Source organism: Sorangium sp. So ce145 (genome assembly GCF_051525985.1).
Taxonomy (GTDB): domain Bacteria; phylum Myxococcota_A; class Polyangia; order Polyangiales; family Polyangiaceae; genus Sorangium; species Sorangium cellulosum_B.
The window spans coordinates 5,537,501-5,768,186 of the sequence record NZ_CP150315.1; the positions used below are offsets into that span (position 1 = coordinate 5,537,501).

The following is a 230,686-nucleotide window of genomic DNA, read 5'->3' on the forward strand; positions in this document are numbered from 1 at the left end:
AAGGGGTGACCCCGGAGTACTGGTGGGGACACTGCAACGGCTGGGCGGCCTACGTCGTCGCCGAGGACGGCGGGCCGCCGCAGCGCGACATCCGCGTGAAGCTCTCGGGCGGCAAGGTGACCACGTGCGCTTCGGTGGAGACGGGGTGCATCCTGTTCCGCACCGCCGATATCGAGGCGCTCATGACCGAGCTGTACCACAGCGACTCGGCCACGATGTCCGGGCGGCGCTGCGAGGCGCGGGAGGACCTCGTCCAGCGCGATCAGTATGGCAGGCCCGTCGATCCGGCGTGCCGCGACCTGAACCCCGGGACGATGCACATCGCCATGACCGGCCTCCTCGGGCTGGGCGCAAGCTCCATCAGCTCGCCGTCCAGCGCTCGGGCGCGGCGCGCGTTCGTCGTCGACTACACCTGGCACCGCGAGGTGTGGAGCTACCCGGTCACGTCGTTCGCCATCGACACGATGGCGGAGGTGAGCGCGCAGGAGGCAGCGCGGCTCGTCTGTAACGGCGGGTTCCAGGGGGCGGATTGCTACAATTACCGGTTCAACCCGTACGCGAGGCGCTTCGTCCGGGTCAGCGGGCGCTACGGGATGGTCTCGGACGAGGTGAGCCCCGAGCAGCTCCTCCAGCCCCCCGCGCAGCGCAACCTCCCGGTCATGAACGTGGAGCTCCACTACGTGCTCGAGCTCGACGATCGGCTGGCGGTGATCGGCGGCGAGTGGATCAGGAACCCCGCCCTCGTCAACGGAATCAACGGCAAGCAGCTGCACCCCGACTACCTCTGGCTCCCGGTGAGGGCGCAGGGCCCAGGGGAAGACGCCGACGATCTTGGCGGCTCCACGGACAACCCGTACATCGCGTACTCGCGCGCAAAGGCGCTGCTCAATCTGTCGCGCGCTGCCGTGACGGGGAGCAGGCCGTCAGAGTAACTCCGGCGCCGCGCCGCCGCGCGCCGGTCTACGATGGCGTCGCCATGGTGCACCTGGACGAGACGTTCGCCGCGGCGCTCCGCCGCGCGGACGTGCGGTGGCTCGCCGAGCACGTCGACGAGGCGCGCTGCAGCAAGGAGATGCTCCGCCAGCTCGTCGAGCACGAGGACGAGCGCGTGCGGTACCTCGGGCTCACGTGGATGGCCCACGCCGCCCGGCGCGAGGGCAGCGCAGGGCGGCGAGAGCTCGCGGCGCTGCTCCCGCGCACGCTGCGCACGCTGGACAGGACGCCGGAGGTCGCGCTGCTCCTCGCCGGGCTCTACCGCGAGCTGTGGCCCTCCCTCCCGGATCAGCGCCTCCCGGCGTGGCGCGAGGCCTCGCTCCCCGCCGCCGTTCGCGTCGCGTGGCTCCGGACCGAGATCCTCACGCGGCCAGAGGCCCTCCGCGGCGAGCCCGCCGGCGAGCTCCTCTACCAGGCGCTCCACGCGCTCGATCCGGCCGAGATCCCCGCGCCCGAGGCGCTCCTCCCCGAGCTCGCGGCGCGCCGCGTTCCGGTCCTCGCGGCCGCGGCGCTCGACCTCACCCGGCGCTGCCTGCGCGCGGCGCTGCTCGCGCCCGAGCAGGCGCGCGGGGTGCTCGCCGCGCTGCTCGAGGCGGCGGCGCCCGCGATCGTCGCAGGCGCGCTCCGCGAGCTCGCCGCGCCCTGGGCCGTCCTCGCCGGCGCGCCGCTCCCGGGCGCGCGCCTGGAGCAGCTCCTCGGCGGCGCCCCCGAGGTGGCCGCCGCCGCGCTGGAGACGGCGGCGCGCCACGGCGAGGGCGCCGCGCTCCGCGCGTTCGTCTCCCGCGAGGACGCGCCGCCGCGGCTCCGGCAGCGGGCGCTCACGCTCCTCGGCGAGCACGCGACCCGCGAGGACGTCGGCGCCATCCTGAGCGTCGCGGCGGGCGATCCGCTGCTGCTCGGCCCGAGCGCGATCGCCTGCCTGCGCGCGCTGCACCGGCGCGGGCACTTCCCCGCCCCGGAGCACGCGGCGGCCCTGCTCGATCTCGCCCTCGCCGATCCCACGATCGCCGCGGAGGACGTCGCGGCGATCGCCTTCACCTGCCGGCGCGCGCTCCTGTCGGCGCTCGCCGCGGCGCCGGGCGGCGACGCGAGCTGGCCGCGCCGCGCCGAGATCATCGTCGCCATGGCGCGGCAGGGCGCGGCGGATCTCCCGCTCGGCGACGCGCTCGCCGAGAAGCTCCGCGACGCGCCCTCGCCCGCGCCCCTCCTGCGCGCGCTGGGCGCCCTGCGCCACGCGGCCGCGGAGGACGACGTGCTCGCCGCCCTGCCGCGCGCGCCCGCCGCGGCCCTGGAGGCGCTCGCCGCGATCGGCGGCCCACGCACGGCGGAGGCGCTCCGGGCCGCGCTGGGCCAGGACGGCGCAGGCGCGGCCATGGCGCCGTACCTCCGAGGCGAGCGCCACCGCGCCGCGGCGCTGCTCTGGCACCTGACGGAGGATCCGGCGGACCGGCGCGCGCTCGTCGCCCGCCTGAACCCCCGGGACCTGCCGGCCGAGATCGCCGCCGACCTCGCCGGGGCCGAGGCGGCGGAGCTCGCGGTGCTCCAGCGCGCGGTGAAGCGGTGCACGCCAGCGGACGCGCTCAGGGCGCTCGCGCGCGCGGGCGACGCGAGCGCGCTCCCGGCGATCGCCGATCTGCTGCTCCGGATCGCGGCGGACCACGCCGCGGCGTGGGTCCCCGGCGGGCCAGCCGAGCCGCCCGATCGCGACCTCGACCGGGACCCCGCGCGGCCCGCGGAGCCGGCGATCCCGGACGATGTCGCGGAGGCGATCCGCGGCCTCGGGCGGCGGCTCCACCAGCGCCGGAAGATCCGGCCTGTCTGCCTCCTCGACGCCGCGAGCGAGAGCGCTGCCGGCGACGCGCTGCTCGCGGGCCTCGCCCTCGATCTCCTCGACCGACCCGGCGTGTCCGCGGGCGAGCGCGCGCTCCTCGTCGACCTGCTGCGCTCGGCGCGCGGTCAGGCCGCGCGCTCGCGCGTCCCGCGCTTGCTGCGCCACCGCGATCCCCGCGTGCGCAAGCGCGTGATCGCGCTGCTCGCCGAGGACGGCGCCGAGGCGCTCTCGGCCAGCCTGACGCTCCTCACGGGCGCGGGCGACGTGCAGACGGCGAGGCAGGCGCTGCGCGCGCTCGGGGGCATGGAGGCGCGCTGGGCCTGCCCCGCCATCGCCGCGTGCCTCGATCACCCGAACATGAGCATCAAGAAGACGGCGGCCGAGGCCCTGGCGCGGGCGGGCGGGCCCGAGGCCGTGCCGAAGCTCGTCTTCTGGCTCGGCCGCCACGACAACCCGGGGCTGCGCGCGGCGCTCGAGGCCGCGCTGCGGGCGATCGTCGGGCCGGCCTGCGAGGCGACGCTCCTCGCCGCCGCCGGGGCCGCGGAGGACGAGCGCGCCCGCGACCGGCTGCTCGACGCCCTGAGCGGCAAGCTGTCGGCCCAGGCGATCCGGAGCGGGATCCGCCAGGGATCGGCCGCGGCGGCGCGGCTGCTCGAGCGGGTGCTCGACGGCGAGATCGCCCTCGCCTCCGGGACCGCCGACGAGCTCGCCGTGGAGATCGAGGCGCACGGCCTCCCCGCCCGCGAGCGAGGGCGGCCGGGCGCCGCGCGTCCCCCAGGCGCCGCGGACGCGCCCGCAGGCGCCGCGGACGCGCTCGCTGCCGCGCTCGCCCGCGACGGCTGGGACGACGCGACGGCGCGGCGCCTGCTGGAGCGGCAGGCGGCGCTGACGCAGCGGTGGCTCGCCGCCCTGCGGAAGCTCGCGCCGGAGTGGCTCCGCCTGGCAGCGGACGAGCCGGCGCTGCGCGACGCGGCGCTCCGGCTGATCGTCCGCGCATCCACCGCCCCGTGGTCGCCCGTCGAGGCGCGCCTGTACGCCCGGCACGCCGCGGTGCTGCTCGACGGGCTCGCCGCGGCGGCGGCCGATCTGCGCGACGGGCTGCTCCCGCTGCTCGAGGAGGCGGCGCCCGAGCTCGCGCGCGCCGAGGCGCTCGGCGTCGCGGCGCGCGTGCGCGGGCTCGCGCCGGCGCCGGGGGCGCGCCGATCGCCGCTCGCGCTGCTGCGGCGGTGCGGGGTGATCCTCGGGCGCGCCGACGTCGATCAGGCGCTCGCGATGGCGCGCGCCGCCGCCGATCCGTGGACGGCCGAGCCGGCGATCCTGCGCGAGGCGTTCGGGGCGTCGGCCGAGGCGGGCGATGGCGAGGATCCCGAGGGCGCGGCCGCGTGGCGGGCGGCGCTCCGGGCCGCGGCGCTGGAGCCGGTGGCGCTCGCGGCGCTCCGGGCGGGGCCGCGCGGCGGCCTCGGCTCGCGCGCGCAGCTCGCCGCGCTCATCGAGGTGTTCCCGGCCGCGGCCGAGCCGGCGCGGCCGGCGCTGCTCGACTGGATGGAGTCGCTCCAGCCGATCGGCGCGCCGCCCTGGACCCTCGCCGAGCAGGCGGCCGCGCCGAGCGGCGACGCGCGGGTGCCCCGGCCGTTCGATCTCGACCAGCCGCGCTCGGCCGCGCTCCGCGAGCGCCTGCTCTCGATGCTGGCCGCGCCCGCGCCCGAGCTCCGGAGCAAGGCCGCCGTCGCGCTCCTCTCATGGCCGGAGCCCGACGCCCGCGCCGCCGTGCTGCGGGCCTACCTGCGCGGCGACGTGGACGGCGTCGACCGCCCGGGGCTGCCCTCCCTGGCGCCCTCGCTGCTCGATCTCTCCGAGGAAGAGCTCCGGGGCGACCCCGCCGACGAGGCGCGCCGGGAGCGCGCGGCGCGCCTCGCGGCCCAGCTGATGCCGCCGGAAGCGGAGCGCCTGTTCCCGCAGCTGCTCTCGTGGTGGGAGTCGGGCGCGCCGGCGACGCGCGCGGCGGCGGCCCAGGCGATCCGCCGCGTCGCGCCCGACGCGCGGGCGGCTCGGCTGGTCGATCGCCTCCGGCAGGGGGCGTGGGGCTACCTCGATCTGGTCGCGGGGGAGCGGCTGCTCCGGACGCCGGAGCTCGAGGCCGTGGTGGAGCGCCTCCGCGCCGAGGGGCGCGCCGATCTGGCCGGGCGGCTGTCGCTCGACGACGGCCCGCTCCGGCCGCCCGGAGGGGGACGCGCGGCCGAGGACGCGCGGGCGCTGGAGGCCCTGCGCGCGCGCCCGGAGCCACAGGCGCCCGAGGCTAGCGACCGAGGTCCGGCGCGGCAGGAGCTCGTGCGGCTCGCGCGCGCAGGGGACGCGGAGCAGGCGCGCCGGGCGCTCTCGGCGCTGGCCGGGGCGCCCGACGGGGAGCTCGCGGCGCTGCTCGTGGAGCTGCTCGGCGATCGGCGCCCCCGGGTGCGGCTCCACGCGCACCGGCTGCTCCGCGACGCGGTCGATCGCGCCGCCTACCTGCGCGCGACGTGCGCGCTCCTCTCGGATCCGCTGCCGGACGTGGTCCGCTCGGCGATCCGGATCCTCTGCTTTGCGCCGTGGCCGCCGGCGCTCCCCGCGATCGTCGGCCTGCTCCTGCACCCGCACGCGGTCGTCCGCCGCGCGGCCGCGGAGGGGCTCGGGCACGTGGGCGCGCCGGCGCTCCCCGCGCTCAAGGACGCGCTGGGCCGCGCTCGGCCGGACCGGCGCGAGGTCTATGCAGAGGTGATGAGGCGGATCGAGGGGCGGTGAGCGCGCGGGGCGCCGCTCCTCAGTTGACGCGCGGCCCCGGCGCATCCCCGGGCGCCGCTCCCGGCCCGAGCTCCCCTGCCCCGGGCGCGGCCGGCGGCGACACGACGCCGCGGTCGGGCTCGCCGAGGACGCAGGCCTCCTTCCCCTCGACGACCTTGCAGCGGTAGTCGGCCGGGCATTTCCCCCCGCAGGGCTGCCGCACACACATGCCCGTGGCTGCGTCGCACGCCGTCCCGGTTGGACACGCCGCGTAGCAAGTGTCGTAGATCGCGCGGTTTGCGACGGTCGACCCGGCCGCACCGGCGAGGGCGGCCGCGGCGTCCACGTAGCCCGTGCCGGTGACCCCGGTGCTGGCGTTCTCGTCCCGGTGACGATCGCCACCAGGTGATGTCTGCACCGCCCTCGCGCCGAGCAGGAACTCCGGCGGTCCCTTCCGCGAGGTGAAGCACCCCGCCAGGATTCCAACCGAGCAGCAGGAGATCAGAAGGACGGTAATTCGCATAGAAGCGAGATCCTCCATACACACCGAAACGATTCCACGACAATACAGGAGCACACTCCGGTACCATCGACGCGATGCAGGGGAGGGAGACGAGGTGAGTGAACCTGTGCACCTAACGCCGTGGCCCACACCACTCCGCTGGGAGGTACCGCCCAGGAGCTGGAGCGCCGGGAAAGCGTCGAGCCTGACCGTCACAGCGGGCGGCGAGACCGACCTGTTCCTCGATCCGGAGCGCACCCGGGGCGCGCTGAACGCGCCGCGCTTGCTCGGGACGCCGCACGGGGACTTCCTTGCCAGCGCGCGGGTGACGGTGGGCTTCTCGGCGGTGCGCGACGCCGGCGTGCTGCTCCTCTGGGCGCACGAGCGCTCGTGGGCGAAGCTCTGCTTCGAGCTCTCGCCGGAGGGCGCCCCGACGGTCGTGTCCGTGGTGACCCGCGGCCTGTCGGACGACCGCCGATCCTTCGAGGTCGACGCGGATCATGTCTGGCTGCGCGTCTCGCGGCTCGGGCGGGTGTGCGCGTTCCACGCCTCCACCGACGGGACGACATGGCACCTCGTCCGCAGCTTCTCGCTGGGCAGCACGGCGGAGCTCGCCGTCGGCTTCTCGGCCCAGTCGCCCGCAGGCGACGGCTGCACGGCGGTCTTCGACGACATCCGCTTCGCGCCGCGCCGGCTCGGCGACCTCCGCAGCGGAGACGCCGTGTACGGCGACGCGCTGGCGCGCGCCGGTCAGATGCCGCCGCTCACCGGGCTCGCCTTGCCGCTCCCGCACGTGCTGTGAAGCGCGGGCCGCGCGATGGCGCGCGCGGCCTCGTCCTGCGCGCTCCCCCGCGGCGCCCGTGAGCGCGCAGGATCCGGCGTGACGGCGGCACCAGGGACAGGCGAAGGCGCTCCCGGGTGTCCCTGGCGCGTGGCGTCTTGTCCCTGGCACGCCGGCGTCTTGTCCCTGGCACGCCGCGTCTTGTCCCTGGCACGCCGGCGTCTTGTCCCTGGCACGCCGCGTCTTGTCCCTGGCACGCCGCGTCTTGTCCCTGGCACGCCGCGTCTTGTCCCTGGCACGCCGCGTCTTGTCCCTGGCACGCCGCGCCTTGTCCCTGGCACGCCATACCTCGGCCCTGAGGGCGGTCCGCATGTCCCTGCCGGCAACTCCGTAGGTCGCTGTCGGCGCCGGTCGTGTCCCTGGCCAGGATCTCCACGTCCAAGTCGCTCGATTTCGTGTCCCTGGCGGCGTTCTCCATGTCCTGTCGCCAGGCTCCGTGTCCCTGGCGATCGTATCCATCTTCGATGTCCCTCGTTTCCCTGGCTCTCGTGACGTTCTCCGTGTCCCTGTCGCACGATTTTGCCCCGAGAGCAGAGACGCCTCGGTATTCGAAGTGAAGCCAGTGACGCTGTAGCGTCGGGTGACAGACGCCCCGAGCATAGCCCTTGCTCATGAATCCGACGAGGCTCGCGAACGGAGACCACCGGGGCTCCACCGCAACGGGTCTCGTCGTCGGCAACGAGTCTACGTCGTAGAAAGAGGGGAAGTATGAGCAATCGTCGCAATCTCCAGAACTGGCTCGGCATGGCGCTGGTGACAGGGCTCGTCTGCGTCTCCGGCTCCGCCTGCGTGGGTTCCATGGATCCGTCGGTCGACAGCGAAGAAGCCGGCGAGACCGAGCAAGCGATCGTGACCGGGTTCGTGGCAGGGAGCAGGCTCGATTGCACGATGTCGGGCCCCACCCCGACGGGGAGGCGGTGGGCATATCTGATCGTCGGCAATGACCAGTCCACCTGTTACCGGACTCCCAACATCCATCGCGTGGACCTGGCGCCGGAGACCGCCATCCACTGCCACTCTCTCGGCAGGAGCATCGGATGTGATTACATCCAGGACCTCTAGGTCCCATCCCATCAGGCGGACGCGCGCGGCGGGGCGGCTCGGCCGAGCGTGACCATCGCCGCGGTCCTCGTCTGCGCCTGCGCGCCGAGCCCCCTCCTCGGGTGGGCGTTCTGCTGATCTCCCTGGCCGTTTCCCTCGCTCGCCGGACCCGGTAGCCTCGGGGCCGATGCTCGAAGAGAACACCCCTCAGGGGCCGCCGGCCGGCGCGAGCGCGCGCCGGGTCGGCGCGCTGTGACGGCGAGGCGCCGCTGTCGGTCGACGAGATGATCTCGCGCGGCGTGACCGCGGCCCGCGGATCAGGAAACATCCTGATGGCGTGCCGAGGAACGGCACATCGCAGGAGGCAAAGCACCATGACCAGAGATCTTCGCGCGCGCATCATGCACATCGTGGGAGCCGGCATGTTCACCGGCCTGTCGCTGGCTGTCGGCTGCCTCGATGGCGCCGTGGAGGGCGCGAATACAGGCACGGGCGCCGGCGGTCAGGGCGGCGCTGCGGGTCAGGGCGGCGCCGGCGGTCAGGGCGGCGCTGCGGGTCAGGGCGGCGCCGGCGGTCAGGGCGGCGCTGCGGGTCAGGGCGGCGCCGGCGGTCAGAGCAGCGTCCAGACGAGGTGCTTCTCGCTGGAAGAGATCCAGCAAAACGCCGACGACGGGGACGGCGGGGCCGGCGGCGCGGGAGGGAACGCCGAGGCCTGCCCGAGCGACTATCATCCGAACCCCGTGTCCTGCGTGAGTTACGAGAATGGCCGGCTGGAGGACGGCCAGTGCTGCTACGATGTCGACGACCCGGGCATCGGCGCCTGCGGCCGCCCGTTCCTCGTGGGCGGCGCGCCGCGCCTGGCCGGCGTCGAGGCGCGCGCCGACTGGGTGCTCGATCCCGCGGCGGACGACGTGACAGCGCTCGATCCCGCGACGCGCGCCGCCCTCGCCGATGCGTGGCTCGCCGACGCGCGCCTGGAGCACGCCTCGATCGCGTCCTTCGCGCGCTTCACGCTCGATCTGCTCGCCCTCGGCGCGCCGCCCGCCCTGATCGACGCCGCGCAGCGCGCCCTGTCGGACGAGCTGCAGCACGCGAGGGCGTGCTTCACGCTCGCGAGCCGCTACGCCGGCCGGCCGCTCGGCCCGGGGCCGATGGCCATGGACGGCGCGCTCGGCGCGCCCACGCTCGCCGGCGCCGCGGCCAGCGCGGTGCGCGAGGGCTGCGTGGGCGAGACGCTCGCCGCGCTCCTGGCCAGCGCGCAGCGGGACCGCGCGCGCGACCCCGAGGCGCGCCGTGGCCTCGACAGGATCGCGGCCGACGAGGCCGCTCACGCCGAGCTCGCGTGGGCGTTCGTGCGCTGGGCCGTGGCGCGCGGCGGCGAGCCGGTGCGCGCGGCCGTGGCGCGCGCGTTCGACGAGGCGCTCGCCCAGGTGCGTGGCGCTCACCCGGGCGAGCGCGCCGGCATCGACGCCGCCGCGTGGCGCGACCACGGCCGGCTCACCGAGGCGGAGCGGGCGCGCTGTCACCTGGACGCCGTGCGCGACGTGATCGCGCCGTGCGCAGAGGCGCTGTTGTCCGCGCCCCTCTCCGCTCCCTCGCCCGACGCCAGCCCCGGCGCCGCGGCGTCGCCCTCGTGAGAGGATCCAAGAAAGCATCCATCCCCCTGCCCCGGTCGGCGTCCGTCGAGATCAGCCGATATCAGCCGGCGTCAGTGGACATCCGTCGGCGTCGGGCGACTTCAGTCGACGTCAGTCGACGTTGAGCCTCGCCGCAATGCCGCGCTGATGACCCAGCAGTTTCAAGCAGTTGTCGACAGATGGCGGCAGCAAAAAAACATCGCTGAGCGTGTCGATCTCGGGCCCGCCCGTTCGTCGTGACGGTAGAACCGGGGCGCATCCGGTCAGTGCTGTCCGGACGACCCGCTTCGAACGAGCTCGACCCAGGAAGAGGAGATACGACATGCGATCCATGATCACCACGGAACCGGCCATCAACGACGCGAAGGCAGCGCGGGAGCGGCCGGATCACGCGCCGCCGCGCTCCGATCGCCGGACGAGGAGCGCGGTCGTGAGGCGCGTCTCGATGGCAGCGTGCCTGTTCGTCGCCGCGTGCGGCGGCGCGGAGGACGCCAGTGATCCGGAGCTGACCGGGGGCGGCGGCGCGGGGGGCTCCAGCGATCCGGATCCGACCGGGGGCGGCGGCGCGGGAGGCTCCAGTGATCCGGATCCGACCGCGTGGAAGGACATGAACTTCGAGCAGCGCGTCGCGTACATGAACACCGACGTCCTGCCGCGGATGAAGGAGGTCTTCGTGGCGTACGACCCGGCGTTCGAGACCATGGACTGCACGACGTGCCACGGCGCCGACGGGGCCACGCGCGCCTACGCCATGCCGAGCCCGGAGATCGCCGTGCTACCCGACACCGAGGAGGGGTTCCTCGAGTACGTGCAAGACCCGGAGCACCCCGAGCGCGCGGAGTGGAGCACCTTCATGTTCGAGAAGGTCGTGCCCGAGATGGCCAGCCTGCTCCAGCGCGTCCAGTACGACCCCACGACCGGCAATGGCGACTTCTCGTGCAACAACTGCCACACGCTGGGGTCGGTCGAGCCGTGAGGCCGTTCGAGGGGGGATGAGCAGCGCTGACCTCGGCCCCCTCGCGCCCGTCGGCGCACCTCCGCCCGCCGGTCCGCGTCCTCTTGGGATTGGCGCCTTCGTGTTGGTTTCGTCCCATCAGGCGCCCTGATCCGCCAGGTTCGATCGGATCACCCTGCCCGGCCAGAGCGCTCCGCTGCTGCCGAGCCGGCGGCCACGGCAGCGCCGCGGGGCCCGCGCGCGCGACGGCGAAAGCTCGATCGCCGTGCGCCCGGCCCGGTATATCTCGGTCCAGAGGAGGTCTCCCATGTCCGACCCGACCGAGATCGCAGAGTGCAACGCGCAGTTCCTGGCCGCCTGGATCCACTTCAGCCGCTGCCTCCCCGGCCACCGGATCGAGCACACGGACGGTGTCTCCGTCATCCTCTCGGGCACGGGCATGGCCCTGCTCAACATCGCCACGCTCTCCTCGCCGGCTGGCAACCTCACGGATCTGGAGCGCCGCGCGCGCATCGGCGCCGAGCTCGCCCGGACCGGCGGCGTTCCCTGGTTCTTCGCGCTGTCCGACAGCTGGGCGCCCGGCGGCGACGCGGAAGCGACCGCCGAGCTCCTGGCCGGGCTCGGCTTCCAACCTGCGGTGTCGATCATGGGCATGGTGGCCGACGCGCTCCCCACCCCGCGGCGGGAGATCGCCGGCCTGGAGCTCAGGCGCGTGGGCGACGCCGAGACGCGCGCCGCCGTCGCCGATCTCAACTCCGTCGCCTATGGCCTCCCGCTCCCCATCGGGCGCGCCGCCCTGGCCCACGAGGCGTTGTGGGACGACCGGGCGTTCGGGCGGGTCGGCTACGTGGGCGACCAGCCGGTATGCTGCGCGGCGACGTTCATGGTGGCGGGGATCCGGTACGTGGGCTTCGTGGCCACCGCGGCCGAGCACCGGCGCAAAGGCTACGCCGAGGCGGTGATGCGCTGCTGTCTCGACGACGCGCTGAGCGCCACCGGCGCCCAGAAGACCGTCCTCCACGCGACGGACCTGGGGCGGCCCGTGTACGACGTGATGGGCTACCACGCGGTCACGCGCTTCGCCTTCTACACGCCGCCGCCGGACTACCTGCCGCCGCCGCAGGCCTGATCCCGCGCGCCCCCGCCTACCACCCGCACGTCTTGCCGCGGTTCTGCTGGTCGAGCCAGTCCTTGAGCGGCCCGAAGTAGTCGAGCAGCGCCGCCGCATCCATCCGCCGCGATCCCGTCACCACCTCGAGCGCCTCCGGCCACGGGCGGCTCCGCCCCATCTCCAGCATCCGCCGGAGACGCTCGCCGGCCTTGTCGCTGCCGTAGATCGTGCAGCGGTGGAGCGGCCCCTTGTACCCCGCTGCATCGCAGAGCGCGCGGTGGAACTGGAACTGGAGGATATGGGCGAAGAAGTACCGGATATACGGGACGCTCGCCGCCACATGGTACTTCGCGCCAGGATCGAAGTCCGACTCGGAGCGAGGCACCGGCGGCACGACGCCCTGGTACCTCCTCCGGATCTCCCAATAGGCCTTGTTGTATGCCGCCGGCTGGATGTCCCCCGAGAACACCCCCCAGCGCCACCGGTCGACCGAGACGGCGAACGGCAGGAAGGCGATCTTCCCGAGGGCCTCGCGGAGGAGGAGCGAGAGATCGCTGGAGGCAGGGGGCAGCTGGTCCACGAGCCCGATCCGCTGGAGGTACTCCGGACTGACCGAGAGCCCGATCGTGTCGCCGATGGCCTCGTGAAACGCGGGGTTGGGGCTGTCGCGGTACAGGAGCGGCAGCTGGTTGTACGCCCGCTGGTAGAAGGTGTGGCCGAGCTCGTGGTGGATCGTCTGGAAGTCGCCGGCCGTGATCTCGATGCACATCTTGATGCGCAGATCCTCCTCGTCGTCGATGTTCCACGCGCTCGCGTGGCAGACGACGTCGCGATCCGCCGGCTTGACGAAGAGCGACCGCTCCCAGAAGGTGGCCGGGAGCGGCTCGAACCCGAGCGAGACGAAGAAGCGCTCGCCCGTCTTCACCATCTCGATCGGCGTGTACCCCTTCGCCTGCAGCGCGGCGTCGAGATCGTAGATCGGCGCGGCGCCCTCGGGCTCCATGAGATCGTAGATGTTGCTCCAGTCCTGCGCCCACATGTTGCCGAGCAGATCCGCCCGGATCGGGCCCTTGCCGGGCGCGACGTCCTCGCCGTACTTCGCGGCGAGCCGGCCCCGCGCGTAGCAGTGGAGCGCGTCGTAGAGCGGCTTGACCTGCCCCCAGAGGCGATCGACCTCCCGCGACAGCACGCCGGGCCGCATCTCGAATTTCGAGCGCCACGCGTCGCCTGTGTCCTTGAACCCGAGCTCGCGGGCGCCCTCGTTCGCCAGCTGGACGAGCCGCGTGAAATCGCCCCGCATGGGGGCAGAGACCGTGTGCCAGCCGACCCACGCCCGCTTCAGCTCCTCGGGGTCGCGGCTCTTCGCGAGGGTCCTGCTCAGGTCCTCGAGAGTGAGGCACTCGCCGCTCGCGGGGCAGTACTTGCCCGCTCCGTACATGGCCTCCAGCCTCGACGCGATGGTCGCGACCTCCTTCGTCTTCGCGGGATCGGCGGGTGCGTAGAGCGTGAGGGACGTTCGCAGGAGCTCGAGCCGGCGGCGGACGTCGTAGGGCAGATCGAGGTCGAGGAAGCGGGCGGCCCGCTTCGCGTAATCGGCCTGGACCCCGAGCAGCTTCGCGCTCGCCGCGGCCGCGAGGATCTCGGTGTCGACGGTGATGTACGTCGCCGCCACCCACGCCGCGCGGTTGTTGTAGGTGCTGAGCTCGTGCAGCTCCGCCTCGGCCGCGTCGATGAACCGCGCGGCCTCCTCCGCCGCCGGGTCGGTGGCGGGCTGCGGCGGCGTGGGCGGTGCGGGATCGGAGCAGGCCGCCGTGAGCGCGAGCATGCCGCAGGGCAACGCGACGACGAACATCGGAATGCGCACCATTTCTCGCCGCTCCTCGATCGCGGACAGCTCCGGCGTACGACCGTCCTTCCACCCCGGACGCGCGGAGGGCGCGGGGTGCGCTTCGGCGCCGCGATCCTGGTGGGGCTCCTAAGGCCGCTCGCCGGCTCCAGCAATCCTCTCGGGCGCTCGGCGGCGAGGGCCGAGAGGCGGCAAAGTCCGCTCGATCCAGGTCATCGCGCCAGCCTGGAGGTGGCCCCTCGCCGCAAGATCGCTCACGATCCGCCGGAGATGGGCAACTGCCCACGGAAGGGAGGAAGCGAACATGGCCGTCCAGCTCAATCACACCATCGTCCCGGCGCGGGACAAGACGACGTCCGCTACCTTTTTGACCGAGATCCTGGGCATCTCGGCGCCGGTGCCGTTCGGGCACTTCTTGACGGTACGGCTCGACAACGACGTGACGCTCGACTTCATCGACACCGACGACGAGATCCGCTCCCAGCACCTCGCCTTCCTGGTCAGCGAGGCCGAGTTCGACGAGATCTTCGGTCGAATCCGCGAACGCCAGATCCCGTACTGGGCTGATCCCAGAGCGCAGCACCCCGGGGAGATCAACCACCATGACGGCGGGCGCGGCGTCTACTTCCCCGATCCCGCCGGGCACTTCCTCGAGATCATCACGCGCCCTTACGGCAGCGGCGGCGGATGACCGAGCGATCGCTCGGTCGGGGGCAAAGAGCCCCTCCTCGATGAGGGAGGCTCGCAAGGTGACCCCCGGCGGGCCTGCGCGCCCTGCCTGGGTCGCAGCGAGCGCGCCGTGTCGGAGCGTTGCGCGGTAAGGTCAACCTCACCATTTCCTCCCGCGCGTTTCCTGTCTAGCTTTGGGTCCATGCGTCGCACCTCCACCTTCCTCGTCACCCTCGCCATCGCCGGCTGCGGCGGCGCCCCGAAGCCGCCGCCGGAGCCCCCGCAACCCGCGCCGATCGCGGCCGAGCCCGAGCCGGAGCCCGAGCCTCCGCTCGACGACGCGCCGATGCTCGACGTGATCGCCGCGCAACCGACCGAGATCCTGCTGGACGGCAAGCCCATCGGGACGACGCCGATCTCGGGGCGCAAGGTCGCGCCCGGCACGCACGAGGTGACGTTCGTGGACCCGGAGCGCGGCAACCGGACCATGATGGTGACGCTCGAGCCCGGCGACGCGAAGACGGTCCAGTCGGACCCGCCACCTTCCCTCGTGGAGTCGAGCGGCGGCGCGACGGGCGACAAGCAGGGCGAGAAGAAGAAGTAGCGTCATGCGTCCCGCGAGGAGCGGAGGGAGAGCGATGACCACGACCCATCGATGCTTGCCTCTCCCGAACCACTCGCCGAAGCGGCCTTGCAAGGAGGGCCAGGCGGACCTCATCGTGCTGGCGCACGCCCTCCTGGACGACCCGCACTGGGCCTATCACGCGGCCAAGAAGCTGGGAGTGGAGCAGCCGAGCCGCGTCCTCCCGCCGCCCTACTGGCACTGGCTCAAGCGCTGAACAGAGGACGCTGGCCGTCCCCTCGTCCGCGGCTATCTTCGACCGATGGGGGAGCGATGGAGCGTCCGTCGATGGTTGTGGGAAGCGCTGCGAGGGCGCGCTGTCGAGCCATCGAGACCTGCCCCCTCGCGGGTCAGCCCTTCCTGCTACAGGACGCCGGCCCCTCACGGGGAGCCCCGACGTGACGGCTCACTCCCCCACGCTGCCGGCGATGCCGTCACCTCCGACACGCCGCTGACCGCGTTGATGCTCGGGTCCCAGGAGCGCCGCTGGAAGACGAGCGAGCTCGATACGGTGCGCATCGACCCTCCAGGGCTCTTCGATTCGTGGTCCGTCCTCGGGGTGAGCCAGTGGTTCTGGCAGTACCAGCGCCGCAACCTGATCCTCTTCGAGCGAGGAGAGCGCCGATACATCTACGTTCCCGCGCGGCGGGCCCTCGCGTGGGCCGTGGCGGATGGCGTCGTGCCCCCAGGCGCGCTCGAGGAGCGGGCGCGCGAGAGGGCCGAGCACACAGGGCGCCAGTGCCCAGTGGAGCGGACGCGCCTCGATCACCTGCGCGGCTGCGCGCTCGACAGCGCCCCTTTCGGGGCCGGATGGGCGGCGCTCGTCCAGCGCGTGCGCGGAGAGGCGCCGCCGCAGCCAGGCGACATCGATCTCGCGACGCTCGTACACCGGGATCTGTGGAGGGCCGCCGACGCCGCGCGCCTCGAGTTCCTGGCAGGCGCTTTCGGGGTCCTGGACATCCTCGCCGTGTTCAACGGGCTCGGCAGCCACGAATTCACGCTCCCACGCGTGCTCTTCGGCGGAGAAGCCGAGCAGCTCATCGAGGAGCGCCTCGGCGGCCGCACACCAGGGCACGTCCGAGACGAGCTGCAGCGCGGAGCAGCTGGCGCGCGGTGGAGCGACGGCCCGCGGCGGCTGACAGCCGTCGTGGATCGGCGTCACGCGCTCGACGGTTGCGTGGGCGGCCATGAAGCGGAGCTCGCGCTGGTCCGCCTGGAGCTGTCCACGAGCGGATGGGTGTACGAGCGCAAGGTGCTCTGGGCCGACGCGGAGGAAGGCGAGCCGATGAGCTGAGCTCCGTCGATGCCATCTACGACGGTGCCTTCGAGCTGGAAGCCGACTGACCTCGCAGAGTTTCACCGCGGGCGGCCGGATGTGGCAGCATGGGGCCGGAGGAGACCCTACCTTGCGCCTCGGGATCGATTTCGGAACCACGCGGACCGTGGTCGCGTGCTGCGATCGCGGGAACTACCCTGTCGTCAGCTTCCAGGACGCGGCGGGGGACACCGTGGATTTCTACCCCTCCGTGGCCGCCGAGCGGCGGGGGGAGCTCCGGTTCGGCTTCGACGCCCTCGCGGTGGCCTCGGACCCCGAGTGGACCGTGCTCCGGTCGTTCAAGCGGGTGCTCTCCGGCCCGCGCGCGTCGCCCGACGTCGAGGTCGAGATCGGCGGGACGAAGCTCCGGGTGCTCGATCTCCTGACCCTGTTCCTGCGGTCGCTCCGCGACGCCGTGCTGAACAGGTCGAACCGGCCCAAGAAGGACGACGACGGGCGCCTCATCTCGGTCGTGGCGACCCCGGCGAACGCGCACGGGTCGCAGCGGTTCGTGACGCTCGACGCCTTCCGCCGCGCCGGCTTCGAGGTCATCGCGCTCCTGAACGAGCCGTCGGCCGCCGGCTTCGAGTACACGCACCGCCACCGCAGCACCATCACGTCGAAGCGCGAGCACATCGTCGTCTACGACCTCGGCGGCGGGACGTTCGACGCGTCGCTGGTCCACATGACCGGGCGCAGCCACGACGCCGTGACGACCGCGGGCCTGAACCACCTCGGCGGCGACGACTTCGACGCGGCGCTGGCCTCGATGGCGCTCGACGCCGGCAAGATCGAGGAGATCGAGCGCGAGGGCCTGCCGGCGCGCGCGCTCGCGGCGCTCGCGGATCAGTGCCGCGAGGCGAAGGAGCGGCTCAACCCGAACTCCCGGCGCATCGTGATCGACCTGGAGGCCTGCCTGGGCGACCTCTCGCCCGCCCGCGAGGTGACGATCGCGACCTCCGACTACTACGACCGGTGCGTGCCCCTCGTGGAGTCGACCATCACGGCGATGCAGCCGGTGATCGCGCGCCTCGACGCCGGCGCGGGCGAGGCGCTCGCCGACATCGCGGGGATCTACGTCGTCGGCGGCGCGAGCTCGCTGCCCATCGTCGCGCGGACGCTGCGCGAGCGCTTCGGGCGCCGCGTCCATCGCTCCCCCTACCCCTCGGCGGCCATCGCGATCGGCCTGGCCATCGCCGTCGACGAGGACGCGGGCTTCGAGCTCTCCGACCGGCTCTCGCGCCACTTCGGGGTGTTCCGGGAGGGCAGCGGCGGGGACGAGGTGGTCTTCGACCCGATCTTCGACCGGGAGGCGCGCATCCCGTCGAGCCGCGAGGCGCCGGTGGTCTCGCGGCGGGTGTACCGGGCGGCGCACAACGTCGGCCGCTACCGGTTCGTCGAGTGCGCCGCGCTCGACCGGCTCGGCGTGCCCCACGGCGACATCACGGCGTTCAACGAGGTCGTGTTCCCCTTCGACCGGCGGCTCCGCGACCGCGCCGCCGAGCTCGGCGGGGTGACCGTCGAGCGCATGGGCAATGAGGGGCCGCTGATCGAGGAGCAGTACGCGATCACCTCGCACGGGATCGTCGAGGTGACGATCACGGACGTGGAGGCAGGGTACCGGCGCGTCTACCAGGTCGGGGCGTGAGGGCATACGCGATGCCCGAATCGAGCGTGGACCGCACCAGGAGCCCGCCCAGATCCGCCCCGAGCTCGACGAGCGTCCGCGCGATGGCGGGCTGGATCCCCGTCAGGAGCACCTGCGCGCCGAGCAGGTTCACCGCGCGCGCCGTCCGAACCAGCGCGCTCGCGACCTGGGTGTCGATGGTCGGCACGCCCGTAACGTCGAGGATCACCATCGAGGCCTGGTGGGCGACGATGCCTGCCAGCAGGATCTCGAGCACCTGCTCAGCCCGCGGCGCATCGATGTTGCCGATGAGCGGCATCACCACGACGCCGCGCGCGATCGGCAGCAGCGGCGTGGAGAGGGCGCGCAGCCTGGCCTCCTGCAGGCGGATGATCTCGTCCTGAAGCCGCTGGGCCTCGGCCTCGGCCGCTCGGCTTTCGGTGACCTCCACGGAGATGCCGCACACCGCATGCAGCCTGCCTCGTGAATCCAGCAGCGGGAACCTCGTGGTCACGAAGGAATGGACGCGGCCATCGATCAGGAGCTGCTCCTCCTTGACGAGCGGCGCCTCCATCGCGATGACCTGCCGCTCCGACTCCGCAAACGCCTCGGCGAGCTCCGAGGGCAGGACATCGCGATCGGCGCGCCCGAGCACCGCGTCCCGGGAGAGGCCCATGAGCCGCTCGAAGTGCCTGTTGACGAGCGCGTAGCGGCCGTTCAGATCCTTGACGTAGACGGCGCTGGGCGCGTGCTCCACGATTGCGGTGACAAATGCCGCGCTGTCCTGGTACGCCTGTTGGGCGCGCATCCTGGCGGTCACGTCGAGGTTGATCCCGATCACGTAGCGCGCGCTGCCCACGTCGGCCGCCGACATCCTCGTCTCGGTCCAGACGGTGCGGTCCTCGGTGCGCTCGAGGCCGGCGTCGGCCGTGTTGTACGCGGTCGGCGCCATGATCACGCCTCCGCCGCTCCGGATCACCTGATCGAAGTGGGCAGTGTATCCGCCCGCCATGGCGACAGGGTCCTCGTACATATTATGCTTGCCGACCATGGCCTCCTTCGACGGAACGGCCAGTATCTCGCGGTTCCGTCGGTTGATGTCCACGAGTACGCCGTCGGCGCCGTAGAGCGCCGACGGGACCGGCAGGTGCTCGAAGACGCCCTGGTACAGCGCCGCCTGCGCCTCCGCGGCCTGGGCGCGCTGCTCCAGCGCCTTGACCTCGCAGCGGAGCCGCTCCAGCTCAGCCTGCAGTCCCTCGATGTCCATGCCCCCCAGGATCATCGAATCTGCCCTTTCAGCTCGCGAGTGGCCATCGCGCTCAGGTCGTATACATTCATTATTGCACGCTGGACACTTACATGTTCTGTCCAGCATTGCCAAGCCGATTTGCCGAGCTCGGCTCTCAGCGATTGGGCGCGTGGTGGCGCTCACACCTGCGCGGGATCTGCGCTCTGGGTCGCGTCAGGCCGCGTCAGGCCGCGTTCATGAGCGGGGAAGCGGAGGGCGCGCTACGGGACGATCCGGCGCAGCGCCTCGACCACGATCGGCAGGGTCGCCAGCGCGCCGAGCGTGGTCACGACCGCGGCGGCCGCGGCGAACTGGCCGTCGCAGCCGTACCGCGCGGCGACGATCACGGACACCATGGACGTCGGCATGGCGGACTGCAGCACCGCCACCTCGGAGGAGGGCCGCTTCAGGCCGAGCGCGACCGCGACGCCGAGCGCGACCGCGGGCGACAGGAGCAGCTTCACGGCGGCGACGGCCGCGAGCGGGCGCACGCGGCCACGGAGCGAACCAAGGTCGAGGCTGAGGCCCAGCGCGAGGAACACGAGCGTCGGGGTCGCGCTCCCGAGCGCGCCGAGCGCGCGCTCCAACCACACCGGCAGCGGGATCGGCGCCGCGTGGAGCGTGAGCCCGACGGCGATCGACAGCACGTTCGGGTGCAGGAGCACCGCGAGCAGGCCCCGCCCATCCCCGCCGCCGCCCCCGCCCATGCGCGCGGCGAGCGCGACGCCGAAGGTCCACAGGAGGAACGCCGTGACGATGCTGTCGACGAGGATCGCCGTCCCCGCCGCGCCGCCCGCGTCGCCGTAGAGGGCCAGCACCACGGGCACGCCGAGGAAGCCGGTGTTGGAGAAGCTGCCGACGAGGCCGGCGGCGCCCTGCGCGGCGCGCGGGAGCCCGAGCGCCCGCGCCACCGCGATCCCCGCGAGGGCGCACGCGAAGAGCGCGACCGTCGACGCGGCGACCGCGCCCCACGCGCCGTGGCCGATGCCCGAGCGGCGGAGCACCGTGACGATCAGCGCGGGCGTGGTGACGTCGATGACCAGCCGGTGCAGCACGGCGGCGTCCGCCTGGCCGGCGCGGCCCAGCGCCCGCAGCAGCACGCCGACCCCGAGCACGGCGAAGAGGGCCAGGAGCTGCGAGATCAGGTCGCCCGACGGCACGGGCCCGCTTTTAGCTCGGCGGCGGGCGGCGTCCAGCGCTCTCGCCGGTCATGCGGCCGGCCGGCCGGCAGCGGGGCGGGAGATCGCTACCGCGCCAGGAGCGCCGGGGAACGTTGCTTCCCGGCACTCCCGGCGGTTTCTCGCGTCTTCAGGTGGTCAGGGCACGAGGTCCTGCACGGCCTGCACCACCGCCTGGGCATTCATGCCCAGCCGGTCCATCACGATGTCGCCAGGGGCGCTCGTGCCGAAGCGGTCGATCCCGAGGGCGATCCCCTTGGAGCCGACCCACCGGTGCCAGCCGAAGGTGACACCCGCCTCGATGGACACGCGCCGCGTGCACGCGGCGGGCAGCACGGCCTCGCGGTAGGCGTGATCCTGGCGCGCGAACCGCTCCACGCAGGGCATGGAGACGACGCGGACGCCAGGCCCGATCCGCTTCGCGGCCTCGACCGCGTGCTGCACCTCGCTGCCCGTCGCGATCAGGATGGTCTCGAGCGCCGCCGTCTCCTTGACAAGGACGTAGGCGCCGCGCCGGACGCCCTCGCGCTTGGCGGCGGCGTCCCCCGGGAGCAGCGGGACGGCCTGGCGCGTGAGCGCGAGGACCGTCGGGCCGTCGTTGCGCTCCAGCGCGGAGATCCAGGCGCCGGCCGTCTCCTCGGCGTCCGCCGGCCGGATGACGTCCAGATCGACGATGACGCGCAGCCCGGCGACGGTCTCGACGGGCTGGTGCGTCGGCCCGTCCTCGCCCACGCCCACCGAGTCGTGCGTGAAGATGTAGATGACCGGCAGGTGCGACAGCGCGGCCAGGCGGACGCTCGGCCGCAGGTAGTCCGCGAACACGAGGAACGTCGCGCCGCTCGGCCGCAGGCCGCCGTGGTACGCGATGCCGTTCATGATCGCGCCCATGCCGTGCTCGCGGATGCCGGCGCGGATGTTCCGGCCGCCGGGGTGCTCCGGATCGAAGTCGGTGCTCGACGCGATGTAGTTGAACGTCGAGCCGTAGAGGTCGGCGCTCGACCCGATGAGCGCGGGCACCGCCTCGGCGACGGCCTGCAGCACGGTCTCGCCGGCCTTGCGCGTGGCGACCTTGGTGCCGGCGGCGAAGGCGGGGACGCGCGCGTCGAGGTCCGCCGGGAGCTTCTTCGCGAGGCCGTCGTCGAGCTGGCGGGCGAGCTCCGGGTTCTTCGCGCGCCAGGCCTGGAAGGTCGCCTCCCACGCCCCGCGCACCTTGGCGAGCTCTTCCTTGCGCGTCGCGAAGAACTGCTTCACCTCCTCGCTGACGTAGAAGTGCTCCGCGGGCAGCCCCAGGTTCTTGCGGGCCTGATCCACGAACTTGGCGCCGCCCTCGCCGTGCGCCTTCTGCGTGCCGGCGACCTCCGGGATCCCCTTGCCGATGAGGGTGTGGGCGACGACGAACTTCGGCTTCCCGCTCTTCGACGCCCGCGCCTCGGCGAGCACCCGGTGGACGGCCTCCAGATCGTTGCCCTGCTCGATGTGGAGCACCTCGAAGCCGTAGGCCTCGAAGCGCTTGGCCGTGTCCTCGCTCTGGGTCTTGATCGCCATCGCGTCGAGGGTGACGTCGTTGGCGTCGTAGATGAGGATCAGGTTGTCGAGCTTGAAGTGCCCCGCGAAGGAGGCCGCCTCGGCGGCCACGCCCTCCTGGAGGCAGCCGTCGCCGGCGAGGCAGTAGACATTGAGATCGAAGATCGTGTGCTCGGGCGTGTTGTAACGCGCGGCGAGCATCTTGGCGGCCACCGCGTGCCCGACCGCGTTGCCCACGCCCTGGCCGAGCGGGCCCGTCGTCGCCTCGACGCCCTCGGTGTAATGGAACTCCGGGTGGCCGGGCGTCTTCGACTCCCACTGCCGGAAGCGGCGGACGTCGTCGAGCGACACCGGATAGCCCGAGAGGTGCAGCCAGGCGTAGAGGAACATGCTGCCGTGACCGGCGGACAGGACGAAGCGATCGCGGTTCAACCAGTGCGGTTCGCTCGGATCGTGGCGGAGGATGTCGCCGTAGAGCGCGGCACCGATCTCGGCGGCCCCTAGCGGTAGGCCGAGGTGACCGGATGAGCAGGCGTGAACGGCATCCATGGCGAGGCCGCGGGCGATCGAGGCCGCGGCGGCGAGCTTGGCGAAATCAGGCATGGCGCGCACTCTAACCTACTTCGTCGCGAAGCGCGCCCCTTCGCGAGGCCCCTCACCCGCCGCCCGTCGCCGGGAGCGGTCCGAGCGCGCCTCGGCGGGACCACGAGACCTCCCTCGCGCGGGGCGCCACGGCGCCTGTGCCGGCCGCTGGTAGACCGCGTCGACGCGGGATGCAGCCCCCCGCGGCTCGCCGTCGACCCGCAGGCGCAACGCCTCCGCCGCACAGCCAGCTGGGGCTCACTGAGCCCCGACCGCTGGTCGCGCTTTCACCCCCACCTGGGCCGTCGTCGGGGTCGCCCAACCCGGACCGAGCCGCCGCGGACCACGCCCGACGCAGGCGCGCTCGCGTGCGTCAGGGGGCGAAGAGCGCGACGAAGCCGTCCCGGCCCGTGGCGATGAGCGGGCCGGTGCCGAAGTCGGCTGTACCCGTGAAGTCGACGACGAGCGCGATGCTCGCTCTCAACATGGCTGTCCTCGCCCAGGCCGCGCCGTGATCCTTCGCGCCTCCGTGGACACCCAGAAGGCACCGGGGAGGCAGGGATGGGACGGAGAAAGAGGCCCTGTTCGCGCCGGAGCTCAACGCGGAGGCGGTACGTCTGGCGAAGGCGGACGACCGGAGCACCGGCCAGCGGCCGGGAGCGCTCACGACGCCCGAGCGTGAGGAGCTCCAGCGGCTGGAAATGGGGATGGAGCGTGAAAGCCGAAAAGAGCGGAGGCCTCCTCGCGAAGGAAAGCAAGTGAGGCGAGCCGATATGGGACCTCGGAACGAGGCGAAAACGCCCATCTCATGCGTACTCATGCGTACGTAGATGGAATGGATGACCTGTGTGGCTCAGCCTACCCTCTCCACCGCGCCCCACAACCCTCTCCGCTTCCGCCTACAAAAGGTATGTTAAGGCTGAACAGCCCGTGGTACGAACGGAAGAAGAGAAGATGGAATGCTTCCTGTGATGGGGCCGCCGGCTCACAGTGTACGCATTTGCTCGCTCGCCGTCCGTCGGGGCACGCCGACCGGGCGCACGAGGCTCGCTCGATCGTGCTGAGCCGGCAGAGACCCATGCAAGAACAAGAAACTCTGCTCTCTGGCCTCGTCCTCATCGTGGACGACAGCGCGGACAACCTGACCGTGCTGTCGCACGCGCTCATGTCGGATGGCATGGAGGTCGCTGTCGCGCGCGACGGGGAGGAGGCGATCGAGCTGGTCAGCCGGGCCCAGCCGGACCTTATCTTGCTCGACGCTCTGATGCCCGGCCTCAGCGGGTTCGAGACGTGCCGGCGGCTCAAGGCCGATCCGGCGACGCAGGGCATCCCCGTCATCTTCATGACGGCGCTCGCTGAAGCGAGGTTCAGGCTCCAGGGCTTCCGCGTGGGCGCCGTCGACTACGTGACAAAGCCGTTCGAGAAGACCGAGCTCCTGGCGCGGGTGCACACCCAGATCTCGCTCCGGCGCGCAACGCGGGCTCTCGAGGAGCGCAATACGAGGCTCTCGGAGGAGATCCGGGAGCGCGCCAAGGCGGAGGAGGCGCTGGCGCAGGCCGTGCAGATGCTGCGCGACACGAACGAGCGGCTCTCGCAGCAGCTGATGCAGAGCGAGCGCGCCGAGGCGGCCAGGGCGGCGCTGCAAGAGCAGATCATCGCGGCCCAGCGGGAGCGGCTCCTCGAGCTGTCCGCTCCGCTCATTCCGATGATCGATGGCGTCCTCGTGATGCCCCTCATCGGCACGGTGGACGTCGAGCGTGCCGGGCAAGCGGTCGAGACAGCGCTGCGCGGGGCGAGCGAGCGCAGGGCGGACTATCTCATCATTGACATCACCGGCGTAAAAGCAGTAGATGAGACGGTTGCGCGCATGCTCGTGCAAGCCGCGATGGGGCTCTCGCTGCTCGGCACGCAAACGGTCGTCACGGGCATCCGCGCAGAGGTAGCGCAAACGTTCGTGGCGCTCGACCTGCACCTCGATCAGCTCGTGACGAAGGCCACCCTGCAGTCGGGCGTGGAGCACGCGCTGCGGACACGCGAGCGCCGCCAGCGCAAGCCCGAGCGCTGAAGTACCGGAGAATTCCGTTGTTCGCCCGGCGCCTCCGCCGGCCCCGAAGAGGAGCTGAACCGGGATGGATCTTAGAGACTACGTTGTGGGGGAGGTGATGCACGAAGGGGCCGAGACCCGCGTGTGCCGCGCGGTCCATCGTCCCTCCGGCGACAGGGTGGTGCTCAAGCTCCCCGTGGCGGCCGCGCCGAGCTCGCGCGTGACGGGGCGCATCCTGCACGAGCATCACATCCTGACACAGCTGAGAGAGGTGTCGGGGGTGGCACGGGCGCGGGAGCTCCTGCCGCGGGGCGGCACGGCCGCGCTGGTGATCGAGGACCCCGGCTTCCGGTCGCTGGATCTAGAGCTCGCCGAGCGCGGGCGCCTGCCGGTGGAAGCGGGGCTGAGGCTGGGAGCGCTCCTCGCTCGAGCCCTCGAGGCCGTGCACGCGGCCGGCATAACGCACAAGGATATCAAACCCCAGAACGTGCTGGTCGACGCGGCGTACGCGCAGGTCAAGCTGCTCGACTTCGGCATCGCCTCGTCGCTGCCGCTGGAGGCGACGGCGGCGAGCATCCCCGAAGGGCTCGAGGGGACACTGGCGTACATGTCGCCCGAGCAGACGGGCCGCACGGCGCGAGCGCTCGATCCTCGCACCGACCTGTACTCGCTCGGAGTGACGCTCTTCGAGGCGCTCTCGGGGCGGCTGCCGTTCACCGAGCGCGACCCGCTCTCGCTGGTGCACGCGCACCTGGCCAAGGAGCCGCCGTCCCTCGACGAGGTCGTCCCCGGCGTGCCTCCGGGTCTCGCGGCGATCGTGTCCAGGCTCCTCGCGAAGAACCCTGACCGGCGGTATCAGACGGCCAAGGGGGCAGCGGAAGACCTGGAGCGAGCGCTGCGCATGTGGCGCGAGCGCGGTGCGGTGGAGCGCTTCACGCTCGGGGACAAGGATTTCTCGCAGAGGCTGCGGCTGCCGGACGTCCTCGTCGGGCGGGAGCACGAGCGCGATCTCCTGGGCGCAGCCTTCGCCCGCGCCGCCGAGGGCGCGGCGGAGCTCGTGCTCATCGGCGGCCCGTCCGGCATCGGCAAGACGGCGCTCGTGCGCACCGTCTACCAGGACATCGCGCGTGCGGGGCGCGGGCTCCTGATCTCGGGCAAGCACGACCAGCTCGCGCGGTCGACGCCCTACGCGGCCATGGCGCAGGCGTTCGGGGCGCTGATGCAGCAGTGGCTGGCGAGCCCGAAGCCGGCGCTCACGGCGTGGCAGGAGCGAATCAGGGCCGACGTGGGGGACAACGCCCGGCTCATCGCCGACGTGGTGCCGGAGCTCGACCTGATCATGGGCAAGCTCGCGCCGGTGCCGCCGGTGCACGGCGAGCAGGTGCTCGCACGCCAGAGGCTGACCTGGCTGAACTTCGTGCGGGCGGTCACGACGCCGAACGCGCCGCTCGTGATGTTCCTCGACGACATGCAGTGGGCCGACAGCGCCACGCTGGAGATCCTGAGGACGCTGCTGACCGACGCAGAGCGAAGAGAGCTGCTCGTGATCGCGGCGTACCGCGACAACGAGGCGCCCCCCGAGCACCCGCTGTGGAGCCTCGTGGCGTCGGTCGAGGAGAGCGGGGCGAGGGTGTCGAGGATGTCGGTGCGCCCCCTGTCGGCGGAGCACGTGCAGGCATGGGCAGCGCGGGCGCTGAACAGCGAGGCGGCGCGGGTGGAGCCGCTCTCGCGCATCCTGTGGCAAAAGACGCGAGGAAACCCGTTCTTCATGGAGCAGCTGCTGCTGTCCCTGCACCGGCAGGGCAAGGTGGCGCGGGACCCGGAGAGCGGCGCGTGGCGCTGGGGCCAGAAGGAGATCGAGCAGGCGCAGGTGACCGACAACGTCGTCGCCCTCCTGACGGACAAGCTGCTCGAGATGCCTGAAGCGACACAGCAGCTCCTGGGGCTCGCGGCGTGCGCGGGGCACGCCTTCCACCTCCACGACCTGGAGCGGCTGAGCGGATGGGAGCGCGCCCGGGTGACCGGCGCGCTCTGGCCCGCCCTGCGGGAGGAGCTGGTGGTGCCGGCCGATGGAGCCTACCGGACCGCGCAGGCGCTGGGAGAGGCCGGAACCGGAACCGGAACCGGAACCGGAACCGGAGAAGGAGCGCTCGACGCTGAATACCGCTTCTTGCACGACCGCGTGCAGCAGGCGAGCTACGAGCGGGCCCCGCCGGCGCAGCGCGTCCTGGCGCACCTGGAGATCGGCCGGCGGCTGTGGGCGCGGCATCGGACGCAGGGGGGCACACCGCAAGAGCTCCTGGAGCTGGTGCGGCACCTCAACCTGGGCTCGTCGCGGATGGACTCCGCAGGCGAGCGCGAGGCGCTGGCGCGGCTGAACCTCGAGGCCGCGCGCGCCGCGAAGGCGGCGAGCTCGTACCGGCTCCTCCTGAGCCTCGCCGAGACGGCGCAGGACTTGCTGGGCGATGACGCCTGGCGCAAGGACGCGCCGCTGTGCGCGGAGCTCGCGCTCGAGCAGATCGAGGGGGCCTTTCTGCTGCGGGAGTTCGACGACGTCGAGGCGCGGTGCGCGCGGCTGCTCGCCAGGCCGCTGCCGGCGCTCACGAGGCTCTCGGCGCACGAGATGCGCGTCCGCAGCGCCCAGGCGGCGGGCCAGTTCGCGCGAGGGGTCGAGCTCGGGCTCGCCGCGCTCACGGAGCAGGACATCGCGTTTCCGGGCACGGACGAGGCGCGCGGCGCCGCGCTCCTCGAGGAGTCCGCCGAGCTGGATCGATGGTTCGAGCGCGACCCGGACGCGTTCGAACGGATGCCCCTCGATCCCTCCCCGGAGCAGGTGCTCATCGATGCGCTGACGATGCACCTCATGGTGTGCGCGGCGATCGGCGGTCAGCCGGTGCTGTCCGGGCTCGTGATCGCCCGCGCCGTGCTGAGGGTGCGAGAGCGGCGCGCGCTCACGCCGGTCTCTCCCTTCATCATCGTTTGCTTCGCGAACGTCTGGTCGCTCACCACAGGCATGTACCGTCGCGCCGCGTGCTGGGTCGGCCCTGGCGTGCGCGCCGCCGAGCGCGTCGCGTCGCCCTTTCTGGCAGAGTGTCTGTCGTTCCAGGGGCAGTACACGGCCTACGCCCGCCCCGCGGATGAAATGGCGCCCATCTTCGAGCGAACCTGCGCGACCGGCCTGAAGGTCGGCTCGTTCCAGGGGGCGAGCTGGGGGCTGGAAGGCGACCTGTTCTACTACCGCGTGTGGCGCGGCCAGCCGCTCGGGCAGCTCGAGGCGCACCGGGCGGCGCGCTGGGGGTTGATGCAGCGCGCGGGGACCGCGCTCGGGACGCACTATTTCGAGGCGGTCGCGTCGTGGTGCGACCTCTTGAACGCCGCCGACGGCGCAGGGAGGCTCCTGTCGGGCGAGCCGCTCTCACGAGGATCGCGCTCCCTCCTGGCGGACGGAGACGGGATGGCGGCCGAACTGGCGCGCATCCTCGAGGCGCACCTGTTCCTCGTCGCCGGCGCGTACCCGATGGCCCTCTCGCGGGCGCGGGAGGCCGAGCAGTTCCGCGTCTCCATCTTCGGCTTTCCCCCGGTCACGGACATACCGCTCTGGCTCGCGCTCGCGGCCGCGAGGTGCTGGCCGGAGGCCGCGGACGCGGCGGAGCGGGACGGGCTCCGCGACGACATCGAGCAAGGCCTCGCGCGGCTGCGGTACTTCGCCGAGGGGAGCGCGGAGAATTTCCTCCACAAGCTGCGCCTCCTCGAGGCCGAGCACGCCCGCGTGCAGGGCAAGACCGACGAAGCCATGGCCAGGTACGACGAGGCCATCGAGCTCGCGCGCGAGCAGCGATTCTTTCACATCGAAGCCCTGGCGGCTCAGCTCTGCGCCGAGTTTCACCTCGAGGCGGGCAGGCGCCGTGTCGCCGCGCTGTACCTGCGTGAGGCCAGGGACGCTTATGTTCGCTGGGAAGCGCACGCGGTGGTGGCCCACCTGGAGGCGAGATGGCCGGCCCTGCTCCGTGCGCCTGCCCAGCCCGCGACGGCGGAGCGCCGCCGCACGACGGGCGTCGCCACGCTGACCACCACGGGGGTCGCCGGCGGCGCGCAGCTCGACGTGAACACCGCGGTGCGCGCGGCGCGGGCGCTGTCGAGCGAGCTCGACCCGGAGCGGGTCGTCGGGCGTCTGATGGAGCTCGTGCTGGAGAGCGCCGGGGCGCAGCGCGGCGTCCTGCTGCTGGGCGAAGGCGAAGAGCTCTCGGTCGTGGCGCGGCTCTCGGTGGAGGGAGGCCGCATCGAGACGGGCCTGTCCGAGCCGCTCTCGCAGAGCAGCGAGGTGGCGAGGACGGTGGCGCACTACGTGGCGCGCACGAACGAGCCGGTCGTGGTGGACGACGCCAGGTCGGACGCGCGCTTCGCGGCCGATCCGCACCTGGCCTCGCGCTCCGTGCTCTCGCTCCTCTCGCTTCCCTTGTCGCATCGAGGGCGCCTCGTGGGCGTGCTCTACCTCGAGCATCGCGAGGTGCCCGCGGCGTTCCCCGAGCGGCGGGTGGAGCTCCTGTCGGTGCTCGCCGCGCAGGCCGCCATCGCCGTGGAGAACGCCCTCCTGTACCGGGACCTGGAGGCCAAGATCAAGGAGCGCACCGTCGAGCTCCGCATCGCCAAGGAGGCCGCGGAGCGCGCCAGCCAGGCCAAGAGCGACTTTCTCTCCAGCATGAGCCACGAGCTGCGAACGCCGCTCAACGGGATCATGGGTCATGCCCAGATCCTGGAGCGAACGCCCGACGTCCCGCCGGCGTGGCGGGAGGGCCTGCGGGTCATCCAGAAGTCGAGCGAGCACCTGCTCTCGCTCATCAATGACCTGCTGCACCTGGCCAAGATCGAGGCCGGCAAGATGGACTCCGTCCTGACGGAGTTCCGGTTGCCTGCGCTCGTGCGGACGGTGGTCGACCTGTGCCGGGTGCGCGCCGAAGCGAAGGGGATCACGTTCTCCGATGAGCTGCGCGGCCCTGCGCTTCAGGCCGTCTGTGCCGACGAGAAGCGGCTGATGCAGGTGCTCTTGAACCTCCTCGGCAATGCCATCAAGTTCACCGAGCGGGGAGGCGTGTCCCTCCATGTCGAGGTGCTGGAGGAGACCGTCCCTGCAGGGCGGATGGTGCGGTTCCGGATCGAGGATACGGGTCCTGGGATCGCCCCGGAGCACCTGTCACGCATCTTCGAGCCCTTCGAGCAGGTGGGGGAGCAGAGCGCGAAGAGCGAGGGCACAGGGCTTGGCCTCGCCATCACGAAGAAGCTCGTGCAACAGATGGGTGGTGCGATCGAGGTGCAAAGCGAGGTCGGCGAGGGCAGCGTCTTTGCCGTGACGCTCCCGCTCGCCGAGGCGCAGCTCGCGGCGAGCCCAGGCGAAGCCAGGGGGTGGGACACGATCGTCGGCTATCCGGGGGAGCGCCGCACGATACTCATCGTGGACGACAATCCCGACAATCGCGCGGTGGTGCGCGGGCTCCTCGGCCCGCTCGGCTTCGATCTGCGCGAGGCGGACGGCGGTGAGGAGGCGCTGCGCATGGCGGCGCTTCGCGCGCCGGCGCTCATCCTGCTGGACGTGTACATGAAGGACATGGACGGCTACGAGACCGCGCGTCGCCTCAGGCGCATGCCAGAGCTCCGGCAAGTCGTCATCCTGGCCTCGTCGGCGAGCGTATCCGAGGCCGAGCGGCAGCAGTGCGCCAGCGCCGGCTGCGATGACTTCTTGCCCAAGCCGATCGTGGCGAGCGCGCTCCTGGACAAGATATCGCGGTTGCTGGGCATCGAGTGGCTTCGCCGCGATGGAGCCCCCGCCCGGGATGCGCCGGCGAATGAGCCCGAAGGCGGCGGACCCCTCGCGCCGCCTCCGGCCGAAGAGCTGGCGATCCTGTCGGCGCTCGCGAAGAAGGGGCTCGTCCACAAGATCCTGGAGGAGGCGGAGCGGATGGCGCAGCGCGATCCGCGGCTCGGACCTTGGCTCGGGCAGCTCACGGCGCTGGCACGCAGCTACCAGACCCGGAAGCTGCGGGACTTTGTCGGCGCGTACGGCGCGGGCGGCGCCGACGGCCGCGCGGATCCGCAGGAATCGATGTAGCGAGCGGCCGAGGCCGGGGGAACGATGCCAGGGATGGCGGGAGACGGCGGCCTGGTCGCGGTCGTTACCCCGATCTGGGGCGGGTCGCCCGTTCGAGCAGCCGCTCGACCGTCGCGATCTGCAGGTCGCGCGTCTGGGCCGTGAGCGAGTAGAGCATCGCCTCGCGGAAGAGGCGCTGCGCGGCATGGTCGACGAGGTTGGCGCTGCCTCCTGTCGCGGCGACCGCCGCGTGCGCGGCCCTGACGCCCAGATCGATGCACCAGGCGCGAACGCGGACCGCGTGCTCTGCATGGCCCTCCGCCTCCGGCCGGTCCGCCCATGCATCGACCTCGGCGCGGGCGGCCTCCCTCTCGTCCTCGAACGCCCGCGCGGCGTCCGCCAGGCGCGCGCTGCCGCGGCGCTCCGCAAGCTCCGCGAGCAGGGCCGCGGCGGCGCAGGCCGCGCCCAGGGAGAGCGCCGACGGCGTGAGCAGGCCCGCCACGTCGCGGGCAGCCTGCTGCTCGCGCGTCAGGATGGCGATCACCTGCTCGGGCCCGACGCGCAGATCGCGCAGCGTCAGCGACACCGTGGCCGAGGCGTTCATCGCGCTCAGGCAGAGCGGCGGCGATGCCTCGATGGAATCCCCCGCCTCCAGCGACGTCAGGATGTACATCAGGCGGCCATCGGGGAGCGCGCCGGCGATGACCGCATCGTCGGCGATCCCATGGCCGGTCAACCAGGGCACCGTGCCCTCGAAGCGAAACCGGTCGCCGTCGGGCTCCACCCTGACCATCGGCGGACCCGGGCGGCGGACGTGCGAGAAGCCCACGGTGCAAAAGCGCTCTCCCGAGGCGAAACGAGGCAGGACGCGCTCCTTGAGCGCCTCGTTGTCGCCGCGCGCGATGAGCGGGCACGCGGCGGCATGCTGCATGTGGACGAACGCCGTCACACCGCAGGCGCCGGCGAGGATCTCCAGGACCTCGCGCGCGACCCGCGGCGGGGCGCCGTGGCCGCCGTGGCACGCCGGCGTCGCGATCCCGAGGAGACCTGCGTCCGCGAGGGCGCGGATGTGCTCTCGGGGAACCGCCGCGGCCTGATCCGTGGCGTTCGCCGAGGGGGCGAGCACGAGCGTCGCGAGCCGGCGGGCGCGCTCGATCAGCGCGGCGGAGCCGGCCGTGGCCGGCGGCATGGGCGATCCGGGGGACATGCGAAGGGAGTGTAGGCCGCGACGGCGATGCGACCCAGCGACCCGACCGAGCGCGGCGCCAACGGCAGTCGGCGGAGCGGCGCCGCCCGGCGCGCTCGTCCGAGGCGAGCTGTCCCCCGGCCCGCGGTCTAGCGTCGCCGGGCTCGGGTCTATCGAGGCGTCATTGCCCGAAACGGTCGTTCGCCTGGCCGAGGTCGTTCACACCATCGCTCCCCTGCCGGAGCGACCGCGCGGAGGAGAAGTTGCGCGGATCGCTGTCGAAGACGTTGCCGCCGCTGGTGAGCGCGAAGACCATGCCTTCGTGGCCGACGTCCGCTGTCAGGCTCTTTCCAGGCGCAGAGACCGCGAGATCCGCCCTTCCATCGTTGTTGTAGTCGCCCGCGCGGAGCACCTCGCCGAAGTGATCGCCGTTCCCGTAGAACTCGTCGCATATCAAAGTGAAGAGGAAGGCCCCTACGGGGCTCTCCTGGGTCCAGTGCCTGCGGGAGAGGATGAATGGTCCCAGCTGCACGCTCCGAGCGATGAACACGAGCAACGGGAGGCGCGCAGGCCGTCGATCGATGCGTCGGTGAATGGCTGGGGTCGACGCACAAGAGAGCAAATTTACAACAACACTTCCTGAGCGTCGCTGTCTCCGATTTCTGTGGAGACACGATAGCTCGCGTGGAGTACTTTCCACGCATGGCCCGCAGGCGACAGACAACGCAGCTCCGATGCAATGCGGCGGCTCGCGGCACGGCGCACGCACTGGCTTCCTGCGTGGAAGCCGCCGCGCTCCGTGAACGCGGGCAGCTGCGGCATGTTGCGTGGTGCGCCGCGCTCGCGCTCGGCGCTGCGGCGTGTGGCAGCGGTGGCGCCGATAGCTCGAGTTCGGGTGACGCGGGCGGCGGGGGCGCCACGAGCAGCGGGGGCGCCACGAGCAGCGGCGGTACCACGAACAGCAGCAGCGGCGGAGGCGCGGGCGCGTCCGGCGGCGGCAACAGCACGAGCGGTCAAGGCAGCGGCTCGGCCTCGGTCTCGGCCGGGAGCGGTGGGAGCGGTGGATCCGGCGGCAGCGCGAGCGTCGACGAGCCGCCGAGCTGCGCGCCCGGCGGACCTGGGCTCTCGACATGCGGCCCGGACGGCAACGAGAGCTGCTGCACGAGCCTGCTGGTCACGGGCGGCACGTTCTATCGAACGTACAGCAACAACGGCAGCGGAGCGACCAACACGAGGGATCCCGCGACGGTGAGCTCATTTCGCCTGGACAAGTACGAGATGACCGTGGGCCGCTTCCGGCAGTACGTCGATTACCTGGTCGCCGGCGGCTCCCCGCCCGCGGCGGGCAGCGGCAAACACACGCATTTGAACGACGGCCAGGGCGTGGCCGATAGCGCGAAGCGCGGAAGCTTCGAGTCCGGGTGGAACTCGAGCTGGGACAGGTACATTCCGAGGGGCCCGGGCGCGGCCGCCACGTGGACCAAGAACCTGACCCCCACCGTGTACGGCACCTGGACGGCGAACGCCGGCGACAACGAGATGCTGCCGCTCACGTTCATGAACTGGTACGAGGCCCACGCCTTCTGCATCTGGGACGGCGGCTTTCTGCCGACCGAGGCCGAATGGAAATACGCGACCGCCGGTGGAGACGAGCAGCGCATGTACCCCTGGGGCTCGATGGATCCCGGCTCTGGCAACCAGTATGCGATCTACGATTGCTACTATCCGAGCGGCAGGCGAGGCACGTGTACGGGCGTCGTGAACGTGCCGGACGTCGGTAGCACGCCGCTCGGCGTCGGGCGCTTTGGACAGTGGGATCTCTCGGGCAGCGTGTGGGAGTGGAACCTCGACGTCTACGCGAACTACGTGAGCCCCTGCGAGGACTGCGCGAACCTGACCGGCGCCACGAACCGGGTGCTGCCCGGCGGCGGCTTCCACACGGGGTTGATGCCGTATCTCCTGTCGTCGAATCGCTCGGCGGTCTCCTACGATCCGGCGAACTATCGCGGCGACTACGGCGTCGGCGTGCGCTGCGCGCGCACGCCGTAGCGCCGAGCCGTCGCCGAGGGCGGCCCTCGCGCGACCGGACGCGAGCGAGCTGAGCTCGAGCGCGCGGTGCCACCACGCGCCGACGTGCGGCAGCGACGGACGCTGCGCTGGCCGGGCAGGACGAACACGAGGCACCCTGTGGCGGGGACGCCACAGAAGGGTGGATTTCGAAATGAGCGCACCCGGGATCCGCAAGCTGTCGAGCGGCTACGCGGACGCGGCGACGTGCGCCGCGGACCTTGCTGCGAGGTGGATCCTCCGGCAGGCTTCCGACATGACGTCCCTCGCCTTCGCGATGCCGGCGGAGATCGTCGACCCGAGCGTCGTCGCTCCGCCGGGCGATCTGTACAGCAGCGAGCCTCCGATGGAGAGCTACCAGCACCTCGTCCAGATGATCCTGCTGCTCGAGAGCCTGGAGCTCTTCTGGAAGGACCGGGCCGACTTCTTCGCCGCGGGGAACCTGACCATCTACTTCAGCCCCAGGCAGCTCACGACCGAGCAGTTCCGGGGCCCGGATTTCTTCGTCGTGCTCGGCACCGATCGGAGGCCACGCAAGAGCTGGGTCGTCTGGGAAGAAGACGGCCGGTACCCGAACGTGATCGTGGAGGTGCTCTCGGAGAGCACCGAGGGCACCGATCGCGGCCTCAAGAAGCAGATTTACCAGGACGTCTTCCGGACGCCGGACTACTTCTGGTTCCATCCAGACACGCTCGATCTCTCGGGCTTCCACCTCGTCGACGGGCAGTACGAGCCGCTCTCCCCCGATGCTTCCGGACGCCTCTGGAGCGCTCAGCTCGAGCTCTTCCTTGGCGTCGAGGAGGGACAGCTCCGCTTCTTCACCCCCGAGGGAGAGCTCGTGCCTGCAGGCAAGGAGCTCGCGGAACGGGCCGAGTCCGCTGAGCAGCGCGCCGAGTCCGCCGAGCAGCGCGCCGAGTCCGCCAAGCAGCGCGCCGAGTCCGCCGAGCAGCAGGCAATGCGGCTGGCAGCGAGGCTCCGGGAGCTCGGCGTCGATCCCGACACGCTGAAGTAGCGATCGGCGCCCGCGCTCCTCTCGCTCTTCTGAAGCGCATGATGAAGCTCTATTTCAGCCCTGGCGCCTGCTCGCTCTCTCCGCACATCGCGCTGCGCGAGGCCGGCCTCCAGTTCGAGCTCGAGCAGGTCCACCTCGGCACGAAGAAGACCCGGTCGGGCGCCGACTTCACCTTGATCAACCCCAAGGGATACGTGCCCGCGCTCGAGATCGAGGGCGGCGAGGTGCTCACCGAGGGGCCGGTGATCGTCCAGTACATCGCCGATCGGAGGCCCGAGTCCGGGCTCGCGCCCCCGGCCGGCACCCTGGACCGCTATCGGCTGCAGGAGTGGCTGAGCTTCATCAGCACCGAGCTGCACAAGCAGTTCTCGCCGCTCTTCAAACCGCGGGTGCCGGACGAGCAGAAGAACGCGGCGCGGGCGCTCCTCGGCCGGCGCTTCGCCCACGTGGCGCACCGCCTCGAGGGCGCGACGTACCTCCTCGGCGAGCGGTTCACGGTGGCGGACGCGTACCTCTATACCGTGACGACGTGGACGAAGTTCGCGGGCGTCGATCTCGGCGGATGGCCCGTCCTCGGCCGCTACAGGGAGCGCGTCGGCGCGCGCCCTGCGGTGCAGGCCGCCATCGAGGCCGAGCGGAGGCGGTAAGCCTGCTTCGAGTCCCTGGGGATACGCGCCTTGACACCACGATCTCGCGCGGCTTTGCATGACGACATGCTGCGGGCGATCGCCGACGAGGTGTGGGCCTACGAGAGGGACTTCCGGCTGCCGTTCGGCGATCTGCCGGCGCGCGCGACGGTCGTGAGGCGGGCCGACGGCGGGATGGTCATCCACTCGCCGCTGGCGTTCGATGACGACACCGCCCGGGAGATCGACGCGCTCGGCGAGGTGCGCGCCCTCGTCGCCCCGAGCTGCCTCCACCACGTCTTCCTGAGGGCCGCGACCGAGCGCTGGCCGCGCGCGAGCGTGCTCGGGGCGCCCGGGCTCGAGAAGAAGCTCTCCGGCCTCCGCTTCACCCCGCTGCCCCGATCCGGCGTGGCGCCGGAGATCGGCGACGATCTCGACGTACGCCTCGTCGAGGGCGTGCCGTACATCGCGGAGCACGTGTTCCTGCACGCGCGGTCGCGGACGCTCATCGTGACGGATCTCCTGTTCAACGTGCACGAGGCCCGCAGCTTCGCCATGAAGGTCTTCCTCTGGGTGGGCGGCGTGTGGAGGAAGACCGCCCAGGACCACGTGTGGCGCGTGCTCATGAGGGACCGCGTCGCGGCGGCGCGCAGCGTCGCCGACGTCCTCGCGTGGGAGTTCGAGCGCGTCGTCGTCGCCCACGGCGACGTCATCGAAGGCGAGGCGAAGGACCGGACGCGCCGCGCGCTCGCGTGGATCGGCGCCGGGGCTGGCCGGCTCCTGCCGGCGAGATGAGGGCTCTCAGGCGGCCGCCTGCGCGCGGCGCAGCCCGATGACCTGCGCCTCCGCGAAGAGCGCGACGGCGAGCGCCTGCGCCGCGACGAACGCATGGCCTACCGCCGTCGGCTCGAACCAGCCGAGCGCGAGGAGGAGCACGCTGTCGACGACCCAGAGCGCGTTCGCGACGACGACGGCGACGACGGCCCCCCGCGCCGGTCGCTCGCGCGTGCCGAGCCACGCGACGAGCGCCGCGAACGGGAGAAGGCTCGCGCCAGCCCAGCGGAACAGCGCCTCGGGGAGGCCGGTCAGGCCGGTGAGGGGCGCCGCGGCGGCGAGCATGAGGAGGCCTGTAGCGCCGCTGAGGGCCGCGTCGGCGAGGAGGGCGCGGCGCAGGAAGTGAGGAGAGATCACGAACGACATGGTGGGCTCCTTTCGTTGCGGTCGGGGGCTCATCGCCCCTCGGTGGGCGGGACCGCTCGACATCGGACGCGCGTGGCGCGCCGGGTGTCCGCAGCGCCCCGCCACCGCTCACCTTGGGGCGCCCTCGGCATGGGATCGATTACCTCCCAGGTAATGGGCGTCATTTTCCGGCGTGCTAGGGTCGACGCGCGATGACGAGCTCACACCCGCCCATCGGGGGTCTCCTGCGCGCGTGGCGCCAGCGCCGTCGAATGAGCCAGCTCGACCTCGCCTGCGAGGCCGACATCTCGACACGCCACCTGAGCTTCCTCGAGACCGGTCGCGCGCAGCCGAGCCGCGAGATGGTGATCCACCTGGCCGAGCGCCTCGATGTGCCCTTGCGCGACCGCAACCAGCTCCTCGTGGCGGCGGGGTACGCGCCGCTCTATCCGGAGCGCAGCCTCGGCGATCCGGCGCTCGCGGCGGCGCGCAGGGCGGTCGATCTGGTGCTCGCCGGCCACGAGCCCTATCCGGCGGTCGCCATCGATCGGCACTGGACCCTCGTCGCCGCGAACGGCGCGATCGGCCCATTGCTGGTTGGCGCCGACGCCGCCCTCCTCCAGCCCCCGATCAACGTGCTGCGCCTGAGCCTGCACCCAGGCGGCCTCGCGCCGCGCATCGAGAACTCACCCGAGTGGCGCGCGCACCTCCTCGCCCGCCTGCGCCGTCAGATCGACGTGAGCTCCGATCCCGCCCTCGTGACGCTCTTCGAGGAGCTCATCCGCTATCCATCGCAGGAGGGATCGAGGCGCCCTGAGCCCGCCCGCGAGCTTGACCCGGTCGCCGTCGCGGTGCCGCTCCGGCTCATGACGGAGGACGGTATCCTGAGCTTCCTCAGCACGACGATGGTCTTCGGCACGCCGATCGACGTCACCCTGTCCGAGCTCGCGGTCGAGTCGTTCTTCCCCGCAGACCAGGCGACCGCGGAGGCGCTGCGCGCGACGGCGCGACGCCGAGGACAAGGGCGCTCCGCCGAGGAATCCCATCGGATCCCGCTCTGAGGGCGCGCGCAGCGCACGCGTCGACGGGCCGTGCACGGCCCGCGCTCCCCTGAGCAGCGCCGGGAGCGCTACCGGTGCATCGCGATGTCGTTGCGGGGAAAAGGCTTGATGCGTCGGGTCTGCCGCCCAGTGGACGGAATGGTCTTGGTCCGCCCGGGGGATCGCGTGGGGCGTACGGAGGGCTTCTTCTTCGAGGTCGACCGCGAGGCCTCGCTGGTGGGCGCGCTCTCGGGCTGCGCAGCGGCCTGGACCGGCTCCTGGAGCTCCGGCGCGAGCAGCGGCCGGGGTGCCTCCACGACGCTGGCGAGGAGCGTCGACTCGGTCGAGCTCGCCAGCCCGACGCGGGGGGCGACGGCGGCGAGCGCGGCGCTGTCGTCGGCGGGCGCGGCGAGCCGGACGCCGAAGAACAGGCTGGCGCCGGCCAGCACGGCGCCGATCGCGGCGGCCGCCGCGATCCGCGCGGAAGGCCGCTTGCGCTTCTTGCGGCTCGACGCCGCGCCCAGGACCGCCGTCGTGCCATCGCCGCCGTCGTCCTCGCAGAGATCCGCCTCCACGACCGGTATCGACGGGGACGTCATGACAGGGTTGCGCCGGGTGACCACGCCGTCCTGCGAGCTCACGGGCGGCGCCTCGACCATGCTCTCCGCGGCCGCGTCCCCGGCCGCCGGAGCCGGCGTCTCGGTGCCCCACTTGCGTGACGACAGCGCACGCTCCAGCGCTTCTGCCATCTCCTTCGCCGACCCGAAGCGCGCGCTCGGATCCTGCTGCAGGGCCCTCGCCATCCATTCGTCGACGGCGGCCGGCACGTCGATCCGGTGCGCGCTGGGGGGCGTGAACCGCCCCCTGTGCACGGCGAGCGTGAGCGCCGCGAGCGTCTCTCCGGAGAACGGGGTCCGCCCCGTCATCGCGTGGTAGGCGACGACGCCGAGCGACCAGAGATCCGCACGGAAATCGAGATCCCTCGGGCTGACGAGCTGCTCCGGGCTCATGTACAGCGGCGTCCCAACCACGTTCCCCGTCGAGGTGACCCGCAGGTCCCGGACCCGCCTGGCGATACCGAAGTCAAGCACCTTGACGAAGGTCTCCCCGTCCACCTGGGTCAGGAACAGGTTGTCCGGCTTGATGTCGCGGTGGACGATGCCGAGGCGGTGCGCCTGCCCGAGCGCCTTGGCCGTCTGCGTCACGATACGCGCCACCTCGCCGAGCGGCAGCCGGCCCTGGCGGCTGATACGGGTCCTCAGGTCGTCGCCGCGGAGGAGCTCCATCGCGATGTACGGCATGCCCTCCGCCGTCAAGCCGTGATCGAGGACCTGCGCGACGTGCGGGCTCGTGATCTGCGCCGCAGCGACCGCCTCTCGCCGGAACCGCTCGACGTAGCCCGCGTCATCCGCGTACTCGGGCGACATGAACTTCACGGCCACCTGAGCCTTCAGCGGAAGCCGATCCGCAACCCAGATGCTCCCCATCCCGCCGCGCCGGAGGATGCGCACGAGCCTCAGCGAAGGCGTCACCATCTGTCCGGTGTGCAGGGGCATACCTCTGCTACTCCTTCTCGCACAGGCCCGAGCCGGTGGTTCCGTCAGCTCCAGCCGAAGACTCGCCCGAATGGCGTAAATAGATCACTACGACGCCTTCATTACCTCTGCAAGAGAAACAAAGTGCTCTCCGCCACGTCGGTCACGTCAGTCACGTCGGTTACGTCTGCGCGTGTGTCGCGTACCCGCGCACATTGAAGCCAACCCGTCTCTTACATCCCCCAGGAGCGCAGGGGCCACGGAGCACTCCTGTGCGATACGGCCACGTGGACGGACATCCACCGTGCGCCGGTGTCGGCGCATGAGCGCATGCCGAGCGCCAGGTTCGTCCGGCCGGTCGAAAGCACCCGTCGCCGCGAGCGGTGACGCCGAACAACGGAGTTGAAGGTAGGCCACCTGATGATCAGGTGGGGAGCCCGGGAACAAGCGTGCCTGTCGTACGGCCATGGCGCGCGATCCGCTGCGATTTCATCCATGGGCTCACCTCGCGACGCCAGATGAGTCCCCCCCGGGGCGCGCGAGGGCTCATCACCTCTTGACTTCGAAAAAAGTCTTTCATTTTACCTCCACAACCACCGTCCGGGCAGCGCGGAGGACGGGGCTCGTGTCTTCATCCAGCGCGGGAGTCACGAGGACGGGGCGAGACCCATTGGGGTGTCGGCATCGTCCGACATCGGAGGGCGGGCCTGTCCAGAGCTCCACCCGCGCGGCGCGCCCGCGCTTCCTCGGATCACGCGCCGCGACAGGCGGGTTGTCTTCCAGAGGAGGATTGAAGCCTCTCGTCTTCTGGATGCCGGCTCACTGAAAGAGTTCACCCAGCCGAGGACGGCCTGGACACCCGCGGAGCTCGCGCGTACGCCGGCGGAGGAAATCCACCCGCGCCGAGGCTGAAGCTGAGGCGTAGGGGTGCGATAAAAAATGAAGCGCGGGTGTCATCCATGGTTGCGTCTACGCGCGCAGGCGTAGAATCGCCGGAACCATGAGCCGATCCCCCTCCGACAAGGACGCGCACAAAAAGGCAACGGTCAGCCCCGTGCCGTCGCGAGGGACCCCGCCGGAGACGATCCCGTCGCGCGCCAGCGCCAGCAGCAGCACCTCCCTGCCGTCAGCGCCGCCTCCGACGCGCAACAGCGCCGGCAACGGCAGCGCCCTGCCGCCGGCGCCCGCATCGAACCGCGGGGGCAGCACCCTCCCGCCTCCTCAGCAGCACGCGCCGCCGCCGGCGCGCGGCAGCCACTTCCCGGCCGACGCGCGCGTGCGGCGAGATCGGCCGAGCGTCCCGCTCTCTCCGCACGGCGCCTATGCGTCGCAGGAGGCGCGCGGCTGGCGAGAGCGGCCGACCGCCGCGGCCGCGGCCGCGGCGCGCAGCGGCTACACCTTGCAGGATCCGTTCGACAGGTGGGACCCGCCCGATGGCGCCGCCGCGGCGCCCGCGACCCAGCCGCCCGAGCCGCCGAGCTCGCGCGTCCCGGAGGGGTCGCGCCACGACGACGCCGGCCGTGGCCACGCGCCGGCGTCGTCGCCGGCAAGGCGCACGGCGACCGGCGGGCTGCCCGCCGCGCATCAGCCCGCGCCGTCGGCCCGGTCGACCGCGGGGCGCGAGCCGCAGCGGCTCCACGAGCCGCACGGCGGGGGCCACGACCCGTACACGCCCATCAACCAGATCCTCGGCTACACGCGCCTGCTCGTGGCGTCGCTGCAGGGCAAGGTCGCGCCGCAGCACATCGAGGACATCCGCAACATCGAGCTCGCGTCGCGCAAGCTGCTCACCATCGTGCAGGCGATGGAGAACGGCGACGAGGACGCGCCCTCGAGCGTGAAGGTCAGCATCCCCTCCCCGCACGAGGAGCCCGCGGTCCACGCCGAGATCGAGGGCAGCGGGCGCGGCACCATCCTCGTGGTCGACGACAGCCGAGGCAACCGCGACGTCCTCTGCCGGGTGCTCCAGAACAACGGCTACCGCACCGCTTCCGCCGAGGACGGACCTCGCGCGCTCGGGCTCGCCGCGCGCGAGCGCTTCGACGCCGTGCTGCTCGACGTGAACATGCCCGGCATCAGCGGCCTCGGCGTGCTCTCCGCGCTGCGCCAGAGCCGGTCGCAGGCCGAGCTCCCGGTGATCATGGTGACCACGCGCGGCGCGAGCGAGGACGTCGTCGAGTCGCTCAAGCTCGGCGCCAACGACCATGTGACGAAGCCGATCGACTTCGACATCCTGCTGGGGCGGCTCGACACGCAGCTCACGCTGAAGCGCTCGCGCGAGCAGCTCTCGCAGCTCGCGGCGGAGCTGTCGGTCAAGAGCGAGTTCATCCGCAAGACGTTCGGCCGCTACCTGAGCGACGACGTGGTGAACCGCCTGCTCTCCTCGCCCGAGGCCCAGCTCCTCGGCGGCGAGGAGCGGGAGGTGACCATCATGATGACGGACCTCCGCAGCTTCACGACGATGACCGAGAGCATGCCGCCCGACGTCGTCATGCGGCTCCTGAACGGCTACCTCGGCGAGATGGCGCGCATCATCGTCGCGCGCGGCGGCACGATCATCGAGTTCATCGGCGACGCGATCCTCGCGCTCTTCGGCGCCCCGTTCCCGGCGGGCGACGACACCCGCCGCGCGGTCGCCTGCGCGCTGGAGATGCAGATCGCGATGGACGCGGTGAACGAGAAGAACAGCGCCGAGGGCCTGCCGACGCTGCAGATGGGCATCGCGCTCAACACGGGCCCGGTCGTCGTCGGCAACATCGGCTCCGAGGCGCGCACGAAATACGGCGTTGTCGGCGCGCAGGTGAACCTGACGTCCCGCATCGAGTCGTGCACGGTGGGCCGCCAGATCCTGATCGCGGACACAACGCGCCGCGCCGCCGGCACGGGGCTCCTGCTCGGCCAGAGCCACGCGCTGGCCGTCAAGGGGTTCTCGAACCGCGTGCTGGTCCACGAGGTCCTGGGCCTCGACAACCCCGAGCGGCTCTACCTGCCCGAGCGGCGGGTCGAGATCCTCTCGCTCTCATCGCCGCTGCCGGTCGTGTGCGCGCGCCTCGCGGGCAAGCGGGTCGAGGGCGAGCCGCAGTCCGCGTTCATCCTCGGGCTCTCGCCCTTCGGCGCCGTGCTGCGGCTCCATCCCCGGCCCGCGCCCTTCACGAACCTCCAGATCCACCCGTCCGGCGCGCTCGCCGAGCAGCTCGGCGGCGAGCTGCACGCGAAGGTGATCGAGCTCGACGCGCGCGCCGAGGACGTCGTCCGCATCCACTTCACGTCGTCGCCGCCGGGGCTCGCGGCGTTCGTTCAGAAGCTGCACCGCGCCGAGGCGTAGCGGCTCGCCGCCGTACAGGCACGCTCGCGTCCGGGTGGATAGGGCGCCGCCAAGCCGCCCGGCCCCCGGAGAGGGTGTCCGTCGCGTGGGACCTGGGACGAACTCGAGCCCTCCCCCGGTGCCGTGGAGCGGGCGGCGGGCCGACTCAGGGTCTCGTGGAAAAGAGCGAGAAGGCGATCTCCGGGGCGCGCCGCGGGAGCCCGTTCGTCAACAGGCATGTCGTTCACCTCGAGCACGTGCGCCTGAAGGGGCCTTATCGACTCAGCGACCGATTGTCCTCGGCTCCGAGGACATCGACCCGCGTGTAGCCCACGCCGACGCGCTCCTGGGCGAGCACCTTTGCTTCGAACAGGCACCTCGCCTACGCTCCGCCGTCGCAGCGCAACACGGCTCCTTCACGCAGCCACACACCGAGGTAGCAGTCGCCCATGCCTTCCCTGACCATCGCGGGCCCTGCGGGCGCGCTCCACGTCGTCGATCATCCAGCCGCCGTCCCTCGCCCTGACGCAGGCGCCGGTTCCTCGCGCGAGGCGCCGCCGGTCGTGCTCGTGCACGGCATGGTCGGCCACGCCGGCTTCTGGGAGGCGCCGCTCGCGCACGTCGCCGGCCGGCGGCGCGCGGTGGCCATCGATCTCCGGGGGCACGGCGCGTCGGAGCCCCCGCCCGACGCGGACTACGCTCCCTCCGCGTGCGCGGCCGACGTGCTCGCGGTCCTCGACGCCCTGGCGCTCCCCCGCGTGGCGCTCGTCGGCCACAGCTACGGCGCGCTCGTGGCGCTCGCCGTCGCGGCCGACCATCCGGAGCGGGTCGCGCGCCTCCTGCTCGCTGACCCGCCCCGGGATTTCACGCAGATCCCGGCGGAGGTCCAGGCGCAGCACTTCCCGCCCTACCTCGCCGCCCTCGCGGCGGACGGCTGGCGCGACACCGCCTTTGCCGCCTTCAACGAGGCGCTCGCGAGCAGCACGCCCGCGACCCGGGAGACGGTGCTGGCGCGCGTCGCCGCCACGCCGCACGACCGGATTCTCGGCATGTCCCGGCATTTGCTGGAGTTCGAGGCGGTGAACGCGCTGGACCGCTACCTCGCCGCCCCGGGCGCCCGCGCCCACGCCATCGTCGCCCCCTCGAACGCATGGCCGCAAAGCCTGCACGCGCTGAGGCCCGCGCTCACCGCGGTCGTGCTGCCGGAGACCAGCCACTGGCTGATGCTCGACGCGCCGGCGGCGTTCGCCGCCGAGCTCGAGGCATGGCTGGACGCCGCCTGAGCCCGGAATACGGCGCTCCCGCTCTCCGGCTCAGCTCCGCCCCCGCTTCCCCGCGGCGAGCTCGCCGAACCGCTCCAGGTAACCCCCGAACCGGTCCAGCACCTCCCGCTCGGTGAGCCCGAACTCGTCGAGGGCGTAGCGATGGACCCCACAGCGGTGCTGCGGGTGCTCGCGCATCCACCCCTCGATCCGCGCGGCGACAGCGCCGTCGAACCCGAGGCCGAAGCGCTCGTGGATGCGCCGCACCAGCCCGGCGGGATCCGCGGTCAGCTCCTCGTAGCTCGCGTCGAAGAACCGCGCCGGGTCGAGCCGCGCGCGGGCCTCGAGGAAGCGGTCCATCATGGCGCCGAGCAGCTCGAGCGCCCCCGGGCCGACCGCGCGCGGATCGACCCGCCGCTGGTGCATCGCGCGCGCGGCCGCGACGAGGCTGCAGAACGACGGGACGACCCGGAGCGGATCGCGGTGCGTCATCACGACGCACGCGTCCGGATACACCTGCAGGAGCGCGGCGATCGACGGCAGGTGAAAGGGAGACTTGAGCACCCAGCGCCCCTCGGGGCGCCCCCATTGCAACACCTGCAGCTGGCGGCGGTGATGCTGGTAGTCCGGGACGAGGTCCTGCGCGAGCGCCCACCTCCGGTACGACGGCGTCTCGGCGCGGACACAGGGAAGAAGGGTGTTCTGCATCAGGAACACGCACTCTTCCGGGCCGTCCGCGGAAAGCTCGTGGATGGTGGCAAAGATCGGACAGACGGCGTGCGCGAAGCGGACGCGGCGCCTCGCCGCCGCGCGCCGGGGGTCGCGCGCCTCGTCCTCGGGGCGGACCGGCGGCGACGGCGCCTGGAGCCGCCAGAAGCGCGGCGCGTGCGCGTCCGGGTGCAGGATCATCAGGTTGTGCAGCAGCGTCGTGCCGGTCCGCGGATAGCCGACGATGAACACCGGGCGCGGCGTGCGCTGCTCGGCGATCCGCGGCTCGCGCCGCACGTCCTCCCGCAGCAGCAGGCGATTCGCGATCTGCCGCTCGATCTCGTCGCCGAAGCCGAGCCTCCCGAGCAGGGCCAGATCGGCCTCGTCCTCGAGCGAGGCAGAGAGCACCCGCAGCCCCTCCCAGAACCAGCCCTCGCCGGGATCGGTCAGCCCCGTGCGCCGCCGGGCGCGCTCGGACAGGACGTCGACGTCCAGGGGGGCGAGCGCACGCAGCGCCGAGCGCCCCATCCGCGCGCCGACCGCGTTGAGCGCGCGGAACGGCATCGACACGCCGTACGGATGAGGGGTCGATCGGGTGGGTCCGTGCATGCGCCGGCCTCAGGATAGGCGCGCGCCGCACGGAGGGATAGCGCCGAGCGGGCGCGCGCGGGCCGGGCGGCGGCCGCGCCACGAGCGCCTCGCCGTCCTTTTCGGCGGGGCGCTCCCGGCCCACACTGCCGCCATGCATGACGACAGCGCCCCCCGGCACTCCGCGCTCACCGAGAGGACCCTGGCTCACTACGACGATCACGCCCTGTCGTTCTGGGAGGGCACGCGCGATCACGACGTCTCGCAGAACCGCGCCGCGCTGCTCGCGGCCCTGGAGGGGGCAGGCCCGTTCACGATCCTCGATCTCGGCTGTGGCCCCGGGCGCGATCTCGCGGCGTTCCGGGCCGCGGGGCACACCCCCGTCGGCCTCGACGGGTCCGCGCGGTTCGTCGACATGGCGCGGCGACACGCGGGCTGCGAGGTGCTCCACCAGGACTTCCTGCGCCTCGACCTCGAGGCCGGGCGCTTTGACGGGATATTCGCCAACGCGTCGCTGTTCCACGTGCCGAGCAAGGAGCTGCCGCGCGTGCTCCGCGAGCTCCACGCCGCGCTCCGCCCGCGCGGCGTCCTCTTCTGCTCGAACCCGCGCGGCGACGATCGGGAGGGGTGGTCGGGCGATCGGTACGGTTGTACCTGGTCGCTCGAGCGGTGGCGGGAGCACGTGACCACCGCCGGGTTCGAGGAGATCGAGCACTACTATCGACCGGCGGGCCGGCCGCGCGAGCAGCAGCCGTGGCTGGCGACGGTGTGGCGCAAGCGCTGAGCCCTCGGCGCGAGCAGCTTGCACTCCATCGCCCCGAGCGGGCGGAGACGCGCGGGTGCCCGCGGTCAGTGCGCCCTGATCACCTGCGGGCGCGCGGGCGTGCGGGCGGCGGGGGCGCGGGGCGCGGGCCCGCGGATGACCGCCGGGCCCAGCGCGACGATCACGAGGGCCAGCGCCACGACGAGGGCGAGGCCGCCGCGCAAGGTGAGGTGATCGGAGATCAGGCCGATGGCCGGAGGGCCCACGAGAAAGCCGCCGTACGACAGGGTGGCGAGCGTCGCCAGCGCCTTGCCGGGCGCGACGCCGGGGGCGCTCGCCCCGGCGCGAAAGACCAGCGGCACCACGACGGACAGGCCGGCGCCCACGCACCCGAACCCCAGCAGCATGGCGATGGGCGCGTTGGCGAGCAGCGCCGCGCCGAGCCCGCCCGCGACGACGACCCCGGCCGCGCGCACGACCCGATCCGCGCCGAACCGCTGCGTCAGCCCGTCCCCGGAGAACCGCCCGAGGAGCATCGCCAGCGAGAACGCGGCGTAGCCGGTCGCCGCGAAGGCCGCGGTGGTGTGGAGCTCGTCGCGGAGGTAGACGGCCGACCAGTTGGCCATCGCGCCCTCACCCACGGACGAGCAGAACGCGACGAGGCCGAGCAGGAGGAGCCCGGTCGAGCGCGCGGTCCCGGGGGCGGCCGCGGTCGCGGGCTCAGGGCGCGCGTCGGCCGAGAGCGCCCCGCCCTCGCGCGTGACGGCCGCGGCGAGGACGGCGGCGACGGCGACGAGGTGCGCCGCGGGCGACAGCGCCCGGTCGGCCGCGAGCGCGCCAAGGGCCGCCCCGATCAGCCCGCCGAGGCTGAACATGCCGTGGACCGAGGCGAGGATGGGCCGACCGGAGCGCCGCTCGACCTCGACGGCCTGCGCGTTCATCGCGACGTCCATGAGGCCGTTGCACACGCCGAGCAGCAGGAGGGCCGCGACGAGCGCGGCGAAGGAAGGGGCGAGCGCGGGCAGGGGCAGCGCCGCGCACAGGAGCAGGGCCGAGACCCGGGTGACGCGCCGGCTCCCGAAGCGGGCGACGAGCGGCCCGGCGGCGCGGAAGGCGAGCATCGCGCCGCAGGCGAGGCCGAGGAGGGCGAGGCCGAGCAAGCCGTCGCGCAGCCCGAGCCGCTCGCGGACCGCAGGGACACGCGCGGCCCAGGACGCGAAGGCGATGCCGTTCGCCACGAACATGACCGAGACGGCGCGCCGAGCGCGCGCGACGTCATCGACGAGCGAGAGGGGGACGCCCATCACGGCACCCCCCGCGCAGGACCAGGCGAGCCGCTGGCGCACAGCCGCGGCCCGGGGAAGGCCGTCCGGAGGACGGCGTTGAAAGTTGGAGGCTCCCCGGAAGGTTCGTGCATTTTCGTGAACATCAGGGAAAGATCATGGGGCCGGATCGGACCGGAGCAAGCAACTTCGTGCACAAACAGGAACAATCGTGCAAAACAACGCAGACACCTCCGGCCTGATGGTGGCCGAGCGGCGCCAGCATATTCTCGCGGTACTGGAACGTGACGGGAAGGTGGTGGCGGCAGAGCTGAGCCGAGCCTTCGGCGTCTCGGAGGACACGATCCGGCGCGATCTGCGCGAGATGGCGAACGAGGGGCTCTTGCAGCGGGTTCACGGCGGCGGCCTGCCGGTCTCGCGGGTGAACCCGAGCTTCCCTGCGCGCGAGCGGCAGCGGCCGAAGGCCAAGGAAGAGCTCGCGCGGGCCGCGGCGACGTTGATCAAGCGGGGTCAGGTCGTGTTCATCGACAGCGGGACGACCAACGTGGCCGTGGCGCGCCTCCTCCCGCGCGATCTCGAGGCGACGGTCGTGACCAACAGCCCTCCTGTCGCCATCGCGCTCTCGGAGCACCCGCGGGTGGAGGTGGTCCTGCTGGGCGGGCGCATGCGCAAGGATCCGCTGGCCGCCGCCGACGGGGTGACCATCGCGGGGGTGCGCCAGATCCGGGCGGACCTCTGCTACCTGGGGGTGTGCACGCTCGATCCCACGTTCGGCGTCACCACGCTGGATCTGGACGAGTCGTACGTGAAGCGGGCGATGGTGGAGGCCTCGGCCGAGGTCGTCGCGCTGGTGACCGCGGACAAGCTGGGCACCGTGTCGCCGTACGTGGTCGCGCCGCTGAGCGAGCTCACATGGCTGTTCACCGAGCGCGGCGTGTCGCAGGAGGCGCTCGCGCCCTACCGGGCCGCGGGCGTCACCGTCACGCAAGACCTCGAGGCGGAGCCGGCCTGAACCAGCGGGTCAGAGAGCCTGCCGTGACTCCAGGAGGCGCAGGCTCGCGCTGGCCATGTCGAGCTCGAGGTGCCTGGACGCCTCCGCTCACTTCACGACGACCTTCGCCGTCGTGAAGTTGATCGTCCCGCTGTTGTTCTGGGACTCGATCAGCAGCTTGACCTCGTGCAGGTTCCCCAGGGGGAGGCCGAGCGCTTCCCACTTGGTGAAGTGTTCGGAAACGGAGATGGTGCCGCACGTGCGAGCCGTCCGCCGGATGCTGAAATACTGATCGAACGTCTCGCTTGAACCCGTGATGGCCGGCTTGTTCACGCGGGTCTTCTTCCACACGTCGTAGGTCTCGCCGTCGGCGGTGAGCGTGCCGACCTCGTCCCGCGGCGTCCCGTCGGAAGAAAACCCTGCCGGCTTCACGCTCCCCCAGTCGTCGAGGATGTAGAACTCGCGCAGCGGGTTGACGGTCCAGCCGTAGATACCGATGTACGTCAAGCCGCCGTCCTCTTCCGTCTTGGTATGCGCGAACTCCGCCGAGAAGGTGCCGATCTGGGCGTGCTTCCGGGTCTGGTTGAAGTCGAGCCCGACGCGCGCCAGGAAATCCTCGACGTTGTTCCATTTCGCGCTGAACGCGGCGTCGACGCCGTGCACGGTCATGCAGCCCGTCCCGCTTCCCTCCGCCCAGAGCTCATAACCGTAACCATTGCCCGCATTGCCTTTGCTGTTCGAGCAATACTCCCTGCCTCCGGTCAGGGGGGTCGCCGGCGGGCAGGTGTTCGCGCCGCTGCCCGTGGACCCGCCTTCGCCGGTGGACCCGCCGCCGTCGCCGGGGGAGCCACCTCCACCCGTCGCTCCGCCCGCACCAGGGAGCCCGCTGCTGCTGCTGCTGCTGCTCGCGCCGCCGCTCCCCGTGACGCCTCCGGACGTAGCGTCCGCGCCCCCGGCGCCCGGTTGACCACCGCCTCCGCTCGCGCCGGTGGATCCCGCGATCGATCCGCCGCTCCCGCCGTCGTCCTTCCCTTCCTCGGAGCCGGAACAGCCCGCGAAAGCCGCGGCAGCGAGGCAAGCGGCGAGGGTACCCAACGACCAACGCGACGGAGCGAGAATCTTCATCGTTCGAGCATGCCAGGGGTTGCACACGGGGATCAAGGGAGGCGAACCGCTGGAAGGAGAGCTCGTCGTCGGCTCGCCGCATCGGGCAGAAGTTTCCAGACCCGCGCAAACATCCCGTTCCATGGGCTGCTCGACAGGCTCACCGGCGCGGTGACGAGCGCCGGCGCGACAGCCCCTCCCGCGATCTGCAGAACCGGTTCGGCCATCCACGTGAGACATCCAGGGTCCTGAGACCCCTGTACGCCGAGCACCGAGAACGCCGAGGTGGGCCTGCATCCGAAGAAGGCGATCTCCGGCCTAAGGCACCGTGTCTCGACGGAGAATCGACGAAGAGCGGAAGTTAGCTATCTTCGCGTCGACCTCGGCGGACGACAGGATCGCGTCCTCGGCGAAGTAGACCCAGTCGACATCCTCGTGGTATGTCCGCGAGCTGCCCTTTGCGGCATCGAGCTCATCGTACCAGAGGTTGAAGAAGATGAACTGATCCACCTCTGGAACGTACATGGAACTGTGCGTCGCGCGATGCACCCCATCGATGTAATAGCTGATGGACGTGCTGGTAACCTGGAGAACGAGCGTGTGAAATCCGTTGAAGTTCGCGGAGACCAAGCTCGAGATGTTCACGTCCGACGTCTCCCACGAGGTCAGCCACATCGTGTTCGTGTTGCCCTGGCCCCAGCCGCCGTTGGGCATGTACTCGAAATCCTGCTCCGAGTAGTCCGGGTCGCCGACGGCCCATTCGGTCAAGGTGAAGAAGGTCTCGACGGGCTTGTCGGCGTAAAAACGGGTGCCGGACAGCGGGGTGTCGTTGAACTTGACCCTGGCAGCGTAGGTGCCGAAGCGGAACTTCTGGGCATTGGTGATCACCTCGGCCTGCGAGGTGGTCGCTCCGGTGCCGCTCGTGCTCGCCTTGAGGCGCATCAGCTTGTTCGTGGAGCTCTGCGGGTCAGCGACCAGCGAAACGTTGGATTCCAGCCACGAAGCACCGCTCACCCCTGGCGCCCCCGACCAGCTCCGCACCGACCACCAGCTCGTGAAGTTGGCGTCGCTGGTCCCGTTGTAGCTGAAATCGTCGAAGAACTCGGCCGTGGCCGCGCTGCCGGCCCGGGTCGTCGCGCTCGCCTGATTGGAGGCTGCAGACGCACCGCCCGCGTTCAGCGCCGTGACCTTGTAATAGTAGGTGGTCGACGCGGCCAGGCCGGTGCTGTCATGGCTGGTAGAGGTGACGCCGCTGGCGATCTGGTTTCCCGTGCCAGGCGTGAAGCCCGACGTGGTCGATCGGTAGACGTCATAGCTTGTCGCGCCGCTGCTCGCCGCCCAGCTCAGGGAGATCGCGCTCGCACTCGACGCCGTGGCCTTCAGGGAGATCGGCGCCCGAGGCGGCGACACGCTGCCGCTCGGCGGCGTACCGCTGCGCAGGCCGCCCGTGGGCGCGGAGCCGGCGTCGTGCACGGTGATACGGCTGAAGTCGGAGAAGGCCGTCTGGTTTCCATACGAGTAATCGTCGGTCTCGACGACGTTCGTGTCGAACTCGATCCCGAGGTCGATCGGCTGGGTCGTCGCCCCCGCAGCCAGGCTTCCGGCGGCGCTGGTGAAGCCGATCTGCACGTAACGATCGGCGCCCGTATAGGACACTGTCCCGGTTGTCAGCGTGATTCGGCTGCAGCCCGAGCTCCACCACCAGCACGCCGGGGTCACCGTCGTCGCGCCGTTTTTCGTGAACCAGTAGCGTAGGACGATGCTGCTCAGCGGTATCGAGGCAGCGGTGTTGTTGCGAATTTTTATCCCGGCCTCGACGATGGTGTCGTTCGGCGCGGCGGCGTCATAGTTGCTGTACTGGACGGTAAAGTCGGTCGTCCCGGCGAAACTACCGCTCGAGTGACCGCAGGTCGAGAGCGCGACGAAGAGGCTCAAGCACGCGAGGCGGAGGGCGCGAGCCCGCAAGAGCTCGGCCATCCTTTCGAGGAGCGTCACACGTGTGCGCCGGCCAGCCGGCCTCATCGGCTCGACAGCATGTAGATAGTTCGAGTTCATGATCGTCAATCGTGCTCCTTTCACGCCCGCGTCGCGCGACGTCGCCGGGCCGCGGTCGACTCCGAGCCTCGTGTCGAGCGGCGCCCGCTGTCGTTGTCGGGCCGATCCGCTGTCGCCCGGTCTGGGCGCGACGGCCGTCTTCAAGTTCAAGCACGGCGCGTGCCAGCGCTGCGCAGCGCCGGATCGGGCTTCGAGGCGACAGTTCAACGGATCATTACCGGGAGTGCGTACGAGGGCGATCCCGGCGATCCTTTGGGCGCGATCGGCCTCACGTGACGTCGGCGCGGAGGCCTGCTGAGATGGCAGCATGCCTCCGTTGAGCGACGACGATGCCGCCTCCACCGAACTCCTGCCCGGGCCGGTGCGCCCCGCCGCGGCCGCGGCCGAGAGCTTCGCCCTCTCCGTCATGGCGGGCCCGGACGAGGGCCGCCGGTTCACGGTGGCGCCGGGGCTGCCCTCGCGCGTGCTCGCCGGCACGAGCCCCGCCTGCGACATCCCCCTCACCGACCGGCTCGTTTCGCGCCGCCACGCGGCCTTCGAGCTCGCCGGCGCCCGGCTCCGCGTCACCGACCTCGGATCGACGAACGGCACCTTCGTCCAGGGGATCCGCGTCGGCGACGCGTACCTCCAGGGCAGCGAGCTCGTCCGGATCGGCGAGACCGTGCTCCGCGTCGAGGCGCTCGGCGTCACGCAGGCGGCCGAGCTGTCGCCCGCCGTGCAGTTCGGCAGACTGCTCGGCGCCAGCGAGGAGATGCGGCGGCTCTATCCGCTGTGCGAGCGCATCGCGGCCTCGAGCGTCCCCGTCGTCATCGAGGGCGAGACGGGGACCGGCAAGGAGGTGCTCGCGGAGGCGCTCCACGAGCAGGGGCCGCGGGCGGCCGGGCCGTTCGTTGTCTTCGACTGCACCGCGGTGCCGCCGACGCTCGTGGAGTCGGCGCTCTTCGGGCACGAGCGCGGCGCCTTCACCGGCGCGAACGAGGCACGCCGCGGCGTCTTCGAGGAGGCGCACGGCGGCACGCTGCTGCTCGACGAGATCGGCGATCTCGACCTCAGCCTGCAGGCCAAGCTGCTGCGCGCGATCCAGCGATCGGAGGTGCAGCGCGTCGGCTCGAACCGCTGGATCCGCGTGGACATCCGGGTGCTCGCGGCGACGCGGCGCGATCTCGAGCGGGAGATCCAGGCGGGTCGGTTCCGGGACGATCTGTTTTTCCGGCTCGCGGTGGCCCGGATCGAGCTGCCGCCGCTGCGCAAGCGGCGGGGCGACGTCACGGTGCTCGCGCACCACTTCTTTCGGCAGCTCGCGGGCCGCGGCGCGCTCTTCCCTCAGGGGTTCGGCGAGCGGCTGGAAGACTACGACTGGCCGGGCAACGTGCGCGAGCTCTACAACGCCGTGGCGCGGCGCGTGGCGCTCGGCGAGGACGCGCCGATCGAGATCACCCGGGCCGGACTGGCCTCCCCGGGCGCGCCGGCCCCGGCCTCCACACCTGCAGGCGCGCGCGGAGGCACGGAGCCCGGGACAGCCGACGACGTCATCGAGGAGATCCTCGCGCTCAACCTGCCCCTCCCGCGCGCGCGGGAGCGGGTCGTCGAGCACTTCGAGCGGCGCTACGTGGAGCGCGTCCTCGCCCAGCACGGGGGCAACGTCCGGAGCGCGGCGGCCGCGTCGGGCATCGCGCGGCGGTACTTCCAGATCCTGCGCGCCCGGCGAGCCACCTGACGTCCTGCAGCGCCGGCGTCCAGCTGGCGGCAGGCGCGCGGTAGGTCGCGGATGAGCTCCGGGCGGCCCGAGAGCTCCGGATTGCCGGGGGCGATCCGAGAATTCCCTCGCCCGCGATCGGGGCGATCGCGCCGCGATCGCTCCGATCACCCCCCGCGCTCGCCCGGCTATCCGGGCGCGATCGCGGTGCGTCGGCTCTAGATCGGCTCCAGCAAGAGCTCAGGATGCGCTGCCGCGGCTCCTTGCGCCGATCGTCGGGGCCATCGCCACGACTGGTACGTCGTTTGCTCTTCCGGCCTGCATCAGCGGGCTACGACGACCTGGCCTCGCTCGGTACCACGATGGGCCTCATCCACGGAGGGTGATCGCGGTCGAGCCCCAGCGGTGAGTCACGGCCCCGCGGCGCCTGAGTGCAGATTGGCGAATGCTGCATCGGGCGAGGCAACCGTCGGCGATCGTTCGTCTCTAGTCAAAGGAAGGTTACCATGTCTCTCCATCGCACTGCCATTGCTCCTGAGCTGTCGCTTCTCCTCGTCGCCATCACCATGAGCGGGCTCGGATGCCTTGCTTCCGTGTCGCCGGAGGGCGAGATCGACGCGGCTCAGAACGAATCTTCCGTGTGCGCAGACATTCCGGAGTGGCAGGAGGGTCAGTGGTACTACGCGGGGGACATCGTGAATTACCAGGGGTCGGCCTACATCGCCGAGTACGACAATCCCGGCTACATCCCGACGGTCAGCACGTACTTCTGGGAGCCGTATTCCGACTGCAGCGGCAGCACCGAGCCCACCGAGCCTACCGAGCCCACCGAGCCCACCGAGCCCACCGAAGGCTCGTGCGACTATCCGCAATGGCAGGAGGGTCAGTGGTATTACGCGGGGGACATCGTGAATTACCAGGGGTCGGCCTACATCGCCGAGTACGACAATCCCGGCTACATCCCGACGGTCAGCACGTACTTCTGGGAGCCGTACTCCGGCTGCAGCGGCAGCCCCGGCGACGGCGGCAGCCCCGGCGACGGCGGCAGCCCCGGCGACGGCGGCAGCCCCAGCGCGGGCGGTGGGCTCCCCGCGAAGGTCGTCGCTGGCTATTACCCCAACTGGACGGAAGCGCCCGTCCGCATCCGGCACATCAACAGCAATTATAATGTGATCTATCTCTTCGCCGCGACGCCCGTGGGAGGATCGCCCGGCACCACGGGCGCCGTCGAATGGAAGGCGCCCAGGGATGGCAGGGGAGCGGCGACGAACCTGAACGCCGACATCCAGTACGCACGGACGAACCAAGGTCGCAAGATCATCCTCTCCATCGGCGGGGCCGGCAATGGCATGAGCTTCCCGACGCGCGCGAAGTCGGAGACGTTCGTCGAGAGCGTGGTCGGGATCTACGACAGCCTGGGTGGGTTCGACGGCATCGACTGGAACACCTTCGAGGCCGATCAGGCCCCCGACACCTCCGAGATGATCTGGATCAGCAAGGAGCTGAAGCAGCGCTTCCCCGGCTTCATCATCACCGCGCCTCCGGCCCCCTGGAACGACCGCGACAAGACGTTTTGCAAAGAGATGGTGGACGCCGGCGCCATGGACTACGCGGCACCGCAGTACTACGATGGCCCCGACCTGGACCAGCAGTGGTACATCGTGAACAGCGTGAACGAGTGGGTCTCGCTGCTCGGTCCGGAGCACGTCGTCGTGGGGTTCGGGATCTGGGACCAGCCATACTACATGTCGATCGACGAGGCGATCCCCACGTGGAATGAAGTCGAGAGCAACCACCCGACGCTCCGCGGGGTGTTCGACTGGCAGATCCACATCGACGAGAGCCTCGGGTGGCAGTTCGCCAACGGCGTGGGACCTCTCGTCACGGACTGAACCGGAATCGGGCGGAGCGCGCGGCAGTTCCGCCCGCCGATCGCGGGCAGCGCGCGCTCCCCTCGATGGAAGGAGGTCTGCGCCTATCGGTAGAAGGCGACGTCGTCGATCCAGATATCGAACGCCAGCTCCTTGTCGAAGAAGAACTCGATGGCCCAGAGCCGCTCCAGGGCGGGCGCCAGCAACTGTTTACCGTAGGGCTCCTGCTTGAGGCACTCCACCGGAATCTTGAAGTGCTTCCACTCGCTCTCCAGCATGACGGGCTTGTGGAAGTGATTGTTGCATCCCTCCTCAGCCTCGTTGCAGATGCCCCCCAGGTGATAGGTCTGCTGATCGATGAACATCACCTTCATTTTCCTGGTGGAGCCCTCCTCGGCGCGGGCCCAGAACGTGAGGCCACGGTACTCGGATGCGTCGTAGTAGCCCTCGTCGTCCAGATGGAAGCCGACGCCGGCTCCCCAGAGGATGAAGCCGTCATCGGCGCTCGTGTGCACGGCCTTTTTGCTGGCGCCGCGCGGCGGGTCGAGGGTGCTCACGAGGTCCGCCGGGTCCGCTGGATCCTGCCTTCCTTCGGGTGACTCGTCGTTGTCCTCGAACCAGAACCCTGCCCAAGGGTTCGCCCCGTCCCCTCCGGAGATCCGGGTATCTCCGTCTTCCATGTCGTCGATCATCGACAGGGCGAGGGTCTCCCCGGGCAGCACCGCGAGGATCTCGCATGGATTCCCCGCGCCGCCGCCGCTCCCGGCCGCTGAGCCCGCTGCGCCGCCGCCTCCGGCGCTCGGGTCCTCGGGCTCGTAGACCTTGTCGAAGCCGAAGATCTGCGCACATCCGAGCCCGAGCAGCGCCATGGCACATCCGCCGGCGCACCGAGCGAAAGCCAGCATCGTCTTCATTTTCATGTGAAATTTCGAGAGGTTTTGGTCGCGGAAGATACGAGGTTGGCCGCCGAAATGGAATGATGCCCCCATCAAGTAGCACGGCTGTCACCGTTCAGTCAGCGAGCGACCACCGGCCATTCCGCCGCGCGATGGCGCAGACCGACGGAGCGCGCCCTAGATCTTTACTGGAACACTGTAAATCGCGCTTCGATCCGTCAGTTCCTGAGTGCAGGCGTCGCGTACGCTGGTGTATAAGTTTGCCTGCTGGTGGAACCCATGTCGCTGAGTCTGGACGACGGGATGCTGTTTGCTGGCAGGTACCGCGTGGTGCGCGGAATCGCCAGCGGCGCGATGGGCGCGGTCTACGAGGTTCTGCACATCGAGACGGAGCGCCGGCGGGCGCTCAAGGTGATGCACTCGCACCTCGCCGGCAACCCCGAGTTCCAGGCCCGGTTCAAGCTGGAGGCGCGCGTCGCCGCGCGCATCGAGAGCGACCACATCGTGGAGGTGTTCGACGCCGGGATCGACGCCGAGACCGGCAAGCCGTTCCTCGTGATGGAGCTGCTCCGCGGCACGCTGCTCGACGAGCGCCTCCGCCACGCCGGGCGCCTGCCGCCGGAAGAGGCCGTCGCCTTCCTGCGCCAGACGGCCATCGCCCTCGACAAGACACACGCCGCCGGGGTCGTCCACCGAGACCTCAAGCCAGCCAACCTGTTCCTGGCCGAGACCGACGACGGGGCGCCCCGGATCAAGGTGCTCGACTTCGGCATTGCCAAGCTCGTGGTCGAAACGGCGACGGACTCGGCGGCGACGGCGGTCCTCGGCACGCCGCTCTACATGGCGCCCGAGCAATTCAGCGGCGAGTCGGTCTCGCGAGCTGCGGACATCTTCGCCCTCGGCATGATCGCGTACACGCTCCTCGTCGGCAAGGCGTACTGGCTGAACGACAGGCGGAAGTACGACAGTGCGCTCGCTTTCGCGGCGCTCGCCGTGAACGGCCCGCAGGAGCCCGCGTCCACGCGCGCGGACGCCGAGGGGGTGAAGCTGCCTCCGGCCTTCGACGCGTGGTTCACCAAGGTGACGGCCCGCGCCCCCGAGGCGCGTTTCGCCACCGCTTCGGCCGCAGTCGAGGCGCTCGCCGAGGTCTTCGACCTGCCCGCCGCGCCGGTGCGATCATCGCGCCTGCTCCCCGCGGAGACGCCGAGTGGACATGGCCCCCTGAGCTCCCGCTCCTTGTCGCTGCCGAGCGACGTCCAGCTCCCGACCGCGGCCGTGGTGACCGCGCTGCCCCCCACGAAGGAACGGAGCCGAGCCGCGATCACCGTCGCGGTGCTCGTCCTCCTCGGCGGCGGCGTTGGCGCCTTCGCCTCGCTGAGCCGCGGCGCGCTCCCCGCCGACGGGAACGCGGAGCCCGCGCAGACCGCGGGGGACGCGCGCTCGCCCGCCTCCGCGCCCCCTGAAGCCCATCCGACGCCGCCTCTCCCCGACGCCTCGGCGACAGCCACAGCGCCGGGCGTGGCGACGCCCGCGCCCGAGGTCTCCGTGCCGCTGGGCAAGGGCAGCCGCGCGCTCGCCCCCGCGACGGGGGCGGCGAACACGTCGCCGCCGCCAGCGCTCGGCTCACGGCGCAGGCTCGCGCCAGCTCCGTCGGCCGCAGAGACGAGCCCTGAGCTGCTGTACAAGCCGGACTGAGCACGATGGCAGGGCGGACACTCCTTTGCCAGCAGCGAGCGGGAACGATGGTATTTGGCGGCTCACGTATGCGCTTCTCCTGGTTCCGGTCCATCTGCCTCGGCGTGCTGGGCGTCGCCGTCGCAGCGCCGGCCAGCGCGCAGGCGCTCGCCGTCGCGGAATCGCACTTCGACCGCGGGCTCGCCGACATGCTGGCAGGCCGGTACGAGACCGGCTGCCCTGCCCTCGCCGAAAGCCAGCGCCTCGATCCCCGCCCGGGGCGGCTATTCACGCTCGCCGAGTGCGAGGCCAAATGGGGGCGTATCGCGACCGCGGTCGCGCGCTACAACGACTATCTCGCGATGGTCGATCGCATGAGTGAGGCCGAGCGGGACAAGCAGTCGGCGCGACGCAAGATCGCGCTCGGGCAGCGCAGCGCGCTCGCGCCGCTCGTGCCGCAGCTCACGCTGTCGCTGCCTCCGGGCGCGCCGGCGGAGACGCGCGTGCAGTGCGACGGCATGACGCTGGAGCAACCCTCGCTCGGCGTCGCGCTCCCCGTCGATCCCGGAGAGCACGTCGTGACGACGCAGGCGCCGGGAGGGCCCGCGACCGAGACGCGATTCACGATCGACCGGTCGGAGTCGAAGGCGATCGTGCTCGAGGTGAAGTCCCCGGCGGCCGTCAGGCCGCCGCCCGCCGCGCCGCCGGCGCCGGCGCCGGCGCCGGATCAGGGGCCCAGCGGCCTGCGCGTGGCCACCTATGTGGCGGGCGGGCTCGGCGTGGCCGGGCTGATCGTCGGATCGGTGACCGGGTGGATGGCGCTCGACGCGAGCGGCGTCGCGGCCGACAACTGCAGGGACGTGAGCCCAGGCCGGGCGCGATGCAAGCCCGACGGGCTCGACGCTGGCAACCGCGCGAAGCAGCTTGGGCTGGTGAGCACGGTCGGCTTCGGCGCCGGCGTGGCGCTCGCCGGCGCGTCGGCGCTGCTCTTCCTCCTGGAGCCATCCCCGCGCCGCCAGCCGTCGCCCGAGGTGAGCTGGGAGCTGACGGCGGGCCAGGCCGGTGGCGGCGTCGTGGTGCGCGGCCGCTGGTGACGCGGCTCGCGCGCGCCGCCGCGGGCCCATGAGCCGGCGCAACGGTTCGGCGCCGCGGAGCAGTCCTGCCAGGGATCTGTCTCGCGATCGAAGAGAGATTTGAAGCAAAGACGCCACGAGCGCAGAGGGGCAAACCTGCACAAAGTTCGTTCTTGCGCCTTTGCGCTCCTGGCGTCTTTGCGTTGAATTCTCTCTCCGGATCCCTGGCCCGACTCCGCGTGGGTGGAACTGGCGCCTCTCACCGAGGTGAGCTCACGGCGCCCCCGGGCGCTACCCCGCACGCACAAGCACGAGGGCGTCGGACAGGATCCAGAGCCCGAGGCCGATCAAGACGAACGGCAGCGCCGCACGGCCGAAACGCCGGATGCGCGTGCCCAGGATCGGGTGGTTGACAAGGCGGTGCCCGAACGCGCAGAAGGCGCCGGTCATGACCGCGAACACGGCCGCGTGAAGCGGGATGTGCGCAGGGGAGCTGGAGAACAGCGGGATATAAACGCCAAGGTTGTCCCCGCCGTTCGCGAGGGTCACGCCCGCCACGGCGATCACCTTGAAGCGCGACGCGCTGCTGCCATGGCGCCCGCGCGCGCTCTCCGCTGCGTCCGCTTCGTCCGCTCCGCTCGCCACGCCTGCTTCCCTGGCCCTGGAGCCCCGCCAGAGCGCCCAGAGGCCTCGCAGGCCGAGCGCCAGGGGAGCCAGGCCGAGCAGGCCAATCCATCCGTCCGGCACGCGGACCGCGAGCAGCGCACACGCGGCGCTCGCGATCACGAGCGCCGCGATGCCGAGGAACTGGCCGGCCACCACCTGAGCGGGGGTAAAGCCTGGATCCGCGAAGAACGCCGAGAGAAGGAGGATGTCATCGATGTTCGTGGACACGAACACGACAACGCTCACCCCGAGAATCGGAAGGATCTGCTCCATGGCGCGCCCACGGACGTACCATCTCCCGCGGCTCGCGTCCGCTCGGCGGGGCGCGGGCGCCGCTCCGAACCGGCCGACGCCGGAGCTCACCCGGGCCTGCCGGGGTAGACCGTAATCATCGGAGCGACGGCGCGTCTGCGCAGGCGACAGGAGACGAGCCGCGAGCTCGTGTAAGGAGAAGCCATGGCGACGATTCCCCAGCCCGTGCAGCAGACCAGCGCGAAGGCCGCGCCCGCCGCGCAGGGCGCCCGGACGGAGCTTCCGGTCCAGGGCATGACCTGCGCGGCGTGCGTGCGCCGCGTCGAGAAGGCGCTGCGCGCCGCGCCCGGCGTCCAGGATGCGGCCGTCAACCTCGTGACCCGGCGCGCGACGATCACCTACGACGCGCAGGCGACAACGCCGGCCGCGCTCGCCAGCGCCATCGTGGAGGCGGGGTACGAGGTGCCCGAGGTCCCCTCGGCGGCCAGCTTCCCTGAGGCCGCGCCGACCGCCGGCCTTCCCGCAGCGCCGCAGGCCGACGGAGGCCCCGCAACCTCGCCGATCGCCGGCGTCCGCGCGACCTCCACGGCGCCCGAGCGCCCGGCAGCGACGGCGGACGTCCCACCGCCGCGCCCGCAGTCGAGCGCGGCCGATCGCGCCGCCGCCATGGATGCGGCCGAGCAAAAGGAGCAGCGGACGCTCCGGCGCGACGTCGCGATCGCCGCGCTGCTCACCGCGCCGCTGCTCGCCATGGCCATGTCCCACGGCGCGATCCCGGCGTTCGACGGTGCTCTCGCGCGCTGGCTCTCGCTCGCGCTCGCGACGATCGTGGTCTTCGGGCCGGGGCGCCGGTTCTTTCGCCTGGCGTGGAGCGCGCTCCGGCACCGCGCAGCGGACATGAACACCCTCGTGAGCCTCGGGACCGGCGCCGCCTGGCTCTACTCGACCGCCGCGGTCGCGGCCCCCGGCCTCTTCCCGCACGCCGAGCACGGCCACGCGCCGCCTGTCTACTTCGAGGCCGCGGCCGCGATCGTCACCTTCGTGCTGCTCGGCAAGCTCCTCGAGACGCGCGCGCGGAAGCGGCTCGCCGACGCGGTGCGCGGGCTCGTGGCGCTCCAGCCGAAGACCGCGCGGCGCGTCCGCGGCGACGCCGAGGACGAGGTGCCCGCCTCGTCGCTCGCCCCGGGCGACCTCGTGCGGGTGCGGCCCGGCGAGCGCATCGCGACCGACGGCGAGGTGGTCGACGGCGCGTCCGCGGTCGACGAGGCGATGCTCACCGGCGAGAGCATGCCCGTCGACAAGACGGCGGGCTCGGTCGTGCTCGGCGGGACGCTCAACCAGAGCGGCGCCCTCGTCTTCCGCGTCACGAAGACCGGCGCGGACACCGCGCTCGCTCGCATCGTCGAGGCCGTCGAGCAGGCGCAGGGGTCGCGCGCGCCGATCGCGCGCCTCGCCGACGTGGTGAGCGGCGTCTTCGTGCCCGTCGTCCTCGGCGTCGCGTCGCTCGCCTTCGCCGCGTGGCTCGCGATCGACCCGACCGCCGCGGGGCTCGCCACCGCGGTCGAGCGGTTCGTCGCCGTGCTCGTGATCGCCTGCCCGTGCGCGCTCGGGCTGGCAACGCCGGCCGCCGTGGCCGTCGGGACAGGGCGCGGCGCGGAGCTCGGCGTCCTCGTCAAGGGCGGCGCGGCGCTCGAGGCGGCGAGCCGCGTCGACACGGTGCTGCTCGACAAGACCGGGACCCTGACGTCGGGTCGGCCCGAGCTCACGGACGTCGTGGACCTCGCGGGCCACGGCGAGGCGGCGCTCCTCGGCCTCGTGGCGGCCGCCGAGCGCGAGAGCGAGCACCCGGTCGCGCGGGCGATCGTCGAGGGCGCCCGCGGCCGCGGGGTCGGCATGGAGCCGGCCTCGGCGTTCCGCGCGGAGATCGGCCACGGCATCGAGGCGCGCGTCTCGGGGCGCCTCGTCCGCATCGGGACCGCGGCGTGGCTGAAGCGGGCGGGCGTCGACACGGCCGCGCTGGAAACCGAGGCCGATCGCCTGGCCGCGCTGGGCCGCACGCCGTCGTTCGTGGCCGTCGACGGGCGGCTCGCGGGCCTCGTCGCGGTCGCCGATCGGCCCACCGAGGAGGCGCGCCGCGCCGTCGCGGCCATGGACGAGCTCGGCGTCGAGGTGGCGATGGTGACCGGGGATCGGGCGGGCGCCGCGCACGCCGTCGCCGATGAGCTCGGCATCCGCGCCGTGTTCGCGGAGGTGAGACCCGAGGACAAGGCGAGGATCGTCCGCGACCAGCGGGCAGCCGGCCGCAGGGTGGCCATGGTCGGCGACGGCATCAACGACGCGCCCGCGCTCGCCGGCGCGGACGTGGGGATCGCCCTGGGCAGCGGCACGGACATCGCCGTCGCGTCCGCGGACGTGGCGCTGATCCGCGGCGGGATCGCGGGCCTGCCCGTGGCGCTCGGGCTCGCCCGCGCCACCCTGCGGACGATCCGGCAGAACCTGTTCTGGGCGTTCATCTACAACGTGATCGGCATCCCGATCGCGGCGGGCCTGCTCTACCCGTTCACCGGATGGCTCCTGTCGCCCGTCCTCGCGAGCGCGGCGATGTCGCTGTCGAGCGTGTCGGTGCTCACCAACTCCCTCCGCCTACGCGCGTTCGGTCGGCCGTAGACCGGCACACACCGGCGCGCTGGCGGGCACAGCAAAAGCGGCGCGTTCCTGTCGCCTTTGCAGCCCGACGCGGTGAAGCAAGAAGCCGACGAGCAGCGCGCTCGTCGCGCTGTTATCCCGAGCAGCCGGCTCATCGCGCCAGCGGAGCGCTCGGCCCGGGCGCCGGCGCGTCGCTCCGCTTCACGCCCGCTCGCAGGGCGGCTACCCGGTGAGTGAATGATTGGAGCCGCAACTGCACCGAAGCGTTCAAAATACGGAGGATCCATGAGAGCTTATCGCCAGCAACTTGGCACAGCCATTGCTTTTGCCCTGTCCCTCTCGGCCCACGCCGCCGATGCCGCCGTCACCGTCGGGCTCATCGAGCCGACCAATGTGATCATCGAGAGCAGCACGATCCCGGTGCACGCAACGGCGTCGTCCCCCGAGGACATCTACTATGTCGAGGCGGAGCTCGAAGGGCTCACCATCGAGCTCACGCCGACGGAAGGGGGTCATTTCCAGGGAGCGTTCGACCTCGGCGAGCTCGCGGGCGAGCTCGCCTATGGGCCCCACGTCGTGACGGTCCACGCGTACAGCACGCTTGGCGAGGTGGCGAGCGTGCAGGGCACCGTGCACCGGTACGCGCCTCCGACGCTCGGATGGAACGTGGTCACGCACGACACCCTCACCGACGGCTGGCGCTTCGCCGCGAAGTGCATCCCGACGCCGCCGTACGCGTGCAAGAGCCTCCGGGCGAGGTTCCAGACCGACAACGGAAGCTACGAGCTCCTCGCCGAGCCGGGGTTTCCCGTCCCGCAGCCTGTGCCGGGGCACCTCTACGTACTGGAGGGGATGTACGACGGCCGCATGATCCCGTCGGGTAGAACGTACACGCTCACGATCGAGGTGGACGACTACATCGGGCCCACCATCACGAGGACCATCGGCCCCATCTACGTCGACAGGAGCCCGAGGCTCACCGCCGTCCAGCGCGCGCCTGGCACCATCCTCGATTTCGACGCCGCGCGGATCCTCTTCCGGGACCTCTACCAGCGCCTCGGGATCTTCGACCGCGCCACGCAGCAGGTGACCTGGATCGCGACCATCCCGCAAGGAGATCTGCCGTTCAGCGAGGTCTACGGGGCGCTCACGCCGTCCGGGTCCGTGCACCAGTCGACGACGGGCCACATCCTCGCCTGGGTCAACGGCGCCCGGCGCACCATCACGAGCGCGGCGCGCCTCGACGCGGTGAACGGCGACAACATCGTGTGGACGACGTACAGCGACGACTGGGCCGTCGCGACCTCGCTGTCGGCGGGGACGAGCAGGACCCTCTGGCGCATCGACGGGAGCAGGTCGCCGTTCCAGGCCGACATCACGCCTTCCGGCGGCGTCTATTTCGGCACCTACGAGGATTCCGCCATCGTCGGGCCGAGCGGGGTGCGCCTCGGCGATCACGAGGGGAACCTGCAGCGGCCGATCACCGACGGGACGAACGTCGCCGGCCGGTGGTGGGACGGCATGACGAGCTCGAGCTACCTGTACACGGCGGAGGGAGAGGAGGTGTTCCTGGGCGACTCGATCACCGGCACCTCGGCCGGGCTGCTGGTTCACGCGGGCCACGCCGCCTTCCTGAAGAGCGACGGCGCCGTCAACCAGGTCTGGTTGCGGACTCCCGACGGAGAGCAGCATCAGCTCAGCGATTTCACGACGTCGAGCCAGTTCGATCAGGTGAAGCTCCGGGTCGGCCACGACGGCATCAGCGACACCGGCGAGGTCCTCTTCCTGAACGGCGGCAAGCGCTATCTGGGCCGGGCGGGGAGCGCGCCCGAGACCATCGGCTCGTCTCTCGGGCACGGTCGCTGGCTCGACGGGAGCTGGTATGTGACCATCGGGAACACGATCTTCCAGGTCTCGAGCGCGCAGGGCGCCGTCGCGCAGCTCGCCGCGCCGGGGAGCGCGGAGTTCGCGCCGGAAGAGGCCCTGGGCGGCGAGCGCGAGGTGCTGTCCACCTCGTTCGCCGTGGACGAGGTGCTCGATGAGCCCGTGTGGGCTCGGGATCTGCACGAGCCGGACGCGCTGCCGGCGTCGGCCGACGCGGACACGGGCGGCAACGTCGCGCCGGCCGCGGCCGGGTGCAGCGCCTCTGGCCCGGCGGGCTCCGCGGGCAGCGCCGCCGCCCTCGCGGCGGCCGTCGCGGGCCTCGTGCTCGGGCGGCGCCGGCGCGCGCGGTCGTAGCGGCGCCGCGATCCTCCACCCGGCCCGGTCGACCTCGATCGGGCCGGGGCGCCGCGCTCATCGGCGCCGGCCTCGTCGCGGCCCTGCCCTCGCGGCCGCCCCGCCCGTCATCCACCCATCACTCGGCGACGACGATCTGCCATCGCTGCTCCTCGCCGCCGCCGCCCCCCCGCTGCTCGATCGCGGCGGCGTCCTCGGTGGAGCCCTGGTAGACCCCGATCAGCTTGCCGCTCTTCTTGTTCCTGATCTGGAAATCACCGCCGCCCAGATCGATGAACAGCCACGCCTGGTTGTCGCCGTCGTGGTTCTCCCATTGCACCAGCGCGACCCCGTCGCTCGTCGACTCGTCAGGGACATCGAGCACCTTGCCGCTCTTGACGTTGGTCAGCCGGAAGTAGCCCGATCCATTGTAGTTGAAGCTCCACTTCTGGCTGTCTCCTCCCCTGTCCGCGTTCTGGACGACGTCCGCCCCGTCCTCGCCCGACGCGCCGACGACATCCATCACCTTGCCGCTCTTCTTGTTGACGAGCTTGAAATTGTTCGTCGCTCCGGCGACGGCGCCGGCCGACGTGTCGATGGTCAGCGTGTTGTTCCAGCGCATGCTCATGGTGGTGTCCGACGGGAAGGAGATCGGCTGCCAGACGTACGTCGAGTTGTTGACCGGTCCGCTCCAGGCCCCTGCCCACCGGTCTCCCATGTACAGGTAGGCCGTCCCGGCGCTGCCCTGGACCGGGAGCACGTAGGTCGACTGGGAGTGGTAGGTCGTGCCGTCACCGACGTTGGTCATCGCCGACCAGCCCCTGTCGAGAGCGCGCGACGTCGCGTATTTGGCCTGGTTGGGCGACCAGCCCGTGGCGCCCGAGGTCAGCAGGAAATAGGTGCCGTTCCGCTTGAACAGCGCCGGCGCCTCCCGGTGCCCGCCGGGGAAGAGCGTGGCGGAGAGGCGGGCGATGGACAGGTAGTCGGGGGCCAGCTCGTAGAGGTTGAGGTCGTAGTTCTCGTTCGTGGCGGAGATGAAATAGGCCTTGGCGTCGTCGTCGACGAAGAGCCCGCAGTCGCGGGACATGTACCCGGGCTTGCCGTGATCGGTCACCCCGCTGCCGGCGAGCGGCCGGAAGCTGCCGTGATACGTGTAGTCGCCGTCCACGGTGCTCGAGCTCGCGACCGCGGCGCGGGCCTCGCCGTAGTTCACCCCGTTCTCCCAGTGCATCCACATCACGAACCTGTTCGTGGATGCGTTGTAGACCACCTTCGGGCGCTCGATGTTGGCCGGATCGAGGTCCTTGTCCGAGTCCATCGTCAAGACATGGTTCCTGAACTCCCAGCGCCGCAGATCGGTCGAGCGATAGCAGGAGACGGCATAGAACGTCCCGTCCGGGTTCCGGTTCTCTCCGAACCAGTAGTAATGGTCGCCCACCCGGATCACCCCTCCCCCGTGGGCCTGGATGGGCTTGCCCGAGGTGTCGGCCCACTGGATCCCATTGACCAGGGGGCCGACCGCCGGCGGCTGCTCCGGTCCCCCACCCTCGCCAGCCGCCCCGCCGCCGCCGGACGCCGAGCCGACCGACGCGCCGGAGGTGCCGGGCGCCCCGCCCCCCGAAGCGCTGGAGGTGCCGGGTGCCCCGCCGCCGCCGGACGCCGAGCCCACCGATGCGCCGGGCGCCCCGCCGCCTCCGGACGATGAGCCGACCCCGGAAGCGCCGCCGCCGCCCTCCGATGAGCCCCCAGGGAGCTCTTCCGAGCCGGAAGCGCAAGACGCGACGCCGAGCCCCACGACCAGCAGGCCCATCACCGGAGACAAGGAACCGAGACGCATGACGCCCTCCAGAAAGAGCGAGATCTCGGTGCCTTCAACCGGACGAGTCAAGCCCTTCTCGCGCGCAGCGGCCTGGGTGATTTGATCCGCTCCCGTGCGATCTGCCAGCCTGCGCGCCGCGCCCCGAGGTGGTAGGGCGGGTTCATGCAATCGTAGACCACGCTCGCGCCGCGCGTGGCCTCCTCGGCGAAGGCGAGGTCGGTGATGTCGCCGCACACCGACGTGAGCCCCGGCCGCTCCGGAGCGCGGCGGGTGCGCTGCACCAGGCGCACGCGATGGCCTTGCGCCAGCAAGAGCTCCGCGACCCGCGGGCCGATCTGGCCGGCGCCGAGCACGACGTGGAGCCGGCTCTCCCGTGCGCGGGACGAAGGCTGCTGGAGGGGCTGATTCCGTGCGTCAGCAATCCCTGACGGGATTTCCGACGCACGGAACGAAGCCGGTTTCCCCCCACCCCTGCACCAAGCAGAGCGGCGGTCTCCCGCGCAGGAGACGGGCCCAGATCGGCGTTTTCGGCGCGGAAGCGCACTCCTGTGCGCTGAGCACCGAAAACGTCGAGGTGGGCCCGTATCCGAAGCGGGTGACCGTCGCTCTAGGTGAGCGAGGGGAGCGCGCCGGTGCTGTACTGCGGGTCGCCGAAGGTCTTGTCGTCGGTCCCCATCGCGTTCGCGATCGTGACGAGCAGATCGTTGTGCTGGCGGGCCGAGCCGCCGTTCGCCAGATAGTCCACGAAGCGGCCGGTGCGGAAGACCCCGCCCGCGCTGCCGGCGAGCAAGAACGGGATGTTCGTGAGCGCGTGCTGCCTCGACTCGCCGATCTCGGTGACCCACAGGACGACGGTGTTGTCGAGGAGCGTGCGATCCCCCTCCGCGTACGAGTCGAGCTTCCCGAGCAGGTAGGCGAGCTGCTCCGCGAACCACGTGTGGATCTTCATGTACTTCTCGTCACCCGCCGCGTTCCACTCGTGGGAGATGGCATGGTGATTCTGCGTGAGACCGAGGAACGGGTAGAGGTGCTCGCTCTCGGCGTACGACCACTGGATCGTGGCGATCCGGGTGAGGTCGCACGCGAGCGCCGCGGCCATCATGTCCATCTGGAGCTTGCCGATGGCGGGCATGTTGTCGTCCTTCGAGAGGTCGATGCGGTCGCCCAGCGCCGGGGCCTGGCAGCTCGTGGTCGGGTTGCCGCCGCCGCCGGTCGAGGAGCCACCGCCGGCCAGGCGCGCCTCGATGTCCCGGATCGACTGCAGGTGCGAGTCGAGCTTGAGGCGATCTTCCTTGCCGATGCGAGGCCGCACGTCGGCGATGTCCTCGCGGAGGATATCGAACACGGTCCGCCGCTGCGCGCGGAGCCGATCCAGCGCGGTGGAGCCGCCCGGGTCCTGGCCCTGGCCAGGCACCGAGGCCCCGAAGAGCTGCTGGAACGTGTCATAAGGGTCCTCGCGGGGGGGGATGGGCTGGTCCGGCCCGGCGTAGCTGAGCCGACCGCGCACCTCCGCGTCACGGACCTGGACGCCGAGCTCCAGGGTCCGGAACAGCGTGCTCGGCTGCAGCTTGTTCGCGATGTGCTGATCGAGCGAGATCCCCGACGACCAGCCGGCGTTGGTCGACATGAAGCTCTTGAAGTTGCCCTTGAGCAGCGCCCTCCCCGTCAGCAGGCCCCCGATGCCCCGAGCGTGCTCGGAGCCGATGTTCGAGTTGACCACGACGTTCATGTTGACCCCGCGCAGCGGGATAATCTTCGACTTGAACGGCGAGAGCGGCTGGAGCAGCGGGCTCAGCGTGAAGTTGGTCTCGGTCCCCGTGGGCATCCATTTCGACTCCATGGTGCCGTTCGGCGTATAGAACACCACGAAGCGCTTGGGCGCGGTGGCCTCTTGCCCGCGGGCCAGCTCGGAGTTCAGCAGCGGGATCGTCGCCGTCGCCGCCAGCGCGCCCTGGAGCATCCGCCGTCGAGAGATCATTCGCGGTTTCATGTCACTCCTCCTCTGCGATCGCGCTGCGGTACAGGAACGCGTCGGTCTGCGTCGTCGCCACGATGAGCTCCACGAGATCACCCTCCGAACCGTGGAACCCTGCGCGCAGCCCGTCGAGCGAGCACTCGTCGTCGACGTTCTCGAAGCGGCCCGCCGTGTAGCGGAACCATTGCGTCGCGAGGCACTCGCGGACCTGCGCGCTCCCGGCGAGCTTCTCCGCCAGCTGGCGAACGCCGACGAACGGGCCGTCCATGTCATCGGACAGGACCATCTCCCCGGAGACGTCGATGACCTGCCCACCCTCCTCGGTGCGGTACGCGCCCACGGCATCGAAGTTCTCGAACGCGAAGCCGATCGGATCCATCAGCTGATGGCAGCCGGCGCACCTGGCGTTGGAGGCGTGCAGGTTGAACCGTTCACGCGCGGTGACGCCCTCGTCGCCGGTGGGCGGCGTGAGGTCGACGTCGTCAGGAGGAGGCGGCGGATCCTGGCACATGAACTTCGAGCGGATGGCCTTGCCGCGCAGCACCGGAGAGGTCTGATCGGGGTGCGCGTGGACGGCCAGGAACGCGGGCTGCGTGAGCACCCCCGCGCGCTGGTCCGGCGGGAGCTCCACGAGCTGGGGTGTGGTCGAGCCGGGCGGGACCGTCACGCCATAGAGCTCGGCGACGGACTCCGTGGCAAAGCCGACGGGCAGCGTGAGCAGGCTCGAGAGCTTGTGGTCCCCCGACCACAGCACGTGCTCGACGAACGCGGGAGTCTCCGCGCTGATCCCCGCGACGAGCTCGTCGTCGTACCCGGGGAACTGGCTCTCCTCCTTGACGATGGTCTCGAGCTTCCCGAGGTTGAGCCATTGCTTGTAGAACTCCGTGATGGCCCGGCGCGCCCGCGGGTGCTCCAGCATCTGGCGGGTTCGCTCGGCGAGCTGCTCGCGGGTATCGAGCAGGCCCGCCTCGGCGGCGTCGAGCAGCTCGTCGTCGGGGCCGGACGCCCAGACGAGGTACGACAGGCGCGACGCCATCTCGTACGGGTCGAGGCGCACCCGCGACGAGGAGGCATCGAGATCGTGACGCAGCTCCAGGCGGAACAGGAATTTCGGCGATTGCAGCGCGGCCCGGATGACGACCTCGATGCCCTCACGGAACGACCCGTCCGTGCGTCCCGCGGCGTAGGCGCGCATCAGCCGGTCGACGTCCGACGTCTCGAGCGGTCGACGGTACGCGCGACGGCCGAAGTCCTGGACGAATTGCCGCGCGCACGCCTCCTCCTGGGGGACTTGCCCCTCGACCGCGGCCGGATCACACGGCACGAGCTTCGACAGATCGCCCGCGACCGCCTCGGTCGCGAGCGCCTCGGCCGCCAGGAGGTATTTCTCCGCGTGCAGCGCAGACACGGTCAGCACCGTCGCGTTGTTGTTGAAGCCGCCGGCGATCTCATCCGGAGGGAATTGATCGGCAGGGGTGAGGGACGTTCCGAGGAGATCTCGGACCGTGTTGTTGTATTCGAATCGCGTCAAACGCCGCTGCGGCGCGAGGATCCGCTCGGCGCCGCACACCGGGGGATCTCCTGGTCCGGACGTCGAGGCGTCCTCCCCGGAGCTGGAGCCCGAGCCCGAGTCCGCCGCTCCGATCCGCCCGTTACCGCACCCGGCTACGGCCGTCAGCGCGAGCGTCGCCATGAGCGCGTGACCGGCTCGCCAGCGACGATATCCTAAGTCATCCATACCGTGACCTCCTACCGTCGGTCACAACCTACGGTGAAGCCTCGGCAGACGTCAAGCGCTGCTCCCATCAATCCACGGCGCAAGACGCCAGCGTCCGATGGCCGGACAGCGGTCAACAACGGACCGTCCGCTGGCGAAGTCTGATGCTGCCCGAAGACTCCACTCCCGTCATATTATGGATCGACTGGCCGTCACTTGACGCGACACGCGCCGCGTCAGCCCAGCAGAACCGGGCGCACTACGGCCTCGGCAGCGAGGCGAGAGCGCGACTCCGTCGCACCTTCCCAGGCCACCCACGCCGCGCACACGAGCAGTCATCGGAAGAATTCCCGCTCCGGCGCGTATTGATCACGAACCGCCGAAAGCTTTCGAATTTTGACCAGCGACGTCACGCGCGCCGCGCGCCTCGAGGTCGCCGAACGGCTCGCGCTCGAACGGGGCGGAGAGGCCGGTCGGCGCCCTCGAGCGCGGGGGCGTCGGCCTGGCGCTCGTCCCGCGGGTGGACATCGACGGGCTGGAGCAGTTCGTGTTCCGCCCCATCGTCGACGACGAACACGTGATCGTGACCCGTCGCGGGCACCCGCTCGCGCGCGGGCGCGGTTCGGCCGGAGCACGCGATAGCGCCGCTCAGGCACTCCACGGCGTCCGTGCAGGTTCGACTCCGCACCTGCTATGCTGGCGCATGGGTCAACGCATGGTCGCGGTGCTCGGCTGGCTGCTCGCCCTCCTGCTCGTTCCGTCCGGCTGCCATCCCCCGTCGACACGAGCTCCGGCCGCGCTGCCCGCGCGCGCGACTCCGATCCATCACGCGACTCCGACCCCGCGCGATCCGTCGGCCGTGGTCGACCCGGACGATGATGCCGGTATCGCCGCGGCGCTCGCCGGCCACGGGCTCGATGGCTGGATGCACGGCGCGGCGCCTGCGTCCGGTCTCTTCGTATTCACCTACCGGCTCCCGCACGATTTCTTCCGTTACGCTGACTTTCCGATGATCCCGGGGTCACCGGAGGTCGCGCGGGAGCTCGCCGGGCTCCAGCGGCATGACCGGCTGCGCGTGTTCGGCAGCCTCGAGAAGAAGGGCCCTCAGCGCCATGTCCGCGTGCGCCGCATCGAGGTGATCACGCGGTTTTCCTCCGGCGTGGACGCGCCGTCGTATGCGCACGACACGACCACGCGCGCGGCGCTCCTCGGGGGGCGCGAGCTCGTGGGTCGTGTGCACGGCGTCGACGCCGAGGGCAAGATCCTCGTTGTCGAGCTCGCAGACAAGGTGGTCCCGGTGTTCGTGACCCGCCCGGAGCACGTCCGAGACCTGTGGCGCAATGACAAGATCCGGTTGCATTACGTGATCGCCGAGCGCCCCGATCGCCCGATCCACCTGCGGCTCGATCCGGCCGTCTCGAGGCCAATCGAGGTGCTGGAGCGCGTGCAGGCCGGTCATGGCCAGCCGATCGAGCTGGAGGGCGATCTCGTGCTCTTCCCGAGGAGCCCGCAAATCAAATTCGACATCTGGGCGCTGCGCGTCGTCGACAGGGATCGGGTGGAGCGCGAGTATACGCTCGTCAATTTCAGCGATCCGGAGCTCTTCGAGGCGATCCGCGACAAACTCGCGCGGGGCTGGGCGGCGCACCCCGGCGCCCCTGTGGACGCGCGCAACAAGTTCATCAAGCCAGGCCTGCGCGTGCGCGCGAGGGGCGTGCTCAACGTGATCTCGCCGGCGCAGGCCAACCCGCAGATCTTGCTGTCGTCGGAGGGGGCGGTCGAGGTGCTCGGAGCTCCGGGAGGGGGATCAGCGCCTGCTGTCGACCGATGAGGCGTCCCCGCGTCCCGCCGGTCCGTCCTGTGCATCAGCCAGGGCCGCCCGCCTGACGGGCTCGATCACGGCGGTAGAAGGCAATCGCGCCTCCATTTTCTGCTTGCCCACGGTTTCCTGAGACCACACTATCTGCCGGGGGTGGGGTACCCGTACGCGCCGCCCCTCGGAGCGTCATCCTTCCGTATCTCGAGCGAGCGCCCACCCCGGCTCGGGCCGCTCGCGGCGTTCGTCCGTCAGAGCCCAGGACGCTCCACGCGCCCGCTTCGCTGCCCGGTGTCCCGACAGCCATGCTCTCGATCGGAGGTGCGCCCGTGAAACCAGCGATCGTCCTACAGCTCGTCATCGTATCGTCGTGCCTCGCCTCCGCCGCTGCCGCCGCCGAGCAGGCGTGCGGGTACTCCAGCGCCGGCTGGAACGCGCCGAACGGCGCGGCGGTGTTCAGCGCCGGCTCGGGGCCGATCGGCGACGTCCTTAACGCGGTCGGCGAGTTCCGGACGCACTCGATGCTGTCGCACGGACCCGGACGGTGGGTGACACATGTCACCATGAAGCAGCCGCGCGAGAACTCCTGGCCCGAGGTGTGCAGCACGCCCATCGTATCGAACGATCTGCTCGATGGTTATCCCGGGCTCGCGCAGGTCAACCAGGGTGGGATCTACCGCTTCCTCTACGGGAGCGGCGGGAGCGGCCCGGCCGCGCTGACGTATCAGGTCGGCAATGCCAAGAGGGCCGCGTCGATCGGCGAAACCATCTGGTGGGAGGTGCCTTACTACGCCGAGCGCTCGATCATCGACGGAGGGGTCGAGATCCCTCGGCTGAGCGTCCGCGGCGACCGGGTGCACTACTCGTTCTTCCAGTACCGCAACACCGAGGGCACGCCCACCGGCGAGCCGGCGTGGAACAACGGTATGGTCTGCTCCTCATTCCTTGCCTATGCGCACCACCTCGACGGCCAGGGCGCCATCCCCCCGTACACGTACAGCCATACCAAGCTCGCCAGCGCGGCCAACGCCCTTCACGGCGGGGTGATGGACAGCTGCGAGAACAGCCTGGGGTTCTGGGGCTCGATCGGCACATCGATCGTCTGCCTCTCGGACGTCTGCGAGAAGGCCGCCAATCAGGTCGCGAACTGCATGGCCTCGCACGCATGCGACACCAGCAGCGGCAGCTTGTGGAGAGGAGTCCGAGACGACCCGAAGGCCGTCGCCGTGTCCATCAGCCCCGACCGCATCGGCGGCTGGAACGGGCACCCCTGGGGGACCCAGGCCGGCGCGACCGTCTGGTCCGCCGATACGAACCACAACGTCCAGTGGAACTCCGGAGGCAATGTGTACGGGTGCTGGTACTGACGATCGCTCGAGCACGCTGACGTGAGGAGCTCAGGCCATGAGGACCAGGAACGGTGCGCGTCGGTCGAAGGCGCAGTGGGTCGGCGTGGCGGCGCTCGCCGCCGCGCTCTGGCTCTGGGTCTGGTCGGCCCGCCCTCCCGAGGCGCCCGAGCCCGCCCGGGCAGCGCCGAAGGCGAGCGCGCCGGAGGCGCCGCCGAGCGCGAGACGCGCGGCGAGCGCCGCCGCGGCGAGCACGAGGGCGCCCGAGGAAGACCCGGCGCCCCTCATCGACGAGATCGAGGTCGAGAAGCCGGAGGTGTGCGCCGGCGAGGAGAACCTCATCACCGTGCGCGCCCATACCACGAACGGGACCGACGAGTACCTCCACAGCGTCATTGGCACGCGCGCCGGATCGCGGGTGCCGCTCCGCATCTGGCCCGACATGGACGGATCGTACGAGATGCCCACCATCTCCGTGTTCGGGCGGAACAACGTGGTGCGTCAGATCGAGGTCCCGAGGTACAAGGTCAACGACTGCAAACCAGAGCGGATCGTCGTCATCACCCACAGGCTCCTGCCGAGCACCCCCGGTGACTACGAGCTCACGGCGCAGATCGTCGACGTCGGGGTCAAGGACGAGCCCGACGCGAGGCCGTTCAAGCCCGCGAGTTATGCCTGGGTGTTCGACGACGGCGGCTCGGAGAAGACCAAGGCGCCGTTCGTGACCCACAGCTACGAGCGCCGGCCGCAAACCGCGCTCGTCTCCGAGTTTCTGGTCCGGGTGGAGGTCAAGAGCGAAGCGGGCGAGAAGCTCGCCGGCCGCGCCCTGCTCCAGATCCCGAACATGATGTTTCAGGACCTCGCCGAGCGGGGCATCGTGACCATCGGGGCGACGCCGACGCCCCGATTCCCCAAGCAGGACGGCGACGGCGTGGTCCGGCAGGCCTTCCGCTTGTGGCATCACCGCGACGCGCCGGTCCGGATCGATACCGTCACGGCGGTGCGGCACTACGCGGGAGCCTCGGACGCCTCACCGCGCGAGAACGCGTCGCTCGGCGTGGTCGAGATCCCACCGGGGCAAGGGGTCGATGTGGAGGTGAGGCTCGACACGGTGCGTGAACCGGATGTCTTCACCATCACGTACTTTGTCGAGGGGGAGACGGCCGAAGGGAACGCTGCGCGCGGGACGTTCTCGCTGATGAAGCCGCCGCCCGCGCCGACCAAGGAGTCGAGCATACCGGTCACGGAGCCCGTTTTCCTGGCGAAGATCAAGCGAGCGCGAGAGCTCCTCGCGCAGGAGTTCGTCACCGACGAGGACATCTGGCGGCTGGAGCGAGAGGGGAAGATGGCGGATCTCGACGTCTCGCCGCCGCGGGCGAAGGCGCCTTAGTCCGATCAGCGTGCCTCGGCCCGCCGCGCGCCGTCGGCCGCGGCGGCGTCGGCGCGGTTCATCCGCTGGATGCAGAGCTTGAGGCCGGCGCGGAGGTTGCCCATCGTGATGATCCCCGAGAGATCGACCCCGAGCGCGATCATCGTCTGCGCCACGTTCGAGCGGATACCCGTGATCACGCCCTCCGCGCCGAGGAGCCGTATCGCGCGGACCATCTCGATGAGGTAGCTCGCCGTCTTCGTGTCGACGGCGTCGACCCCGGTCAGATCGAGGATCGCGAAGCGCGCCCCCTTGGTCGAGATCGCGTCGAGGAGGCTGTCCATCACCTCGGAGGTCCTCACGCTGTCGACGACGCCGACCATCGGGAGCGTCAGCACGCGATCCCAGACCTCGATGATGGGCGTCGAGAGCGCGCGAATCACCTGCTGCTGGGCCTGGATCATGTCGAGCCTCGCCTGGAGCTCGACCTCCTTGCGCTTCACGTCCGTGATGTCGAACGTCACGGACACCGCGCCGTTCTGCGCGCCGCGCTCGTCGAAGATGGGGAGCAGCCAGGACCGCCAGGTGACGCCGTGGGCCTCGACCTGATTGTCCACGACCTCTCCCGCAAACACGCGCCGCATCCCGTCCACGGCCGCCTGGTTGGCCTCGTAGAGGTCGAAGACGTTCTTGCCGATGAGCGCCCCGGGCTCCACGCCCGAGTTCTCGAGCCCCTTGCCGTCATGATGGGTGAACACCCCATCGCGATCGTACTTGCACGCGGCGATCGGGACGTGATCGAGGATGGCGCGCAGGATGATCGAGTCGTCCCGCGACGCGTCCGCCAGCCGGCCGCGGTCGGTCACGTCTTGCCCGAGGAAGAGCCTGCGCACCACCTGGCCGTCGGCGCCGCGCATCGGCTCGTGCACCCACGCACACGCGACGACGCGCCCGTCCTTCCGCCGGTGCTCGGCGGAGAGCGGCGCGCCGCCCTCCCCGTCGCAGAGGCGTCGCCAGAGGTCGACGTCGGCGCTGCCCAGCGCCGTGTCCGCGAGGCGGCGGCCAATCACCTCTTCCCCGGTATAACCCAGCAGCCGCTCCGCCCCGGCGCTCCACGCGGCGATCTCGAGAGCCCCGACGTCGCCCGTGCACTCCACGGCGATGAACGGTCCGTTGAGGACCGCGTTCATGTAGCTCGTCGCGGTCTCGAGCTCGTCCGGGCCGGCCAGCTGGTCCATGCGCCGCACTGTACCGGGCACATCGTCGGAATGTCGAGAAAAACGGCCACGCCCGGCGGTCAGCTCCCTCGCTTCATCGTGGCCTCGATGAGCCCGTGCGGCTCGTCGACCGGGACGAAGATCTCGTTGTCGTTGGTGAGCCCGAAGGGTGCGAGATCGACGAGCAGGCAGTGCTTGTTGGGGAGCGAGAGGCTCACCTCGTCGATGGCAGGACACGCGGCGAGCACCGCCTCCCCCAGGTCATGAATGGTGTGCTGCACCGAGAGGCTGTGTCGCTCCGCGAACGTCTCGATCAGGGCGCGGCGGGCGCGCTCCCACGTCGCCGTCGGCGCCGGGTCGCGGCCGGCCGCGCGCCAGCGGGCCACCATGAGCGTCGAGAGGATGCGGTCCCCGGTCTCCTTGAGCGTCGTGTGCTCGTCGCGCGGGAAGCCAGAGAACGCCGAGCCGGTGGTCTTGAGGACGAGGAGGTCCGCGACGCCGGACGTGATCTCGACCCCGCCGGGAGCCGCCGAGATCTCCGCAGTCCGCCGCTCCCCTGCCGCGCGGAGGAAGGCGTGAGGGTGCGGCGCGCCGCCCGCGTCGACGCGAGACCAGACGTTCTCCGCGATAGCGACCCTCGCCCGCCGGGTGTGCGGCTTGCCGAGGAAGTGTTCGGCGAGCAGGACGCCGAAGTCCTCGATCGGCTCGACCGGGTGGCCCTTGGCGAGCGCGTACACGGTGTTCTTCATCGTGTCCGTCGGCAGCACCTTGCTGTTGTCGCCCTTCGTGTAAGCGTCGTCGAACTCGCCCTCCAGCTGGACATCGACCTGGACGTCGGTGAGCTCGTGCCGCGCGCCCGCGCGGCGGACCTTCACGAGCCGCACCCTCGATTTGCCGTAGGCGTTCCGCACCAACGAGATCGACATCGTTCTTCAGCTCCCGCGCCGGGCGACGACGCTCTTTTGAGACGCGGGAGAGACGGTAGCTCGAAGCGCGACGCCGGCTCAAGCCTGGCGGGTCCCCTCGCCGTCGACCCGCGGCGCGCGACGACGCGCCGGCGGCGGCCGCCCGCCGGAGGGGCGTCGGGCGGGCCCGTGCGATATCGCGCGTGCGGCGGCGAGGGCGCGTCACCACATACGCGGGCATGGTGACCACAGAGCGTGACAGGGCGGCCGACGAGCTCGTCGCTCGCCGTGAATCGTTGAGGGACGCCGCGCTCGCCCGCCTCGAGGCCGCGTCCGTCGCGCCGCGCGCCTTCGGAGCGCGCGGCGAGCGCGAGGCGCTCTCGCGCTGCCACGTGGACCTCGCGGCGCACATCGACGCCCTCGCGGCGGCGCTCCGCGCGGCGGGCGCGCAGCAGCTCTGCGAGTACTGCGCGTTCACGGCGGTGTTCCTCGAGGCGCTCGGGGTGCCCCGGCGCGCGCTCGGCGCCGCGCTCGACGCGCTGAGCGAGAGCATCGGCGAGCAGCTCGATCCGGCGCTCTCCTCGCTGGCGCAGGACGCGCTGGCCGCGGGCCGCGAGCGCCTCTGCGCCTCGCCCCTCGTGACGCCGGCCGCGCTGGCGGCCATCCCCGAGCCCCCGTGCGCCGCCCGCGAGGCCGGCTCGCCGGCGGAGGCCATCGAGCGCTCGGCGGCGCGCATCGCGCCGATGAGCGTCGCGCTCAGCTTCATGCGGCGCCCGGCGGACGCGCTCGCCGCCGGCGCGAAGCGCGCCCTCTGCCTCGACGACGCCAGGCGCCACGTCGCGCAGCTCGCCACGGCGCTCGACAACGGGTCGCCGGAGCTCTTCACCGCCTATGCGGAGTGGGCACAGACGCTGCTGGTGCAGCACGGCCTCGACCCCGCCGAGCTCGTTGGCTACCTCCGCGCGCTCGGCGACGTCCTCGCGCTCACGCTGCCGGAGCGCCTCGCCGAGGCGCCGCGGCGGTACCTGGCGGCGGCGCTCGAGCGGCTCACCTCGACGCACGCCGAGAATCCCAGCTTCGTCCGCCCGGAGGCTCCGCTCGGCGCCGTCGCGTGCACCTACCTCGACGCGCTGCTCGAGCGGGACCGGAGGCGAGCGGTGCGGGTCATCCGGGAGGCGCTCGACGCTGGCGCGCCGATCAGGGACATCTATGCTCACGTGCTGGAGCCGTGCCAGTACGAGGTGGGCCGGCGCTGGCAGCTCCGTCAGCTCAGCATCGCCGGCGAGCACTACTGCACGGCGGTCACGCAGATGATCCTGGGCCAGCTCTATCCGCTCGTCGTCAGCGCCGATCGCGCCGGCCGCCGCCTCGTGGCCACCGCCGTGGACGGGAACCTCCACGAGATCGGCGCGCGCTTCGTCGCCGATTTCTTCGAAATGGCGGGGTGGGACACCTTCTATCTCGGGGCCAGCACGCCCGCCGAGCACGTGATCCAGGAGGTCGTCCAGCGGAAGGCCGACGTCCTCGCGGTCTCGGCCGCGCTCAGCGATCAGCTGTCGAGCGTCCGCCAGGTGATCACCGCGGTGCGCGGCGACGACCGGTGCAGGGGCGTCGTCGTCCTGGCCGGCGGCCAGCCGTTCCGCGTCGTCGACGACCTCTGGAGGCAGCTCGGGGCCGACGGCTCGGCGCCGAGCGCAGAGCGCGCCGTCCGCACGGCGGAGCAGCTCCTCGCGGCGCGGAGCGCATGACCCCGCTCCGCGCCTTCGACCGCCGGCCCCGCGGGGTGCGTTTCGCATAGCGAGCTCCGCGCCGGCCTGCCAAGGACAGATCGCCTCCACCGCAAGCGAGGGAGAGGCTTTGATTCGGATGATTCCGATGACTCCGATGGAACCGCGCAGCACGCAAAGCGCAGGAGAAAACGAAGGAGCGCCGCTCGTGACCCCGCCGCCTGGACACGAGCTCGGCGGTCCGATCGCGGAGCTCGCCGCTGCTTTCCTCATGGCCTCGACCGCGCTCGCGATCGGCGTGTTCGCGCCGGACGGCGCGCCGAGGCTCACCAACCACGGCATGCGCCGGCTGCTCGGGGGGGCGGGCGAGCCGGGTCGCGCCGAGGCTCGCCTCGTCAGCCCGAGCTTCGCGCAGCTCGCCGCGGCCGGGCGCGGCGCCGAGGAGCCGATCTACCGCGGCCTGCTGCACTTCGGGGATCTCCGGTCCATCGCGCACAGCCTCCGGGGAGAGGTCTGGCGGCTCGGCCACGACCTGCTGCTCCTCGCCGAGTTCGACGTCATCGAGCTCGAGCGCGTCGTCGCCGAGGTGTCCGCGCTCAACTCGCGGATCACGAGCCTCCAGCGGCGGCTCGTCTCCGAGCAGAAGGAGCTCGAGCGGTCGCTCGAGCAGCTGCGCGCCACGCAATCGATGCTCGTCCACTCCGAGAAGATGAACGCGCTCGGCAAGCTCGCCGCCGGCGTGGCCCACGAGATCAACAACCCGCTCGCGTTCGTCCGCAGCAACGTGCACACCCTGGCCGAGTCGCTCGATCGGCTGTTCGCCGCGTACGAGGCGCTCGAGCGGGCCGCCGTCAGCGCAGGCTCGGACGACGTGAAGGGCCTCGCCGAGGCGCTCCGCGCCGAGGTCGAGCCCGACTTTCTGCGCGAGGATACGGTGGATCTCGTGAAAGGCACGCTGGGCGGCCTCGCGCGCGTGCAGAAGATCGTCGAGGACCTCAGGACCTTCACGCGGATCGACCGGGCGGAGGAGGAGCGCTGCGACCTGAAGGAGTGCCTGGAGAGCACCCTCGCGATCGCGGGCCCGGCGCTGAAGGACGGCGGCGTCCAGGTGACGGTCGAGTGGGCCGAGCTGCCGATGCTGCGCTGCAAGCCGGCGGAGCTCAGCCAGGTGTTCCTGAACCTCCTCATCAACGCGGCCCAGGCGGTCGAGTGCCGGGGCCGGGGCAACGGCCGCATCGTGATCCGCGAACGCGACGAAGAGCGCCGGGTCGTCCTGGAGTTCGAGGACAACGGCGCCGGGATAACCCCTGACGTCCTCGGCCGGATCTTCGATCCGTTCTTCACGACCAAGCCTGTCGGGCAAGGCACGGGGCTGGGCCTCACCATCTCGCACAAGATCGTCGTCGATCAGCACGGCGGCACCATCGCCGTCCGATCGACCCCCGGGGTGGGCAGCACCTTCACGATCACGCTGCCGAAGGAGCCCGACCGATGACGCGCGCCTCCGGCGAGCGGCGCGCGCTGCTCATCGTCGACGACGAGCGCGAGACCTTGAAGGCGCTCCGCCGCGAGCTCCGGCGCGACTACGATGTCCTCATCGCGGAGAGCGCCGAGCAGGGTCACGCGATCTTGCGCGAGCGGACCATCCCTGTCGTCCTCAGCGACCAGCGGATGCCGGGCACGACGGGCACGGAGTTCTGCGCGAGGCTCAGGGCCGAATTCCCGGAGACCGTCCGCCTCCTCATGACCGCCTATGCGGACACGAGCGCCGCCATCCAGGCCATCAACGAGGGCGGCGTGTACCGGTTCATCTCCAAGCCATGGGATCCGCCGGCGCTGGCCGGCGTCGTGAGCGACGCGTTCGCCCAGCACGAGCGCATCAGCAGCTGCCAGCGGCTCCTCTCGAGCCTCAAGACGAGCGCCGAGGCCCTCCACCTCGAGAACCAGCAGCTCGCCGAGGTGACCCAGAAGACCCATGAGCTCATGGGCGTCGCTGCGCACGATCTGCGCAATCCGATCGCGGCGATCCAGTGGTTCTCGAAGATGCAGCTGGCCGGCGCCGGCGTGGGGCCCGAGGACACGCGGCGCTACGCCCTGAAGATCCAGGACAACGCCGAGTTCGCGCTGCAGCTGCTCGAGGACCTGCTCGACATCACGACGCTGGAGCACGAAAACGGCGGGCTTCGCCTGCAGGAGGCCGACCTGCGAGGCATCCTCTCGGCGGCGGTCTCCCTGAACGAGCACGGCGCCGGCCGGAAGGGGATCGCGGTGCACGTCGACGTGCCCGCGGATCTCCCGCTCGTCTGCTGCGACGTCGCGCGGATCGAGCAGGTCCTGAGCAACCTGCTCAGCAACGCGTTCAAGTTCTCGCATCCGGGCACGACGGTGACGGTGCGCGCGCGGAGGCTCGGTGAAGCGGTCGAGGTGATGATCGAGGATCAGGGCCTGGGCATTCGCCCGGACGAGATCAGCGGCCTGTTCCGCAAGTTCCGGAGGACGAGCACCCGGTCGACAGGCGGCGAGAAGAGCACGGGGCTCGGCCTGTCGATCTGCAAGAACATCGTCGAGCGCCACGGCGGCGCGATCCGCGTGGAGAGCGAGCTCGGCCGGGGAACGCGGGTGTTCTTCACGCTCCCGATCAAAGCTGGGCGCGCCTGCGAGCCCGAGCGCCCTGCGGTGTAGGCTCGCCCGCGCGCCGCGCTTGGCCGATGACCACTTACCAGCTCACCGTGTCGTCGAGCGTGAGCGCCCCGCCGGACGCGGGCGTGCTCATCGTGCGGTTGCCGCCGCCCGGGAGGTTCTCCCAGGTCACGGTGCCGTCGGCGTTCTTGCGGTAGTACTTGTACTGGAGCGCGCTGCTGGCCGGCAGGTTGACGCGGTTCGTCCACACGGGGTAGCCGCGTGGATCGACAGGGACGCCGAGATCGGTGTTCCAGCTGCCGAGCGCAGCGGTGTTGCCAGTGACGTACATGTGCTGGCCGACCACGGTGGTCGCGGTGACGTTGACCGTGACGCCTGCCTCGCCGGAGCCGGGCGGCACCACACATGCGTTGTAGCGGCCGCAGACCACCGAGGGGACATCGACGACCCTGCCCGCCCGGATCGACGCCACCAGGCTGATGTACTCGCCCATGGCCCAGTTCAGGGGGCTCATCGACCGCGTCGGGGTGCCCGCCGCGACGTTCGCCGGCTTCTGGACGGACCAGCCGGTGACGTCCGTCGTCTCGCTCCATACCTGCTCCGGGATGAAGCCCTGCGGCGTCGAGAACGCCTTCACCGCGGTCAGGTAGGGGTTGCCGTCGGCGCCGACACCCGTGCTGGCGATCTTGAACATGCCGCGCTCGGCCGTGAAGATGGGCCACAGCCGGCCCCGGCCGCCGTTTCCGTCGAAGTTGCCGCCGTCGTTCTTCTCGCCGTATCCATCGTAGTTGTAGCGGAACCACGCGTCCCCCTTGCCGGCGATCGTCCGCTTCAGGATGGCGTCGTACTCGGGCAGCGTCGCGACGATCGAGGGATCGTCGGCCCGCTTCACCCCCATCCGCACGAGCTCGAGGAACCCGCCGTCGACGATGTACCGCTGGTCGTGCGTGCCGCCGCCGTTGCCGATCGTGAAGGTGACCGCCGCGTCCGGCCCGGACACCGGGTTGTACACCTGCGGCCCGCTGCCCGTGTTGCCCCGCGCGGAGGGGTTGATGCGGAGGTAATACCGGCCGTCGCCGTGGTACCCCGTGGTCGTGAACGTCCAGCGGTCGACGCTCTGCTGCCAGTAGTCGGCGGCGGCCATGTAGCGCGCCGCGCTGGTGGTGTCGCCGTTCGCGCGGGCGATCGTCGCGGCGCAGACGAGGCCCGCGATCTCCGCCGCGATGGTCGACGGCGAGTACCCGGCGTTCTCCTCCCAGCGCTCCTGCTGGGTCCATGGGCCGGTGTTGACGATGTAGTCGGCCGTCTTCTTGATCTTCTTCCACAGCGGGTTGTAGACGGAAGGTCCGAGCCGCCACGCGAGGAGGATCGGCATCGCCTGCTCATCCATCTGCGTGCCTTGCCAGTACTGCCAGCCGCTGACCCAGGCGTTCTGCGGGAAGCGGCCGACGCGGCTGTAGCCCTGCGGGCAGCCCGGCGCGTCGTACTCGGCGGCGCCGCAGTCGCTCGACTGCTGCAGGGTGTTGAACAGGTAGTTGACCACCGAGGTCCCGGCCGCGGTGTCGCCGGCCGTCACCAGCGCGCTGGCGAACTTGAACAGATCGCGCGCCCAGACAAGGTGGTAGCCGCCGCTGTTGCCGTCGCCGTTGGTCTCGCCCCAGGGCGTGCCCATCCCCGCGATCATGGCGCCGTTCGACTTGTCCTGGATCGCCTTGAGCGACATCGCCGCGAGGTAATACTGGTCGTCGGCGGTGGCGCTCTGGCTGCTGAGCCCGGCCGCGTAGGACTTCCACCCGTTGTCGTAGGTGGTTTGCAGCGTGCTCAGGTTGCTGCCGAGCGTCGCGTTCGCCGTGGCGGCCGCCTCGATCTCGGTCGCGCCGAAGCCGAGCACGACGTCGAACGAGACGCTGGTGACGGCGCTCGCGCCGAGATCGATCCAGCCCATCTGCGCCACATTGCCGCCGCTCGCCAGGTCGTTTCGCCAGGTCATGGTCCTGTCGACGTTCCCGCCGAGGAGGTCGGTCCAGCCGTCCGACTCGCCGACGAAGCCGCTCGACACCATCGGCGCGCCGCTCACCACCTTCCATGGGCGCGACGCGGCGAGCGCCGAGGCGCGGCTGTTCTCCGAGGCGACGAGCAGCGTGCGCCCCCCTGCATCCACCGTCCTCGACGTGTCGCCGGCCCCGGAGTTGTCCATCGCCGGGTTGTGGAGCAGGTAGAGGTTGAACTGCGTGACGTTCCTGCCGCCCAGGGCGTCGAACCGGACGCGCTGGATCAACGCGTGGCGCCCCGGATCGGTGAAGACGGTCTTGGTGATCCGCCAGTTGTGGGCGCTGTTCGTCGTCGTCGCCTGCCAGCGCATGGACCGCTTGTCCGGCTGGGTCACGGTGAAGCTCTGCTGCTTCTCCTCGTCGACGAACGTCTTCGCCGTGTCCCCCACCAGGAACTGCAGATCGACGGTGTTCACGGTGTCGAGCACCGGATAGAACACCTCGGACACGATGCCGCGATGACCGGTGAAGTAGACCCTCGAGGCAGCGGTCGTCGAGGTGCCCAGGAACGACTTCTCAGCAGGTCCCCACACAGAGGGTACCCCGACCCCTTTGGCGGCAATGCCGGCGCCGAGCGCCTTCAGGGCCTCTGCCTTCGACGGGGCCTTGCGGGCGGTGCCGAACGGGAACGGGACCGCGGACTCCCCGGCCATCGGCTCCTCTGCATCCGTGTCATCCGTGTCGAGCGCGCAGCCCGCGAGCCCGAGCGTCAGGCAAACAATTGCAGTGTCACAAGAAATGCGCTTCAGCATCACGCCATTCCCCTTCCCTCGGGTGGCCGTCGCGTGAAGACCGCTCCACGGCTACCGTAAGCCAGCGACTTGGTTGATGTTTTTACGTGGAACCGGCGGATCGCGGCCCGGGCCCCCTGCGCTCACTTCGCTCCGGCTCCGCGTGGAACGCCAGCAATGCTGTAGCGTAGCACGCGATCCTCGCGCGCTTGCGCGCACCTGCGCGCCGCCATGCCGAGCTCCTGGCAACGACAGCGCCCCTGCGCTCTATGCGCCGTCTCGACGCGGGTCCACCAGCGCCGAAGCCATCACGCTGCAGGACGATCGACGCAAACAGCGCAGCTCCCGCCGCGGGCTCGACGGAGCGCGGCGCCGTCCTCGCCGCCGCGGGCTCATCAGCTCACGCGCCAACCACCTTGCGCCTCGCCGCCGCGTAGCGCCTGACCACCTCGTCCGCGATGACGCCGATCAGGATGACGGCGCCGATGACCGCGAACTCGATCTGGGTCGGGACGCCCAGCATGTTGATGGCGTTGCGCAGCACCTGCATGAGGGCGGTGCCCAGGATGACGCCCAGCACCGCGCCCTCGCCGCCGCGCAAGCTGAAGCCGCCCAGCACGGCCGCGGCGATCGCATACAGCTCGTAGAAATTGCCGAAATCGACCGGCTGGGCCGAGTTGACCTCCAGCGCGAACAGCATGCCCCCGAAGCAGGCGAGCACCGAGCAGAGGACATACGCGAGGATCGTCATCCTGTCGGTGTCGACCCCGCTGTAGCGGGCCGCCTGCTCGTTGCGGCCCAGCGCCATCAGATAGCGGCCATAGACGGTGCGGTTCAGGAAGATCGACGCCGCCACCGCGATCGCGAGGAACAAGAGGAACGGCATCGGGATGTCGATCCACGTGATCGGCGCGAGCCGCGTCTTCACGCCGGTGAACGGGTGCACCACGTAAGGGCTGAAGCGCCCCTCGGAGATCCACGAGAGGAACGGCACGGGGACCGAGAGCGGGCTGCCGACCGACAGATAACGCAGCGACTCGAACCCGACGCCGAACCCCTGCGTCTGATCGCCGGAGATCCCGCGCGCGGTGCCCCGGTAGAGCAGGAGCCCGCAGAGCGTCACGACGAACGGCTGGAGCCGGAGCTTCGTGATGAGCAGCCCGTGCGCGAGCCCGATGCAGAGGGAGATGCCGAGCAGCACGGGCACCGCCAGCGAGGCCGGCCAGTGCTGCACCGAGAGGAGCCACGGCAGCATGCAGCCGGCGAGCGCCACGACCGAGCCGATCGACAGGTCGATGCCGCCCGTGATGATCACGAAGCCCGCCCCGATGCTGAGGATGCCGAACAGCGCCGTCCTCCGGATCAGGTTCTCGAGGTTCTCCGCGAGGAGGAACCTCCCGTTCAGGAGCGCGGTGCCGAGCGACACCGCGAGGAGGAGCCAGAAGACGCCGAGCACCTTCCGCCGCGTGCTGGGCACGAGCAGCGAAGCGGGCGCGGCGCCGCGCGCCCTGAGGTCATGTGTCGTCGTCACTGACATGCTCTCTGGCCTCGATGGGTAGTGGTCACGCCGCGTCACGCCGCGTCACGCCGCGGCGTCGCTGCCGGTCGCGAGCCGCATGATCGCCTCCTCGCTCAGCTCGGCGCGGCCGAGCTCGCCGGCGATGCGCCCCTCGTGCATCACCAGCGCACGATCGGACATGCCTATCACCTCTTCCATGTCGCTGGAGACGAACAGGGTGGCCATGCCGCTCGCTGCCAATCGCTCCATCAGCTGGTATATCTCGTGCTTTGCGCCGACGTCAATGCCGCGGGTCGGCTCGTCCAGGAGCAGCACGCGCGGCGACATCGAGAGCCACTTTCCGATGACGACCTTCTGCTGGTTGCCGCCGGACAGGTGCTGCACAGGCTGCACGTCGCTCGGCGTCCGCACGCCGAGCTCCCGGATCGTCCGCGCCGACATCCGGCGCTCGCCCGCGCGGTCGAGGACGCCGTAACGCTGCGCCGCGCCGAGGCTCGGGAGGCTCACGTTGGCCCGGATCGCCATCTCCAGGATGATGCCTTGTTGCTGGCGGTCCTCCGGGACCAGGCCTATCCCGGCGGCGATGGCGTCTCGCGGGGCCCGCGGCGTGATCGCCCGCCCGGCCACGCGGATGGCGCCCCCGGCCGCCGGCGTGACGCCGAACAGCGTCCGGAGAAGCGACGTGCGCCCCGCGCCGAGGAGCCCGGCCACGCCGACGATCTCCCCGCCGCGCACCGTGAAGGAGAGCGCTCGCTCGGGGTGCCTCGGCGTCCGGAGGCCGGAGACCTCGAGCACCGGCTCGCCGGGCGGGTTCGGGACGTGCGGATAGAACTGCGAGAGATCGCGGCCCACCATCAACCTCACGATGCGCTCGTGGCTCATTTCCTCCCCGCGCGAGAGCTCGCCCGCGTTCTCGCCGTCGCGCAGCACGAGCACGCGATCGCAGAGCGCCCTCACCTCGCCGAGGCGGTGAGAGATGTACACGACGCTGATCCCGCCCGCGCGGAGCTCCCTCACCACCTGGAAGAGCGCCTCCGCCTCGTGCGGGCACAGGCACGACGTGGGCTCATCCATGATGAGCACCCGCGCGTTGGCCGAGAGCGCCTTCGCGATCTCGACCAGGTGCCGCTGCCCGAGCGACAGGCCCGCGACGAGCGCGCGCGGCGAGCACGCGAGGCCGACGCGCGCCATGATCGCCCGCGCCTCCCGCTCCATCCTGCCCTCGTCGATGAAGCCGCCCCGCCGCGGCTCCCGGCCGAGATAGATGTTGGCCGCGACATCGAGGTTGTCCGCCAGGTTGAGCTCCTGGTGGATGAGCGCGATCCCGAGGGAGAGCGCCTCCCTGACGGAGCCGAGCGCGACGGGCCGCCCGTCGAAGAGCATCTCGCCGGCGTCGGGCGCCTCGACGCCGGCGAGGATCTTCATGAGGGTGCTCTTGCCAGCGCCGTTCTCGCCGACGATGCCGAGCACCTCGCCTCGACCGAGCGCGAGATGCACGCCGCTGAGCGCGAGCACGCCGGGGAAGCGCTTGGTCAGGCCGCGCACCTCGAGCAGCGGCGTCGCGTCCGGTTCAGGCGAGGAGGCTGTCATTCGCGTCGGCGCGTCGAGCGTCGCCGGCGTGTCAGCGTGCGCGCGCGCCGCGCGGGCGCCGCGCTGCCCGACGCCGGGCTCACTGCTGTTTGCCCGCCTTCTGCTTCAGATCGGCCCAGAACGCGTCGAGGTTGCCCTTGCGGATCTGCCGGGCCGGCAGGGAGATGAACTTGTCCTGGGGCACGACGGAGTTATCCCCCCGCACGAGCGCCGCGAGCACGCGCACCGACTCCTTGCCGTACATGTACGGATTCTGCACCACCGTGCCGACCACCTCGCCGTCCTGGATCGCGCGCAGCGTCGCGTCCTGCTCGTCGAAGCCGACGACCTGGATCGCGCTCATCTTCCCCGCCTGCTTCACCGCCTCGAGCAGGGCCGGCGTGTGGTACGCGTTCAGGCCGATCAGGCCCACGAGGTCCGGGTGCGCCGACATCATGTCTTCGGCGTTGCTCTTCGCCTTGGCGGCGTCGATCTGGTCGGTCAGGGTCGCGACGATGGTGTATTTCGCCCCCTTCAGCTCCTGGTTGAGCGGGTCGTTCCCAGCGCTGGTGTCCTGGCGATCGAGCAGCTCGTCGAGCACGCCTTGACGGCGCTTGCGGGCGTTGTCGCCCTCGAGCCGCCCGACCAGGATGGCCACCTTGCCGCCGCCGGGGATCGCCTCCTTCACGAGCTGCCCCGCCATCCGGCCAGCGACGTAGTTGTCGATGCCGATGTACACGATGCGATCGCTCTTCGGAGCGTCCGAGTCCTGCGTGATGAGCTTCGTCTTCGCGGCCGCCTTGTTGAGCAGCGGGACCTGGTTCTCCGCGTCGATCGGGCTGATCGCGATGCCGTCGACGCCGCGGATCAGGAGATCCTCGACCCGGTGCAGCTGGTCGTTCACGTCGCTCGGCATCACGACGCTCACCTCGACGTTGTGCTCCTTCGCGCCGTCGATGACGCCCTTCTCGGCGATGGTCCAGAACGGGGCGACGCCGTTCGTGATGTAGGCGAGCTTCGGCTTGCCCCCCGCCGCCGGCGCGCCGCCGTTGTCGCAGCCCAGGGCCGCGAGCCCCGCCGCCACGCAGGCCCCGACGATGAACCGACTGATGCTCTTCACCATGCGCTCTCCCCTCCACCCGTCCACCCGACAAGAGCCGCCTCGCGCGACGGGCCCATACGCCTCGTGCCGCCGCGCGGGCCACGACAGAGCAGGAACCCCCCGGTCAACTGGCCAGCTCATGATGCGCGATCCGCTCCGGACGTGTCTACACGATTCGACGCGCGGATCGCCACCCGCGCCTAGGGTCGCGTGCCCGGCGCGCTCATGCCGCCGGATCGGCCGACGGCGTAGGCGATCCCGCTCTGCAGCGTCCCGCGGATCACGACGCGCGACATGTCGATGTCGAGCCGGAGGAGCGCCTGCGCGACCTCGCCGCGGATGCCCGTCAGCACCGCCTGGACCCCGAGCAGCCGGAGGGCGTTCGCCGCCTTGAGCAGGGCGTTCGCCACGCGTTGATCGACCCCCTTGATCCCCGTGACATCGATGATGACGGTGCGGGTGCCGCTCCTCGTCGCGCCGTCGAGCAGGGTCTCGAGCACGTCGTGCGCGCGCTCCTCGTCCAGCGTGCCGATGAGCGGCATGACCATGACGTCGCTCGTGATGGGCACGAGCGGGGTCGACAGCTCGGAGATCTTCGCCCGCTGGAACCGGATCACCTCCTCTTGCAGCTCGGCCCGGGCCGCCTCGGCGCGCTCGCGCTCGCCGAGCTCGTGCAACAGGCGCACGTTGGCGTCCCGGAGCTCGGCGCTCTGCGCGGAGAGGCGCACGTTGGCCAGAGAGAGCTCCTCCGTCCGCTCCTTCACCTCCCGCTCCAGCCGCTCGTTGGCCTCACGGAGCTCGGCGCTCACCGCCGTGAGGTCCGCGTAGAGCAGCGCGTTCTCGACCGCCACCGCCGCCTGCGAGGACAGGAGCCGCAAGAGCTCGATGCGATCGGCGGTGAACGCGTGCTCCGCGAGGTGGTTCTCCAGGTACAATACCCCGCTCAGCCGGCCCTGGTGCAGGAGCGGCAAGCCCAGGATCGATTTCGGCCGGCGCGCGATCACGTGCGGATCGCCGGCGAGGCGCGGGTCGTCGTCCGCGCGCCCGATCACGAGCGCCTCGCGCGAGCGCGCCACGTAATGCACGACCGAGCGGGCCAGATCGAGGCGCGCCTCCAGGGGCATCGAGAGGCCGAGGCTCACCGTGTCGGGGCCGACCGCGATCATCGCCTCGACCGTCAGCACCTCGCCGCGTACGAGGATGAGGAACCCCCGGCTCGCCCCGGCGCTCTTGATCACGCTGCGCAGGACCTGCTCGATCACCTTGTCGAGCACGATCGCGCTCGAGATGGCCTGGGCGGTGCTGAGGACCGTGGCGAGATCGAAGCTCTCCCCCGCGACGAGGCCCTGGAGCGCGGTGCCGGTCGGCGAGAGCGGAAGAGGCTGGCCCAGGGTCGAGGGGTCGGCCGGCGCGAGCTCCTCGCGCAGCGCCTTGGCCTTCTCGGTCGCCCCCCAGCGCTCGTACAGGTAAACCGCCCTGCGCAGGAAGATGTGCGCGAACTCGACCCTGCCCTGGGCGAGCCAGAACCTGCCATAGAGCTCGTTGCCGAGCGCCTGGTTGTTGACGTAGTCGGCCTGGCGCGCGGCCTCGATGCCCCGCTCGTAGAGGTCCATCGCCTCGGCCCTCCGCCCCTCGACGCGGGCCTGCTCGGCGAGCAGGAGCAGGTGCTTGTGAAGCACGTTGTCCGGCCCGGCGTCGGCCCAGCGCTTCATCCGCCCGAGGAGCCGCAGCAGGTGCTCCTCGTGCTCCCGCCGCGCCGCGCCCTCGGCGCTCTCCCACGCGGCGATCCGCATGAGGCCCGCGTAGAACGTCGCCTCGGGCACCTTGGCGTGCGTCGGCAAGGCGCCCTCGATCACGGCGAGCTTCGGCATCAGATCGGCAAAGCTCGCCCTGTCGCCGAACAGGTAGGCATTCCGGATCTTCGCGTAAACCAGCCACCCCATGTGGTAGGGCGAGCCGCCGTGCTTCGCCGCGTAGGACGCCTCGTCGAACCCGTCGTCGTCGAAGCTGAGCCGGCCCCTCGTCAGCCCTTGCAGGCACCGGAGGGGCTGGATCACGCCCGCGAGGAGGATATCGATGATGTCATGGCTGCGGGCGCGCCGCAGGAACGCGAGGTGCGTCTCGGTGAGCTGCGAGAGCTCCGCGAGGTTCATCCCGTAGGTGAGCCGGTCCGAGCCGCTCTGGCTGATCATGTACCCCATGGCCGTCCAGTCGCCGGCCTGGAGCCCGAGGTCGTAGACCCGGTCGTAATACGGGTCTGCCTTCCGCAGGGGCTGCGTCCAGCTGTGCACGTCCGCGGAGAAGATGTGGTAGGTCTTGGCCCGGAGCACGAGGTTGTCGAGCTGGTCTGCGAGCTCGACGGCCATCTTGCCGAACCGGTACGCCGTCTCGTACTCGCCGAGCAACGGCCCGACCACCATGCCGTACGCGACGTATCCGAACGCGGACATATCGCTGTTCCCGTGCTGCAGCGAGAGCGTCACCATCTTCACGATGGCGAGGTTCGCGAGCGTCTGGTCGCTCGAGTTGTAGGCCCCGAAGAACAGGTTCACGAGCAGCTCCAGCGTCACGGGGTGCTCGGGGTTCGTCGTCCTCGGGGCGCGGGCGAGCTCCTCGATGCTGCGCGCGCCGAGGAGGACGGGCACCGCCCGGAGCTCCTGCTCGAGCAGCGCGGCGACCTCCTCCCGGGCCTCGGGGATCGGACAGCCGAGGAGCCGGAGGCCGGCCTTCTGGACCAGGGTCGCCTCGTGATTGCGCCACTGGAGCAGGTACTGGTTCGCCTGGACGAGGAGGACGGCGACCTTGTCCATGGCCGTCCGGGCGCGCGCGAGCGCCGCGGTACAGAGCCGCTCGGCCTCCTCGAAGGCGCCGCACAGCGACTCGACCTCGGCGCGCTCCCTGTGGAGCGCGAGGGCGAGCTCGTAGTGGTCGTCGAAGCCGCCGTGGGGCAGAAACCCGAGCCCCGCGCGGAGATAGCCGGCCGCCGCCTCGTAGGCGGTGGCGGCCTTGGCCCTCCTGCCGGCGGCGAGGTTCAGCTCCGCGGCCGTGGCCTGCTCCGCGGCCGAGGTCACGATGGGCGCCGCGATGTTGACGTGGTTCACGATGTCGAAGAGCGCCTCGTCCCGCGTGGCGCCCTCGCAGCTGGCGAGCATGAGCCGCGCGATCCTGAGGTGGACCTCGCGCTTGCGATCCTCGCTGATGAGCGAGTACGCCGCCTGCTGGACGCGATCGTGCAGGAAGCGGTAGGTGACGCGCCAGTCGACGCCGGTCTGCGCCTCGTCGTCGGTCGCGTGCGCGAGGCGGTAGTCGGCGTCCACGGGCGCGATCAGGCCCTCTTGCAGGATCTTCCACAGCGCGGCCACGGTCTCGTGCGCCGGCCGCTCGCTGATGACCGCGAGGGTGCGCAGGTCGAACTCGTGCCCGATGCAGGCCGCGAGGCGGAGGACGCGGACGAGCTCGGGCTCGAGCTCCTCGATCTTGCGCGCCATGAACTCGACGACGTTGTCGGTGACCGTGCGCCGCCGGATGCCGTCGAGATCCCACGTCCAGGCGCCCTTCTCGAAGCGGAGCAGGCCCTCCGCGTGGAGCGAGCCCAGGAACTGCCGCACGAAGAACGGGTTGCTCTGGGTCCTGTCGAACACCACGCGGGCGAGCGGCTCGACGTCCGCGCGGGCCGCGGAGAGCGCGTCCGAGAGCAGCGCGATCACGTCGGCGAGGGCGAGCGGCGTCAGCTTGAGCTCGCGGATCGGCGCGCCCGCCTTCTCGATCTCGTCGAGCGCGACGCGGAGCGGGTGAGCCGCGTAGACCTCGTTGTCGCGGAAGGCGCCGAGGAGGAGCAGGTGGCCGCGCTCTGGATCGGCGGCCAGGATCTGGAGCAGCTTGAGCGAGGCAGGGTCGGCCCACTGCAGGTCGTCCAGGAAGAGGACGAGGGGGTGCTCGGCGGTCGCGAAGACGCGGACGAACGCCTTGAAGATCGCGTGAAAGCGGCCCTGCGCCTCCGCCGGCGGCAGCTGCTGGACGGGGGGCTGCTGGCCGATGATCCACTCGAGCTCCGGGATGAGGTCGACGAGGAGCTGGCCGGCGCTCCCGACCGCGCGGCCGAGCGCCGCGCTCCAGCGCGCGAGCTGCTCCGGTCGCTCGGTGAGGATGTGCCGGAGGAGCTCCCGGAAGGCGCGCGCGAGCGAGGCGTACGGCGCCCCGCGGTTCAGCTGCTCGAACTTGCCCGCGGTGAAGTAGCCGCCTCGCTGGGCGATGGCCCTGTGCATCTCGTTCACCAGGGCCGACTTGCCCATGCCCGAGTACCCCGACACGAGCAGGAGCTCGCCCTCCCCGCCGGCGGCGCGCTCGAAGGCGGCGAGCAGCGCGCGCTCCTCCTCGGCGCGGCCGTAGAGCTTCTGCGGGATGCGCAGCGTATCGGGGATGTCGCGCAGGCCGAGCGCGAAGGGCGCCACCGCGCCGGAGGTCGAGAGCTGGCGGAGGCAGGCGTCGAGATCGGCGAAGAGCCCGAAGGCGCTCTGGTACCGGTCCTCCGCGTTCTTCTCGAGGAGCTTCATCACGATCCGGGACACCGCGTCGGGCACGCCCGGGACTTGCTCGGGCGGCGGCACCGGCGTCCGCGCGATGTGGCCATGGATGAGATCGAGCGGATCGCTGCCGGTGAACGGCAGGACGCCGGTGAGCATCTGATAGAGGGTCACGCCGAACGAGTAGAGGTCGGTGCGGCGGTCGATCACGCGGTTCATCCGGCCGGTCTGCTCCGGCGACATGTACGCGAGCGTCCCCTCGAGCGCCTCGGGGCTTATCGCCTGCTGCGTCTCCTGCGGGAGGAGCGTCGCGATGCCGAAGCCGGCGAAATGGACCTCCAGCGTGTCCGGGTCGACGAGGAGGTTGTGCGGCTTGATGTCCTTGTGAATCACCTTGCGGCGGTGGAACTCGTCGAGGACCCGGGCCGCCGAGCGGGCGATCGTCAACGCCGCCTTGAGCTCCAGCCGGCCGGCGCGCAGGATGTCGTGGAGCGTCGTCCTGCTCGGCCGCTCGAGCACGAGCGCGAGGCCGTTCCTGTGCTTCTCGAGCCCGTAGGCCTTGACGACGCCCTCGACGTCGAGCGCGCAGAGCACGTTGTACTCGTGCCGGAGCGCCGCGAGCTCGCGCGCGCTCGGGAACTCGCTCTTCAGGACCTTGAAGACAGCAGGCTTGCGCTCGTCACCCCAGGTCCCTTCGAACACCTCGATGCTCGAGTCGACGTAGATCGGCTGGCTCACGGAACAGGTCGCGGAGAGCATCTCACCTCGCCGGGGCGCTCGGCCGGACCGCCGTCGCTGCTCGCGTCGAGCAGGCAGGACGGACGGTGTTCTCGCACAAGCGCACCATGGGCGGATTATGTCTAGATCGCTGCCCCAGAGTCACCACCGAAATCGGAACATTCGATTCGTCCGCGGTGATATTTTTCAGCATTTGTGCGCTAGACATCCAACTCGGACGGAGTCGGCGTTCGCGCCCGTCAACGAGCTCGGCAGTGCCGGCGCTGGCGCGGCGCTTCATGCGATGTGGGCTGGCTCTCGGAGGGATGGAGGAGGTCGATCACGCGGCGCGCCGGGAGGGCGCGTCACAGGCGCAGGTCATTGCGGCACCTCGACGGTGGGACAACCGAACTCGACACGGACGCTCTCCGCCCCCATGGACTTCACCTGCTCACACGTGGCGCCCTTGATCACGATGGTGGGCGGGGTCGTCGAATCGTCGTAGTCCCAGCCGTCGTCGCCCGGCTTCGGCAGCACCTCATCGTCGATGAAGACGTTCACCTTCGCGCGGTCCGGCGGCTCGGTCTCCAGAGAGAGCGCGCAGGTCCTCACGAGATCCCTCGTGATGCCGGTCAGCGTATCGCCGAGGCTCGCCGCGTCCACCACCTCGAAATAACGGGGCGAGGTCTCGGACGTGGCCGTGTCGCCCTCGACGGCGAGCTGGTCCAGCACATGGGCGTAGGCCGTCGCGCCGGGGATGCCGACGACGAAGGTCTTGATGCCGGCCGCGCGCAGGTCCTTCACCCGCTGCACCGTGCGCACGTCGTCCAGGCACACGTCCGTCAAGCCGGCGACGCAGCAGTTCGGCACGCCCGAAGGGCAGTCCCCATCCATGTTCGTGGTGCAGGTCGCGGCCTCGCAGGTCATGGCCGGATCCTGGTTGCAGTTGGGACCGCCGTCGGTCGCCAGGAGGACGTACTTGTCGCCTTCGAGGGCGCCGCCAGCTCCCACGGTGAGGTACCCGAGGGCGCGCGCGAGGGCGTCCGCGGTCGGCGTCGCGCCGCCGGGGTCCGTGCCATCCAGGAGGGTCTTGATGGCGGGGACGGAGGTCGCGCCCGGCGCCACGCCCACGCTCAGGTCCTCCCCCGCCGGCATGCCGCAGTGCTCGTCGGAGGGAAAGAGCTGAAGCCCGACGGACATCCTGTCCTGGATCACGTCGAGCGCGGTGCCGAGGGCGCCCTTCATCATCGTCCAGCGGTCGCTCCCTTCCCAGTCCTTGGTCATGCTGTCGGAGCGATCGAGCACGATCACGAGGTGAACCTGCCGCGGCTGAGCTTCGACCTGCTGGCCGCCGCAGTCGCCGCCGCCCTCCCCCCCGCCCGAGCTGGCGCCCGGCCCGGACGCGATGAAGCCGCCTCCGAGGGAGGGCTCCCCGCCCGTTCCACCGAAGTCCGTTCCGCCGGCGCCGCCGTTTCCGGAGCCGCTGTTTCCGGAGCCGCCGCTGCCCGCGCCCGTTCCGCCATCCGATACCGAGCATCCCGGCGCGAGCGCCCAGCCGAGGCACCAGAGCGACGCCAGGAACAAGGAGCGGGCGTGGTTCCCGCGGTTCTTGCCGATCATAGCCATTCTCCTCGACACGCGTGAATCGACACGAGTCAACGCCAGCGCGCGGCGTCAGCCCGGAGGAATGCGGCAGATGCCGTTGTAACACTGCACGGTTCCGGCGTTGCAGCAGTCGGACGTGGCGCCGCAGAGTTGCCCGTACTCGGCGCATCGCGGCGGGGTGCCGCCCGCCCCGTCCGAGCCACCGCCGCCGCCTGCGCCGCCTGCGCCGCCTGCGCCGCCCGTTCCGCCGGTCGCGCTCGAGCTCCCGGTCGCGCCTGACGGGGAGTCTGTCGTGCACGTGCCCGACAGGGAGCCCGGCTCGTACTCGCACGTCGTTCCGACGCAGCAGTCGCCGTTGTTCGTGCAGGGTCCGCCCGCCGTGACACACTGGGGCGTCGTCCCTCCGGGCGTGTCGTAACACTGGAGCTTGCCTGTTTCGCTATTCCGCACGCAGGGAGCGCCGTCGCAGCAATCGTCGGCGGAGGCGCAGTCCTCGCCTGCCTGGCGGCAGGCCGTGAGCGCGTTGCACCGAGGCACGCCGAGGGCGTCGAGGCGGCAGTTGCTGGCGTTCCCCAGGTAGTTACAGCAGTTGTTGGGAGCGCTGGTGGAGGTATCCGAGCAATAGCTGTCCTTGAAGTGACAGACGCCGCCCTGGGGCGTGCAGCCGTTCGGGTTGCGGCAGCGGCCGATCTGCCCGTCCGGATCCCCCGACTTGTCGCAGACGACATTGCCCGCGCCCGGCAGAGCGGCCGTGGGATCGCCGCCGCAGCAGTCCTCGTTGCGCTGGCACAGGGCGCCGTTCACGCGGCAGCCGCTCGGCGGCTGGCAGACGGCGATCCCGGTCGGGCCGTACGGCGCGCAGACGCGGCTGCAGCAGAAGCCGCAGCTGTCGCAGACCGCGCCGTCGATGCCGCCGCTGCTACAGCGGCTCGCCGTCGACGGCTCCGCGCCGCAGTAGCCCGCGGGGTCGGATGCGTTCCGCTTCACGCATACGCCGGTACAGCAGTCGCTGTCGCCCTTGCAGACGTCGTTGCGCTGAACACAGAACGAGGAGTAGAGGACGCAGCGGTTGTCTCGCCCGCACAGCTGCGAGCAACACTGGCTGTCCTCGGTGCACGGGTTGCCGCCCGTCTGGCATGCCGTGGCGCCGTTGACGTCGCTGCACGTCCCGCCGGCGCACATGCCGCTGCAGCACGCGGCGCCGCCTGCCGTGCAGTCGGATCCGTCGGGGAGGCAGGCGGTCGCGCTGCACCTGCCCGAAGCGCAGTTGAGGCTACAGCACTCCGAGGATTCCTCGCAAGCGGCGCCTGTCCCGAGGCAGACGCTGAGCGGCGACGCGCAGGTGCTCGTCGCGCTGTCGCAGATGCCGGAACAGCAATCTCCGGAGCGCGCGCACGTGGACCCGAAAGGCGCACAGGTCGGCACCTCGACCCCCGTGTCAGGGCCGCCCGCGCCGCCGACGCCGTCCGTACCGCCGGCGCCCGTACCGCTGGCGAGCGCGCCGCCCGCGCCGCCCGCGCCGCCGGTGCCTGCGCCACCAACGCCCGTGCCCGCGCCCGCGCCGCCTTCTCCGGCGCTGGCCGTCCCGCCGCCGCCCGTTCCAGTCGCCCCGCCGCCGCCAGCGTTGGCCCCTCCGGAGCCACCGGCCGAGGAGCTGCCCCCGGCCGCGCCGCTGGAGGGCCCTGACGTGGTGGCGACACCACCTTCGCCTCCCGAGCCGGTGCCCTCGGACGAGCCGCAGGCGCCAGAGAGCCATACGATGCCGACAGCCGCGAAGATTCGAGATACACGCATGCAGTTTCCTCGCTTGATCGCTCGCCGCAACCGACGCAGTCGGAGAAAGGATACATTCGCGCAACTCCAGCGTGTCCGTATGGCTTTTGTTTCAGGGCGTGCCCCTCCCCCTCCATTTTTGTCGGAGGTGGTGAGCTTCGTGAGCGCTGCGCGCACCTGTGCGCGCAGCGCAGAGCTCGCGCTCGCCTGCCCGTGATGGCGCTGACCAGAACGGTCAGCGAGACCGCAATCCGCGCTTTGGTGAGGTTCGTCGCAAAGACCCCTCGACGGAGGAAGCGACGCTGTACGCTGTACGGTCCTCGAGAGGAGAGGACATGCAGGCTGTCTGGAGAGGCACGTTGATGGGGCAGCCCGGCGGCGGCCGTCCGCTCCCTTCTCCCCCGCTCACGCCGATGTCCTCGTCCCCTTCCAGAGCGCGCTCCAGAACCGCCCCGTCTTCACGGCGCCTTCCGGGACGGACTCTCGGGCGCTCTCCTCGGCGGGCTTCTCCTTGTGGGCCTGGCCCTCGAGGAAAGTGATCAGCCGCTCTCGGAGAGGATAGTACATCGGGTCCTCCAGCACCTCCTGACGGTCCCGCGGGTGAGGGAACGGGACCTCCAGGATCTCGCCGACCCGCGCCCCCGGGCCGTTCGTCATCATCGCGATGCGGTCCGACAGGAACAGGGCCTCGTCGACGTCGTGCGTGACCATCAGCGCCGTCTTCTGGTCCTCCGCCCACAGGTTCATGAGCACCTCCTGGAGCTCGAACCGGGTGAGCGAGTCGAGCATGCCGAAGGGCTCGTCCAGGAGGAGCATCTTGGGCGACAGGGCGAAGGCGCGCGCCAGCCCGACCCGCTGCTGCATCCCCGACGACAGCTCGCGCGGCTTCTTGTGCATGGACTCCTCGAGCCCCACGAGCTCGAGGTAGTGCGTCGCGATCTCGATGCAGTCCTTCCTGCTCTTCTGCCGGTGGACCTGCTCGACCCCGAGCAGGACGTTCTCGAGCGCCGTCATCCAGTGCAGGAGGCAGGGCGACTGGAACACGACCCCGCGGTCCGGGCCAGGGCCCTGGATCTGCCTGCCCGCGAGGACGATACCGCCGCTCGTGATCTCGGAGAGGCCCGCGACCATCGACAGCACGGTGGACTTGCCGCACCCGGAGTGGCCGATGAGGGACAGGAACTCTCCCTTCCTCAGGTTCAGATCGAAGTTCCGGACGACGACCGAGGGGCCCGTCGGCGTGGGAAAGGTCTTCGTGATATTCCAGATCTCGAGGTACTTCTTCATGCGACCGCCTCCGCGCTCCGCGCCGCATCGGGCGCGCTCTCGCCCGCCTTGGGCCCGGCGCCCGGGCCGAGCAGGTAGCCGATCACCGCGCCGCGGATCTCCTTGAAGCGCGGATCGTGGTTGAGGGCCTTGCGATCCCGAGGGCGCTCGAGATCGACGGTGATCCCTGGCCCCAGCGTGGCCCGAGGGCCCTTGCTGAGCGGGACGATCCGGTCGGCGAGGAGGATGCCCTCGTCGACGTCGTTCGTGATGAGGAGCACGGTCTTCCGGGTGGCGCGCCAGATCCGCGCGATCTCGTCCTGGAGCGTCGCGCGCGTGAGCGCGTCCAGCGCGCCGAACGGCTCGTCCATCAGGAGGACCTCCGGATCCATGGCGAGCGCCCGCGCCACCGAGACCCGCTGGCGCATGCCGCCGGAGAGCTGCGCCGGCTTCTTCTCGCGGGCCTCGGTGAGCTTCACCATGGCGATGTAGCGCTCGGTGTGCTCCCGCTTCTTCTCCGTGGACCAGGAGCCGAAGATCTGGTCCACGGCCAGGTAGACGTTCTCGTAGACCGTGAGCCAGGGCAGGAGAGAATAGTTCTGGAAGATGACGCCGCGGTCGGGGCCCGGCCCCTCGACGACCTTCCCGTTCAGCTTGACCTCCCCGGTGTCCGGCCTGAGGAGCCCGGCGATGAGGGACATGAGCGTCGTCTTGCCGGCGCCCGAATAACCGACGACGGCGACGAACTCGCCCTTCTCGATCTCCAGGTGGATGTCCCTGAGCACCTCGGTGCGGGTGGCCCCGCCACCATAACTCTTCCCGACGTTGCAGAGCTCGACCAGCGGCATGGATGTCACGCTCCCGCCAGCTTGAGCCGGCGCTCGACGAGGCTCATCAGGGCGTCCAGGAGGAAGCCGACGACCCCGATGGTGATGATGCACAGGATGATGTGCTCGTAGATGAGGCTGTTGTACTCCTGCCAGAGGAAGCCGCCGACCCCGGGCGAGCCGGTCAGCATCTCCACGGCGACGATGACCAGCCAGGCGATGCCCAGGCTGAGCCGGAAGCCCGTGAACATGTACGGGAGCGCCGCGGGGAGCTGCACCTTGAACAGCGTCTTCATGCGCGACAGCCGGAGCACCCGGGCGACGTTCATGTAGTCCTGCGGGATCGATCGCACCCCGAGCGCGGTGTTCAGGACCGTCGGCCACATCGAGCACATCGCGATGGTGAAGACGCCGGCGGGGTCGGGCTTCTGGAAGAGCACGAGGCCGAGCGGGAGCCACGCGAGCGGCGAGACAGGGCGGAGGATCTGGATGATGGGATCGAAGCTCGACTTGAACAGCCTCGACGCGCCCAGGAAGAAGCCGATCGGCGTCCCGAGGAGGATCGCCAGCGTGTAGCCCTTGGCGACCCGCTGGAGCGAGTACCAGGTGAAGCGGAGGATGCCCTGGTCGAGCTCTCCCCGCTTCTCGAACGGCTCGAAGATGTAAGGCCTGCTCACCTCCCATGTCTTGAGCGGAGAGGGCAGCGCCTGGGTCCACAGGCTGCTCGCGGCGGCCCACAACCCGATCACGCACGCCACCCCGAAGAGGGGCAGGATCATGTGGTCGACTCGAATCCTCGGAGAGATCGCCTTCGCCTCGCTCATGCAGCACTCCTCTTCCGCTTCCGCTTCCGCCGCCGCGCCTCCCGCCGGCGCGGCGATGGCGATGTGGGTTCATCCCTTCAGGGCGTGGACCGGGAACGACGTCGCGTACTTCTCCGGGTCCTTCGGATCGAACGTCACGCCGTCGAACAGCGTCTCGGGCGCGTCGCTCCGGCCGCCGTGCGCGACCCCGAGCTCCTTCATCGCCTCCTCGTAGAGATCGGGGCGCATGACCTGCTTGACGACGCCCTCGTAGTCCGGCTTCCCCTCCACCATGCCCCACCGGCGGAACTGGCTGAGCCACCAGAGCGCGTACTTGGGCTGCGGGTAGTTGCAGCCCCGCTCGCTGAAGATCATGTAGTCCTTGTCCTCTTTGTTGCGCCCGTCGCCGTAGTCGTAGCGCCCCTGCAGCCGGCCGAGGATGAGCTCCGGCGGACAGTTGATGTACGTCGGCCTCGACACGACGTCCGCCTGCTCGGGGCGGTTGTCGAGCTTGTCCAGCCAGACGCTCGCCTCGTGGAGCGCCTTGATCACCGCCTTCACCGTCTTCGGGTTCTTGTCGGCGAACTCCGCGGTGAACGCGCACACCTTCTCGGGGTGGTCCCTCCAGAGCTCCTGCGTGGTGACGGCCGTGTAGCCGATCTGGTCGGCGATCGCCCTGGCGTTCCACGGCTCGCCGACGCAGAAGCCGTCCATCTTGCCCACCTTCATGTTGGCGACCATCTGGGCGGGCGGGATGGTCACGAGCGCGACGTCCTTGTCCGGGTGGACGCCGCCCGCGCCCAGGTAATACCGGGTCCACATGGCGTGCGTTCCAGGCGGGAACGTCATCGCGAAGGTCATGGGTGCCCCCTTCTCCTTTGCTTCCTCGACGAACGGCTTGAGCGCCTTGGGATCGCCGGCCACCTTGCCCCGGAGGTCGCTCTTCATCGTGATCGCCTGGCCGTTGCGGTTGAGCAGCCACGGGATGACCATGGGCATCTTCGGCGATCCGAGGAGCCCCATCGTCGAGGCGAGCGGCATGCCGAAGAGCATGTGCGTCGCCTGGAGATCCCCGTTCGTGAGCGAGTCGCGGATCGCGGCCCAGCTCGCGCCCTTCACGATGGTCGCGTTGATGCCGTACTTTTTGAAGAACCCCTTCTCGTGGGCGATCACGAGAGGAGAGCAGTCGGTCAGCGCGATGATGCCGAAGCGCAGATCGGGCACCTCGGGCCTGGCGGCGTCCGGGATGAGGGGCGCGGCGTTCGCCGCGGGCTTCGCCGACGCTTCGGACCGCGATTCGCAAGCGGGGAGGAGCGCGGCTCCCCCGAGCGCGAGCGCACCGCCGAGGAAACGCCGGCGGTGGAGGGGCGTGGCGCTCGGGGCCTCACTCGCAGGTTCTCGTCTCTTCATTCCAAAGATCCTTTGCTGGGATGACCGTGGAGCCTCGGCGCATGGAGAGGGGCACGCCCGCCGATCGGGGCAGACTGGACGGGCTGCGCTCCGGAGGCGCCGTCCGTGAAATCGCCTGTTCGTTCGAGGATGAGCTAGGGCGACAAACGGGTTGAAACGGCCTGAAAGGCGCAGAATTTCCAACCGCCAAGACGCCACAAGACGCCAAGATTTTTGTGTTTTTTTTGGCGTCTTGTGGCGTCTTGGCGGTTCATTCCTCGCTTGATCAACGTGATCGATGTTCTAGGCCAGCTCCGCGGCGAGATCGGCAGGGTGAGCTCGCGCTCGCCGCGGGTGTGCGCCCTGGATGGCCTCAGCCATACACGGGCCCGGGATTTGCCAAGGACGATGCATGGGCGCCTGTTTCTATGAAGTTTCTGTAGGATATTTTTTCTTCATTCACTTCACGTTCATCACGTTCATCACGTTCATCACGTTCGTTGCGTTCGTCACGTCGCCTTCGTCTTCGGTTTCAGCGTGCGGGTGTACGTCCCTCGCCGCGCTCGATGGGCCCCACCGCCTGGAGGCGGGCGGGGGCGCCGGTGGTGGGGGTGGGCGTCGCCGAGGTGATGCGGGCGACCGCCGAGGGCATCGCCACCGGGGAGCTGACACCCGGGCCGCCGCGGTGGCAGACTTGGACGACGCATGAGCGACCGTTCGAGCATCGTTGACGTGCCGCCTCGCTTTCGCGTGATCACCGATCCGCGGGGCGCGGAGGTCGACGACCGCACCATCGCCCTCGGCCCGAGCCACGCGTTCGGCGACGGCCGGCACGAGAGCACGCGGATGTGCCTCCAGGCGCTCGCGTCGTTCGCGCCACGCGGCGGCTTTCGCCTCTTCGACGTGGGGAGCGGGACGGGGATCCTCTCGATCGGCGCCGCGAAGCTCGGCGGCGAGGCGATCGGCGTCGACATCGACGCCGCCGCGAACGCGGTCGCGGCGGACAACGCGCGGCGGAGCGCGGTGGAAGCGCGCGTGAGCTTCTCGGCGACGTGGCCGGACGGGACGTTCGACGTCGTCGTGGCCAACATCCTCCGCGACGTCCTCACAGCGCTCGCCCCTCGGATCGTGGCGCGCCTGGCTCCCCGCGGGACGTTGATCCTCTCGGGGCTCGTGTCCACCGACGTTCCCGAGATCGTGGCGCGTTATGCGCCGCTCCTGGCCGACCGTCGACCGGAGATCTTCGAGCGGGGCGCGTGGCGCGCGCTCGTGTGGCGCGACGCCGAGCCGCGCGCCGATGCGGGAGCCGCGACATGATCTCGGCGCGGCGGTCGCCCCCGGACGACTGCATGACTCCATGACCGGAACCGGAACCGGAACCGGAACCGAAGAAGGAGCATGAGGGCGCAGCGCCGTCGCGCCCTCCCGCAGCGCGGCCGTTGACCCGGGGCGCGAGGGCGCGCGAACATCCTGCGATCCCTTGCCGCCCCTCCCCGCGACACGCCACCTCGCCGCGCTCCTCGCGCTCGCCGCGAGCGCCTGCTCCCGCGGCCCCACGCCCGGCACCGACGCGGGGCCTGGCCCGGCCGGCAGCGCGAGCTCCTCGGCCAGCGGCGCGGGCGCCCCTTCCGCTCCGCTGCCTCCGTCCACGGCCGCGCCGCTGCGCGCGCCGGTCCGCGAGGGCGGCGCCCTGTCCCGCGCCGCGCGCGAGGACGCGCTCTATGTGGCCGACGAGGACCACGGCGTCGTGCGCGTCGTGCCGCTGCCGCTCGACCCCGCCCGGCCCGGCGCAGGGGTCCCCGCGCCAGGCAGGCCCGCGCAGGTGCTCGCGCTCGGGGGGCGCGGCGAGCACGACGCGCGCGTGCTCGCCACCGTTCGCGACCCGGGGCTGCTGCTGATCTTCCGGCCGGATCCTGCGGCCGGCCTCGTCGAGGTGGGCCGCGTGCCGCTGCCCGCCGACGCGTGGGGCATCGCGGTCACGCCCGACGAGAAGACCGCGATCGTGACCTCGGCGTGGACCCACAAGGTCTCGGCCGTCGACCTCGAGGCCAGGCAGACGCGGTGGACCGTCGACGTGGCGCGCGAGCCGCGGGGCGTGGCGGTGCTGCCCGACGGCAGCGCCGCGTACGTGAGCCACCTCGTCGGCGCCGATCTCACGAGGATCGACGATCTCGGCGGGGCGCCGAGGGTCCGGCGCGTCGCCCTGCCCGCCTCGCCGCTGCGCGCGCCGTCGGGCGAGCGGCTCGCCGCGTCGCTGGGGTATGCGCTCTCGCTCTCCGAGGACGGGCGGCGCCTGTTCGCGGCGCGGCACGCGCTCGGCGCCATGGGCCACGCCGCGTGGTTCGGCGCCGCGACGGTGGACGTGCTGATCACCGGCCGGGACGAGCCGCTCGCCCCGCCGCACCACGGCAACCTGCCGGTGCTCCGGTCGGCGTTCGCGGAGCAGGTGATCACCCCGGAGAGCGTGATCACCCTGCCCGGCGCGGGCGTCACGCCCGTCACCCAGCCGCGCGCCACGGCGTACCGCAAGCGCGCGCGCACGCTGCTCGTCGCGGGCGAGGGCGACGATCTCGTGCTCGAGGTGGACGCGACCGCGGTGGATCCGACGCTCGCGATCGTAAGGAGCTACCCGGTCGGCGGCCGCTACGATCCGCACATCCGCGTGGCCGGCACGTGCGGCGCGCCGACCGGCCTCGCGCTCTCCGCGGACGAGGCGACGGCGTGGGTCTTCTGCCGATCGACAGGCGACGTGGCGGCGCTCCGGCTGCACGACGCGGCGGCGGGCCCGACCGTCGCGCCCGTGGGAGCGGCGGGCCCGGCGGGCTCGGCCGGCCCCGCGCCGGCGTCGGCCGCCGCGGGCGTGGCGGAAGGGCCGTCGGCGCTCGTGCACCTCGCCGACGATCCGCTCGGGCCGGAGGTCGCGAAGGGCCGCCGGCTCTTCTACAACGCGCTCGACGCCACGGTGAGCGGCAACCTCGGCTGCGCGGGCTGCCACCCCGACGGGCGCGACGACGGGTACGTCTGGCGCGAGGCGACCTTCAGCACGGCCGACGGCGAGCACGCGAACTTCGTCGGGCGGCCGGAGAACATCCCCGAGGTCGCCAAGAAGCGAGGGGTTCCGCGGCGCACCCCGATGCTCGCCGGCAACGTGGGCGCGGCCGGGCCGTACGGCTGGCACGGCGAGAGCGAGGACCTCGCGAGCAGGCTCCAGACGGGCATGGGGCTGCACCGCTGGGGCGGGCTGCCGATCGACCATACGCCGGCCAGCCTCGCGGCGCGCGCGACCTATCTCGCGATGTTCCTCCGCCGGGGCCTCGTGACGCCGCCAATCGCCGAAAGGGCGCCGGACGAGCGCGAGAAGCGCGGCCGGGAGATCTTCCACAGCGACGAGGCGAAGTGCTCCCGCTGCCACGTCCCCACGAGCGACTACACCGATCGCACGGCGTACCCGATGCCGAAGCGACCGCCGCCGCCGGGCTACGACGAGGATCCGCGCCCCGAGTACAAGACGCCGTCGCTGCGCTTCGTCGGAGGCCGGCCGCCCTACCTTCACGACGGGCGCGCCGGCACGCTCGCAGAGCTCATCGAGCAGAACGCCGACTGGATGGGCAAGACCAGCCACCTGTCGCCCGAGGACAGGGCGGCGCTCGTGGCGTTCCTGGAGACGTTATGAGGCCGCGCTCCGTGCTGCTCGCCTTGATGGGCGCTGGCGTGGCCTCCGTCCTGGCCGCGGCGTCGGGGGCGCCCGGCGCGCAGCCAGGCGGCGCGCCCAAGGCCGCTGCCAGCGCCACGCAGCCTGGCGGCGCGTCCAAGACCGCGGCGGGCGCCGCGCAGCCCGGCGGCGCGTCCAAGGCTGCGGCCAGCGCCACGGCCGACGCCGGCGCGCCCAGGGCCGCGGCGAGCGCCGCGACCGACGCCGGCGACGAGCTGCCCCTCGACGCCGCGCCCTTCCCGCCCGAGCCGTCCAAGCAGCCCACGGCCGCCGAGTGGAAGGCGGCGCCCCGCGTCCGCCTCTCCCGCGCCGGCCCCGCGGCCGCGGGCTGCCGCGCGTACAGGGCGAGGGAGTGGCTGCGCATCCGCTGCCCGGAGCTCACCGTCTCGGCCATCTCGCTGCTCGGCGGGAAGACCGAGGGCGTGGCCTTCTGGATCGATCCGCCCCGCGGCGGCAGCGAGCTCCCCCGCGGGGGCGAGGTGATGTTCCCGATCCGCCGCGGCGATCGGCGGGTGATCCAGATCCTGACGTTCGGCCCGGGCTACGACGGGCCGTTCACCTTGTTGCCGGCGATCGTCATCCAGGAGCAATGGCTGGAAGACGAGCCGGCGCCGACCGTGACCGCCTCCTGAGACACCATGCGATCCCACACAACGCTCCGCGCGATCTCCTCGCTGTTCCTCCTCGCCGCCGCGAGCGGCGTCCTCGTCGCCGCGTGCGGCGCCGCCCCCGCGGCTCCCGGCGGCCCGCCCGCCGATCAGGCGCCCGCCGCGCAGCCTGCGGCCACGAGCCCCGCCCCGACCGGGGCGGCGCTCGCCCCGGCGTCGCCCCAGCCCGAGCCGACGGCGACCTCGGCGCAGGCGAGCGCCGGGCTGCCCGGCGCCGAGCCGCCCGCCGCGCCCGCCGACGCGGCGAAGCCGTCGGACGGCTGCCCCGAGGGCATGGCCCGGGTCCCGGGCGGCAGCTTCGTGATGGGCCCGCTCAAGGTGAAGGCCACCGTGGGTGACCTCTGCGTCGACAGGACCGAGGTCACCGCGGAGGCCTTCGCGGCGTGCGTCAAGGCTGGCAAGTGCACGGATAAATTCGCGGATTGCGCCAAGGAGGCGTCGACCTACGGCGTGGCCGGCAAGGAGAAGCAGCCGATGGTCTGCGTCGACTTCGCGCAGGCCGAGGCCTACTGCGCGGCGCAGAGCAAGCGACTGCCGCGCGACGACGAGTGGGAGTGGGCGGCCCGCGGCGGCGAGGAGGCGCGGCCGTATCCGTGGGGCGAGGAGGCGCCGAAGGATCAGCTCTGCTGGTCCGGCGGCGGCACCGTCCGCAAGACAGCGTGCGACGTGGGGAGCTTCCCCGCCGGCGCCAGCCCGCAGGGCATCCAGGACCTGGCGGGCAACGTCTTCGAGTGGACAACCAACGCCAACGACGGCAAGGGCAAGATGCGCATCGCCCGCGGCGGCAGCTGGCGCGACGGCATCGCGCCGCTCGTCAGGACCGCGCGGCCGGGCGGCTTCGAGGCGACGTACCGCTGCGGGTTCCTCGGCATCCGCTGCGTCGTCGAGCCGGCGGCCCAGGCGACGAAGTAAGCTGCGCCGCGTCAGCCGAGCGCCAGACGGGGATCGGCTGGGAATGCCGTCCCCGACACCGGACCCGTCACTCGGCGGTCGCCGAGATCGCGCCCTGTTTCGCCAGTTCCTGGCACGGCGCGGCGGCGGTGTCACAGGCGTCCATCGCGTCTTCGGCGTCGACGGTGATGACGTGACGGTCCGCCGCGCTGCACTCGCACTGCCACCCCAATGCCGGGTCTTCCTGCTTACAGCTGATGTTCAACGGCGCGTGCAACACGACATCCAGCCCTCCCAGGCTGGACGGCCGCTGGCAATCGAGCTCGGAATAGCAGACGCCACGGCTCGCGGTCCGGTGAACCCGGCTGCAAGTGGCATCGCGAAAAACCGTCTCCGGATGAAGTGACTTGCATGGCTCTGCCAGGTTCGTGCAGATCCCCGAGCCGGACGTGTTGTTGGGAATGTCGAAATGTACGTTGTTCCAGTTGTCCCAACACCCGCATCCCCAGGCGCTGTCTCCGGTGCCTTTACCACAGTTGATGATATAACCAGCCGCCGCGGTTTGCGTGACACCGTCCCCGAGATCTGCCGAGTAGATGCACGACGTATCCACGGTGCAGGAATCCTCGGCTCGCGCCTGGTCGCTCGGCGCGCAGCTCGGAGATTCGGTGAAGGGCGATGCGTCGTCTCCAGAGGCACATACAGCGAGGGCTTGCTCGCAGCCCGCTTTCAGGTCGTTCTCCGCGAGGTGGTACGATGTATAACGGGTCGCGGTGGTGCAGGTGCAGTCCATCCCACCATCGCTGCTGGCGGTGCAGTAAGATTGCTGGTCGTCGTAGGTGAAAGCGTCGATCGCTCCCACCATCAGCGGGACCTCACACCTGCGGTCGGTCTGGCAAAAGCCGTCAAAGACCTGCGTGATCGGCTCGGCGCAAGCGGGCTCGCCGTAGGCAATATTCCCCACCTTGCACGCCTCGAGGATCGAGCCACACACCCCGGAAGACAGGCTCGGAAGCGAGACGTCATACCCGCCAAAGCTGTCCTGACAAACACAGCTGGCAACCCCACCGATGGTCCTGCAGTTCGCCGTGATCGTGTTACCGGTGCACACCTGGCGCGCCGAGCAAAAATCGTCACCCTCCTGCACCGTGGCGGGTGAACACGTCCCCGGGTCGTGCACACCCGTCGACGGGTCGGGTTGCAGCGGCGCTATCGGACCACCCTCCGTCTCTGTCGGGCCATCCTCCATCGGACCGTCCTCCTCCCCCTCCGTCTCCATCGGACCGCCCGCCTGACCCTCCGTCTCCATCGGAGGCGAGTCAGCCTCATCGTTCGACTCGCTCGTATCTGTCTCATCCTTCTGTGGAGGGGTGGGAGTCGTCTCTTCCTCTGGAGCCGCATCTCCGCCGGACTCGTAATGCCCGCCCACGAGGTCGGTGGCCTCGGTCCCAGGCCGCCCGCCATCGATGAAACAGCCGGCGCAAAGACCGGACGCGAGGATCCCAAGGCAGCGAAAAGAGAGGCGCATGGTGGGATCCAGAGAATCCAAGAGCGATCCGGGAGTCAAGCTCGTCGTCGCGCCCGTCCACCGTACAGACACGCTGCACACGTTGGTTGACATAGAAACCCCTTCCACGCTCGAGCGTCCTCCTGGAAAATGGCGCTGTATCATGCGGCTCGATCGACGATCCGCATTCAAATGCATCAAAATCTGCTGCCAGCGCGCCCCGCGCGAGCGCTGCTGGCAGCTCGATGCGCTGACGGCCTGACGCAGCGCGCGGCCGTCACCCGCGATCGTCGGCCGCCATGGAGCGCAGGACGCGCTCGGAGGCTTCGGCGTGCTCGAGCAGCAGCGCCGCAAAACCGCGCTGAAGCTCGATCTTGCGGCGCATCCACGCCTCGAAGGCGCCGCGGTCGAAGCGCGCGAGGTCGTGGGGGGCGGCGGGCAAATCGCCCGCAGCCCGCATCGCCTCCGCGGCGCGGCCCGCCGCCTCGCCGATCTCGCGGTAGCCGGCGGCCACCCGGCGCATCGCGTCGTGTTCGAGGCGGGCCTCGGGCGTCGCGCTGCCCACCCAGCGCGCGTGGGCTTCCAGGTTGTCGGCCACGTGCCGGAACAGCTCAGCCAGCCGCTCGGGAACCACCGCGTTGTTCGCCAGATCGCGTCCACAGGGCTCGTCCATCGGTACCTCCTGTCCATTCGCCCCAACGCGCGAGGCGTCGGGTCGTGACCGCAGGCCGCGGTCCAGGAGCGGACGGTAGGGCGTGTGTTATCCATGGCGGCAGCAATGTCGTCGTCCCCCGCGCCCGCCACGATGGCGGGTTGCCCGCCCCGGAGCGCTGCCGATGACCGACCTCCACCACGCCGAAGCCACCGCCTTCTTCGACGACTTCGCCGCCGCGTTCGCGCACTTCGACGGGCCGCTGATCGCCCGCCGCTACCACGTGCCGTACCTCGCGATGCACGCCGCCGGCCTGCACGACCTGCTGACGAGCGCGGAGGCCGTCGGGGCCTACTTCCAGCGCATCGTCGACCAGTACCGCGGCGACGGCTGCACGGACTGCCGCCACCGCGAGCTCCAGGTGGTCACGATGGGGGGCGAGGCGCTGCTCGCCACCGTGTCGTGGGACCTGCTGGACGCGTCAGGCGGCGTACTGTCGACCTGGCGCGAGAGCTACAACCTGCTGCGCACGCCGCAGGGACTGCGCATCTTCGCGTCGACGGACCACTGATTCAACGGCCGTCCAGCTCCTGGGCGCGCCGGCGGGCCTCGCCGATGGCCTCGGCGAAGGCGGCAACGAGGCCGAGCGCGCGACGGTCCTCGAGAGGATCGCCGGCGCCGGACCTCGGCCGATCAGATGCTGCACTCCACGAAGCCCTGCGTGTTCGCCGAGACGTTCATCTCCCACCTGGACTGGGTGGCGTCGTACTGGACGACCACGCCGGTGGAGACGCCGCCGCGGAGAATGCCGCCGATCCCCTTGAGCCAGCACGTCTTGCCGGTCACCGCGGGGCCGAGGTCCACCGACCCTGCCTGGATGCCGTGGTGTAGCCGGACGATCGCGATGACCATCCGGATCTCGCCTCAACCACCCCTGGAAGCGCCGACGACATCAGCGTGGCTGACGAATCATGGCGGAGCGCCCTGCCGGCGTCTCGCCGCGCGACCGTTGATACGTCGATCCAAGCCGCCGAGCGGGCCGGCCCCCTGCGCGATCAGCGAGGGCCAAACTCCCCGCCGACCCGGGCCATCTGCGACGTTCGAACATAATTCAGGGGCAAATGATCAGCCAGCGAAGGAGGGTTCCCCACCCACCGAGAGAGCAGAAGCGCCAGGTCCCTGACCACGGGCTGCTCTCGGATACCTTGCAGTTGATCCATGACCCAGGCGACGCCGGCCAGGGCAATGCGCAGGGAACCAATGTTCGACTGCGTTATCGTCGAGTCGCGGTACTGCCATCCTGTGTCCGCCGCCTCGTACTCCTGGCCGAAGTGCTCGTATTCCCCCATAGTCCGCGGAGGGAGGGATGGCACAGCGTCCCACCGATAGACATGCCGGAAGAGCATCTTTCCGAAGGCGGCATCGCAATAACGCGCGAACACCTTGCCGCTCACCATTGGCTGACCGAACGTGTAAACGCCGCGGAGCAAACTCCGATACGGGCGCAAGCTCTCGTCGGCGAATATATGCGCCGCAGCAATGACGGCCATGGCGCCGCCCAGGCTATGACCTGTAATATAAAGTGCCTTGAGCGGGCTGTCCGGGATAGGCTCGGCGCCGATCTCGCTGCAGCAGTCCAGGTGACTCTCGGCGATCGTGTCATTGATGGACTTGCCGCCGCGCGCGAGATGCAGCCACTGTCGAATGGGCGCCATGAGCGCCCTGACAGATCGGCCGAATCCACCGTGTATCTGTCCAATCGTGTAGAATGGATCCGATTTGGCACTCACGTCCGTCAGCAGGTCGACCAGGCTCGTTGGCGTCGTGCCTCGAAAGCACAGAATCACTACCTGAGAATCATCGCTCTGGATCATGTAAACGGACGGATCGAGAACGAGCGCCTCGTTTCGCAACCACGCGCCGACGAAGCGAGCTGGACAAATCCACTGCTTCACCATTCTGGCAAACGTATCGATGTCAGAATACGCCCATGTCGACGCGGCCGCGAGAATGCTTGCAGCGGTCGAGTCGTAGGCCCCCGGCGTGAGTTGCGCGAGCCTGGCGACTACGTCATCGGCATTGCAACACAGGATCGCTTTCAAGGCCCTGACTGTTACATCTGGATCCTCTCCAGCAGGCACGGCTTCTAGGCGTCTACGCAATTTGCCTAGACTCTCGCTGGCGCGGGTGGGTCCGCCGGGTGCGTCTTTGCGCGGATCCGGGTAATAGCCGAATTCCATTGTGTGCGTCTCCTTCTCCGTGCGCAAAATGACAGGCAGCAGCTCGGACCAAAAGTCCCGCGCTGGTGGTCGTCTCGTAATCCTGCTGCAATTTACGATTCGCCGGACAGTTCCTTGGGCTCCTTCAGAATTCCTCTGAGGCCTGTGCGATCTCCGGCGCTATCGACAGCGGATTGTGGGTCGAGGCGGAAAATGCCGCACAGGGAAATGCGGCGCTCATGTGGTGTCATTGTGAGACAGGAGGTTGTGCGGGTCAATGTGATCAGGGTTGACGAGCGATCCATGTGGGCGCCGTCCCAGCGGGACCGCTTGACAGCGAGGTGTGCCGTCCCACGTTCAACAATGAGACGTGATGCATCGCTGCCATGTGTTGGGCCTCCGAAGGCGTCCTGGTTCATGCCGGGCGTCTGCGCGGCGATCTCTGGACGCAGCATGCGCGCGGATTCGGAGGGGGGAAAGGGGGCGCCCACGCGCCGCTCGTTCACAGATGCGACAATGACGATTTAGCCCAGAAGAGGCATTATGCGGACAAATGTGACCACGTGGCGTCTTGGTACGATGGCATGTCTAGCGGCAGCAGGGTTCTGTCCGGTCCCGACGCACGCCTCGCTGCCGGCCCCCGAGTCTCCTCATGAGCCAGAGTTCTGTCAGGTCCAGCCGGAGCACCGGCTGCCGGTACCCTTGTCTCCTCAGGAGCAATCGAAGTGGTGCTGGGCGGCAAGCGGACAGATGGTCATGAACTTCCTCGGCGCGACGGTCAAACAATGCGACGAGGCCAACAAGCAGTTTTACCGTATCGACTGTTGCCAATCGCCTGTGCCGCTGGACTGTGACAAGGCAGGCTGGCCCGAGCCTGACGAGTACGACTTCAACTACAGGACGACCTCCAATGTGGCGCTGTCCTGGAATGAAGTGCAGGACGAGATCTATTGTAATGGCCGCCCCTTCGCCTTCTCCTGGCACTATCTCGGAGGCGGAGGACACATGATGGTGGCGGTGGGATACCATACCGTCTCGGGGCAAAACTACCTGAAGATCAACGACCCGTCCCCGGCAGATACCGGGACGGGGACTTATTGGGAGAACACATACGAGATCTTCGACGCCCAACCAGGCCATTACACCCACTGGAACGATTACTACGCCTTCGCCCGCAGGGAGTAAAATGATATGCGCACGACATCCACGAAATCGACCATCCTCGTCTGTCTCGCGCTTCTCGCTCCGTTGAGCGCCTGCTTCCCGGAACCGCCGACCACGACGACCAGGGAGGTGAAGGAAGTGGCCAGGAACGCGCTTTCGACGCTGGAGCGGCTCGTCAACCGAGAGAACTACATGGACCTGGGGTTCAGGTCGCTTGACGAAGTGAGCCGGGCGACAGTTGGCGAGCCGCTGCCGGTCAGCATGGTGCGCCTTGATGAGTTGGCCGCGTACCAGCGCGACCAGGACCCGACGCCCCTGCTCCATCCGACTCCACAAACTTTTGCCCCGGTGCTGGTCGACGGCGAGGTGCGGTCCTCGATGATCGTGCACCCCAGGAGGGTCGACGGCGCTCTCACCGTGGGCGGCTTTGGCGGGTCAGCCCTGATCCGAGCCCTGGAGACCGCGCGCCGCCAGAGCATGGATCGGACCAGGCGGCCAGCGAGCGACTACTTCGACGTCGAAGTGCCGGCCCTCCACCGTCATTTCGTGGCTTATCGCCAGGAAAATCAGGTCCTGCTGATCCCGATCTTCGATGACGATCGGCTCGGCTTCGAGGCCGGACAGACCATGCGCGCCCAAGAGGTCTTCGCGCGCCTCGTGCCCGAGGCGAGGCGCGACATGACCGACAAGCCGGGTTGAGGCCCCTCCCGGCCGCTGGAGCACGCGTCCGTGAAGGCCGCGCCCACCAGGGACGAGATCATCAGCGGCAGCGGCCGAGGATCACGTTCACGGTCGCGACGCCGTGGTCGGCGATGACGAGGTCCGGCACGCCGTCACCGTCGACGTCACCGACGGCTACGGCCACGCCGCCGGCGGCGTTCTCGTAGACGGTGGACACCGAGAAGTGTCCCTCGCCGTCGTTAAGGAGCGTGGCGGCGGCCTGCAGGGCAGAGCCGCCCGCGACGGCGAGATCGGGCGTGCCGTCGCCATCGAGATCGGCGGCGACGAGGCCGTAAGGCGCGCCATGGGTGCCGAGCGTGGTGTCCATCGGCTTGGAAGACCAGTCTTTGCCATCGCCGTGCAACATCGCGATCACCCCAGGAGCGAGATACCGGGGCGCTCGCGCGACGGCGAGATCGCTCCGGCCATCCTGGTCAAAGTCTGCGGCGACGGGCGCCTTCGGCGAGACGCCGATGGATTGGCTCTGGCGGGGCCCGAAGGTGCCATCGCCGACGCCCGGCAGTACGCTCACCGTGCCTGCGCGGCTCTCGACCACCGCGACATCTGGGTAGCCATCTCCGTTGAATTCGGCGGCGGTGAGCGCGATCGGGGTCGCGCCGGTTGCCGTGACGGCGCGCTCCGCAAAGGTCCCATCGCCGTGGTTGACGAGCACGCTGACGGCCCGCAGCCAGCCCGCGGGCAGGCGTCGCGCCGCGGCCAGGTGGGCGCGCAAGATCTGGACGAACAGCAGCTGGGCCAGCATCGATGCCGAGAGGAAGGCGTCCGGCGCGCCGCGCGCGGTCTGCTCCGCCAGCAGCTGGTCGATGAGCGTCGCGGCGGTGGCGCGTGCGCTACGATCATGCTGATGTTGCCGTCGAGCGTTCGGGCGATCGACACGGATTCACAACGGAGGCATTGGATGAACAGCACTCGATGGGTGTTTTCTCAGAAGGGCGGATCGCCCGGACGCGGTGCTGCGCTGCTCGCCGCAGCATGCCTCGCGGCATGCTCCTCGGTCGTCATTCCGGATCAGCGCAGCGGAGGCACAGGCGGCGACGGCGGCGCGACCAGCACCGGAGGCGCGGAGACGGCCACGGGCACCGGTGGCGCGGGAACGACCACGGGCACCGGTGGCGCGGAGACGGCCGCGGGCACCGGTGGCGCGGGAACGACCACGGGCACCGGAGGAACAGTCACGCCGGACGATCTACCCTGGAGCAAGACGATCGCGGGCTCCGGAGCGGAGAGTCCCCGCGCCGTGGCGGCGGATTCAGAAGGGAACGTCTTCTTGTCGGCCGAGATCTACGAGTCGACCGATCTCGGCTGCGGCCCCTTGACCGCAGGGTCAGGGCCCCTCGACGCCCTGGAACTCGGCGCCTTCGTCGCCAAGCTCGACGCGTCGGGTACCTGCCTCTGGAACGTCGCCTTGCCGAACACGGCGAGCGGCATCGCAAAGTACTCGACCCTCGCGGCCGACGCGCAGGGCAATCTGCTCGCCGCAGGCCTGGCCCGTGGCACCATCGACCTCGGCGCGGGTCCCATGGCAGGCGCGACGGAGGGCCAGGATATCCTGGTCGCAAAGGTTGACCCCGATGGCCGCCTCCTCTGGGCGAAGCGCTTCGGTAACGATGCCGTCCAGCTCGCGCCCCACATCGCGGTCGACCGGGCCGGGAACGCGGTCGTCACCGGCGGCGCGAGGGGATCCATTCCCATCGGCGACGAGCCGATCGTGGGCGCCGGCGGCGTCGATGCCTTCGTGCTGAAGCTCAATCCCGCCGGCGAGGTGCTCTGGGGGAAGCTCTTCGGAGATCACGACTACCAGGCCTGCAGGGGCGTCGCGTTGGACAGGCAGGGCAATGTGCTCATCATGGGCGATTTCGGCGGAACCATTGACTTCGGCGGCGGCCCCCTCGTCAGCGCGGGGGACCGAGACATCTTCGTGGCGAAGCTCGACCCCGACGGCACCCCGCGCTGGAGCAAGCGCTTCGGCGGTGCGCTCAATCAGACCGGCCTCGACATCGATACCGATGAAAATGGGGTTCTGCACGTCCTCGCGGCGCTCGACGGCACGGTGGACTTCGGTGGAGGCGCTCTCACCGCGAGCTCTGGTATCGCTGTCGCGAAGCTCGATCCCGACGGACAGCACATCTGGAGCAGGCAATTCGGCGACGGCATGAGCTTGGTCCATTACCAGATCGCGGCGGACGCTCAGGGCAACACCGTGCTGACGGGCAGCTTCGGCGGCACGATCGACTTCGGCAACGGGCCTATCGATAGCAGCGACGGCGCGGTCGAAGAGGCTTTCGTCGCCAAGCTCGACCCCCACGGGGACGCGCTCTGGAGCCGATACTTCAGCGGCGCCGGAGCGCAGTTCGGATGGGATATCGACACAGACCCCGGGGGCAACGTCTTCGTTCTCGGCGGATTCGAGGGCACGGTCGATTTCGGAGACGGCCCGATCTCCGCCCAGATGCGGGATGTCTTCCTTCTGAAGCTCTCGCCCTGATCTGTGCCTTCACAAGCCAAGGCTGCGCAGGAGCCACGAGATCGTACGATAGGACACCAAAGTAGGTGCGCAGGAGGGTCGCGGGGGCTGCGCAGGAGCCACGAGATCGTACGATAGGACACCAAAGTAGGTGCGCAGGAGGGTCGCGGGGGCTGCGCAGGAGGGCGCCGAGGCCGCCCAGGAGGGTCGCCGGGCCTGCGCAGCAGGGTCGCCAGGCCTGCGCAGCAGGGTCGCCGGGCCTGCGCAGTGTACGAGCGGAGCCCTGGTAACACTTCTGACCGGGACGCCCTACGCATACTGATTCTCCTCCTGCATGCTGGTTTGGGAATGTCTTCGAGGTCGCGGACCATAGCCGCGGGCTTTGGCCTCATTCAGGCGTTTGGTCGTTGCCCGGTCGAGCTTGAACCATAACGTACGACCAAGGCCACCGCCCTCGACGCTCTTGAGCCAGCCTTTGGCGACCCAGTAGCGCACGGCGTGCTCGGTGACGTGGAAGCGTGCAGCGATGCCGTGGATAGAATACAGGCCGTCGGCGCGCCGGTCCGGCTGACGTGCGGAGGGGGATGGGAGGCTGGGGCGCCGCAGGTCGTGGCGCCAGCGGATCCAGCGCACAGACATCGCGCTCCATCGAGCGCTGCGGCCTGTGCGCAGCCCGCGGCGGTTGAGTTCGTCGGCGATCACCCGATCGGGCTTCTGGTCAGCGACGAGCATTTTGATAAGCTCGATCGCCTCGGGGGGCGTCACCACGGCCATGGGCTTGCTGTGCCGCGGGACGGTAAAGTCACTGACCACACCCGTCTTCCAGAGCAGTTGCACGCGGGTCATGCGCGCAGGGACCTCGATGGGACTCAAGGTGACTTGCTGAACGAGCATGCGAAGAAGATTCTTCCGCTCGGCGTGCGTGGTGGATGGCGCGTTCCAGACCTGAGAGAGGTCCTTGGTAAGCGACAAGATGCGACGGCGGTCCTCATCGGTAATGTTGACCTTCTCACGTCGGAACATCTCCTGGCGCTCTCGGTCCAACGCCTCGACTTCACGAAGTTTCTCGTTCCATTCGTGTTCGAGCGTGCGCGCGACGACGCGATTGTCCGGATCAACTGCCTTATAGCGGCGCTCCGCGAGCCGTGCCTCATACCGTGCCCGTTCCAGTCGCAGCTTCCACTGTCGGTTCACCTCGTCTGACTGTCGCTCTGCTTCGCGGACTACAGCCAGACCAATCTCGATATCGGGCGGCTGGGTCGCCTCCAGAAAGAGCCTTGAGACCGCCTCATCGATGACCCGCGCCGAAACAGTACAGCACACATGCCGGCCGCCGGTATGCGTGATCGGGGTCCGGCATCTGTAGTATGCCCGCCGCAGCGTGCCTTGATAATTCGTGACCATGCGATGACCACACTTGCCGCACAATGCGAGGCCTTGGAGCAGGGCCTGCCCTTCACGAGCGGCGCCGTGCTGATCAGGTGATGTTTGATGGGTCCGGTTGTCATGCAGCTTTCGTTGATTGGCCATGAATTCCTCCCATGGAATGTAGGCCGGATGGCGATCGCGGAGGCACGTCTTCCATGCCTCTTGCGCCAGGCGTGTCACGCGGCGGCGCGGTTGACCGTTCACAAGCGCGAGGCGTTCCTCATGTCGACCGAAGACATACGCGCCGGCATACGTCGGGTTGTGCAATATGCGAAGGATTGTGCCATGCCGCGGAGGCCCCCAGCGCAGTTCGCCTGTCGCGATGCTACGCGCCGGCATCTTGAGTCCGCGATCGGCGAAGTACCGCATCACAGCATAGGCGCTCCCATCAAGGCGGAAGCGCTCGAAGACGAGTCGGAGAGCACGCTGGACGTGCTCGTCCGGATCGAGTCGGAAACGGCACGCAGCTTCATCCCATTCGTAGCCGCCTGGAGCGTGAAAGAAGAGCTCTCCGCGACGCGCCTTACTGAGCTTTCCGCCGTGCAGTCGCAAGCGCATCCACATCTGCTCTGCCTCGCTCATAGTACCCTTAAGTCCAAGGAGAAGCCGATCGTTGGAATCACGTGGAGTGTAGACGCTGTGCTCATCAGCGAGAATCACATCGGCAAGGCCGCACAAGTCAAGCAGCCGGTACCAGTCCGCTGAGCAGCGGGCGAGCCGTGAGACTTCCAGCGCGAAAATGGCTCCGACGCGTCCGTGCGCTACATCATCGGCCAGCCGCTGGAAGCCGGTGCGCCACTGCGCGCTTGTAGCGCTCTGACCAAGGTCCTCATCGATCACGTCGATACGGTCGGCAGACCAGCCAAGCTCGATCGCACGCTGTTTCAGTGCGTATTGCCGGGACGTGGACTCAGGATGCTCGTAGACTTGACGGAGCGTGGACTGGCGCATGTAGACCATCGCTCGACGCTCCAGATGCTGCGGCTGGATCTTGTCGCTCATGGCCGACCTCGACGGGTGTGGGCTCGACGCGTAGCATTTTGAGGACGAGCGTGGCCCACGCGCCCAGCAGATCTCGCTGCATCGTTGCGGGGAGCGCTGACCACCGAGGGATCTTCGGCCGAGGCATGGGCGGGTTGTCTCGTTTCTTCGGGTGCCACCGCCTCTGTCTTGGGCGTCTCTCGGTGGAGGTCCAGGGCGGTACGCACGGCGCCAGCGAGCTCAAGCAAACCGCGAGCATCCAGACGGACTTCGCGGCCGTACAACCGCGGCGTTACCCATGTGGCGGCTCGATCGGTCCACTCAACCGGAAGACGGATCGTCCAGCCCTGCGGATGCTCGGCGTCGACGTACCGCCGGCCATCCTGGCCGCGCACGGACGCGACCACAGCAAGCCGCCGTCCCTTCAGGGGATGGATGGGCAGCGTGACGGTGACATATTCCGAAGGGGGTGCTGGACGTGGCGCAGTTTGTGGACGGTGTCGGGAGCTGCGGTGACACTTCCTTGAGCCACGGGCCCCTGCTCCGGGAGGACTGGAAACAGGGACCGGATCCTCGTCGACGCGACACGCTCGCCGCACTTTCTCGGACCGCCTGGATCTATACACGAACCGCTCCCCGTGGTCGCGGTACACACGAGCCTCTCCTCACGATCCGGCGTGAGTTCGCGCAGGTCACCGCGTCCTGGCCAGCTTCAGCTCCTTGTTCTTGAGGGTGACCTGCGCGAGCAGGACCGGGCCGTAGTACAGCTCCCAGACGTCATCGGCGATCGGAGTCAGCCCCACGGGCTCGCCGGCGAGCAGTGTGGAGACGTTGGTCTGCGCGCCCCCGAACAGCATCCGTCCTTGCTCGTCCAGGCGTCGAACGGCCATCGTGTCCGGGTACTCCGGCGACGAGGGCTTGCTCGGCATCGAGCGGCGCGAGGGCGTGTAGCGCGAAGCCGGCGTCCTCTGGCCGAGCGCCTCGTGCGGACGCTGATCATTGTACTCGTGCCGAAACCGGTCGAAGACGCGCTGCTGCGCTGCCAAGTTGGCTTCTGGCGGCGATGTCGCCTCCGCCTTCAACGTCTTGTGCATTCGCTCGTGACGGCCGTTCTGCTGCGGCTTACCGGGCTCGATCCGCTCGGGATGAATGCCGAGCTTGATCCAGCTGACCGAGAGCGCCGAGAGCCCACCGATGCCAATCGTGGCGAACGGCGGGCCGTTATCGGAGCGGATGCGATGCGGCAGCCCGAACTCGCGGAACGCGCGCTCGAAGTGCGGCCGCACCGAGGCCTCGTGCGGCTTCGCCACGCCCTCGCACTTGAGCAGGTACCGCGACGCCTGGTCCGTCAACGTCAGCGGGTGGCAGCGCGTCCTGTCGCCGAGCGCGAAGTGGCCCTTGAAATCGGCGCACCACGTGTCATTCGGCTGCTCGGCTGGAGCCAGCGGCGACGGCATCGCGGTCGTCGGCGTCACCACGCGGCGTCGACGGGGCCGGATCAACCCGTGCTTCTTGAGCAGCTCGCCGATGGTGCTCGCCGCCGGTAGCCCCTCCAGACCCAGGCTCTCCAGCCGGGCGCGCAGCTTCTTCGGCCCCCACGTGGGGCGCTCCTTCCGCAGCTCGATCAGCGCGTCGACGAGCACCGTTGGCGTCGCATGCGGGAACGTGTGCGCCACGGGCCGCCGCTCCTCCAGCCCGCTCGGTCCGGCCTGCTCGTAGCGCTCGACCCACTTGTACCCCGTCTTCCGGCTGATGCCGAACCGCCGGCACAGCTCCGCGAACGTCTCGTCCGACTCGTTGACCTGCGCGATGAACCGAAGCCTCTCGTCCACTGAACATGTCTCTTTCCAAGGCACCAGCGCTCCTCCGTCGCCGGTCCTCTACGACATGTGTCACCTAAGCTCCCGGTCCGTCCAGGTGCTACCCAGGCTCCCGGTCTGAACCGTTACCCAGGCCACCGGTCCGTACCCAGGAGGACGCCGAGGTGAACGACCGGGGGGACACCTACCTGTCGTGCCGCACGAAGAGCTGGTCGATAGCGTCGAGCGTCTAGATGGCGCCGAGCATCTGCCGGCCGGCTTCGCGCTGGACCTTGGTGGTGTCCTCCAGACGCGCGCTCGGGATTCGCAGCTTCGCCTCTCGCAGCAGCCGCCCGATCCGCTTGTTGTCACGGGCGGTTGGTGAATTGGGCACTATCCTTGTGCGCCGAGAAGCCAGCACAAGATCTGCCCGGAGAGCGGCATTACCTATCACTGCTGCTGGAAGTCGGAGGGGGGAAGCGAACCGCCATGACGCCAAGGGCGCCAAGAAACCAGCGCCAAGAAACCAGGGAACTGGGAGGGGGGAATGCCGGAACGGCACTTCCTCTTCTCCCCTTGGCGACCTTGGCGCCATGGCGGTTTCTCTGCCGATCCGGGGCAACTTCCCGCAGCAGTGCTATCCGCCCCAGAGCCCGTTCCCGCTCTCTCGATCCCTCGCGCGCTGCCCAGCGGACCGCCGGGCTCGCGGACGGCCGCTGCCCCGTCCGGCGCTCGCGCCTTGCCTTCCGGCCCGGCGCGGCGCACCTTCGCGCCCAGCGACCATGCCCGGCGACGACCCCTACGTGATGCCTGCTTACGTCAAGCTCCTCGTCACCGACGCGGAGCGCTCCGCCTCGTTCTACGAGCTCCTCGGCTTCACCCGCGTCCACCAGGATCCGGTGTTCATCCACCTGCGCTGGGCGCGTTATGCCGATCTCTTCCTCGTCGCGACCCCGCCGGGGGTCTCGCTCGCGGGGCAGCGCGGCCTCGGCGTCATCGTCTGCTTCAGCGCCGCCGGCGACCGCGGCATCGAGACCATCGCCGCGCGCGCCGCGGCGGCCGGCGCCGCCGTCGACGGGCCGCGCGACCAGCCGTGGCACACACGGGAGGTCGTCGTCGCCGACCCCGACGGCTACCGCCTCTGCTTCGTCGAGCCGAGCACGCCCCTCCAGAGCTGAGGCCCACTGCCCGCGCCGGCGCCTCCCAGGCGGCGCCGGGCGCGCTCGTGTATCATCCCACCGGCATGTCGCCCGAGCCGTCGCAGCCCAGGCCCATCGGGCGGTATCTGCTGTACGGCGCGATCGCATCCGGCGGGATGGCGTCCGTGCACCTCGGCCGGCTCGTCGGCGACGCGGGCTTCTCGCGCACCGTGGCCATCAAGCGGCTGCACCCCGCGCTCGCCGAGGCGCCCGAGATCGCCGAGAGCCTGCGCGACGAGGCCCGCATCGTCGCGCGCATCCAGCACCCCAACGTCGTCGCCATGGTCGACCTCCTCCTCGCCGAGGACGAGGCGTTCCTTGTCATGGAGTACGTGCGGGGCGAGTCGCTGGCGCGGCTGCTCCGGGCGGCGCGCGCGGGCGGCGCGCCGGCGCCGGTGCCCATCGTCGCGAGCATCGCGTGCGGCGCGCTCCACGGCCTGCACGCGGCCCACGAGGCGCGCAGCGAGTCGGGCGAGCCGCTCGGCATCGTGCACCGGGACGTCTCGCCCGAGAACGTGCTCGTCGGCGTCGACGGGGCGGCGCGGCTGCTCGACTTCGGCATCGCCAAGGCGCGCGGGCGGCTCAGCACCACCCGCGGCGGGCAGATCAAGGGCAAGCTCGCGTACATGGCCCCCGAGCAGGTCCTCTGCGCCGACGTGACCCGGCGGACCGACGTGTTCGCGGCGGGCGCGGTCCTCTGGGAGGCGCTCGCAGGCCGCCGGCTCTTCGACGGCGGCGACGAGGGCGACATCATCCGGGCCGTGCTCGAGGAGCCGATCCTGCCCCCGAGCTCGCTCGCGGCGCACGTGCCGCCCGCGCTCGACGCCATCGTCCTCCGTGCCCTCGAGCGGAACCCGGAGGGCCGCTACCCGACCGCCCGCGAGCTCGCGGTCGCCATCGAGGACGCCGTCCCGCTCGCGTCGCCGCGCGCCGTGGGCGAGTGGGTGGAGGCGCTCGCCGGCGACGCGCTCGCGCGGCGGGCGGCGCGCGTCGCCGCCATCGAGAGCGCGTCGGCGGGGATCCCGGGCGGCCCGGCGACGGCCAGCTCGGGCGCGGCCGCGCGGGGTGGGTCGGGCGCGCCCGGCGACGGGGCAGCGGACGAAGGCGAGCCCACGCCGCCGGGCGGCCCGGCGCGGGGGCTGGCAGAGACAGCGCCCTCGATCCCGTCGAGGGCCCTCGATCAGGGGACGCCGGCGGCTGAGCCCCCGCCCGGATCGGTGACGTCCAGCGGGATCTCGCTGGGGCTATCTGCGACCGACGGCGCGCGGCGCGAGGGTCCGCCCCCCGCGGCGAAGAAGCGCGCGCGCCCGCTGCTCGTGCTGCTCGGCGCGCTGCTCCTCGGCGGCGCGGCCGCGCTCGCGGCGCAGTCGTGGCGCCGCGCCCCTCCCGGCCCGGAGGACGCCGCGCGCGCGGTCCACGCGCCCGCGGCGCAGCTGGCCGGCGCCTCGACCGCGAGCACGGCGAGCGCCGTCGCAGCGAGCCCATCGAGCATCGCCGCGGCGGCCCCGGCGAGCGCCGACGCGGCGAGCCCGGCGAGCACCGCCGCGGCCAACCCGGCGAGCACCACCGCGGCGGCCCCGGCGAGCACCGCCGCGGCCGACCCGGCGAGCGCCGCCGCGGCGGCCCCGGCGAGCACCGTCGCGGCCGACCCGGCGAGCGCCGCCGCGGCGGCGGCCCCGGCGAACGCCGTCGCGCCAGCGCCCGCACAGCGCCCGGCGCGCCCTGCAGCCGGCGCGCGCGCGCCCGCACCCGCGCCGCGCGCGACCCGCGCCGACGCCCAGCGCTGCTCCCCGCCCTATACCGTGGACAAGGCCGGCATACGCCGGCTCAAGCCGGAGTGCCTGTGAACCGATGAACCCCGCGTGTCCCACCCGCGCCCGGCTCGCGCTCTCCCTCGCCGCCGCGGCGGCGCTCTCGCTCACCGGCGCGCGCGCCGACGCCGCGCCCCACAAGAAGGCGTGCGCCGACGCCTACGAGCGCGCGCAGGGCCTCCGCCGCGACGGCCGGCTGATCGAGGCGCGCGCCGCGCTCGTCGTATGCTCGCAGCCGACGTGCCCGGCGGCCGCCGTGGCCGACTGCGGGCCGTGGCTCGCCGAGGTCGAGCGGAGCCTGCCCTCCGTGGTCGTCGCCGCGAGGGACGCGCACGGGAGAGAGCGCCTCGACGTGCGCGTGCTCGTGGACGGACGCCCCCTCGCCGCCGCGCTCGACGGCAAGGCGCTGCCGGTCGACCCGGGCCCGCGCACCTTCCGCTTCGAGCCCGCGACGGGCCCCGCCGTCGAGGAGCGCGTGCTGATCCGCGAGGGCGAGAAGAACCGCCCGCTCACCGTGACCCTGGGCGCACCTTCGGCCGGCGCGCCAGCCTCGCCTCACCCGCTCGCCCCGCGCGCCGCGCCGCCCGCGGAGCCCTCGGTCCCGGGGCTCGTGTGGGCCTCCGGCGCCGTCGGCGTCGCTGGGCTCGCGGTGTTCGCCGTCGCCGGCGCCCTCTCGCTGAGCGCCGAGGCCGACCTGCGCGCCACGTGCGCCCCGCGCTGCACGGAAGGCGAGGTGCGCGCCATCCGGGTCCAGCACGCGGTCGCCGACGTCGGCCTCGGCGTGGGCGTCGTCGCGCTGGGCGCCGCGGCGTGGCTCTATTTGACCCGGCCGGCCGCGGCGCAGCCCCCGAAGGCCGGCGCGACGGCGCTCTGGCCGTTCATCGCCGGCAGCGCCGCGGGCGTCGCGGGGGCCTTCTGATGCGCGCGTCGGCCCGCGCCCGCGGCGGCGCCGCTGCCCTGGCGGCGGCCCTCCTCTCGGCGTGCTCGCTCGTGCGCCCGCTGCGCGGCCTCACCTGCGAGCCCGGGGCCGGCAACGCCTCGTGCCTGTACGGCCAGCCCTGCGACGCCAGCGCCGACTGCACGACGGCGGCGTGCACCGAGGGCGTCTGCCAGTGCCCCGCCAGCATGGTGACGATCGAGAGCTCGTTCTGCGTCGATCGGACCGAGGTCTCGAACGCCGCCTACCGCGCCTTCCTCGCCACGCGGCCGGACGTCGCGGCGCAGGAGCCGTTCTGCTCGTTCAACAGCACCTTCGATTTCGACGACACCGGGCCCGACGCGCCCCCCGTGTGCACGACGCGCCGCAAGGAGGACGAGCACCCCGCCACCTGCGTCGACTGGTGCGACGCGCGCGCCTTCTGCAAGAGCCACGGCAAGCGCCTCTGCGGCGAGCGCCACGGCGGCCCGCTGCCGTTCCGCGGCGGCATGGCGCAGGGCGAGTGGTTCGACGCGTGCAGCAAGCACGGCGCGCTCGCTCACTCCACCGGCGAGTTCGACGCTCTCCAGTGCAACGGCGACAGCACCGAGACGGTGCCGGTCGGCGACGACACGAGCCTGGCGTGCGAGGGCGGCTATCTCGGCCTGCAGCACATGAGCGGAAACGTCCGCGAGTGGGAAGACGCGTGCTCCGACGACGTCGGCCCAGGCGACCTCTGCAGGACCCGCGGCGGGGCGTTCGACAGCGGGGGAGCGCTCGAGGAGCTCCGGTGCGACGCGCGCGACGAGCGCGAGCGCGCCGACACCGATCATACGATCGGGTTCCGCTGCTGCAGCGGGTAGCGCGGCGGCGACGCCGGCGGTCGCGGGCTCTGCCTGGATCGCTCGCGCGATGCCATCGCCGAGGCTCGCGCGCGCCAGAGCAAGCTGGTATATCAAGGCTATGACACCGAGAAATTACAGGATCCTTGCTGGCGTTCTGCTTGTGGGGGTCTGCCTTTTCGCCAGTTGTCGACGGGACGGCGTAGATTGCCAAGATCTCTCCACGTCAGGCCCGAACCTTATACTATCCGGATGTGATGACGGAATCAAACGGAGCATTGACTGCAGTAAGGGAGCAGGTGCGTATTCATGCACTTGCTTCGAGGCGGGAAGACCTGGACGCTCGTACACGGCAGCAGACGGCCCGGCGGCTGGAGGCAGACCTCAGATGATCGCGGCAGCGAAGCAGCGCTGTGGCTGGAACCTGCAACAACCCTATTTCTAGAAGTGGGCTGCCCAGGTCGACCCGGCGAAGGGCCCTTCTCTGTCATCCGATAAACCTGCATGCTGCCACTCCCTCCCAGGAGATTCTACGATTCCGCCCCGGTCCGCGCAGGGCCCCCGCGGCCGACCCGATCCAGCGCCGCTCCGCCCGCTAGCCCGTCTCGCTCGCCGGCCAAGCGCTGCAACAATGCGTCGAACGGCGCCCGTTCGCCCAGTGCAGCCAGCAGCCGGCAATCCCCGCTTCCCAACCAGCCCATCGAGCGACGGCCGGCTCGGACAGGCCGGCTATCATCCGCTCCTCGAACTCTCCCTCACGATCCTGGATGAGCTTCGCGAGGACGCGGTCATCGTCCGAAGTCGACTCGATGTGCATCGTGCCGCTGTCGACAGCTCGGATGTCGTCCATCACGCGACCCCTGAAGAACGCCCAGGCGTCATCGACCGTCTTCAGAACGAAGCTGTCGCTCATCGGTGTTCACGCAAAGTGCTCGGGTTCGTGCCGGTGCAGTTCAAGATCATCGAGGACAAGCGGGAGAAGCTCGCCTGCCCGCGCTGCCCCGAGCAGGGCGTAACGACGGCGGACAGCGAGAAGGTGATGGACCGAGGGCGTCCAGGACCCGCATCTTCGCCGTGCGCGCGGCTCGCGACCCCGCACGTGCTCGCAGCTTGCCGCGCCGCCCCCCCGCTGATAGCTCGCTGGGCGCAATCAGGAAGCGAGGGGACGTATGAGCGAATACCGAACAATCGCGGCGGCGCCGGTGCTGGTGGCGGCGTTCCGGGATCAGATCTTCGGCGTCGACCCGGCCACCGGGCGCGTGCTCTGGGAGTACAAGCAGGCCGGGGGCGGTTTCTCTTCCACAGCGCTCCTGATCACGCCTGCGGCGATCTACGCGGCGAGCTTCAGCCACGTCGCCTGTCTGCATTACCCGACGGGCGAGCTGCTCTGGGAGGTGAAGGCCGCCACGCAGGGCCGCGCCACGCTCCTCCTGGAGGGAGACCGGCTCTTCGTCGCCAAGCAGGGCGAGGTGGAGTGTTTCTCGCTCACCGGCAAGAGCCTCTGGCACAACCAGTTCAAGAGCAAGGGGATGGGCCCGGTCGCCCTGGGCGTGCCGGACAATGTGGCGCAGCCGGACGATAAGGACTGACGCCCCCCGGCGCTACGCCGCCCGCGCCTCCCAGTCGATCCGGTACGCGTGCACGCGCGCCTGCGCCGCCGCGCCGAGCCGCAGGAACAGCGGCAGCGCCCGGTCGCGGAACCACTCGACCACCGGACCGGCGACCAGCAACGCGCCGGAGCCGCCGACAGGGCCGGCCGCAGGCCGTCTGGCGAGGTGCCGTCAGCGCCGCCGGGCCAGGTGCAGCGTGAGATCGGCGTCGAGCGTCACTCGATCGGGGAGCACGGCCCGCACCGCAGCGAGGGCCAGTTCCCGGACGGACGCGGGGAGCTCGAGGTAGGCCGAGATCGTCGCGAGATGGCCGACATAGTCCGAGGCGGAGACCGTCGGGCGCCGGGTGACCACGACCTGGCGCACGTCCGTGAAGGCGTCCGACCTGATCAGCTCCGTGCCGGGCCACCGCATCGCCGCGCCCTCCGGTGTGCCGTCGGGCGACGGCACCTCGTCGTCGTCGAGGAACGGCGCGCGGGCGGCGCGGACAGCCTCCGCGAGGCCGGGGTCGGCCAGCCGCAGCGGCGCGCCGAACGAGGCGAACGCCGCGTCCGGCCCCAGGAGAGCGGCCACCCGCTCCCAGCGACCCGACGGCGCGGTCCAGTGCAGCGCGGCGGCCGCGAACACGAGGTCGTAGGTCCGCGTCAGCGGGAGGTCCTCGAAGGCTCCCCGGACGACGGTCACGCTCGCGGGCACCTGACGGCGGAGCTCGGCGAGCATGGCCGCGTCCGGGTCCGTGGCGGTGACCTCGATGCCGCGGGCTGCGAAAGCCCGCGTGGCCTTGCCCGTGCCGGCGCCGATCTCGAGAGCGGAGCGCACGGGCCGGCCCGCGTACTCGAGCACCAGGTCGACGAGCTCGTCGGGGTAGCCCAGCCGGAACCGCTCGTACGCGGACGCGGCGCTGCCGAAGGTGCGAGCGCGCGAGGTCATGGTCGTCAGTCTGGTCCGCCCGGCGCGACGGCTCACGCACTTTTCGACGAACCGGGAGCATCGTTCAATCGCAGATCCGCTGTTCTCCTCCAAGCGGCCCAACCAGCGGATACTACGAAAATCGCTACTGTTTCCAGCGACCACCCACTATCGACTGGTTTCTCTGGCGGGACGATTCCGCGGGGGTGAACCGTCGCGATCCGTCGCTTTCCCCGGAGTTCCAGGGGGGCGTGGCCACAGATCGCACCGGTTCGAAGGGCATGGGCCCAACCCGGGCCCGACCGCCGGACCTCTGGCCCGGGGCGCTCGCGACCGTCGATCCGTCGCCTCGGGCGGCCGTCGTCGCCTCGCTCGCCGGCACGCTGAGCCGTCGCCCTCGGGGATTTGGAGGCAACCCGGGTCGTTCACGAGGCGATCGGGCAGCTGCTGCTTCGTGGTCCTGTCGGCCCTGGCCCTCGACGCCCTGCTGCTCCTGTGGCGAGGGATGCCAGAGACGGTAAAGGCAGGTGAGCCCTCCACGCTGCCACAACTAGCCCCTGCGCGGGGATTGAGGAGCTGCCCAGCGACGTGCATGACGCTCCGTTCGATCTGGCAATGCCCACGCCGGTCCGGGTACGGTGGTGCGCGCCATGGCAGAGCCCCCTCAAGGCATGCTCGATCAGCTCCGTGACATGGGCTTCGAGCTCGCCCCGGAGCTGCGCCGTCTGTCGGCCGTCGCGGCGCAGGCGCACGCCTATCGCAGGCAGCAGGGACGGCTCGGGCGTCAGGCGAGGCTCTCCAGGGATCTGGATGAGCTGTCGCGCTCGACGGTCTTCTACGCTGCCTACCAGGTGAACTCCGCGGTCCGCAACGCGCTCGAGGCGTCGGGCTTCAGCTCCGCGCGTTATGAGCGGCTGACAGGCCTGGTGGGGTTTGCTCCACGGGATACCCAGGTCGACGATACGTCGCCGGTCAGCGAGGCCGTTCTCGCCGGACTCGATCAATACCGGTCGCAGCGGACGGAGCGACGCGCCCTCGACGCGGCGGGGCTCGTCGTCAGCATCCTCAAGACGGCGACCACGGGACCGTTTGGCGACCGCTTCTCCAGCGCGGGCGGGAACGTGGACGCCGCGCTCCGGGCGCTCGAGGCGCTCCTTCCCGGACCGGCGGATCGCGCCTCCGCCCCGCCGTCCACCGCGGCGACGGAGCCCTCGCAAGCCGCCGTGCGCGAAGCGCAGCTGCTGCTGCAAGCGCGGTCGAAGAGCCTCGCCACGGACGGAGTCGCTGGACGGGAGACCAGGGCCGCCATCGCGGCGTTCCAGGCCGAGATCGGGCGGCGCGCGGACGGGCAGATCAGCCCCGAGCTGCTGGCCGCGCTCCGCGAGCGCCTTGGGCCAGCCCGCGACGACTGGCTGATCGATGTCTCCGCCACGCAAGCGTCCCCCGCCGGAGCGGCGTTCGACGACCGCGGGCGGCTCTGGGTCCTCGACAGGGAAGGCAACCTGAGCCGGTACACGGACCTGCCGCGCGCACGCGATATCAACCATGCCTTGCCGCGCGAGGGCGCGCTCGCGCTCGAGGTGAGCCCGTCACCCCATCCGCCCCGCGCCGTCGTCCTGACGCACGAAGGGTTGATCCACCTCGACGAGGACGGGCACTCCGGCGCTTCCATGCAGGAAGCTGTCTGTGCGCGGTTCGACCGGCGCGGCCGACTCGCGGTGGCCGCCGGACACATGCTGCGGGTGACGGATCCTGCGGCGCCGGGCGCCGAGCGCGCCCTGGAGGTGCAGCGGCCAGCGCGCGACATCGCCTGGGGAGCCGGCGACGTGCTCTTCGTCGACACCGGGGCGGGGGTGCTGCGCGTGTCCCTGACGGAGGAGCCGCCCGCCTTCGCACAGCTCCCCGGGGAGAGCGCCGGGGAGCCGCCCGGTGGGCACGGAGTGGCCGCGTCCGCCGACGGGAAGCTCGTGGCCGTCCAGCGGGGCTCCTGCCTCGTGCTCGACGCGCGCACGCTGGAACTCCACGGGCAGAGCGATCCGTCCGGCGGCGCTGTCTCCGCGCTTGAGTTCTCACCTGACGGGCGATGGCTCGTCCTCGGTCATGCGAGCGGGCTCCTAGAGGTCCGCGAGCCCTACTCCCTGCGCATCGTCCGCTCGTGGCAGGGCCACGCGGGCCGCGTGATTACCATCGCCTTCGACGGCCCCGGCCAACGGCTCGTGACGAGCAGCGACGACGCCACCGTGAAGTTATGGCGCTTCGCCCCCGCGAGCTCCGCGTCCATCGCCGTGCTGACCTCCGATCTCGAGCACCTCAACAAGCCGCTCGGCATCTCGCGCGACATCGCCGCCTTCTCCCGGGTCCTGCTCGCCACAGATCTCCGCCCGCCGCTGTCGGTCGGCTTGTTCGGCGACTGGGGCTCTGGCAAGAGCTTCTTCATCGAGCACCTCAAGCGTCGCATCGCACGCGACGCGGATGCCTCGCGCGAGGCGCGGAAGCGGGGGGAACAGCCCGGCCTCGTGGGCGAGGTCGTCCAGATCACGTTCAACGCGTGGCACTATCTCGAGGCCAACCTGTGGGCAGGCCTGGTGTCGCACCTGTTCGACGAGCTGGGTCAGCGCGTGAACCCGCACGAGCCCGCCAGCGTCACGCGCCGGCGGCTCCTCGCGAGCCTCGAGACCTCGCAGGTAGCGAAGAAGGACGCCGAGGAGCGGCGCGAGGCGGCCTCGAAGCGGGTCGACGTGGCGCGGGAGCGCGTCGCGCGCCTCGCTTGCGAGGAGGAGCAGATCCGCCACGCCGCGCTGCAGATTGAGACGAGCGCCGTCCTCCAGTCCGCGTTTCAATGGCTGTCGGATCACGCACGCAAGGGGCTCGACGAGGCGGGAGCAGCCGAGGTGCTCCGGGAATGGCGCGATCGCCTGGGCAGGCTCCGGACGGTGTGGGGCCGCGTCGTCGAGGCGATGAAGGTCGCATTCTCCGCCGAGGTGTGGGCCGTCGTCCTGCTCCTCGCCGCCGCCGTCACCGTCGCCTTCTGGTACCTCGGCGGCAGGTCGACCCTGGGGGCGGTCCTCGCCAGCGCCGGGTCGTTCGTCGTCTGGGCGGCGCGCGTCGCACGGATCGCCGCCGCGCCGACCGACGCCGCGGTCGCCTGGGCCGAGCGGTTTTTGGCTCCGGTCGAGGCCTCGGCGGACGCGCAGAGGAAGCGCGCCGCGGAGCGGCTCGCCGCCGCGGCCCACGCCTCCGACGTCGCGCGCGGCGAGCTCACCGCCAAGCACAAGGAGCTTGCGCAGGCGGACGCGGAGCTCAAGGCCGCCGCCGAGGCCGTCAGCAAGGCCGAGAGCGATCTGGACGAGGCGAAGGCCGGCCGCGTGCTCTTCCGGTTCCTGGCGGAGCGCGCGCAGACCGACGACTATCGCCGCCACCTCGGGATCGTGAGCCTCATCCGGCGCGACCTCGCCCAGCTGTCGCGGCTGGTCGGCGTCTCGCCGGACGGAGAGACGCCCCCGAAGGAGCTCGTCGCGCAGGTCGATCGGATCGTCTTGTACATCGACGATCTCGATCGGTGTCCGCCGGGGCGCGTGGTCGAGGTCCTCGAGGCCGTGCACCTGCTGCTCGGCATGCGGCTCTTCGTGGTCGTCGTCGCGGTCGACTCCCGCTGGCTCGTGCGGTCGCTCTACGAGCACTATGGCAAGCTCCTCCCGCTGGAGCGGAGCCATCGGGGCGAAAGCGTCGCCGTGCGGCTGACCACCCCGCGCCAGTTCCTCGAGAAGATCTTCCAGATCCCGTTCGCCGTCCCGTCGCTCGACACCACGCTGTTCGCGGGCGTCGTCCGCGCGCTCCTTCCTCTCGAGGCCGACGCGGACACCGATACGTCCGCCGCGGCGGACCGCGGGCGATCCTCGCTGGCGCGGGCGAGCGACGGGGGGGACTCGGGCACGGCCGTCGCCGCCGGACAGGGCGCCGGCGCCGCGGAGGACGCGCCGGCGTCCGCCGGGCGCGGCGCGGACCAGGGCCAGGGAGGCGGGGTGCGGGTCGGCGCGCCGAAGGCCACGCCGCCGCCTCCTCCCAGGCTCAAGATCACGCTCGCGGAGCGGGAGTTCATCGAGACGCTCGTCCCGCTCCTCTCCACCCCTCGGAGCACGAAGAGCCTGATCAACGTCTACCGGGTCCTCCGGGCGCGCCTCGAGATTCCCGGCTCGGACGAGCCCTCGCTGGACGAGTTCCTCGCGCGGCGCGAGTTCGGCCCCGTGCTCCTGCTGCTCGCGCTGCAAATCGGTGAGCCGGTGCTCGCGCACGTGCTCGCCCAGCACCTCGCGCCTGGAGGGCTTGACGCGTCGGTCGACGATCTCGACGTGGTTGTGAAGCGCTTCTCCGAAGCGCATGACGACAAGCTGAGATTGCTGTCCCGCCTGCTATCCATGCTGCGAGACCGGCGGCTCCTCGGGGCGAGCCTGCTGTCGTTCCGCGCCTGGATCCCGCGCGTCCGGCGGTTCTCCTTCGAGCCCTGGGTCGAGTCCCTGCCCGCGGAGGTCCCGCCGAGCGGACCGAGGGCGGGTGAGGCCCGCATGCCGTGGGGCGAAAGCGGCCCCCTCTGAATCAGTTGCTGATACAGCGTCTCCTTTCCAGGAGGGATGCGGATCGCATAAGGTGTTCTATGTCAACCAGCGCGCGCAGCGTGGCCGGAGCGCGGGCAGGTTCATCGCTTCGTGCGGAGCCTCGCAGGGCACGTGATCCGCGAGGAGCTGATGGACGGACGCACGCACGACTTCCGGCGCGATCTGTTCGGCCGGTTGACGCAGTGGCGGAGCAGCACCGGCGAGCTGGTCGAATACGAATACGACGCAGCCGGACAGTTGATCAAGCGGATCTACGACGGCGGTGTGGAGGAATTTGCCTATGACGAGGTGGGGCGACTGATCGATGCGCGAACGCCTGACACGGAGTGCTACCTGACATACGATGAGCGGGGCTGCCTCGTGAAGGAGGAGCAGATCTCGCTCGGCGTCCGCCACACGATTGAAGCGGTCTACGACTCCATGGGGCGGAGGACGCGGCGCGTCAGCTCGCTCGGGTACGTCGAGCACATGCATCGAGACATCATGGGCAAGATCGCGCGGATGGCGCTCGGCCGGGAGGTTGTGGACTTCCACTACGACGCGCTGGGCCGCGAGCGCCAGGCCGTCCTTCCGGGCGGCGGGCGCATTCAGTACGACTTCGATCCGGCCGGTCGCCTCGCCCAGCGGCGCGTCTTCTCCGCGACAGCGCGCGCCGCGGTTGGACCGGGCGAGCCGGAGTGGGTTGGGCCCATCGCGCACGGGGTCGTTTCGGACACGCAGTATCGCTACTCCTCTGTAGGTCTTCTCGAAGAGGAGCTCGACGCGCGCCTCGGCGCGACGGGATACCGGTACGATCCCATGGGGCAGCTCCTCGCCAAGATCCCTGCCCACGGGAAGGCGGAGCTCTTCGGCTTCGACGAGGTAGGCAACCTCTACGCCACCGAGGCCGGCGAGCACGCGTACGATCGCGGCGGTGCCCTGTTGCAGCGGGGGGAGACGGCCTACGCCTACGATGAGCGCGCGCGCCTCGTGGAAAAACGCCTCTCCGATGGGCGCCGCTGGAAGTACACCTGGGATGGACGCGGGCGCCTGGCCTCGGTCGTCGCGCCCGACGGGCGCATCGTGGAGTTCATTTACGACGCGTTCTGCCGGCGGCTGGCCAAGCGGGTTCGCTCGAGCCAAGGACAGCTCCTTGCAATGACTCGCTTCGTTTGGGACGATCAGCGCCTGCTTCACGAGGTGCGTGTGCGCGACGCGTCCCTGGACGTCCCGGTGACCGAGACGCGAACATACGTTTTCCCGGATGGGAGCTTCGCCCCGCTGGCGCACATCGATGACGGCGGCGCGCTCCAGTTCTACGTGAGTGCGCCGAACGGATTCCCCGATCTTCTCGTGACGTCCTCGGGTCAGATCGCGGCCGAGCAGCGGGCGCGCGCGTTCGGCGCGGTGCAGGGAGAGGCCTTCACGCCGCTGCGGTTTCCTGGCCAGTACGCGGATGAGGAGACCGGCCTTTGTTACAACAGGCATCGCTATTACGACCCCGACATTGGCCGCTACATCAGCCCGGATCCCGTCGAGATCGTCCGCCGCTACGGCTTCGCGGACAACTCGCCGCTCAACACGGTGGACATCGACGGCTTGCAAGCGATGACCACGAACATCCAGCGCTCGCAGATTAACCCGGACGGCAGCCGCACGCCGTTGCCGAACGCGAGCGGTGTGAGCCAAGGCGGGCGCGATCCCGACAACCCGGTCGACATCCACCCCGCGGTCTGGAACAACATGGCGCCGCAGGTGCCCGTTCAGGCCGCAAACGGCTCGACCAACGGGCAATTCCCCCAGGCGACGCGCCATCCGGCGAACTGCTCCGAGCCGGCGGCGCTGAGCGAGCATCTCTATGATTATGAGCGACGCAACAACTTGCCGCGCGGGACATGCGGCTCGGCCAGCGATCCGAACAACCAGCATCTCCGCGGCGCGCTCCGAGAGGTCGATGGGATCAGCTCGACGCAGCAGGGCGGCGGAGCGCGAAACGCCTGTCCGAACTGCGGCGTGCTTTTCCGCAACCTCCAGAATCAGGCGAACCAGGGCGCACCGCCGAACGAGCTCGTGGATCTGGTGGGCCGCACCACGCCGGGCATCGACAATCCGAGCCCCGGATGGCAACAAGCGATGAACCAGGGCGCACCGACGAGGAGCGCGAGGAGCCTCATGAACCCACGCAATGCAGCGAACATGCGGGTGCAGATGCCGCGCTGAGGGCCCACCATGGAGATTTCCCTTTTCGCCATCGAGACCCTCGCCCGCCGTGGCATCGTCCGCAGCGAGGCGCGTCGGGCCGGACGCGATCGACTGGAAAAGTTGTTGCGTCTGAACGGGCTTCCCACCCACGAAGCGCTGTTCGCCGCCGAGGCTGCGATCGGCGGCTTCGCCGGCTCGGACCGCGCGCGGGACCCGCTGGAGCTTGCGAGCGGCGGTTCCTTCGGTCCCCCATCGCGAGATTGGTGGGAGATCCTCCTCGGCCCAGCGGCGCTGCTGGAACGCAACATGACGAGGGCGCTGTCCCGCGCCGGCTGTTGGCCCATCGGGATCAGCGCGCCTTTCGCAGCATTCGCGGGGCTCGATCCGTACCTGCGCGTCTCACATGACCGCGCGGAACGCTCGCTGGGAATGGTCGACGTCCTGCTGAGCGACGACGGAACCGTCTCCGTGGAGGGCTCTTCGACGGGATACGCACTGGTGCCCTACGCAACGTCCCCCGTGATGCTGGTCGAGAAGCTCGCGCGCTTCCTCGACATCGCGCAGCGCGGCCTCCACCACCTGCGCCTCGAAGCCCGCCCGCGCGCTGGCGCCCGGCTCGCGGAGGCGCTCGGCGCCCGGCCTGTGGCGGTGGCGAGCGATGCCTACCACACGGTCTGGGACGCCGAGGATCTTGTCATCCTCGACGGGCACCCCTCGGGCGCCGCTCCGGACCGGACGCTCGTCTTCGCCAGATCGGTCGAGCGGCTCGCCCGGGCAGTCGAAGCGCTCGCGGGCTCGCCGGCGGTCGCGGCGATCGCCTGCGACGAGATCACCGTGGCGCTTCGCGATCCGGGCGAAGCCCCCGCGCCGGCGAGCCGCGGGCTCGTGCCGGTCGGCCTGGACCGGCCCGAGGAGCGGGGAGCGCTGCGCATCGAGCGCACCGCGTCAGGCGTCTCCCTCGTCCAGGAGCGCGACTTCGGCGGGCGTGTGCTCGAGCGCCGCGAGCTCCCGCCGGTGGGCGACCGGCTCGCGCACACGCGATGGATGCTCGCTGCCGAGGGGTTTCGGGGCGTGCTCACCGACCGCGCGGTAAACGCCCTGCGCGCGCGGGGGGTACTCCGGGATCCGCAGCGCGCCGCCTCGCGCGCCCGCCTCGAGGAGCTGCTCGCACCTCACGGCGTCGCGGCCAGTGAACCACTGTTCGCGTTCGAGCAGCACGCGGGCGGCCTCTGTGTCTCCCGCGACCACGGAGAGCACACCTGGCTGGGCCCCGCGCTCGAGATCGAGGGCGGCGTCCTGCCCCGCAACGGGTTGGTGCCGATCGGCGCCTTCTCCAGGGGCCTGTACTTCATGGCCGCCGACGGCGCGATCCTCGCCGACGACGGGGTGGTGGAGCGCTTCGTCTTCGCCGATTCGTGGCGCATCTTCCTGGAGCGGTTCGCCCTGGGGCACGAGGCTCCGGACGTGATCCCGGAGTGGCCGGCCCGCCATCGCGCGAGCCTCTCCGAGGACGTGGGCGAGGCGCTGGCGCGGGCTCTCGGCGTCCCGCGCGCACCCGAGCTCAGCGACCGGACGCAGTCGTTCTGGACGAGCGACGACCTGGTGATCTGGTCGACGCCCGCCTACCTCGAGTTCTGCGTGTCCCCCTGTATCCTCTACGCGGACGAACCTGCGGTGATCGAGCAGGCGCTCGCATGGATCCAGGCGAACCACCCTGAGCTGAGCATCGAGCGGAGCGAGGCCACGCGCTGATCGAGCGCCGGCACGGTGGCGCATCCTGTTCCTGCCGCCGCAGACTGTGGAATGAACGCCGCCCCGTTGACGACGCGGCGGCGGAGGGCGCTCCGTTGGGCCACATCGGAGCTGCCCTCGACGGGGAGACAGGCGGAAACTATGAACATCGCTACTGTTTCCGGCGACCGCTCGTCATCGACCGGTTTCTCTGGCGGGATTTCTGACACGCGGAACCAGGCAGCCCACGCATGAGCCGGACGATCCACGTCGCCATCACCCGGCGTGTCCGGAAGGAACACGCCGAGGCGTTCGAGCGAGACCTGGCCGAGCTCGCACGCCGGCGCGCGACCGGCGACTCCACCAGCATCCCCCCTCGCCGAAGCGCGCCGGCTCCCGGGCGCGGCGCCCATGCGCGCTCTCCGCGGCTCACCGCCTGATGTCGTACTTGTCCAGCTTGTAGAGCAGCGCGCGCCGCGAGATGCCGAGCCGCTTCGCCGCGCGCGTCTGGTTGTTCCCCTCGGCGGCGAGGGCGTCCTCGATGCTCCGCTTCTCCAGCTCGGCGAGGCGCGCCGGCATCGTCCCGCCGTCCACGGACGGCGGTGGCGCCCCCGCGCTCGCCGGAGGTGCGCCCGCGCCCGCGCTCGCGGGGGGCGCGGCGCCCTCGGCGCCCTCCACCACGGAGGCCGGAAGGTGCTCGACCTCGATGACGCCGCCCTCGGCCAGCACGACGGCGTGCTCCACCGCGTTGCGCAGCTCGCGCAGGTTGCCGGGCCACGCGTGCGCCTCGAGCGCCTGCATCGCCGCGGGCGCGAAGCGCGGCGCCCGCTCCCCCATGCGCCCGGCGACCTGCTGCGCGAAGCGGTGCGCGAGCAACGCGATCTCGGCGCGCCGCTCGCGCAGCGGCGGGACGCGGAGGACGAACGTGCTGATGCGATAGTAGAGATCCTGCCGGAACCTCCCGGCCGCCACCTCGGCCTGGAGGTCCCGGTGCGTCGCGCACACGACGCGCACGTCGAGCTCGATCTCCTGCGTGCCGCCGATCCGGGCCACGCGCCGGCTCTCGAGCACGCGCAGCAGCTTGGCCTGCATGGCGAGGGGCAGCTCGCCGATCTCGTCGAGCAGCAGCGTGCCGCCCTGCGCCGCCTCGAAGTAGCCGATCTTGCGGCGATCCGCCCCGGTAAAGGCGGCCTTCTCGTGCCCGAAGAGCTCGCTCTCGAGCAGCGCCTCGGGCAGCGCCGCGCAGCTGAGCCTCACGAACGGGCCCCCGGCGCGCGGGCTGATGCGGTGGAGCTGCTCGGAGACGACCTCTTTCCCCGCGCCCGTCTCGCCGAGCACGAGCACCGTCGTCTGCGCGCGCGCGAGGCGCTGCACCACCTGGAAGACCTTCACCATGGCCTCGTCCGCGACGACGAACCCGGCGCCGGCGCCGGAGGGCGGGCCCTCCAGCGCCTCCGGCGCGGCCCCCGGCGGCGCCGCCTCGACGGGCGCCGGCGCCGCGATCGCGACGACGATCTCGGCCGGGCCGATGCGGATCACGTCGCCGCCGGCGAGGGCCCGCTCCGCCCCGCGCACGACGGCGCCGTTCACCGACGTGCCATTGCGGCTCCCGAGGTCGACGAGCGCGACGGCCTGGCCCCGCCGCGCGACGCGCGCGTGGTTGCGCGAGACGCGGGCGTCGTCCACGCAGACCGTGGACTCCGGCGCGCGACCGACCGCGACCACATCACCGTCGGTGAGATCGATCACCCGCGCCGCGCCATCACCGGCGCGGACGATCAGGGAGGCCTGACCCTGCGGCGTCCGCTCGCTGGGCGCGCTCTCCGCGGCGTCGAGCTCGGTCGCGACCTCGGCCGCGGTAAGCGGCGGCGCCGCGCTCGGCGGAGAGGCTGCCTGTCGACGAGGGTCTCGCTCCGCCATGCCGTTCGAGGGTTGCGCAAGTGTACGACGCTTGCGCAACCCTCGGCAACGGCAGCGCGCGCCGCCGCGCGGAAGACGCGGAGCGCGCGCTGGTCCCCGCCTTGCACTGCCTCTGCGGCGCGCACGGACCAGCGCCTCTCTGGCGCGCGGAGGCGCTGCGGGAGCCGCGATCGCCGGGAGCCATCGCGAGGACCGGAGCGTCTCGAGGCGCGTCGCGCCGACGTGCGCCTGGCTTCACGAACGACCAACACGACAGGAGACGAGCATGACTTATCCCATCCGACCGGCGTCCTCTCTCGCGATCCGCGGCGCCCTGCGCCATGCCCTCGTGAGCCTGGCCGCGACGCTCGCCGCCGCCGGGTGCGGCGCGGATCCGGCCTCCGACGCGGAGATCGCCTCGGCGGCGAGCGGCGACGCGGTCACCGGCGCCCTCACGATGACCTGCTCCAGGCTGACGGTGAGCCGGGGCAGCATCGGCGCCGGACAGACGGCCGCCGCGCTCGCGACGGCGGATCTCACGGGCGAGCAGGACGTGTGGAAGAAGTACGTCGAGTTCGCGCCCGGCACGAGCGCGACGTGCGAGTACGCGCTCCCCTCGGGCACCTCGGCGGCGCAGCTCGCGTCCCTCGCGCTGGGCGTGAATTACCGCGGCCCGGCGAAGTCGGCCATGCGCTGGACCTTCGAGGCGTGGGACGCGGCCGCCCGCGCCTGGGTCCCTGTCGGCGACAACGCGTTCGCGCGCGACTGGTCCTGGACGAGCGCGAGCCTGAGCCTGCCGGGGCCGCTCGGGCGGTTCGTGGCGGGCGGTACCCTCAAGATCCGGTACGCGACGAGCAGCTCCGCCGACAGCTCGATGCTCGACAAGCTCGTCCTCACGGGCACGACCGGCGACGGCTCCGCTGGCGCCGGCGGCAGCGGCGGCTCCGGTGGCAGCGGCGGCAGCGGCGGCAGCGGCGGCTCCGGTGGCTCCGGCGGCAGCGGCGGCTCCGGTGGCTCCGGCGGCAGCGGCGGCTCCGGCGGCAGCGGCGGCTCCGGTGGCTCCGGCGGCAGCGGCGGCTCCGGCGGCTCCGGCGGCAGCGGCGGCTCCGGCGGCTCCGGCGGCAGCGGCGGCTCCGGCGGCTCCACAGGCACCGGTGGCTCCACCGGCGGCATCTGGGTCCCCGCGCCGGGGACGACATGGCAATGGCAGCTCACGGGCACCATCGACACCAGCCTCGATGTCGCCATGTACGATATCGACCTCTTCGACGCCCCGCAGGCGAAGATCGACACGCTGCGCGCGGCCGGGAAGAAGGTGATCTGCTACTTCAGCGCGGGGAGCAGCGAGGACTGGCGCGACGACGCGTCGAAGTTCCCCGCCGCGGCGCTCGGCAACCCGCTCGACGGCTGGCCGGGCGAGCGGTGGCTCGACACCCGCAACGCCGGCGTGCGCGACGTCATGAAGGCGCGGCTGGATCTGGCGGTGCAGAGGCGCTGCGACGGCGTGGAGCCCGACAACGTCGACGGCTACACCAACAACCCCGGCTTCCCGCTGACGGCGGCGACGCAGCTCGATTACAACCGCTTCCTGGCCGCCGAGGCGCACGCGCGCGGGCTGTCCATCGGGCTGAAGAACGATCTCGCTCAGGTGAAAGACCTGGTGGGGAGCTTCGACTGGGCCCTGAACGAGGAGTGCCGCGAATACGACGAGTGCGAGATGCTCACCCCGTTCATCCGCGCCGGCAAGGCGGTGTTCCACGCGGAGTACGTCGACGCCTCGGAGGCAAACGCCGTCTGCGCCGCCACGAAGCCGCTCGGGCTCTCGACCTTGATCAAGAAGCTCGACCTCGACGCCTGGCGCCTCGCCTGCCCCTGATCCACGCGCCGGCGCCCCGCCGGCGCAGGGGCGCTGGCCGCGCCCCCGCGGTCAACGCCCCTCGCCCGCTCAGCCCCTCACTCCCCCGCCACCTCGAGGAGCTGCGCTCCGGAGTAGCTCTGCTGCTCCGGCTGGTAGTACGGGTGCACCTCGGCGCCGCCGTCCTCCGCCCGGACAGGCATGGTCGCCTGCAGCCGGTAAGCGAAGGTGGCCGCGCGCCCCGCGGGGATCTCCTTCACGTAGAGGATCAGCTGCTTGCCCGTGATCTCGAACCTCGAGAGCTGGCCCGCGGCGATGTACTCCTGGAGATCCTCGGTCAGGAGCTGGAAGCCGGGCGGCAGCCCCACGGTCACGAGGGCCATGCTCTGCACCGAGTCCGTCTTGTTCTGGACGCTCAGCGACGCCGTCACGATGTCGTCCACGTACAGCTGGGTCTTGTCGTACGCCACGCTGACCGCGAGCGGGCCTCCCGCGTCGCTCGGGACCGCGCTCCACGGCAGGTTGTGGCGGCTCACCAGGTTGTAGCTGAGCTTCCCCTCCCCCGAGAACGCGATCGAGACGTCGTGCGCGCCCGCGGTCGCGAGGTGCGTGAGGTCGACCGTCGTCATGACGTCGGCCTGGTCCGCGCGCAGCGAGACCGTGCCCGCCGCCTCGCCGTCGACCGCGACGGTCACCGTCCCCGTGGCGCCCTCCGTCCCCTTGCTCGCGGCGAGGAGCAGCGTGCGCAGGCTCCAGATCGTCGCCTGGGTGGAGCCGAAGTTGCCGTTCGGGTCCTTCGACTGGGTCAGGAACTTCACGCCGCCGTCGGCGCTCGGCCGGTGGGCGCCCGCGGAGAGCAGCGCGTGGGCCGCGAGCGCGGTGGTCGTGACCCTGGCGTCGCTCCCGGACTCGTAGAACGAGGTCTGCGTGCCGCCGTCATCCCAGTAAAATGCGTCTCCTTCCGCGGTCTTGCGCTGGTCCAGCGCGTCGAGCACCTGGTCCGTCAGCGCGCCGGAGGGGTCGGCCACGGCGAGCGCGTTGGCCGCGATCGCCAGCGTGTACAGGTCGTCGGTCGCCGGCTTCAGCGAGCGGCCCAGGTAGGCGAGCCCCGTCCCGACCTCGGGCCCCGTGTACCCCGCGCTCGCGAGCGCCCAGAGCACGAAGGCGCTGTTGCGGAGCGTGCCCGTGTGGAAGCTGAAGAACTCGGTCTGGTCGCCTTCCCACGTGCCGTCCGCCTTCTGCTGCCCGGCGAGCCAGTTGACGGTCCGGGCGAGCATCGCCTCGTCCACGGTGTGGACCTTGATCATGTCGGCGAACTCCATGACGCCGAACGCTGTGACCGACAGGTACGGATGCCCGTCCTGCTCGCCGAACCACGAGAAGCCGCCGCCCGAGTGCTCGAACGTGAGCAATCGCTGGTACCCCGCCGAGATCAGCGACTCGGCCTTCATCTGGATCTCCGGGGTGATCTGGCCTGTCTGCTTCATGTACTGCGTGACGAGCACGTTGGGCCAGGTCGTCGAGGTCGTCTGCTCGAAGCAGCCATTCGGGACCTGGAGCATGCTGTCCATGCCGCTCACCACCTGCGACAGGAACGCGGGGTAGATCTCGAGATAGAGCTGGTTCGAGCCGGGGACCGCGTCCGCGGGGAACGACAGCGCGTGATCGGCGCTGCCCGTCGCGAGCATGCCAGACGCGCTCTCCGCGAAGGGCTTCCCGTCCGGGACCACGCGCACGGTGCGGGCAACGGCGTCGGCGCCCGCGCTGCCCCGCGCGGTGACCGTGAGCGAGTTGACGCCCACCGTGTTCACCTTCACCGGGAACCGGACGCCGCGCACCTCGCCCGCCGCGAGGGACACCGTCGTCGACGTCGCGCCGAGCGGCGTATACCAGCTCCCCGGCTCGAGGCTGAGATCGACCGTCTGCGGCGTCTCCAGGTAGTTGTAGACGGCGATCGGGAACTCGACCTCATCGCCGCGCGTGAGCGTCGCCGGGAAGCTCACGTCGACGAAGAAGTCCTGGAACACCTTGAAGCCGCTCTGGATGCCGCCGAGCTTGCCGTCGGTCGAGTTCGCCAGCGCCGAGAGCCGCCACTCGGTGATGCTGTCCGCGAGCGGGATGCTCAGGGTGGCCGTCCCGTCGGGGCTCGTGATCACGCTCGGGTTGACGTAGAGGGTCTCCGGGAACTCGCGCCGGACGCGCGGGCCGCCCCCGTTGCCGCCGCCGGGATCCGGGGTGGGATTCCCGGCCGAGCCGCCGCCCGCTCCGGTCCCGCCGCTCGACGCGGACGCGGCGCCATTGGCCCAGCCGCCGTCCGCGTCGCCGGGGATGCCCCCTTCGTTCCACTCTTGCGGGGGCACCTGGATCCCGAGATCGCCGAACGTGAACGCGAACGTCGCGTCGTCCTGGCTCTGCTCCACCTCGTCGGGCCCCGACGATTGCAGCGTGAGCCCGCTCCAGCTGGAGGCCACCCGGTACGCGTTGCCCCACACGTCGAAGGCGCGCAGGCGCTCGGCGACCCGATTCCCGAGCAGCTCGACGTACACGCCCTGCCCGTTGCAGCTGAACTGGGTGCTGTCGCAGCCGAGCGCCTTCAGCTCCTGCGCGGCGGCCGCGGTGGCCTCCGCGAGCCAGGGCTTCATCACGCCCTTCTGGCGCTCGTTGAACTGGGCGAGCTCCTCCGGCACCTTGGCCAGCACGGCGGGCCACGTGCGCGCCTGGAGGCCGGTGAGCGACGTGCCCGCGAGCGCGGCGAGCGAGGCCTGGGTCTTCACCTGCGCGGCCTCGGCCTGCTCGGGGTCCTCGCTCGCTGTCGCGTTGAACAGCAGGTCCTGGAGGTTCGCCGCGGGGCCGTGGATCTCGTAGCTCGGCTTCGCGAACTCGTCCTCCAGCTCGAAGTAGGTGCGGAGCAGCCCGGGCTGGGCGTCGACCAGCGCGAAGACGGCCTGATCGACCACCTGGACGCCGAGCGCGGCGACCTTCGGGTTCCCCGCGTCGTCCTTGACCGACAGCCGCAGCGTCGCCGTCTCCCCCGGCGCATACAGGGGCTTGTCGGCCTGGACCTCGACGCTCAGCGCGGAGTCGCCCCGCGCGAACACGGTGCGGCCGGAGCGGACCAGATTGCCATCGTCGTCGACCAGGTAGGCCTCGACCCGGTTGCTGCCGAGCAGGCCGGCGTCGACGGGCATGCTGAAATGGGCGCGCCCGCCCTCGAGCTCGAGAGAGCGCATGTCCACGGCCTGACCGTCGTTCAGCCAGTCGACGTAGACGCTGCCGGCCTCCTCGCTCGACTCGATGGTGACCTCGACCGTCTCGCCGGTCTCGTACACGGCCCGATCGGTGCGCACGAGCAGGTGCTCGCCGCCCGTCTGCGTGCCGAACGAGAACTTCCGCGTGACCGCCCGCTCTCCCACCGTCGCCCGCACCTCGAACGCGCCGTCCGCCGCGGCGACCGGCGGGGTGAAGCTCACAACGGCCTGGCCGAAGGCGTCGGTGCGCGCGGTGAGCTGCGTGCTGTCCGGCGCGGTGATGACCGCCTCGGTGTCGGCGAGCGGCGCCCCGAGCGGGTCGGTGACGAAGAGAAGAAGGGTGTTGGGGATCCCCGGGACGAGCTCGCGCGCCTCGGGCACGAGCACGATCGAGGCCGCGTCGGCCGCGACCTTGACCGGGATCGCCTTCGTGACCTCCTGCCCCGCCGTGTCCGCGACGGTGACGGTGAGCGTCACGGCCGCGTCGCCCTGCTCCAGCGGCAGGCCCGCGAGGCTCGGCGGGAGCGTCAGGCTGAACCCGTAATGGCCCTCGGCGTCGAGCTCGCCCATGATGCGCTGGAACGTCGTCTGTCCGACGTCCAGCGACGCCGCCTCGATGGTCACGCTGCCGCCGGCGACGTTCTTGCCGAAGAAATAGCGCGCGTCGATGGTGCCGGTCAGCGTGTCGCCCGCGGTGTACCAGGGCCTGTCGGTCCTCACGGCGACCTCGAACTTGGGCAGCGCGTACTGCCCCACGGTCACGACCTTCTCCGTCGTGGTCTCCCCGCTCACGAGGCGCACCTTGAACTCGCCGGTGTTCACGATGGCGCCGATCCGGAACGTCGTCGCGGCGACGCCGTAGGCGTCGGTCTCGATGGGCTTCTTGAAGATCTTGTTGCCCTTGCCGTCCTCCACCTCGAACGTGATCGCCTCGCGGACGAGCGGCGCGTTGTTCCCCCGCTCGAGCGCGAGCGCGCGCAGGTGGATCGTCTGGCCGGGCTTGTAGAGCGGCTTGTCGGTGGTGAGGAGCAGCTTCGGGCCGGGGCCCTCGACGGTGATGTTCGCGGTGAGGGCCGCGTTGACGCCGAAGCCGAGCGCCTGCGCGGAGACGGGGTGCGCGCCGAGCGCGCCGGGCTCCACCTCGAACACCGCGGCGCCGAGCGCGTCGGTCGTCCCGCGGAGCGGCCGCGCCCCCTCGCCCACCGCGAGCTCGACGCCCACGTTGGGCACCGGCTGATGGGAGAAAGCGTCGGTCGCGCGCACGCGGTAGCTCGCGGTGCGCCCGCGCACGACGCGCGCCGGCCCCTCGAGCTGCACGTCGTAGGGCGGGATGACGCGCAGGAGGCTCCGCGTGACGAGCAGCCCCTCGTCCGACCCGTCGTCGACGCGGACGAGGTACCGCGCGAGGCCCGGCTGCGCGCTCACGGCCGGCGCCGGAAGGCGCGCCTCCGCGGTCGTCGCCGTCCCGCCCGCGATCTCCAGGTCGACCTCGGTCGTGCCTTGTTCCCTGTCCGCGCCGAGATCGACGAGCGTGACGCGCAGGTGGCCGCTCGTCGCGCCGGCGGTCAGGTTGCGCACCGGGATCTGGAGGCGCAGATCGCTCCCGTCGATCACGCCCAGCAGCCTCGCTTCGTCGATCTCGAGCGTGCCGTTCCGCGGTTGATCCGGGCGACCGAGCGTCGTTGGCGGGGCCTCATCGGAGGAGCACCCCGCCGCGAACGCGCTCGCCAGCGCCAGCGCGGCAAGCAGGTGGGGAGAGCTCCAGCGTCGGCGGAGAGCATCGAAGCGTGAACGCATAAGTCCAAATCCTCCCGAGCGGCGCTGGCACATCCCCAGCGGCCGGCGCGTAGGTTGCATCCGCCGTACCAAGATGAACCACCGCCATCGAGCAGCAAATCCGCGGGAATAGACGCGGACCACGCGGACCACGCGCGTGAGGTGCGCCACCTTGTGCCAAGGTCCAGGCCCATCGGCGCCTCCACCGCGTGCGGGACTCCGTTCCCATGGGGGAATCGCGACGCCTCTGTGACTCGATGATTCGATGAGCCGATGATTCGATGACTCGATGATTCGATGAGCCGATGACTCGATGCCTCGATGAGCCGAGGACCGCCGGCCCCCTCGCGATGGCGAGGCCGCGCGGCGTGCCCGGCCCATGGGATGGGGTCGACCGGTCACGAGGGTCCGCGCCGTGCTCCCCTGGACATCGGGATCCGACCGTCTCAGGTTCTCGCCCGAGCGCAAGGCGTTTCGCCGCCGAGGAGGGGATCATGCAGATCGACTTCGAGATGCCCGTGATGGCCCACGGCGGCCTCGATGCGGGCGTGCTCGACCGCGTCCTTGTCGACCGGGAGCGGGGCGTGCTGACCCACGTGGTGCTCCGTTCTCCGCTGGCGAGCGAGGAGCTGCTGATCTCGATGGATCTCGTGCAGGGCACGGCGGACGGGCACCTCCGCTTACGGCCCGGCCGGGACGAGCTCCTGGCGCTGCCTCGGTACTACGACGGGCGGACGACGGCGCAGCCGCCGGGGCGCGTCGACACCTCGCTCGTGCCGCAGCCGCCCGAGCGGAGGCAGGAGCTGGAGGAGGCGCTCGGGGTCACGGACGATACGGTCGAGCTCGGCCCCGACACGCGGGTGATGACCGCCGACGAGGCCGAGGCGCAGCTCGTGGGCATCGGCGCGAACGATCCTGGCAACGACATCTCGCGGATCCGCGTGCGCGGCCCCGCGGGCGCCGAGGCCGATTTCCCCGCATCCTGGATCGACGTGATGCGCGAGGACGTGGTGGCGCTGAAGGTGACGCGGGACGATATCTTGCGCTCTCGTCCGGCGCCCAGACGCCGGGACGGAAACCTCGCGAGCCTCGAGGGGCTCTCGGGCATGGGCGGACGCGACGGCGACACGCCCGAGGAGGTGTTCGGAGCGAATTTCGTCGACGAGCTGCGCGGCAAGGGCGGCATGCTCCTCCGCGTGCCCGGCGCCGGCAGCCCCGCCGAGGCCGAGAGCAACCGCGTGGCGGCGCCCGTGGTGGAGGCGGGCGAGGCGGGCCTGGAGCGGCGGTCCTCCTCGCGATGAGCTCGTGAGCCAGGCAAGGTGGCTCTCCGGAGGGCTGGAGTTTCCGAGAGAGGGCTGGAGTTTCCGAGAGGTGGAGTTGAGATTGTCGCCCCGCCGGAAACTTGACACCGATGCTCGCGCGTGCTCGTCTCCGCCCCAGGATGGACCCTCACCACATTCCGCCGAGCCCGGGCACCCGCACGGCCAGCGTCCTCGATCCGACCGCGGTGGCGGAGACGTTCCGCAGCGAGATCCGGGCGGAGCTCGCGGCGCTGCCCGAGCCGCTGGTCCTGGTCGGTGTGCTCGCGGCGGATCACGGGCCGTCGTACACGTACGCGGAGTACACGCGCAAGGCGTGCGAGGACGTGGGGGTCCGCTTCGAGATCCGCCACGCGACGCGGCTCGACGCCGAGGAGGCCATCCGCGCGGCGAACGAGGACGCGCGCGTGCATGGGATGATGGTGTATTACCCGATCTTCGGCACGGAGCAGGACGTGTACCTGCGGGACAGCGTCGATCCCGCGAAGGACATCGAGGGGCTCCACACGTTCTGGGCACGTTGCCTGTACCAGAACCAGCGCTTCCTGGACGAGGCGAAGACCAGGAAGGCGATCCTGCCCTGCACGCCGCTGGCCATCCTCAAGCTGGTCGAGGCGGCCGGCTTCTTCGGCGAGGGGGAGCGGCCGCTCGAGGGCCGGCGCGTGTGCATCTTCAACCGGAGCGAGGTCGTCGGGAGGCCGCTCGCGAGCATGATGGCGCACGACGGAGCCCACGTGACCTCGTTCGACATCGATGGTCCGTTGCTCTTCGTGCCCAGCTCCTCGGGCGACATGCACGAGGTGCGCGAGACGACGGTGGACCGGGCGACCGCGCTGCGGCAGGCCGACATCGTGGTGACCGGCGTGCCCTCGCGGAGCTTCCCGGTCGTGCAGGGCGCCGAGATCCGCGAGGGCGCCCTCTGCATCAACTTCTCCACCTTCAAGAACTTCAGCGACGATATCCAGAGCAAGGCGAGCGTGTTCGTGCCCCGCGTCGGCCCCATGACGGTGACGATGGCGATCCGAAACAGCCTGCGGCTCTACAAGAACACCCACCCGGGCGGGTGAGCTCGCTCGCGGCTGCGCGCGCGAGCGCACGGGCTCCTCGCTGCGCGGCGGCTGGTCACATGTGGTCGGTGGGATCGTCCCGAGGGGTCCGGGGCCTCGGGGGCACCGGCGCCCGTTTTCTGGCGGACGACGACGCCGGCGGCGCGCGCACGGGCGCGGGCGCGCTGGTCTGCACCTCGGAGGCGGAAGGCGCGCCCGGCGCGGCCGTCGCGCTGTGGGAGGGCGGCGGGGGAGGCTCCGTCGACGCGGTGGACGGCGCGGACGCGGCGGCAGGCGAGGCCGCCGGGTCGGGCTGCGACGTCGGTTCGCCGCCGGGCGCGGGGGTGCGAAGGACCGCATAGGTGACGAGCCCCAGGGCGAGCGCGCCAGCGCCCAGGGCCAGGGAGATCCTGGCGCGGCGGCCGTCGGCGTTCGTCGGGGCGAGGGTATTTCCGGCCGACGTCAACGTGCTGATGGACCCCTGGAACGCCGGCGCAGCGCCCTCCGAGGCGCCACGGCTCGGAGCGCCGTGGAAGGGGGGCCCTGCTTCGTTTCGCAGCGTCGGCAAGGACGCGCTGGAGGCGGCGCCCATGGAGGCGGCGCCCATCGTGCCGGGGCTCGGTCCCATGATTTCAGGGCTCGCCGCATCTGGACGCGCCCCTATCGCATCTGGACGCGCCCCTATCGCATCTGGACGCGCCCCTATCGCATCTGGACGTGCCTCTATCGCATCTGGACGCGCCCCTATCGCATCTGGACGCGCCCCTATCGCATCTGGACGTGCCCCCATCGCATCTGGACGCGCCCCTATCGCATCTGGGCTCGCGGCCACCGTGCCGCCGCGGACGACGAGCAGCGGCGACGTCCCCTCCGCGGGAACCGAAGGCTGGAGAGGTCGGAGCTCTGACCCCGCCGCGGAGGCCGCCGCGCCGAACGCCTCGGCGAGCTCGCTCGCGCCCTGGAACCGATGCGCCGGGTCGCGCGCGAGCGCCCGCGAGAAGAACCCATCCACGGCGGGCCCGAGCTCCGGCACGACGCTGGATGCGAGGGGGACGTCCTCCGTGCAGATCGCCACGAACACCTCGCCGATCTCCTCACCCGGGAACGGGAGACGGCCGGTGAGGCAGCGATACGCGATCACGCCGACGGACCAGAGATCGCTGCGCCAGTCGAGGGTCTTGCTGCGGCGCACCTGCTCGGGGCTCATGTAGTAGGGCGAGCCGACGAGCGTGCCTGTCTTCGTCTCGTTGCCGGCCAGCAGCGTGCCCTGGGCCTTGGCGATCCCGAAGTCGAGGACCTTCACGAGCTCGTCCTCGTCCTGCCGCGAGAGAAAGAGGTTCGCGGGCTTGAGGTCGCGGTGGACGATCCCCATCTCGTGCGCGCGGCGCAGGGCCTTGCACACCTGCGTGACGATGCCGAGCGTGGCCGCCGTGGAGAGGCGCCCCTCCCGCGCGAGCCGCGTCTCGAGATCCTCGCCGTCGAGGAGCTCCATCACGAGGAAAGGCGTGTCGCCCTCGAGCCCATAATCGTGCACGTGCACGACGTTCGGTAGCTTGAGCTGCGCCGCGGCCCTCGCCTCGCGCTCGAAGCGCGCCCGCGCGGTGGACGAGGCAGCGTACTCGGGCGCCATGAGCTTGACCGCGACCGTGGCGTCGAGCTGGAGGTGCCGGGCCACCCAGATCGACCCCATCCCGCCCCGCGCGAGCATGCGCTCGAGGCGGTATCTTCCGGCGACGACGCTGCCTTCTGCGAGCGAATTCATGAGCCTCGGCCTCTCGCTGGGAACGCGCCCCCCAGGGGCTCAGGGTCGAGCGGTCGGGGCGCCTCGCGCCCAACGAAGCAAACGAACGAGCCCACCGCAACAGGATCCGACCCGGACCGCGCGCCGCGTCTTTTCGCCTCGACCGGATTCGCCGCGCTCGCGGCGCCGCGCGCCGCCTACTTGCGCCTCGGCCGCGCCGCCGAGCTCGCGGCGTCGCGCGCCGCCGCCGCGGTGGCGCCTCGCCCGGCGGCCTGCGGCGCGCGGAGATCGCTCGCGCGCGCCCGCCGCGCGGGAGGGCTGCCCTGCGACGTCAACGCCTCCAGGGCGGCGCGCAGCTCGCCGCGCACGTGCGGGCCGAGGAGCTTCTCCGCCATGGCGCTCAGGCGTCCCGCGAACGCGGCCATGATGCAGCCCGCGCGCTGGTCGTCGCGCTCCGGGGCCCCCGAGCGCCGGTAGTGCCGCGCGTAGTCGCCCGTGATCGCCCCGAGATCGCCGCCCACGTGGACCGCCTGCCGCATGAAGAGCCGCGCCGCGCGCTCGTTGGTGATCGACGGCATCTGCGCCAGCGTCAGGGCCACCTCGGTCCTGCCCACGGCGAGCAGCATGGAGACCACCCGCTGGCGCGCGAGCTCGACGAGCCTCGGCGCGAGCGCGTGCTCGTCGAAGACGTGGACGTTCGCCGGCACGAGCGCTTCGCCTTCCGTGCCGAGCTCGCTCAGGAACGCGTTCAGCACCGGCGAGCGCGTCGGCGCGGCGCACACGTACTCCCGCGCGCCGCCCGCGTTCGACCTGCCGCCCGGCGGCGACGGGACCGGGCCAGCGGCGGGCTTCGCGCGCGGACCGGGTTGCGCCGACCGCCCTCGCCGTGCCCGCTCGAAGTGCCGCTCCGCCCTCCCCGCGCGCTCGTTCTCCGCGGCAGCGTCCGTCGCGCCGAGCAGCGCGGCCAGCCCGGCCGCGTGGGCGGCGGTGACGTGCGGAGGAGGTTGCTTGCTGGACATTCGAGCAGATCCTCTCGTTCGAGAGCTGCTCGAGCGCTTATCACGCCGCACGAACGGTTGTACAGCGCTGAACGCCGGTTCCCGGGCGGGCGTACGCGGCCATGGAGTCGTGGCGAGGCGGCGCCCCCCTTGCGCGCGGCCGGCGACGCGCGCCTCAGCCTCAGGGCTCGCTCAGCACCTCCGCGAGCGTCGGCGCAGTGAGCACGCGCTCGGACCATCGATCGAGCACCGCGATGTCGGCGGCGTTGACCCGCGCCACGGCGTCGTTGGGCAGCGCGCCGAACCGCGCGCCGAGCACTTTCAGCAGCATGTGGCAGCGCCCCTCCCGCAACCCCTCCCGCAACCCCTGCTGTCTGCCGCGCTCCATCAGTTGATCGGCTGCCGACACGATCTCCTCCTTCCAGGGCTCTCCCGCCGCGGCCAGGAGCCGCTGCAGGACCTCGTCCGCCTCGTCGCGCTCGTTCGTCGCCAGAATGTACCGCCATATCGCCCGCAGCGCCTCCACCCCGTTCGGCGCGCGCCGCACCTCGTTCACCAGGTCGAGCCACTTCCCCAGCTGCCGGAGCAGCTCGTCCGGCTCCCGCCCGTGCCGTAGGCACCACAGCACCAGCCGCGAGAACGCGCTCATCGCCCGCGCCTTCAGCGCCTCGTCTCCCTCCTGGCTGATGTCGTCCAGCACGAACCGGAACCGCGGCACATGGTCGACCATCACGGCCCGCACGCCCTCGTCGAGATCGAGCAGGTCCTCGAACGACGTCGCCGCGGTCCATCCCGTCTCGCTGTGGTGCAGCACCACCGGCAAGATCGCCGGCAGGCGCTTCGACCCCGGGTGCTCCGCGAGGTGGTGCTCCCAGATCCGCACCATGTACCGGAGCAGCCGGAACGCCATCAGCGGCTCCACCGTGCTCTGGTGCTCGAACAGGAGATACAGGAGCACGCGGGCTTCGCCCATCGACGCCGAGAAGAGCAGATCGCTCTGTCGCTCCTTCAACGCCTCATCCACGAAGCTCCCGGGGCGCAGCCGCAGCGCCGCGAAGTCGATCCGCGCCGAGAGGGCGGGCGGCAGCGCTTGCCGCAGCTCCCCCGCCGCGTGCTCGACCTGGGAAAAAGCTGCCTTGAACAGCGCATCATGCGCGTTGATCTGCATGGGTCGGGCAGCACCATGCCTCATGCGCGCGTCACAGACACCATTTCTTCGACAAGCTCTTTTGCGAACGAATCAGAACGGCTCTCCGTAATTCATGCTCGCGCGACGCACCGTCCTTCGTGAGCATCCTGTCCGCACACGACCTCGATCGACTTGTCGATCTCGGCGACGGAGAGCCGGGCCACCAGCGAGCGGACCAGCGCGCCACCGCGGCGCGAACGTGGCCTCGCAGACGAACGTGAACATCCACGCGCCCGGCGGCTGCCAGAGGAGCGACCCGACGGGAAGCGGGCCGACGGCAAGGACCTCCATCAAGCCGAGATGCCAATTTTACGTACAGGACAGCAATTCCCGGGACGCTGCGAGCTTCCAGCGGCGTGGGCGGGGCCGCCCTCCCGACGGTTGAAGATTGTTCAATGAAAACTTAGTCTTGCCACCCTTCGGCGGGCAGGACGGCGGGAGCGCGGCGGAGGAGGCGGCCGGCAAGGAGTGGGTTCCATGACCTCGACCTCGCACAAGTGGCAGTTCTGGATCGATCGCGGAGGCACCTTCACGGACGTCGTGGCCCGGCGGCCCGACGGCTCGCTCACCACCGCCAAGCTCCTGTCGGAGAACCCCGAGCAGTACGCCGACGCGGCGGTCGAGGGGATCCGCCGCCTGCTCGGCCTCGCGCCCGGTCAGGTCATCTCTGCCGCCGAGGTCGAGTGCGTGAAGATGGGCACCACGGTCGCAACGAACGCGCTGCTCGAGCGCAAGGGGGACCGCACCGTGCTGGTCACCACGCGCGGCTTCCGCGATGCGCTGCGCATCGGCTACCAGAACCGCCCTCGCCTGTTCGATCGCCACATCGCGCTGCACGATCTGCTCTACGAGCGCGTGGTCGAGGCCCGCGAGCGCGTCGGCGCCCGCGGCGAGGTGGCCGAGCCGCTCGACGGCGAGGCGCTGCGCGGCCCGCTCTCGGAGGCGTTCGAGGCCGGCATCCGCGCCTGCGCCATCGTCTTCATGCACGGCTACCGGTTCGCCGCGCACGAGCGGCGGGCGGCCGAGATCGCGCGCGAGGTCGGGTTCACCCAGGTCTCCGCGTCGCACGAGGTGAGCCCGCTGATGAAGCTCGTCTCGCGCGGCGACACGACGGTGGTCGACGCGTACCTGTCGCCCATCCTGCGCCGCTACGTCGAGCAGGTGGCCGGCCAGATGCCCGGCGTGCCGCTCTACTTCATGCAGTCGAGCGGCGGGCTGACGCTGGCCGGCCGCTTCCAGGGCAAGGACGCGATCCTGAGCGGCCCGGCGGGCGGCATCGTCGGCATGGTGCGCACAGCGCTCGCGGGCGGGCACGAGAAGGTGATCGGCTTCGACATGGGCGGCACCTCGACCGACGTGTCGCACTACGCCGGCGAGCTCGAGCGCGCCTTCGAGACGCAGGTGGCCGGCGTCCGGATGCGCGCGCCGATGATGAGCATCCACACCGTGGCCGCGGGGGGCGGCTCGCTCCTCGGCTTCGACGGCGCGCGGCTGCGCGTGGGGCCGGAGTCGGCCGGCGCGAACCCGGGGCCGGCGTGCTACCGCCGCGGCGGGCGGCTGGCCGTCACCGACGCGAACGTGATGCTCGGCAAGATCCAGCCGGAGTTCTTCCCGCACGTGTTCGGCCCGGGCGCCGACGCGCCGCTCGACCGCGAGGTCGTCGAGCAGCGCTTCCGGGCCATGGCGGCCGACGTGCAGCGCGACACGTCGCGCCCGATCTCGCCCGAGCAGCTGGCCGAGGGCTTCCTGCAGATCGCGGTCGCGAACATGGCCAACGCGGTGAAGAAGATCTCGGTGGCGCGCGGGCACGACGTCACCCAGTACACCCTGCAATGCTTCGGCGGCGCCGGCGGCCAGCACGCGTGCGCCGTGGCCGACGCGCTCGGCATGCGCCGCGTCTTCGTCCACCCGCTCGCGGGGGTCCTGTCCGCCTACGGCATGGGCCTGTCGGACCAGAGCGCGATCCGCGAGGCGGCCGTGGAGCGGCGCCTCGACGAGGCAGGGCTCTCCGCGGCGCGCGAGGCGCTCGGGCGCATCGGCCGCGACGCGGAGGCCGAGCTCGTGGGGCAAGGGTTCTCGCCGGAGCGGGTGCGGCTCGTCCGGCGCGTCCACGTGCGCTACGAGGGCACCGACACCGCCCTCGTCGTGCCCGACGGCAGCGCGGAGGCGATCCGCGCCGCCTTCGACGCCGCCTACCGGAGGCGCTTCGCGTTCCTGATGCCGGACAAGGCGCTCGTCCTGGAGAGCGTCTCCGTGGAGGCGATCGGGCCGGGCGAGGCCGCGGAGGAGCGGCCGGGAGAGGCGCGCCCGCACCACCCCGAGGCCGACGCCCGGGTGCGGATGTACGCCGAGGGGGCGCTCCACGACGCGGCGCTGTACCGGCGCGAGCGGCTCGGGCGCGGCGCGGTGATCGACGGGCCGGCCATCGTCGCCGAGGCCAACGCGACGACCGTTGTCGAGCCGGGATGGCGAGCCGAGATCACCTCGCTCGGCCACATGGTGCTCACCCGGGTGGCGCCGCGCCCGGCGCGGCGCGCGGTGGGCACCGAGGTCGACCCGGTGATGCTGGAGGTGTTCAACAACCTGTTCATGAACATCGCCGAGCAGATGGGCCTGCGGCTCCAGAACACCGCCCACTCGGTCAACATCAAGGAGCGGCTCGACTTCTCGTGCGCGCTGTTCGACGCGGAGGGCAGCCTGATCGCGAACGCACCGCACATGCCGGTGCACCTCGGCTCGATGGGCGAGTCGATCAAGACCGTGATCGCGCGGAACCCCGGGATGAAGCCGGGGGACGTGTTCGCGCTCAACGATCCGTACCGCGGCGGCACCCACCTGCCGGACGTGACGGTGGTCACGCCGGTGTGGGACGAGGCGGGGGATCGCGTGCTGTTCTACGTGGCGTCGCGCGGCCATCACGCGGACATCGGCGGCATCACGCCGGGCTCGATGCCGCCGTTCTCGAGGACGATCGAGGAGGAGGGCGTCCTGCTCGACAACGTGAAGCTGGTCGAGGCCGGGCGCCTCCGCGAGGCGGAGCTCCTGGCGCTGCTCGGCGCAGGGCCGTACCCGGCGCGCAACCCGCAGCAGAACCTGGCCGACCTGCGCGCGCAGATCGCGGCGAACGAGAAGGGCGCGCAGGAGCTCGCCGCGATGGTGGCGCAGTTCGGCCTCCCGACGGTGCAGGCGTACATGAAGCACGTGCAGGACAACGCCGAGGAGAGCGTGCGCCTCGCGATCGCGCGGCTCGACCCGGCGCTCCTCCACGACGGGCGCTTCTCGCTGCCGCTCGACAACGGCGCGACGATCGAGGTGTCCATCCGGATCGACCGCGAGCGCCGCGCGGCGGTCGTGGACTTCACCGGCACGTCCGGGCAGATGGAGAACAACTTCAACGCGCCCCGCGCTGTGACGATGGCCGCGGTGCTCTACGTCTTCCGCACGCTCGTGGACGACGACATCCCGCTCAACGCGGGCTGCCTGAAGCCGATCGAGGTCGTCATCCCCGAGGGCTCGATGCTGAGCCCGCGCCCGCCGGCCGCGGTGGTGGCGGGCAACGTCGAGGTGTCGACCTGCGTCACGAACGCGCTGTACGGGGCGCTCGGCGTGCTCGCGAGCAGCCAGCCGACGATGAACAACTTCACGTTCGGCAACGAGCGGCTCCAGTACTACGAGACGATCTCGGGCGGCTCGGGGGCGGGCGTCGAGCTCGGCGGGAGCGGCGGCGGTGGCGCGCGCGCCGAGCGCGGCTTCGCGGGGACGAGCGTCGTGCAGACGCACATGACGAACTCGCGCCTGACGGATCCGGAGGTGCTGGAGCACCGCTTCCCGGTGCGGCTGGATCGCTACGAGATCCGCGAGGGCTCGGGCGGGGCCGGGCGCTTTCCGGGCGGGAACGGCGGCACGCGCGCCGTGCGCTTCCTGGAGCCGATGACGGCGTCGATCCTCTCGAACGGGCGCTCGACAGCCGCGTTCGGCCTGGCGGGCGGGAAGGCGGGCGCGCCCGGGCGCAACCTGGTGGTGCGCGCGGACGGCTCGGTCGAGGTGCTGGGGCACATCGGATCGGTCGAGATGGGGAGCGGTGATGTGTTCGTGATCGAGACGCCGGGGGGCGGCGGGTACGGAGCGCCGGAGCCCGCGTGAGGACGCGTTCCGCTGATGTCGCGGCGTCCCCGCCTCCCCTGCCCGCTTACCCGCTCATCCAGGGGCAGGCACCTTGGCAGCGGGCCCGGGCGAGAGCTTGCACGTGGCCTCCCACAGACCGTTGAGGTAGACAAGGCCGAGCGCGCGGTCGTACAGGCCATATCCCGGCTTGCCCGTCTCACCCCAGATCATGCGGCCGTGATCCGGGCGCACGTAACCGTCGAAGCCGACGTCATGGTAGGCCTTCACGATGGCGGCCATGTCGAGCGAGCCCTCACAGGACAGGTGGGCGGACTCGAAGAAGGTGCCGTCCTCCTGGACCGCCACGTTGCGCAGGTGCCCGAAGGGAATGCGGCCCATGCCGCCGAACTCGCGCACCAGCGACACGATGTTGTTGCACAGATCGGCGCCCAGCGAGCCGGAGCACAGCGTGATGCCGTTGGCCGGTGAGTCGACGGTTTTCACCAGGCGCATCAGGTCGTCCCGGTTCTTGACGATGCGCGGCAGACCGAAGATCGGCCGGGGCGGGTCGTCCGGGTGCATGGCCATGCGGACGCCGACCTCCTCGGCGACCGGGATGATGCGCCGGAGGAAGTGTTCGAGGTGCTCCCACAGCGCCTCTTCGCCGACGTTCTTGTACTCGTCGAGCACGGCCCGGAGCTGCTCGGGCTTGTAGCTCGAGTCCCAGCCGGGCAGCGAGATGCCTTGTTCCGGGTCGATCTCGGCCACGGCCGCGGCGTCGAAGGCCAGGGTCAGCGAGCCGTCGGGCAGCTCTCTGGCCATCTCGGTGCGAGTCCAGTCGAAGACCGGCATGAAATTGTAGCAGATCACCTTCACGCCGGCGGCCGCGCAGTTGCGGATGTTCTGGCAGAAATTGTCGATCAGCCGCTCGCGGGTCGGCTTGCCGAGCTTGATGTCCTCGTGCACCGGCACGCTCTCCACCACCTCGAACCGGAGGCCGGCGCCCTCGATGCGCGCCCTGAGCGCCTGCAGCCGCTCGACCGGCCACACCTCGCCCACCGGCACATCGTAAATAGCCGAGACGATGCCGTAGATGCCCGGGATCTGGCGGATGTACTCGAGCTTCACGGGGTCGTTCTCGCCGTACCAGCGAAAGGTCATCTTCATCGTTTCGGTCCTTCCAGCGTCACGGGACATCCCGCGCAGAGCTCAGGGTTCGATGCGCCGCGCGGCCGGCTCAGCGCGGAGGGTCCCAGCCGCCGAGCACGATCGCTGGATCGCGCATCATCGCCGCTTGCGCCGCGGAGATCTGCGTCGATCCGGCGATACGCCCGCTGGTGTCGATGAGGCGTCCATCCGTGTCCCGGCTCTGGTACTCCCAGAAGCGGAGGGTGCGCGGAGGAGATCCGCCCGTGATCGTCCACCCCGCCCGCGAGATGTGGCTGCCGAGCGTGCAGTTGATGTACGCGACGTGGCTCGACGGGTACTGGCTCACGTCGATCCTCGCCAGCGTGTTCCCCGTGATGCCCGCGTCGCTCGTGATGCGCGAGTCGACGAAGACATAGCCGTAGCCGGCGTCGCCGTTGCGCGCCTGCACGATGTAGCCGGATCGACCGACCGTCTTGATCTCGCACCGGTTGAAATACGCCGCGCCCGTGCCCCACACGAAGTCGACGTTGCCCGCGATCGTGCAGTTGTCCGCGTAGAGGCGCCCGGACCAGAGCAGCGTGTCCTGGAGGCTCAGGATGTCGGCGTCGCGCACGACGCACCTGTCGCAGTCCTGGAGGCGCAGCGCCTCCGCCTGGGAGCCGCCCTGCGGCGTCAGGTTGTGGATGGTGAGGTTCTCGATGATGAGGTCGCTCACCTTGTCCGCGCCGACGAGCGCGCGCCCCCTGGTGCTCGGGTTCAGGTTGTTGTTGTTCGTGCCCGACAGGACCGTGCCTTTGCGGTCGGCCCCGCGCAGCGTGATGTTGTGCTTGTTCTCGAAGTAGACGACCCCGTGGTGGGTCCCGCGCTGAACGGTGATGAGCACGCTGTCCCTGTTGTTCGCCGGGACCGCGTCGAGCGCGCCCTGCACGGAGCAGAAGTCGCCGGAGCCGTCGAGCGCGACGTCGAGCGACGCGACGCTCGATGGGCCTGCGTTCGCCGTGTCGAAGCGCCACGCCGTCGCGTCCGCGATCGCGAACGAGCCGCCCCCCGGGGGGACGATGGCGCCGGGGTCGACCGTGACGTAATAGGACTCTCCGTAGTCGAGCGCGCGCGACGGCAAGGACACGACGACATCGTTGCCGTCCACGTACACCGGGCGAGGTACGTTGAACGTCCGGCCGCCGATCGTGGCGCTCACGGTCATCGAGGCCATGTCGACCGTCGCGACCGCCGCGCCCGGCCGGGCGGCGTTGAACACGCGAACCGCGCCCGCGCTGCCCAGCGCCGGCGCGCCGGGGAACGTGATGCGGAGCGGCGGATCCGGGCACAGCCCCCGGGCGCCCGGCGCGGGGAACAGCGCGCTCACGCCGTCAGGGAGGTCGACCGGGGCCGCGCCGCCGTCGCCCTGGCTCGCGCCCGTGCCCTCGCCACCGCCGGCCGCGCCGGCGCCGCCCGCTCCCGCGCCGCCCGATGCGGCGCTGCTGGTCGACCCGCCGCCGCCCGACGCCGCGCTGCTGGTCGACCCGCCGCCGGTCGATCCGCCGCCGGTCGATCCGCCGCTGGTCGAAGCGCCGGCCGTCGAGGCGCCGCTGGACGCCTCGGCGCTGGTGTCGTCCGCCGTCCCGGCGCCCTCGCAGGCGATCGAACACAGACCGAGGAGCCCGAAGAGAAAAAGTCGAGAGCGGATCATGGCGCCGGCGCAGGGTATCAAGGCGATGCGCGGCCTGGCAATCCGCGCTCAGGGCACGGAACGTGCCCCTGCCCTGTTCGCAGAGACGCCCCATGCACCAAGGCCGGCCGTGTGGCACGACGGCCATCGTCGTTCCGGCGCAACGGCCCCTGGTGCGTTCGCCCCATCCACCCTCGAGGAGCTTCATGGCTGACTCCGTACCCATGACCGACCGTGCCCACGATGTCCTTCGTCAGGAGCCTCAGAGCCTCGACCCCATCTTCAGGCCGCGGAACGTCGCGGTCATCGGCGCGACCGAGAACAGCGGCGCCGTCGGCCGCACGGTCCTCTGGAACCTGATCAGCAACCCGTTCGGCGGCACCGTCTATCCGGTGAACCCGAAGCGGCAGAGCGTTCTCGGCATCAAGGCCTATCCGAGCATCGCGGCCGTGCCGGCGAAGGTGGATCTCGCGGTCCTCGTCACGCCCGCCGCGAGCGTGCCGGGCCTCATCGGCGAGTGCGTGGACGCCGGCGTCCCCGGCGCGATCATCATCTCGGCGGGATTCAAGGAGATGGGCCCCCCGGGCGTCCAGCTCGAGCGGCAGATCATGGAGCGCGCCCGCGGCAAGATGCGCATCATCGGCCCGAACTGCCTGGGCGTCATGAACCCGATCGGCGGGCTCAACGCGACGTTCGCGAAGGGGCAGGCGCGGCCGGGCAAGGTCGCGTTCATCAGCCAGTCCGGCGCGCTCTGCACGGCGGTGCTCGACTGGAGCATCCAGGAGCAGGTCGGCTTCAGCGCGTTCGTCAGCGTCGGCTCGATGCTCGACGTCGGCTGGGGCGACCTGATCGACCACCTCGGCAACGACCCCAAGACGAGCAGCATCCTCATCTACATGGAGTCGATCGGCGACCCGCGCGACGCGCGAGCGTTCCTGTCGGCCGCCCGCGAGGTGGCGCTCACCAAGCCGATCATCGTGATCAAGCCAGGCCGCAGCGAGGCGGCGGCGAAGGCGGCCGCCTCGCACACCGGCTCGCTCACCGGCTCGGACGAGGTGCTCGACGCGGCGTTCCGGCGCGTCGGTGTGCTGCGCGTGAACGACATCGCGGACCTGTTCTCCATGGCCGAGACGCTGGCCAAGCAGCCCCGGCCCCGCGGCAACCGGCTGTGCATCGTCACCAACGCCGGCGGCCCGGGCGTGCTGGCGACGGACGCGCTCGTCGCGAACGGCGGGGAGCTGGCGCCGCTCTCGCCGGAGATCCTTGGCGAGCTGAGCGGCTTCCTCCCCGCCGCGTGGAGCCGCAACAACCCGGTCGACGTGCTCGGCGACGCCGGCGCCGATCGCTACGCGAAGGCGCTGGAGATCTGCGCCAAGGACCCGCACAACGACGGCGTGCTCGTCATCCTCACGCCGCAGGACATGACCGAGCCGACCCAGACCGCCGAGGCGCTGCGCAAGCACGCGCACGTCGACGGCAAGCCGGTCCTCGCCAGCTGGATGGGCGGCGTGGAGGTGGAGGCGGGCAAAGCCATCTTGAACCGCGCCGGGGTCCCGACGTTCGAGTACCCCGACACCGCCGCTCGCGCGTTCTGCTCGATGTTCCGTTACGCGTACGCCCTCCGCGCCCTGTACGAGACGCCGAGCACGGACGAGCGGGCGTTGAACGTCGACCGCGAGCGGGCCAGGGAGATCATCGCCGGCGTCCGCGCGTCGGGGCGGACGCTCCTGGATGAGGTGGAGTCGAAGCAGCTCATGGCGGCGTACGGCATCCCGACGGTGCCGACCGCCGTCGCGAGGAGCGCGGACGAGGCCGTGGCCACGGCCGGGGAGATGGGATATCCGGCCGTCCTCAAGCTGTACAGCGCGACGATCACCCACAAGACCGACGTGGGCGGCGTGAAGCTCGACCTGCGCGACGACGACGCCGTGCGCAGGGCGTTCGAGGAGATCCAGGAGAGCGTCTCGCGGCGGGCCGGCGCGCAGCACTTCCAGGGCGTGACGGTCCAGCCGATGATCTCGCTGAAGGACGCCTACGAGATCATCCTCGGCAGCTCGATCGATCCGCAGTTCGGCCCGGTGCTCTTGTTCGGGGCCGGCGGGCAGCTCGTCGAGATCTTCAAGGACCGCTCGCTCGGCCTGCCGCCGCTCAACGCGACGCTCGCGCGGCGCATGATGGAGCAGACGAGGATCTACCGCGCGCTCAAGGGCGTGCGCGGCCGCAAGCCGGTGGACCTCACGATGCTCGAGCACCTGCTCGTGAGGTTCTCGCAGCTCGTGATCGAGCAGCGATGGATAAGCGAGATCGACATCAACCCGCTCTCCGTGAGCGCGGAGGAGGCCATCGCCCTCGACGCCCGCGTCGTCCTGCACCCGCCGGACACGCCGGAGTCCGCGCTCCCCAGGTCGGCGATCCGCGAGTATCCCACGCAGTATGTGACGGAGCTCGAGAGCAAGGACGGGCAGTCTTTCACGATCCGGCCCATCCGCCCCGAAGACGAGCCGCAGATGGTCGAGTTCCACAAGAAGCTGTCCGAGCGGACCGTGCGGCTCCGGTATTTCTACCCGATGCAGCTCGATCTGCGCACCGCGCACGAGCGGCTGACGCGCGTCTGCTTCGCGGACTACGACCGGGAGATGGCGCTCGTCGTCGAGAAGCCGCCCGCGGGCGGCGCGCAGCGGCAGATCATCGGCGTCGGCCGGCTGAGCAAGCTGCCAGGCACGCGCGACGCGGAGTTCGCCCTGCTGATCAGCGACGAGCACCAGCGGCAGGGGCTCGGTTCCCGGCTGCTCGGCCTCCTCGTCCAGATCGGCCGCGACGAGGGGCTCTCCCGCATCAGCGCCGACATCCTGGCCGAGAACGTGGAGATGCAGCGCGTGGCGCAGAAGCTCGGCTTCCGGGTGACGCGCGAGATCGGCGACTCGACCGCGAGGGCGGAGCTGACGCTGTAGGCGCGTCCACGAGCCTTCGTCCCCGCCCAATGGGATACTCGGTGCGCGATCACGACCACCCCCGGCCGGCGAACTAAGCTCACCTCAGCACGGCGAAGGCTGCGGAGCCGCTGGAGGAAGCCGCTCGAACGGTTCCAATGAATCCACGGCGCTCGATCGCGACGATGATGCTCTCGACCTCGGCGGCCTCCCTCCCGCTCGGCGATCCCGCCCAGCGTGACGGCGACGCCGCCTCCGTCGGAGGGGCCGTCGCTCGGTCAGACGTTCTCTCTATACGGTCGGACGTTCTCGTCATACAATCTCCCGCGGGACAGCAATGGTCTTCCGGGCGTTGCTCTGGGTCAGCTCACGGAGCTTCGAGTTGCGCGACAGCACGCACCTCGGCGACGGCTCGGAAACGCTGTGCTTCCACGACGAAGCACAGGCGCTGGCCTGGCTGCGCTGGGCTGGGTTCGATCCGAGCAACCTGGCGACCCTGAGGCGGTGCGTCGCCGAGGACCCCGGCTTGTGGGCTCTTTCGCGGCTGGGGAACGAGGATGTACTGCGCATCTTGGCATGGCAGCTTGCATCTCGGCGGTTGACCCTCGTCGAGGGTCCCAGCATCGCGCCACCGTCGATGGCCCCGCGATGGCTCGACCGCGGGTCCGAGGAGGCGGCGCAGGTGCTGCCGAGCGCGGAACGCTCCGCGGCGGACGACTGGATCGCCGTCCAGCTGGTGGGCGAGGACGCTCGGCCGATCCCCGGGGAGCGCTGCCGGATCCAGCTGCCGGACGGGTCGGCGCGCGACGAAGCGCTCGATGGAGAGGGGTTCATCGCGATCCGAGGCATCCGTCCGGGCCCGTGTGCTGTGACATTTCCCGAGCTGGATCGGGACGCCTGGATGAGCCTTGGTGAAGCAGACCTCCCCTCCCGACGAACCAACGGTCGTTCGCCGGCGCAGCGCTGGACGTCGCAGCGGCGCCCGATCCCTGACGGGGGCACGACGCACCGTGTCCGCCAGGGAGAGAACATCGAGAGCCTCGCCTTTCTTTACGGCCACGTCTCGGTGACCCTCCGGGCCGACGCTCGCAACGCGCCGCTCAGGGCGAAGCGGCACAACCTCAACGTCCTGTCGCCAGGGGACGAGTTCTTCATCCCGGCCCTACGGCGGCGCTCGGAGGCCGCGCACACAGGCGCCCTGCATCGATTCAAGCGGATCGGCGTCCCCTCGTTGCTCCGCTTCCGCGCGCTGGTCGGGGGCCAGCCGCTCGCGCGGGAGCCTTTCCGCGTCGCGATCGATGGCCAGGCGAACCCGGCCATCGAGGGGGCGACCGACGGGAACGGCTTCCTGGAGTGCTTCGTCCCGCCAGACGCCGTCTCCGCCGAGGTGCGGGTCGGGCTCCCCCCGCAGGTGTTCCGTTACACGATCACGCTGCGGACGTTGGATCCGATCACGCAGACCACCGGCATCCAGGGACGGCTGAAGAACCTCGGACTCTACGAGGGCGCCGTCGACGGAGGCGAAGGCCCGGCGACGCACGCAGCGGTGAGCCAATTTCAGATGCGCTGCGGGCTCCCCGTGACCGGCGAAGCCGACGACGCGACCCGACGCAGGCTGCTCGAGCTGCACCAGAGCTGAGCCCTGCTGCTGATGTCCCGGAGTAGCGAGATGATCAAGATACAGAAGCCAGCGGAGGCGCCTGAGACCCTGAAAAAGGCCCGGAGCATTGTTAAGGGCTGGAAGAAAGACTACGAGAAAATCAAGAAGCGCCCCCGACCGCTGGAGCGCCTCGCGAGCTTCGTTGAATCGATTGACATCGACTCGTCGGTGTATGCCGCCAGCGACGTTAAGAGCGCGCTCGTCCGCTCGCACTATGGCAAGTGCGTCTTTTGCGAGTCACGCATCCTCCACGTCGGTCATGGCGACGTCGAGCACTTCCGCCCCAAGGGTGGCTTCACCGTGTTCAACTGGAGCCGAGCGAGCCAAAGGAGCGACCTGAGCCACGACAACCCTTACATCGGGCTCGCCTACGACTGGAACAACCTCTTTCTCGCGTGCCAGATCTGCAACCAAGTCTACAAGAAGAACTTCTTCGACATGATGCCGGACACCGCCGACGCGGGACAGGACCTCAGCGAGGTGGATGAGCAGGAGAGGAGCGAGATAAGCCACAAGCGCGCCGAACGCGCAGAGCCCCTCGAAGATGTTCATGACGAGAAGGCCGTGCTCATCCATCCCTCGGACGAGGATCCTCGGGAGTTCATCCGGTTCGATCCGAGGACCGCCATGGCGCTCGGCGCCGAGCTCATCAGCAGCGGCGACGGGGGCTTGAGGGACGAGGGCCTCAAGACGGGTCGCGGCGGCGGCAACATCGATGCCCTCGGCCTGAACCGACCCGACCTCCTCGCGGCCAGGGCGAAGCACCTCGTCTACCTGCGCTCCTTGTTCGTGCTCGCCGTGATGAACGCCACGATCTGGAAAGCCATGGCCGATTTTCGGCGCGCGCTCGACGACGTGAAATACGATCAAGAAGACATCCATCGAGATGCCCTGAGGCAGCTTCGGTGGTCCACGTCGCCGATGGCGGAATATTCGGCCCTGGCCCAGGACGCGATCCTGCAATGGCGAAAGGACCTCCCGGCGCTCTCCGTCGAGATGCATGGGGAGGCAGCGACGGCTGGACCTGCAGAGAAGGAGAGCACCGTCAACACCGGGAACATCCCGCTCCCCGTGCTCCGGCTTCAAGAGCAGAACGAGCTCTTCAACGGCCACCAGGACGAGTCCAGCCCTCAGGGACTCCTACAGAAGGCGCTCGACGCCTATGAGAGCCAACGAAAAGAGGAGATTCCGGAGGAGAGGCGCCGCGCCCGCCAGAGCCTGCACAAGGAATACAACTTCTACGCCGCGGAGTTCAACAAAGTCAGGACTGAATACAACGGCGCGTACAAACACAGAGGCGACGAGGATCTATTCAACGAAGAATTTAAAGATGGGATATCAGAGTCGTTCTTGGACATCGACATGCTCGCCCATATCCTCGAGTGTGAGTACGAGTATGCGGGCGTAGATGACAAAGGATCACAGGTCGCGAAGAGGCGCGCAAAGCTTCGCTCTTTGTGTCAAAAGAATGCCGAAAAGGCCAAAAATGGCGAACCGCTGGTGACCAACACCGCCGAGTTCATCCGCATCACAAGAAGGTAGGAGCAAGACATCCTCCGCGCGCTGGCTGCGGCACGCGCTTCGATGCGCCACCGGAGACGGACGCGGGGGGCTGCCCGATCCAGCGCTACCGTTGCCATCCTGCCGCTGCCTCATCGCCTCTCCCGCGCGTCGAGTCACGGCGTCCCGCTCGCCGGCGGCCCGCCCGGAGAAGGAACGGGTTGCGCTTGACGCGCGCGCAGCAATCGTTTTTCATCGGTCGAATCTCCAAACCGGCGCCCGGAGGAGGGCCCTGTCTGGCCTGACATCCCGGTGCCGCCATGAGCCCGAGGAGTGAGCCCGCCGTGAGCAGTCCGGACTTCACCTTCGCCTGGGAGGGCGCCTCCGGCGCGGAGGGCCCCTGGAGCCACCTGCGCGTCGCTGCCTTTCACGGCTTCGAGGCGATCTCCAGCCTCTATCGTTACGAGATCTCCTGTCTGGCCCGCGAGCCGGCGCCCGAGGTCGATCCCGACGAGCTCGTCGGCTCGCGCGCGACCCTGCGGCTCTCCACCTTCACGACCCCGGCGTACCGGGTCGTGCACGGGATCGTGGTCGAGGCCGAGGAGCTTGGCCAGGTGCATGATGGCGTGCTCTACCGCCTCGTGCTGATGCCCCCGATCGCGCGAGCGATGCACCGGACGCGCTGCCGGATCTTCCTCGGGAAGACCACGCGTCAGATCGTCGAGGCGGTGCTCCAAGGGGATCCCGACCTCTCGCTGGCCGCGGGCGCCTCGGTGCCGCCCGACGGAGGCGATCACACCGCGTTCACGCCTGCGCGAGGGCTCTTCACCTGGCGCATCACGGACGCGGCGCGCATCGATGACGTCGCCACACGCCCCTTCTGCGTACAGTACAACGAGAGCGACCTCGCCTTCGTGTCCCGCCTCCTGGAGGAGGAGGGCATCTCCTATCACTTCGAAAACGGCGACGGCACGTGCTTGCTCGTGCTGTCAGACAGCGACGAGGGCCGCGCGCGCCTCGATCCCTTCATCCCGGTCGGCCCCAACCTCTTGGGCCGGTCCGTCTCCTCGATGAAGCTCGGAGCGCGCCTCCGGCCTCGCAAGGTCTCCCTGATCGACTACAACTGGAAGCAACCCGCGCTCGACATGTCGGTGCTGGTTCCCGCCAAACCATCGGCGGTGGAGCTGATCGATCACGAGTACCCGGGCCGCTATACAGAGGCGCCGGCGATGGGTCAGCCGCTCGCCGCTGCGAAGCTACAGCGGCTCGGCGTCGAGGCCAGCTATGCGGTCGGCGAGGGCACGTGCAGGACGCTCGCGGCCGGCAGCGTCTTCGAGCTCGAGAACGTGCAGCCGCGGCATGAAGGCGAGTATCTGGTCACCCGGCTCGAGGCGCGGGGCGAGCAGCAGGGCGTGCTGCTACCGGGCATGGCCGCGGGCACACCTGCGATGGGCGTGCCCTACACCGTGAGGTTCGAGTGCGCGCGGCGTGGGAAGAGGGGCGCCGTCGCCGAGTCGGGCTTTCGACCGGCGCGCGTGACGCCGAGGCCGCGGATCCAGGGCTCGCAAACGGCCTTCGTCACAGCCGAGCCCGGCTTCAAAGGAGCGGAGATTCACGTGGGAGGGCCGCCAGGCGCGGAGATTGGCTGCGTTCGGGTAAAATTCCACTGGGACCAGGATACGGCGCGGCACGCGAAGGAGCCGACGTCGTGCTGGGTGCGCGTCAACCAGGTCTTCGCGGGCGTCGGTGAGGGCGCGGTGTTTCACCCGCGCGTGGGGGTCGAGGTGATCGTCGACTTCGAGGAGGGCGACCCCGACAGGCCCATCGTCGTGGGCCGCGTCTACAACGGCAAGAACCGGCCGCCCGGCGGGGCACCCACGGTGAGCACGTTCAAGACGATGTCGAGCCCCGCGACGGGGGCGTTCAACGAGCTCACGTTCGACGACACGGCGGGCAAAGAGCAGATCAAGATGCACACGCCGTACGACTGGAACTCGGACGCCGGAAACGATCGAACGGAGAAGGTCGGCAACAACAGCGCATCGACCGTGGGCGTCGACAGGAACGAGAGCACCGGGGCGAACCGGAGCACGATGGTCGGCGCGAACAACACGGAGGTCGTCGGCGCGAACGAGTCGGTGATCGTCGGCGCGAACCAGAACGTGGTGATCGGCTCGAACCAGAGCCGCGCGATCGGTTCCAGCCAGAGCACGAGCGTCGGCGTGGACCAGACCACCGAGGTCGGCAGCAACCAGAAGGTGAAGATCGGCGCCGATCAGACCGTCGATGTCGGAGCCAACCAGACCACCACCGTGGGCGCAGATCAGACGCTCACGGTGCACGCCAACCGCACCGAGACCGTGCACGGCGATCACGACGAGACCGTGCAGGGAAACCAGACCGAGAGCGTGAGCGGCGACGGCGCGCGGACCGTCGAAGGAAACCAGACGACCCACGTCGCGGGCAACGTCGACGAGACCGTCGATGGGGCTCGTTCTGTCACGGTCCACGGGACGATGAGCCACAGCGTGGACGGCGACGTGACCGTGACGGCCAAGGCAGCGATGACGCAGCATGTGACGGCCGCGTACACCGTGGAGGCCAGCGGAGACGGCAAGATCAACGCCCTCGGCAAGCTCGATCTGCTCGCGGGCGCGGACGGGACCCTCCAGGGCGCGAACATCTCGGTGACCGCGCAAGGGGAGATCGTGCTCTCGGCCGGCGGGGCAGCCATCAAGATCAGCGGCGCCGGCGTGGAGATCAGCGGCCCCTCGGTCAAGGCGACCGGCGGCTTCGTGGACATCAGCGGCGGCGTCGTGAAGATCAATTGAGCCGCGGAGCCAACGCACGATGCAATCCATCTCCGATGCGCTCAACGCTCTCCACGACGACGCCGCGTGGTTCGCTCGCGCGCGCGAGGTGCGGCTGCTCGTCGTCCGCACGTCCGGCGACCTCCGCGGCGCCGTCCTCGATCTGCTCCCCGGGTTCGAATTTCACGCGGACAACCGGAGCCCCTGGATCGTCCTCGACGACGCGAGGACCGGGGAGGACGCCGGCTGGATGGCCCGCTCAAACCGGCTCGCGGCGGCGTGGGAACGACGGCGCGAAGCCTACGCGCGGGACGGGATCGAGGTCGGACCGGTCCCGCTCCCGGCGAGCGCCTCGTTGGGGCAGTCTCCCGCCGCTGCCGGACCGAGCCCGTACCTCGCCGTCTTCGAGCTCATGGCAGGCGCCGTCCTGCGCGCGTTGCGTGGACCCCTGCAGGGGCTCGTCCTCGTCGTGGCTCCGACGATCATCGACGACGCGAGGGCGCTCGACGAGGAGATCGCGCGGCTGCTCGCCGCGCGCGAGCTGCTGGCGTGCCGTATCGTCCTCGTGCTCGATCTGGACGATCCGCCGCCGAGGCGAGCGACGGCGGTCGCGCGGCCGCTGGCCGTCGAGACCCGCTGCGCCGTCGACGCTCGGCAAAAGCAGGCGGATTTCGCGGCGTTCCTGGTGTCGGCGAGCGACGGGGCGCGCGCCTCCGGGGGCGTCGTCGGGCCGCGCGGCGTGGCGCCGCCGAGGCGTGTCGATGCTCCCCCCGAGCTCCCGCGCGAGCGGCGCGACGCCATCCTGCGCGGCGCGGGGATCAACCCCGCCTACCTCGACGGATCAGCGCGGCTCCGCGATCAGATCCTCGGCGCCGCCCTGGCCATGCAACAGGGGAACGGGCCTGACGCGATCGCGCAGCAGCGGAGCGCATGCGATCTGGCGGCCAGCGTCGAGCTGGGCGTGGTGGAGGTGATCTGCCGGGTCACCCTGGCCAGCTATCTATCGGCGCTCGACCGCTCCGAGGCTGCCGTCGAGGAGCTCGACCGGGCGGTGAGCGTCGCGCGCGCGCACCGGCTTCCAGAGCAGGAGAGCCAGGCGCTGCTCGCGCTGGGGCTCGTCCACGCGCTCGCGCAGCGGTTCCCGGACGCAGCCCGCGCGTACGTGCATGCAGCGCGGACCGCCGAGGCGGCCGGCGCGGCTCTCCTCGCCATCGAGGGCTGGCGACTCGCAGGGCAGCTGGCGCTCCTCATCGACGCGGAGGACCAGGCCATCGACTGTCTGAAGAAGGCCGTCCAGGTGGCCGCGGACAGCGAGCCGACGATCGCGCGGCTATCGAGCGCCCCCGAGGCGGCGCGTCGCCTCGCGGCGCTCTGCCGCGCGCGGGGGTGGCGGACGCAAGCTGCATCCCTGGACGAGCAGGCAGATCGCCTCGAGAGGGGCCGAACCACAGCGAGCCCGACCCAGATCGGGAGCGCCGGAGGCTGAGCATGCTGGCCAGCAGCTTCTTCGACCTGGTCCTCGGCCTGGATATCCACTTCGAGATGGTGCCCACGCCTGCGCCGTTGCCGTTGCCCATCCCGAACCCGTTCACGGGCATCATCTTCGATCCGATGGGGCTCGCCGCGGGACTCGTGCTCGGCAATCTCATGGCCGCTGTCTCCGGCGCACCGCCGACTGGCCCTGTGGTTTACTGGGGCTTTGTTCCCGCGACCAACACGGGGACGGAGGCCATCCACATCCCCGGCCACATCCTGTTCCCTCCCGGGGTCGCCTGGGCGCCGTTCCCGAAGACGCCGAAGCCCGTGATCCACCCTGGTGAGGTCCCGGCGCCCGCCCTCCCCATCAAACCCGAGAACGACGCAATCTGTGTGTTCGGCTCGAAGACAGTGACCGTCATGGGCTCGAACGCCGTGCGGTTCGGCGACATCCTGTTGAGCTGCTCCGAGCCGATCCGGTTGCCGTCTTCCGTCGTGCTCGCGATCCCGAAGGGAGCGCCGATCCTGATTGGCGGCCCGCCGTCGCTCGACCTCATGTCGGCGGTCATGGCCTCGCTGCGCACTCGCTTCGTCAGCGATTCGCTCCATGCCCTGGTGAGCCGGCTCCGTCCGAGCCGGTTTCGCAATTTCCTGCACCGCGCGGTGTGCTTCTTTACAGGCCACCCCGTCGACGTCGCATCCGGCAAGGTCCTCACGGAGGCGGTCGACGCGGAGCTCGGCGGACCGATGCCGTTCCGCGTCGAGCGGATCTATTCCTCGGCGTGCGCCTCACGGCGTGGGCCCCTGGGCCACGGATGGAGCCTCTCCCTGGATCAGGCGATCTGGACCGAGCGCGGCAAGGTGGTCCTGCTCGCCGAAGACGGCCGGGAGATCGAATTCGACACGTTCGACCACCCCGGTCACACGATGCTCCCCGGCGAGGCGGTCTACCATCCCATCGAGCGGCTGAGCCTCCGCTGCCTGGGTGGCAGCCGCTGGGAGGTCGAGGCCCGGGACGGGACCGTGCGCGAGTTCGCCCCGGTGCCGGGGCGCCCGGAGGCGAGGGCCGCTCTGCAGCGCATCCGCTCGAGGTGCAGAAACCACGAGATCGTGCTCGCATACGACGCCAGAGGCCGACTCGAGTGGGTGCGAGACTCGGCGGGACGACTCGTCTGGTTGGAGCACGACGACGAGGATCGCCTGGTCGCGCTGAACCTGCCGCTCCCGCGAGGTCGCGGCTTCGCCGCACATCGGCAGTATCGCTACGACGACCAGGGCGACCTCGTCGCGGTCAGCGACGCGCTCGGGCACGAGTGGCGCTTCGAGTACGTGACGCACCTGCTCGTGCGCGAGACGGACCGCAACGGCCTGTCGTTCTATTTCGCCTACGACGGGCTCGGCGAGGACGCCTTCTGCGTTCGCACGTGGGGAGACGGCGGGATCTACGATCATCGCCTCCAGTACGACAAGCGCGGGCGCGTGACCGTGGTGACCGATTCGCTCGGGAACACGACCCGCTATTACATGAACGTCGTCGGTTTGGTGACGAAGATCGTCGATCCGCTCGGGGGGACGACCGAATATCAGGTGGATCCGACCACGCTACAGCGCACCAGGGAGGTCGATCCTGCAGGCGTCGCCGTCGAACGGCGCTATGACGATCGCGGGAACCTCATCGAGCTCGCCGACGGGGTGGGCTCGAAGGTGCGGCTGGAGTACGATCGCGGCGGTCGACCCGTCCGTGCAGTCGACGCCCTGGGCGGCGAGTGGCGATGGGAATACGATGAGAACGGTAGCCTCGTGCGCCGCGTGAATCCGCTGGGCGAGGCGACGTACCTCACCTGGGACCGCGGCTTGCTGGTGGCGCTGGCGCTCCCGGATCGCCGAAAGATCCACGTCGAGTACGATGAACACAAGGAGATCCGCGAGATACGCTCGGGTGGCAGCGGGAAGAGCACCTACGAGCGCGACGAGCGGGGGCGTCTGATCGCCGCACGCGATCCCCGCGGCGCGGTCGTCACGACGGCCTACGACGCCGAGGGGCGCACGCTCGAGCGACGATCCCGAAGCGGCGCCGCGGAGCGACATCGGTACGACCCCGAGGGACACCTCGTCGAGATCGACAGCGACGCGCGTCGGATCAAGCTCGAGTATGGTCACTTCCACCGCCTCGTCCGGCGGAGCGAGGGCGGCGGGGAAATCAGCTTTCACTATGACAGCGAAGGTCACCTGCTGGCGGCCCGGAACGAGTACGGAGAGCAGTACCTGTTCACCTACGACGCGAGCGGCAACGTCGCGACAGAGACGCGCTTCAGCGGTGGGACATGGCGCTACCGCCGAGACGCCGCCGGACGCGTGAGCGCCGCCGTAGACCCGGCGGGGAGCACGTCGACGATGATTTACGACGCCGCGGGGCGGCTCGCCCGGGTGGACCACGGCGACGGCACGTTCCTCGAGTTCCGATACCGCGCCGACGGCGAGCTCGAATGGGCCCAAAACGAGCACTCCGAGACATCGTGCCATCGCGACGCCATAGGGCGCATCCTTGCCGAGGTGCAGCCAGCTGGACGCGTCGCATCCACGTATCTCCCGGGCGGCGCGCGGCATCGAATCGAGTCCTCGCTCGGCGCCAGGTGCACTATCGTCCACGATGCCGGGCTAGGTGCGCGCGAGCTTCACCTGGGCGGCGGGGCGTCGCCCGAGGCGGTCATCGCCTTCACCCGGGATCCCATGGGGGCGGAGCTGTCCCGCCTCCTGCCTGGAGGTGTCGAGCTGCAATGGGACCGTGACATCGCAGGACGGCCTCTCGCGAGACGGACAACCCGGGTCGACAGCGGCGCCGCGCGTCTCGACGCCCGCGCGTACGAGTGGCGAGGCGAGGACCAGATCGCCGCGATCGTGGACGCGGCTCGTGGTGCACGCACATTCGAGCATGATCGTGCAGGCCGTCTGCTGAGCGAACGCTCGCCCCGCGGCGATGTCGCGCGACCTCTCCGGCGCTTCAGCGCGGACGAGCTCGCCGAGGAGCGAGCCTCTGCGCGCTTCGGGCCTGGCAGCCGGGTCATCGACCATGCGGGCGTCAGGTACACCTACGATGCGGCTGGCCGCCTGCAAACGAAGGAGCGTGACGGCCGGCGGTGGTCGTTTCATTGGAACGGTCACGGCCTGCTCCGGCGCGTTGAGCTGCCGGACGGTCGGGCGGCGCTCTTCGAGTACGACGCGTTCGCGCGGCGGACGGCGAAGCGGATCGTCCGCTGCGGGAGCTCGGGAGAAGAGGTGGTGGATTCGGAGACGCGGTTCCTGTGGGACGGCCACACCCTCCTCCACGAAATCTCGATCAAGCATGGTCTTACGACGTGGTACTGGGAGCCCGGTCTGTTCGCGCCAGTCGCTCGCGAGCGCGGTGGTCAGGTATGGAGCGTGATCCCCGATCACCTGGGCGCGCCGACGACCCTGTTCGACACCAGCGGCGTCCAGGTATGGGCTGCCGAAACGGACACGCTCGGACGCACCGCCGTCGAGCAGGGCGCCCCGGAGGATTGCCCCTGGCGGTGGCCCGGGCAATATGAGGATCCCGAGACCGGCCTGTATTACAACCGCTTCCGCTACTACGATCCCGACGCGGGCAGTTACGTCTCCCCCGATCCCCTGGGTCTGCTCGCCGGGACCGCGGAGTACGCTTATGCCCCCGACAGCCTGGTGTGGTTCGACCCGCTCGGCCTGATCGTGCTGCAGCAAGTTCCGTACAACGACCATCCCTTGTTCGGCGCTGTCTCTGAGTTCATCCAGGGGAAGAGCCGGAGCGACCTTCGCGGTCGCAACGTGGCTGCCGTCCTGCTCGATGACGGAACGGTCATCGTGCGCGCCAGCGAAGGGGGCGGCAATCACGCCGAGCGGGTGCTCATGGGCTTGTCGGAGGTGGACCCGGCGAAGGTCGTGGCCGTCTACACGGAGCGGTCCCCTTGCACGGGTCGCATCAACTGCCACGATTTGCTGGACTCGAGCCTGGGCGCGGACGTGCCGGTGTACTATACACACGAGATGATTCGAGGTCAGGAAGGCAAGACCGCTCAGCAGATCGAGGCGGATCGCAACCAATTTTGTCGAGGAGGATAGGTCCTGTGCGCGTCGTGACTGATGTCGAGATCGGTAGTCCAGTGCGCTGCGTCCGCTTCGATGCGTCCGGCCGGTACCTGGCGGTGCTGCCCGCCTCGACGAACAACGTGGCCGTCTTCGAGCTCGACGGCACGATGCTCCGACCCAGGGGCTGCCTCCCGACCGCCATTTCCGTCGATGTTCCGATCGCCACGCTGGCCTTCCACCCGCGCGACCCGATCGTCGCGCTCGCGAGTCAGGACCGCTTGCTCGGATTGTGGGACGTCGCCCGCGCGACCGCGGTCGCGGCGCTCGGCGAGCTCCAGCAGGCACATCCAGCCCGGGAGCGCGGGTACTGGGGCGTGAGCTTCTCGGCGGATGGTAAGTTCGTGGAGTCGCATTCCATGGAGCGCGGGCTCGGGGAGCGGTTCGACTGGTCGACTGGGCAAAGGACGTCTACCAGGTTCGGCCCGGGGGGGCCGATCGCATTGCACTCGGAGGGGCGCATCTTGGCGGTCTGCAGCGTCGCAGAGATGGCGACGACCACCTGGTTCGCCGAATGGTTGGCGAGCGGGGTCCGGTGGTACTCGGCAGAGCTCGTGTGCTGGTTCCCGGCGACGCGTGTCGTCTTTGGGCCGGGCGCCGTAGCGTTCATTGGCGGTTCGGGCGCAACCGCGGTGCAGGTCCACGATTTCCCCTCATGCGACGTCCGTTTCGTCGTGGACCTCGATCCCAATCCAGGCGACGTGGAGTTTCCCTGGGGCGTGAGCGAGGCGCTCGCCTTCACCCCGGGCGGCGAGCGCATCTTCGCCCCCAGCGCGTCAGGTGAGGTCCTGGCGCTGGACGCCTCGACGGGCGCGCGCCTGGCGGCATGGCAAGCCCATGCCAGCCTCGTCACGACCCTGGACGTGCACCCCCACGCGCCGCTCGTCGTCTCCGGCGGCGCGGATGGCGCGGTCGCTCTCGCCCACGAGCCAGGGCTCGCCTGGACCCGACGGGCGACCCCAGGCGAGCAGGACGCGTTCATCGCCCGGTTCGCTCCGCTGCCAGGCGACGAGCCGAACCGAGGCCCCTGCACGGTCATCGAGCCCTGAAGGCCGGCGAGCGCTCTCTCGAGACGCGCTCAGCCCTTCCTCGCCCCTCGTAGCGCGTCCGGCGCCTTATCCGCCATCTTCGTGTCCTCCGCCACTCTCTTCGTCCACCACCGCACGATGGGCATCAGCGCTGGCCGCTGGATCCGCAGCGCGTCCAGCGCTGCCTCCGCCCTTCCTCGCTCCAGGCCCACGACGATCCGCATGTACTCTTCCATCGTGATCGGTCCGCGAAAGGCCTCGATGCGCGCTACATAGGCGGCGTCGTACGCCCTGCGCAGCGCTTGCTTCCCGGTTCCTGCCTCCTCGGCGATCGCCACCTGCCAACGCCGCTCGTTCTCGCGCCACGTGCGCTCGCCGAGTTCATGTGCCTCCAGCACCCTGGCGCGCGCCGCTCGTCCCTCGGCGATCTCTGCTGCGATCGCTGCACACTGCCCGATCGAGAGCTCCACTTCCGCCGGCTCGGGCTCCGTCGCAGGTACGTCGAAGGTCGGTCTCTCCGCGACCACGACGCCTGGTTCGCTCGCGGGGACCGCCGCCGCGACCCCCGCCAAGGGTCCGATCATCGGCGGCTCTTCTACGACCCGAGCTTCGGTCGGCCGAATCTCTTCGACCATGACAGGCGGAGGCACATCGAGGGCCATGGCAGGCGGAGGCACGTCGAGCTGCGCGTGCGCTATGGGCTCGAGCGCGCTGCGCTCATGGCGATCTGGCCATGGGGCGGGTGCTTCCGTTGCGCGCGGCGACTCCTGCCGGAACGGCATGACCGGCTCGAGCGTCGGCTGGACGTCTGCATACGGCAAGAAGGTCGTGCCCGTACCTGCATCCTCCTCGCTGTCTGCCGACCAAGACGCCCGAGGCGCATGCGGTTCGTTGTCGGAGCCCACGGACGCGTCGTCGAAGCTTCCTGGCACGAACGGGAGCACCGGGTTCGCGCCTCGCTGCGTGTGAAGTGGAATCGTCGTCGTGGCGACCTCCTCGCTCGATTGCTCGGAGAGATCACCGGAGGCGTCCGCTTCCCCGCCCTCCGCGCCCAGGTCGCCCGCGCGGCACGTCCGCGCCGGCGCAATCAGGGACGGCGTCGCACGCGCGCTTTCGTCATCGATCGCCGCCGTCACAACCACGCGCCCGTCCTCTGAGGGGTGCGCGAGAACCACCACGCCACGCCAGACCAGCATCGCCAGCCCTCGATCGGCGTCGATGGTAAGCGTGTCGCAGCGCAACCGTGACTCCTGCGGGGCCGTGTTCGCTCGCTGCACGAGCGCCCTGGGCACGACGCACGAGAGGCGCGTCGCGAGGCGCGTATGGCTCGGGTGCAGGAGCTCGAGCACGATCGGCTCGTCGCCCGCGAGGTCCGGGAGCTGCTGGTCCGCGGAGGCGGCGTTGAAGAACGCGCCATCGATATCCTCAGGCAGCGGCCGCGTGTTCCACGCCCGGTGATCCCACGTCGCAGCGTGACGTCCGAGCATCGCGGTACGCGCGATCCGCTCCGGCGCGATAGGGCCGAGTCCGAGCAAGCCGGCTGGCACGCGCTCCGCGCGGACCTCGACGGCCTTCTCGAGTCGCCCCACAACGATCCGCGCTACCGGCACGCGCGCTGACGGTCTGCGAGGCGCGTACACGTGCCCCACAACGAGGACGTCGGCCTTCCGCTTGAACGGCGCGAGATCGCTCGCGGCGCAGAGCCGCGAGCGATCGTCGTCGCTGTAGACGTCCTCCTCCCACGGCGGTTCCTGCTCGGCGGCGAGCGCCGATGTACCTGGCCGAAGCTCGTACGTGGCCTTGCACGCCACGGTGAGCGCATGGGCGCCCGGGCGTGGTTGCCAGAGAATGCTGGACACGCGGAGCGGACAGAACGAGATGACGTCCATATGCAGCCAAGGGTAGCAGGGAGGGGGCGCCGGCCGCGATCGGGTAGCCCACCGTGTCGGCGAAGCGGAACCGGTGCGCGCCCGCCTCCGCTGCTGCGTCGATCGCCGCACGGACGAGATCGAGATCCGCGCGGCTCGAGTCCTCGCCTCCGACCGAGACGCGAAAGCCGTGATCGCGCGCGTGCGCGACCACGCGCCGGATACCGGCCAGCACCTCGTCGCGCCGCGCGCCGAGCTTCGCGGCGATCTGGCGATCCGAGAGCGGCACGGAGAGGTGGACCCGCGAGAACCCGGTGCGCGCCGCGGCGTCGACGTCGCCCTCCGTCATCCGACACCACGCTATCGCCTCAGCGCGCTCGAGGGCCTCGCCGACCGCCGCCATGGCCTCCACCTCGACCGGCCCCATCACCGGGACGCCCGCCTCGATCTCGTCGACCCCGGCCCGCTCGAGCACGCGCGCGATCTCGACCTTCTCCGCGGCGTGAAGGCCACGCCCGGCGCCTGCTCGCCATCGAGAAGGGTGCTGTCATTCACCACGCCCGGCGGGAGATCTCTCAGGCGCATCACAATCCTCTCCTCTGCAGCGAGCCGCTCCGCTCAGGCATAGGCGGGATTAAAGCTCCCGTTAGGTGCTCTCAGTTCCAGCCGCGCGTGCCCTCGTTCAGCGATCCCCTCGAAGCAGACGTCGAAGGGGACGAATAGGCTCCAGCGATCGCGGTCGCCGCGAGCCGCGGCTTCGAGGAGCACTCGTTTCTCCATGTCCGGCGCGCGCACAGCCCCCGGTCCACGGAGAGCCGCTGTCACATTCCGAGCTGCCCAGGCCGAGGAAGCGGCCCGCGTGCGCTCGCGGCGATCGGGCGGCGCGGCCGGCAGGCACATGGCACTTCCCTCCGCCTGCGAGACATGCGCATGCTCGGAGCGCAGCCATGGATACCCACCGTCTGAAGACCCTGATCGAGCGGCTCAGGCAGCAGCACCCCGCGAACGCGGGCGAGATCGATGCGGTCGAGCGATGGCTCCACGACGCGCCGCTGATCCGTCGCTACCGTATCAACCCCCACGTGGTCGCGGCGGACACCGCGCTCGACCCGCACGCGGTCATCCGCGTCCTGCTGCACGGCACCCAGACTGGCCTCTTCGACATGCACTGGGACGTCCACTGCGGCCATTGCAACATGCTGGCCGAGGCGATCGACGACCTCGCCACGGCCGCCGCCGTCTCGTTCTGCCCGATGTGCGAGTACTCCTTCGACGTCGACATCTCGGCGCGCGTCGAGGTGACGTTCTCGCTCGGCCGGTCCATCGAGGACCTCGGCTTCCCTCCGGTTTGCCAGCCGCCGTCGGCGCTCCACCCCCGCTATGGCATGACCGCCGCGCTCGGCGAGACCGCGGCGGCGACCGAGGTGCTCACCGCGGGCCGCTACCGCTACTTCTGCCCGTTGACCCGCGCCAAGGGCATCCTTCGCGTCGAGGGAGAGCCCACGGACGAGGTGCAGGCCGCCGCGATCTCGCAGCTCGCGGGACCCCACTATGACGTGACGGAGCTCGAGGTGCGGCCCGGCCCGCTCAGGATCGCGCTCACCAACGTGGGCTGGCCGCAGTGCGGCTTCATCGTTCATCACGATGTCCTGAAGGACGAGCTCGATCCGGCCAGCCTGCCGCGGCGGCTCAGCGGGCTCGAGCTGCTCCACGTGCCGGAGTACCGGCGCTACTTCGGCGGCATGGTGCTGTCGGCGCGGGAGCGGCTGACGGTCCGATCGGTCCTCGTCGTCTTCACCGATCTGTGCGGCTCCACGCGGCTGTACGAGCGGATCGGCGACGCCCCCGCGTACAACCTGGTGCGCGATCACTTCGACATCGTGATTGGCGCCGTCGAAGCGCAGGGCGGCGCGGTGGTCAAGACGATCGGCGATGCGGTCATGGCCACTTTCCTGGACGAGCGGTCCGCGGTGACGGCGCTGACCGCAGCCATGCGCGGCATGCTCGGCCGCAACGCCGGCCGGCCCGAGGGCGAGCGCCTCGTGCTCCGGGCGGGCATGCACCGCGGCCCGGCGTTGCTCGTCAACCTGAACCAGCGCCTCGACTACTTCGGCCGCACCGTGAACACGGCGGCGCGCCTGCTCGGCGTCTCGGCAGGCGGCGAGCTCACCGTCTCTGCGCCGCTCGCCGCCGACGCCGAGCTCGCCGGTCTGCTCACCGCCGAGGGCTGGACGCCGCCGCGCGCCTCGCACGTCGACCTGAAGGGGATCGAGGGGACCCGCACCGTGCATTCGGCGGGTTTTCCCGGCATGGCCGCGCGCTGACGCACGCGCCTCCCCGACGCACCGGATCCGCTGACTATGCACGGCCAGCGGCGCGCTCCGCGCCGTCCCGCCGATCGTGTCAGCGAACGACGCACGCCTTGCGCGGCGTCGCAAATCTTGCACGTGATGAGGGCAGACCGCGCTGCCAACCCATCGCGGAGAGCGAATACGACCGGGACATATTATCTTGGCCCGAAGCGTGCTATCGCCCTTTCGCCTCTTCAAAGACCCATCATGGCCCAAGACAGCATATTGCCGCGCCCGCTCGAGCGCGAAGTCGAGGATCGCCGCGCGTTCTTCCAGATCACCGACGAGGATCTCGCGCGCATCGCGGCGCTGCGGCCCCACGCCGAGAAGCGCACCGAGCGGATTGTCGACGCGTTTTACGAGCTGTTGCTCGACTTCGGGCCGACGCGAGAGCTCTTCCGCGACGGCGACGCCCTGCGCCGCGTGAAGCGCCTGCAACGCGAGTATTTCCTGGGGCTCTTCACCGGCAAGCTGGACCGGGCCTATGTCGAGCACCGGCTGCACGTCGGCGCGGCGCACGCGCGCATCGGCGTCGAGCCCACATGGTACCTCGGCGCGTATCGCCGGTACATGCACCTCTTGCTCGAGGCGTTCTCCGACGACATCGGAGATCCCGCAGAGGTGGTGCGCGCGTTCACGAGCGTCCAGAAGCTGGTCTATTTCGACGTCTCCCTGGCGCTCGACGCGTACTTCTCCACGACGTTCGACGTGTTGAGGCGCCATGAAGCCTCGATCCGCGCGATGTCCACGCCGATCATCCGCGTCCACGACGCCGTGCTGCTCCTGCCCCTGATCGGCGCCATCGACGATCAGCGCGCGCAGCAGATCATCGAGGCCGTGCTCCAGCGCGTGAGCGAGGAGCGAGCGCGGGTCCTCCTCCTCGACATCGCCGGCATCTCCACGGTGGACGCGCAGATCGCTCGACACCTGGTGAAGACCACGGCCGCCGTGCGGCTGCTCGGGGCCAGCGTGGTGCTCACAGGGGTCCGCCCCGGCCTGGCGAAGACCCTGGTCGAGATCGACGCGGACATGTCGGGAATGCACACGGTCGGAGAGCTGGCCGCGGGGATCAAGCTCGCACTCGATATCGTGGGCATGGCGATCATGCCCAAAGCGGAGCGACAGCGTACGGCGGAGCCGCCGATCGAGTAGGCGCCCCCCGTTACCGGGGGGCGCCTCTCACAGAACCGGACAAGTGCTGTTCACATCCGGCTCTTCGGGACGGCGGGTTGCGACCCCCGCCGCCGGCCGGTTCGCGACCTCTGCCATTCACCCAATGGTTCACTTCCAGAATTGCCACCATTTTTTCCCTGGAGACTGCTGTTCCGTCTGCTCGTCCGGCCCCTCACCCTCGTCCTGTCTGAAGTCCTTGTGCTGGACCAGCTGGACACCGCCACAGGCACCGCAGAAGGCGCTGAACGCGTCCATTCTTGCGCTGGCAGGAACATTCGGGAAGACTTTCGCTATCAGCTCGGAAGGCGCGTCGAACAGCTCGTCCAGGCCACACCTGCTACACGGCCCAATGACCCAGTCTGCGCGCTCTCGCAGGTACTGCTCGCGGACCTGCAGCAGGTGCTCGCCGCCGGTCGGCGCGATGAACCGAACCTCTGCGCCTTCGTTGACGGTCTTCAACTGGTGCGGCTGGTTCAGGACCCGGGCGGTGAAGACATCGCCGTGGCATGCGGTGACGCGCACCCAGACGAGCTCCGGACGGCGATCGGTGAGCCGCGGCCCCCCTCGTGAACCAGGACTTGCAGGTCGTCCGGGTGGTCGACGTGGAAGCGGCCCTCAAGCCTCGGGTGCTGTCGCCAAGCTGCCGTCATGTCCCAGAACCTCTCATCCGTTGCACTCGCGCCAGGCGCGCGCTCCGCGCCCCTCACTCCGCGAACACGCTCACCTCGACACCAGCCGCCTTCGCCAGCCCGGCGAGGTGTCCCGACCCGCGGCTCTTTTCGAACGCCGGATGAAACACCAGCACCCGCGCTGCCCCGCTCGCCAGCATCCGCTCGTTGAGCCCCTTCCAGGCACCACGCTTGTACTTGGCATAGTCCGCCTTGTTCTTCGCCATCGGCTCCACGGCGAGCCCGAGCTCGGCTGCGACGCGCCCGGCGAGGGCGTCCGCGCCCGGCGAGTCGCCGTGGATCACGATCGCCCCCGCCGGGAGCTTCGCCAGCTCGCGCCGGATCGCGTCCACGTCGGTCCACGCCACAGCGCCGGCGACGATCACACGCGTCATTCCGCCATCCTACCCTCGAAGCGCGCGGAGCGGGAGCATCGGGATGTACACACCCCGCCTGGCCCTCCCGGCGCAGCACCCGCCCGCCGAACCATCCCGCTCTGCGGGGCGACCGCCTCGCAGAGCGTCCTCGCGGCGAATTCCACCCTATCCTCTCGACGAGCACTCGCACAACCCGTACCAGGATTTTGCCGCCTGCCACCCGAAGCTGCGGGAAGCGGTGTCTGAGGTCGTCGCCGACTGGGAGCCCGACTCGGCGCCTGTGACGGTCGTCTTCGGCCACATCGGTCGTGCGCTTGTCCAGCTCGAGTCCGACCTCGATGACACCACGCTTGATGAGGTTTCGCGGCTCGTGGAGCGTTCGCTTTCAGGAAGTGGCCCAGACGCAGATGCGGTTGCGACGGGGCTCCTGGAGGCGATCTGCGCCCGCAGCGTGGCTGCCCCTGCCGCCGTTGCGCGCGTCGTCTCTCATCTGGGACCCGATGCGCGCGCTTACATTCGGGCCTGGGATGCATTCACTGGAACGACGACTCCAGGCGTCACGTAATCGCGCTGGTGGCCATGAATGGCGGGGCACCGCGCTGCGCCGCCAGCGTCACCGCTTCACGCCACGAGCTCGCATGTCGGCCGCGGTCGTGGTAGCGCTGCTCCGCATGGCGAAGGCCGCGCGAACGGCGACGAAGAGCGGGACGCGCTCCCCGCAGGGGCGCCGTCGCGTCCGCGTGTACACGGCGTGGCACCCGGTGCTCGTCGCGCTCCTCGAGCACGTGCTGCCCGCGGGCTGGTATCAGTGCATCTCGGAGTTTCAGCTCGCGCGCGAGCCGCTCCGCGTCGACCTCGTCATCCTCCGGCGCCGGCGGCGCGGCGCCCCGCCCAGGCCGAGCCTTCTCACCAGCGTCGTGGGCGGGCTGGCCGAGCACACCCTCGTGCACTTCAAGGGGCCGACCGACGAGCTCGAACGCGACGACGCCCGCATGCTCCTCGCTTACGCGCTGCAGTACCTCGTCGTTGCAGAGATTGAGGACCCCGCCTCCGTCGCCCTTCGCGTGCTCGCGCCCCGCCTGACCCCGCGCTTCGTCGAGGCGCTCGGGTCGCTCGACTGCGCGCTCACGCCCACGGGACCGGGCACGCACGAGGATCGGCTCTGCGTCTTTCCGCTGCGGGTGGTGGAGACGGTGCCGGCGAACGCTCGCGAAGGCGACCATCTGCTGTACACTGTGACGCCTGGGATGGTCGCCGACCCCGGCGGGATCCCGGCGCTCTCCCCTGCGGAGATCGCGGTGTTCTGGGTGCTCGTGGAGCATCGTCGAGCAGCTTCGACGTCCGCTCGCGGGGCAGAGGAAGCGGCACATGAAGGACGAAAAGCAGGTGATCGAGAGCTTCGAGAAGGCGCTCACGGCCCTCGTCGCACGAGTGCCGCCGGAGCAGTGGCTCGCCGGGCTCGCCCCCGAGCAGCGGCTCGCTGGGCTCACCGAGGCGCAGGCGGTGCTCGCCCTGCCGGACGCGATGCTCCGCGCGTTGTCCGCGGAGTACATCGCGACGCTGCCCCGCGAGACGCAGGCAGCGATCCAGAAGCGCCTCGGGGCGGCCTCGGGGCGGCGCCCGGCGCGTCGGCGCGTGCCGCGCAGCCCTTCGAGATGACGCCTCGACGCCGGAATCGGCGACGGCCGAGGCGTAGTTCGTCCTTTCAGACAAGGCGCCGGCCGTGCCATGAGCGATAGAGACGCCCACAAGCAGTTCATCCTCGAAGGCGACCTGAAGGCCGTGATGTGGCGGCTCTCGTGGCCGGCCGTGCTGGCCATGGTCCTGTACGGGCTCAACTCGTTCCTGGACGCCGTGTTCGTGGGCCAGCTGATGAACGAGAGCGCCCTGGCCGGCGTGGGGATCGCCTATCCCCTGTCGCAGATCACGCTGGGGCTGGGCAGCCTGATCGGGACCGGCGCCGGCACGGCGCTGAGCATCTACATGGGCGCGGACGACCGGGGCAAGCTCCACGGCCTCCTGGGGAGCGTGAACGGGCTGTCGCTCCTCGTCAGCTTGCCGTACGCCGTGCTCGCTTATTGGTTCGCAGAGCCGCTCGTGCGCGCGATGGGCGGCAGCGGGGAGATCCTCGCGTACGGCACCGCGTACTTCCAGGCGACGGCCCTCGGCTCGCTGTTCTGGGTGCACGGCCTCGCGGTGAACATGACCGTTCGCGGCGAAGGCAAGATGAAGACGGCGGCCTGGATGATCTCCCTCGGCTTGCTGGTGGACGTCGCCTTGAAGCCGCTGTTCATCCATACGTTCGGCTGGGGCGTGCAGGGCGCGGCCTGGGCCACCAACGCGGCCATGCTCGTCTACTCGGCCATCGGGCTCCTGTACTACGCGAGGGGCCGCGCCTCGTTCGACACCGCCTGGCGCACGATCCGCATCGACCCGTCGATCCGGCGGCAGATCGTCTCTCTGGGCATGCCGGCGTTGATCGTGTGCATCATGGGCGTCGTCCAGAACCTCGTGGTCTACGGGGCGGTGTCGACCCATGGCACGGAGCAGGACGTCGCCTTCTTCGCCGCCTGCAACCGCATCTCCATGTTCATGATGACGCCGCTGTTCGGCCTGATGCGGGCCTTGCAGCCCGTGGAGGGGATCAGCTACGGGGCGGGGCGCTACGGCAGGGTGAAGCAGGCCTTCAGCCAGTTCTCGATCGCCGGGCTCGTGCTGCTCCTGCCGTTCTGGCTCTCGATGATGCTGGCCCCGGAGGCCGTCCTCGGCTCCATGCTGCCGGGGTTCGACTTCGCCGCGCAGCAGCTACTCGACTTCCGGATCTCCGTCCTCGCCCTGCCCGTCATGCCGTGGGTCTTCATGGCGCTGGCGTTCTTCCCCTCCGTGGAGCGGGCGAAGCTCGCGAGCGCGCTCGCCCTGCTGAGGCAGCTGGTGTTCTATCTCCCCCTGATGTGGCTCTTGCCCAAGATCGCCGGGGTGAGCGGGGTGTTCTGGGCGAACGCCGCGATCGACATCGCGATCTTCGCGCTCGTGATCCCCCTGGTCGGCCGGGAGTTCCGGAGGCTCGACGGGCGGGGCGCGGAGGCGGGCGCCCCGCTGCGCGAGGCGACCGCCGGGTGAGCCGCGCCCGCGCGCCGGACGCGCGGCCCCGCGGCGCTACGCCGACGGGTCGGCCACGCGGCCCACGAACAGAATCGCGCTCGTCGCGTTGTCCCGGATGAAGAAGAAGAACGGGCGATCGAAGCGGATGGCCGCGGGCTCGGGCGGCCCGCTCTCGTCGAGGGCCACTGCGGTCGCCGCCGCGGCCTCCGTGCCCGCCTCGTTCACGGAGACGAACGCCTTGTGGACAACGGCGGAGATGGACAGGCTCCGCTGCCCGTCGATCCCCGAGAAATCCGCGGCGCCGAAGGCGGCGGTCATCCCCAGATCCATGAGCGGCGGGATGAGATCGAACGTCGACTCCACCTTGAACTTCGGCAGCCCGATGGTGACGTTCCGCGGCTCCAGCGACCCGAGGACGCCGTCGAGGCGCGCGCCGTCGAGGCCGTCCTCGAACGCCTCGATGTCGGACGGCAGCACGAGCACCATCGCGAGCTCGTCGCCGTCATAGGGCATCTCGAGCGCCGCGTAGCCGTCGCCCTCGCCGTAGCGGACCTCCGACGTGGCGGCCATCATCGGCACGGAGACCGTGGAGCCGTCCGGCAGCGTGAAATCGCCCGGGGCCGTGTCCTCCTCCTTGAAGGGGAACTTCCACGCCGCGTTGAAATAGATGGCGTTCGTCAGCACGAGCCGGGTCCCGCCGCTGATGGAGCCTTCCGGCAGGAGGTCCTTGATCCGGTCCTCGGTGCGCTCTGCCACCCACCCGTTGATGATCTGCCGGGCCTCGCTCGTCTGGCCGAAGTCGAGGAGGTTCATCCCGGCCCCGTAGTTCTCCGCGAGCACGTCGAGGAACGAGGGCAGGAACGGATAGCCCACCTGCCCCCAGAGCGCGTTGGCGATGTTGAGCTGGAACCCCTCGCCGTCCTGCCCCTCGGCGACCTCGCCGCGGCTCTCGAGCGCCAGATCCAGCGCGTTGAACGCCGGGTGCAGCCGCTCCTGGGGCAGCGTGAAGCGCAGCGCGCTCGCCATCTCCGCCTCCGTCTCCGTGCGCGCGCCCGCGTACGTCATCGCCAGCGCGCTCGACACGCTGTGCGGCGAATAGAACATGTTGCCCGGCTCGCCGCCGAGCTTCCCGTAGAGGTCGAGCGCGAACGCCGTGTTGCCGTCCGCGAGCGCCTCGCGATCGGCGTCGGGCACCGACGGGGCGAGGATCCGCTGCTTCTCGGAGGTGAGGACGCACCCCGGCGTCTCCGGATCGCTGCATCCGGACGGCGAGGGCACCGGGTCCTCCCCGGTGCCGCCGGAGGAACAGCCCGCGAGGAGCACGGACAGAGGGATGAGGATTGAAGAAATTTGGCAATAACGCATGGGCCCCGGCACAGCAGCGCTTGTGCCAAGGGCCCCGGCCTCATCGACCCCCGCGGAGATGGCCGCTCTCGCGGAGGTGACCCCCACCGGCGCAGCGCCCGCGATCGCGGGGACAGGGTTGGCCCACTGTGGCACAGGACGCTTTCGTCCTGTGCGGAGACGACACGACCCTCACTGCTCGAGGTAAAGCGCGACCTCCGCTGTCCGTCCCTTGGCGTGGGCGATCAGCGTGGCGAGTCCGTTGTCGAAGTCCTCGGGCGTCGTGAGGTGCGTGTGCCCCTCGATCTCGCCCTCCGGCCCGACGACGTACGGCGCGATCAGGTCGTGCGCCGCCTTGAACCACGCCTCGGAAGCGGCCGCCTCGTACTCCTTGGCGGCGGCCTGCGCCACGTAGCCGCGGTAGACCTCGAGATAGACCGGATCGTCGAGCAGGTAGCGGACGAGCGGCCATTGCTCGGTCACCTCGGCCATCGAGAGGGGCAGCGCCGTCATCCCGATGGTCACGCCCGCGTCGGCGTCCGAGAACGCGAAGGTGTGATCCCAGGGGATCCACGTGAACTGCCCGCCCTTGTTCGGGTCCGCGTAGAGATAGTAGTTGTGCGGCAGCCGGCCGTACACGCCCCGAGGAGAGCAAGGTAGGTCGACATCGACGCGGGAGGACGGCGAGAGCTATCGACTCGACGCCGCGGGGGGACGCGGCACATCAGGCCCCCCGCGGAGCGCGCTCACGAGGGCGCGTCGCACTTGCCGCGCGACGCGACCGACACGCCCGCCGCGTTCGCGGCGCATGCATTGCTGTACGTCCTGCCGTCGCAGCCGCAAACGGGATTGTACACCTGGGTGCACGCCTCCGGGATGGGCGCGCAGACGCCCGTCTGATCGCCCGCGCCGCACTGCGCCTTGATGTCGTAGTCACAGAAGAAGCCGCGCTCGCACGCGATCCCGGCGAAGCCGCCGCAGACGAGGCCCTCGTGCCCGCCGCCTCCCCTCACCTCACTCGACTCGGAGACGATCGATTCGGGCGCATCGTCGGCCACCTCCACCTGACAGCCCGCGGCGAGCGGTGCCATGGCGAGCGCGAGCCAGACGACGGATGCCATGCGACTGCCCTTGAACCAAGCCTGAACGTTCATGATGTTTCCTCCAATGTCGCCTCGCCGCTCCCGGCAAAGCGATGACCCTGCGCGAGCCCCTCCCCTGGAGAGAAAGGGCGCCTTGCGCCGAGCGCGAGCGCGGCGCGTGATCCTTGTCATCCCCCTGCCGATCGGTCGGCGAGCATGAGAGTCAACTCGACGCGACCTACGCGCGATGAGACCTCGATCCGACGATCGCAGCGCCGCGGGGGGCACAGCCTCCTTGGCAGGAGTCAGGCCACACGTCGCGCGGCGCGGTTTCCACGGCGTGCACGCCCGGCTGCGGCGTCAGGGGCCGCCCGGATCGGGCCAAAGCTGCGCAAGGTGAGCCAGGGCTCGCGCCACCTGCCCCCGGAGCGTGACCTGCGCGGCCCTCTCACGATCACCGACGGCGAGGCGAGCCACGAGCCAATCCAGTGCTTACGGAGAGCGCGTCCATCGCCGATGTGACCGTCACGCCGCCGTATACCAGGCGACCGCGTAGGCCAGGCGACCGCGTAGGCCAGGCGACCGTGAGGCTCGCGCTCGTCGCTCTGCGAGCCGGCCAGCGGCGCGCGCTCGCGTCGCCCCTCAGCCCAGGAGCCCCCGCTCGCCCAGCCACAGCGTCGCGCCGGCGCGGCTATAGATGCCGAGCTTGTCGTAGGCGTGAGCGATGTGATGCTGCACGGTCTTCTGGGAGATGTGAAGGACGACGGCGATCTCGCGGTTGGTCTTGCCGACCCCGACGAGCCGCAGCACCTCCAGCTCGCGCGCCGTGAGCGCCCTTCGTGACCGGACGGGCCCAGCGCACCCGCCGCTTCCGCGCTCGCCGCTCGGAGGAGCGCTCGGAACGGGATCGGTGGCGAGCAGATAGTTGTACGTCGTCCCGCGCCCCCCGGCGAGGCGATGGGTCCAGATCGGGTTGGCGCAATAGAGCTCCAGCATCTCCTTCGTGTACCCGATCACGAAGTGCTCGAAATACGGGTGCCAGGCCGGGAGGTCGTGAACTCGAAATTCGACGCCGGCGTCCCGCAGCGCCGCTTCGGAGCGGCTGTCGGTCTCCGAAAAGTAACGATGCCAGAGGGTGGGAATGGCCGTGACCAGCGAGGAGATCCCCGGATCCCGGACGAAGCGCTTCAGCGGGCCATCGACGAGCGCCCAGCGCGCCGACTCGGCCCCGAGCTCGAAGAGGGCGTCCTTGCGGTCCGGATAGAAGCGCCGCACGAGCTCGTCGTGGAATGTGAGGAACTCGGGCAGCGGAACCAGGCTGCTGGCCGTGATCGGCTGCCTGAACCACGGGTGGCTCAGCGCCATGTCACGAAAGAGGCCGCGCCACGCTTCCGAGCCGAATCTCCGGCTCACCAAGGTTTTCCGCGTCAGGATTGTGGTTCCGCTGACCTTCATGGGAAGCTCGTTGAGGCCTCCCGCTGGACGACGAAGCCGCTCGGGAGGCAGGCTCCCAAAGTATCACTCGCCACGTCGAACGATCAAGGCGTCGGCCACCAACGCGCGAGTTCGCGTGTCACGCCGCAGCTACGATCACGCGGTATTCACGCACCAGCAGCAGATTCTTCTGATGGCGCTGCAGGCCGACAGACCGCGCTGTGGATGCGTGGCGTCATTGCATCCCACGGCGGGTCGTATCTCGATGTCAGCGGAGTCGCTCGAACGTGGAGGCGGGTGTGGGTAGGACGGCGACGATCGAGGGACGCGGTGCACGGGAATGGGCGGACGCGCCGCGTCGAGCACGCGGCGCGCGCGTCAGGAGGCGGCTACGGCAGGGTGTGCCGCTTCAGGACAGGCCAGCCGACCGCGGCGTTGCCGTAGTCGTGACCCCCTCCCTGCTTCGTGCAGAGGGCCACTTCGACGCCGCCCTCGCAGTTCGAGAAGGTCGAGCAGCCCTTGCTGTCTTCGGCCGATGGCGAGCCCGTGCACTTGTTGATCTGGCCCCACTTCTCGAGGGTCGATTTCGCCCCGAGGAACGTGATGGGCATGCCGCTCACCACCGCGGAGTATCCACCGGCGTAAGGCACGATCGGATCCCCGGTGCTGCGGAACGAGATCACGGTGATGGGGCGCGATGGTTTGCAATCGCCGATGTTCTCCTGCAGGAGATCGAAGGCGGCGGGCGCCACGGCGGCGAACGTATCGGCCGCGTGGCAAGCGAGGTAGTGGGACATTCCACCTCCCATCGAGAAGCCGACCGCGTAGATGCGCTTGGGGTCGATGCAGGCGGTCTGCTGGATCTCGGCCACCATCGCCTTGACGAAGGCCACGTCGTCGGTGTTCTTCACGCAGCAGGGCCCCACGTTCCAGGCGCCGCCGGACGGGCCGGACAGCCCTGACGGGAAGGCCATGATGACCCCCTCCGGGTCGGTCTGCGCCGGATACGGCGAGCCCGATCGCTCCGACGGGCCAGAGCCGCCGAGGGGGTGGAGGTCCACCACGAGAGGCACCGGCTTGCTGCCGTCGTACGCGGCGGGGACATGCAAGACATAGCTGCGGTTCGAGCCGCCGACCGAGATCGTCTTGTTCGTGTCGCCGGCCCTCAGCGCGGGCGACGGGCAGGTGATGGGCTCGCCGCCACCAGCGCCGCTCGTGCTGGCGCCGCCACCCGTGCCGCTCGTGCTGGCGCCGCCACCCGCGCCGCTCGTGCTGGCGTCGCCACCCGCGCCGCTCGTGCTGGCGTCGCCACCCGCGCCGCTCGTGCTGGCGCCATCGCTGCCGGTGCTGGTGCTGGTGCCGCTGGCCGAGCCCGTCGTGCTCGCCGACGCGCTCCCGCTGCCGTTGCCCGAGGTGCCGCTCGTGCTGGCGCCGGCGGCGGGGCCGCCGCCGTCGCCGCCGGCGCTGGTGGTCCCATCGCTGTCGCCACCGCAGCCCCAGAGGGAGATGCCGAGCGCTCCCAACACCAGAATCAGCTTCGGTAAACTCGTTCGTCCGTACATCATTGGTCAGCACCTCTGTCCGGTGGGTTCAAGACCGCCATCCGGTGCTCGGGCCATGTCCTCGGAAGCGCGGGACAGCGCCGCCCTCGTCCTCCCGGCTCGCCGTCCGTCGTCACATCACCCGATGCACGTGGCTGTCATATCCGAGGTCGCTGGCTCGAGGCATGGGCATACTGGCCTATGCCTCGGCGCCGCAGCCGCTCGCCGTCCCGGGAGCATCTCCAGGCGTTCCAGGAAGGCGCAGAGCGCGCTGGTCTTCCCGGAAGGGCGCCGGAGGCCCGGGCACGGTCGATGATACGGCGATGTGTTCCGTGGAGATCGTGCCCACGGAGAGGGGCTGTGCGCGGCGCCCCGCGACGCGCCGACAGCAGGCGGTGCTCGCGTTCATCGTGGCGTGCCTCGCCGCCGTCCTCCTCTCCCCGGTCCACCTGACGCGGCGTGACCCGGGCGCCCTCGTCGTGTCCATCGAATTCGACGACACGCTGGCGGATCAGCTCTCCGTGCGCTCCATCCTCGCCGAGCACGGGATGCATGCCACGTTCTTCGTGAACAGCGGCGTACTCGACCGCCCCGGCTACCTGACGGTCGCAGAGCTCCGCGCGCTCGCGTCCGACGGCCATGAGATCGGCGGCCACACCATCAATCACGTGCGGCTGCCCGGGCTCAGGGTCAGCGAGCAGCGCCGGCAGATCTGCGATGATCGCCGCGCCCTCCTCGCGCTGGGCTTCGCCGTGAGCGACTTCGCCTACCCCTGGGGCGCCCACGACAGCGTCAGCGTCGAGCTGGTGCGCTCCTGCGGTTACGACAGCGGAAGGCGCGCGGGCGGGCTCGCGTTCGCCTCATGCATCTTGTGCCCGCGGACGGAGTCCATCCCTCCCCGCGACCCGACGGCCACCCGCGCGCCCGGCTCCCTCAGCCGCAGCCAGGGCGTCCCCGCGATCAAGGCTCTCATCCGCGGCGCGCAGCAGGACGGCGGATGGCTACAGCTCATCTTCCACCATGTCTGTGACGCCTGCGGCAAGTACAGCATCTCCAGACAGGACTTCTCCACCCTCGTGGGCTGGCTCGCGGAGGAGCGCGACGCGGGCCGCGTCGTCGTCCTGACCGTGCGACAGGTGATCCGCGGCGAGGTGCCTCGCTAGGCTGCCTGTGGCGTGGAGGAGGCGCCCCGGATGCCGATCCGTCACGGAGCGGAGGAGCCGCGCGCGTCCCGTCGGGTGGCGCCTCCGGCGCGGCTCATCGGCAGGCGGAAGAGCATCGCGTCGTCGTGCTCGCGCAGGGCCAGGACGAACTCCGCGTGCGCCCACCCGAGCGGCGCAGCCGCGCCGGTCGGCTGGCCGGCGCGGGACCCGCGATCGAAGACCTGCTCCGGCAACATCTGGGACGCGGTCGCGAAGCGCCCCATCGCGTCGAGGTAGGGGCGCATCCTCTTGCGCGCCGCCGCCGGCGAGCTGGACTTCGCGAGCGCCATCGCGAGCTCGTACTCGGCTCTCTCGCCTGTGAGCAGCGGCCACACCATCCCTCTCGTCCGCTCGCCCGTGCGCGGGTCGAAGCCATACCCGTCGCCGACATAGCGATAGAACCCGGGGCCGACCCCAGGGACCTCGACGCGCAGCGCGGCGTCGCAGGCCGCCAGCGAATCGGCGATGTTCGCCGAGAGCGCCGGGCGCACCCCGAGGACGACGAGCCTGAGGAAGCCGCAATCGACGATGTCGCGCTCCAGCCAGGAGCGGCCACGCAAGACGTAGCGTCGCTCGTCGTTCGGGTCCCTCGGGGCGTCCGGGCTGCCGGTCCCGTCGACGCGCACGAAATACCGCCCGTTGGCGGTGCCCCCCTGGGTGGTGAACGTCCAGCCGTCGACCTGCCGGGCCCAGCGCTCGGCCGTCTCTCTGTACCGGGCCTCGCGCGCGGGGTCACCCATCGCGCCCGCGATCTCCGCGGCATGGGCGAGCGCGGCGCAGACGAAGGCCAGGGTCGACGGCGAGACGCCCGAGACCTCCTCCCATCGATCGAGCGGGGTCCAGGGGCCGAAGGCGACGAGGAAGTCGGCGGCGCGGCGCGCGAGATCCCAGCACGCATCCGCCGCGACGAGCCGCTCCTCGACCACGTGATAACAGAGGTCGATCGGCTGCGCGACCTGATCGAGCTCCAGGCCCCTCCAGTACGGCTCTCCGTCGGACCAGGTGTTCTGGTAAAATGAACCGTCCTTCGAGACATGGAGAGGGCCGAAATCCCAGGTGCCGTCCGACGCGGAGAGCTGGATCCGTTTCGTGAACCGCATCGCGGCCACGGGCGAGCGCGTGTCGCCCGCGGCGAGCAGCGCGAGCGCGATCTGGCTGAGATCGCGCGGCCACACGAGGTGGTAACCGCCCGTGATCCTGCCCGAGGTCCTCGGCGAGAGCGCGCTCGCCCGGTCGAGCCTGACGTCGCCCCAGGGCACGGACGGCGACGCGATGAAGGCCCCAGGGTGCGCCCTGTCCTCGAGGGACTTCATCACCGCCACGGAGCTCCGGTAGAGGCGCGCGAGGTCGGGCGAAGCGCTCCCGAGCGGGCGGAGGGACGCCTGATAGGCGCGCCACTGGGCGCGGTACCTGTCGAGGAGCGCGCCGGGATCCTCGCGGAGCGACGCCTGGGCGGCGCGGTGGGCCTCGTCGATGTCGCGTCCGAAGCCGAGCGCCAGCGTGAGCTCACAGACCCCGGGCGAGAGCGGGAGATCCAGCTCCCCGGTCAGCACGACGTCCCCGTCCCTCGCGTCGCGGTAGTGGGTGGTCAGCGTGCGGTGGTTCTGCAGGTCCCGATAGCCGTCGCTCTCGGCGCCCGAGAAGCCGGCTGTGGCGTCGCGCCAGCGGACGGAAGCCACGAGGGCCTGGGCGAAGGGGCCTTGCCAGGCGAAGAGCCCTGCCCCCGGCGCGCCTCCCGTGCTCGCCATCGCGCTGTCACCGAGCGGCGTGTTCCCCACGCTGGGGTTGTGAAGGACGAAGAACCTGAGCCCCCGGACTTTCCGGGTGATCTTCAGCCGCTGCAGGACCACGTCGCGATCGGGATCGGCGAAGACGATCTTCTCGATCCTGAACCTGCCGCCCGGATCTTCCGTGATCACCCGGAAAGCCGGCACGCCGCGCTCGATCCAGCGGACGCTCTGCCGCGCGTCTCGCCGCTCCTCGAAGAGGCCTCTGCCGGCCGCCGTGACGAGCAGCTGGCTGTCCCGCGTCTGCGCGGTATCGTTCGTCGGCCAGAACACCTCGGTCAGGATGCCGCTCGCTCCGGTGAACCATACGTTGCTGATCGGGGCCGTGTCGGAGCGCGCCGAGTACTTCAGATCCTCGTCGTAGCTCTCGTATGCGGCGCCGAAGAGATCCTTGGAGCCTTGAGACCAGCTCCCCGCGGACGAGGATCCAGGCGCCGCGCCGGTGGGCGTCGCGGCGCTGGCCACGCCGGCGAGCGGGAGCGGGCCGCCAAGGGCCGCGACCAGCAGCGTTCTTCCGAGATTTCGCATGGACCGGCTCCGACCAGCGAGGAGCGCGCAGCGCGTCGGTCTGGAAGTGTGCAACGCCCGGTCCATGGACGCCCAACCCACGGCCCTCGAGGCATGGCCGACGCTCCTCCGCTGGGGTGATCGGCCAGGCGCCGCGCGGTGTGCGGCTCCTGCGCGCACCGGCGTGAGCACCGAGGTTCCCCTGGGGACAGCGCGTATTCCGTAAGGCATCGTGCGCATCATCTATTCGACCAAGGGCGACCCGCGCTACACCTGCAACAGCACCATCATCGGCTCGGACGGAAGCCCCGCACGCTGCCCTGACACATCCCGGGGGGCGCGACCGACCCGACTACTTCGCGGCCTGGTCGTTCGCGTACGGGTTGAGCTCGTTCGTGTAGACGCGGCTCAGGGCGATCTCACCCGGCTTGAGCTCGCCGCTCTTGACCATCCAGTCGATCCAGACCTGGAAATCGCGCTCCGCGATCAGGCCGCCCTTGCCGGCAACGCCGTAGCTGCGCCAGAACTTGATGGCCGAGTCCTCCTCGTTCCGACCGCGCTTCTTCATCAGCGCGATGCAGCGCGCCACCACCGTCTCGCGCGGGGTGTCCCGGGCCCACTCGATGGCCTTGGCCGTCGCCTCGACGAAGCGCCGCGCGGTCTTGGGGTTTTCCTTGATGAAGCTCGTCTTCATCACGTAGCTGCCCGCGGTGAACTTGCCGTAGAGCTCATAGTCCGAGAACAGCGAACGAATTCCGCCGCGCTCGAGCGCGCGATCGCGGTAGATGTCGCCGAGCGCCGCCACGTCGACCTGCTTCTCGCGGAGCAGCTGCTCGCCGTTCACCGGGGGAACGACGAGCAGCGTGACGCGCCGGGCCTCCTCCGGCGTGAGCTGGCCTCGCGACAGAAACTCCTTGACCATGAACTCGCTGTGGGCGCCGAGCGTGTTCATGGAGATCGTCTTGTCCAGCAGATCGCGCGCGGTGCGCAGCGGGCTGTCGTTCAGCACGTAGAAGCCGCTCTGGCGTTGCTCGTCGACGCCGTAGTAGCCCGCGACGGCGATGATGGGCGCCTTGGCCGCGATCAGCTTGATGATGGCACCGTTGAACGCGCCGCCGAAGTCGGTGTCGCCGGTGACCACGGCCTGCACGCTCTGGGGGCCGCTCACCGTGCTGCCGACGAAATGCAGGCGGATCGGCGCGAGGTACCCGAGATCTTCCGCGAGCTCGATCGGCGACACCGTGCCGTTGTTGCCCTGATAGCGGAGCTCGAGCGTCTCGAGCTCGCCCTCCGCTCCGGCGGCGGAGGCACGCGAAGCACCGTCGCGCGAGCAGCCCGCCGCGCCGCACGACACCAGCAGGGCGAAAAGGAGGACGGCACGCGACGCGGCGCGCAGCAGGTCAGCAGGGAGGGGATGCGGAGCAGCCATGTCCGTTATATTAGACGAATATCCGCTAGAGTACAAGCCGCTCCTCTGGCCGAAGAGCTCGCGCGTGCGTCAGGGCGCGCGGCCGTCGACGGGCCTGGCACAGGGTTTTCTTGAACGCCGCCTTGCATCGAAACCGCGCGTCTTTTTCGGGATCCTCCCACGCGCGGCCCTGGCACTCCTTGGCACAGGAGCGAATCCAATGACAGACCTTCGACCTGCCTGGCTTCATTTCGGCCCCGTGTTCTCGCTCGCGATCGCCCTTCATGGAGGACGGCAACGTCGCATGCACCCTGGTGGCGTGCACCAGCGGCTGCACCTACGGCGGGCTCGACTACCTGCCCGGCGCGTCGTTCCCGGCGTCCGACGGGTGCAACACCTGCACCTGCGATCCCTCGGGCTCCGGGAACGTCGGCTGTACCAAGATCGCGTGTCACGGCTGTGAACGAGACGGCATCGGTTACGCGGCGGGGGCGCCGGTACCACCGGGCGACGGCTGCAACACCTGCACGTGCAACGCGGGCGGCGAGATCGTGTGCACGGACGTGGCTTGTCCGGAGGGCTGCACGTATGGAGGCGTGGAGTACATGCCGGGCGACAGCTTCCCTGCCCTCGACGGCTGCAACACCTGCACCTGCACCGCCGGCGGGGGCGTGGCCTGCACCGAGCGTGATTGCGGTTGCGACCCGTCGAGCGAGTGGTGGCGCCAGTACGTAAGCACCAACCCGGGGGAGTGCGCACTCATCGACTTCGCCTGCACCGGAGGCCTGACCTACGTCCTCAACGAGTGCGGGTGCGGCTGCGAGCAGGACCCGAGCTGCCCGCCCTCGTTCGACTGCAAGTCGCCCGCGGCGTGCGATCTGGAAGAGATCCAGCGGCGCTGCCCGTACTCGACGATCCATCGGTGAGCGGACGAGCCGCGCTCGCCCCGCGAGGAGCCGCGCCCCCGCTACGAGGGCGTCCGGGCGTGGCAGCCGAGCCGGCGCGGGGGAGGCCAGCCGCTCGACGGCGGCGCGCCTGCACGATGTGCCGAGTGGTGATGGGTACACCCCCTCTTCACGGCGATTCATCGCCGAGTCCGGCGTCGTCGGTGATCCCCGTTTGGCCACATCTCATTCCGTTCGGGACGTCGCAGGTTTCGCGGACCGCATCGCGGTGGTCCGGTCGGCCCATCGCCGAGCCTGCTCCGCTGGATTGCTCTGTGCCCGCTGATGGAGCTAGCGTTGCAGCCATGCCGAACGACGGCATGCCCGACGCCCCCCATGGCGCCACCATTGAGACCTTCGCCACGCTATCGGCCGAAATTGCCGTCGGTGCAAGATTGCTCCACAGCATCATTGCCGAGCGAGGGATTTCGCCCGATGCCTGGGACGAGATAACCGCGCACTTCACGCGCCTGCTCGCCTTCGACGGGTCGGGAGACCTCGTCGCGCGCTACTCGCGCGCCTTCGCGGCCACGCAGGACCGCCTTCTCTCTCCGCCCGAGATGACCGTCGAGGCCTGGGCCAAGCTCTCCTCGGACGTGGCCCACCGCGGGATCGCCGCCCTCGTCGAGCACCACCTCGACGACGCCACGTACATTCGCCTCGGCCGAAGCTGGGCCGAGCGCCTCGCGAAGGATCCCCCGCTCGCCCACCGCTACCATCAGGCATTCTTTGCTCACGAAGCGTCCCGGAAGCGTTGACGCCCCCTATCGGCGGGCGTAGGAATGGGTCTCAGGCGTAGGAGCAGGTCCGATGGGACACGTCGTTCGGCGCCCGGGATGGGGCGTCATCGATCTGAACACGGAGACCGGCGACGTCTTCGTCCAGGAAGATTGGCAGTACGTGTGGCTCGTCCAGCCGGGCGTCATCGCATGGACGCTGCGCGAGCGGCGCGCATTTCATCGCACCGCCGACGCGCACATCTGGAGGCGCTGGAGCAATCGCCGCCAGGTCGTCACCAGCGGCTCGCATCACTTCGCCGCGCGCTTTCCACGCGTTCGCGTCAACTTCGACATCCGGTGGGTGACGAGGCCCGGCCACTGGACGGTCCATGTCACCAAGATCCGGCCCGGCGCCGCTTCGCCCCGGAGCTACGTCGACTTCGCGGCCCGCGCCATCCACCTCGACTCGCTCGACCTCATCCCGCACCGCGTCGGCAACGACGCCGGCGTGTCACGGCCGGGCTTCCGCACCGTCCCGCACGAGTTCGGCCATACCCTGCCCGACCGCAGGGGAAGCGCCTCACCTATCGACGACGAGTACGACACGGGCGACCCCCACCTCGGCGATACGGATAGCCTCATGAACATCGGCCAGCAGGTCCGTGCCCGCCACCTCACCGCTGTCCTCGATGAGCTCAACACCATGCTCCACGGTTGCACCTTCGCCGCCCTGTAAGCGAGGACGACGCCATGCCAACGCAGCCCCCCAGACAGCGCTCGCCCTCAGCCGCTGGCCTCTGCGTCCACCCGTACCTCGCGCAGCACGTCCCGCCCCCGCCCCTGCGCGAACGCCGCGCGCATCGTCATCTCCACCACGCGTTCGTTCGGCAATACGACCACGGTATCCACGCTCGGGCGTACCTCGACCCGCCCGGAGATGTCGCTCTTCGCGCAGACCACGATTGGTATCCTCGGCACCTCGAAGGCCACCGGACCGTCCTCGTGCATGCCGCCGATCGCGATCGCGTCGCCAGGCGAGAGCGGCTGCTCGAAGAGCAGGCTCGGGTGGGCCGCGTTGTTCGCCCGCACGTCGAAGTCGAGCGGCGGGAGAGGCATCCTGGTCGTCCGCCACACCTCGTCGAAGGTGCCCGATCGCTCGAGCCGCGGGCTCCAGTGCAGCGCGATCGCCCCGTAGCCGACCGGCGGGTGCGCGTCGCCAGCCGCCCGGTGAGGCCGCGCCGGGTGCTCGATCTGCGGCGCCGGCCTGTCGACGAGGTCCGCCTTCTGCTTCGCCACCCCCACGCCCGCGCGGTTCCTCGGCTCCACCGTCCACCCCTCGTCGGCCACCCCGCCGTAGGCATTCTCGTAGAGGATCGGCTGCCGCTCGAACGGCGCCGCTGGCCCGATCGCGACGCCCACGACCCCCCGGAAAAACACCCGCGGGCCATGCACCCGGAGCGGAACGTCCACGTCCCGCACCCTCACGCAGACGTCCAGCGCCGTCACCGGCCTGCGCGATATCGCGTCACCCACGACGATCACGTCCGTGCCGCGCTTCTCGGCGCACGCGTCGGTCGGCAGGCGAATGCTGCTCTCGGCCCGGTCCGGGAACCACATCTCGTCATTGACCCGGATCGGATGGGGCACCTCGGCGAAGGCCAGCCGGCGATCCGGCCGGATCGTGTAGGTGACCTTGATCACCGCCACGACGGTCGACCGGCCGCGCGCGTCGAGCAGCGGGATGTCGAGCGCGGCAAACGGCGTGTTGTTCGCGAAGGTCACGGTTCATTGCTCCCGCGTAGCGCCGCCGTCCGACCGCCGCGTTCCGTGCCCGAGCCGTCGATGCGACGGAGACCATCATGAGCATCATCGACGTCGAGATCCACTGCGAAGCCCTCCCTGAGGCAGCCCGCGTCCTCTCCTGCGAGGGCTCGGAGGGCATGAACGCGCTGCCGTGGTGGCAGGCGAGGATCCTCGTGCCCGAGGCGTTCGACGTCGACGCTGTCATCGGCGCGTCCACGGCGCTCCGCCTCGCCGATTTCTCCGAGGGGAGCGCGCGCGTGTGGGACCTCCTCGTCGTCGCGGTCACCCACGAGGAGGACGGGCGCGACGGCTGCATCTACACGCTCGAGCTCTGCCCGCCCGCGTGGCTCCTCACGCGCCGCTCCGGCTACAGGACCTTCCTCGGCAAGACCACGAAGGAGATCGTGACCGAGATCCTCGAGGATGCGGGGCTCGGCGGCGACCGCCTGGTGTGGAGGCTGTCAGGGCTCTACGAGAAGCGCCTCTATTGCGTCGCCTACGACGAGAGCGAGTGGGCCTTCATCGAGCGCCTGCTCGCCGACGAGGGCATCTCCTACTGGTTCGACGTGACCGAGGACGACGCGCCGGTGCTCGTGTTCGCCGACGACAAAGGGGCTCACGAGGGCATCGCCGGGAACCTCCTTGTCACGTACGCGGACCCGGGCGGCAACGTCGGGCCGCGGCACGCCTTCGAGCTCGCCGTCACCGACGTCCTGACCCCCACGAAGACGCACGTGCGGGAGTACGACGTCCGGGCCCCTGACGTCTTCGTCGAGGGAGAAGCCGGCGATGGGCCGTTCGACTACTTCGAGTACCCGGCGAGCGTGCTCACCGAGGACGCCGCCAGGGCCCGCGCCCGCGTGCGCCTCGAGCAGCTCCAGCGCTTCAAACGACAGGCGACCCTCTCCACCAACTGCGTTAACGTGCAGCCGGGCCGGCTGCTCGAGCTCGACGGCGCAGCCGACACGTGGATGAACGGCCGCTACCTCGTCGCTGGCGTCGAGCACGAGATCGTGGTCGGGTCGAGGAACGACGCCGAGCCCGCGTCCTACACGAACCGCGCCCTGATCATCCCGCACGCCGAGGCGCCGTTCCGGCCGGCGCTGCCCCGCCGCGTGCCCAGGGTGAACGGTCTCGAGCCGGCCATCACGACCGGGCTGTCGGGCGAGGAGATCCACGTCGACGACCTCGGCCGCGTGAAGATCCGGTTCCCCTGGGACAGGTCCGGCGTGATGGACGACACCTCGTCCTACTGGGTCCGCTGCCTCCAGATCGGCATGGGAGGCTCGATGATGCTGCCGCGCGTGGGATGGGAGGTCCCGGTCGCCTACGTCGACGGGACCCCCGATCGGCCGTTCGTCCTCGGCCGCATGTACAACGCCACGGCGGTCGTGCCCTACCCGCTCCCCGGCGCCCAGGCGACGAGCGCGCTCCAGTCCGCGACGTCGCCCGGAGACGGCACGACCAACGAGATCCGCATGGCCGACGACGGCGGCGCGCAAGAGATGTTCGTCCACGCCTCGCGCGACCAGACCGTCACGGTGGGGGGCTCGGCGACGAGCGACGTCGGCGTCGACGAGACACACGACGTCGGCCTCTCCCTCCTCGGCGCGGTCACGGGCTCCCAGTCGCTCACGGTGGGCGCGGACCAGACAGTCAATGTCGGCACCAACTACAATATCGCCGTCAGCGGGGCGCGCACCGAGATCATCGGCGGCATGGAGGCCATCAAGGTCACGGCGAACCGCACCGTCGCCGTCGACGGCGCCTACTCGGAGCTCATCGGGGCCCTCTACGGGATCCAGTGCAACCAGTCGAACACCGGCGTGAGCGGCGCCTTCACGCAGCTCGTCGGCGGCGGGCTCACGGTGATCGCCGGCCTCGGCGTGTCCGAGACGACGCTCGCCGCGCGCACCGACGTGGTCGGGGGTTCGAAGAGCCTCGTCAGCGCGAGGGGCGTCTCCGACAACGTGGTCGGGGCCAAGCAGGTGAAGGCGGGTCCCACGACCGAGAAGGCGGGCGGCAAGGTCGTGACGAGCTCGAGGGCCGCGGGCTCGGTGAAGGTCGGCGGGAGCGCCGATGTGAAGGCCGGCGGGCCGCTCGTCATCGAGGCGCCCACCATCACGGTCGAGGCGGCCTCGATCAAGACCAAGGAGATCGAGATCGGCGGCGGGGCGCTCAAGATGAAGAAAGGAAAGAGCTCGATCAAAGGCAGCATCAAGCGCGACGGGAACACCCGGCTCGGCGGCTGAGCGAGGTAACTCATGACCCTGGCCCGCACTCATACTCTCGAGATCGACGGCGCCGGCGCGACGTTCGCGGTGCTGCGCGTGCGCGGCCGCGAGCGCCTGCACGAGCCCTCCCGGTTCGAGGTGACCGCGGCGGTGGACGGGTCGGTGGAGCTCGGGAGCCTGCTCGCGCAGCCCGCGCGGCTCGCCTGGGCGCTGCCGGACGGGAGCGAGCGCGCCGTGCTCGGCTCGGTCGACGTGGTGGAGAGCGTCGCCCAGGGCCTGCGCGTGACGATCGTCCCCAAGATCGCCCTGCTCGCGGACGCCATCGATTATCAGGTCTTCGTCGACGAGGACGCGGTCTCCATCGTCGAGGAGGTCCTGTCGGAGCACGGCATCTCCGTCGAGCGGCGGCTCGTGCGCGAGGCCCCGAAGCGCGCGCAGTGCGTGCAGTGCTTCGAGAGCGACCTCGATTTCGTGAGCCGCCTGTGCGCCGAGGAGGGCATCTCGTGGTTCATCGTCGCGGGCGCGCGCGATCGCGTCGTGCTGTGCGACCACGACGGCGGCTGGGAGCCGCTCCCAGGCCTCGGATCCATGCCCGTGCGCGAGCCGGGCGGCTTCGGCGAGACAGAGGAGTCGGTCACCGAGGCGCGCGTGCGCGTCGCGCGCGTGCACGACGAGGTCACGCTGCGCGATTACAACTGCGAGACCCCGCTCGTCGACCAGACCGCCGCGGCGGCCTCAGGCCAGGGCGGACCGCTCCAGCACTACGCCTATCCGGGCGGCTACGCGGACCCGGACGCAGGCGGCGACGTGGCGGCGATCCGGCTCGACCAGCTGCGCGCGCGCCGCGTGGTGCTCGAGGGCAAGACCACGTCGAGGCGCCTCGCCCCGGGCCACCAGGTCGAGCTCGTCGACGACCGGCGCGGCGACGTGACGGGCACGTGGGTCGTGCTCGAGGTGGTGCACGACGCGATGGACGGCACCCACGACGACCGGAGCTACATCGGGACGTTCCGGGCCTTCCGCGCCGACGCGAGCTACCGGACGGCCGCGCCGCCGCAGCCGCGCGTCGGCGGCGTCGAGACCGCGACGATCACCGGCCCCGCCGGCGCCGAGATCCACGCCGAGCGCCTCGGCCGGCTGAAGCTGCGGCTCCGCTGGGATCGGCGCCGCCCCGAGGACGACACGGCCTCCGCGCTCGCGCGCGTCGTGCAGCCGCCGGCCTCGGGAGGGCTCGTCTTCCCGCGCGTCGGGTGGGAGAACCTGGTCGCCTTCCTGCACGGCTCGGCGGACGCCCCCTGGGTGCTGGGCCGCCTGTACAACGGCGAGGCCGTGCCGCCCGACGGGCTCCCGGGCAACAAGGTGGTGTCGGCCTTCGGCACCTTGACCAGCCCGGGCGGCGGCAGCCGCAACCTCATCCGCCTCGACGACACCGCGGGCAACGAGGCGATGGCCTTCGAGGCGTCGAAGGACTGGAACGAGCGCACCGAGAACGACAAGAGCTCGAAGATCACCGCGAACGACGCGTGGACCGTGGGCGCCTCGCGCAAGCTCATCGTGGGGCAGGTCCTCGGCAACACGGTGGGCGGGGCCCAGTCGTACACGGTCGGGGCGAACCGCACGGTCAACGTGACCTCCAACAAGACCGTGGACGCCGGATCCGAGACCGTGATCGTCGGCGGCCTGCGCACCTTCGACGTCGGCGGGGATCACGGCATGAGCTCGGCCTCGCTCACCCGGCTCGTCGGCGGCGCCAAGGTCGAGGCCGCGATCGAGCACGTCAACCGCTCGGTCAAGGGCGCCGAGACGGTCGTGGTGGGTGGGACGTGGAAGACCGTCGCGGGGGCGAGCTACAACACGAGCGTCTCGGGGCTCCGGACCGAGACCGTGGCCGGGTCGAAGAGCATCAAGAGCTCGAAGCTCTACCTGAAGGTCCGCGGGGCCTACTCGGAGACGCTCGCGAGCCGGTCCACCACGGCGGGCAGCGATCGCGAGGAGGGCTTCAGCGGGGCGCTCACCTACCAGATCGGGGGCTCGGCCAGCATGAAGGCGTCGGAGATCACGATCAAGGCGCGCTCGAAGATCACGCTGAAGGCCGGCGGCGCGACCGTCACGATCACCCCGAGCGCGATCACGATCGACGGCGATTACAAGTCGTCAGGTGAGAGCGCCGACGATGGCAGCGAGGAGTACCCGGGCTGACGGGCCGGCGAGCCGCGCGCGGCGGAGCGAAGGAGCGGGAGATGGCGAAACGTACGACGATCGCGAGGAAAGGTCGGACCGCGCCGGCGCTGGGGCCGGGGCTCCACGCCGGCACGATCGAGCTGCGCCAGGACGAGCGCTTCCGCGTGCGAACGCTCGGCGGGGAGCTCGTGACGGCCGTGCTCGACGACGCGGTCGATCCCGATCTCGCGAAGGAGTGCCTGCGCTCGGGGTGTCGGGTCATCCTGGCCGACGACGGCGCGCGCGGGCCGGTCATCCTGGGCGCGCTCCAGACGTCGCTGCCCGTGGCGCGCGATCGCGACGGGCACCTCGTCGTCTCCGCGAAGAAGATCCGGCTCAAGGCGGCGCAGTCGCTCGTCCTCGACGCGGGCGAGTCATCGCTCCGGCTCGAGCCGAACGGCGCCGTCCGCATGGAGGGCGACCGGCTGGTCATCGACGTCGGGAGCCTGGTGCGCTTCCTGGCCGCGAGCGTGGAGTTTCCCTGATGCCGAAGAAGATCTCCGTGACCGCCCTCGGGCTCGCCCACGAAGGCTCGAACCACGCGGCCCCCGGCCCGCCCGCGGTGAGCGGCATCAACCCGCCGACGAGCCCCGCCGGGACGCCCTTCACCCCCGCGCCGTTCCTCTACATCGCGCGCACGGCCAAGCTCATCCCGTGCACGGCCACCCGGCGGACCAAGTACACGACGTACCGCATCGCGCAGGTCGACGCGTGCATGGACGTCGAGAACCCGGCGAACAAGCCGGCCGATCCGCTCAAGTACGTCCCCCCCAACGGCGCCGACCTCGTCACGAAGTTCGCGGTCGGCATCGCGAGGATCACCAGCTGCGGGCACAGCCACGACGTCAAGGCCGCCGACAAGAAGCTCGCCGTCACCGGGGCCGACGTGATCCTGAACATCCCGACCGACAAGCAGACGGTCCACCAGTCCCGGAGCAAGCTGCTCGACGGCGGAGGGCTGGTCGCGGCCTGGAACGACGCGGCCAAGAACCCGTGCGTGATCCGCGCCTCGGGCGACCCCGTGGCGCTCGCGACCGGCGAGGTCATCGACGAGGCCGTCGATCTCATGACGCCCGGCACCATCGACGTGGAGCTCCGCCGCTTCTACGCGTCGGGCCGCAGCGCGGAGGTGGGGCCCTTCGGCCGCGGCGGCTGGACCCACGGCTACCACCAGTGGATCGAGCGCGACGGCGAGCGCCTCCTGCTCCACGACGAGAACGGGCGCGTCGTGCCGCTGCCGCCCGTCCCGCGGCGGGGCGCGGCGCTCCACAAGAGCCGCGGACTCCGGATCGCGCGCGTCCAGGACCGGTACGAGATCCGGCACCGGCCCTCGGGGCTGACGCGCGTCTTCGAGCCCCTCTCGCCCGGCGAGCGCGCCGTCCTGACCCGGATCCACGACGACTTCGGCAACGCCGTGGCGCTCTCCTACGAGGGCGGGCGGCTCGCCCGGATCGCCGACACGGCCGGGCGCGAGATCACGTTCGCGCACGACCCGGAGGGCCGGATCGCCCGCGCCGAGGTCCACGCGCGCGGCGCGCTCCAGCAGGCTGTCGCCTACGCGTACCACGTGGACCGCGAGCTCGCGGCCGTGACCAACGCGCTCGGCGAGACCGACACGTACAGCTACGACGCGCAGCACCGGCTGGTGGCGAAGGCGCTCCGGAGCGGCGTCGTGTTCCGTTACACCTACGATCCGGACATCCAGCGGTGCGTCCGGAGCACGGGCCCGGACCGCCTCCAGAACGTCGAGCTCCACTACGAGACGCCGGCGAAGGTGAGCGTCGCGGGCAACCCCGATCCGTGGGAGTACGAGTTCGACGAGCGGGGCAACGTCGTCTCGGAGAAGCGCGTCGGCTCGGGGTCGACGACCCGCTACGCGTACGACGCGGACGAGCTGCTGATCTCGATCACGACCCCCGCGGGCGAGGTGGTGACGTTCTCCTACGACGAGGAGGCGCGGCTCGTCGGCGTCGACGGGCCTGGCGACAGGAAGGTGACGTTCGAGTACGACGGAGACCGGCTCGCGCGGGAGATCGACGGGCCGCGGGTCACGACGTTCGCCTGGGACCACCGCGGCGCCCTCGCTCGCGTGACCGGCCCTGACGGCGTGACGTTCGCCTACGACATCGACGCGTGGGGCCGGCTCGCGCGCGTGAGCGGCCCGGAGGGCGCGATCGTGTCCTATGCGTACGACGCCGAGCACAACCTCGCGGCGATGACCGACGCGCGCGGCGCCACGACGCGCCTCGAGCACGACGCGATGGGCCGCGTCGTGGCCGAGATAGACGCGCTCGGCCGCGCCGAGCGCACGACGTACGACGCGATCGGCCGGCCGGTGCGCCGCGCGATGCGCGACGGCGCGCTGATCGAGCTCACCTATGACGGCGGCGACAACGTGATCCGCTCCTCGGACGGCGCGGGGCTCCACAACGGCTTCGAGCGCTGCGGCACCGGGCGCGTCGCGCGCCGCACGCTGCCCGACGGCGAGACATGGGAGATGGCCTATGACATCCTCGAGCGCCTCCGGGAGATCCACAACGCGAAGGGCGAGGTCTACGAGTACCGCTACGACCGCGCGAACCGCCTCGTCGAGGAGATCTCGTTCGACGGCCAGTCGATCCGGTACGCCCACTCGATCGCGCACGAGCCCATCCGCATCGACTACGACGACGGGACCTGGATCGACCTCGAGCGCGACGCGCGCGGGCGCGTGATCGCCGAGCACAACGCCCACTTCCGGATCGAGTACGAGCGCGACGCGCTCGGCCGCATCCTGCGGGCGGCGGTCGACGAGCACGGGGGCCCCGTGGTCACCGAGATCGTGTGGAACGACCTGGATCGCGTGGAGAAGGTCGTGCAGGACGGCCTCGCGATCACCTACACGTACGACGTGATGGGCCGGGTCGCGAGCCGCACCCTCCCGGACGGGTCGGTGACGAAGTACTTCTATGACCCCGCCGGCGGCCTCGTGGGGCTGGACCACGGCGGGGAGAAGATCGCCGTGCAGCGGGACGCGGCCGGCCTGGAGCGCCGCCGGTACTACCACCGGAGCGGGCTCGACGTGCGCATCGACTACGACGTGAACGACGCCCCCGCGCGCATCGGCGCGGCCCTCCTCGACCCGGCGGGGGGCGCGCCGGTCCACGTCGCGGAGCGCCGCTACGTCTACGGCCCCCACGCGCGCCTCCTCGAGAGCTTCGACGCCGATCGCGGCCGCAGGGTCTACCGGCGCGACCTCCGCGGGCGCATCCTCTCGTGCGCCCGGGCTACCGGGACCGAGGTCTATGCGTACGACGCCGCCGGGTCGGTCGTGTGGGCGGGCGATCGCGATCCGGCGACGCCCTGGGGTCTCCGGCCCGGCAACGTGCTCGTGCGGACCGATCGCGCCCGCTTCACCTACGACGCGCGGCGGCGGCGCACGACCAGGACCGAGTCCGACGGCAGCGTCACGGAGTACCTCTGGGACTGCCGCAACCAGCTCCGCGAGGTGAAGCTCCCGTCGGGGGTGCGCGTGCTCTTCAAGTACGACGCGTTCGGCCGCCGCGTGCGCAAGACGATCGTCACGCCCGACGCAGATCCGACGAAGGCGCCGCACGTACGCCGGGTCGACTTCCTCTGGGATTACAACGAGCTCGCGGCGGAGATCGACTCCGAGCGCGGCGCGCGATCGATCGTGACCGCGCGAGGGACCTTCCTGCCCATGCTGCAGATCGAGAAGGGCGAGTCCTACGCGGTCGTCCCCGACGCGATGGGCGTGCCCAAGGAGCTCGTGAGCGGCCGCGGACAGGTCGCGTGGCGCGCCGACCATACGCTGTGGGGTCGCGTCCTCGCCGAGGAGAGCCCGGCGGGCGTCCGCGCGCCGTTCTCCTTGCTCGGGCACTACGTCGACGAGGAGACGGGGCTCGCGTACGTGCGGCACCGGTATTTCGACCCCGAGACCGCCCGGTGGCTCTCCCGCGATCCGCTCGGGTTCGACGGGGGGCCGAACCTCTTCGGCTTCGACGGGATGCCCACCGAGGAGGTCGATCCGCTCGGCCTCATGACCCGCGCGGACTTCGTGCAGTTCATGCGCCAGTACCGGAGGCAGCGCATCCAGGCGCAGCGCGCCTCGGATCAGGCCCAGAGCCAGATCGGCACGAGCCACGTCGTCTACTCGGTCGACTCGCGCGGGAACAGGGGGCAGAGCGGCCAGACCCTCCGCGCCGGCACGGGCCGCAACCATCGCCCCGAGGATTACCTGCACGCGGAGGAGCAGGTCATCCTTCAGGGCGGGAGCGGGCGGGCGGTCGGCGCGGGGATCCCCCATTGCGCCAACTGCACCAACGACATCATCACCAGTCGCAACGTCACCACGACCCGCATCAATCCCAGCTGGGACCCAGAACCCTGGGTCCGGCCGGACGGAGGCTGGCGCTGATGAGCACGGTCCCGATGTCGCCCACCTCGACGGCGCGCAGCTTCGCGGAGATCCACGCCGTTGTCCTCGCAGCCCTGCGCGAGACGCCCGAGAGCACGCTCCTTGACGGGGCCCAAGCCGTCAAGCTCTGGCCTGCTTCCGGGATCGGGATCCACTCGATCGCAGCCCTCCTCGATCGCGTCGCCGATCTGCGGGATCCGCTGGCGCCCTGGGCGGTGAGCTGGCTCGGCCGCGTGGCGCTCGACCGGGCCTGGCCGCTGGCGCTCGAGCTCTGCGCTGCCGCGCCCGCCGCGTCGACGTACGAGGCAGCGATCCGCGCCGAGCTGGGCAAGCGGGCGGCGCTCCTTCCGGGGGTCGCGAGCGCGGCGCGGTGGTTCGCGTGGGAGCCGACGGACGGCGTACCTCCGTGGCGGTGGCCCGCGAGGCCGCTCGCCGAGGCGTTCCCCACGCCGGACGCGCTCCTCGCCGCGCTGGATCCGCGCGGACCCCTCGATGGGCTTCACGTGATCGCGCTTCAGGTGCTCTCCGCCGCGATGCCGTCGGTTTACGGCTCGGCCCCCGGATCGGTCGAAGCCCTCCGCCTCGACGAGCAGCTCCATGAGCTCCGCAAGACGGACACCGCCGAGAACACCGCCGCTCAGGCCCGGCGTGTCCTCAACGACGCTGCGAAGCTGATGCCGCTCGACGTGCTCATGGACGCCGTGCGCCGCGGGTGGCTGGGGCTCGACGCGAACCTCGACGCGATCCAGGGCCGGAGAGACCTCCAGTCACCCGAGGCCGCCCTCGCCGCGCTCGAGCGGGTCGTGGGTCCCACGATGTCTCCGGGGGAGGTGCAGCGCAACGAGCGCGTGGGCCGATGGCTCATCCGGGAGCTCCGGGCGGCGCGGCACGAGCCGGCCATCCCGGTGCTCTCTTACCTCGCTCGCGCCTGCGATCGGCTGCTCGGCGAGGAGGCGCTCGAGGCGCTCTTCCACATCGGCACGGAGAGGTCCTACCGCGCGCTCCTGGACTCCATCCCAGCGCTGTTCTCGGTGACGCGCGTCGGCCCCCCCGTCTACCGGAGCATCCCCGTGGCCGTGCGCGCGGCGATAGCCCTCGATCCGGGGAGCTCCACCCGGACGCTCGCCGACTACTTCGATCCGGCCAGGCTCGAGGCGCGCGAGGGCCGCTTTCGCGCGGAGCACATCCTCATGGCCTCGAAGCCAGGCGTGGAAGCCGACCCGCGGTGGTTCGACGTCGCCACAAGCCTGCTCGGCGGGACTTCGTTCTACGTGGCCAGGGAGTTCTTGAGCGCGTTCGATCCTGCCACCGTGCGCGCGGCGCTCGCGCGCGCCGGCTACAAGCCCCCCGAGCCCACCGCGCCGCGCCTCCACCCCCTGCCGGCCGCGCCGCGCTGGGTCGAGCGCTACGAGGCGGGCGAGCACGAGGCGGTATGGAGCGAGATCGCCGCGCTCGAGGACTCGGTCCGCGACGGGGCCGTGCTGGACGAGGCCGCCGCCGTCGCGCGCTCCATGATGACCCGGGTCCGGACGAACCTCGAGCGCATCGTCGAGGCGCTCAAGAAGCGAAAGTACGCCTTCGCCGCGGGCTCGGCGAAGAAGGCCTTCCCCGGGCCGAGCGCCAAGGCCGGCAAGGAGCTCGCGGCGATCGAGGAGCTCCTCGGAGGCCCCTTGCCCCTCTCGCTCCGCGCCTTCTACGAGGTGGTCGGGAGCGTCGACCTGACCGAGGTGTTCGACGCGAAGTACGACGACAAGGCCCTCTTCTTCTCGGGGTACGGGCAATTCGACCCCATCGTCGTGTTCCGGCCGGCGGCGACCCTCGAGATCCTGAGGCCCAGGGTCGCCGCCGAGGAGCGCCACCTCCCCGAGCTCCGGCGCCCGATCAAGAAGCTCGAGATAGGCACCGATCCCGCGCACAAGGCCGCGCCCACGAACCCGAACGACTGGACCTACAGCGTCGAGGTCCAGGGGACGGCCGCCGACGGGCTCCTCCGCCAGGGCGACCGATCCATGCCGTTCGTCGATTACCTCCGTGCCGTCCTGCGCTCGGGCGGCTTCCTTGCGCTGGCAGATCAGCCCCACGAGCGCGTGTGGCGGCAACGCGAGGCGCTCACCAAGGATGTTTCCCCCTTCTGACGGTCGCAGGACGAGGCCCCCGCCCCCTGGCGATGGCCTTCGAGGACGAGCATCATGGCCACGGCGACGCTGGTTTTCTCCGAGGACGGCATTCTCTTCGACGTGCGCGCGCTCGTCGGCCGCGAGCGGCTCGGAGAGCCGACCGAGCTCGACATCGAGGCGCTGTCCACGACCCCGGTCGAGCCCGCGGCGGTGCTCGGCAAGGCCTGCCTCACCACGCTGGCGAGCCCGATCGGCGCGCGCTCGATCGCCGGCACCGTCGTCTCGTTCACCGCCATCGCCACGAGCCAGCCGGGGCTCGCCCGCCGCTACCGGATCGTCGTGCGCTCGACGCTCGCGCTCCTCGAGCTCCGCCAGCGCCCCCGCATCTTCCAGCAGCTCTCCGTGCCCGACGTGGTGAAGCAGGTCATCGCCGACGCCACGAGCTCGACGCTGCCGGTCGAGCTCCACCTCAGCGGCTCGTACTCGCCGCGCGAGTACATCGTGCAGTACGCCGAGACCGACGCCGCCTTCGTACGGCGGCTGTGCGAGGAAGAGGGCCTGTACTTCCGCTTCCTCGTCGAGAACGACGAGGAGCGCGTCGTGCTCGAGGACTCGTCCACGACGGCGGACGACGCCCTCGGCGAGGCGCTGCCCGTGACCGACGCCGCGGGCGAGTCGCGCCCCGTGGCGACGGCGAGCAACCCGCGCGTCTCCCACCGCCGCCGCGTCGGCAAGGTCACCCTGCGCGACTACAAGCAGCAGAACCCCCGGTTCAAGCTCGAGGCGGTCGCGACCGCCGGGCGCCCCGCCGAGCAGCAGGAGGTCGAGGTCTACGAGGCGCCGGGGCGCTTCCTTGATCCGGACGCCGGGAACACGCGCGCCAGGACCCGCCTGGAGGGCCTCCGGGCCAACGCGGAGGTGTGGACCTTCGAGACGACGGCGCTCGCCCTCGCGCCGGGCCTCGGGGTCACGCTCGCCGCCATCGACCTCTCGGGCACGGCGCAGCCCGAGGGCGAGTATTTCGTGGTGGCCGTGCGCCACCAGTTCCGGGAGTCGAACCACTCCATGGAGGTCGAGGCGATCCCCCGGGCGACCCCCTACCGGCTCCCCAGGATCACGCCGCGGCCGCGCATTCACGGCATCCACTCCGCATGGGTGACGGGCGCCGCGGGCGAGGAGATCCACGTCGACGCGCAGGGCCGTGTCCGGGTCAAATTCCACTGGGACCTCAGCCCGGGCGCTGATGAAAAGAGCAGCCTGCCGATCCGCGTGATGCAGCCCAACACGCCGGGCGCGATGGTGCTGCCGCGCGTGGGCTGGGAAGTCCTCGTGGCGTTCGAGGACGGCGACCCGGATCGCCCGTACATCCTCGGCCGGGCCTACAACGCGAAGCAGCCGCCTCCCTACGCGCTCCCCGCCAACAAGACCGTCACGGTGCTCGGCACGTCGAGCTCGCCGGGCGGCGGCCGGCAGAACCAGATCCGCTTCGACGACGCGGCGGGGAGGCAGAACATCTCCTTCGCGGCGGGCTTCGGCAAGAGCGCCTCGGTGGGCAACAACATGGTGACGCAGACGGTGAAGAACGAGGCCCTCACCATCGAGGCCTCGCAATCGCGGATCGTCGGCGCGAACGAGGATATCTCGGTGACCCAGGGCTACTCCAACACCGTGGGCTCCCAGTCTGCATTGGTCGGGGCGACCCAGAAGATCTACGTGAAGGGGAACATGGCCGTCGGGGTGGGGAGCGAGACGGTGGTGGTCGGCGGCGCGTGCCTCGAGAAGGTGGGCAACCCCGTGACCGGCGCGCTCAACCTGGCGAAGGCTGCGGCGTTGCAGGGAGCGGGCGCGCTCGGCGCGGTCGGCGGCGCCCTCGCCACGGCCTACCAGCTCGGCGAGGCAGGCTACCGTGGTTACCAGGCAGGGGGCCTGTCCGGCGCGGTGCAGGCGGTCGGGACCGCCGGCGCGAGCAGGGTGGCGGAGCGCTTCGTGCCCGGGGGCGGGCAGCTCCTCGGCGCGCTCTCGGAGCTCTCGCCCGCGCCGTGGGCCGAGCGCGCCGGCCCGGGGGGGCCGAGCGCGGCGGGCGGCGGCGCGACCGCGGCCAGCGACACCGGAGGCCCCGCGGGCCCCGGCCCGGGGCACCGCAACACGACCGTGCGCGGCGTGGCGACCGAGCTGGTGGGGGCCGCCGTGCAGATGACCACGCCTGGTACGGTGTCCTGGTCGACGATCGGAGCGTCCACCTTCCTGGTCGGCGGGAGCCACCACATCAAGGCAGGCCAGGCGGGCGCCCGGACGCTCGGCGCGTCGAACGAGACGCTGGGCAGCCTCCGCATCGAGACGTCGGGGGACATCACCCGCGACATCACCGGGCCCATCACCACCACGGTGGCTGGATCGTTGAAGAGCAAGGCGTCGGGAAAGCACAACATCAAGGCCGGGGGCGCGCTCAAGCTGACCGTGGGCGGGCCGCTCAAGCTCACCGCGTCCAAGGTGACCTTCGTGGTGGGGGGCTCGACGGTCACCTCCGCATCCGACGGCCTCCTGCTCGACGCGGGCACGATCAAGTTCAAGGGCAAGACGAACCAGAAGAAGGACACGGGGCACTCATGAGCCTGTCCATCGTCGGGACCGGCCTTGTCTCGCCGTTCGGTTTCACCCCCAGGGAGCACGTCGTGTTCCGCCATGCGGGTGTGCCGGCGCCGTCCGCCTCGCCCTTCCTCCTCGCCGACGACAAGCGGCTCCGCGTGTACAGCTGCGCCTTCCTCGATCCTGCGCTGCCGGTGGAGCAGCGGATCGCCTGGCTCGCGAGCGCGTCCCTGCAGCGGGCCATCGCGCCGCTCCTGCCGGAGGGCGTGCGGTGGGCGCTCCATCTGGTCCTGCCCGCGCCTCGCCCCGGGGTCGACAGGGCGGCCCTCCAGCGCGTGGAGCGCGCGCTCGACGAGGAGCACAGGCCGACGGACATCCGGACGTACTCGGGGGAAGCCGGCACCTTCGCGGCCCTCGGCGCGCTCCTCTCGGGAGGGCGCGGGCCCGACGCGCCCGCCGCCGTCGTCGCGGCGGACAGCTTCGTGTCGCTCCGCTGCCTGACCCACCTCGTCGAGCACCCGAGGACCCGATGGGAGCCGGCGCCGCCGATCCCCTCGGAGGCGGGCGCCGCGCTCCTGGTGGTCCCCCCCCAGCTCGCTCGCACGCTGCGGCTGCGCGCGCTCGGCGCCGTGTTGTCCTCGGCCACGATCGTCGGCGCCGCGACCGACGGCAATGACGAGCCCGTGGACGCGACCGAGATGACCGCCTTGCTCCGGCAGGTCGCGCCGCCGCGCCTCTTCTACGCCGCGGGGCAGGACGGCCACGGCGGCCTGCGGATGGAGGATTTCCACGCGGCGGCCGCCCGCCTCGCGGATCGCTTCTGGGACTGCCAGCACGACTGCCTGGAGGGATGGATCGGCGCCGTCGGCGCGTGCTCGGGGGCGGCGAGCCTGGTCTATGCGCTCGAGCGCCTACGGATCGCCGGAGCCCCGTCGATCGAGCCGACGTACACGGCCGGGGGCCACGCCCCGCCGCCGCGCCCCCCGTGCCCCGCTCCGGCGCGCGAGCCCTTCCTCGCGTGGGCGATCTCCGCGGACGGGACGCGCGGGGCGGCGAGCGCTGCCCTGGGGGACGCATGAGCGACCCCTGGGCTCGACTCCGGTCGGCGCTCGCCGAGGCCGAGCAAGCGGCGATCGCGATGACGATCGGTCCGCGCTGCGAGCTCATGGCGACGCATGTCGCCGCGGCGCGCGCCGAGGCGGCTCGGCCATCGCCCTCCGCGGCGGCGCTCGCCGAAGTGCTGCAGCGGGCGGTCGTGCCCGCGCTGCTCGAGGCGGTCGAGGTCGGCGAGCTCGGCGAGCTCCAGGACGCGCTGGGTCGCGCCCACGCCGCGGCGCTCGACGCCATGGCGAGCGACAGGCTGGCCGGGGCGCCGGGGCCCGCCGAGGCCGAGGGCCTCACGGCCCTCACCACGTCGTTTCCCACGGTGGTCGCGATGAAGCGCGAGCCCTTCGCGCGGCCATGGCGTCCTGCTGCGAGCGAGGCGGCGGGAGAGGACGAGGCGGGGGCCCCACCTGCGCCCGGCGCGGACGCCTCGCCGGGAGGCGCTCGGCTCGACGACGAGGGGCACGAGGCGCAGGCGGAGCCCCTCGACGTACCCCCGCCGCCGCCCCGGCAGGCGCCCGATCATCCCCGCGAGGACGCGCCTCGGCCCGATCCTCCTCCGGTGAGGATCGACCCGGCGTTCCGGCCTGCGGCGTCGTCCGACCTCCATGCGCGCGTCGTGCGCGACGCCCTGGATCGCCTGGGAGCCGCCGCGCGCTTGCGCGACGACGGGCCCTTCTCGGAGCGCGCAGGGTGCGAGCGCGACATGCTCGCCGCGAGCGACGCGATCCTCGTCACGTCGGGCGATCCCATCCGGACCCTCCTGTCGGCGTGGCTGGGAGAGGCCGAGGACGCGCGGGGCTACGTGACCTACGCGGCCGTGTTCGCCCTCGCGCGCATCGGAGGTCCCGACGCGCTCCAGGCCGTGCGCGCGGGGCTCGACGCCCTCCCGCCCGACGCGGAGGCAGCCGCCGCGCGCGCGGCGGACGCGCTCGCGGTGGTCCCCCGCCCCGATCTTCCCCTGCTCGCCGAGGATCTGGTCCGCGACGGGAGCCCTGTCGCCCGCGCGGTCGGGGTGGAGCTCGCGCTACGCCTGGACCCTGCGCCTGCCCGGATGCTCAACGCACACCTGTTCGACTCGAGCCCGGTCGTCCTGCAGGCGGCGCTCCGCGCGGCCGGGCGGTCGCGGTTCAACGACGTGGCGCCGCTCTTCCCGCTGCTCGAGCGCTGGCTCCACTTCCCTCACCGGCAGGTCGCGTACCTCGCGGCGCTGGCCCTGCTGGAGGGCGGCTCGACCGCTCCCTACGAGCAGATCGTCCGTGGGGGCAGGCTCGCGCAGATCCTCGGCCCGCTCGCGCTCGAGATCCTCGTGCTCGCCGGCGGCGCGCGCGACAAGGAGGCATTCGCGCGCATCGCGCGATCGGCCCCGCTCTCGCCGTCGACGCTCTCGGCCTTGGGCCGCTTCGGCCACCCCGAGGCGTGGGCGATCTTTCTGCATGCGCTGAGCGACGACGCGCTGGCCGAGGCGGCCGCGGAAGCGCTCGCGACGCTGTTCGGCCCGCTCGTGCCCCCCGGAGCGGAGCTCGACGGGCCGGCGTGGCGCGCGGCGATCGCCGCGTTGAAGCCCGATCCGACGGTGCGGCTGCGGCGCGGCAAGGCATGGAGCGCGCAGGTCGTGGCCGAGGAGATCGATCAGGGGGACCTGAACCGCTGGAGCACGGCGCAACGCCTGCGCGAGCTCGCCGTGCGCGCGCAGGTGGAGGGGAGGGTCGATCTCGCGGCGTGGGGACATGCGCCGATCGACGCCGTGGGAGCGGTCACGCGTGAGGCCCGCTCCGTGACCTCGCGGCGGAGCTCCCATGGCTGGTAGGATTTGCGCTGGCCCGCACGGCGTCCGCGCCGCGCAGAGCCCCCTCCCCGCCCGCCTCCCCGATCTGCAGGTCGCTATCGCCTGGCGTCCGGAGCGCTGAGACCTCATGGCCGAGCCGAGCACGCCCCCGTCCGAGCAGGCAGCCGAGCCGCGCCTCCTGGGAGTCACCCTGGCGCAGGTTGCGGCCATCCAGGCCGGGCTCGCGGAAGGTTTCCCTCTCGACGTGGTGCTCGCCAACGAGGGCGTGGCGCCGGCGGCTCACGACCGGGCGATGTCCGCGTGGGCCCAGGCGCTCGCCGACGATCTGGACCGAGACGGCACACCGCTGAATGAAGCCTACGACGTCCGGCTCGCCCGAGCGCAGGACCGTTATGCCCGGCGTGTCTTGCCGCTCTCCGAGGATCTTCGCGCATGGCTCTGCTTCGCGCGCCACTGGTCCAGCCACCCGGATCCGCTGTCCATGCTGGCGCCGCTCGGTCTGCACGCCGCCGACCTCGTCCGGCTGCACCGCGCGTGGGCGCGACGGATTGCGGCGGAGCCGGCGCTCCTGCGTGAGGTGCAGGGCGTCCTCGCGTCCGACCACAGCCCTCTGCCGGAGATCAGAATCGAGCCGGCGCGGCTCACGCCCCCTGGGCCTCCGGACCCGACATCGTTTCGGGACATCGAACCTCCCTCGGGCGACGGTGAGTTCGCCGAGAGGGATGACGATGCCGGCGACCCCCACGAGGAGCCGGCGGCCGATGGCGCCGGCGAGGTCCCTGCGATCTTCGCACCGCTGGAAGAGCTCGACACGAATGCTTCATGTCCTCCGCGCGGGCCAGGCGAGCCGCCGCCGGCGGGCGCCGGAGCTTCGCGCGGGTCTCCGAGGCCGCCTTCCGCGATTGCACCTCGGACCGAGGCGACCGTGCCCGCCGGGCGACGCGCTCTCCCGTCGTTCCTGCTTGCCGACGAGCCCCAGCGCCCGAAGGACCCGGCGCTCCAGGACACCGCCTCCGCCGCGAGCGCGCAGCATGGGAGCATGGACGCCATCGTCGCCACCGCGCGCCGGCCACCCCCCGCGGGAGAGTCCGGACCGTACCCCTCGGCGGACGCGCGCGCCGACGCGCCGGACGAGACGCCTCCGCCGTCCACCGCCGACCCAGATTCCATCTCGGTGCAAAGGAACTCATTCCCGTTCATGCCACCCGATCCAGCCGAGCCGCGGCCATCCGGGACCGAGGTGCACCCAGCGCCGCCCGCCTTCTCCCGCACCATCGCCGCACCACTCGTCCCCCATCGCCCAGATCTCCCGTTCCACCCCGCTGAGACACAGGTCAGACATGGATATGGCGCTGCTGCGGGGGCGCCACCGACCTCGATGACCGACAGAGACCCGGTGCTGCCGTTCCGCAAGGCAATCGACAGCTCCGACGCCAGGCGCTCGCCTCCGCCGCCTTCACCCCTGCCGAGGTCTCCGGACAGAGTTCCCCCTGCTGGTCCGCTACAAGAGCTCTCACTGGCCCAGTACGCATCGCTGTGCGCGGAGCTAGCCGTATTCCCTGGGGCCGCCGAGGCCATCTTCCAGCGTTACGGGCTTCGGTCCCAACAAGCGCGGAGGGCAGTCGATGCGGCCTGGAAAGAGCGGCTCGGCCGTGATACCGCGGCGCACGGCGCCTGGCAAGAGATGTACCGGCGCTACCATGATTACTGGACGAAGCGAGGCGCACCAGCGAAGTGATGTTCCTCGCGAATTCGCGAAGATCATGAGCCGCCGATCAAGCACGCCAGCCCTGTGACGCCGAGCACATCCGAGCCCGCCTGGAGTATGCTCGGCTCGTGCCGATCCTCGACACGACCTTTCTCGCCCGCCTCGAGCAGGCCCACGCCGCCGACCCCGACGCCGCAGCCTACGTGGACGCGCCGGCGATGCTCGCCCGTTTCCAGGAGCGCTTTCCGGCCGAGCGGCTGCGCGCCCTCTCCGGCACGCAGTTGCTCGAAGAGCTGCACGGGCGTCTGAGCCTGGACAGCCTCAGTTACTGGCTCGAGTTCCGCGACAAGGCGGACTTCCGCACCCGCCTCTTCGGCAGCATCCGCGGCGGCTCCGCGCTCAAATTTGGCATCTACCAGCGCGCCGAGGACAACGGATGGTACGAGCACGGCGGTCAGGCCGGCGCCCAGCGGAAGCTGTCGATCTCCGAGGCCGTCGCGATCGCCGAGATGCAACGGGATCAGATGCTCCGGGCGCGCGAGGTGGTGGCCCGGCTCCCGGAGGATCCCGCGCAGGGAGGCTACGCGACGCTGCAAGCGGACATCGAGACGGCGGCGCCGGACCTCGCGTCGCTGGCCTTTCTGCACAAGTACCTGTTCTTGCAATTCCCCGACCGACTCGACGATTTCCACTCGCCCACATTCCACGCGCATCACCTCCTGCTGATGGGCCGCGAGCCTGGCGCGCGCGGCCTGTACACCTCTGTGGGGATGCTGATCGAGGCGTGGCACGAGTTCCGCCGTCGTCGCGACGTGCCGTCCACGGTCTTCTGGCACCTGCTCAACCAGCTGAACGGAGCGCCGTTCAGCTGGTGGCGCGTCGGCACGCGGGACGGTCAGAGCTTCTGGCCGGAAATGAAGGACGGCGGCTGGGCGTCGATCGGGTGGCCCGCGCTGGGCGATCTCCGGGAGGTGGTCGCAGGGCTCACGGGAAACGCCGCCAAGGAGGCGATCCGCGCGGCGTACGCCAAGCATTACCCCGGCGATTCGCCGCAGCTGCGCGGCAAGGCGACGAACCAGATCTGGAGCTTCTTCGCCCGCATCCAGGAGGGCGATCACGTCCTCGCCGCGGACGGCCAGACGATCGTCGGGATCGGGCGCGTCCTGGGCCCCTACCAGCACCTCGACGGCTTGAAATTCCCTCACGCGCGCGCTGTCGAGTGGCGCTCCACGACACCCTTCAAATCGCCCGATAGCACGGGACTGCAGACGACCGTGTACCTCATGAACGAACACTGGACGCCGCTGCTCGCGGCGGTCCGGCACCTGTCACACCATCCGACGCCACCGAGTCCACAGCCTCCGCCGCACGGACCGGACCGCAGGGAGAAGACAGCGCCCTTGCCGCCGCTCTCCGGCGTGATCGGGCTGATCGACGAGGAGCTCCGGAGGAAAGGCCAGGTGGTGCTCTACGGCCCGCCGGGCACCGGCAAGACGTGGCACGCGCGGCGGGCCGCCGAGGAGCTCGCCGCGCGCGCGACATTCGCCCGCGGGTGGCTCGATCTCACGGAGGCCGAGCGCGCCGGGCTCCTCGGCGGGGGAGCGCCGGGCGCCCAGCGGATCTGGACCTGCACGTTCCACGCGTCGTACGGCTACGAGGAGTTCGTCGAAGGGCTGCGGCCCCAGGCGCGCGCCGACGGGCAGCTCTCGTTTCAAGTGCAGCCCGGGCTGTTCCGGCGCATCTGCGAGCGCGCGGCAGAGGCGGCCGACGCGCCGCATTTCTTGATCATCGACGAGTTCAACCGAGGCGACGCTGCGCGCATCTTCGGCGAGCTCCTGACGTTGATCGAGGCCGACAAGCGGGGTCGCGGGCCCGTCGAGCTGCCGTACTCCCGTCAACCCTTCGTCGTCCCGCGGAACGTCTTCGTCATCGCGACCATGAACACCGCCGACCGGTCGATCGCGCTGCTCGACGCGGCGCTGCGCCGGCGCTTCGGCTTTCACGAGCTGCTCCCCGATCCGGCGGTCCTCAATGGCGCGTGGGCCGGCGGCGTGAACCTCGCTCCCCTGCTCCGGACGCTCAACGCGCGCATCCTCAAGCACCTCAAGCGCGACGCGCGCAACCTCCAGATCGGGCACTCGTACTTCCAGCGCGACGGCGGCCCGCTCCGCGACTTCGCCGATCTGCGGCGCGTGCTGCGGCACGAGGTGCTCCCGCTCCTGCAGGAGTACTGCTACGACGAGCCGGAGGCGCTCCGCGCGATCGTGGGTGAGAGGCTCATCGATCCGAAGACCCGCGAGATCCGTACGGATCTGTTCGCCCCCGGCGAGAAGGAGGAAGAGCTCCGCACGGCGCTCTCCGAGTGGGACCCGACCATCGTCGCGCCGATCGAGGGAACCGGCGACGACGCGAGCGCGGGCGATGACGAGGCCGACGACGCGTCCGACGGCGCCGCTTCGAAGGGCTCGACGGTTGGATAGGTCGATCGCCCTCTCCGAGTGGGAGCGGCGACCGCGCGGGCTCGCGTCGGATAAAGCGCTCGTCGGGCTGAGCTTCGAAGATCCTGCCATCGAACGCGCAGCGCGCGCTCTCCGCGAGGGCGGCCGCCTCCTGGTGAGCGAAACGCGGCACGGGCTCGCCATCGAGGCGCGGGCCCATGTTGGCGTGGTGCAGCTCGGACCGCTCCGCGTCACGGTCCTGCCCAAGATCGCGACAGAGGATCTCTGGCACATCCTCGCCTATGGACTGGGGCTCGACGTCATAGACCGTCGCGTCCCGACCGAGCTGCTGCTGCCTGACGCGCCCTTCGTCGACGTCCTCGCTCTCCTTCTGCTCGAGGAGGCAGACGCGCTGCTCCGGCGCGGGCTCCGCCGGGGATACGGCGCCCACAGCGGGTGGCTCGGGTCGCCGCGCGGACGCCTGGAGATGGCCAAGCTCGCGGCCGCGTGGCCGCCGAGCGAGGCGGCGCTGCCCTGCACCTGGCACGAGCTAACGAGCGACACGCTCCACAACCAGGTCGTCCGGGCCGGGCTCCGCATCGCGAGGCAGGCGGTCCTCACGCCCGAGCTGCGCGGCGCGCTCGGCCGGGCCGAGACGGCGTGGGGAGAGCGCTGCAGCTCCGTTCAGCTCGATGCAGCGACGCTCGCGCGCGTCGAGCGCGAGCGGACACGCCTCACCGCCGCCTACGAGCCTGTCCATCGCCTGGTGGCGCTCCTCTGGTCGGGCGCCGGGATGCCGGACGATCTCGCGGCGCTCTCCCCAGGCGTCACCCCCATCCCCGGCTTGCTCTGGAACATGGCGACGCTCTTCGAGCGCTTCGTCGCCCGCTTTCTTCGCGAGCACGTCGAGTCTGGGACCGTCGACGCCCAGGTAACGCTCACGGATCTCTACCGCATCACGAGCGACTCGCGCGATAGGAGAGCGCCGATGCCGAGGCCGGATCTCACCGTCTCGCGAGGCGGTCGTGTCGTCATGGTGCTCGACACCAAGTACCGTGATCTGGCTGCGAAAGAGATCGGTGACGGCATTCTCTACCAGCTGTCCATCTACGGAGTTGCGTTCTGCCCGGCAGAGCCCGCCCCGCCGGTGCCCGTCGTGGCCCTGTATCCCGGGGACGCGTCGCGGGCCGAGGAGACTGCCGTCGAGCTCTGCGCGCCAGGGCGGCGTCCGATTCCCATCTATCTACGGCCGGTCGAGTGGGTCGAAGCCAGCCGTGCTGTGCGTTCGGCAGGAGGGCGCAGCCGGGCTGTCGCGCTGGCGGAGGGGTGGATTCGCGCGACGTGAGCTGCGGATCACGGCGCGAGGCCGAGCGCGCGGCGGCCGAGATCGTGCGCGCCCTGCGTCGCCGCCAGCGCCTCCGCGCCCGCGAGCTCCGCGAAGGCGCGCGCGTGGAAGCGCTCCTCGTGCAGGATGCGCTCGAACACCGCGCGCACGTCGGGGGGCGCCGCCGGGTCGGCGGCGATGACCTCGATGCGCTCGAGGCGCATGCGCTCGGAGTGCGCGCCCACCGCGCACCCGGTCTCGAGATCGCGGACGACATCGAGGGTCTCCTTCCAGTAACGCTCGCGCTTCGCGCCGATCTTCGGCTCGATTCCGCGGGCGGCGAGCAGGTCGCCCACCCAGACGGCGTGACGCCGCTCCTGCCCGGCGATGACGCCGAGGATCCGGTGCGCGCGCGTCCCGGGCTCCGCGAACGCGTCGCGCAGCATCTCGATGCGGCCGGCCGCGGTGGCCTCGCCGCGGTATTGATCCAGGAGCCAGGCGACGAGCGCCTCCGGATCTTTCTTCACGGCCTCCCACCAGGCGTGGCTGTCTCGGAGAACGACGGGATTCGAAGCGTTCATGGCGGCCTCCTTCGACGTTCGATCTTGGGGACCGGACCATCGGCGTCGACTAGAATGATTGGATATGCCATCGGCCGGACCGATACTCGACGGCGACCTCCTCCGCGCCTTCGTGGCCTTCGCCGACACCCTCAATTTCACGCACGCCGCGCGGCGCGTGGGGCTCTCGCAGCCGGCGCTCTTCGAGCGGGTGCGCCGGCTCGGCGACGAGCTCGGGGCGCCGCTCTACGAGCGCTCGGGCAAGCAGCTCCGCCTCACCGAACGCGGCCTGCGCGTGGCCGCGCACGCCCGCGACGCGGTCGCGCGGGCCGAGGCGTTCGCGCGGGATCTGCGCGGCGAGCCGCAGCGCGAGTCGGTCACGCTCGCCGCCGGCGAGGGCGCGTTCCTCTACCTGCTCGGCCCGGCCCTGACGCGCTTCGCCGCCGAGGGGGCGAGCCTCCGCCTGCTCACGCTGGGCGCGCCGTCGGCCTGCGCGGCGGTGCGCGCGGGCGACGCACACCTCGCGGTCGGCGTGCTCGATCTCGTGCCGCCCGAGCTCGTTGCGCGCGACGTGCTGCGCACGCCGCTCTGCGTGGCCATGCCGCGCCGCCACCGCCTCGCGCGCCGCCGCTCGCTGCGCCTCATGGACCTCGCGGGCGAGCGCCTCGTACTGCCCCCGGCGGGCCGATCGCACCGCGATTTGATCGGCCGCGCCATCGCGCGCCTCGGCCACGAGGTCGATCCGCCCATCGAGGCCGACGGCTGGCCGCTCATGCTCCAGTTCGCGGCGCTCGGCCTTGGCGTCGCCGTGGTGAACGGCATCTGCGCGCCCCCGCGCGGGGTGATCCTGCGGCCCGTGCCCGAGCTGGGCACCGTGTGTTACCGGCTCGTCACCCGCCGCGGCGCCGAGCTGCCTCCGGCGGCCGAACGGCTAGCGGCGCGGATCGTGGAGATCGGCAAAGGCGCCGCGCGGGCAGGGTGATGGCCTGTCGGGCGCGGAGCGGGCTACGACCGCTCCACGGCGCTCCGCAGCAGCGCCACGGCGGCCTCCCGCAGGATCGGCCCGTCCACGCGCACGGCGGGCGAGGCGTTCGCCAGCACCTCGTGGCAACGCACCGGCAGCGCTCGCCCGCCGAGCACCGCGATGATGTCCGGCGTGCTGGCAGCGTAGACGATGCGGCTCACCCCCGCCCAGAACAACGCCCCCGAGCACATGGCGCAAGGCTCCCCGCTGGCGTACACGGTGCCGCCCGCGAGCGCTTCCGGGCCGTGCGCCGCCGTTGCTTCGCGGATCAACATCACCTCGGCGTGAGCGGTGCAGTCGCCCTCCCCTGCGTTCGCCGTGCGCCGCTGGTTGCAGCTCACCTGGAGCACCTGGCCGCCCTGTACGAGCACGGCGCCGAACGGCATGTTGCCGGCGCGCAGGGCGTCGCTCGAGGCGTCCACGGCGAGCTGCATGAAGCCAGCGTCCAGGGGGTCGTCTGCTCGATGGGTCATGGTAAATCGACCTCGTGGTTGATGAGCGTATCAGATTTCATCGACGTCCGCGCTCCGAGGTTCCTTGTCATCCCCGCAGACGGCGAAGCGCTCACGGGTGAGCACGTGGCAGCTCGTCACAGACGGAGCGAGCCCTCACGTCTGCCGGAATACGCACGATGGGATGCGATCCGTCGTCACGACGCGTCCGGCCCAAACGGAATCACCGTTCACGACAGGTCGCCACCGCTAACGCGACCTTGGGCGACAACGCGCTAGGCAGGTGCATACGCCGGGCTCGGCTGCCCCTGCGGCGCGGGGCGAGCCGGCGTCGAGGCCTGCCGTGCCGCCTCTCTCTCTTGCCTCATCGCAATCGTCTTCCGGTACTGCTCGGCCTCTGCGACGCGGGTGATCTCGATTTCGCCGTGCATTCGCCGAACGGTCCTGGCGATCTCGTCGATCTCGACCTGGAAGAACTCCTTCTTCTCGTTGATTAGGTTGATACGCCGCTCGTGAAACGCTCGATGCAGGGCAGTTTCCAACGCCGGAGCATCATCCGAGTAAATCATCGCATGAACATCGAACGTGAACGGCACCGACGCATCACCGAGCTCCTGCACGCGATCCAAGGGATCCAGACGCCGCGTCATGCCTATCTTGTAGACGTGCTCCCCGAACGAGCCGATGTTGGAGATCACATAGACATGCCCCGAGCGCGTCATCTGCGCTCGGGAGATCGCGCGCTCCTTGTTGGCGTGCGCTTCGTCGAGCTTCTTCTGCAGCGCCTCGATCTGGGCTTGGAGCCTCTGCTGCTTCGCGCCGGCGGCCTTCGCGACCTCCTCTTGAGCTTTTCGCAGCGCCTCCTCGTAGCGCTGCTCTTCTCGCTCCGCCTCCAGCCTCGCCTTTTCGAGCTCGCGCTGCGCGACCTCCTCCTCGCGCATCTGTTCACGGATACGCCGCTGCTCCTCCTTCTCGGCCTGAACCTTCTCCTGGTACTCAAATGCAAGATACAGCTCTTGAAGCTTGAGATCGAGGTATGTCTTCGCGATCTCGCACTGCTGCACCTCGACGAGCCCATTGATGGCCTCCCACGACTTCTTGATGCGAGACTCCATCACGTTCACGTTCTTGTAGCTCACCCTCGCGATGGCGGCGTCGGACTCGCCATTGAACGCGCGCACGATGAGCTTGAGGGTCTGGTTGATCTGCCTCCGCCCTTCCGTGACGCTCCCGTCGACCGTCCACACGGTGCTGCACGTGGCGGCTGACTTGTCCTTGAGCATCTGCTTCTGACGATCCCGAATGTGCTCGAGCTTGCTCTGGTAGTGCTCCGACGACGAGAAATCGTACCGCGGCCGGTAGAAGCCGAAGGACCGGAGGTTCGATTCCTCGTCGAGCGCGCTGTGTTCGGCACGGAGCTTCGCGACGCTGGCCTGCAGCGACGTCAGGTCCGCCGTGCCCTGATGGAACTGGCCCTGGAGTCCCTGCAATGTCTGATCCCACTGCGCCCTGGCCTGCGTGACCTCACCGTGCAGACGCGCCCGCTCGGCATCGAGCTGAGCGACGGCGCGCTGCTTCTCCTGCTCCGTCGCGGCGATGCGGCCGAGGCGCTCGCTCACGGTTTGAAGCTCGTTCTGCAGCTGCACCTGTTGTGAGGCGAGATGCTCGACGGCGTTCCGCTTCTCCCTCTCGGCGGTGGCGAGGGCGGCATAAGCATGGTTGAGGACAGCGTGGCCCTGGCGGAGCTTTTCCAGCTCTGTGCCCGCGGTCAGATGTTGCCCCTGCAGATCTCGCAGAGCTTGCCCCCACTCGGCTGTGCTGCGCTCGAGCTCCCTTTGCAGGCGTGACCGGTCTGCCTCGAGCTGAGCAAGCACACGCTGTCGCTCTGACTCGACATCGACGATGCCTTGGAAGCGGTTGATCATGGCCGCATGCGTCTGCTGGAGCCGCGCGAGTTCCGAGAAGACGCGATCATGCCGCTCCTGGAGACCCAAGAGAGCCTGCTCTCGTTCGGCCTTCATCCGCTCGGCAGCCTCGCGGGCTCCGTCGAGCTTTTTCTTCTCGGCCCGCAGCCTCATCAGCCATACGACGAGCACGGCGATCACGATGAGCGTGAGACCGAGCAGGGCTCCCAGCAGGTGTTCCATGGTCGAGCACACTCCTTCGAGGGCGAGACCTGCCAGGCACGATCGTAGACCCCCTCGCTACCATCAACGTACCGGGTGTGTCATCGCGATGAAAGCGTTTCCTCCTGGGCAGAGTTCTCCCTACCTCTACGCACCATCCAGGGCAACGCATGAGCCAACGCCGCGCGTCATGGCATCTCGCGCACCGGTGCGAAGAGGTGGGCGAGCTTGGTCCGCCGTACAGCGCCTCGAGTACTTGGAGGCCCGCGACAAGAGGCTTCTTCCACGGGGGCGTGACCGACTCGCGGTACGTCGTGCTCGACGAGGTCGAGCTCCGCTCCGCAGCGCTCGGCAGGCCTTGCGGCCCGTTCAGGCCGAGCTCACAGCGGCAGCGGCGCTTCGGCCTTGTCGCCGAAGCGGCAATACCGCTCCGATCCGGAAGTCGCGCAGGAGCACGGTGAACGGAATTCCCAACCTCGTGTAGGCGGGCGTCCGGCCAGGGCAGAGATGATGGCCGAGCCCGAACGCGCCAGACCGCCGCTCCTTGACTGCGGGGCTCTGGAAGGCGTCCGTCTTCATGTCGCACTACCGATCGGGCTCGTAGCGAGGCGGATCATGGTAGAACGACGAGTAGTGCTGACCAACGTGCTACCTGCCAGCACTCATCTTTTGAGCGAGCTCGGTCGGGCGGTTATGATAAGAGAAAATCCATGAGATCGCTCGAAACGGCGCTGCATGGCTGGGGTGCCTTCTTGCTGTTCACCATCACCCCCACGAGCGGATCGCCTTCGGCCGGCGGCAGCTCCGCCGAGGACGGACGAAGCGATGCCAGCGGGGTTCGCGGCGGCCCTACCCAGACGCGCGAACCGAGCTTCGCCGATTGCCGTGGGGCAAACACCTATACGTTCAACACCGCATCGTCGGACACGCGCTGCGCGGGCCGCGGGCTCGTGGTCTTCGCGGACTCGGAAGTGGAGGCGCTGGGATGCGCCGCCGCGAGGGCCGTGCTCCAGGGGGTTCAGCTCGCCCCGGCGGGGGTGGCGCGAACGCACGCGATATGCGTCACCAGTCCCTTCGGGAGGTCGACCCAGCACGTCGTGGCGTACTCTCAGGATGACGCCAAGACGTGCGCGCGCTCCTATGTGTGCGCGGCGCTCGGCAACTGCACCGCCGCGCCGAACGCGTGTCAGTGACGTCGCCTCGCTGGATCGCCGCAGCGGGGAGCGAGCGTCCGGGGGAGAAGACACCAGGTCCGCTGAACGGCGGCCGAGGCGAAGAGGCGCATCGGTCGCCTGCGCTCGATGCTGACCGCCACCCCGAGGATGCCGGGAAGGCCCTCCCGGCTCCCTTCGCCTGCATGGCGTGAGCGGGTGCCGGGAGGCGCGCGGCAGCGGCATTCGACCGGACGCTTGTCCCCGCGCGCCTGGCGAGTCCGCTCGGCGGGGCCTGACCCGAGCGCGCGCTCGACGTTGCCGAAGGCATGCCGGCGCGGCGTGCGCGGATGGTCTTCGGGATCCGGCTCCTCGCGCACGTAGTCGACCACCCGGTCGCCCAGACTGGCCCAGCTTGCTTGCAAGCTCTCGACTGTCGGAGCGTTCGTGCTACTACGGCGCTCCCCATGAACGCCTCAGACGCGATCAAGGAGCGGGTGGACCGCTTTGTAAAGGACATCCTGAGCCTGGTCGAACGAGTTCAGGACGAGCACCGCGCCGCAGCGCACCGGACTGTGACGACGATGCTGGCCGATCTGGGACGGCCAGCGGCGAACGCCTCCTCGGAGCGCGGTCCGAAGCCCCGGAAGCGGCCCGCGCACGCCCAAAGGAGCGTGGCGAAGCCCACGAGGAGCGTGGCGAAGCCCACGAGGAGCGTGGCGAAGCCCACGAGGAGCGTGGCGAAGCCCACGAGGAGCGTAGCGAAGCCCACGAGGAGCGTGGCGAAGCCCACGAGGAGCGGGAAGCAGGGCGCGCTCTCGAAGCAGGGCGCGCTCTCGGGAGCGTCAAGCTCCTCGACGACGGCACCGTCCACGAGGAGGACCTCGGCACCGGCATCCGGCGCGGACCGAACCACGGCTGGCACGATGACCGCGACGGGGGCCTCGACGAGCGATCGGGAGGCTGTGGTGCTCGAAACCGTTCGATCCCTCGTGCGAGGGACGGCGACGGAGATCGCCACGCGCAGCGGGCTACCGAACGGGAGCGTGTACGTCGCGCTTCGCGCGCTCGTCGCTCGCGGCCGCGTGGCGAGAGCCGGGACAGCGAGGGGCGCCGAGTACAGCCTCGTCTCGTCCGGCGGGATCCGGCCCTTCAAGCGCGTGAAAGCTGCGAGGCCCACCAGCCCTGCGGAGATGGAACAGACCGCCGACGCCGCGCTCGCGGAGTAGAAGATTCCACTCACGCACGAGATCGTCGCGGCGCGTTGAATCGAGCCCAGAACCTCCTCCTGTCGAGGAAGAGGGGGCCATGCCCACCTGCATCGACGGGGTGAGGGCGAAAGTTCCGTGGGTGCTGTCGCTCCTTCGGCAGTCCTGATGGAATGCCGTTTCGCCGCGCCCCGCATCACCGATGCCTGTCCCGCTCTTCCATCGCCAGATCGAGCGCCGCCCGGCCGCTACCTCCTCCTCGCGAAGCAGCTCGCCTCCGCTCGCAGCATCGCGTCGGTCTCCGCCTTGATCTCCGCGTGAGTTCGCGCCTTGCGCTCCGCCTCGCTCGCCTTGGGTCGACCGCACGTTCCGCATCGCTCAAGCGAGCGGGCAGACGAGCGGCATCAGCGGGGTAATGTTAGGTGTTCAAGACCTCGGCCGAATCAGGTATCGCGCGATGCCTGACAACGAGACGACCGTCTCGCGGTCAAAAGCACGGACGCCACGTTTCGACCGTGGCCGAGCCTGGGTATCGATTGCCGTTCTCGTGCTGGCCTCGTAAACTCGCCGGACAAGCAATGTGTCGCCCGCGGTTGCTGGTAGTATCCCGTGCGCCGCGGACGAACCCAGCCGCAACAAGGTCCTACATGTCCGTTGTCTAGTGGCCTCGGTGCTCAGGGTGCTCGGGGCTGGCTCATCCCGCAGGGCGGGCTCGTGCTGGGCTCCGAAGCGAAGTACGCGGTGAGCGCTGTCTCTGGCCGGAAGCCCGACGCCTCTGCGTACATGCCTCGGAGCCGCAAGCCACCTCGGCGCGGAACGCTCCACGCTCCGCCAGACATCATGGTCGAGGTGGTCTCTCTTACCCCGCGGGACGCGCGACGCGACCGTGTCCAGAAGCTCCACGAGTACGCGTCTTTCGGGGTGCGCTGGTATTGGATCATCGACCCGCAGGAAAGGACGCTCGAGCTCCTCGAGCTGGGAACCGACCGCCGCTACGTGCACGCGCGCTCGGCGGCCGACGGGATCGTCGGCAGTATTCCCGGCCTGGAGGGACTCTCGCTCGAGCTCGACGCGCTCCGGAGCGAGGTAGAGCTGCTCGGTCCTGAATCCGGAGAAGGAGCGCTCGGAGACCCGGAAGCCCAGTCGCGTTGCCGCACTTCGTGCGGCACCTGCCTGAACCTCGAGCCGACGCTCAGCGCGTCGCCAAGATCTTGAAATTATTAATGAATTGCGTCCCCTGCGGGGTACGCCCGGTGGTGCACGCGCCGGATCGCGCGGCCAGCCTGCAAGGTGTACGGCTTCCGGTGGCCCTGGGGGTGGTCGCGTGAGGCGCCTCGATCGCCTCGTCGTCGCTGGACCAGCGACGTCCGTCCTCGCACCGGGGGCTGGGAACCAACCCACCAGGCGAGCCCAGCTCAACCCACAATGGCGTATATCCTGCGGCCGCCTCGGGCGCCCGACGTCGACCATACAGGATGGTGCGGAGGCCTCGTACCCCGGACTCAGCGAAGGGCGCGATCGCGGCGGGCGCGATCGCGGCCGGATCACCCGGTGGCGTCGGGTCGGGGCGGTGTGGCGCGAGCGATGCGTCGCGTCAGATGCAGGGGCGCTGCGTCCGTGTTGGTGCGGCGGGCCTACAAGAGTCGTCGCACAAGTGAGGCAAGGAGCTCGCGCCTCCGCGCTGCTACGCGAGGCGAAGCGAGGCGTCGACGAGGACGTGCACGAAGAGCCGGAGCAGACGCGGCAAGGCGTCGATCGCGCTCGATGGAACGTCGCCGTCGAAGACACCCTGGAGCAGATCGCACTCGTTGAGCGCGCCCTGCGCAACACGCCGCCCGGCAGCCTCTCTCAGCGGACATGGCGAGGGCGATGGCCCGGCTCTCTCGTCCGCATCACGGGCAGCGCCGGGGCACTCCTCGACGGCCGGTGACCTTTCCGAACTTCGTGAAGGAGTTACAACCCATTTTTCCCCCGAACAGTGCGCTCGCCCGAGAGCACGGGGACGTGCTGCGCGCCTTCGAGGTGTTCGATCTCGCAGGTAGGTACCTGTGCAAGATCGAGCCAGCTCTCGAGCACGTGTACAACGAGTGCGCGACGAAGCGTTCCAACAACCCGTCGAGCGCTGCCATCTGCGACGCGATCGATCGGTTCGTCGAGCACCGCGGCTACGCCATCACCGCCGGCCAGTACACGTTTCTTCACCATCTCGAGGCGCGAGGTGTGCCCTCGGCGTTCTTCCGCGACGCAGAGGCCGCGTTCGTGCGAGAGGTCATGGAAGGAATGCAGCGTACAAACCTCGCCTTTTCGACGAGATCTTGAAGCGTTCGCCGAGCCTCACCCAGTACGCGCCGGCCGCGAGCAGCTCCATCAAGCTGCCCCTCACCGAGCCGCTCGACGAACCAGGATTCAAGGAGCTGTACGAGCATTTGAGGGACTGCGTCGCGTGCATGGAGAACGGCTGCGAGCTTCTCGCCGAGATATACCGCGGGAAGCCCGTGCCGCCCAGCATTCAGGAGGTCTCGCAAACGACCAGCGAGATGGCGCTGCGGTGCCGGCCGATGCTTGACGGCACGTTCACCCATGCCGACCACTTGCGTGCCTGGGGCGTCGATCCGTCGACACATGCTGCCAACCGGGCGACGCCGGTGAGCAACAAGGGCCGGGCTGCGCAGAGCACCGAGCCGCCCCTGCGACCTCCCGCGCGACAGCAGGCGGCGCAGCAGCGGCCAGAGGCACCACGCTCCAGTGAAGACACGCACACCAGACCGCTGAACCTCCTCCCCGCCGCCGCGCAGAAAGAGTTCGGCGTGATGCTCGGTCGCTACGTGGTGCATGGTCTGCGGGAGCGGGTTGAACGAGAGATCCGGAAGACCGACTGGCCGGAGGACGTGCAAGAGGCCGCGCTCCAACTGTTCTGGGCCATGGCAGGCAAGCCTGCGCCGTCAGCGCCGTCTTCACCCGACCGCGTCGAATTGCCCGGTCCGTGCTCGCCGCGCGGGCCACGAGGTCCCCACGCGGGCGCGTCACCGTAGATCGCCTCCCGCGCCCACGGCGTGCGCGCGATCACCCCGCGCACGGTGTCCTCGATGAACGTCGCTGCGCTGACGGGACGCGCCGGCGGATGGGTTGGCTGCTTCGCTGGAGCGGGCCCCGGCGCGGCGTCCAAAGGCCACGCGGGGGCTCGCGGTGCGCCGTTGTCGGCGGTCACGAGGATCACGCCGTCGCTCTCGGCCACGATCACGTTCTGGGACGAGGGGCGCCCGCGGTCGCCCGGACCACCGACCACCAAGGCGCGCCGGAACCCCTCGGCCAAGAGCAAGCGCTGCCACTGGTCCAGACCGACCAGGGGCGACCCTGCGAGCCGGTTCTCTTCGTCCTCGAACCGCCACCAGCCCTCCAGGAGCCCGAAGGTCAGCGTCGCGAACTCCTGCTACCGTGTGACCTCGTTCAAGACGAGCCACCCGTTCTCCTTCAGCAGAGCCTTCGCGTTCCTCAGCGTCCGGGGGATACTCCTCGTGGCGTGGAGAACGTTCGTGGCGAGCGCGAGGTCGAACCGCCCGCCGGCGCCCCCCCACCGTCGCGCGTCCTTCTCGATGTCGAGGACCTTGAACTCGACGAACGGGTAGCGGCCGCCGTAGGTCTGAAGACCGTAGTGTGATGTCCTCCAACTCGTGGCGCAGTTCGGCCGACGCCAGGGCTATGGAGGTGACGAGACGCTCCCCGCGCAGCTCGATGAACCCGGCATCCACGAGGATGCCGAGGAGCGCGTCGTAAAGACGGCGATTAGGAGGGCACGAGCGCCAAGAGCTCTAGGAGATGCTCCTTCGTGTAGCTTTCGCCAGGCGCTCTGAGCACGCCCATTCCTTGGTGTGCCTTGAGGAGCAGGAGACTGCCGAGACGCCTCAAAGCTTCGTAGGATTCCTCGTGAAAATCCGTCACTGCTCTCTCCTGAATCCTGGCAGCGTCCTGACGCTCGACGGCCACGGGATCGACCTCACCCCTCCTGAGCGGGGCGATCGAAATGCTGTACCGAACCGACCGGCCCTGTGGCGCTGGCAGCAGAAACCGGTACGCCAGATGTCGCGGATACGCCTGTGATCCATGTCGATGCCGGCACGGAGGAATTCCACTCAGACCGGAGATCCACCCCTTCGGCGTGGTGGCGGATCTGTGGCGGCGCTCTCGTGCTCCGCCTCGTTTGTTCCCACGATCTGACTCGGGTTTCGCCGTTGTTCCGGCGAGTGTCCCCTCAGGAAGCTCGGCCGGGGACGAGGTCGAGGACCGCGAGCCCTTTGCGCCGCACATGGGCGCTCGCGGCGCGCCGCGTGGCCTCATCAACGACGACGCCGCGAGCGACGACAAATCGATGATCCGGCGCCACGGGCTCGTCGGATTCGGTGAGCACTGAAATTCCGAAATTCGCTTGCGAAGCCGCAAGCCGTCGAGCAAGAAGTCGAACAAGACGAGCAAGAAAAGGACGGCGAGGAGCCCGAGAATCCACCATCATGGCTTCATCCACTCGCCCTCTAGCGGCACACCACACGCAATGCGCGTGAGCCGATTAATAAAGTATCTTCATTCGATCGCAATCACAACATTGACGCACCGTCTCAGTTAGCGTATGAATAAGAGTCCCTATTAGGAGCGCACAATGACTGAATTTCTCCCGGGCCAAGGCACCCAGTCGCACTGGCGGACGCAGATCCATAATCAGCTTCGCCTACTCTCGCTGCTGGTACTTCCATCGAAGAATCGCGCCCATATCCTCTACGAGATCATGTCGACGGGCAACCTCCTCAACGAGAAGAGCCTGTTTCTCAACTACGGTTACTGGAGAGATTCACCGGAGACCCTGGACGCCGCGTGCGAGGCGATGGCGAAGCTCGTCGCGGAGACGGCGCGGGTCTCGCGCGGGGATCGCGTCCTCGATGTCGGGTTCGGATTCGGCGACCAGGACATGTACTGGATGAAGCATTTCGAGCCGCGGCAGATCGTCGGGCTGAACGTGACCGAGATGCAGGTGGACATCGCGCGCCGCCGCGTCGCGGAGCGCGGGCTCTCGGATCGCATCGACTTGCGCGTCGGCTCCGCGACCGAGATCGGGTTCGAGCCCGCGTCGTTCGACAAGGTGCTCGCGGTCGAGTGCGCGTTCCACTTCCAGACACGGGAGCGCTTCCTCGAGGAGGCGTTCCGTGTCCTCCGCCCCGGAGGACGCATCGCGATGGCGGACATGACCGTATTCCCCTTCGAAGGCCCGCCCACCGTGGCCACGAAGCTCTCCCACTTCATGGTGAGGTCGCTGCAGCAGATCTGCAAGGAGAACATGGTCAGCCGCCACGTCCTGCGGGACATGATGACCCGCATCGGATTCCAGGACGTGGAGATCACGGTCATCCACGACGATGTCGTCATGCCGTTCTCGCGCTACATCGTGAAGCGCGTCCAGGATGACGAGATCAAGCGCCGGTTGCCCGCGTTCTCTCGTGCGCTGACCTTGAAGGGCGCGCAGGTGACGCTCGAGGGGAAGCACCCCGAGCGCGGGCTCGAATACGTGCTGATCTCCGCGACGAAGCCGCTGGCCGCTGCGTAGCAGCACGACGACGCGCGCTGCAACGGCGCGCAGGCGATGGATGGCCGAGCCGAACGGCGCGGCCATCCAACTAACCCCCCTCCTGCTCGATGATGGCCGGCAGATCCTGTTCCGATCGGGGGACGATCTGCGCTGGGCTCGACGGCCCGGGACGAGCGGCGCCTTCGAGGATCCGGAGCGGCTCGAAAAGCCGCACCAGATGCTCCTTGATGACGGCGAGCCCCGGACCCGAAAGCAGCGAGAAGTGATCCGCAGGGACCGAGACCACGTCGAGCCGGCTGGCGACGATGTCCCTCCAGGGCGCCACGTGGTCCGGCGCATCCGGACCAACACCCCTGGTCAGGCCGGAGCCGGCGCGGCCGGGATCGACGAAGCCCGCGGCCGCCCGGAAGTAAAGGACGTCCGATGCGTCGTAGCGAGAGGGCTCGTATCCGTGCAGGGCCTGTCCTGTATATCGAGCCACGTTCACGGCGCCCTGCAGGAGAATATAGATTTCGTCCCTCGACCACCCTGCGCCCAGCCGCTCTGCGAGCAGGCTCGCGAGGTGGCCGAGCCGCACCTCCGGCGGCGTCCCTTGCAGCTCCTCCACGGACACCAGGCCGTCGGCCCGGCCAGGGGCGAAGAGCATCGCGGCCACCGCGACATGGAGATAGTCGTCGTCCATGAAGCCAGCGAACCACCGTTGCACCTCCGGGGTCGACGGGTACGTGTCGAGCAGGATGACCCGGGCCACGGTCTCGCCTTGCCGGTGCAGCTCCCGGGCAAGCTCCAGGGCGAGGATGCCGCCAGAGGAATAGCCGCCGATGCAATACGGGCCTCTAGGCTGCACCGACCTGATGCACGCGACGTAATGAGTGAGCATGTCCTCGAGCCGGTGGAAGGGCAGCCGCGTGCCGTCCACTCCCCGCGCCTGCAAAGCATAGACGGGGTAGTCCTCGCCCAGCGCCGCGGAGAGCGGCCGGAAGATCTGCCCGAAGCCCAGCGCGCCATGGCACCAGAACGACGCAGGGCGCGTTCCCGCCGGGTTCATCGGAATCAGCTCGGGTTCCAGCGGCATGACGTCGGGGAGAGAGCGCTTCCCTCCCCGCTGCCGTAGCTGTTCCGCCCACTGCCGCAACGTGGAGGCGCCCCCGCTCGCGGGCACCGGGACGTCCACGCCGAAGACCGATTTCACGCGGCCCGCGAGCATCGCGCCCGTGATCGAGTCC

General features: G+C 70.6%; 156 protein-coding genes and 3 pseudogenes (2 of these 159 cut by a window edge). 89 read left to right on the forward strand and 70 right to left on the reverse strand.

Translation table 11 applies throughout. The annotated features are described in order from the left end of the window. Window positions 1–932, forward strand: the 3' portion of a protein-coding gene (locus tag WMF34_RS20575) for a hypothetical protein (RefSeq protein ID WP_437994277.1). Its footprint begins 535 nt before the window's first position; the window shows 932 of its 1,467 coding nt (coding positions 536–1,467); its start codon lies off the left edge, out of view; its stop codon occupies window positions 930–932. A 44-nt stretch (window positions 933–976) separates the two neighbouring features. Continuing rightward, window positions 977–5,602, forward strand: coding sequence for a HEAT repeat domain-containing protein (locus tag WMF34_RS20580; protein WP_437994278.1), 4,626 nt, complete (start codon window positions 977–979; stop codon window positions 5,600–5,602). 19 nt (window positions 5,603–5,621) lie between these two features. On the opposite strand, the gene WMF34_RS20585 is transcribed toward WMF34_RS20580, so the two are convergent. Continuing rightward, on the reverse strand, window positions 5,622–6,104 hold the full coding sequence (locus tag WMF34_RS20585; protein WP_437994279.1) for a hypothetical protein: 483 nt from the start codon (window positions 6,102–6,104) through the stop codon (window positions 5,622–5,624). Between the two features lie 106 nt (window positions 6,105–6,210). On the opposite strand from WMF34_RS20585, the gene WMF34_RS20590 reads away from it, so the two are divergent. The 5 genes from WMF34_RS20590 to WMF34_RS20610 all read left to right on the forward strand — a co-directional run bounded on the left by WMF34_RS20590 (window position 6,211) and on the right by WMF34_RS20610 (window position 11,686). Continuing rightward, a complete protein-coding gene (locus WMF34_RS20590) occupies window positions 6,211–6,885 on the forward strand; it encodes a DUF1349 domain-containing protein (RefSeq protein WP_044965342.1) in 675 nt (224 codons plus the stop codon). A gap of 747 nt (window positions 6,886–7,632) precedes the next feature. Next, window positions 7,633–7,986 (forward strand): hypothetical protein, encoded by a 354-nt coding sequence (locus WMF34_RS20595; protein ID WP_012236605.1) that lies wholly within the window; start codon window positions 7,633–7,635, stop codon window positions 7,984–7,986. 353 nt (window positions 7,987–8,339) lie between these two features. Then, window positions 8,340–9,602, forward strand: a complete 1,263-nt coding sequence (locus tag WMF34_RS20600) for a ferritin-like domain-containing protein (protein WP_437994280.1) — start codon at window positions 8,340–8,342, stop codon at window positions 9,600–9,602. A gap of 322 nt (window positions 9,603–9,924) precedes the next feature. Next, complete coding sequence (locus WMF34_RS20605) at window positions 9,925–10,578, forward strand: hypothetical protein (protein ID WP_437994281.1); 654 nt, start codon at window positions 9,925–9,927, stop codon at window positions 10,576–10,578. Window positions 10,579–10,864: 286 nt separating this feature from the next. Continuing rightward, window positions 10,865–11,686, forward strand: a complete 822-nt coding sequence (locus WMF34_RS20610) for a GNAT family N-acetyltransferase (protein WP_437994282.1) — start codon at window positions 10,865–10,867, stop codon at window positions 11,684–11,686. A gap of 16 nt (window positions 11,687–11,702) precedes the next feature. Here WMF34_RS20610 and WMF34_RS20615 read toward each other — a convergent pair whose 3' ends face one another. Beyond that, window positions 11,703–13,535 carry a M2 family metallopeptidase gene (locus WMF34_RS20615; protein ID WP_437994283.1) on the reverse strand — a complete coding sequence of 611 codons (1,833 nt, stop codon included), beginning with the start codon at window positions 13,533–13,535 and terminating at the stop codon, window positions 11,703–11,705. A 283-nt stretch (window positions 13,536–13,818) separates the two neighbouring features. Between WMF34_RS20615 and WMF34_RS20620 the strand changes: the two genes are divergently transcribed. The 5 genes from WMF34_RS20620 (at window position 13,819) to WMF34_RS20640 (ending at window position 17,768) form a co-directional block, all read left to right on the forward strand. Continuing rightward, the gene (locus WMF34_RS20620) at window positions 13,819–14,205 is read left to right on the forward strand and encodes a VOC family protein (protein ID WP_437994284.1); all 387 of its coding nucleotides are present in this window, start codon (window positions 13,819–13,821) and stop codon (window positions 14,203–14,205) included. A gap of 180 nt (window positions 14,206–14,385) precedes the next feature. Beyond that, window positions 14,386–14,787, forward strand: coding sequence for a PEGA domain-containing protein (locus WMF34_RS20625; RefSeq protein WP_012236611.1), 402 nt, complete (start codon window positions 14,386–14,388; stop codon window positions 14,785–14,787). 34 nt (window positions 14,788–14,821) lie between these two features. Next, window positions 14,822–15,022, forward strand: a complete 201-nt coding sequence (locus WMF34_RS20630) for a hypothetical protein (protein WP_437994285.1) — start codon at window positions 14,822–14,824, stop codon at window positions 15,020–15,022. 246 nt (window positions 15,023–15,268) lie between these two features. After that, window positions 15,269–16,099, forward strand: coding sequence for a hypothetical protein (locus WMF34_RS20635; RefSeq protein WP_437994286.1), 831 nt, complete (start codon window positions 15,269–15,271; stop codon window positions 16,097–16,099). Window positions 16,100–16,211: 112 nt separating this feature from the next. Continuing rightward, the gene (locus WMF34_RS20640; protein WP_437994287.1) at window positions 16,212–17,768 is read left to right on the forward strand and encodes an Hsp70 family protein; all 1,557 of its coding nucleotides are present in this window, start codon (window positions 16,212–16,214) and stop codon (window positions 17,766–17,768) included. Here WMF34_RS20640 and WMF34_RS20645 read toward each other — a convergent pair. The 3 genes from WMF34_RS20645 to tkt all read right to left on the reverse strand — a co-directional run bounded on the left by WMF34_RS20645 (window position 17,719) and on the right by tkt (window position 22,340). After that, window positions 17,719–19,122 (reverse strand): PAS domain-containing protein, encoded by a 1,404-nt coding sequence (locus tag WMF34_RS20645; protein ID WP_437994288.1) that lies wholly within the window; start codon window positions 19,120–19,122, stop codon window positions 17,719–17,721. The two genes, WMF34_RS20640 and WMF34_RS20645, sit on opposite strands and share 50 nt — an antisense overlap. A 134-nt stretch (window positions 19,123–19,256) precedes the next feature. Continuing rightward, window positions 19,257–20,195 carry an AEC family transporter gene (locus WMF34_RS20650; RefSeq protein ID WP_437994289.1) on the reverse strand — a complete coding sequence of 313 codons (939 nt, stop codon included), beginning with the start codon at window positions 20,193–20,195 and terminating at the stop codon, window positions 19,257–19,259. Between the two features lie 156 nt (window positions 20,196–20,351). Then, a complete protein-coding gene (gene tkt, locus WMF34_RS20655) occupies window positions 20,352–22,340 on the reverse strand; it encodes a transketolase (protein WP_044965353.1) in 1,989 nt (662 codons plus the stop codon). 889 nt (window positions 22,341–23,229) lie between these two features. Between tkt and WMF34_RS20660 the strand changes: the two genes are divergently transcribed. Both WMF34_RS20660 and WMF34_RS20665 read left to right on the forward strand, forming a co-directional pair. Further along, entirely contained in the window at window positions 23,230–24,384 is a 1,155-nt protein-coding gene (locus WMF34_RS20660) for a response regulator (protein ID WP_437994290.1), read from the forward strand. Window positions 24,385–24,448: 64 nt separating this feature from the next. Next, window positions 24,449–30,466, forward strand: coding sequence for an AAA family ATPase (locus WMF34_RS20665; protein ID WP_437994291.1), 6,018 nt, complete (start codon window positions 24,449–24,451; stop codon window positions 30,464–30,466). A 64-nt stretch (window positions 30,467–30,530) separates the two neighbouring features. On the opposite strand, the gene WMF34_RS20670 is transcribed toward WMF34_RS20665, so the two are convergent. After that, window positions 30,531–31,652: an acyl-CoA dehydrogenase family protein gene (locus tag WMF34_RS20670; RefSeq protein ID WP_437994292.1), complete on the reverse strand. Its 1,122-nt coding sequence runs from the start codon at window positions 31,650–31,652 to the stop codon at window positions 30,531–30,533. A gap of 160 nt (window positions 31,653–31,812) precedes the next feature. Beyond that, complete coding sequence (locus WMF34_RS20675) at window positions 31,813–32,163, reverse strand: FG-GAP repeat protein (protein WP_157906793.1); 351 nt, start codon at window positions 32,161–32,163, stop codon at window positions 31,813–31,815. Window positions 32,164–32,411: 248 nt separating this feature from the next. Between WMF34_RS20675 and WMF34_RS20680 the strand changes: the two genes are divergently transcribed. The 4 genes from WMF34_RS20680 (at window position 32,412) to WMF34_RS20695 (ending at window position 36,131) form a co-directional block, all read left to right on the forward strand. Then, entirely contained in the window at window positions 32,412–33,680 is a 1,269-nt protein-coding gene (locus tag WMF34_RS20680; protein WP_049876303.1) for a formylglycine-generating enzyme family protein, read from the forward strand. 274 nt (window positions 33,681–33,954) lie between these two features. Further along, window positions 33,955–34,710, forward strand: a complete 756-nt coding sequence (locus WMF34_RS20685; RefSeq protein ID WP_437994652.1) for a Uma2 family endonuclease — start codon at window positions 33,955–33,957, stop codon at window positions 34,708–34,710. A gap of 41 nt (window positions 34,711–34,751) precedes the next feature. Then, window positions 34,752–35,357, forward strand: coding sequence for a glutathione transferase GstA (gene gstA, locus WMF34_RS20690; RefSeq protein ID WP_437994653.1), 606 nt, complete (start codon window positions 34,752–34,754; stop codon window positions 35,355–35,357). A 66-nt stretch (window positions 35,358–35,423) separates the two neighbouring features. Further along, window positions 35,424–36,131 carry a DUF4336 domain-containing protein gene (locus WMF34_RS20695; RefSeq protein ID WP_012236624.1) on the forward strand — a complete coding sequence of 236 codons (708 nt, stop codon included), beginning with the start codon at window positions 35,424–35,426 and terminating at the stop codon, window positions 36,129–36,131. 6 nt (window positions 36,132–36,137) lie between these two features. Here the strand turns inward: WMF34_RS20695 and WMF34_RS20700 are convergent, their stop codons facing one another. After that, window positions 36,138–36,536, reverse strand: coding sequence for a hypothetical protein (locus WMF34_RS20700; protein ID WP_157906794.1), 399 nt, complete (start codon window positions 36,534–36,536; stop codon window positions 36,138–36,140). A 191-nt stretch (window positions 36,537–36,727) separates the two neighbouring features. Between WMF34_RS20700 and WMF34_RS20705 the strand changes: the two genes are divergently transcribed. Further along, complete coding sequence (locus tag WMF34_RS20705; RefSeq protein ID WP_437994293.1) at window positions 36,728–37,576, forward strand: helix-turn-helix domain-containing protein; 849 nt, start codon at window positions 36,728–36,730, stop codon at window positions 37,574–37,576. Between the two features lie 68 nt (window positions 37,577–37,644). Here WMF34_RS20705 and WMF34_RS20710 read toward each other — a convergent pair whose 3' ends face one another. After that, entirely contained in the window at window positions 37,645–39,111 is a 1,467-nt protein-coding gene (locus WMF34_RS20710) for a protein kinase domain-containing protein (protein ID WP_437994294.1), read from the reverse strand. A 979-nt stretch (window positions 39,112–40,090) separates the two neighbouring features. On the opposite strand from WMF34_RS20710, the gene WMF34_RS20715 reads away from it, so the two are divergent. Together WMF34_RS20715 and WMF34_RS20720 are read left to right on the forward strand one after the other, a co-directional pair. Further along, window positions 40,091–42,415 (forward strand): adenylate/guanylate cyclase domain-containing protein, encoded by a 2,325-nt coding sequence (locus WMF34_RS20715; RefSeq protein WP_437994295.1) that lies wholly within the window; start codon window positions 40,091–40,093, stop codon window positions 42,413–42,415. Between the two features lie 428 nt (window positions 42,416–42,843). Then, window positions 42,844–43,677, forward strand: a complete 834-nt coding sequence (locus tag WMF34_RS20720) for an alpha/beta fold hydrolase (protein WP_437994296.1) — start codon at window positions 42,844–42,846, stop codon at window positions 43,675–43,677. Between the two features lie 30 nt (window positions 43,678–43,707). Here the strand turns inward: WMF34_RS20720 and WMF34_RS20725 are convergent, their stop codons facing one another. Continuing rightward, window positions 43,708–44,973 carry a sulfotransferase family protein gene (locus WMF34_RS20725; protein ID WP_437994297.1) on the reverse strand — a complete coding sequence of 422 codons (1,266 nt, stop codon included), beginning with the start codon at window positions 44,971–44,973 and terminating at the stop codon, window positions 43,708–43,710. 133 nt (window positions 44,974–45,106) lie between these two features. On the opposite strand from WMF34_RS20725, the gene WMF34_RS20730 reads away from it, so the two are divergent. Next, window positions 45,107–45,736, forward strand: coding sequence for a class I SAM-dependent methyltransferase (locus WMF34_RS20730; RefSeq protein ID WP_012236632.1), 630 nt, complete (start codon window positions 45,107–45,109; stop codon window positions 45,734–45,736). Window positions 45,737–45,801: 65 nt separating this feature from the next. Here the strand turns inward: WMF34_RS20730 and WMF34_RS20735 are convergent, their stop codons facing one another. Next, a complete protein-coding gene (locus WMF34_RS20735; protein WP_437994298.1) occupies window positions 45,802–47,019 on the reverse strand; it encodes an MFS transporter in 1,218 nt (405 codons plus the stop codon). A 190-nt stretch (window positions 47,020–47,209) separates the two neighbouring features. On the opposite strand from WMF34_RS20735, the gene WMF34_RS20740 reads away from it, so the two are divergent. Beyond that, window positions 47,210–48,010, forward strand: coding sequence for a DeoR/GlpR family DNA-binding transcription regulator (locus WMF34_RS20740; protein ID WP_437994299.1), 801 nt, complete (start codon window positions 47,210–47,212; stop codon window positions 48,008–48,010). 87 nt (window positions 48,011–48,097) lie between these two features. Here WMF34_RS20740 and WMF34_RS20745 read toward each other — a convergent pair whose 3' ends face one another. Continuing rightward, on the reverse strand, window positions 48,098–49,114 hold the full coding sequence (locus tag WMF34_RS20745) for a glycoside hydrolase family 11 protein (RefSeq protein WP_437994300.1): 1,017 nt from the start codon (window positions 49,112–49,114) through the stop codon (window positions 48,098–48,100). A gap of 297 nt (window positions 49,115–49,411) precedes the next feature. After that, window positions 49,412–51,058 (reverse strand): cellulose binding domain-containing protein, encoded by a 1,647-nt coding sequence (locus WMF34_RS20750; RefSeq protein ID WP_437994301.1) that lies wholly within the window; start codon window positions 51,056–51,058, stop codon window positions 49,412–49,414. A gap of 397 nt (window positions 51,059–51,455) precedes the next feature. On the opposite strand from WMF34_RS20750, the gene WMF34_RS20755 reads away from it, so the two are divergent. Beyond that, on the forward strand, window positions 51,456–52,865 hold the full coding sequence (locus WMF34_RS20755) for a sigma 54-interacting transcriptional regulator (protein WP_012236636.1): 1,410 nt from the start codon (window positions 51,456–51,458) through the stop codon (window positions 52,863–52,865). Between the two features lie 485 nt (window positions 52,866–53,350). Continuing rightward, window positions 53,351–54,736, forward strand: coding sequence for a glycosyl hydrolase family 18 protein (locus tag WMF34_RS20760; protein WP_437994302.1), 1,386 nt, complete (start codon window positions 53,351–53,353; stop codon window positions 54,734–54,736). An 83-nt stretch (window positions 54,737–54,819) separates the two neighbouring features. Here WMF34_RS20760 and WMF34_RS20765 read toward each other — a convergent pair whose 3' ends face one another. Beyond that, a complete protein-coding gene (locus WMF34_RS20765) occupies window positions 54,820–55,620 on the reverse strand; it encodes a hypothetical protein (protein WP_157906795.1) in 801 nt (266 codons plus the stop codon). Between the two features lie 270 nt (window positions 55,621–55,890). Here WMF34_RS20765 and WMF34_RS20770 point away from each other — a divergent pair, with 270 nt between their 5' ends. Together WMF34_RS20770 and WMF34_RS20775 are read left to right on the forward strand one after the other, a co-directional pair. Further along, entirely contained in the window at window positions 55,891–57,306 is a 1,416-nt protein-coding gene (locus WMF34_RS20770) for a protein kinase domain-containing protein (RefSeq protein WP_437994303.1), read from the forward strand. A gap of 68 nt (window positions 57,307–57,374) precedes the next feature. Beyond that, window positions 57,375–58,379 (forward strand): hypothetical protein, encoded by a 1,005-nt coding sequence (locus WMF34_RS20775; protein WP_437994304.1) that lies wholly within the window; start codon window positions 57,375–57,377, stop codon window positions 58,377–58,379. A gap of 270 nt (window positions 58,380–58,649) precedes the next feature. Here WMF34_RS20775 and WMF34_RS20780 read toward each other — a convergent pair whose 3' ends face one another. Further along, a complete protein-coding gene (locus WMF34_RS20780; RefSeq protein ID WP_437994305.1) occupies window positions 58,650–59,270 on the reverse strand; it encodes a cadmium resistance transporter in 621 nt (206 codons plus the stop codon). Window positions 59,271–59,480: 210 nt separating this feature from the next. Here WMF34_RS20780 and WMF34_RS20785 point away from each other — a divergent pair, with 210 nt between their 5' ends. Both WMF34_RS20785 and WMF34_RS20790 read left to right on the forward strand, forming a co-directional pair. After that, a complete protein-coding gene (locus WMF34_RS20785; protein WP_437994306.1) occupies window positions 59,481–61,943 on the forward strand; it encodes a heavy metal translocating P-type ATPase in 2,463 nt (820 codons plus the stop codon). A 264-nt stretch (window positions 61,944–62,207) separates the two neighbouring features. Then, window positions 62,208–64,160, forward strand: coding sequence for an MYXO-CTERM sorting domain-containing protein (locus WMF34_RS20790; RefSeq protein WP_012236644.1), 1,953 nt, complete (start codon window positions 62,208–62,210; stop codon window positions 64,158–64,160). Window positions 64,161–64,278: 118 nt separating this feature from the next. Here the strand turns inward: WMF34_RS20790 and WMF34_RS20795 are convergent, their stop codons facing one another. The 4 genes from WMF34_RS20795 to WMF34_RS20810 all read right to left on the reverse strand — a co-directional run bounded on the left by WMF34_RS20795 (window position 64,279) and on the right by WMF34_RS20810 (window position 69,671). Beyond that, window positions 64,279–65,976, reverse strand: coding sequence for an RICIN domain-containing protein (locus tag WMF34_RS20795; RefSeq protein ID WP_437994307.1), 1,698 nt, complete (start codon window positions 65,974–65,976; stop codon window positions 64,279–64,281). Window positions 65,977–66,023: 47 nt separating this feature from the next. Continuing rightward, window positions 66,024–66,311 (reverse strand): NAD(P)H-binding protein, encoded by a 288-nt coding sequence (locus tag WMF34_RS20800; RefSeq protein WP_437994308.1) that lies wholly within the window; start codon window positions 66,309–66,311, stop codon window positions 66,024–66,026. Window positions 66,312–66,565: 254 nt separating this feature from the next. Next, complete coding sequence (locus WMF34_RS20805; RefSeq protein ID WP_437994309.1) at window positions 66,566–67,948, reverse strand: DUF1552 domain-containing protein; 1,383 nt, start codon at window positions 67,946–67,948, stop codon at window positions 66,566–66,568. A 1-nt stretch (window position 67,949) separates the two neighbouring features. Further along, window positions 67,950–69,671, reverse strand: coding sequence for a DUF1592 domain-containing protein (locus WMF34_RS20810; protein ID WP_437994310.1), 1,722 nt, complete (start codon window positions 69,669–69,671; stop codon window positions 67,950–67,952). A 682-nt stretch (window positions 69,672–70,353) separates the two neighbouring features. Here WMF34_RS20810 and WMF34_RS20815 point away from each other — a divergent pair. The 3 genes from WMF34_RS20815 to WMF34_RS20825 all read left to right on the forward strand — a co-directional run bounded on the left by WMF34_RS20815 (window position 70,354) and on the right by WMF34_RS20825 (window position 74,202). After that, entirely contained in the window at window positions 70,354–71,481 is a 1,128-nt protein-coding gene (locus WMF34_RS20815) for a hypothetical protein (protein ID WP_437994311.1), read from the forward strand. Between the two features lie 314 nt (window positions 71,482–71,795). Beyond that, a complete protein-coding gene (locus WMF34_RS20820) occupies window positions 71,796–72,833 on the forward strand; it encodes a hypothetical protein (protein ID WP_437994312.1) in 1,038 nt (345 codons plus the stop codon). Window positions 72,834–72,870: 37 nt separating this feature from the next. After that, window positions 72,871–74,202, forward strand: coding sequence for a hypothetical protein (locus WMF34_RS20825; RefSeq protein WP_437994313.1), 1,332 nt, complete (start codon window positions 72,871–72,873; stop codon window positions 74,200–74,202). Between the two features lie 5 nt (window positions 74,203–74,207). Here the strand turns inward: WMF34_RS20825 and WMF34_RS20830 are convergent, their stop codons facing one another. Continuing rightward, on the reverse strand, window positions 74,208–75,419 hold the full coding sequence (locus WMF34_RS20830) for a PAS domain S-box protein (protein ID WP_231864962.1): 1,212 nt from the start codon (window positions 75,417–75,419) through the stop codon (window positions 74,208–74,210). 59 nt (window positions 75,420–75,478) lie between these two features. Beyond that, window positions 75,479–76,324: a factor-independent urate hydroxylase gene (pucL, locus tag WMF34_RS20835; RefSeq protein ID WP_437994314.1), complete on the reverse strand. Its 846-nt coding sequence runs from the start codon at window positions 76,322–76,324 to the stop codon at window positions 75,479–75,481. A gap of 218 nt (window positions 76,325–76,542) precedes the next feature. On the opposite strand from pucL, the gene WMF34_RS20840 reads away from it, so the two are divergent. The 3 genes from WMF34_RS20840 to WMF34_RS20850 all read left to right on the forward strand — a co-directional run bounded on the left by WMF34_RS20840 (window position 76,543) and on the right by WMF34_RS20850 (window position 80,712). Beyond that, window positions 76,543–78,051 carry a cobalamin B12-binding domain-containing protein gene (locus tag WMF34_RS20840; RefSeq protein WP_437994315.1) on the forward strand — a complete coding sequence of 503 codons (1,509 nt, stop codon included), beginning with the start codon at window positions 76,543–76,545 and terminating at the stop codon, window positions 78,049–78,051. A 187-nt stretch (window positions 78,052–78,238) separates the two neighbouring features. After that, a complete protein-coding gene (locus tag WMF34_RS20845) occupies window positions 78,239–79,525 on the forward strand; it encodes a sensor histidine kinase (RefSeq protein WP_437994316.1) in 1,287 nt (428 codons plus the stop codon). After that, on the forward strand, window positions 79,522–80,712 hold the full coding sequence (locus tag WMF34_RS20850; protein WP_437994317.1) for an ATP-binding protein: 1,191 nt from the start codon (window positions 79,522–79,524) through the stop codon (window positions 80,710–80,712). The genes WMF34_RS20845 and WMF34_RS20850 overlap by 4 nt, the downstream gene beginning before the upstream one ends. 34 nt (window positions 80,713–80,746) lie before the next feature. On the opposite strand, the gene WMF34_RS20855 is transcribed toward WMF34_RS20850, so the two are convergent. The 11 genes from WMF34_RS20855 to WMF34_RS20905 form a co-directional block, all read right to left on the reverse strand. Next, on the reverse strand, window positions 80,747–83,374 hold the full coding sequence (locus tag WMF34_RS20855) for a glycoside hydrolase family 15 protein (protein WP_437994654.1): 2,628 nt from the start codon (window positions 83,372–83,374) through the stop codon (window positions 80,747–80,749). 478 nt (window positions 83,375–83,852) lie between these two features. Further along, window positions 83,853–84,989 carry an ABC transporter permease gene (locus tag WMF34_RS20860; RefSeq protein WP_012236659.1) on the reverse strand — a complete coding sequence of 379 codons (1,137 nt, stop codon included), beginning with the start codon at window positions 84,987–84,989 and terminating at the stop codon, window positions 83,853–83,855. A 45-nt stretch (window positions 84,990–85,034) separates the two neighbouring features. Next, window positions 85,035–86,561 (reverse strand): sugar ABC transporter ATP-binding protein, encoded by a 1,527-nt coding sequence (locus tag WMF34_RS20865; RefSeq protein WP_012236660.1) that lies wholly within the window; start codon window positions 86,559–86,561, stop codon window positions 85,035–85,037. 79 nt (window positions 86,562–86,640) lie between these two features. Next, window positions 86,641–87,663 (reverse strand): sugar-binding protein, encoded by a 1,023-nt coding sequence (locus WMF34_RS20870; RefSeq protein WP_012236661.1) that lies wholly within the window; start codon window positions 87,661–87,663, stop codon window positions 86,641–86,643. A 179-nt stretch (window positions 87,664–87,842) separates the two neighbouring features. Further along, the gene (locus tag WMF34_RS20875; protein WP_437994318.1) at window positions 87,843–92,903 is read right to left on the reverse strand and encodes an AAA family ATPase; all 5,061 of its coding nucleotides are present in this window, start codon (window positions 92,901–92,903) and stop codon (window positions 87,843–87,845) included. Window positions 92,904–93,260: 357 nt separating this feature from the next. After that, complete coding sequence (locus WMF34_RS20880; protein ID WP_437994319.1) at window positions 93,261–94,502, reverse strand: vWA domain-containing protein; 1,242 nt, start codon at window positions 94,500–94,502, stop codon at window positions 93,261–93,263. A gap of 54 nt (window positions 94,503–94,556) precedes the next feature. Beyond that, window positions 94,557–96,281: a hypothetical protein gene (locus WMF34_RS20885; protein WP_437994320.1), complete on the reverse strand. Its 1,725-nt coding sequence runs from the start codon at window positions 96,279–96,281 to the stop codon at window positions 94,557–94,559. A gap of 384 nt (window positions 96,282–96,665) precedes the next feature. Continuing rightward, window positions 96,666–97,547 carry an ABC transporter ATP-binding protein gene (locus WMF34_RS20890; protein WP_012236665.1) on the reverse strand — a complete coding sequence of 294 codons (882 nt, stop codon included), beginning with the start codon at window positions 97,545–97,547 and terminating at the stop codon, window positions 96,666–96,668. Beyond that, complete coding sequence (locus WMF34_RS20895; protein WP_012236666.1) at window positions 97,544–98,374, reverse strand: ABC transporter ATP-binding protein; 831 nt, start codon at window positions 98,372–98,374, stop codon at window positions 97,544–97,546. The genes WMF34_RS20890 and WMF34_RS20895 overlap by 4 nt, the downstream gene beginning before the upstream one ends. Window positions 98,375–98,379: 5 nt before the next feature. Next, window positions 98,380–99,177 (reverse strand): nitrate ABC transporter permease, encoded by a 798-nt coding sequence (gene ntrB / locus WMF34_RS20900; RefSeq protein ID WP_012236667.1) that lies wholly within the window; start codon window positions 99,175–99,177, stop codon window positions 98,380–98,382. 69 nt (window positions 99,178–99,246) lie between these two features. Continuing rightward, on the reverse strand, window positions 99,247–100,566 hold the full coding sequence (locus WMF34_RS20905) for a CmpA/NrtA family ABC transporter substrate-binding protein (RefSeq protein ID WP_012236668.1): 1,320 nt from the start codon (window positions 100,564–100,566) through the stop codon (window positions 99,247–99,249). Between the two features lie 684 nt (window positions 100,567–101,250). On the opposite strand from WMF34_RS20905, the gene WMF34_RS20910 reads away from it, so the two are divergent. From WMF34_RS20910 to WMF34_RS20925, 4 genes are all read left to right on the forward strand, one after another. After that, window positions 101,251–101,862, forward strand: coding sequence for a 50S ribosomal protein L11 methyltransferase (locus tag WMF34_RS20910; RefSeq protein WP_437994321.1), 612 nt, complete (start codon window positions 101,251–101,253; stop codon window positions 101,860–101,862). Window positions 101,863–102,025: 163 nt separating this feature from the next. Further along, complete coding sequence (locus WMF34_RS20915; RefSeq protein ID WP_437994322.1) at window positions 102,026–104,218, forward strand: hypothetical protein; 2,193 nt, start codon at window positions 102,026–102,028, stop codon at window positions 104,216–104,218. A gap of 11 nt (window positions 104,219–104,229) precedes the next feature. Then, on the forward strand, window positions 104,230–104,889 hold the full coding sequence (locus tag WMF34_RS20920) for a hypothetical protein (RefSeq protein WP_437994323.1): 660 nt from the start codon (window positions 104,230–104,232) through the stop codon (window positions 104,887–104,889). A 6-nt stretch (window positions 104,890–104,895) separates the two neighbouring features. After that, a complete protein-coding gene (locus tag WMF34_RS20925) occupies window positions 104,896–105,837 on the forward strand; it encodes a formylglycine-generating enzyme family protein (protein ID WP_437994324.1) in 942 nt (313 codons plus the stop codon). Between the two features lie 67 nt (window positions 105,838–105,904). Here the strand turns inward: WMF34_RS20925 and WMF34_RS20930 are convergent, their stop codons facing one another. Continuing rightward, the gene (locus tag WMF34_RS20930; protein WP_437994325.1) at window positions 105,905–107,344 is read right to left on the reverse strand and encodes a hypothetical protein; all 1,440 of its coding nucleotides are present in this window, start codon (window positions 107,342–107,344) and stop codon (window positions 105,905–105,907) included. On the opposite strand from WMF34_RS20930, the gene WMF34_RS20935 reads away from it, so the two are divergent. Further along, window positions 107,343–107,585, forward strand: coding sequence for a hypothetical protein (locus WMF34_RS20935; protein ID WP_437994326.1), 243 nt, complete (start codon window positions 107,343–107,345; stop codon window positions 107,583–107,585). The two genes, WMF34_RS20930 and WMF34_RS20935, sit on opposite strands and share 2 nt — an antisense overlap. Before the next feature lie 15 nt (window positions 107,586–107,600). Here WMF34_RS20935 and WMF34_RS20940 read toward each other — a convergent pair whose 3' ends face one another. Then, complete coding sequence (locus WMF34_RS20940) at window positions 107,601–107,996, reverse strand: hypothetical protein (protein ID WP_437994327.1); 396 nt, start codon at window positions 107,994–107,996, stop codon at window positions 107,601–107,603. Between the two features lie 163 nt (window positions 107,997–108,159). Between WMF34_RS20940 and WMF34_RS20945 the strand changes: the two genes are divergently transcribed. Further along, window positions 108,160–108,546 (forward strand): hypothetical protein, encoded by a 387-nt coding sequence (locus tag WMF34_RS20945; RefSeq protein WP_437994328.1) that lies wholly within the window; start codon window positions 108,160–108,162, stop codon window positions 108,544–108,546. 122 nt (window positions 108,547–108,668) lie between these two features. On the opposite strand, the gene WMF34_RS20950 is transcribed toward WMF34_RS20945, so the two are convergent. Both WMF34_RS20950 and WMF34_RS20955 read right to left on the reverse strand, forming a co-directional pair. Further along, the gene (locus WMF34_RS20950; RefSeq protein ID WP_437994329.1) at window positions 108,669–108,887 is read right to left on the reverse strand and encodes a hypothetical protein; all 219 of its coding nucleotides are present in this window, start codon (window positions 108,885–108,887) and stop codon (window positions 108,669–108,671) included. Between the two features lie 143 nt (window positions 108,888–109,030). Continuing rightward, a complete protein-coding gene (locus tag WMF34_RS20955; RefSeq protein ID WP_012236677.1) occupies window positions 109,031–110,215 on the reverse strand; it encodes a lipase family protein in 1,185 nt (394 codons plus the stop codon). Between the two features lie 558 nt (window positions 110,216–110,773). On the opposite strand from WMF34_RS20955, the gene WMF34_RS20960 reads away from it, so the two are divergent. Both WMF34_RS20960 and WMF34_RS20965 read left to right on the forward strand, forming a co-directional pair. Further along, on the forward strand, window positions 110,774–111,379 hold the full coding sequence (locus WMF34_RS20960) for a C39 family peptidase (RefSeq protein WP_437994655.1): 606 nt from the start codon (window positions 110,774–110,776) through the stop codon (window positions 111,377–111,379). Between the two features lie 6 nt (window positions 111,380–111,385). After that, window positions 111,386–112,057, forward strand: a complete 672-nt coding sequence (locus WMF34_RS20965) for a hypothetical protein (RefSeq protein WP_012236679.1) — start codon at window positions 111,386–111,388, stop codon at window positions 112,055–112,057. A 61-nt stretch (window positions 112,058–112,118) separates the two neighbouring features. Here WMF34_RS20965 and WMF34_RS20970 read toward each other — a convergent pair whose 3' ends face one another. Both WMF34_RS20970 and WMF34_RS20975 read right to left on the reverse strand, forming a co-directional pair. Beyond that, entirely contained in the window at window positions 112,119–112,406 is a 288-nt protein-coding gene (locus WMF34_RS20970; protein WP_231864965.1) for an FG-GAP repeat domain-containing protein, read from the reverse strand. A gap of 138 nt (window positions 112,407–112,544) precedes the next feature. After that, window positions 112,545–112,841, reverse strand: a pseudogene (locus tag WMF34_RS20975) (FG-GAP repeat domain-containing protein); the annotation flags it as partial. A 156-nt stretch (window positions 112,842–112,997) separates the two neighbouring features. Here WMF34_RS20975 and WMF34_RS20980 point away from each other — a divergent pair. Then, the gene (locus WMF34_RS20980) at window positions 112,998–114,584 is read left to right on the forward strand and encodes a hypothetical protein (protein WP_437994330.1); all 1,587 of its coding nucleotides are present in this window, start codon (window positions 112,998–113,000) and stop codon (window positions 114,582–114,584) included. A 288-nt stretch (window positions 114,585–114,872) separates the two neighbouring features. On the opposite strand, the gene WMF34_RS20985 is transcribed toward WMF34_RS20980, so the two are convergent. Continuing rightward, window positions 114,873–116,993, reverse strand: coding sequence for a recombinase family protein (locus WMF34_RS20985; protein WP_437990100.1), 2,121 nt, complete (start codon window positions 116,991–116,993; stop codon window positions 114,873–114,875). A gap of 671 nt (window positions 116,994–117,664) precedes the next feature. After that, the gene (locus tag WMF34_RS20990; protein WP_012236683.1) at window positions 117,665–118,828 is read right to left on the reverse strand and encodes an IS481 family transposase; all 1,164 of its coding nucleotides are present in this window, start codon (window positions 118,826–118,828) and stop codon (window positions 117,665–117,667) included. A 725-nt stretch (window positions 118,829–119,553) separates the two neighbouring features. Here WMF34_RS20990 and WMF34_RS20995 point away from each other — a divergent pair. From WMF34_RS20995 to WMF34_RS21010, 4 genes are all read left to right on the forward strand, one after another. Continuing rightward, entirely contained in the window at window positions 119,554–119,949 is a 396-nt protein-coding gene (locus tag WMF34_RS20995) for a VOC family protein (RefSeq protein ID WP_437994331.1), read from the forward strand. Window positions 119,950–120,014: 65 nt separating this feature from the next. Beyond that, the gene (locus tag WMF34_RS21000; RefSeq protein ID WP_437994332.1) at window positions 120,015–121,817 is read left to right on the forward strand and encodes a serine/threonine-protein kinase; all 1,803 of its coding nucleotides are present in this window, start codon (window positions 120,015–120,017) and stop codon (window positions 121,815–121,817) included. 4 nt (window positions 121,818–121,821) lie between these two features. Beyond that, on the forward strand, window positions 121,822–122,700 hold the full coding sequence (locus WMF34_RS21005; RefSeq protein ID WP_012236686.1) for a hypothetical protein: 879 nt from the start codon (window positions 121,822–121,824) through the stop codon (window positions 122,698–122,700). Continuing rightward, on the forward strand, window positions 122,700–123,560 hold the full coding sequence (locus WMF34_RS21010; protein ID WP_437994333.1) for a formylglycine-generating enzyme family protein: 861 nt from the start codon (window positions 122,700–122,702) through the stop codon (window positions 123,558–123,560). The genes WMF34_RS21005 and WMF34_RS21010 overlap by 1 nt, the downstream gene beginning before the upstream one ends. 574 nt (window positions 123,561–124,134) lie before the next feature. On the opposite strand, the gene WMF34_RS21015 is transcribed toward WMF34_RS21010, so the two are convergent. Further along, on the reverse strand, window positions 124,135–124,452 hold the full coding sequence (locus tag WMF34_RS21015) for a hypothetical protein (RefSeq protein WP_437994334.1): 318 nt from the start codon (window positions 124,450–124,452) through the stop codon (window positions 124,135–124,137). 256 nt (window positions 124,453–124,708) lie between these two features. On the opposite strand from WMF34_RS21015, the gene WMF34_RS21020 reads away from it, so the two are divergent. Beyond that, window positions 124,709–125,128 carry an outer membrane protein assembly factor BamB family protein gene (locus WMF34_RS21020; protein ID WP_012236688.1) on the forward strand — a complete coding sequence of 140 codons (420 nt, stop codon included), beginning with the start codon at window positions 124,709–124,711 and terminating at the stop codon, window positions 125,126–125,128. A 12-nt stretch (window positions 125,129–125,140) separates the two neighbouring features. Here the strand turns inward: WMF34_RS21020 and WMF34_RS21025 are convergent, their stop codons facing one another. Both WMF34_RS21025 and WMF34_RS21030 read right to left on the reverse strand, forming a co-directional pair. After that, window positions 125,141–125,269 carry a hypothetical protein gene (locus tag WMF34_RS21025; RefSeq protein ID WP_437994335.1) on the reverse strand — a complete coding sequence of 43 codons (129 nt, stop codon included), beginning with the start codon at window positions 125,267–125,269 and terminating at the stop codon, window positions 125,141–125,143. Between the two features lie 51 nt (window positions 125,270–125,320). Further along, window positions 125,321–126,079: a class I SAM-dependent methyltransferase gene (locus WMF34_RS21030; protein ID WP_437994336.1), complete on the reverse strand. Its 759-nt coding sequence runs from the start codon at window positions 126,077–126,079 to the stop codon at window positions 125,321–125,323. 629 nt (window positions 126,080–126,708) lie between these two features. Between WMF34_RS21030 and WMF34_RS21035 the strand changes: the two genes are divergently transcribed. The 3 genes from WMF34_RS21035 (at window position 126,709) to WMF34_RS21045 (ending at window position 134,604) form a co-directional block, all read left to right on the forward strand. Then, complete coding sequence (locus WMF34_RS21035) at window positions 126,709–130,650, forward strand: P-loop NTPase fold protein (RefSeq protein ID WP_437994337.1); 3,942 nt, start codon at window positions 126,709–126,711, stop codon at window positions 130,648–130,650. 111 nt (window positions 130,651–130,761) lie between these two features. Further along, window positions 130,762–132,870: an RHS repeat-associated core domain-containing protein gene (locus tag WMF34_RS21040; protein ID WP_437994338.1), complete on the forward strand. Its 2,109-nt coding sequence runs from the start codon at window positions 130,762–130,764 to the stop codon at window positions 132,868–132,870. A 411-nt stretch (window positions 132,871–133,281) separates the two neighbouring features. Continuing rightward, window positions 133,282–134,604 carry a hypothetical protein gene (locus tag WMF34_RS21045; protein WP_437994339.1) on the forward strand — a complete coding sequence of 441 codons (1,323 nt, stop codon included), beginning with the start codon at window positions 133,282–133,284 and terminating at the stop codon, window positions 134,602–134,604. A 408-nt stretch (window positions 134,605–135,012) separates the two neighbouring features. Here WMF34_RS21045 and WMF34_RS21050 read toward each other — a convergent pair whose 3' ends face one another. Then, window positions 135,013–136,503 (reverse strand): sigma 54-interacting transcriptional regulator, encoded by a 1,491-nt coding sequence (locus WMF34_RS21050; RefSeq protein WP_437994340.1) that lies wholly within the window; start codon window positions 136,501–136,503, stop codon window positions 135,013–135,015. Between the two features lie 265 nt (window positions 136,504–136,768). On the opposite strand from WMF34_RS21050, the gene WMF34_RS21055 reads away from it, so the two are divergent. Then, window positions 136,769–138,358, forward strand: coding sequence for an endo alpha-1,4 polygalactosaminidase (locus WMF34_RS21055; protein ID WP_437994341.1), 1,590 nt, complete (start codon window positions 136,769–136,771; stop codon window positions 138,356–138,358). Window positions 138,359–138,435: 77 nt separating this feature from the next. On the opposite strand, the gene WMF34_RS21060 is transcribed toward WMF34_RS21055, so the two are convergent. Beyond that, the gene (locus WMF34_RS21060) at window positions 138,436–143,382 is read right to left on the reverse strand and encodes an MG2 domain-containing protein (RefSeq protein ID WP_437994342.1); all 4,947 of its coding nucleotides are present in this window, start codon (window positions 143,380–143,382) and stop codon (window positions 138,436–138,438) included. Between the two features lie 473 nt (window positions 143,383–143,855). Between WMF34_RS21060 and WMF34_RS21065 the strand changes: the two genes are divergently transcribed. Both WMF34_RS21065 and WMF34_RS21070 read left to right on the forward strand, forming a co-directional pair. Continuing rightward, the gene (locus WMF34_RS21065) at window positions 143,856–144,662 is read left to right on the forward strand and encodes a hypothetical protein (RefSeq protein ID WP_437994343.1); all 807 of its coding nucleotides are present in this window, start codon (window positions 143,856–143,858) and stop codon (window positions 144,660–144,662) included. 140 nt (window positions 144,663–144,802) lie between these two features. Next, complete coding sequence (locus WMF34_RS21070; protein WP_044965412.1) at window positions 144,803–145,747, forward strand: bifunctional methylenetetrahydrofolate dehydrogenase/methenyltetrahydrofolate cyclohydrolase; 945 nt, start codon at window positions 144,803–144,805, stop codon at window positions 145,745–145,747. A gap of 55 nt (window positions 145,748–145,802) precedes the next feature. Here WMF34_RS21070 and WMF34_RS21075 read toward each other — a convergent pair whose 3' ends face one another. From WMF34_RS21075 to WMF34_RS21085, 3 genes are all read right to left on the reverse strand, one after another. After that, window positions 145,803–147,488, reverse strand: a complete 1,686-nt coding sequence (locus WMF34_RS21075) for a protein kinase domain-containing protein (protein WP_437994344.1) — start codon at window positions 147,486–147,488, stop codon at window positions 145,803–145,805. A 176-nt stretch (window positions 147,489–147,664) separates the two neighbouring features. Further along, complete coding sequence (locus WMF34_RS21080) at window positions 147,665–148,486, reverse strand: hypothetical protein (RefSeq protein ID WP_437994345.1); 822 nt, start codon at window positions 148,484–148,486, stop codon at window positions 147,665–147,667. A 160-nt stretch (window positions 148,487–148,646) separates the two neighbouring features. Further along, window positions 148,647–149,633, reverse strand: a complete 987-nt coding sequence (locus tag WMF34_RS21085) for an Rpn family recombination-promoting nuclease/putative transposase (protein WP_437994346.1) — start codon at window positions 149,631–149,633, stop codon at window positions 148,647–148,649. 498 nt (window positions 149,634–150,131) lie between these two features. Between WMF34_RS21085 and WMF34_RS21090 the strand changes: the two genes are divergently transcribed. Next, entirely contained in the window at window positions 150,132–153,797 is a 3,666-nt protein-coding gene (locus WMF34_RS21090) for a hydantoinase B/oxoprolinase family protein (protein ID WP_437994347.1), read from the forward strand. A 54-nt stretch (window positions 153,798–153,851) separates the two neighbouring features. On the opposite strand, the gene uxuA is transcribed toward WMF34_RS21090, so the two are convergent. After that, a complete protein-coding gene (uxuA, locus tag WMF34_RS21095; RefSeq protein WP_437994348.1) occupies window positions 153,852–154,925 on the reverse strand; it encodes a mannonate dehydratase in 1,074 nt (357 codons plus the stop codon). Window positions 154,926–154,995: 70 nt separating this feature from the next. Then, window positions 154,996–156,597 carry a pectinesterase family protein gene (locus WMF34_RS21100; protein ID WP_437994349.1) on the reverse strand — a complete coding sequence of 534 codons (1,602 nt, stop codon included), beginning with the start codon at window positions 156,595–156,597 and terminating at the stop codon, window positions 154,996–154,998. 185 nt (window positions 156,598–156,782) lie between these two features. Here WMF34_RS21100 and WMF34_RS21105 point away from each other — a divergent pair, with 185 nt between their 5' ends. From WMF34_RS21105 to WMF34_RS21135, 7 genes are all read left to right on the forward strand, one after another. Then, window positions 156,783–159,527, forward strand: coding sequence for a bifunctional acetate--CoA ligase family protein/GNAT family N-acetyltransferase (locus WMF34_RS21105; protein WP_012236714.1), 2,745 nt, complete (start codon window positions 156,783–156,785; stop codon window positions 159,525–159,527). A gap of 616 nt (window positions 159,528–160,143) precedes the next feature. Continuing rightward, window positions 160,144–161,145: a peptidoglycan-binding domain-containing protein gene (locus WMF34_RS21110; protein WP_437994350.1), complete on the forward strand. Its 1,002-nt coding sequence runs from the start codon at window positions 160,144–160,146 to the stop codon at window positions 161,143–161,145. Window positions 161,146–161,175: 30 nt separating this feature from the next. Continuing rightward, the gene (locus WMF34_RS21115) at window positions 161,176–162,708 is read left to right on the forward strand and encodes a hypothetical protein (RefSeq protein WP_437994351.1); all 1,533 of its coding nucleotides are present in this window, start codon (window positions 161,176–161,178) and stop codon (window positions 162,706–162,708) included. A 302-nt stretch (window positions 162,709–163,010) separates the two neighbouring features. Beyond that, window positions 163,011–165,497, forward strand: a complete 2,487-nt coding sequence (locus WMF34_RS21120) for a type VI secretion system Vgr family protein (protein ID WP_437994352.1) — start codon at window positions 163,011–163,013, stop codon at window positions 165,495–165,497. A gap of 19 nt (window positions 165,498–165,516) precedes the next feature. After that, complete coding sequence (locus tag WMF34_RS21125) at window positions 165,517–166,962, forward strand: hypothetical protein (protein WP_437994353.1); 1,446 nt, start codon at window positions 165,517–165,519, stop codon at window positions 166,960–166,962. A gap of 2 nt (window positions 166,963–166,964) precedes the next feature. After that, window positions 166,965–171,068 carry a nucleic acid/nucleotide deaminase domain-containing protein gene (locus WMF34_RS21130; protein WP_437994354.1) on the forward strand — a complete coding sequence of 1,368 codons (4,104 nt, stop codon included), beginning with the start codon at window positions 166,965–166,967 and terminating at the stop codon, window positions 171,066–171,068. Window positions 171,069–171,073: 5 nt separating this feature from the next. Beyond that, complete coding sequence (locus WMF34_RS21135; RefSeq protein WP_012236720.1) at window positions 171,074–172,141, forward strand: WD40 repeat domain-containing protein; 1,068 nt, start codon at window positions 171,074–171,076, stop codon at window positions 172,139–172,141. 29 nt (window positions 172,142–172,170) lie between these two features. On the opposite strand, the gene WMF34_RS21140 is transcribed toward WMF34_RS21135, so the two are convergent. The 3 genes and pseudogenes from WMF34_RS21140 to WMF34_RS21150 all read right to left on the reverse strand — a co-directional run. After that, window positions 172,171–172,782, reverse strand: coding sequence for a hypothetical protein (locus WMF34_RS21140; protein ID WP_437994726.1), 612 nt, complete (start codon window positions 172,780–172,782; stop codon window positions 172,171–172,173). Window positions 172,783–173,361: 579 nt separating this feature from the next. Further along, window positions 173,362–174,009, reverse strand: a pseudogene (locus tag WMF34_RS21145) (DUF2169 domain-containing protein); the annotation flags it as partial. Between the two features lie 103 nt (window positions 174,010–174,112). After that, window positions 174,113–174,463 (reverse strand): annotated as a pseudogene (locus WMF34_RS21150) (homocitrate synthase); the annotation flags it as partial. 472 nt (window positions 174,464–174,935) lie between these two features. Between WMF34_RS21150 and WMF34_RS21155 the strand changes: the two are divergent. Then, window positions 174,936–176,312 (forward strand): DUF5939 domain-containing protein, encoded by a 1,377-nt coding sequence (locus tag WMF34_RS21155; RefSeq protein ID WP_437994355.1) that lies wholly within the window; start codon window positions 174,936–174,938, stop codon window positions 176,310–176,312. Between the two features lie 234 nt (window positions 176,313–176,546). Continuing rightward, window positions 176,547–177,491: a protoglobin domain-containing protein gene (locus WMF34_RS21160; RefSeq protein WP_162144003.1), complete on the forward strand. Its 945-nt coding sequence runs from the start codon at window positions 176,547–176,549 to the stop codon at window positions 177,489–177,491. A gap of 129 nt (window positions 177,492–177,620) precedes the next feature. Here WMF34_RS21160 and WMF34_RS21165 read toward each other — a convergent pair whose 3' ends face one another. The 3 genes from WMF34_RS21165 to WMF34_RS21175 all read right to left on the reverse strand — a co-directional run bounded on the left by WMF34_RS21165 (window position 177,621) and on the right by WMF34_RS21175 (window position 179,879). Further along, the gene (locus WMF34_RS21165; RefSeq protein WP_437994356.1) at window positions 177,621–178,034 is read right to left on the reverse strand and encodes a hypothetical protein; all 414 of its coding nucleotides are present in this window, start codon (window positions 178,032–178,034) and stop codon (window positions 177,621–177,623) included. A 181-nt stretch (window positions 178,035–178,215) separates the two neighbouring features. Beyond that, window positions 178,216–178,575 (reverse strand): SLOG family protein, encoded by a 360-nt coding sequence (locus WMF34_RS21170; protein ID WP_437994357.1) that lies wholly within the window; start codon window positions 178,573–178,575, stop codon window positions 178,216–178,218. Window positions 178,576–179,114: 539 nt separating this feature from the next. Next, complete coding sequence (locus tag WMF34_RS21175; protein WP_437994358.1) at window positions 179,115–179,879, reverse strand: hypothetical protein; 765 nt, start codon at window positions 179,877–179,879, stop codon at window positions 179,115–179,117. A 46-nt stretch (window positions 179,880–179,925) separates the two neighbouring features. Here WMF34_RS21175 and WMF34_RS21180 point away from each other — a divergent pair, with 46 nt between their 5' ends. Beyond that, the gene (locus WMF34_RS21180; RefSeq protein WP_437994359.1) at window positions 179,926–180,216 is read left to right on the forward strand and encodes a hypothetical protein; all 291 of its coding nucleotides are present in this window, start codon (window positions 179,926–179,928) and stop codon (window positions 180,214–180,216) included. Window positions 180,217–180,285: 69 nt separating this feature from the next. Then, the gene (locus tag WMF34_RS21185) at window positions 180,286–181,677 is read left to right on the forward strand and encodes an MATE family efflux transporter (RefSeq protein ID WP_012236728.1); all 1,392 of its coding nucleotides are present in this window, start codon (window positions 180,286–180,288) and stop codon (window positions 181,675–181,677) included. Between the two features lie 36 nt (window positions 181,678–181,713). Here WMF34_RS21185 and WMF34_RS21190 read toward each other — a convergent pair whose 3' ends face one another. From WMF34_RS21190 to WMF34_RS21210, 5 genes are all read right to left on the reverse strand, one after another. After that, window positions 181,714–183,024, reverse strand: a complete 1,311-nt coding sequence (locus WMF34_RS21190) for a serpin family protein (protein WP_437994360.1) — start codon at window positions 183,022–183,024, stop codon at window positions 181,714–181,716. Between the two features lie 171 nt (window positions 183,025–183,195). Continuing rightward, the gene (locus WMF34_RS21195) at window positions 183,196–183,642 is read right to left on the reverse strand and encodes a CotH kinase family protein (RefSeq protein ID WP_437994361.1); all 447 of its coding nucleotides are present in this window, start codon (window positions 183,640–183,642) and stop codon (window positions 183,196–183,198) included. Window positions 183,643–183,749: 107 nt separating this feature from the next. Then, window positions 183,750–184,157 carry a Kazal-type serine protease inhibitor family protein gene (locus tag WMF34_RS21200; protein ID WP_012236731.1) on the reverse strand — a complete coding sequence of 136 codons (408 nt, stop codon included), beginning with the start codon at window positions 184,155–184,157 and terminating at the stop codon, window positions 183,750–183,752. Window positions 184,158–184,727: 570 nt separating this feature from the next. Beyond that, window positions 184,728–185,498 (reverse strand): response regulator transcription factor, encoded by a 771-nt coding sequence (locus WMF34_RS21205; protein ID WP_231864972.1) that lies wholly within the window; start codon window positions 185,496–185,498, stop codon window positions 184,728–184,730. Between the two features lie 410 nt (window positions 185,499–185,908). After that, a complete protein-coding gene (locus tag WMF34_RS21210; RefSeq protein ID WP_437994362.1) occupies window positions 185,909–187,045 on the reverse strand; it encodes an alpha/beta hydrolase family esterase in 1,137 nt (378 codons plus the stop codon). Window positions 187,046–187,383: 338 nt separating this feature from the next. Here WMF34_RS21210 and WMF34_RS21215 point away from each other — a divergent pair, with 338 nt between their 5' ends. Continuing rightward, window positions 187,384–188,223, forward strand: a complete 840-nt coding sequence (locus tag WMF34_RS21215; RefSeq protein WP_437994363.1) for a polysaccharide deacetylase family protein — start codon at window positions 187,384–187,386, stop codon at window positions 188,221–188,223. A gap of 41 nt (window positions 188,224–188,264) precedes the next feature. Here WMF34_RS21215 and WMF34_RS21220 read toward each other — a convergent pair whose 3' ends face one another. Next, window positions 188,265–190,577: a glycoside hydrolase family 15 protein gene (locus tag WMF34_RS21220; protein WP_437994364.1), complete on the reverse strand. Its 2,313-nt coding sequence runs from the start codon at window positions 190,575–190,577 to the stop codon at window positions 188,265–188,267. A gap of 331 nt (window positions 190,578–190,908) precedes the next feature. Next, a complete protein-coding gene (locus tag WMF34_RS21225; protein WP_049876312.1) occupies window positions 190,909–191,985 on the reverse strand; it encodes an ABC transporter substrate-binding protein in 1,077 nt (358 codons plus the stop codon). A gap of 263 nt (window positions 191,986–192,248) precedes the next feature. Between WMF34_RS21225 and WMF34_RS21230 the strand changes: the two genes are divergently transcribed. The 3 genes from WMF34_RS21230 to WMF34_RS21240 all read left to right on the forward strand — a co-directional run bounded on the left by WMF34_RS21230 (window position 192,249) and on the right by WMF34_RS21240 (window position 194,363). Beyond that, complete coding sequence (locus WMF34_RS21230; RefSeq protein WP_437994365.1) at window positions 192,249–192,890, forward strand: hypothetical protein; 642 nt, start codon at window positions 192,249–192,251, stop codon at window positions 192,888–192,890. A 323-nt stretch (window positions 192,891–193,213) separates the two neighbouring features. Continuing rightward, window positions 193,214–193,666 (forward strand): hypothetical protein, encoded by a 453-nt coding sequence (locus WMF34_RS21235; RefSeq protein WP_044965421.1) that lies wholly within the window; start codon window positions 193,214–193,216, stop codon window positions 193,664–193,666. Between the two features lie 52 nt (window positions 193,667–193,718). Next, window positions 193,719–194,363 carry a hypothetical protein gene (locus WMF34_RS21240; RefSeq protein WP_012236739.1) on the forward strand — a complete coding sequence of 215 codons (645 nt, stop codon included), beginning with the start codon at window positions 193,719–193,721 and terminating at the stop codon, window positions 194,361–194,363. A gap of 47 nt (window positions 194,364–194,410) precedes the next feature. Here WMF34_RS21240 and WMF34_RS21245 read toward each other — a convergent pair whose 3' ends face one another. Beyond that, complete coding sequence (locus tag WMF34_RS21245; protein WP_012236740.1) at window positions 194,411–195,409, reverse strand: DUF2169 family type VI secretion system accessory protein; 999 nt, start codon at window positions 195,407–195,409, stop codon at window positions 194,411–194,413. Window positions 195,410–195,486: 77 nt separating this feature from the next. On the opposite strand from WMF34_RS21245, the gene WMF34_RS21250 reads away from it, so the two are divergent. From WMF34_RS21250 to WMF34_RS21295, 10 genes are all read left to right on the forward strand, one after another. Next, window positions 195,487–197,682 carry a type VI secretion system Vgr family protein gene (locus WMF34_RS21250; RefSeq protein WP_437994366.1) on the forward strand — a complete coding sequence of 732 codons (2,196 nt, stop codon included), beginning with the start codon at window positions 195,487–195,489 and terminating at the stop codon, window positions 197,680–197,682. 12 nt (window positions 197,683–197,694) lie between these two features. Further along, on the forward strand, window positions 197,695–199,863 hold the full coding sequence (locus WMF34_RS21255; protein WP_437994367.1) for a type VI secretion system Vgr family protein: 2,169 nt from the start codon (window positions 197,695–197,697) through the stop codon (window positions 199,861–199,863). Between the two features lie 41 nt (window positions 199,864–199,904). Next, window positions 199,905–200,369 (forward strand): hypothetical protein, encoded by a 465-nt coding sequence (locus WMF34_RS21260; RefSeq protein WP_012236743.1) that lies wholly within the window; start codon window positions 199,905–199,907, stop codon window positions 200,367–200,369. Continuing rightward, a complete protein-coding gene (locus tag WMF34_RS21265; protein WP_437994368.1) occupies window positions 200,369–204,301 on the forward strand; it encodes a DUF6531 domain-containing protein in 3,933 nt (1,310 codons plus the stop codon). Before WMF34_RS21260 ends, WMF34_RS21265 begins: the two co-directional genes overlap by 1 nt. After that, on the forward strand, window positions 204,301–206,436 hold the full coding sequence (locus tag WMF34_RS21270) for a hypothetical protein (RefSeq protein WP_437994369.1): 2,136 nt from the start codon (window positions 204,301–204,303) through the stop codon (window positions 206,434–206,436). The genes WMF34_RS21265 and WMF34_RS21270 overlap by 1 nt, the downstream gene beginning before the upstream one ends. Before the next feature lie 54 nt (window positions 206,437–206,490). After that, the gene (locus WMF34_RS21275; protein ID WP_437994370.1) at window positions 206,491–209,028 is read left to right on the forward strand and encodes a type VI secretion system Vgr family protein; all 2,538 of its coding nucleotides are present in this window, start codon (window positions 206,491–206,493) and stop codon (window positions 209,026–209,028) included. Beyond that, window positions 209,025–210,083 (forward strand): hypothetical protein, encoded by a 1,059-nt coding sequence (locus WMF34_RS21280; RefSeq protein ID WP_012236747.1) that lies wholly within the window; start codon window positions 209,025–209,027, stop codon window positions 210,081–210,083. The genes WMF34_RS21275 and WMF34_RS21280 overlap by 4 nt, the downstream gene beginning before the upstream one ends. Then, window positions 210,080–211,918 carry a hypothetical protein gene (locus tag WMF34_RS21285; protein WP_012236748.1) on the forward strand — a complete coding sequence of 613 codons (1,839 nt, stop codon included), beginning with the start codon at window positions 210,080–210,082 and terminating at the stop codon, window positions 211,916–211,918. The genes WMF34_RS21280 and WMF34_RS21285 overlap by 4 nt, the downstream gene beginning before the upstream one ends. 1,815 nt (window positions 211,919–213,733) lie before the next feature. Next, window positions 213,734–216,085 carry an McrB family protein gene (locus WMF34_RS21290; RefSeq protein WP_437994371.1) on the forward strand — a complete coding sequence of 784 codons (2,352 nt, stop codon included), beginning with the start codon at window positions 213,734–213,736 and terminating at the stop codon, window positions 216,083–216,085. A gap of 133 nt (window positions 216,086–216,218) precedes the next feature. Beyond that, window positions 216,219–217,388, forward strand: coding sequence for an McrC family protein (locus WMF34_RS21295; protein WP_437994372.1), 1,170 nt, complete (start codon window positions 216,219–216,221; stop codon window positions 217,386–217,388). A gap of 8 nt (window positions 217,389–217,396) precedes the next feature. Here the strand turns inward: WMF34_RS21295 and WMF34_RS21300 are convergent, their stop codons facing one another. After that, complete coding sequence (locus WMF34_RS21300) at window positions 217,397–217,948, reverse strand: ferritin-like domain-containing protein (protein ID WP_437994373.1); 552 nt, start codon at window positions 217,946–217,948, stop codon at window positions 217,397–217,399. A gap of 64 nt (window positions 217,949–218,012) precedes the next feature. Between WMF34_RS21300 and WMF34_RS21305 the strand changes: the two genes are divergently transcribed. After that, window positions 218,013–218,909, forward strand: a complete 897-nt coding sequence (locus WMF34_RS21305; protein ID WP_012236753.1) for a LysR family transcriptional regulator — start codon at window positions 218,013–218,015, stop codon at window positions 218,907–218,909. 23 nt (window positions 218,910–218,932) lie between these two features. On the opposite strand, the gene WMF34_RS21310 is transcribed toward WMF34_RS21305, so the two are convergent. After that, window positions 218,933–219,424 carry a nucleoside deaminase gene (locus WMF34_RS21310; protein ID WP_012236754.1) on the reverse strand — a complete coding sequence of 164 codons (492 nt, stop codon included), beginning with the start codon at window positions 219,422–219,424 and terminating at the stop codon, window positions 218,933–218,935. A 254-nt stretch (window positions 219,425–219,678) separates the two neighbouring features. After that, the gene (locus WMF34_RS21315) at window positions 219,679–221,550 is read right to left on the reverse strand and encodes a DUF4041 domain-containing protein (protein ID WP_437994374.1); all 1,872 of its coding nucleotides are present in this window, start codon (window positions 221,548–221,550) and stop codon (window positions 219,679–219,681) included. A gap of 689 nt (window positions 221,551–222,239) precedes the next feature. On the opposite strand from WMF34_RS21315, the gene WMF34_RS21320 reads away from it, so the two are divergent. The 6 genes from WMF34_RS21320 (at window position 222,240) to WMF34_RS21345 (ending at window position 226,920) form a co-directional block, all read left to right on the forward strand. After that, the gene (locus tag WMF34_RS21320; protein WP_437994375.1) at window positions 222,240–222,722 is read left to right on the forward strand and encodes a hypothetical protein; all 483 of its coding nucleotides are present in this window, start codon (window positions 222,240–222,242) and stop codon (window positions 222,720–222,722) included. Between the two features lie 308 nt (window positions 222,723–223,030). Next, window positions 223,031–223,909 carry a helix-turn-helix domain-containing protein gene (locus WMF34_RS21325; protein WP_437994376.1) on the forward strand — a complete coding sequence of 293 codons (879 nt, stop codon included), beginning with the start codon at window positions 223,031–223,033 and terminating at the stop codon, window positions 223,907–223,909. A gap of 588 nt (window positions 223,910–224,497) precedes the next feature. Next, a complete protein-coding gene (locus WMF34_RS21330; RefSeq protein ID WP_437994377.1) occupies window positions 224,498–225,103 on the forward strand; it encodes a Uma2 family endonuclease in 606 nt (201 codons plus the stop codon). A gap of 439 nt (window positions 225,104–225,542) precedes the next feature. Further along, a complete protein-coding gene (locus WMF34_RS21335) occupies window positions 225,543–225,818 on the forward strand; it encodes a hypothetical protein (protein ID WP_044965432.1) in 276 nt (91 codons plus the stop codon). A 74-nt stretch (window positions 225,819–225,892) separates the two neighbouring features. After that, entirely contained in the window at window positions 225,893–226,207 is a 315-nt protein-coding gene (locus tag WMF34_RS21340) for a hypothetical protein (RefSeq protein ID WP_044965434.1), read from the forward strand. Continuing rightward, window positions 226,204–226,920: a hypothetical protein gene (locus tag WMF34_RS21345; protein ID WP_437994378.1), complete on the forward strand. Its 717-nt coding sequence runs from the start codon at window positions 226,204–226,206 to the stop codon at window positions 226,918–226,920. The genes WMF34_RS21340 and WMF34_RS21345 overlap by 4 nt, the downstream gene beginning before the upstream one ends. A 398-nt stretch (window positions 226,921–227,318) precedes the next feature. Here the strand turns inward: WMF34_RS21345 and WMF34_RS21350 are convergent, their stop codons facing one another. Continuing rightward, window positions 227,319–227,483, reverse strand: coding sequence for a class I SAM-dependent methyltransferase (locus tag WMF34_RS21350; protein WP_437994656.1), 165 nt, complete (start codon window positions 227,481–227,483; stop codon window positions 227,319–227,321). 654 nt (window positions 227,484–228,137) lie between these two features. Beyond that, window positions 228,138–228,395, reverse strand: coding sequence for a hypothetical protein (locus WMF34_RS21355; RefSeq protein WP_157906820.1), 258 nt, complete (start codon window positions 228,393–228,395; stop codon window positions 228,138–228,140). Between the two features lie 144 nt (window positions 228,396–228,539). Between WMF34_RS21355 and WMF34_RS21360 the strand changes: the two genes are divergently transcribed. Then, a complete protein-coding gene (locus tag WMF34_RS21360; RefSeq protein WP_012236765.1) occupies window positions 228,540–229,478 on the forward strand; it encodes an SAM-dependent methyltransferase in 939 nt (312 codons plus the stop codon). A 70-nt stretch (window positions 229,479–229,548) separates the two neighbouring features. Here the strand turns inward: WMF34_RS21360 and WMF34_RS21365 are convergent, their stop codons facing one another. Further along, a protein-coding gene (locus WMF34_RS21365; protein ID WP_437994379.1) for an SDR family NAD(P)-dependent oxidoreductase crosses the window boundary here: on the reverse strand, window positions 229,549–230,686 show its 3' portion. The gene runs 16,436 nt beyond the window's last position; the window shows 1,138 of its 17,574 coding nt (coding positions 16,437–17,574); its start codon lies off the right edge, out of view — the gene reads right to left on this strand; its stop codon occupies window positions 229,549–229,551.

What these genes read in the sequence shown, in the direction of transcription:
- WMF34_RS20580 (WP_437994278.1), top strand. Translation starts at nt 977, where the DNA reads ATGGTGCACCTGGACGAGACGTTCGCCGCGGCGCTCCGCCGCGCGGAC.
- WMF34_RS20585 (WP_437994279.1), bottom strand. Translation starts at nt 6,104, where the DNA reads ATGCGAATTACCGTCCTTCTGATCTCCTGCTGCTCGGTTGGAATCCTG.
- WMF34_RS20595 (WP_012236605.1), top strand. Translation starts at nt 7,633, where the DNA reads ATGAGCAATCGTCGCAATCTCCAGAACTGGCTCGGCATGGCGCTGGTG.
- WMF34_RS20600 (WP_437994280.1), top strand. Translation starts at nt 8,340, where the DNA reads ATGACCAGAGATCTTCGCGCGCGCATCATGCACATCGTGGGAGCCGGC.
- WMF34_RS20605 (WP_437994281.1), top strand. Translation starts at nt 9,925, where the DNA reads ATGCGATCCATGATCACCACGGAACCGGCCATCAACGACGCGAAGGCA.
- WMF34_RS20610 (WP_437994282.1), top strand. Translation starts at nt 10,865, where the DNA reads ATGTCCGACCCGACCGAGATCGCAGAGTGCAACGCGCAGTTCCTGGCC.
- WMF34_RS20615 (WP_437994283.1), bottom strand. Translation starts at nt 13,535, where the DNA reads ATGGTGCGCATTCCGATGTTCGTCGTCGCGTTGCCCTGCGGCATGCTC.
- WMF34_RS20620 (WP_437994284.1), top strand. Translation starts at nt 13,819, where the DNA reads ATGGCCGTCCAGCTCAATCACACCATCGTCCCGGCGCGGGACAAGACG.
- WMF34_RS20625 (WP_012236611.1), top strand. Translation starts at nt 14,386, where the DNA reads ATGCGTCGCACCTCCACCTTCCTCGTCACCCTCGCCATCGCCGGCTGC.
- WMF34_RS20630 (WP_437994285.1), top strand. Translation starts at nt 14,822, where the DNA reads ATGACCACGACCCATCGATGCTTGCCTCTCCCGAACCACTCGCCGAAG.
- WMF34_RS20635 (WP_437994286.1), top strand. Translation starts at nt 15,269, where the DNA reads ATGCTCGGGTCCCAGGAGCGCCGCTGGAAGACGAGCGAGCTCGATACG.
- WMF34_RS20645 (WP_437994288.1), bottom strand. Translation starts at nt 19,122, where the DNA reads ATGCTGGACAGAACATGTAAGTGTCCAGCGTGCAATAATGAATGTATA.
- tkt (WP_044965353.1), bottom strand. Translation starts at nt 22,340, where the DNA reads ATGCCTGATTTCGCCAAGCTCGCCGCCGCGGCCTCGATCGCCCGCGGC.
- WMF34_RS20660 (WP_437994290.1), top strand. Translation starts at nt 23,230, where the DNA reads ATGTTAAGGCTGAACAGCCCGTGGTACGAACGGAAGAAGAGAAGATGG.
- WMF34_RS20665 (WP_437994291.1), top strand. Translation starts at nt 24,449, where the DNA reads ATGGATCTTAGAGACTACGTTGTGGGGGAGGTGATGCACGAAGGGGCC.
- WMF34_RS20670 (WP_437994292.1), bottom strand. Translation starts at nt 31,652, where the DNA reads ATGTCCCCCGGATCGCCCATGCCGCCGGCCACGGCCGGCTCCGCCGCG.
- WMF34_RS20685 (WP_437994652.1), top strand. Translation starts at nt 33,955, where the DNA reads ATGACGTCCCTCGCCTTCGCGATGCCGGCGGAGATCGTCGACCCGAGC.
- gstA (WP_437994653.1), top strand. Translation starts at nt 34,752, where the DNA reads ATGAAGCTCTATTTCAGCCCTGGCGCCTGCTCGCTCTCTCCGCACATC.
- WMF34_RS20695 (WP_012236624.1), top strand. Translation starts at nt 35,424, where the DNA reads ATGCTGCGGGCGATCGCCGACGAGGTGTGGGCCTACGAGAGGGACTTC.
- WMF34_RS20700 (WP_157906794.1), bottom strand. Translation starts at nt 36,536, where the DNA reads ATGTCGTTCGTGATCTCTCCTCACTTCCTGCGCCGCGCCCTCCTCGCC.
- WMF34_RS20705 (WP_437994293.1), top strand. Translation starts at nt 36,728, where the DNA reads ATGACGAGCTCACACCCGCCCATCGGGGGTCTCCTGCGCGCGTGGCGC.
- WMF34_RS20710 (WP_437994294.1), bottom strand. Translation starts at nt 39,111, where the DNA reads ATGCCCCTGCACACCGGACAGATGGTGACGCCTTCGCTGAGGCTCGTG.
- WMF34_RS20715 (WP_437994295.1), top strand. Translation starts at nt 40,091, where the DNA reads ATGAGCCGATCCCCCTCCGACAAGGACGCGCACAAAAAGGCAACGGTC.
- WMF34_RS20720 (WP_437994296.1), top strand. Translation starts at nt 42,844, where the DNA reads ATGCCTTCCCTGACCATCGCGGGCCCTGCGGGCGCGCTCCACGTCGTC.
- WMF34_RS20725 (WP_437994297.1), bottom strand. Translation starts at nt 44,973, where the DNA reads ATGCACGGACCCACCCGATCGACCCCTCATCCGTACGGCGTGTCGATG.
- WMF34_RS20730 (WP_012236632.1), top strand. Translation starts at nt 45,107, where the DNA reads ATGCATGACGACAGCGCCCCCCGGCACTCCGCGCTCACCGAGAGGACC.
- WMF34_RS20735 (WP_437994298.1), bottom strand. Translation starts at nt 47,019, where the DNA reads ATGGGCGTCCCCCTCTCGCTCGTCGATGACGTCGCGCGCGCTCGGCGC.
- WMF34_RS20745 (WP_437994300.1), bottom strand. Translation starts at nt 49,114, where the DNA reads ATGAAGATTCTCGCTCCGTCGCGTTGGTCGTTGGGTACCCTCGCCGCT.
- WMF34_RS20755 (WP_012236636.1), top strand. Translation starts at nt 51,456, where the DNA reads ATGCCTCCGTTGAGCGACGACGATGCCGCCTCCACCGAACTCCTGCCC.
- WMF34_RS20760 (WP_437994302.1), top strand. Translation starts at nt 53,351, where the DNA reads ATGTCTCTCCATCGCACTGCCATTGCTCCTGAGCTGTCGCTTCTCCTC.
- WMF34_RS20765 (WP_157906795.1), bottom strand. Translation starts at nt 55,620, where the DNA reads ATGCTGGCTTTCGCTCGGTGCGCCGGCGGATGTGCCATGGCGCTGCTC.
- WMF34_RS20770 (WP_437994303.1), top strand. Translation starts at nt 55,891, where the DNA reads ATGTCGCTGAGTCTGGACGACGGGATGCTGTTTGCTGGCAGGTACCGC.
- WMF34_RS20775 (WP_437994304.1), top strand. Translation starts at nt 57,375, where the DNA reads ATGCGCTTCTCCTGGTTCCGGTCCATCTGCCTCGGCGTGCTGGGCGTC.
- WMF34_RS20785 (WP_437994306.1), top strand. Translation starts at nt 59,481, where the DNA reads ATGGCGACGATTCCCCAGCCCGTGCAGCAGACCAGCGCGAAGGCCGCG.
- WMF34_RS20790 (WP_012236644.1), top strand. Translation starts at nt 62,208, where the DNA reads ATGAGAGCTTATCGCCAGCAACTTGGCACAGCCATTGCTTTTGCCCTG.
- WMF34_RS20795 (WP_437994307.1), bottom strand. Translation starts at nt 65,976, where the DNA reads ATGCGTCTCGGTTCCTTGTCTCCGGTGATGGGCCTGCTGGTCGTGGGG.
- WMF34_RS20805 (WP_437994309.1), bottom strand. Translation starts at nt 67,948, where the DNA reads ATGAAACCGCGAATGATCTCTCGACGGCGGATGCTCCAGGGCGCGCTG.
- WMF34_RS20810 (WP_437994310.1), bottom strand. Translation starts at nt 69,671, where the DNA reads ATGGATGACTTAGGATATCGTCGCTGGCGAGCCGGTCACGCGCTCATG.
- WMF34_RS20815 (WP_437994311.1), top strand. Translation starts at nt 70,354, where the DNA reads ATGGGTCAACGCATGGTCGCGGTGCTCGGCTGGCTGCTCGCCCTCCTG.
- WMF34_RS20825 (WP_437994313.1), top strand. Translation starts at nt 72,871, where the DNA reads ATGAGGACCAGGAACGGTGCGCGTCGGTCGAAGGCGCAGTGGGTCGGC.
- WMF34_RS20830 (WP_231864962.1), bottom strand. Translation starts at nt 75,419, where the DNA reads ATGGACCAGCTGGCCGGCCCGGACGAGCTCGAGACCGCGACGAGCTAC.
- pucL (WP_437994314.1), bottom strand. Translation starts at nt 76,324, where the DNA reads ATGTCGATCTCGTTGGTGCGGAACGCCTACGGCAAATCGAGGGTGCGG.
- WMF34_RS20840 (WP_437994315.1), top strand. Translation starts at nt 76,543, where the DNA reads ATGGTGACCACAGAGCGTGACAGGGCGGCCGACGAGCTCGTCGCTCGC.
- WMF34_RS20850 (WP_437994317.1), top strand. Translation starts at nt 79,522, where the DNA reads ATGACGCGCGCCTCCGGCGAGCGGCGCGCGCTGCTCATCGTCGACGAC.
- WMF34_RS20855 (WP_437994654.1), bottom strand. Translation starts at nt 83,374, where the DNA reads ATGGCCGGGGAGTCCGCGGTCCCGTTCCCGTTCGGCACCGCCCGCAAG.
- WMF34_RS20860 (WP_012236659.1), bottom strand. Translation starts at nt 84,989, where the DNA reads ATGTCAGTGACGACGACACATGACCTCAGGGCGCGCGGCGCCGCGCCC.
- WMF34_RS20865 (WP_012236660.1), bottom strand. Translation starts at nt 86,561, where the DNA reads ATGACAGCCTCCTCGCCTGAACCGGACGCGACGCCGCTGCTCGAGGTG.
- WMF34_RS20870 (WP_012236661.1), bottom strand. Translation starts at nt 87,663, where the DNA reads ATGGTGAAGAGCATCAGTCGGTTCATCGTCGGGGCCTGCGTGGCGGCG.
- WMF34_RS20880 (WP_437994319.1), bottom strand. Translation starts at nt 94,502, where the DNA reads ATGATCGGCAAGAACCGCGGGAACCACGCCCGCTCCTTGTTCCTGGCG.
- WMF34_RS20885 (WP_437994320.1), bottom strand. Translation starts at nt 96,281, where the DNA reads ATGCGTGTATCTCGAATCTTCGCGGCTGTCGGCATCGTATGGCTCTCT.
- WMF34_RS20890 (WP_012236665.1), bottom strand. Translation starts at nt 97,547, where the DNA reads ATGAAGAAGTACCTCGAGATCTGGAATATCACGAAGACCTTTCCCACG.
- WMF34_RS20895 (WP_012236666.1), bottom strand. Translation starts at nt 98,374, where the DNA reads ATGCCGCTGGTCGAGCTCTGCAACGTCGGGAAGAGTTATGGTGGCGGG.
- ntrB (WP_012236667.1), bottom strand. Translation starts at nt 99,177, where the DNA reads ATGAGCGAGGCGAAGGCGATCTCTCCGAGGATTCGAGTCGACCACATG.
- WMF34_RS20905 (WP_012236668.1), bottom strand. Translation starts at nt 100,566, where the DNA reads ATGAAGAGACGAGAACCTGCGAGTGAGGCCCCGAGCGCCACGCCCCTC.
- WMF34_RS20910 (WP_437994321.1), top strand. Translation starts at nt 101,251, where the DNA reads ATGAGCGACCGTTCGAGCATCGTTGACGTGCCGCCTCGCTTTCGCGTG.
- WMF34_RS20925 (WP_437994324.1), top strand. Translation starts at nt 104,896, where the DNA reads ATGCGATCCCACACAACGCTCCGCGCGATCTCCTCGCTGTTCCTCCTC.
- WMF34_RS20935 (WP_437994326.1), top strand. Translation starts at nt 107,343, where the DNA reads ATGGTGGGATCCAGAGAATCCAAGAGCGATCCGGGAGTCAAGCTCGTC.
- WMF34_RS20930 (WP_437994325.1), bottom strand. Translation starts at nt 107,344, where the DNA reads ATGCGCCTCTCTTTTCGCTGCCTTGGGATCCTCGCGTCCGGTCTTTGC.
- WMF34_RS20940 (WP_437994327.1), bottom strand. Translation starts at nt 107,996, where the DNA reads ATGGACGAGCCCTGTGGACGCGATCTGGCGAACAACGCGGTGGTTCCC.
- WMF34_RS20945 (WP_437994328.1), top strand. Translation starts at nt 108,160, where the DNA reads ATGACCGACCTCCACCACGCCGAAGCCACCGCCTTCTTCGACGACTTC.
- WMF34_RS20950 (WP_437994329.1), bottom strand. Translation starts at nt 108,887, where the DNA reads ATGGTCATCGCGATCGTCCGGCTACACCACGGCATCCAGGCAGGGTCG.
- WMF34_RS20955 (WP_012236677.1), bottom strand. Translation starts at nt 110,215, where the DNA reads ATGGAATTCGGCTATTACCCGGATCCGCGCAAAGACGCACCCGGCGGA.
- WMF34_RS20960 (WP_437994655.1), top strand. Translation starts at nt 110,774, where the DNA reads ATGGCATGTCTAGCGGCAGCAGGGTTCTGTCCGGTCCCGACGCACGCC.
- WMF34_RS20965 (WP_012236679.1), top strand. Translation starts at nt 111,386, where the DNA reads ATGCGCACGACATCCACGAAATCGACCATCCTCGTCTGTCTCGCGCTT.
- WMF34_RS20970 (WP_231864965.1), bottom strand. Translation starts at nt 112,406, where the DNA reads ATGGACACCACGCTCGGCACCCATGGCGCGCCTTACGGCCTCGTCGCC.
- WMF34_RS20980 (WP_437994330.1), top strand. Translation starts at nt 112,998, where the DNA reads ATGAACAGCACTCGATGGGTGTTTTCTCAGAAGGGCGGATCGCCCGGA.
- WMF34_RS20985 (WP_437990100.1), bottom strand. Translation starts at nt 116,993, where the DNA reads ATGAGCGACAAGATCCAGCCGCAGCATCTGGAGCGTCGAGCGATGGTC.
- WMF34_RS20995 (WP_437994331.1), top strand. Translation starts at nt 119,554, where the DNA reads ATGCCCGGCGACGACCCCTACGTGATGCCTGCTTACGTCAAGCTCCTC.
- WMF34_RS21000 (WP_437994332.1), top strand. Translation starts at nt 120,015, where the DNA reads ATGTCGCCCGAGCCGTCGCAGCCCAGGCCCATCGGGCGGTATCTGCTG.
- WMF34_RS21005 (WP_012236686.1), top strand. Translation starts at nt 121,822, where the DNA reads ATGAACCCCGCGTGTCCCACCCGCGCCCGGCTCGCGCTCTCCCTCGCC.
- WMF34_RS21010 (WP_437994333.1), top strand. Translation starts at nt 122,700, where the DNA reads ATGCGCGCGTCGGCCCGCGCCCGCGGCGGCGCCGCTGCCCTGGCGGCG.
- WMF34_RS21015 (WP_437994334.1), bottom strand. Translation starts at nt 124,452, where the DNA reads ATGAGCGACAGCTTCGTTCTGAAGACGGTCGATGACGCCTGGGCGTTC.
- WMF34_RS21020 (WP_012236688.1), top strand. Translation starts at nt 124,709, where the DNA reads ATGAGCGAATACCGAACAATCGCGGCGGCGCCGGTGCTGGTGGCGGCG.
- WMF34_RS21030 (WP_437994336.1), bottom strand. Translation starts at nt 126,079, where the DNA reads ATGACCTCGCGCGCTCGCACCTTCGGCAGCGCCGCGTCCGCGTACGAG.
- WMF34_RS21035 (WP_437994337.1), top strand. Translation starts at nt 126,709, where the DNA reads ATGGCAGAGCCCCCTCAAGGCATGCTCGATCAGCTCCGTGACATGGGC.
- WMF34_RS21045 (WP_437994339.1), top strand. Translation starts at nt 133,282, where the DNA reads ATGGTCGACGTCCTGCTGAGCGACGACGGAACCGTCTCCGTGGAGGGC.
- WMF34_RS21050 (WP_437994340.1), bottom strand. Translation starts at nt 136,503, where the DNA reads ATGGCGGAGCGAGACCCTCGTCGACAGGCAGCCTCTCCGCCGAGCGCG.
- WMF34_RS21055 (WP_437994341.1), top strand. Translation starts at nt 136,769, where the DNA reads ATGACTTATCCCATCCGACCGGCGTCCTCTCTCGCGATCCGCGGCGCC.
- WMF34_RS21060 (WP_437994342.1), bottom strand. Translation starts at nt 143,382, where the DNA reads ATGCGTTCACGCTTCGATGCTCTCCGCCGACGCTGGAGCTCTCCCCAC.
- WMF34_RS21065 (WP_437994343.1), top strand. Translation starts at nt 143,856, where the DNA reads ATGCAGATCGACTTCGAGATGCCCGTGATGGCCCACGGCGGCCTCGAT.
- WMF34_RS21070 (WP_044965412.1), top strand. Translation starts at nt 144,803, where the DNA reads ATGGACCCTCACCACATTCCGCCGAGCCCGGGCACCCGCACGGCCAGC.
- WMF34_RS21075 (WP_437994344.1), bottom strand. Translation starts at nt 147,488, where the DNA reads ATGAATTCGCTCGCAGAAGGCAGCGTCGTCGCCGGAAGATACCGCCTC.
- WMF34_RS21080 (WP_437994345.1), bottom strand. Translation starts at nt 148,486, where the DNA reads ATGTCCAGCAAGCAACCTCCTCCGCACGTCACCGCCGCCCACGCGGCC.
- WMF34_RS21085 (WP_437994346.1), bottom strand. Translation starts at nt 149,633, where the DNA reads ATGCAGATCAACGCGCATGATGCGCTGTTCAAGGCAGCTTTTTCCCAG.
- WMF34_RS21090 (WP_437994347.1), top strand. Translation starts at nt 150,132, where the DNA reads ATGACCTCGACCTCGCACAAGTGGCAGTTCTGGATCGATCGCGGAGGC.
- uxuA (WP_437994348.1), bottom strand. Translation starts at nt 154,925, where the DNA reads ATGAAGATGACCTTTCGCTGGTACGGCGAGAACGACCCCGTGAAGCTC.
- WMF34_RS21100 (WP_437994349.1), bottom strand. Translation starts at nt 156,597, where the DNA reads ATGATCCGCTCTCGACTTTTTCTCTTCGGGCTCCTCGGTCTGTGTTCG.
- WMF34_RS21105 (WP_012236714.1), top strand. Translation starts at nt 156,783, where the DNA reads ATGGCTGACTCCGTACCCATGACCGACCGTGCCCACGATGTCCTTCGT.
- WMF34_RS21110 (WP_437994350.1), top strand. Translation starts at nt 160,144, where the DNA reads ATGGCCCCGCGATGGCTCGACCGCGGGTCCGAGGAGGCGGCGCAGGTG.
- WMF34_RS21115 (WP_437994351.1), top strand. Translation starts at nt 161,176, where the DNA reads ATGATCAAGATACAGAAGCCAGCGGAGGCGCCTGAGACCCTGAAAAAG.
- WMF34_RS21125 (WP_437994353.1), top strand. Translation starts at nt 165,517, where the DNA reads ATGCAATCCATCTCCGATGCGCTCAACGCTCTCCACGACGACGCCGCG.
- WMF34_RS21130 (WP_437994354.1), top strand. Translation starts at nt 166,965, where the DNA reads ATGCTGGCCAGCAGCTTCTTCGACCTGGTCCTCGGCCTGGATATCCAC.
- WMF34_RS21140 (WP_437994726.1), bottom strand. Translation starts at nt 172,782, where the DNA reads ATGGCCCTCGATGTGCCTCCGCCTGTCATGGTCGAAGAGATTCGGCCG.
- WMF34_RS21155 (WP_437994355.1), top strand. Translation starts at nt 174,936, where the DNA reads ATGGATACCCACCGTCTGAAGACCCTGATCGAGCGGCTCAGGCAGCAG.
- WMF34_RS21160 (WP_162144003.1), top strand. Translation starts at nt 176,547, where the DNA reads ATGGCCCAAGACAGCATATTGCCGCGCCCGCTCGAGCGCGAAGTCGAG.
- WMF34_RS21170 (WP_437994357.1), bottom strand. Translation starts at nt 178,575, where the DNA reads ATGACGCGTGTGATCGTCGCCGGCGCTGTGGCGTGGACCGACGTGGAC.
- WMF34_RS21175 (WP_437994358.1), bottom strand. Translation starts at nt 179,879, where the DNA reads ATGCTCCACGAGCACCCAGAACACCGCGATCTCCGCAGGGGAGAGCGC.
- WMF34_RS21180 (WP_437994359.1), top strand. Translation starts at nt 179,926, where the DNA reads ATGAAGGACGAAAAGCAGGTGATCGAGAGCTTCGAGAAGGCGCTCACG.
- WMF34_RS21185 (WP_012236728.1), top strand. Translation starts at nt 180,286, where the DNA reads ATGAGCGATAGAGACGCCCACAAGCAGTTCATCCTCGAAGGCGACCTG.
- WMF34_RS21190 (WP_437994360.1), bottom strand. Translation starts at nt 183,024, where the DNA reads ATGCGTTATTGCCAAATTTCTTCAATCCTCATCCCTCTGTCCGTGCTC.
- WMF34_RS21200 (WP_012236731.1), bottom strand. Translation starts at nt 184,157, where the DNA reads ATGAACGTTCAGGCTTGGTTCAAGGGCAGTCGCATGGCATCCGTCGTC.
- WMF34_RS21215 (WP_437994363.1), top strand. Translation starts at nt 187,384, where the DNA reads ATGTGTTCCGTGGAGATCGTGCCCACGGAGAGGGGCTGTGCGCGGCGC.
- WMF34_RS21220 (WP_437994364.1), bottom strand. Translation starts at nt 190,577, where the DNA reads ATGCGAAATCTCGGAAGAACGCTGCTGGTCGCGGCCCTTGGCGGCCCG.
- WMF34_RS21225 (WP_049876312.1), bottom strand. Translation starts at nt 191,985, where the DNA reads ATGGCTGCTCCGCATCCCCTCCCTGCTGACCTGCTGCGCGCCGCGTCG.
- WMF34_RS21230 (WP_437994365.1), top strand. Translation starts at nt 192,249, where the DNA reads ATGGAGGACGGCAACGTCGCATGCACCCTGGTGGCGTGCACCAGCGGC.
- WMF34_RS21235 (WP_044965421.1), top strand. Translation starts at nt 193,214, where the DNA reads ATGCCGAACGACGGCATGCCCGACGCCCCCCATGGCGCCACCATTGAG.
- WMF34_RS21240 (WP_012236739.1), top strand. Translation starts at nt 193,719, where the DNA reads ATGGGACACGTCGTTCGGCGCCCGGGATGGGGCGTCATCGATCTGAAC.
- WMF34_RS21250 (WP_437994366.1), top strand. Translation starts at nt 195,487, where the DNA reads ATGAGCATCATCGACGTCGAGATCCACTGCGAAGCCCTCCCTGAGGCA.
- WMF34_RS21255 (WP_437994367.1), top strand. Translation starts at nt 197,695, where the DNA reads ATGACCCTGGCCCGCACTCATACTCTCGAGATCGACGGCGCCGGCGCG.
- WMF34_RS21260 (WP_012236743.1), top strand. Translation starts at nt 199,905, where the DNA reads ATGGCGAAACGTACGACGATCGCGAGGAAAGGTCGGACCGCGCCGGCG.
- WMF34_RS21265 (WP_437994368.1), top strand. Translation starts at nt 200,369, where the DNA reads ATGCCGAAGAAGATCTCCGTGACCGCCCTCGGGCTCGCCCACGAAGGC.
- WMF34_RS21270 (WP_437994369.1), top strand. Translation starts at nt 204,301, where the DNA reads ATGAGCACGGTCCCGATGTCGCCCACCTCGACGGCGCGCAGCTTCGCG.
- WMF34_RS21275 (WP_437994370.1), top strand. Translation starts at nt 206,491, where the DNA reads ATGGCCACGGCGACGCTGGTTTTCTCCGAGGACGGCATTCTCTTCGAC.
- WMF34_RS21280 (WP_012236747.1), top strand. Translation starts at nt 209,025, where the DNA reads ATGAGCCTGTCCATCGTCGGGACCGGCCTTGTCTCGCCGTTCGGTTTC.
- WMF34_RS21285 (WP_012236748.1), top strand. Translation starts at nt 210,080, where the DNA reads ATGAGCGACCCCTGGGCTCGACTCCGGTCGGCGCTCGCCGAGGCCGAG.
- WMF34_RS21300 (WP_437994373.1), bottom strand. Translation starts at nt 217,948, where the DNA reads ATGAACGCTTCGAATCCCGTCGTTCTCCGAGACAGCCACGCCTGGTGG.
- WMF34_RS21305 (WP_012236753.1), top strand. Translation starts at nt 218,013, where the DNA reads ATGCCATCGGCCGGACCGATACTCGACGGCGACCTCCTCCGCGCCTTC.
- WMF34_RS21310 (WP_012236754.1), bottom strand. Translation starts at nt 219,424, where the DNA reads ATGACCCATCGAGCAGACGACCCCCTGGACGCTGGCTTCATGCAGCTC.
- WMF34_RS21315 (WP_437994374.1), bottom strand. Translation starts at nt 221,550, where the DNA reads ATGGAACACCTGCTGGGAGCCCTGCTCGGTCTCACGCTCATCGTGATC.
- WMF34_RS21320 (WP_437994375.1), top strand. Translation starts at nt 222,240, where the DNA reads ATGAGATCGCTCGAAACGGCGCTGCATGGCTGGGGTGCCTTCTTGCTG.
- WMF34_RS21325 (WP_437994376.1), top strand. Translation starts at nt 223,031, where the DNA reads ATGGTCTTCGGGATCCGGCTCCTCGCGCACGTAGTCGACCACCCGGTC.
- WMF34_RS21355 (WP_157906820.1), bottom strand. Translation starts at nt 228,395, where the DNA reads ATGATGGTGGATTCTCGGGCTCCTCGCCGTCCTTTTCTTGCTCGTCTT.
- WMF34_RS21360 (WP_012236765.1), top strand. Translation starts at nt 228,540, where the DNA reads ATGACTGAATTTCTCCCGGGCCAAGGCACCCAGTCGCACTGGCGGACG.